182 protein-coding genes, 1 pseudogene and 1 riboswitch (2 of these 184 running past the window's edge) are annotated in these 230,686 nt (G+C 72.2%); of the genes and pseudogenes, 99 read left to right on the top strand and 84 right to left on the bottom strand.

What is annotated here, in order from left to right:
* Together Q0795_RS04875 and Q0795_RS04870 are read left to right on the top strand one after the other, a co-directional pair.
* A protein-coding gene (locus tag Q0795_RS04875; RefSeq protein WP_298887265.1) for a sugar ABC transporter substrate-binding protein crosses the window boundary here: on the top strand, positions 1-893 show its 3' portion. The gene continues 523 nt to the left of window position 1, outside the view; the window shows 893 of its 1,416 coding nt (coding positions 524-1,416); its start codon lies off the left edge, out of view; it ends in the stop codon at positions 891-893.
* A 5-nt stretch (positions 894-898) separates the two neighbouring features.
* A complete protein-coding gene (locus Q0795_RS04870; RefSeq protein ID WP_298887262.1) occupies positions 899-2,695 on the top strand; it encodes a hypothetical protein in 1,797 nt (598 codons plus the stop codon).
* A 96-nt stretch (positions 2,696-2,791) separates the two neighbouring features.
* Here Q0795_RS04870 and moaA read toward each other — a convergent pair whose 3' ends face one another.
* Genes moaA through Q0795_RS04855 form a run of 3 tightly spaced genes read right to left on the bottom strand, consistent with a single transcriptional unit; the run spans position 2,792 to position 4,916 of the window.
* Complete coding sequence (moaA, locus tag Q0795_RS04865) at positions 2,792-3,823, bottom strand: GTP 3',8-cyclase MoaA (protein WP_298887259.1); 1,032 nt, start codon at positions 3,821-3,823, stop codon at positions 2,792-2,794.
* The gene (locus Q0795_RS04860) at positions 3,817-4,368 is read right to left on the bottom strand and encodes a MogA/MoaB family molybdenum cofactor biosynthesis protein (protein WP_298887256.1); all 552 of its coding nucleotides are present in this window, start codon (positions 4,366-4,368) and stop codon (positions 3,817-3,819) included. The genes moaA and Q0795_RS04860 overlap by 7 nt, the downstream gene beginning before the upstream one ends.
* Positions 4,369-4,388: 20 nt before the next feature.
* Positions 4,389-4,916 carry a MarR family transcriptional regulator gene (locus Q0795_RS04855; protein ID WP_298887253.1) on the bottom strand — a complete coding sequence of 176 codons (528 nt, stop codon included), beginning with the start codon at positions 4,914-4,916 and terminating at the stop codon, positions 4,389-4,391.
* A gap of 96 nt (positions 4,917-5,012) precedes the next feature.
* Here Q0795_RS04855 and Q0795_RS04850 point away from each other — a divergent pair, with 96 nt between their 5' ends.
* Entirely contained in the window at positions 5,013-7,244 is a 2,232-nt protein-coding gene (locus tag Q0795_RS04850; RefSeq protein WP_298887250.1) for an MMPL family transporter, read from the top strand.
* A gap of 309 nt (positions 7,245-7,553) precedes the next feature.
* Here Q0795_RS04850 and Q0795_RS04845 read toward each other — a convergent pair whose 3' ends face one another.
* From Q0795_RS04845 to Q0795_RS04830, 4 genes are all read right to left on the bottom strand, one after another.
* The gene (locus tag Q0795_RS04845; RefSeq protein ID WP_298887247.1) at positions 7,554-8,396 is read right to left on the bottom strand and encodes an ABC transporter ATP-binding protein; all 843 of its coding nucleotides are present in this window, start codon (positions 8,394-8,396) and stop codon (positions 7,554-7,556) included.
* A complete protein-coding gene (locus tag Q0795_RS04840; protein ID WP_298887544.1) occupies positions 8,393-9,403 on the bottom strand; it encodes an iron chelate uptake ABC transporter family permease subunit in 1,011 nt (336 codons plus the stop codon). The genes Q0795_RS04845 and Q0795_RS04840 overlap by 4 nt, the downstream gene beginning before the upstream one ends.
* A 35-nt stretch (positions 9,404-9,438) precedes the next feature.
* Complete coding sequence (locus Q0795_RS04835) at positions 9,439-10,386, bottom strand: iron ABC transporter permease (protein WP_298887541.1); 948 nt, start codon at positions 10,384-10,386, stop codon at positions 9,439-9,441.
* A 107-nt stretch (positions 10,387-10,493) separates the two neighbouring features.
* On the bottom strand, positions 10,494-11,549 hold the full coding sequence (locus tag Q0795_RS04830; RefSeq protein WP_298887244.1) for an iron-siderophore ABC transporter substrate-binding protein: 1,056 nt from the start codon (positions 11,547-11,549) through the stop codon (positions 10,494-10,496).
* A gap of 56 nt (positions 11,550-11,605) precedes the next feature.
* Here Q0795_RS04830 and Q0795_RS04825 point away from each other — a divergent pair, with 56 nt between their 5' ends.
* Positions 11,606-12,484, top strand: coding sequence for a siderophore-interacting protein (locus Q0795_RS04825; protein ID WP_298887241.1), 879 nt, complete (start codon positions 11,606-11,608; stop codon positions 12,482-12,484).
* A 46-nt stretch (positions 12,485-12,530) separates the two neighbouring features.
* On the opposite strand, the gene ilvA is transcribed toward Q0795_RS04825, so the two are convergent.
* Together ilvA and Q0795_RS04815 are read right to left on the bottom strand one after the other, a co-directional pair.
* Positions 12,531-13,811, bottom strand: coding sequence for a threonine ammonia-lyase IlvA (gene ilvA, locus Q0795_RS04820; RefSeq protein WP_298887238.1), 1,281 nt, complete (start codon positions 13,809-13,811; stop codon positions 12,531-12,533).
* Positions 13,812-13,918: 107 nt separating this feature from the next.
* On the bottom strand, positions 13,919-14,938 hold the full coding sequence (locus Q0795_RS04815; RefSeq protein ID WP_298887233.1) for an ATP-dependent 6-phosphofructokinase: 1,020 nt from the start codon (positions 14,936-14,938) through the stop codon (positions 13,919-13,921).
* 210 nt (positions 14,939-15,148) lie between these two features.
* Here Q0795_RS04815 and Q0795_RS04810 point away from each other — a divergent pair, with 210 nt between their 5' ends.
* Positions 15,149-15,760 carry a biotin transporter BioY gene (locus Q0795_RS04810; protein ID WP_298887231.1) on the top strand — a complete coding sequence of 204 codons (612 nt, stop codon included), beginning with the start codon at positions 15,149-15,151 and terminating at the stop codon, positions 15,758-15,760.
* 146 nt (positions 15,761-15,906) lie between these two features.
* Here Q0795_RS04810 and Q0795_RS04805 read toward each other — a convergent pair whose 3' ends face one another.
* Positions 15,907-16,971, bottom strand: coding sequence for a hypothetical protein (locus tag Q0795_RS04805; RefSeq protein ID WP_298887228.1), 1,065 nt, complete (start codon positions 16,969-16,971; stop codon positions 15,907-15,909).
* Positions 16,972-16,981: 10 nt separating this feature from the next.
* On the bottom strand, positions 16,982-17,404 hold the full coding sequence (locus Q0795_RS04800) for a cyclopropane-fatty-acyl-phospholipid synthase family protein (RefSeq protein WP_298887225.1): 423 nt from the start codon (positions 17,402-17,404) through the stop codon (positions 16,982-16,984).
* A gap of 77 nt (positions 17,405-17,481) precedes the next feature.
* On the opposite strand from Q0795_RS04800, the gene Q0795_RS04795 reads away from it, so the two are divergent.
* From Q0795_RS04795 to Q0795_RS04755, 9 genes are all read left to right on the top strand, one after another.
* Positions 17,482-19,401 (top strand): cation:proton antiporter, encoded by a 1,920-nt coding sequence (locus Q0795_RS04795; RefSeq protein ID WP_298887222.1) that lies wholly within the window; start codon positions 17,482-17,484, stop codon positions 19,399-19,401.
* A 174-nt stretch (positions 19,402-19,575) separates the two neighbouring features.
* The gene (locus tag Q0795_RS04790; RefSeq protein ID WP_298887219.1) at positions 19,576-20,223 is read left to right on the top strand and encodes a hypothetical protein; all 648 of its coding nucleotides are present in this window, start codon (positions 19,576-19,578) and stop codon (positions 20,221-20,223) included.
* A gap of 19 nt (positions 20,224-20,242) precedes the next feature.
* On the top strand, positions 20,243-20,824 hold the full coding sequence (locus Q0795_RS04785) for a class F sortase (RefSeq protein WP_298887216.1): 582 nt from the start codon (positions 20,243-20,245) through the stop codon (positions 20,822-20,824).
* A 153-nt stretch (positions 20,825-20,977) separates the two neighbouring features.
* Positions 20,978-22,234: an MFS transporter gene (locus tag Q0795_RS04780; protein ID WP_298887213.1), complete on the top strand. Its 1,257-nt coding sequence runs from the start codon at positions 20,978-20,980 to the stop codon at positions 22,232-22,234.
* Positions 22,235-22,317: 83 nt separating this feature from the next.
* Positions 22,318-23,028, top strand: a complete 711-nt coding sequence (locus Q0795_RS04775) for a VIT family protein (RefSeq protein ID WP_298887210.1) — start codon at positions 22,318-22,320, stop codon at positions 23,026-23,028.
* 57 nt (positions 23,029-23,085) lie between these two features.
* Positions 23,086-24,453, top strand: a complete 1,368-nt coding sequence (locus tag Q0795_RS04770; RefSeq protein WP_298887206.1) for a glucose-6-phosphate dehydrogenase — start codon at positions 23,086-23,088, stop codon at positions 24,451-24,453.
* An 85-nt stretch (positions 24,454-24,538) separates the two neighbouring features.
* Positions 24,539-26,134 (top strand): phenylacetate--CoA ligase family protein, encoded by a 1,596-nt coding sequence (locus Q0795_RS04765; RefSeq protein WP_298887204.1) that lies wholly within the window; start codon positions 24,539-24,541, stop codon positions 26,132-26,134.
* Positions 26,134-26,469 carry a DUF4188 domain-containing protein gene (locus Q0795_RS04760; RefSeq protein ID WP_298887202.1) on the top strand — a complete coding sequence of 112 codons (336 nt, stop codon included), beginning with the start codon at positions 26,134-26,136 and terminating at the stop codon, positions 26,467-26,469. Before Q0795_RS04765 ends, Q0795_RS04760 begins: the two co-directional genes overlap by 1 nt.
* Positions 26,456-29,065: a hypothetical protein gene (locus tag Q0795_RS04755; RefSeq protein WP_298887199.1), complete on the top strand. Its 2,610-nt coding sequence runs from the start codon at positions 26,456-26,458 to the stop codon at positions 29,063-29,065. Before Q0795_RS04760 ends, Q0795_RS04755 begins: the two co-directional genes overlap by 14 nt.
* A gap of 31 nt (positions 29,066-29,096) precedes the next feature.
* Here the strand turns inward: Q0795_RS04755 and Q0795_RS04750 are convergent, their stop codons facing one another.
* Complete coding sequence (locus tag Q0795_RS04750; RefSeq protein ID WP_298887195.1) at positions 29,097-32,363, bottom strand: efflux RND transporter permease subunit; 3,267 nt, start codon at positions 32,361-32,363, stop codon at positions 29,097-29,099.
* 61 nt (positions 32,364-32,424) lie between these two features.
* On the opposite strand from Q0795_RS04750, the gene Q0795_RS04745 reads away from it, so the two are divergent.
* On the top strand, positions 32,425-32,892 hold the full coding sequence (locus tag Q0795_RS04745) for a MarR family transcriptional regulator (protein WP_298887192.1): 468 nt from the start codon (positions 32,425-32,427) through the stop codon (positions 32,890-32,892).
* Positions 32,893-32,895: 3 nt separating this feature from the next.
* Here the strand turns inward: Q0795_RS04745 and Q0795_RS04740 are convergent, their stop codons facing one another.
* A complete protein-coding gene (locus Q0795_RS04740; protein ID WP_298887189.1) occupies positions 32,896-33,132 on the bottom strand; it encodes a hypothetical protein in 237 nt (78 codons plus the stop codon).
* Positions 33,133-33,250: 118 nt separating this feature from the next.
* Positions 33,251-35,320 (bottom strand): M3 family metallopeptidase, encoded by a 2,070-nt coding sequence (locus tag Q0795_RS04735; RefSeq protein ID WP_298887187.1) that lies wholly within the window; start codon positions 35,318-35,320, stop codon positions 33,251-33,253.
* 156 nt (positions 35,321-35,476) lie between these two features.
* On the opposite strand from Q0795_RS04735, the gene Q0795_RS04730 reads away from it, so the two are divergent.
* Both Q0795_RS04730 and Q0795_RS04725 read left to right on the top strand, forming a co-directional pair.
* Positions 35,477-36,991, top strand: a complete 1,515-nt coding sequence (locus Q0795_RS04730) for a peptidase S10 (protein WP_298887184.1) — start codon at positions 35,477-35,479, stop codon at positions 36,989-36,991.
* 60 nt (positions 36,992-37,051) lie between these two features.
* Positions 37,052-37,174 (top strand): hypothetical protein, encoded by a 123-nt coding sequence (locus tag Q0795_RS04725; RefSeq protein ID WP_298887182.1) that lies wholly within the window; start codon positions 37,052-37,054, stop codon positions 37,172-37,174.
* A 246-nt stretch (positions 37,175-37,420) separates the two neighbouring features.
* Here the strand turns inward: Q0795_RS04725 and Q0795_RS04720 are convergent, their stop codons facing one another.
* Positions 37,421-38,458, bottom strand: coding sequence for a DMT family transporter (locus Q0795_RS04720; protein ID WP_298887179.1), 1,038 nt, complete (start codon positions 38,456-38,458; stop codon positions 37,421-37,423).
* 88 nt (positions 38,459-38,546) lie between these two features.
* Here Q0795_RS04720 and Q0795_RS04715 point away from each other — a divergent pair, with 88 nt between their 5' ends.
* On the top strand, positions 38,547-39,179 hold the full coding sequence (locus Q0795_RS04715) for a CGNR zinc finger domain-containing protein (RefSeq protein ID WP_298887176.1): 633 nt from the start codon (positions 38,547-38,549) through the stop codon (positions 39,177-39,179).
* 22 nt (positions 39,180-39,201) lie between these two features.
* Positions 39,202-40,299, top strand: coding sequence for a PLP-dependent aspartate aminotransferase family protein (locus Q0795_RS04710; RefSeq protein ID WP_298887173.1), 1,098 nt, complete (start codon positions 39,202-39,204; stop codon positions 40,297-40,299).
* A 122-nt stretch (positions 40,300-40,421) separates the two neighbouring features.
* Here the strand turns inward: Q0795_RS04710 and Q0795_RS04705 are convergent, their stop codons facing one another.
* Together Q0795_RS04705 and Q0795_RS04700 are read right to left on the bottom strand one after the other, a co-directional pair.
* Positions 40,422-41,156, bottom strand: a complete 735-nt coding sequence (locus Q0795_RS04705) for a hypothetical protein (RefSeq protein WP_298887170.1) — start codon at positions 41,154-41,156, stop codon at positions 40,422-40,424.
* Positions 41,153-41,305 carry a hypothetical protein gene (locus Q0795_RS04700; RefSeq protein WP_058892599.1) on the bottom strand — a complete coding sequence of 51 codons (153 nt, stop codon included), beginning with the start codon at positions 41,303-41,305 and terminating at the stop codon, positions 41,153-41,155. The genes Q0795_RS04705 and Q0795_RS04700 overlap by 4 nt, the downstream gene beginning before the upstream one ends.
* Positions 41,306-41,439: 134 nt before the next feature.
* Between Q0795_RS04700 and Q0795_RS04695 the strand changes: the two genes are divergently transcribed.
* Positions 41,440-41,754: a YciI family protein gene (locus Q0795_RS04695; protein WP_298887158.1), complete on the top strand. Its 315-nt coding sequence runs from the start codon at positions 41,440-41,442 to the stop codon at positions 41,752-41,754.
* 198 nt (positions 41,755-41,952) lie between these two features.
* Here the strand turns inward: Q0795_RS04695 and Q0795_RS04690 are convergent, their stop codons facing one another.
* Entirely contained in the window at positions 41,953-42,879 is a 927-nt protein-coding gene (locus Q0795_RS04690; protein WP_298887155.1) for a carbamate kinase, read from the bottom strand.
* Positions 42,880-42,957: 78 nt separating this feature from the next.
* On the opposite strand from Q0795_RS04690, the gene Q0795_RS04685 reads away from it, so the two are divergent.
* Positions 42,958-43,512 carry a VTT domain-containing protein gene (locus Q0795_RS04685; protein WP_298887153.1) on the top strand — a complete coding sequence of 185 codons (555 nt, stop codon included), beginning with the start codon at positions 42,958-42,960 and terminating at the stop codon, positions 43,510-43,512.
* Here the strand turns inward: Q0795_RS04685 and Q0795_RS04680 are convergent.
* Positions 43,472-44,386: a thioredoxin domain-containing protein gene (locus Q0795_RS04680; protein WP_298887150.1), complete on the bottom strand. Its 915-nt coding sequence runs from the start codon at positions 44,384-44,386 to the stop codon at positions 43,472-43,474. The two genes, Q0795_RS04685 and Q0795_RS04680, sit on opposite strands and share 41 nt — an antisense overlap.
* A gap of 47 nt (positions 44,387-44,433) precedes the next feature.
* Between Q0795_RS04680 and thpR the strand changes: the two genes are divergently transcribed.
* Positions 44,434-45,006, top strand: coding sequence for an RNA 2',3'-cyclic phosphodiesterase (gene thpR / locus Q0795_RS04675; protein ID WP_298887148.1), 573 nt, complete (start codon positions 44,434-44,436; stop codon positions 45,004-45,006).
* A gap of 30 nt (positions 45,007-45,036) precedes the next feature.
* Here thpR and Q0795_RS04670 read toward each other — a convergent pair whose 3' ends face one another.
* Positions 45,037-46,782 (bottom strand): metallophosphoesterase, encoded by a 1,746-nt coding sequence (locus Q0795_RS04670; RefSeq protein WP_298887141.1) that lies wholly within the window; start codon positions 46,780-46,782, stop codon positions 45,037-45,039.
* 56 nt (positions 46,783-46,838) lie between these two features.
* Here Q0795_RS04670 and Q0795_RS04665 point away from each other — a divergent pair, with 56 nt between their 5' ends.
* Together Q0795_RS04665 and Q0795_RS04660 are read left to right on the top strand one after the other, a co-directional pair.
* The gene (locus Q0795_RS04665) at positions 46,839-48,521 is read left to right on the top strand and encodes an FAD-binding dehydrogenase (RefSeq protein ID WP_298887138.1); all 1,683 of its coding nucleotides are present in this window, start codon (positions 46,839-46,841) and stop codon (positions 48,519-48,521) included.
* Positions 48,522-48,680: 159 nt separating this feature from the next.
* Positions 48,681-49,193, top strand: a complete 513-nt coding sequence (locus Q0795_RS04660; RefSeq protein WP_298887135.1) for an NUDIX domain-containing protein — start codon at positions 48,681-48,683, stop codon at positions 49,191-49,193.
* A gap of 286 nt (positions 49,194-49,479) precedes the next feature.
* On the opposite strand, the gene Q0795_RS04655 is transcribed toward Q0795_RS04660, so the two are convergent.
* From Q0795_RS04655 to Q0795_RS04630, 6 genes are all read right to left on the bottom strand, one after another.
* The gene (locus Q0795_RS04655) at positions 49,480-50,469 is read right to left on the bottom strand and encodes an NAD(P)H-quinone oxidoreductase (RefSeq protein ID WP_298887131.1); all 990 of its coding nucleotides are present in this window, start codon (positions 50,467-50,469) and stop codon (positions 49,480-49,482) included.
* A gap of 52 nt (positions 50,470-50,521) precedes the next feature.
* Positions 50,522-51,634, bottom strand: coding sequence for a phospho-N-acetylmuramoyl-pentapeptide-transferase (gene mraY / locus Q0795_RS04650; protein ID WP_298887128.1), 1,113 nt, complete (start codon positions 51,632-51,634; stop codon positions 50,522-50,524).
* 115 nt (positions 51,635-51,749) lie between these two features.
* A complete protein-coding gene (locus Q0795_RS04645) occupies positions 51,750-53,024 on the bottom strand; it encodes a NupC/NupG family nucleoside CNT transporter (RefSeq protein WP_298887125.1) in 1,275 nt (424 codons plus the stop codon).
* A gap of 125 nt (positions 53,025-53,149) precedes the next feature.
* Positions 53,150-53,914, bottom strand: coding sequence for an IclR family transcriptional regulator (locus tag Q0795_RS04640; protein ID WP_298887122.1), 765 nt, complete (start codon positions 53,912-53,914; stop codon positions 53,150-53,152).
* A gap of 54 nt (positions 53,915-53,968) precedes the next feature.
* Complete coding sequence (locus Q0795_RS04635) at positions 53,969-55,303, bottom strand: glycoside hydrolase family 3 N-terminal domain-containing protein (protein ID WP_298887119.1); 1,335 nt, start codon at positions 55,301-55,303, stop codon at positions 53,969-53,971.
* Between the two features lie 22 nt (positions 55,304-55,325).
* Positions 55,326-57,851 carry a glycogen/starch/alpha-glucan phosphorylase gene (locus Q0795_RS04630; protein ID WP_298887117.1) on the bottom strand — a complete coding sequence of 842 codons (2,526 nt, stop codon included), beginning with the start codon at positions 57,849-57,851 and terminating at the stop codon, positions 55,326-55,328.
* Positions 57,852-57,981: 130 nt separating this feature from the next.
* Here Q0795_RS04630 and Q0795_RS04625 point away from each other — a divergent pair, with 130 nt between their 5' ends.
* Positions 57,982-59,001 carry an NADP-dependent oxidoreductase gene (locus tag Q0795_RS04625; RefSeq protein WP_298887114.1) on the top strand — a complete coding sequence of 340 codons (1,020 nt, stop codon included), beginning with the start codon at positions 57,982-57,984 and terminating at the stop codon, positions 58,999-59,001.
* 63 nt (positions 59,002-59,064) lie between these two features.
* Here the strand turns inward: Q0795_RS04625 and Q0795_RS04620 are convergent, their stop codons facing one another.
* Positions 59,065-59,700, bottom strand: coding sequence for an ASCH domain-containing protein (locus tag Q0795_RS04620; RefSeq protein WP_298887111.1), 636 nt, complete (start codon positions 59,698-59,700; stop codon positions 59,065-59,067).
* Positions 59,701-59,725: 25 nt separating this feature from the next.
* Between Q0795_RS04620 and Q0795_RS04615 the strand changes: the two genes are divergently transcribed.
* The 6 genes from Q0795_RS04615 (at position 59,726) to Q0795_RS04590 (ending at position 66,358) form a co-directional block, all read left to right on the top strand.
* On the top strand, positions 59,726-60,457 hold the full coding sequence (locus tag Q0795_RS04615) for a glutamine amidotransferase (protein WP_298887108.1): 732 nt from the start codon (positions 59,726-59,728) through the stop codon (positions 60,455-60,457).
* Between the two features lie 203 nt (positions 60,458-60,660).
* A complete protein-coding gene (hutH, locus tag Q0795_RS04610) occupies positions 60,661-62,268 on the top strand; it encodes a histidine ammonia-lyase (RefSeq protein ID WP_298887105.1) in 1,608 nt (535 codons plus the stop codon).
* Between the two features lie 30 nt (positions 62,269-62,298).
* Positions 62,299-63,957, top strand: a complete 1,659-nt coding sequence (hutU, locus tag Q0795_RS04605) for a urocanate hydratase (RefSeq protein WP_366942450.1) — start codon at positions 62,299-62,301, stop codon at positions 63,955-63,957.
* A gap of 1 nt (position 63,958) precedes the next feature.
* Entirely contained in the window at positions 63,959-65,278 is a 1,320-nt protein-coding gene (locus tag Q0795_RS04600) for a YjiH family protein (protein ID WP_298887102.1), read from the top strand.
* 23 nt (positions 65,279-65,301) lie between these two features.
* Positions 65,302-65,727 (top strand): PPOX class F420-dependent oxidoreductase, encoded by a 426-nt coding sequence (locus Q0795_RS04595; protein ID WP_298887100.1) that lies wholly within the window; start codon positions 65,302-65,304, stop codon positions 65,725-65,727.
* A gap of 88 nt (positions 65,728-65,815) precedes the next feature.
* Entirely contained in the window at positions 65,816-66,358 is a 543-nt protein-coding gene (locus tag Q0795_RS04590; RefSeq protein WP_298887097.1) for a Uma2 family endonuclease, read from the top strand.
* 19 nt (positions 66,359-66,377) lie between these two features.
* Here Q0795_RS04590 and Q0795_RS04585 read toward each other — a convergent pair whose 3' ends face one another.
* The gene (locus tag Q0795_RS04585) at positions 66,378-66,863 is read right to left on the bottom strand and encodes an aminoacyl-tRNA deacylase (RefSeq protein WP_298887095.1); all 486 of its coding nucleotides are present in this window, start codon (positions 66,861-66,863) and stop codon (positions 66,378-66,380) included.
* 88 nt (positions 66,864-66,951) lie between these two features.
* Between Q0795_RS04585 and Q0795_RS04580 the strand changes: the two genes are divergently transcribed.
* The 8 genes from Q0795_RS04580 (at position 66,952) to Q0795_RS04545 (ending at position 77,570) form a co-directional block, all read left to right on the top strand.
* Complete coding sequence (locus Q0795_RS04580) at positions 66,952-68,205, top strand: allantoate amidohydrolase (protein ID WP_298887093.1); 1,254 nt, start codon at positions 66,952-66,954, stop codon at positions 68,203-68,205.
* On the top strand, positions 68,202-69,662 hold the full coding sequence (locus Q0795_RS04575; RefSeq protein ID WP_298887091.1) for a formimidoylglutamate deiminase: 1,461 nt from the start codon (positions 68,202-68,204) through the stop codon (positions 69,660-69,662). Before Q0795_RS04580 ends, Q0795_RS04575 begins: the two co-directional genes overlap by 4 nt.
* A gap of 42 nt (positions 69,663-69,704) precedes the next feature.
* Positions 69,705-70,907: an imidazolonepropionase gene (gene hutI, locus Q0795_RS04570; RefSeq protein WP_298887089.1), complete on the top strand. Its 1,203-nt coding sequence runs from the start codon at positions 69,705-69,707 to the stop codon at positions 70,905-70,907.
* 77 nt (positions 70,908-70,984) lie between these two features.
* The gene (locus Q0795_RS04565) at positions 70,985-72,364 is read left to right on the top strand and encodes an ATP-binding protein (RefSeq protein WP_298887087.1); all 1,380 of its coding nucleotides are present in this window, start codon (positions 70,985-70,987) and stop codon (positions 72,362-72,364) included.
* Positions 72,361-73,062: a response regulator transcription factor gene (locus Q0795_RS04560; RefSeq protein ID WP_058890431.1), complete on the top strand. Its 702-nt coding sequence runs from the start codon at positions 72,361-72,363 to the stop codon at positions 73,060-73,062. The genes Q0795_RS04565 and Q0795_RS04560 overlap by 4 nt, the downstream gene beginning before the upstream one ends.
* A 111-nt stretch (positions 73,063-73,173) precedes the next feature.
* Complete coding sequence (locus Q0795_RS04555) at positions 73,174-73,956, top strand: ABC transporter ATP-binding protein (protein ID WP_298887082.1); 783 nt, start codon at positions 73,174-73,176, stop codon at positions 73,954-73,956.
* On the top strand, positions 73,956-76,436 hold the full coding sequence (locus tag Q0795_RS04550) for an ABC transporter permease (protein ID WP_298887080.1): 2,481 nt from the start codon (positions 73,956-73,958) through the stop codon (positions 76,434-76,436). The genes Q0795_RS04555 and Q0795_RS04550 overlap by 1 nt, the downstream gene beginning before the upstream one ends.
* A 339-nt stretch (positions 76,437-76,775) precedes the next feature.
* A complete protein-coding gene (locus tag Q0795_RS04545; protein WP_298887078.1) occupies positions 76,776-77,570 on the top strand; it encodes a hypothetical protein in 795 nt (264 codons plus the stop codon).
* 115 nt (positions 77,571-77,685) lie between these two features.
* On the opposite strand, the gene recD is transcribed toward Q0795_RS04545, so the two are convergent.
* From recD to recC, 3 genes are read right to left on the bottom strand one after another with little or no spacing between them, the layout of a single operon-like run.
* A complete protein-coding gene (recD, locus tag Q0795_RS04540; protein WP_298887076.1) occupies positions 77,686-79,617 on the bottom strand; it encodes an exodeoxyribonuclease V subunit alpha in 1,932 nt (643 codons plus the stop codon).
* The gene (locus tag Q0795_RS04535; RefSeq protein ID WP_298887075.1) at positions 79,614-83,036 is read right to left on the bottom strand and encodes a UvrD-helicase domain-containing protein; all 3,423 of its coding nucleotides are present in this window, start codon (positions 83,034-83,036) and stop codon (positions 79,614-79,616) included. The genes recD and Q0795_RS04535 overlap by 4 nt, the downstream gene beginning before the upstream one ends.
* Positions 83,033-86,545 carry an exodeoxyribonuclease V subunit gamma gene (gene recC / locus Q0795_RS04530; RefSeq protein WP_298887073.1) on the bottom strand — a complete coding sequence of 1,171 codons (3,513 nt, stop codon included), beginning with the start codon at positions 86,543-86,545 and terminating at the stop codon, positions 83,033-83,035. Before recC ends, Q0795_RS04535 begins: the two co-directional genes overlap by 4 nt.
* Before the next feature lie 84 nt (positions 86,546-86,629).
* On the opposite strand from recC, the gene Q0795_RS04525 reads away from it, so the two are divergent.
* Together Q0795_RS04525 and Q0795_RS04520 are read left to right on the top strand one after the other, a co-directional pair.
* Positions 86,630-87,322 carry a dienelactone hydrolase family protein gene (locus tag Q0795_RS04525; RefSeq protein ID WP_298887071.1) on the top strand — a complete coding sequence of 231 codons (693 nt, stop codon included), beginning with the start codon at positions 86,630-86,632 and terminating at the stop codon, positions 87,320-87,322.
* Positions 87,323-87,439: 117 nt separating this feature from the next.
* Positions 87,440-88,291, top strand: coding sequence for a methylenetetrahydrofolate reductase (locus tag Q0795_RS04520; protein ID WP_298887069.1), 852 nt, complete (start codon positions 87,440-87,442; stop codon positions 88,289-88,291).
* A gap of 403 nt (positions 88,292-88,694) precedes the next feature.
* On the opposite strand, the gene Q0795_RS04515 is transcribed toward Q0795_RS04520, so the two are convergent.
* The 5 genes from Q0795_RS04515 to Q0795_RS04495 are packed head-to-tail and all read right to left on the bottom strand — an operon-like array spanning position 88,695 to position 93,768.
* A complete protein-coding gene (locus tag Q0795_RS04515) occupies positions 88,695-89,363 on the bottom strand; it encodes a DUF1638 domain-containing protein (protein WP_298887067.1) in 669 nt (222 codons plus the stop codon).
* Positions 89,364-89,421: 58 nt separating this feature from the next.
* Positions 89,422-91,437, bottom strand: coding sequence for an ASKHA domain-containing protein (locus Q0795_RS04510; RefSeq protein WP_298887065.1), 2,016 nt, complete (start codon positions 91,435-91,437; stop codon positions 89,422-89,424).
* Positions 91,434-92,339 (bottom strand): dihydropteroate synthase, encoded by a 906-nt coding sequence (locus Q0795_RS04505; RefSeq protein WP_298887063.1) that lies wholly within the window; start codon positions 92,337-92,339, stop codon positions 91,434-91,436. Before Q0795_RS04505 ends, Q0795_RS04510 begins: the two co-directional genes overlap by 4 nt.
* The gene (locus Q0795_RS04500; protein WP_298887062.1) at positions 92,336-93,013 is read right to left on the bottom strand and encodes a corrinoid protein; all 678 of its coding nucleotides are present in this window, start codon (positions 93,011-93,013) and stop codon (positions 92,336-92,338) included. Before Q0795_RS04500 ends, Q0795_RS04505 begins: the two co-directional genes overlap by 4 nt.
* Positions 93,010-93,768: an IclR family transcriptional regulator gene (locus Q0795_RS04495; RefSeq protein WP_298887060.1), complete on the bottom strand. Its 759-nt coding sequence runs from the start codon at positions 93,766-93,768 to the stop codon at positions 93,010-93,012. The genes Q0795_RS04500 and Q0795_RS04495 overlap by 4 nt, the downstream gene beginning before the upstream one ends.
* Before the next feature lie 70 nt (positions 93,769-93,838).
* Here Q0795_RS04495 and Q0795_RS04490 point away from each other — a divergent pair, with 70 nt between their 5' ends.
* The 8 genes from Q0795_RS04490 (at position 93,839) to Q0795_RS04455 (ending at position 103,714) form a co-directional block, all read left to right on the top strand.
* Positions 93,839-95,332, top strand: a complete 1,494-nt coding sequence (locus tag Q0795_RS04490) for a trimethylamine methyltransferase family protein (RefSeq protein WP_298887058.1) — start codon at positions 93,839-93,841, stop codon at positions 95,330-95,332.
* A gap of 112 nt (positions 95,333-95,444) precedes the next feature.
* Positions 95,445-96,617, top strand: a complete 1,173-nt coding sequence (locus Q0795_RS04485; protein ID WP_298887056.1) for a sialidase family protein — start codon at positions 95,445-95,447, stop codon at positions 96,615-96,617.
* A 92-nt stretch (positions 96,618-96,709) separates the two neighbouring features.
* On the top strand, positions 96,710-97,102 hold the full coding sequence (locus Q0795_RS04480; protein ID WP_298887054.1) for a YciI family protein: 393 nt from the start codon (positions 96,710-96,712) through the stop codon (positions 97,100-97,102).
* Complete coding sequence (locus Q0795_RS04475) at positions 97,086-98,327, top strand: DUF6596 domain-containing protein (protein ID WP_298887052.1); 1,242 nt, start codon at positions 97,086-97,088, stop codon at positions 98,325-98,327. Before Q0795_RS04480 ends, Q0795_RS04475 begins: the two co-directional genes overlap by 17 nt.
* A gap of 45 nt (positions 98,328-98,372) precedes the next feature.
* Positions 98,373-99,176 (top strand): IclR family transcriptional regulator, encoded by an 804-nt coding sequence (locus Q0795_RS04470; protein WP_298887050.1) that lies wholly within the window; start codon positions 98,373-98,375, stop codon positions 99,174-99,176.
* Positions 99,177-99,351: 175 nt separating this feature from the next.
* Positions 99,352-101,949, top strand: coding sequence for an FAD-dependent oxidoreductase (locus tag Q0795_RS04465; protein WP_298887048.1), 2,598 nt, complete (start codon positions 99,352-99,354; stop codon positions 101,947-101,949).
* Positions 101,949-102,725 (top strand): electron transfer flavoprotein subunit beta/FixA family protein, encoded by a 777-nt coding sequence (locus Q0795_RS04460; protein WP_298887046.1) that lies wholly within the window; start codon positions 101,949-101,951, stop codon positions 102,723-102,725. Before Q0795_RS04465 ends, Q0795_RS04460 begins: the two co-directional genes overlap by 1 nt.
* Positions 102,722-103,714, top strand: a complete 993-nt coding sequence (locus Q0795_RS04455; RefSeq protein ID WP_298887044.1) for an electron transfer flavoprotein subunit alpha/FixB family protein — start codon at positions 102,722-102,724, stop codon at positions 103,712-103,714. The genes Q0795_RS04460 and Q0795_RS04455 overlap by 4 nt, the downstream gene beginning before the upstream one ends.
* Before the next feature lie 18 nt (positions 103,715-103,732).
* Here the strand turns inward: Q0795_RS04455 and Q0795_RS04450 are convergent, their stop codons facing one another.
* Complete coding sequence (locus tag Q0795_RS04450; RefSeq protein ID WP_298887043.1) at positions 103,733-104,674, bottom strand: aminoglycoside phosphotransferase family protein; 942 nt, start codon at positions 104,672-104,674, stop codon at positions 103,733-103,735.
* 43 nt (positions 104,675-104,717) lie between these two features.
* On the opposite strand from Q0795_RS04450, the gene Q0795_RS04445 reads away from it, so the two are divergent.
* Entirely contained in the window at positions 104,718-106,586 is a 1,869-nt protein-coding gene (locus Q0795_RS04445; protein WP_298887041.1) for a cell wall-binding repeat-containing protein, read from the top strand.
* Between the two features lie 65 nt (positions 106,587-106,651).
* On the opposite strand, the gene Q0795_RS04440 is transcribed toward Q0795_RS04445, so the two are convergent.
* The 3 genes from Q0795_RS04440 to pdhA (Q0795_RS04430) are packed head-to-tail and all read right to left on the bottom strand — an operon-like array spanning position 106,652 to position 110,297.
* The gene (locus Q0795_RS04440; protein ID WP_298887039.1) at positions 106,652-108,157 is read right to left on the bottom strand and encodes a dihydrolipoamide acetyltransferase family protein; all 1,506 of its coding nucleotides are present in this window, start codon (positions 108,155-108,157) and stop codon (positions 106,652-106,654) included.
* Positions 108,154-109,173, bottom strand: a complete 1,020-nt coding sequence (locus Q0795_RS04435; RefSeq protein WP_298887037.1) for an alpha-ketoacid dehydrogenase subunit beta — start codon at positions 109,171-109,173, stop codon at positions 108,154-108,156. Before Q0795_RS04435 ends, Q0795_RS04440 begins: the two co-directional genes overlap by 4 nt.
* A complete protein-coding gene (gene pdhA / locus Q0795_RS04430) occupies positions 109,170-110,297 on the bottom strand; it encodes a pyruvate dehydrogenase (acetyl-transferring) E1 component subunit alpha (RefSeq protein WP_298887035.1) in 1,128 nt (375 codons plus the stop codon). The genes Q0795_RS04435 and pdhA (Q0795_RS04430) overlap by 4 nt, the downstream gene beginning before the upstream one ends.
* A gap of 107 nt (positions 110,298-110,404) precedes the next feature.
* Between pdhA (Q0795_RS04430) and Q0795_RS04425 the strand changes: the two genes are divergently transcribed.
* Positions 110,405-110,899, top strand: a complete 495-nt coding sequence (locus Q0795_RS04425) for an Lrp/AsnC family transcriptional regulator (protein WP_298887033.1) — start codon at positions 110,405-110,407, stop codon at positions 110,897-110,899.
* 6 nt (positions 110,900-110,905) lie between these two features.
* Complete coding sequence (locus Q0795_RS04420) at positions 110,906-112,168, top strand: cation:proton antiporter (RefSeq protein ID WP_298887031.1); 1,263 nt, start codon at positions 110,906-110,908, stop codon at positions 112,166-112,168.
* Between the two features lie 13 nt (positions 112,169-112,181).
* On the opposite strand, the gene leuE is transcribed toward Q0795_RS04420, so the two are convergent.
* Complete coding sequence (gene leuE / locus Q0795_RS04415; RefSeq protein WP_298887029.1) at positions 112,182-112,832, bottom strand: leucine efflux protein LeuE; 651 nt, start codon at positions 112,830-112,832, stop codon at positions 112,182-112,184.
* 168 nt (positions 112,833-113,000) lie between these two features.
* Here leuE and Q0795_RS04410 point away from each other — a divergent pair, with 168 nt between their 5' ends.
* Positions 113,001-113,933, top strand: a complete 933-nt coding sequence (locus Q0795_RS04410) for an NADP-dependent oxidoreductase (RefSeq protein WP_298887026.1) — start codon at positions 113,001-113,003, stop codon at positions 113,931-113,933.
* A gap of 15 nt (positions 113,934-113,948) precedes the next feature.
* On the opposite strand, the gene Q0795_RS04405 is transcribed toward Q0795_RS04410, so the two are convergent.
* The 9 genes from Q0795_RS04405 to Q0795_RS04365 form a co-directional block, all read right to left on the bottom strand.
* Positions 113,949-114,839, bottom strand: coding sequence for a response regulator transcription factor (locus Q0795_RS04405; RefSeq protein ID WP_298887023.1), 891 nt, complete (start codon positions 114,837-114,839; stop codon positions 113,949-113,951).
* A 126-nt stretch (positions 114,840-114,965) separates the two neighbouring features.
* On the bottom strand, positions 114,966-116,162 hold the full coding sequence (locus Q0795_RS04400) for an alanine racemase (protein ID WP_298887020.1): 1,197 nt from the start codon (positions 116,160-116,162) through the stop codon (positions 114,966-114,968).
* Positions 116,159-117,292: a pyridoxal phosphate-dependent aminotransferase gene (locus Q0795_RS04395; protein WP_298887017.1), complete on the bottom strand. Its 1,134-nt coding sequence runs from the start codon at positions 117,290-117,292 to the stop codon at positions 116,159-116,161. The genes Q0795_RS04400 and Q0795_RS04395 overlap by 4 nt, the downstream gene beginning before the upstream one ends.
* A 47-nt stretch (positions 117,293-117,339) precedes the next feature.
* The gene (locus Q0795_RS04390; RefSeq protein WP_298887014.1) at positions 117,340-118,155 is read right to left on the bottom strand and encodes a 2,3,4,5-tetrahydropyridine-2,6-dicarboxylate N-succinyltransferase; all 816 of its coding nucleotides are present in this window, start codon (positions 118,153-118,155) and stop codon (positions 117,340-117,342) included.
* Positions 118,152-119,180, bottom strand: a complete 1,029-nt coding sequence (dapA, locus tag Q0795_RS04385; RefSeq protein ID WP_298887011.1) for a 4-hydroxy-tetrahydrodipicolinate synthase — start codon at positions 119,178-119,180, stop codon at positions 118,152-118,154. The genes Q0795_RS04390 and dapA overlap by 4 nt, the downstream gene beginning before the upstream one ends.
* A gap of 27 nt (positions 119,181-119,207) precedes the next feature.
* Positions 119,208-119,981 (bottom strand): dihydrodipicolinate reductase C-terminal domain-containing protein, encoded by a 774-nt coding sequence (locus tag Q0795_RS04380; protein ID WP_298887008.1) that lies wholly within the window; start codon positions 119,979-119,981, stop codon positions 119,208-119,210.
* A 237-nt stretch (positions 119,982-120,218) separates the two neighbouring features.
* Positions 120,219-120,896 (bottom strand): response regulator transcription factor, encoded by a 678-nt coding sequence (locus tag Q0795_RS04375; protein ID WP_298887005.1) that lies wholly within the window; start codon positions 120,894-120,896, stop codon positions 120,219-120,221.
* Positions 120,893-122,194, bottom strand: a complete 1,302-nt coding sequence (locus Q0795_RS04370) for a histidine kinase (RefSeq protein WP_298887002.1) — start codon at positions 122,192-122,194, stop codon at positions 120,893-120,895. Before Q0795_RS04370 ends, Q0795_RS04375 begins: the two co-directional genes overlap by 4 nt.
* A gap of 46 nt (positions 122,195-122,240) precedes the next feature.
* Positions 122,241-122,477, bottom strand: coding sequence for a hypothetical protein (locus Q0795_RS04365; protein ID WP_298886999.1), 237 nt, complete (start codon positions 122,475-122,477; stop codon positions 122,241-122,243).
* A gap of 319 nt (positions 122,478-122,796) precedes the next feature.
* On the opposite strand from Q0795_RS04365, the gene Q0795_RS04360 reads away from it, so the two are divergent.
* Positions 122,797-123,540: an alpha/beta hydrolase-fold protein gene (locus Q0795_RS04360; protein ID WP_298886995.1), complete on the top strand. Its 744-nt coding sequence runs from the start codon at positions 122,797-122,799 to the stop codon at positions 123,538-123,540.
* Between the two features lie 24 nt (positions 123,541-123,564).
* Here the strand turns inward: Q0795_RS04360 and Q0795_RS04355 are convergent, their stop codons facing one another.
* The 3 genes from Q0795_RS04355 to Q0795_RS04345 form a co-directional block, all read right to left on the bottom strand.
* A complete protein-coding gene (locus Q0795_RS04355; RefSeq protein ID WP_366942449.1) occupies positions 123,565-124,023 on the bottom strand; it encodes a DUF3817 domain-containing protein in 459 nt (152 codons plus the stop codon).
* A gap of 73 nt (positions 124,024-124,096) precedes the next feature.
* Complete coding sequence (locus tag Q0795_RS04350) at positions 124,097-124,744, bottom strand: SRPBCC domain-containing protein (protein ID WP_298886990.1); 648 nt, start codon at positions 124,742-124,744, stop codon at positions 124,097-124,099.
* Positions 124,741-125,127 carry a metalloregulator ArsR/SmtB family transcription factor gene (locus Q0795_RS04345; protein WP_298886987.1) on the bottom strand — a complete coding sequence of 129 codons (387 nt, stop codon included), beginning with the start codon at positions 125,125-125,127 and terminating at the stop codon, positions 124,741-124,743. Before Q0795_RS04345 ends, Q0795_RS04350 begins: the two co-directional genes overlap by 4 nt.
* Before the next feature lie 108 nt (positions 125,128-125,235).
* Here Q0795_RS04345 and Q0795_RS04340 point away from each other — a divergent pair, with 108 nt between their 5' ends.
* On the top strand, positions 125,236-126,480 hold the full coding sequence (locus tag Q0795_RS04340; RefSeq protein WP_298886984.1) for a hypothetical protein: 1,245 nt from the start codon (positions 125,236-125,238) through the stop codon (positions 126,478-126,480).
* 12 nt (positions 126,481-126,492) lie between these two features.
* Here the strand turns inward: Q0795_RS04340 and Q0795_RS04335 are convergent, their stop codons facing one another.
* Entirely contained in the window at positions 126,493-127,185 is a 693-nt protein-coding gene (locus Q0795_RS04335; RefSeq protein WP_298886980.1) for a winged helix-turn-helix domain-containing protein, read from the bottom strand.
* 217 nt (positions 127,186-127,402) lie between these two features.
* Between Q0795_RS04335 and Q0795_RS04330 the strand changes: the two genes are divergently transcribed.
* The 5 genes from Q0795_RS04330 to Q0795_RS04310 are packed head-to-tail and all read left to right on the top strand — an operon-like array spanning position 127,403 to position 136,826.
* On the top strand, positions 127,403-132,562 hold the full coding sequence (locus Q0795_RS04330; RefSeq protein ID WP_298886977.1) for a PKD domain-containing protein: 5,160 nt from the start codon (positions 127,403-127,405) through the stop codon (positions 132,560-132,562).
* Between the two features lie 14 nt (positions 132,563-132,576).
* Positions 132,577-133,278, top strand: a complete 702-nt coding sequence (locus tag Q0795_RS04325) for a hypothetical protein (RefSeq protein WP_298886975.1) — start codon at positions 132,577-132,579, stop codon at positions 133,276-133,278.
* Positions 133,275-134,081: a hypothetical protein gene (locus Q0795_RS04320; protein WP_298886971.1), complete on the top strand. Its 807-nt coding sequence runs from the start codon at positions 133,275-133,277 to the stop codon at positions 134,079-134,081. Before Q0795_RS04325 ends, Q0795_RS04320 begins: the two co-directional genes overlap by 4 nt.
* On the top strand, positions 134,071-135,954 hold the full coding sequence (locus tag Q0795_RS04315) for a sulfotransferase (RefSeq protein ID WP_298886969.1): 1,884 nt from the start codon (positions 134,071-134,073) through the stop codon (positions 135,952-135,954). Before Q0795_RS04320 ends, Q0795_RS04315 begins: the two co-directional genes overlap by 11 nt.
* Positions 135,936-136,826, top strand: coding sequence for a sulfotransferase (locus Q0795_RS04310; RefSeq protein ID WP_298886967.1), 891 nt, complete (start codon positions 135,936-135,938; stop codon positions 136,824-136,826). The genes Q0795_RS04315 and Q0795_RS04310 overlap by 19 nt, the downstream gene beginning before the upstream one ends.
* Positions 136,827-136,830: 4 nt before the next feature.
* Here the strand turns inward: Q0795_RS04310 and Q0795_RS04305 are convergent, their stop codons facing one another.
* From Q0795_RS04305 to Q0795_RS04275, 7 genes are all read right to left on the bottom strand, one after another.
* Positions 136,831-137,742, bottom strand: coding sequence for a glycosyltransferase family 2 protein (locus tag Q0795_RS04305; RefSeq protein WP_298886962.1), 912 nt, complete (start codon positions 137,740-137,742; stop codon positions 136,831-136,833).
* Positions 137,739-140,246 (bottom strand): hypothetical protein, encoded by a 2,508-nt coding sequence (locus Q0795_RS04300; protein ID WP_298886959.1) that lies wholly within the window; start codon positions 140,244-140,246, stop codon positions 137,739-137,741. Before Q0795_RS04300 ends, Q0795_RS04305 begins: the two co-directional genes overlap by 4 nt.
* Positions 140,247-140,287: 41 nt before the next feature.
* Positions 140,288-141,106, bottom strand: a complete 819-nt coding sequence (locus Q0795_RS04295; RefSeq protein WP_298886956.1) for a sulfotransferase — start codon at positions 141,104-141,106, stop codon at positions 140,288-140,290.
* A complete protein-coding gene (locus Q0795_RS04290; protein WP_366942448.1) occupies positions 141,103-142,566 on the bottom strand; it encodes a polysaccharide biosynthesis C-terminal domain-containing protein in 1,464 nt (487 codons plus the stop codon). The genes Q0795_RS04295 and Q0795_RS04290 overlap by 4 nt, the downstream gene beginning before the upstream one ends.
* A 109-nt stretch (positions 142,567-142,675) precedes the next feature.
* Positions 142,676-143,848, bottom strand: a complete 1,173-nt coding sequence (locus Q0795_RS04285) for a hypothetical protein (protein WP_298886951.1) — start codon at positions 143,846-143,848, stop codon at positions 142,676-142,678.
* A 22-nt stretch (positions 143,849-143,870) separates the two neighbouring features.
* A complete protein-coding gene (locus tag Q0795_RS04280) occupies positions 143,871-145,313 on the bottom strand; it encodes an AAA family ATPase (protein WP_298886948.1) in 1,443 nt (480 codons plus the stop codon).
* Positions 145,314-145,489: 176 nt separating this feature from the next.
* A complete protein-coding gene (locus Q0795_RS04275) occupies positions 145,490-146,944 on the bottom strand; it encodes a glycosyltransferase family 4 protein (RefSeq protein ID WP_298886946.1) in 1,455 nt (484 codons plus the stop codon).
* Positions 146,945-147,376: 432 nt separating this feature from the next.
* Here Q0795_RS04275 and Q0795_RS04270 point away from each other — a divergent pair, with 432 nt between their 5' ends.
* Together Q0795_RS04270 and Q0795_RS04265 are read left to right on the top strand one after the other, a co-directional pair.
* Positions 147,377-148,138 (top strand): hypothetical protein, encoded by a 762-nt coding sequence (locus Q0795_RS04270; protein WP_298886943.1) that lies wholly within the window; start codon positions 147,377-147,379, stop codon positions 148,136-148,138.
* Positions 148,139-148,258: 120 nt separating this feature from the next.
* Complete coding sequence (locus tag Q0795_RS04265) at positions 148,259-150,025, top strand: SLC13 family permease (RefSeq protein WP_298886940.1); 1,767 nt, start codon at positions 148,259-148,261, stop codon at positions 150,023-150,025.
* 4 nt (positions 150,026-150,029) lie between these two features.
* Here Q0795_RS04265 and Q0795_RS04260 read toward each other — a convergent pair whose 3' ends face one another.
* Complete coding sequence (locus Q0795_RS04260) at positions 150,030-150,797, bottom strand: 3'(2'),5'-bisphosphate nucleotidase CysQ (protein WP_298886937.1); 768 nt, start codon at positions 150,795-150,797, stop codon at positions 150,030-150,032.
* A gap of 38 nt (positions 150,798-150,835) precedes the next feature.
* Positions 150,836-151,912 carry an adenylyl-sulfate kinase gene (gene cysC, locus Q0795_RS04255; RefSeq protein ID WP_298886935.1) on the bottom strand — a complete coding sequence of 359 codons (1,077 nt, stop codon included), beginning with the start codon at positions 151,910-151,912 and terminating at the stop codon, positions 150,836-150,838.
* Positions 151,913-152,016: 104 nt separating this feature from the next.
* Here cysC and cysD point away from each other — a divergent pair, with 104 nt between their 5' ends.
* The 4 genes from cysD to Q0795_RS04235 all read left to right on the top strand — a co-directional run bounded on the left by cysD (position 152,017) and on the right by Q0795_RS04235 (position 156,728).
* Positions 152,017-152,925 (top strand): sulfate adenylyltransferase subunit CysD, encoded by a 909-nt coding sequence (gene cysD / locus Q0795_RS04250; protein WP_298886932.1) that lies wholly within the window; start codon positions 152,017-152,019, stop codon positions 152,923-152,925.
* Positions 152,926-152,948: 23 nt separating this feature from the next.
* Positions 152,949-154,193, top strand: a complete 1,245-nt coding sequence (locus Q0795_RS04245) for a GTP-binding protein (RefSeq protein WP_298887538.1) — start codon at positions 152,949-152,951, stop codon at positions 154,191-154,193.
* A 40-nt stretch (positions 154,194-154,233) separates the two neighbouring features.
* Positions 154,234-155,454 carry a GAF domain-containing sensor histidine kinase gene (locus Q0795_RS04240; protein WP_298886930.1) on the top strand — a complete coding sequence of 407 codons (1,221 nt, stop codon included), beginning with the start codon at positions 154,234-154,236 and terminating at the stop codon, positions 155,452-155,454.
* Between the two features lie 566 nt (positions 155,455-156,020).
* Positions 156,021-156,728, top strand: coding sequence for a response regulator transcription factor (locus Q0795_RS04235; RefSeq protein WP_298886927.1), 708 nt, complete (start codon positions 156,021-156,023; stop codon positions 156,726-156,728).
* Positions 156,729-156,744: 16 nt separating this feature from the next.
* Here Q0795_RS04235 and Q0795_RS04230 read toward each other — a convergent pair whose 3' ends face one another.
* Complete coding sequence (locus tag Q0795_RS04230; RefSeq protein WP_298886925.1) at positions 156,745-158,520, bottom strand: hypothetical protein; 1,776 nt, start codon at positions 158,518-158,520, stop codon at positions 156,745-156,747.
* Positions 158,521-158,784: 264 nt separating this feature from the next.
* Between Q0795_RS04230 and Q0795_RS04225 the strand changes: the two genes are divergently transcribed.
* The gene (locus Q0795_RS04225; protein ID WP_298887536.1) at positions 158,785-159,582 is read left to right on the top strand and encodes an HAD-IIB family hydrolase; all 798 of its coding nucleotides are present in this window, start codon (positions 158,785-158,787) and stop codon (positions 159,580-159,582) included.
* Here Q0795_RS04225 and Q0795_RS04220 read toward each other — a convergent pair.
* Positions 159,579-160,676, bottom strand: coding sequence for a mannose-1-phosphate guanylyltransferase (locus Q0795_RS04220; protein WP_298886922.1), 1,098 nt, complete (start codon positions 160,674-160,676; stop codon positions 159,579-159,581). The two genes, Q0795_RS04225 and Q0795_RS04220, sit on opposite strands and share 4 nt — an antisense overlap.
* Positions 160,677-160,747: 71 nt before the next feature.
* Here Q0795_RS04220 and Q0795_RS04215 point away from each other — a divergent pair, with 71 nt between their 5' ends.
* The 5 genes from Q0795_RS04215 to Q0795_RS04195 all read left to right on the top strand — a co-directional run bounded on the left by Q0795_RS04215 (position 160,748) and on the right by Q0795_RS04195 (position 168,228).
* Positions 160,748-162,223, top strand: coding sequence for an APC family permease (locus tag Q0795_RS04215; RefSeq protein ID WP_298886919.1), 1,476 nt, complete (start codon positions 160,748-160,750; stop codon positions 162,221-162,223).
* Positions 162,224-162,369: 146 nt separating this feature from the next.
* The gene (locus Q0795_RS04210; protein WP_298886916.1) at positions 162,370-164,094 is read left to right on the top strand and encodes a glycosyltransferase; all 1,725 of its coding nucleotides are present in this window, start codon (positions 162,370-162,372) and stop codon (positions 164,092-164,094) included.
* Positions 164,095-164,176: 82 nt separating this feature from the next.
* Positions 164,177-165,436 carry a UDP-N-acetyl-D-mannosamine dehydrogenase gene (gene wecC / locus Q0795_RS04205; protein ID WP_298886913.1) on the top strand — a complete coding sequence of 420 codons (1,260 nt, stop codon included), beginning with the start codon at positions 164,177-164,179 and terminating at the stop codon, positions 165,434-165,436.
* A gap of 18 nt (positions 165,437-165,454) precedes the next feature.
* Positions 165,455-166,447 carry a hypothetical protein gene (locus Q0795_RS04200; protein ID WP_298886910.1) on the top strand — a complete coding sequence of 331 codons (993 nt, stop codon included), beginning with the start codon at positions 165,455-165,457 and terminating at the stop codon, positions 166,445-166,447.
* Positions 166,448-166,473: 26 nt separating this feature from the next.
* Entirely contained in the window at positions 166,474-168,228 is a 1,755-nt protein-coding gene (locus tag Q0795_RS04195; protein ID WP_298886908.1) for a hypothetical protein, read from the top strand.
* Between the two features lie 62 nt (positions 168,229-168,290).
* Here the strand turns inward: Q0795_RS04195 and Q0795_RS04190 are convergent, their stop codons facing one another.
* Both Q0795_RS04190 and Q0795_RS04185 read right to left on the bottom strand, forming a co-directional pair.
* A complete protein-coding gene (locus tag Q0795_RS04190; protein WP_298886905.1) occupies positions 168,291-169,463 on the bottom strand; it encodes a glycosyltransferase in 1,173 nt (390 codons plus the stop codon).
* 4 nt (positions 169,464-169,467) lie between these two features.
* Entirely contained in the window at positions 169,468-171,066 is a 1,599-nt protein-coding gene (locus Q0795_RS04185) for a glycosyltransferase family 4 protein (RefSeq protein WP_298886902.1), read from the bottom strand.
* 163 nt (positions 171,067-171,229) lie between these two features.
* On the opposite strand from Q0795_RS04185, the gene Q0795_RS04180 reads away from it, so the two are divergent.
* The 4 genes from Q0795_RS04180 to Q0795_RS04165 all read left to right on the top strand — a co-directional run bounded on the left by Q0795_RS04180 (position 171,230) and on the right by Q0795_RS04165 (position 178,865).
* Positions 171,230-172,981: a heparinase II/III family protein gene (locus Q0795_RS04180; RefSeq protein WP_298886899.1), complete on the top strand. Its 1,752-nt coding sequence runs from the start codon at positions 171,230-171,232 to the stop codon at positions 172,979-172,981.
* A 176-nt stretch (positions 172,982-173,157) separates the two neighbouring features.
* On the top strand, positions 173,158-175,248 hold the full coding sequence (locus Q0795_RS04175; protein WP_298886896.1) for a glycosyltransferase family 4 protein: 2,091 nt from the start codon (positions 173,158-173,160) through the stop codon (positions 175,246-175,248).
* On the top strand, positions 175,245-176,993 hold the full coding sequence (locus Q0795_RS04170) for a heparinase II/III family protein (protein ID WP_298886893.1): 1,749 nt from the start codon (positions 175,245-175,247) through the stop codon (positions 176,991-176,993). Before Q0795_RS04175 ends, Q0795_RS04170 begins: the two co-directional genes overlap by 4 nt.
* A gap of 42 nt (positions 176,994-177,035) precedes the next feature.
* Entirely contained in the window at positions 177,036-178,865 is a 1,830-nt protein-coding gene (locus Q0795_RS04165) for a hypothetical protein (protein WP_298886890.1), read from the top strand.
* Between the two features lie 553 nt (positions 178,866-179,418).
* Here Q0795_RS04165 and Q0795_RS04160 read toward each other — a convergent pair.
* The 11 genes from Q0795_RS04160 to Q0795_RS04110 all read right to left on the bottom strand — a co-directional run bounded on the left by Q0795_RS04160 (position 179,419) and on the right by Q0795_RS04110 (position 195,333).
* Complete coding sequence (locus tag Q0795_RS04160; protein ID WP_298886887.1) at positions 179,419-184,149, bottom strand: glycosyltransferase; 4,731 nt, start codon at positions 184,147-184,149, stop codon at positions 179,419-179,421.
* Positions 184,150-184,211: 62 nt separating this feature from the next.
* A complete protein-coding gene (locus Q0795_RS04155) occupies positions 184,212-185,009 on the bottom strand; it encodes a DUF6270 domain-containing protein (protein ID WP_298886885.1) in 798 nt (265 codons plus the stop codon).
* Positions 184,963-186,114, bottom strand: a complete 1,152-nt coding sequence (gene wecB / locus Q0795_RS04150; RefSeq protein WP_298886882.1) for a non-hydrolyzing UDP-N-acetylglucosamine 2-epimerase — start codon at positions 186,112-186,114, stop codon at positions 184,963-184,965. The genes Q0795_RS04155 and wecB overlap by 47 nt, the downstream gene beginning before the upstream one ends.
* The gene (locus Q0795_RS04145) at positions 186,111-186,992 is read right to left on the bottom strand and encodes an ABC transporter ATP-binding protein (protein WP_298886879.1); all 882 of its coding nucleotides are present in this window, start codon (positions 186,990-186,992) and stop codon (positions 186,111-186,113) included. Before Q0795_RS04145 ends, wecB begins: the two co-directional genes overlap by 4 nt.
* Positions 186,979-187,839: an ABC transporter permease gene (locus Q0795_RS04140; RefSeq protein WP_298886875.1), complete on the bottom strand. Its 861-nt coding sequence runs from the start codon at positions 187,837-187,839 to the stop codon at positions 186,979-186,981. The genes Q0795_RS04145 and Q0795_RS04140 overlap by 14 nt, the downstream gene beginning before the upstream one ends.
* 17 nt (positions 187,840-187,856) lie before the next feature.
* On the bottom strand, positions 187,857-189,575 hold the full coding sequence (locus tag Q0795_RS04135) for a glycosyltransferase family 4 protein (protein WP_298886872.1): 1,719 nt from the start codon (positions 189,573-189,575) through the stop codon (positions 187,857-187,859).
* Entirely contained in the window at positions 189,572-190,816 is a 1,245-nt protein-coding gene (locus tag Q0795_RS04130; protein WP_298886869.1) for a glycosyltransferase family 4 protein, read from the bottom strand. Before Q0795_RS04130 ends, Q0795_RS04135 begins: the two co-directional genes overlap by 4 nt.
* A 5-nt stretch (positions 190,817-190,821) precedes the next feature.
* Entirely contained in the window at positions 190,822-192,168 is a 1,347-nt protein-coding gene (locus tag Q0795_RS04125; RefSeq protein ID WP_298886866.1) for a hypothetical protein, read from the bottom strand.
* Positions 192,165-193,049, bottom strand: coding sequence for a UDP-phosphate glycosyltransferase (locus Q0795_RS04120; protein WP_298886863.1), 885 nt, complete (start codon positions 193,047-193,049; stop codon positions 192,165-192,167). The genes Q0795_RS04125 and Q0795_RS04120 overlap by 4 nt, the downstream gene beginning before the upstream one ends.
* Complete coding sequence (locus tag Q0795_RS04115) at positions 193,046-194,863, bottom strand: nucleoside-diphosphate sugar epimerase/dehydratase (protein WP_298886860.1); 1,818 nt, start codon at positions 194,861-194,863, stop codon at positions 193,046-193,048. Before Q0795_RS04115 ends, Q0795_RS04120 begins: the two co-directional genes overlap by 4 nt.
* Before the next feature lie 188 nt (positions 194,864-195,051).
* Positions 195,052-195,333 carry a DUF4235 domain-containing protein gene (locus Q0795_RS04110; RefSeq protein WP_058890155.1) on the bottom strand — a complete coding sequence of 94 codons (282 nt, stop codon included), beginning with the start codon at positions 195,331-195,333 and terminating at the stop codon, positions 195,052-195,054.
* Between the two features lie 194 nt (positions 195,334-195,527).
* Here Q0795_RS04110 and Q0795_RS04105 point away from each other — a divergent pair, with 194 nt between their 5' ends.
* From Q0795_RS04105 to Q0795_RS04080, 6 genes are all read left to right on the top strand, one after another.
* Positions 195,528-195,767: a hypothetical protein gene (locus Q0795_RS04105; RefSeq protein ID WP_298886852.1), complete on the top strand. Its 240-nt coding sequence runs from the start codon at positions 195,528-195,530 to the stop codon at positions 195,765-195,767.
* A riboswitch (TPP riboswitch) is annotated at positions 195,737-195,841 on the top strand. (Overlaps the previous gene by 31 nt.)
* A 5-nt stretch (positions 195,842-195,846) precedes the next feature.
* Positions 195,847-197,028, top strand: a complete 1,182-nt coding sequence (locus Q0795_RS04100) for a thiamine ABC transporter substrate-binding protein (protein WP_298886850.1) — start codon at positions 195,847-195,849, stop codon at positions 197,026-197,028.
* Positions 197,025-198,671 carry an iron ABC transporter permease gene (locus Q0795_RS04095; RefSeq protein WP_298886847.1) on the top strand — a complete coding sequence of 549 codons (1,647 nt, stop codon included), beginning with the start codon at positions 197,025-197,027 and terminating at the stop codon, positions 198,669-198,671. The genes Q0795_RS04100 and Q0795_RS04095 overlap by 4 nt, the downstream gene beginning before the upstream one ends.
* Positions 198,671-199,693, top strand: coding sequence for an ABC transporter ATP-binding protein (locus tag Q0795_RS04090; RefSeq protein WP_298886844.1), 1,023 nt, complete (start codon positions 198,671-198,673; stop codon positions 199,691-199,693). Before Q0795_RS04095 ends, Q0795_RS04090 begins: the two co-directional genes overlap by 1 nt.
* 138 nt (positions 199,694-199,831) lie before the next feature.
* Positions 199,832-201,022, top strand: coding sequence for an O-succinylhomoserine sulfhydrylase (locus Q0795_RS04085; RefSeq protein WP_298886841.1), 1,191 nt, complete (start codon positions 199,832-199,834; stop codon positions 201,020-201,022).
* Between the two features lie 325 nt (positions 201,023-201,347).
* The gene (locus Q0795_RS04080; RefSeq protein WP_298886838.1) at positions 201,348-201,926 is read left to right on the top strand and encodes a hypothetical protein; all 579 of its coding nucleotides are present in this window, start codon (positions 201,348-201,350) and stop codon (positions 201,924-201,926) included.
* A gap of 7 nt (positions 201,927-201,933) precedes the next feature.
* Here Q0795_RS04080 and Q0795_RS04075 read toward each other — a convergent pair whose 3' ends face one another.
* Positions 201,934-202,725 carry a thioesterase family protein gene (locus tag Q0795_RS04075; RefSeq protein ID WP_298886836.1) on the bottom strand — a complete coding sequence of 264 codons (792 nt, stop codon included), beginning with the start codon at positions 202,723-202,725 and terminating at the stop codon, positions 201,934-201,936.
* Between the two features lie 25 nt (positions 202,726-202,750).
* Between Q0795_RS04075 and Q0795_RS04070 the strand changes: the two genes are divergently transcribed.
* The 12 genes and pseudogenes from Q0795_RS04070 to Q0795_RS04015 all read left to right on the top strand — a co-directional run bounded on the left by Q0795_RS04070 (position 202,751) and on the right by Q0795_RS04015 (position 216,792).
* The gene (locus Q0795_RS04070; RefSeq protein ID WP_298886833.1) at positions 202,751-203,878 is read left to right on the top strand and encodes a DUF2891 family protein; all 1,128 of its coding nucleotides are present in this window, start codon (positions 202,751-202,753) and stop codon (positions 203,876-203,878) included.
* Entirely contained in the window at positions 203,875-205,398 is a 1,524-nt protein-coding gene (locus Q0795_RS04065) for a HAMP domain-containing sensor histidine kinase (protein WP_298886830.1), read from the top strand. The genes Q0795_RS04070 and Q0795_RS04065 overlap by 4 nt, the downstream gene beginning before the upstream one ends.
* Positions 205,399-205,408: 10 nt before the next feature.
* Complete coding sequence (locus Q0795_RS04060; RefSeq protein ID WP_298886826.1) at positions 205,409-206,083, top strand: response regulator transcription factor; 675 nt, start codon at positions 205,409-205,411, stop codon at positions 206,081-206,083.
* A gap of 140 nt (positions 206,084-206,223) precedes the next feature.
* Complete coding sequence (locus Q0795_RS04055; protein WP_298886822.1) at positions 206,224-207,486, top strand: glycosyltransferase; 1,263 nt, start codon at positions 206,224-206,226, stop codon at positions 207,484-207,486.
* Complete coding sequence (locus Q0795_RS04050; RefSeq protein ID WP_298886819.1) at positions 207,476-208,717, top strand: glycosyltransferase; 1,242 nt, start codon at positions 207,476-207,478, stop codon at positions 208,715-208,717. The genes Q0795_RS04055 and Q0795_RS04050 overlap by 11 nt, the downstream gene beginning before the upstream one ends.
* Positions 208,714-210,090, top strand: a complete 1,377-nt coding sequence (locus Q0795_RS04045) for a glycosyltransferase (protein WP_298886816.1) — start codon at positions 208,714-208,716, stop codon at positions 210,088-210,090. The genes Q0795_RS04050 and Q0795_RS04045 overlap by 4 nt, the downstream gene beginning before the upstream one ends.
* Positions 210,090-211,904 carry an ABC transporter ATP-binding protein gene (locus Q0795_RS04040; RefSeq protein ID WP_298886812.1) on the top strand — a complete coding sequence of 605 codons (1,815 nt, stop codon included), beginning with the start codon at positions 210,090-210,092 and terminating at the stop codon, positions 211,902-211,904. Before Q0795_RS04045 ends, Q0795_RS04040 begins: the two co-directional genes overlap by 1 nt.
* Complete coding sequence (locus Q0795_RS04035; protein WP_298886809.1) at positions 211,897-214,503, top strand: hypothetical protein; 2,607 nt, start codon at positions 211,897-211,899, stop codon at positions 214,501-214,503. Before Q0795_RS04040 ends, Q0795_RS04035 begins: the two co-directional genes overlap by 8 nt.
* Before the next feature lie 173 nt (positions 214,504-214,676).
* On the top strand, positions 214,677-215,306 hold the full coding sequence (locus Q0795_RS04030; protein ID WP_298886806.1) for a hypothetical protein: 630 nt from the start codon (positions 214,677-214,679) through the stop codon (positions 215,304-215,306).
* Positions 215,307-215,438: 132 nt separating this feature from the next.
* Positions 215,439-216,212 carry a type II CAAX endopeptidase family protein gene (locus tag Q0795_RS04025; RefSeq protein ID WP_298886803.1) on the top strand — a complete coding sequence of 258 codons (774 nt, stop codon included), beginning with the start codon at positions 215,439-215,441 and terminating at the stop codon, positions 216,210-216,212.
* Positions 216,178-216,540 (top strand): annotated as a pseudogene (locus Q0795_RS04020) (GNAT family N-acetyltransferase); the annotation flags it as partial. The gene Q0795_RS04025 and the pseudogene Q0795_RS04020, both read left to right, overlap by 35 nt.
* A 45-nt stretch (positions 216,541-216,585) precedes the next feature.
* A complete protein-coding gene (locus Q0795_RS04015) occupies positions 216,586-216,792 on the top strand; it encodes an RNA-binding S4 domain-containing protein (protein WP_058890182.1) in 207 nt (68 codons plus the stop codon).
* A 129-nt stretch (positions 216,793-216,921) separates the two neighbouring features.
* Here Q0795_RS04015 and Q0795_RS04010 read toward each other — a convergent pair whose 3' ends face one another.
* From Q0795_RS04010 to Q0795_RS03995, 4 genes are all read right to left on the bottom strand, one after another.
* On the bottom strand, positions 216,922-219,057 hold the full coding sequence (locus Q0795_RS04010; RefSeq protein ID WP_298886800.1) for an HNH endonuclease signature motif containing protein: 2,136 nt from the start codon (positions 219,055-219,057) through the stop codon (positions 216,922-216,924).
* A gap of 690 nt (positions 219,058-219,747) precedes the next feature.
* Positions 219,748-220,995, bottom strand: coding sequence for a methylmalonyl Co-A mutase-associated GTPase MeaB (meaB, locus tag Q0795_RS04005; RefSeq protein ID WP_298886797.1), 1,248 nt, complete (start codon positions 220,993-220,995; stop codon positions 219,748-219,750).
* Positions 220,958-223,369 carry a methylmalonyl-CoA mutase gene (scpA, locus tag Q0795_RS04000; protein WP_298886794.1) on the bottom strand — a complete coding sequence of 804 codons (2,412 nt, stop codon included), beginning with the start codon at positions 223,367-223,369 and terminating at the stop codon, positions 220,958-220,960. The genes meaB and scpA overlap by 38 nt, the downstream gene beginning before the upstream one ends.
* Complete coding sequence (locus Q0795_RS03995) at positions 223,366-225,324, bottom strand: methylmalonyl-CoA mutase family protein (RefSeq protein ID WP_298886790.1); 1,959 nt, start codon at positions 225,322-225,324, stop codon at positions 223,366-223,368. Before Q0795_RS03995 ends, scpA begins: the two co-directional genes overlap by 4 nt.
* Positions 225,325-225,430: 106 nt before the next feature.
* On the opposite strand from Q0795_RS03995, the gene Q0795_RS03990 reads away from it, so the two are divergent.
* Positions 225,431-225,829: a hypothetical protein gene (locus tag Q0795_RS03990; RefSeq protein ID WP_298886787.1), complete on the top strand. Its 399-nt coding sequence runs from the start codon at positions 225,431-225,433 to the stop codon at positions 225,827-225,829.
* 44 nt (positions 225,830-225,873) lie between these two features.
* Here Q0795_RS03990 and hisC read toward each other — a convergent pair whose 3' ends face one another.
* The gene (hisC, locus tag Q0795_RS03985) at positions 225,874-226,965 is read right to left on the bottom strand and encodes a histidinol-phosphate transaminase (RefSeq protein WP_298886784.1); all 1,092 of its coding nucleotides are present in this window, start codon (positions 226,963-226,965) and stop codon (positions 225,874-225,876) included.
* Positions 226,966-227,006: 41 nt separating this feature from the next.
* On the opposite strand from hisC, the gene Q0795_RS03980 reads away from it, so the two are divergent.
* The 4 genes from Q0795_RS03980 to Q0795_RS03965 form a co-directional block, all read left to right on the top strand.
* Complete coding sequence (locus Q0795_RS03980; protein WP_298886781.1) at positions 227,007-227,384, top strand: phage holin family protein; 378 nt, start codon at positions 227,007-227,009, stop codon at positions 227,382-227,384.
* A 124-nt stretch (positions 227,385-227,508) separates the two neighbouring features.
* Positions 227,509-228,690 carry a pyruvate dehydrogenase (acetyl-transferring) E1 component subunit alpha gene (gene pdhA, locus Q0795_RS03975; RefSeq protein WP_298886779.1) on the top strand — a complete coding sequence of 394 codons (1,182 nt, stop codon included), beginning with the start codon at positions 227,509-227,511 and terminating at the stop codon, positions 228,688-228,690.
* A 9-nt stretch (positions 228,691-228,699) separates the two neighbouring features.
* A complete protein-coding gene (locus Q0795_RS03970) occupies positions 228,700-229,722 on the top strand; it encodes an alpha-ketoacid dehydrogenase subunit beta (protein ID WP_298886776.1) in 1,023 nt (340 codons plus the stop codon).
* A 68-nt stretch (positions 229,723-229,790) separates the two neighbouring features.
* On the top strand, positions 229,791-230,686 hold the 5' portion of the coding sequence (locus tag Q0795_RS03965) for a dihydrolipoamide acetyltransferase family protein (RefSeq protein ID WP_298886774.1). It continues 610 nt past the right edge of the window; only the first 896 of its 1,506 coding nucleotides appear in the window; the start codon lies at positions 229,791-229,793; the stop codon falls past the right edge of the window.

Here is a 230,686-nt window from a genome sequence, read left to right as displayed (position 1 = left end):
TGCCGGACGAGCCGACGTGGGAGGACGTGCTCGCTGCCGCCACCGCCGTGGACGAGCAGACCGACGCGGCCGGGGCCTGCATCCGCGGCAAGGCCGGCTGGGGCGAGAACGGTGCCGTCCTCACCGCGATGGCCCACTCCTACGGCGCGCGCTGGTTCGACGAGGACTGGCGCGCCCAGCTGGACAGCGAGCAGTGGCGCTCGGCCGCCGAGACCTACCTCGCCCTCGCCGCCCTGGCGCCCGACGGTGTCGCCGAGGCCGGCTACAGCGAGAACCTCGCCCTCTTCCAGGAGGGGGAGTGCGGGGTCTGGGTCGACGCGACCTCGGCCGCCAGCTTCGTCACCGACCCGGAGGTCTCGACCGTGGCCGAGGACGTCGGGTTCGCCATGGCGCCGGGCACCCCCGAGGGGCGTGCGAGCAACTGGCTGTGGTCGTGGGCGCTCGCCATCCCCGCGTCCTCGGACAACAGCGAGCTCGCGCGCGAGTTCGTCACGTGGGCGACGTCCAGCGAGTATGCCGGGCTCGTCGCCGAGGACCGGGGCTGGGCGGCGGTGCCGCCAGGGAGCCGGGTCGACCTCTACGACAACCCCGACTACCTGGAGGCGGCCGAGCCCTTCGCCGAGCTCACCCTGGAGTCGATCCGCACCTCCGACATCGCCGAGCCGAGCTCGGAGCCGGTCCCCTACGTCGGCATGCAGTACGTCGACGTGCCGGCCTTCCAGAGTCTCGGCAACGCCGTCGGGCAGCAGCTGACCCAGGCCATCACCGGTGACCTCGACCTGGACGAGGCGCTGGAGCGCAGCCAGTGGGTCGCCGACCAGACCATCGAGCAGACCCGACTGCTCGCCGACCAGGAGGACGCCGAGGCCGACTCCGAGAGCACCGAGGACTGAGAGCGATGGCACGCAGCACCGAGCAGATCGACCGGCAGATCGCCAACACCGACCCCGAGCTGCTGCCCGTCGGTGAGCACGAGAAGCACGGGGCCAAGCACTTCGCCGGCCTCTACGCCGCGGAGAACGTCGCCGGGACCGAGTTCGTCTTCGGCGCCACCTTCGTCATCCTCGGCGCCGGGATCTGGGACGTCCTCATCGGGCTGCTCATCGGCAACGCCCTGGCCGTCCTCACCTTCTGGCTCATCACCACCCCGGTCGCCCGAGAGGTCGGGCTGAGCGTCTACACCTACCTGCTGAGGTTCGGGGGAGGCTCCATCTCCCGGATCTACAACCTCGCCAACGCGATCGTCTTCGCCGTCATCTCGGCGGCCATGCTCACCGTGTCGGCGACCGCCGTCCAACGGGTGATCGGCATCCCGACGCAGGCGGAGGCATACCCCACCCATCTCGGTTTCGTCATCCTCGTCGTCGCCTTCAGCATCGTCGCCGTGCTCGTCGCGGTGTTCGGGTTCAACGCGCTCGCCGAGTTCGCGACGATCTGCGGGCCGTGGCTCGCGACGATGTTCACCGTCGGTGGCCTCGTGCTGCTGCCGGCCGTCGCCGAGTCGGTCACCGGGGTGACCACGATCGGCAGCTTCAGCGAGTTCGTCGACATCGCCGGCGCGACGGTCTTCACCGGCGTCACACCGGAGGGGGAGCCCGGCATCGGGATGCTCGAGGTCGCCGGCCTGGCGTGGGCGGCCAACAGCTTCGCCCACGCGGGAATGATCGACATGGCGCTGCTGCGCTACGCCCGCAAGGGCTGGCACGGGCTCATGACCTCGACCGGCATGCTCTTCGGGCACTACGTCGCCTGGTTCTCCGCCGGACTCATGGGCGCCGCCACCGCTGCGCTCACGCTGACGAGCATCACCGTCCTGTCCCCGGGCGACGTCTCCTGGGTCGCGCTCGGCTGGGCCGGCTACGTCACCGTCGTGGTCGCGGGCTGGACGACCGCCAACGCCAACCTCTACCGCGCGGGGCTCGCCACGCAAGGTGTCTTCCCGTCGATGTCGCGCGGTCGGGCGACCCTCATCGTCGGCGTCATCGTCGTGGTCGTCGCGTGCTTCCCGTTCGTCTACCGCAACTACGCCCCGCTGGTCACCTGGGCCGGGGTCCTCCTGGCACCGGTCGGCGGCATCGTGTATGCCGAGCACAAGCTGTTCCCGCGCTTCGGACTCACGGAGTACTGGGCGCGCTTCAAGGGGGTCACCAACGTGCCCGCCATCATCGCCTGGGCCACGGCCTTCGGCCTGGGGGCCCTGCTGAACATCACCCAGATCATCTCCCCCTACTTCGCCTTCGTGCCCGCGTGGATCGTCGCCAGCCTGCTCTACGTCGCCCTCGCCAGACGGGCCGGAGCAGCCGACGACTACACCGAGGAGGTGAAGGACAACGAGCTGTTCCTGGAACGGGCCCAGGCGTTCAAGCGCGAGCAGGCGAAGTCCCTGCCGGGGCACGTCAAGGACACGTCGACGCTGACCCGGGTGCTGCGGGGGGTCTGGATGCTCGCCCTCGCCGTCATCCTCGTCGACGCCCTGGTGGTCTTCCTCGCCAGCCCGGACATCTACACCTACCTGACGCAGCGCAACACGTTCTACACCGTCGCCATCACCGGCACGGTGGTCTACTTCGTCGCCGCCTACTGGGAGCTGCGGCGCGGCAAGGCGCTGGACCAGCGGGCGCACGAGCAGGCGCGAGCCGACGCGGGCAGCGCCGGGGACGACGGCGAGAAGGAGCCGGTCGGCGCCGGGGTCTGACCCACGCCCGGCCCGGTGGGGGGTGACCTCCCGCACTGCCCGGACCGCGGTCGTGCCGCGCCGCGTCGGCGGAGGCCCTCCGGTGGTGAGGCCGGCTCAGCCGCCGATGGCGCTCATGGGCCGGGGCGGCTGCAGGAAGTCGGGCTGGTTGATGCCGTGCCCGGGCAGCTTGGCGGTGATCGAGGCCCGGAGCAGCGTGGCGAGCTCGTCGTCCGAGGCGCCCTCGCGTAGAGGGGTCCGCAGGTCGGTCTCCCCGGCGGCGAAGAGGCAGTTGCGGATCATGCCGTCGGCGGTGAGCCGGACCCGGTCGCAGCTGCCGCAGAAGGGCATCGTCACCGATGCGATGGCGCCGACGGTGCCGAGCGGCTCGCTGGCGGGTGCGGCGCCCACGGGCCGGACGTCGAACAGCTCGGCCGGTGCGCTGCCGCGGGCCTCGTCCGGCTGGGCGGTGAGGTCGTAGCCGGTGCGCAGCTTGGCCAGGATCTCTGCGCCGCTGATCATCTGCGAGCGGTCCCACCCGTGCTGGGCGTCCAGCGGCATCTGCTCGATGAAGCGCAGCTCGTAGCCGTGCTCGAGGGCGAAGGTCAGCAGCGCCACGACGTCCTCGTCGGCGTCGTTGACCCCGCGCATGAGGACGGTGTTGATCTTGACCGGGACCAGCCCTGCCGCGGCGGCGGCGTGGACCCCGGCGAGGGTGTCGGCGAGCCGGTCCCGCTTGGCGAGGGCGATGAAGACGTCGCGCCGCAGCGTGTCGAGGCTGACGTTGACCCTCGTCAGGCCCGCCTCGCGCAGGGCGGCGGCGTTCTTGGCGAGGCCGATGGCGTTGGTGGTCATCGAGATCTCGGGCGCCGGGTCCAGCGCGGCGAGTCCGGCGACGACGTCGACGAGGTCACGGCGCAGCAGCGGCTCGCCGCCGGTGAGCCGGACCTCCTCGATGCCCATGGACACCGCCACGTCGGCGAGGCGCACGACCTCCTCGGTGGTGAGCATCGTCGCCCGGGGCAGCCAGGGCACGCCGTCCTCGGGCATGCAGTAGGTGCAGCGCAGCGAGCAGCGGTCGGTCACCGAGATGCGTAGGTCCCGGTGCACCCGGCCGTAGCTGTCGACCAGCGGGTCCCGGGTCACCACGTGTGGTCACCCCCACTGACCTGTGACAGCACGTGCCGCAGCAACGGCCCGATGATGTCCATGCCCTCGGTGACGGCGGCCGGGCGGCCGGGCAGGTTGATGACGAGGGTGCCGCCGACGCCGCGCTCGGCCGGCCAGTCGACGACCCCGACCACGCCGCGCGACACCGCGGCGTAGGGGGTCTGCCGGGATCCCTCCCGGCGCATCAGCTCGGCCATGCCGGGGTTCTCCCGGGTGATGACCTGCCGGGTCCCCTCGGGGGTGAGGTCGCGAGGGCCCATGCCGGTGCCGCCGGTCGTGACGACGAGACGGGCGCCGTCCGCGACGGCCGCCCGCAGCGCATCGGCGACCGACTCCACGCCGTCCGGCACGACGACGGAGGAGGAGGAGACGGCATACCCGAGGTCGCGGAGCGCGGCGACCAGGAGTCGCCCGCTCTCGTCCTCGCGGCGTCCGTCGGAGCTGCGGTCGGAGACGGTGATCGCCACGGCCCCCGGGCGCCCGGGCGTCGTCTCCTGCGTGTGCTCGCCAGCCTGCTGGCTCATCACCTCAGTCTAGGTGCGTGTCACAGCAGGCGCCCGACGGCCCGGTCCGCGTCGGTGAGGAAGCGCAGCACGACCTCGCGCTCGGCGTCCGTCAGCGAGGCCTCCACCTGCGCCAGCTCGGCGAACATCGGCATGAGGTGCCCCATGAGCTCCTCCCGCCCGCTGGGGGTGGCGACCACCGCGGTGCGGCGGCGGTCGGTCGGGTGCGGCTGGCGCTGCGCGTGCCCGCGGGAGACGAGCCGGTCGACGATCCCGCTGGCGGCGGCGGTCGTCACGCCGAGGCGCTGGGCGAGCTCGCTGGGCCCCGCAGGGTCCTCCATGAGGTGCTCGAGCACGGCGAGCTCGGTATGCGTCAGCCCGGCCCGGCGCGCGAGTGCCGGGGTGGCGCGGCGACCGCTGTCGAGCAGCCGGCGCAGGGTGTCCAGCACCGGGCCGGGCTGCCAAGCGTCGACCCACCGGGTCTGCGGCCCCACCTCGGGGCGCACCGTGTCCCGTCCGCCCGGACCGGAGGTCCGGCCGGCCCCGGACGTCGGCTCCTGGCTCGTCACCGGGGGCCGTCCCGTGCTACTTTCGGTCACTAGATTGCTCACTTGGTTAGGTACTTGCCTGACGATTCTGACCCAGCCTACGCCGGAGGACCCCAGATGTCTCGCCTCGTGACCGCGCTCACCGCACCTCGGTCCTGGATCATCGCGCTGGTCGGGCTGCTGCTCGGCGTCGGGCTCATCGCCGGAGTCGGCCAGGCCGAGCGCAGCGCGTCCGCCCTGGACACCCTGCCGGCCGGCTTCGACAGCACCCAGGGCCAGGCACTGCTGGACGAGCTGCCCGACGAGGGCAGCAAGACGGCGATCGTGCTCTTCACCGCCGACTCCGACATCGAGGAGTCGCTGCCCGAGCTCGCCCAGCTCATGGAGGACGTCGCCCCGGAGGGCGCCGAGCCGCCGGCCACCCAGGGGTCCGGCCAGGGCGCAGGGGCTCCCGCGGGGGCCGAGGGGTCGGGTGCTCCCGAGGGCAGTGGCCAGGAGGGCGGCGGGCCGCCGCCGGGGCTGAGCGGTGACTACCCGGTCATCCCCGCCGAGGACGGCACGGCGGCGATCAGCGTCATCGACCTGGACGCGCCGACCGCGACCGACACCCAGCAGGTGGTGACGCAGCTGCGCACCGACCTGAGCGACGGCGTACCCGAGGGTGTGTCGGCGCAGGTCACCGGCCCGGCCGCGATCGAGGCCGACCTGGCCTCCGTCTTCGACGGCGCCAACATCACCCTGCTCGGGACCACCGCGGCCGTCGTGGCGCTGCTGCTCATCGTGACCTACCGCAGCCCCATCCTGTGGGTCATCCCGCTGCTCGTCGTCGGCGTCGCCGACCAGACCGCGGCCAGCGCGGCGACGTACGTGCTCAAGTTCTTCGGGATCCCGTGGGACGAGTCGACCATCGGCATCCTGTCCGTCCTCGTCTTCGGCGCGGGCACCAACTACGCGCTGCTGCTCATCAGCCGCTACCGCGACGAGCTGCGTACGCACTCCTCGCGGCACGAGGCCATGGCGCTGGCGCTGCGGCGGGCCGCCGAGGCGATCATCGCGAGCGCCAGCACGGTCGTCGTCGGCGTGCTGTGCCTGCTGCTCTCCGTCTTCCCCTCGACCCGCGGGCTGGGGCTGGCGTGCGCGGTCGGCGTCCTGGTGGCGATGGCCTTCGTGCTGCTCGTGCTCCCGGGTGCGCTGGTCGTCTTCGGGCGCTGGGTGTTCTGGCCCCAGGTGCCGCGCGAGGGGCAGGCCGTGCTCGCGGAGTCCCGCTCGCTGTGGCGGCGCATCGGTGACGCGGTCGCGAAGGCCCCCGCGGCATACATCGCCGGGACCCTCACCCTGCTCGCCGCCATGGCGTTCGGGATCACCCAGATCAGCAGCGGGCTGGCGCCGGAGGACCAGTTCCTCGAGACGCCCGAGGCGATCACCGCGGCGGAGCGGCTGGGCGAGTCCTTCCCGGCGGGGACCTCCGACCCCCTCGTCGTCGTCACGCGCGGTGACGATGCGCAGGTGGAGGAGCTCGCCGCGGCCGTGGAGGACGTCGACGGGGTCACCCAGGTGACGCCGGTCGAGCCGGTCGACGGCATCGGTCAGGTGCAGGTCGTGCTGGAGGCCGAGCCCGGCAGCGAAGCCGCCCAGGAGGCCGTCGGGCAGGTGCGTGCCGCGGTGGACGGGTATGCCGAGACCCACGTCACCGGGGGCGACGCCTCGGCGCTGGACGAGTCCGACGGCAACGTCCGCGACCGGTTCGTCGTTATGCCGCTCATCCTCGCGCTGGTGCTCCTGGCGCTCATGGGTCTGCTGCGCTCGGTCCTCGCCCCGGTCATCCTCGTGGCCTCGGTGGTCGCGACCTTCTGCGCGGCGATCGGGGTGTCGTGGTGGCTCTTCACCGGAGTGCTCGGCTTCGGCGCGATCGACGCCAGCATGCCGCTGCTGGCCTTCCTCTTCCTCGTCGCCCTGGGGGTGGACTACAACATCTTCCTCATCACCCGGACGTTGGAAGAGGCCGGCGTGCACGGGACGCGCGACGGAGTGCTGCGGGCGCTGGGCGCCACCGGTGGCGTCATCACCTCGGCCGGCATCCTGCTGGCGGCGGTCTTCGCGGTGCTGGGGGTGCTGCCGCTGGTGGTGCTGGCCCAGATCGGCGTGGTGATCTGCATCGGTGTGCTGCTCGACACGCTGCTGGTGCGGACGGTGCTGGTCCCGGCGATCGTCCGGGTGCTGGGCGAGCGCTTCTGGTGGCCGCGGCGCGTGGACCAGGCCGGCCGCCACCGCCCCGACGAGGTGGAGACGCAGACCGGCGGCGAGGGCGCGGCGGAGCTGGCCCCTGCCGGGACACCGGACGCGCGCTGAGGACGCACCGGACGCGCGATCTGGCCGCTCCGGACGCGCGATCCGGCGGCTCCGGACGCGCGATCTGGCCGCTCCCGCCACTGGTACGCAGTAGTGCTTCCTCTGCCGTGATGCATCACCGCAGAGGAGACACTTCTGCCTACGAGTCGACCGGGCGGCGCTGACGGCAGACCAATGGTTCAGCTCGGGCGGAGCGCCGCCTGGTGCCATGTATGCAGCAGCACCACCTCGTCGTCCGCCGGCTTCATCCCCTCGACCAGGGTCCGGCGGGCCTCGCCGCGGATGACGATGCGCTCCGGGTGGGCGGTCTTACCGCGCGTGCGGTGCGGCGTGAGCGTGGGCCGGTGAGGGGGTGCTGGTGTGGTGGCGGCCGATGGGCAGCACCATGGGCTTGCCGGAGACGGGGTCGGCCACGACCTGGCTGCGCAGCCCGAAGACCTGCTCGACGGTCGCGGCGGTGAGCACGTCCTCGGGCCGCCCGCCGGCCAGCAGACGGCCGCCGCACATCGCGACGAGGTGGTCGGCATACCGCGCGGCGAGGTTGAGGTCGTGCAGCACCATGACGATCGTCGTGCCGCGGGTGCGGTTGAGGTCGGTGAGCAGGTCGAGCACCTCGATCTGGTGACAGATGTCGAGGTATGTCGTGGGCTCGTCCAGGAGCAGGATGTCGGTCTGCTGGGCGAGGGCCATGGCGATCCACACGCGCTGGCGCTGACCGCCGGAGAGCTCGTCGACCGCCCGGTCCACCAGGTCGCTCGTCCCGGTCAGCCCCAGCGCCTCCTCGACCGCCTGCTCGTCCGCGACGGCCCACCGGGACAGCATCCGCTGGTGCGGGCTGCGTCCGCGCGCGACCAGGTCGGCCACGGCGATCCCCTCCGGGGCGAGCGGGCTCTGCGGCAGCAGCCCCATGGTGCGCGCCACGGCCTTGGTGGGCTGGGTGTGCACGGCCTTGCCGTCGAGGACCACCTGCCCCTGGCTGGGCGCCAGCAGCCGGGAGAGGGCGCGCAGCAGCGTGGACTTGCCGCAGGCGTTGGCGCCGACGATGGCCGTGATGCGGCCCGGGGGGACGGTGAGGTCGAGCCCCTCGACGACGGTGCGGTCGCCGTAGCCGAGGCTGACGCGCTCGGCGACGAGGGTGTGCGAGTCGGTCACAACGAGCCTCCGGCGCGGTTGGTGCGGATGAGCAGGTAGACGAGGTAGGGCGCCCCGAGGACCCCGGTGATGACGCCTACCGGGTAGCGGGTGCCGAAGAGGTGCTGCCCGGCGAGGTCGGCCGCCAGGACCAGCAGGGCGCCGGTGAGCGCCGCGGGGATCATGAGCGAGCCCCCGGCCCCCACGACCCGCGCGGCGATGGGGCCGGCGAGGAAGGCGACGAAGGCGATGGGGCCCGCCGCGGCGGTCGCGAAGGCGATGAGCGCCACCGCGGCCACGATGACCGTCAGCCGGGTGCGCTCCACGCGCACCCCGAGGGCGCTGGCGGTGTCGTCACCGTGCTGCAGCAGGTCCAGCTGGCGCGACTGGGCGAGCAGCGCGGGCATGAGCACCGCCGCCGCCACGACGAGCGGCAGGACGATGCCCCAGGTGGCGCCGTTCAGGCTGCCGGTGAGCCAGCGCATGGCGACCTGCAGGTCCCACGCGGCGGCACGCACGATGACGTAGGCGACGACCGAGTCCAGCATCGCCGCGATGCCGATGCCGATGAGGATGAGCCGGGTGCCCAGGACGCCGTCGCGGTAGGCGAGCAGGTAGATGACCAGCGCCGTCACCAGCGCGGCCACGATCGCCATCCCGGACACCAGCGCCTCGTCCACCCGCAGCACCACGATGCCGACCACGGCGGCGGCACTGGCCCCGGCGCTGATGCCGATGATGTCGGGGGAGGCGAGGGGGTTGCGCAGCATGGTCTGGAAGGTCACACCCGCGATCCCGAGCGAGGCACCGGCGACCAGGCCGAGGACGGCGCGCGGCAGCCGGAGCGTGCCGACGGTGAAGGAGGCGCCGGGCACGTCCTGCCCGAGGACGACCCGCCACACCTCCCCGGGCCCGTAGAACGTCTGGCCCACCATGAGGCTCAGCGCGAAGAGCGTGAGCACCAGCACCCCGAGCAGGGCGGCGGCGCGACGACGGCTCGCGACCCGGCGCCGACGGCCCGCGCGCAGCGGGGACGGGGAGGGACGGGTCGCGTATGCCGTGCTCACAGCGCCCTCGCCCGCATCCGGCGCACGATGATGATGAAGACCGGCGCCCCGATGAGCGCGGTGATGATGCCCACGTCGACCTCCGCAGGCCGCGCCACGACCCGCCCGACGACGTCGGCGAGGGTGAGCAGGACCGCCCCGACGAGCATGGACAGCGGGAGCAGCCACCGGTGGTCGGTGCCGACGACGAGCCGGCAGGCGTGCGGGACGACCAGACCGACGAAGCCGATCGGTCCGGCGACGGCGGTCGCCGCACCGCAGAGCGTGACCGCGCCGACCGCCGCCAGCGCGCGGGTCAGCGCCACCCGCTCGCCCAGACCCGCGGCCAGGTCGTCACCCAGCGCCAGCGAGTTGAGGCCCCGGGCCACGAGGAAGGACAGGAGCGTGCCGCCGAGCAGGAAGGGGAGGGCCACGGTGATCTTCTCCGGCGTCGCCCCGCCGACGCCGCCGATCTGCCAGAAGCGGAAGGAGTCCATCACCTGGATCCGCGGCAGCAGGATCGCGCTGACGAGGGAGGAGAAGGCCGCGGACATCGCGGCTCCGGCCAGGGCCAGCTTGAGGGGGGTGGCACCGCCGCGCCCCATCGAGCCGATGGCGTAGACGACGGCGGCCGCGACCGCCGCGCCGAGGATCGCCACCCAGATGTAGCCACCGGAGGTCGACAGCCCGAAGAAGGCGATGCCGACCACCACCGCCAGCGAGGAGCCGGAGGTGACCCCGAGGATGCCCGGGTCGGCGAGGGGGTTGCGGGTGACGCCCTGCATGACGGCGCCGGCCAGGCCGAGGGCGGCGCCGACGAGCATGGCCAGGAAGGTGCGGGGGACGCGCTGCGCCACGGCGGCCTGCGAGATGTTGTCCTGCGCGCCACCGAGCGCGGCGACGAGGTCGGCGTACGCGATCTCCCGGGCGCCGAAGGTGACCGACAGGACCCCGGCGAGCACCAGCGCGCCGAGCGCCGCGACGAGGGCGGTGAGGCGGTATGCCCGCGTGCCGACCCGCCGGCGCGCCGCGGGGGTCGCGGCGTCCGGCGGGGCGGCGGTGAGGGTGTCGGTCACCGGCTCTTCTCTGCGGCGGCGGAGACCCTGTCGAGGAAGTCGGTCAGGCCCCACTCGAGGGCGAGCGGCGAGGGGTTGGCGGCCGCGGCGAGCGGGGTGTCGTTCTCCAGCATGACGACGGCGCCGTCCTCCACGGCCGGGATCTCCGAGACGAGGGCGTCGTCCTGCAGCTGGGTCAGCAGGGCGTCGTCGCCGTAGGTCACCAGCAGGTCGACGTCCTCGAGCAGGTCGGCGTTCTCCGCGCTCACCGTCTCGTAGAAGGTGTCGCTCTGCGCGGACCGCTCGGCGACCAGCTCGGGCGTGCTCATGCCGAGCTCCTCGAGGAAGAGCGCGCGCGGGTCGTTGGTGGTGTAGAAGCCGACCTGGCTCAGGTCGTCGGTGCTGTGCGAGCTGAACATCGCGCTCATGCCCTCGAGCTCGGGGTAGTCGGCCACGGTGTCGGAGACGTAGCCCTCCAGCTCCTCGACCAGGGCGTCACCCTCCTCGGCCATCCCCAGGGCCTGGCTGTTGAGCTCGACCATCTGCTGCCACGTGGTGCCCCAGGCGAGCTCGGGGTAGGCCACGACCGGCGCGATCTGGCTGAGCGTGTCGTACTCCTCCTGGGTGAGGCCGGAGTAGGCGGCGAGGATGACATCGGGCTCGGTGTCGGCCACGGCCTCGAAGTCGATGCCGTCGGTCTCGTCGAAGAGGACCGGGGTCTCGGCGTCCATCTCCGCGAGCGCGTCCTCGACCCAGGGCAGCACGCCGTTGCCGTCGTCGTCCCCCCAGGTGGCCTCGCTCATGCCCACCGGCACGATGCCGAGAGCCAGCGGCACCTCGTGGTTGGCCCAGGCGACGGAGGCGACCCGCTCGGGCTGCTCCTCGATGGTGGTCTCGCCTAAGGCGTGCTCGACGGTCACCGGGAAGGCGGCGGCGTCGGCCGGTGCCGCGGACTCCTGGTCCGCACCCCCGTCGGCGTCGGCCCCGTCCTCGGCAGAGCTTCCCCCGCAGGCGGCGAGGACGAGGGTGGCGGTCAGCGCGGCGCTGACGCTCGCCGTGCGAGAGGTACGCATGTGTCTCCTTAGGACGGTTAGGTAAGGCAGACCTCATGTATATACGATGCTTCTGTGTGCACCAATTCGACCCCGAGCACCAGGAGCCGCTGATGGCCCGGAGAAGCGCGCAGGTCACCCGGCGCAAGCCGGTGGACGCCCGACCGCTGCGGATGCACGTCCTGGCCCGCTCGCGGCCCACACCCTCGCTCGCGCGGGTGACGCTGGGGGGCGGGGAGGTGGCCGACCTGGTGCCGATGGGCTTCGACCAGTGGTTCCGGCTGTTCCTGCCGACCGGGGGGGTCGAGTCCCTGCGTCACGTCCCCGAGGCGGTGACCACCGCCAGCTACGCGCGCTTCATGCTCGTGCCGGCGCAGGAGCGGCCGGTCATCCGCAACTACACCATCCGCGCCCACCGCGAGACCGGGGTGCACGGTCCGGGGCCGGAGATCGACGTCGACCTCGTGGTGCACGGCAGCGCCGCCGAGGGCACCGCCGGGCCGGCCTCGACCTGGGCCCAGACCTGCGTGGTCGGCGACGAGGTCGCGATCATCGACGAGGGCACGATCTACGCCGGGCCCGAGGAGGCGACCGTCCTCCTGGCCGCCGACGAGGCCGGTCTGCCGGCGCTCGCCGGCATCCTGCGGGATCTCCCCCGGGTCGCGCGCGGCGTCGCCGTGGTCGAGGTGCCGCACCCGGACGACTGCCACGACCTGGGTGCACCCGAGGGGGTCGAGGTGCGCTGGGTCGTGCGGGGCACCTCCGCCGCCAGGCCGGGGACGGCCGCCCTCGCCGAGCTGGGGCGGGTGCCCGTGCCAGAGGACGAGGAGGTGTATGCTTGGGTCGCCGGCGAGTCCGACCTCGCCACCGCCGCGCGCCGCCACTGGGTGCGGCACGGCATACCCAAGAAGCAGATCAGCTTCTGCGGCTACTGGAAGGCCGGCGCGAGCCACTGACGTCCCCACCGCGCGTCCGGTGCGGACCTCCCGCGCCGGCCGGTGCTCAGAGGATGAAGCGGAAGAGCGGGCTGTCGGGCTGGATCGGCTCGATCTGCATCGAGCTGGCCTCCAGCCGCTCCAGCAGCGGCCCGAGGTCCTCGCGCGCCCCGAGCTCGATCCCGACCAGGGCCGGGCCGGTCTCGCGGTTGTTGCGCTTGACGTACTCGAACAGGGCGATGTCGTCGTCCGGGCCCAGCACCTCGTCGAGGAACTGCCGCAGCATCCCCGGCTCCTGCGGGAAGTCCACGAGGAAGTAGTGCTTGAGGCCCTCGTGGATGAGCGAGCGCTCCATCACCTCCGGGTAGCGCAGCAGGTCGTTGTTGCCGCCGGACACCACCACGACGACCGTGAGGCCGCTGAGGTCGCCCAGACCCTCCAGCGCGGCCGGCGCGAGCGCCCCGGCGGGCTCGGTGATGATGCCCTCGCTCTGGTAGAGCCGGATCATCTCGGTGCAGATGCGGCCCTCGGGCACGGCGACCAGCTCGGGGGTATGCCGTCGCACCACCTCGAAGGTGTGCGTCCCGACCTTCTGCACCGCCGCTCCGTCGACGAAGCGGTCGATCTCGGCCAGCGCGACCGGCTCGCCGGCGCGGGTGGCGGCCATCATGCTGGCGGCGCCGGCCGGCTCCGCGGCGACGACCCGCACCTGGGGTGCCCGCTCGCCGAACCACGTGAGGCACCCGGCGAGCAGCCCGCCCCCACCGCACGGGACGACCACGAGGTCAGGGGGACCGGGGAGGTCCTCGCTGATCTCCCGGGCGATCGTCCCCTGGCCGGCGATGGTGTGCGGGTGGTCGAAGGCGGGCACGAGGGTCGCGCCGGTGCGCTCCGCGTCGGCGAGCGCGGCGGCCGCGGCCTCGTCGTAGGTCCGGCCCCCGACCACGACCTCGACCCAGTCGCCCCCGATGTCGGCGACCCGGTCGCGCTTCTGCCGGGGGGTGTTGGCGGGCAGGTAGATGCGGGCGTTGACGCCCAGGGTGGCGCACGCGTACGCCACGCCCTGGGCGTGGTTGCCGGCGCTCGCGCAGACGACCCCGGCCCAGATCTGCTCGCTGTCGAGCTGGGCGATGAGGTTGGCCGCGCCGCGACCCTTGTAGGACCGCACCGGCTGCTGGTCCTCCCGCTTGAGCCACACCGAGGCGCCGGTCTGCTCCGAGAGCCGGACGCTGCGCTCCAGGGCGGTGCGACCCACCCGCCCCGCGATCCGTCCCGCGGCCTGCTCGATGTCGGTCGCCGTCGGCAGCGCCTGGTCGGGGGAGGCGTGCACGGGCTCGGGGAACGGCATACCGCGATCCTAGGTGCGCCTCGCGCCCGCCCTGGACGCAGGGTGACGCGAGGTCAAGGGGGCGGGCGGCACGGTGGGCGGCGGGTCGATCGTCCGGACCAGCGGCCTCAGCCGAACATGATGGCGGCCTCGTCCCACTGGTCACGGGGGACGAGCTTGAGCTCGCTGGTCGCGTCGCGCAGGTTGACGTTGACGATGTCCATGCCGTTCAGCGCCACCATCGTGCCCCACTTCTTGGCGCTGACCGAGTCGATCGCGGCGGTGCCGAACCGGGTGGCCAGCACCCGGTCGTAGGAGCTGGGGACGCCGCCGCGCTGCAGGTGGCCCAGGGTGGTGTTGCGGGTCTCGATGCCGGTGTGCTCCTCGATGGCGCGGGTCACCGCCTCGCCGATACCGCCGAGCAGCGGGCGGCCGAAACCGTCGACCCGGTCGCTGGCGACCTGCTCGGCCCCGGCGAAGGTGAAGCCCTCGGCGACCACGATGGTCGGCGCGCGACCGCGGTCCATGGCGTTCTGCACCCACTGGCACAGCTGGTCGGCGCTCACCGGTACCTCGGGGATGAGGATCGCGTGCGCCCCGCTGGCGATGCCGGCGTGCAGGGCGATCCAGCCGACGTGCCGGCCCATGACCTCCACGACCATGCAGCGTGAGTGCGCCTCTCCGGTGGTGCGCAGCCGGTCGATGGACTCGGTCGCGATGGACACCGCGGTGTCGAAGCCGAAGGTCCGGTCGGTGGCCGAGAGGTCGTTGTCGATCGTCTTGGGCACGCCGACGACGTTGATGCCCTCGTCGTGGAACATCCGGGCGACGGTCAGCGTCCCCTCGCCGCCGATCGCCACGAGCGCGTCGATCTCGTGCTTGTCCATGACCTCCTTGACCCGGTCGATGCCGCCGGTGCGGATCGGGCTGATCCGGGAGGTGCCGAGGATGGTGCCGCCGACCTTGGACAGTCCGCGGACCCGCTTGCGCGGCAGCGGGACGATGTCGTCCTCGACCAGACCGCGGAAGCCGTCCTTGATGCCGACGAACTCGTGCTCGTAGATCCGGTCCCCCTTGAGGACCACCCCGCGGATGACGGCGTTGAGGCCGGGGCAGTCACCACCCGAGGTCAGCAGGCCGATCTTCATGCAGTGTCCTTCGTCGGGGTCTCACAGGGCGGCAACGACATCGCGCCGGCCACCCCAGGGGGCAGTGACCGGCGCCAGTGCGGTCCCAGGGTATGACGTCACGTCACCCAGGTGCCAGTCGCCCCCAGGTCCGAGGGGCCGGTCGCCCAGGTCCGGGGGGCCGGTCGTGGCGGCCCGCCGCGTGGGTGCGGCTGTGGCATCCTGTGCCCCATGTCGACCGCCTCCGCCTCGTCCCCCGCACCGTCGCTCGTCCTCGCCGACCGGCTCCTGCCGCGGCGGGGGGTCCTCACCGACGTCGGGCTCGTCGCCGGCGGCGTGGTCGTGGTCTCGCTGCTGGCCCTCGTCGAGTTCCGCATCGGGCCGGTCCCCATCACCGGGCAGACCCTCGGCGTCGTGCTCGTCGGGTCGGCGCTGGGGATGCGCCGTGGTGCCGCGGCCCTGACGACCTACATGTTCGCCGGCCTGGCGGGAGCGCCGATCTTCGCCGGCGGCGCGGGGGGCCCGGCCTACCTCATGGCCCCCTCCTTCGGCTTCATCATCGGCTTCGTCGCCGCCGCCGCGATCGCCGGCTGGGCGGCCGAGCGGGCCTGGGACCGCCACGTCGGGCTCGCCATGGTCGGCTTCCTGCTCGCCACGGCCGCGCCCTTCCTGGTCGGCGTGCCCTACCTGGCCGGCATCCTCGGCATGAGCGACCCGGCCGCGATCGCCGCCGTCGGCATCACGCCGTTCATCGTGCCGGGCATCGTCAAGGCCGGCATCGCCGCCGCGATCTTCCCGGCCGTGTGGGCGATCGTGCGTCGGCTCGACTCCGGGCGCGACTGACCGACGCCGGGCGCGACTGACCGCACGTCACTCGTACGCAGAAGGTGTTCCTCCGCCGTGATGCATCCGCGCAGAGGAACACCTTCTCCGTATGAGTGGGGCCGCTGGCCTCGGGAGGCGCGGGACCGACGCGCCGACTCGGCTCCTCAGCCGGCGTCCTGGGCCTCCTCGAGCCGACGTCGCGCCTCGTCGCGGGCGACGCGCGCCGCCGCCAGGGCCTCGTCCGCGGCATCCTCGTCCGTCTGGGCACGGTCGGCTCGCGCCTGCGCCGTCGCCTGGTGCTGCTCGGCCTGGGCCAGCAGGCGGCGGGCCTGCTCCACCCCGGACCGGGCGACCTCGAGCTCGTCCTGCCGCCGGCTCTGCGTCGCCGCAGCCTGCTTCCGGGCCTCCCGCGCCCGAGCGACCTGGGTCTCGGCGCTCTCGAGCTCCTCCTGCAGCCGCTGCAGCTCCAGCCCGTCGACCGATCGCTCGGCACCGCCGGCATCGCCGGAACCGCCCGAGTCGCCCGCGTCGTCCGCGTCGTCCGTGTCGCCCGAGGCGCCCGGCTCACCGGGATCGTCGGGCTGGCCGCCGGACCGGCCAGACGTGGCCCCCTCGTCCCGGGCGTCGTCGCCGACCCCGGTGGGCGCGGCCTCGTCCCCCGCGCCCCCGCCCTCGATGCGGGTGAGCACGACCCCGGTGCTCGTGCGCGCCACCGCGTCGGCGACGTCGACCTCGCCGAACCCGCTGTAGGCCAGTGCCCGGGTCAACGTCCCGCCGAGGACCACCTCGGTCGCGTCCGCGCCGGCCAGGGCCGCGACCCCGGTGTCCCGGACCTCGCTCTCGCCGGCGGCCGTGAGCGGCACCGGCGCGTGCCGGCGCGCGGCCGCGACCCACTCGGCCAGCACCGCGTCGCGCTCGCCGCGCAGCTCCTGCAGCCCGCTCACGTCCATCGCGGACTGGGCGTGCCGCAGCCGGGTGCCCACCTCGCGCAACCGGCCCGCGGCGGGGTCCTCGGCCCGGACGAGGGCGTTGACCGCGGCCGCCGCGACGCTCGGCTTGCGCAGCGCAGCCGCCTCCTTGGCCAGGTCCTTGCTCCCCTGCGAGCGCAGCCGGGCGACCCACTCCTTGCGGGTCGCGACGAAGTCGGCGGGCGGGGCGGCATACACGGCGGAGACCGCCGCGCGCAGCGCCTCGTCGGACTGGTCTGCCTCGTCCGCCTGCTGGTCCACGACGCCCAGGCTAGCCAGCGGCGCGCAGGTCGACCTCGCGCAGCGGGTCGCCGCCGTCGACGAAGAAGCGCCCGCCCGGGGCCAGGACGGCCGCGACCCGGCGCCGCGCCTCCTCCCCGGGGTGGCGGCCGTCGAAGACCCCGACCCGGCAGGCGAAGGCCAGGTCGAACGGCTCCTGACCGGCCGGGTCGAGGTCCTGCACGTCCACGCACCTGACCGAGAGGAGCCCCGCCTGGATCTCCGCCGCGCAGGTGCGCTCGATCAGCCGGACGCCCCTGGCCGACCTGTCGACGACGTGCACGTGGCCCTCGCCGATGCGCCGCGCCACCTCGCGCGCGGCCGCGCCCGGGGCCCCGCCGATCTCGAGCACCCGCATCCCCGGACGCAGGGGGAGGGCGTCGACGACGGCGGCCAGCCGCGGTGACAGAGCCATCCCGTCAGCGTAGGGCCGGCGTACGACGACGCGCCGGTGAGCGGGGCCGGGACGTGCGGTGCTGGCAGACTGCGAGCGTGCCGCCCGCCCCCTACCTCGCCCTCGTGCTCGGGGTCGCCATCGTGTGCCAGCTCACGGCATACCGGCTGCGGGTGCCCTCGATCCTGCTGCTGCTCGTCGTCGGGTTCGGGCTCGGGCAGTTCGTCAGCCCCGAGACCGTGCTCGGCCGGGACCTGCTCTTCGCGGGCGTCAACCTGGCGGTCGGCGTGATCCTCTTCGAGGGGTCGCTGTCCCTGCGGTTCCGCGACCTGCGGGGCCTGAGCACGGCCGTCCTCCGGCTCTGCTCGGTCACGGTGCTGCTGGCGTGGGCGCTGACCACCGTGGCCGCCATCGTGGCCGGGGTCGAGTGGCAGCTCGCGCTGCTCATCGGGGCGCTGCTCGTGGTGACCGGCCCCACCGTCATCGCCCCCATCATCCGCCAGCTGCGCCCCACGCGACGGGTGTCCTCCATGCTGCGGTGGGAGGGCATCGTCGTCGACCCCATCGGCGCGATCCTCGCCGTGCTCGTCTTCCAGGCCATCATCGTCGGCGGCCCCGACGGAGCGCTCGCGACGGCCGCGCTCACCCTGGGCCGGACGGTCGTCATCTCCACCGTGCTCGCCCTGCTCTTCGGCGTCCTGCTGGAGGTGGCGATGCGGCGCCACCTCATCCCGGACTTCCTCGAGGGCGTGACCTTCCTCGCCGTCGCGGTGGGGTCGCTGGTGATCTCCAACGAGCTGCAGTCCGAGAGCGGCCTGCTGACCGTGACGATGCTGGGGATCTACCTCGCCAACCGGCCGGGGCTGCGGCTGGAGCACGTGCGGGAGTTCAAGGAGCACCTGCAGGTGCTCATCGTGGGGGCGCTCTTCGTGCTGCTGGCCGGACGGGTCAGCCCCGCCGAGGTGGTGGCCATCGCCCCGACGGCGGCGGTCTTCGTCCTGCTCCTGCTCCTGGTGGTGCGCCCGGCGTCCGTCGCGCTGGGGCTGCTCGGCACCCAGGCGACGCGGCAGGAACGCACCCTGCTCGCCTTCATGGCGCCGCGGGGCATCGTGGCCGCCGCGGTGACGAGCATCTTCGCGCTGGAGATCGAGCACGCGGCCGACGAGGCGCGATCGCTGGCCGCGCTGGGCGGCGAGGACGCCCGGGAGAGCCTCGCGCTCGAGGCCTCGGCGGAGCGGTTGGAGCAGCTGGTGGTCGCCTCGGCCGACCTGGTGCCCCTGGTGTTCGTGACGATCGTCGTGACGGTCGCGGTCTACGGGCTGGGGGTGGGGCGCCTGGCCGAGCGGCTGGGGCTGGCGACGACGACGCCCAACGGCGTCCTCTTCGCCGGGGCGCCGCTGTGGGCGCGCCAGGCCGCGGGGGTGCTCACCGAGCTCAAGGTGCCGACGCTGCTCGTCTCGCTGGCCCCGGCCGAGGTGGCGCAGGCGCGGATGGCGGGGCTGCGGGTGGAGCGCACCCACATCCTCTCGGAGTATGCCGTGGAGGACATGGAGCTGGCCGGTCTCGGCTCCCTCGTCGCGGCCACGCACGACGACGACACCAACTCGACGGCGGCCCGCGAGTTCGGGCACGCCCTCGGCCAGTCCAACACCTACCAGCTGCGGCGCCAGGGCGAGTCCCTGCCGCGGCGGTCCCGGCCCCGGGACCGCACCAACGCGGGCAGTGGCGGCACGCTGTCGGAGGCCAAGGCCAAGCAGCAGACCGCCAGCAAGCTCACCGCGCAGGTGGCCTTCTCCCCGCCGATGTCGGCGCCCGAGCTGGACACCGCGACCCGGGAGGGGATGCAGGTGCGCAAGACCCGACTGACCTCCCAGCACACGCTCGACGACTTCCGGGAGCGGGAGCCGGACGCGGTCCTCATGTTCGTCGTGCAGGACGGGGTGGCGACGGTCGTCACCCCGCGCAGCCACCTGCCCCAGGAGGGCGCCACCCTCGTCGCGCTGGTGCACGCGCGCTGACCAGCCCCGTACCTGCGGTTCGACGACACGCCGGGCGGGTGGTTCCGGGTGTGCGCACGCGTCGCTAGGGTGCGGAAGCGTCGAATGTGACAGATGTGATTCGTGTGATCGGGCTGGTCCGCGCACGGGACGGCCCGGACCGCGACGAACCGCGTGCCTGCGGAGAGGACCCTCATGAGCACCACGACCCTGCGGACCCTGACCGTCGCGGCCGGAGCGGCCGCGCTCACCGCGCTGGCCGCCGGCCCCGCCCTGGCGGTCGACGAGGACCAGCTGGCCGACACCTACGACAACGTGCGGTGCGACGTCATGGCCATGCCCGGCACTGCGACGGCGACGTACCTCGACGAGGCGACGCACGGGCCATACCTCGAGGGGGGCAACGAGTGGGTCGCCCTGACCCTCACCTCGGACGACAGCGCCGTCGAGGTCGCGAACCCGGTCTACGGGGAGACCTACGGCAGCGACGGCGGGGCCGTCATCCGCGAGATCACCCTGTGCCAGGGCAGCGCGGCCACCGAGGAGGAGGCGCCGGCGCCCGAGGAGGAGTCGGGCGGCGGTGACGCCGGCGAGGACCAGGCGGGGACCGAGGACGAGGCCGCCGCCGGGGACGACGAGGCGGCAGGTGCGGACGAGGACGCCGTGCAGGCCGACCAGGCCGAGGAGGACGTGCAGGCCGCCGGGCCCGCGGTCGAGACCGACGGGCCGCTGCGCGAGGCCGGGCTGTCGCCGCTGCTCGTCGGTGGTGCCGTCCTGGCGGTCGCCGGTGCCGGCGCCGCCGCCCTGGGTCTGCGTCGCCAGCCGCAGCGCGACCAGGGCTGAGTCCTCCCGGAGCCCGACCGTGAACGCCCGCCTGCTGCTGCCCACCGGGCTGCTGGTGGGCGCGCTCGGGGTCAGCGCGCTCGCCGTCCAGGCGGTGGGGGTGATCCAGGGCACCGACGGGCGGCCCGTCCACGCCGAGGGCGACGCGGCGCCGGAGTGGGTCACGGCGCCGGCGGCGGGGCTGGAGGAGGAGCCGATCGCGCCCGAGGGCCTCACGCCGCAGGGGACGATCAACCCCGACCAGGGCGAGGCGATCTGGTACGTCGGGTCCGACCGCGTCGTCCCCGGCCAGAGGGGGACGGCGGTCATCGCCGCGCACGTCACCTACTACGACGAGCCGGACGTGTTCTACGACCTGGCCGAGGTGAGCGACGGCGACGTCGTCACGGTCGGGTACGGGCATGGCGGGACCCGCGACTTCGTCATCACCTCGACCCAGCAGATCTCCAAGGAGGGCCTGCAGCGCAGCGAGGCGGTCTGGGGCGACCAGGACGAGGTGGCGCGGATCGCCCTCATCACCTGCGACCCCTCTCTGGGCGCCCGCAGCGACGGAGGGCAGAAGGCCAACTTCGTCGCGATCGCCGAGGCCGTCGACGGTTGACCGCGCCCCCATCCTTCTGCACCGGGCGCGCGCCCGGTGCAGGCAGGAGTGAAGGGGAATGGGGGTGGGGGACGGCGGGGTTAGGCTGGTGAGGTCCGTGCCGCAGGTGCGGACATCCCCCACCGTCGTGCCCCTCAGACCCGAGGCCTCCTTTTGTCGACCCTGTCCGCCACCGCCCAGCCCGCCACCGAGCGTCCCCCCGCGGGCGGCCAGCCGCACACCCTCGCCTTCGCGGCCCTCATCCTGGGCGGCGTCGGCATCGGGGTCGCCGAGTTCGTCACCATGGGGGTGCTGCCGCAGATCGCGACCGGGCTCGACGTCTCCATCCCGACCGCCGGGTATGCCATCTCCGCCTACGCGCTCGGTGTGGTCGTGGGTGCCCCGGTCGCCGCGGTGGGGGCCGCCCGGCTGCCGCGTCGCGCCGTCCTCGTCGGCCTCATGCTGCTCTTCGCGGTGGCCAACGCCGCCGCGGCGCTCGCGCCCACGCTCGGCACGCTCGTGGCCGCCCGCTTCGTGGCCGGGCTGCCGCACGCCGGCTTCTTCGGCCTGGCCTCGCTCGTCGCCATCTCCCTCGCACCCCCGGGGCGCGGCGGCCGCGCGGTCGGCACGGTCATGCTGGGCATCCCGATCGCCCTGCTGGCCGGGGTGCCCCTCGGCACCTGGGCCGGGCAGATCTTCGGCTGGCGGGTGAGCTACTGGGCGGTCGCCGTCATCGGGCTGCTGGCCGCGGTGCTCGTGCGCCTGTGGGTGCCGCGCACGCCGAGCGACCGGACCCGCTCGCGCCGGGCCGAGCTGCGGGCCTTCACGAGCACCCAGTTCTGGCTCACCCTCGCGATCGGGGCCGTCGGCTTCGGCGGCATGTTCGCCACCTACTCCTACATCGCCCCGACGCTCACCGACGTCACCGGTCTCGCCGAGAGCTGGGTGCCCGTCTTCCTGCTCGTGTACGGCGTGGTGTCGATCGTGGGGACGTGGCTCGGCGGTCGGCTGGGGGACTGGTCGGTGCTGCGCACCCTGGTCCTCACCGGCGCCGGTTCGGCGGCGGCCCTGCTCGTCTTCTTCTGGAGCTCCGGCTCACTCGTCCCGGCCATGCTCACGGTCGCCGCCATCGGCCTCTTCAGCTCGGCCTGGGTGATCGGGCTGCAGCTGCGGCTCATGCAGGTCGCCGGCCCGGCCAAGACCCTCGGCGCGGCCATGAACCACGCCTCCCTCAACGTGGCCAACGCGCTGGGGGCCTGGGTCGGCGGGCTGGTCATCGCCGCGGGCTACGGCTACCGCGCGCCCGCCCTCGTCGGGGCCGCCCTCTCCGTGGCCGGCCTCGTCGTGCTCGGCGTCTCGCTGCTCGTGCACCGGCGCCACGTCGGACCGCGGGCCGGCCGGGGCCGGCGCGAGGCCGACCTGACCCGCTGAACGCCACACCCTCCTGCCGCCCACCGGGGTAGCGAAGCCTCACCGTCCTGGCAGGTCCTGCCGTCGCGGAGGACGCTGGAGGCATGGCCGCACCATCCCCGCAGCAGCACGCCGAGCCGCGCACCACCGCGAGCACGTTGAACTGGCTGCGCGCCGGGGTCCTCGGCGCCAACGACGGCATCATCTCCACCGCCGGCCTGGTCATCGGTGTCGCCGCGGCGACGGCCGACCGCACGGCCATCCTCACCGCGGGGCTCGCCGGGCTCGCGGCGGGTGCCATGTCGATGGCGGTGGGGGAGTACGTCTCGGTCAGCACCCAGCGCGACAGCGAGCGCGCCCTGCTCGACCTGGAGCGGCGCGAGCTCGCCGAGATGCCCGAGGAGGAGCTGGCCGAGCTCACCGAGATCTACCGCGCCAAGGGCCTGTCCCCCGAGCTCGCGCACCGGGTGGCCGTCGAGCTCACCGAGCGGGACGCGCTCGCGGCGCACGCCGAGGCCGAGCTGCGCATCGACCCCGACGAGCTCACCAACCCCTGGCACGCCGCCTGGGCCTCGCTGGTCGCCTTCACCCTCGGTGCCCTGCTGCCCCTGCTCGCCATCCTCTCCCCGCCGCTCGTCTGGCGGGTGCCCGTCACCGTGTCCTCCGTGCTGCTCGCCCTCGTGCTCACCGGCTGGGTGAGCGCGACCCTGGGCCGCTCACCGCGGCCCCGCGCCGTCGCCCGCAACGTGCTGGGCGGCTTCACCGCCATGGCCGTGACGTATGCCATCGGTGCGCTCGTCGGCACGCAGCTCTGACCCCGAGGTGCCACACTGGCGCGGACGCGTCATACCCGAGGGAAGAAGGACGTCCGCATGGCCGACCAGACCACCACCCTGCTCATCCTGGGAGCCTCAGGTGACCTGACCCGGCGGCTGCTGCTGCCCGGGCTGGGGACGCTGCTGCGCGAGGAGACCGACCGGAGGGTGCGGGTCCTCGGCGCGGACCGGCTCGAGCTCAGCGAGGAGGACTGGCAGGCCAGGGTCCGCGACAGCCTCGCGGAGGCCGAGGTACCCGAGGAGGTGGCGGAACCAGTGGTGAGCGCGGCGACCTACCTCCAGACGGACCTCCTGGAGCGCGACCAGCTGCAGGCCCTGCTGGACGCCGTCGACGAGCCGGTCGTGCTCTACTTCGCCCTGCCGCCGGCGGTCACCATCAAGGTGTGCGAGCTGCTGGAGCAGCTGACGGTGCCCGAGGGCACCCGGCTGGCGCTGGAGAAGCCCTTCGGCGACAGCCTGGAGACGGCGCGCGAGCTCAACCGCCAGCTGCTGCGGGTCGTGCCCGAGGGCGACATCTTCCGGATCGACCACTTCCTCGGCGTCAACACGATCCTCAACCTCATCGGCATCCGCTTCGCCAACCGGCTGCTGCAGCCCATCTGGACCGCCGAGCACATCGAGAAGGTCGACATCTGCTACGACGAGACGCTGGCGCTGGAGGGACGGGCCGGATACTACGACCACGCGGGCGCGCTCATGGACATGATCCAGAGCCACCTGCTGGAGGTCCTCGCCTTCTTCGCCATGGAGGCCCCCGCGACGATGCACGCCGAGGAGATCCGCGGGCTCAAGGCGCAGGCGCTGAGGGCGACCCAGCCGTGGGGTCACGACCCGGTCGCGGCGTCCCGGCGGGCGAGGTATGTCGCGGGTGAGCTCGGCGACCGCACGGTCCCGGACTACGTGGCCGAGGAGGGCGTCGACCCCTCCCGCCAGACCGAGACGCTGGCCCAGCTGACCGTGCAGCTCGACAACGCCCGCTGGGCCGGCGTGCCGTTCCGGCTGCGCTCGGGCAAGGCGCTGGGCACGGCGTCCAAGCAGGTGGTCGTGACCTTCCGGGCGCCGGCGCACGTGCCCGACGGGCTCACCGACACCCCGGCCCCGGACCGGCTCGTCCTCGAGCTCAAGCCGGGCAGCGTCTCGCTCGACCTGTCGATGAACGCCGAGGGCGACCCCTTCGAGCTGGAGCAGAAGGAGCTGTCCGCCGAGCTCGGCAAGGCCCGGATGCTGCCCTACGGCGAGATCCTCGGCGCCATCCTCGACGGCAACCCGCTGCTGACCATCCGCGGTGACGAGGCCGAGGAGCTGTGGCGGATCGTCGAGCCGGTCCTCGACGCCTGGCAGGCGGACGAGGTGCCGCTGGAGGAGTATGCCGCCGGTTCACCGGGCCCGGACGGCTGGGTCTAGTCCCAGCCGAGCCCCGACCGCCGAGCCCCGACCGCTCCGGTGGCGAACTCCGGCCCCCCGCCCACCCAGGCGCTAGAGTCCGGCCATGGGATGGAAAGACCTGGGGGAGTCGGTCTGGATGAGCACGCCGCTGACGCTCGCGCGTCGCGGTGCGCTCAGGGCGGGCACCCGCGCGCTGAGCACGACCTACAGCCTCTACAAGGTGCACCCGGCGACCTGGCGGCTCACCGCGACGCACTACCAGCCGTGGATGGGCGACTTCGCCCGGCTGCACGCCTGGATGACCTGCCAGCTCGGCTCGCTGCACGTTCCGGCATACCGTCAGCACCTCGCCGAGCACGACTGGCGCTTCCGCTGGTGGGACCTGGAGAACTACCCGCCCACCGACAAGGCAGGCTACGTCCAGCGGTATGACGAGACCTCCCGCACGCGCTCGGGTCGCCTCGAGCTGCGCGGGACGCTCGTGGACGAGAGCTCGGGCAGCTCCGGCACCCCCTTCAACTGGGTGCGCGGGCGCGAGGAGCTCGCCGACATCCACCGCAACGTCGCCGGCTTCACGGCGCTGATGATGCGCGACGAGGAGCGGCTCTTCGTCATCAACGCCTACTCCATGGGGGCGTGGGCCACCGGCACCAACACCGGCATCGCCATGGCCAAGATCGCCATGGTCAAGAACACCGGACCCGACCTGGACAAGATCGTCGACACGATGCGCCACTTCGGGCCGGGGTTCACCTACCTGGTCTCGGCCTACCCGCCCTTCCTCAAGGACCTGCGCGACCGGCTGGACGCGGAGGGCTGGGACTGGCCGGCCTGGCGGATGCACGGCCTGGTCGGCGGGGAGGGGATGACCGAGGCGCTGCGCGACTACTGCGAGGAGCGCTTCCTCACCGTCCGCTCCGGCTACGGCGCCTCCGACCTCACCATCGGCATCGGCGGCGAGACCGACCTCACCGTGTGGCTGCGGCGTGCCCTGCTGAAGGACCACGACCTGCGCGAGGCCGTGCTCGGCCCGGGCGAGACCCGGACCCCGATGATCTTCCAGTACAACCCCCTGGAGACCTACCTCGAGACGACCCCCGAGGGCGAGCTGCTGTGCACACTCACCTCGACCGCGGTGCTCTCGCCCAAGCTGCGCTACAACATCGGTGACGAGGCCCGGCTGATGGACTGGCACGACCTCGCGGCGGTGCTGCGCAGCCAGCCGGAGTGGCAGGCGCCGGCCCGCGAGGCCTTCGCCAAGCAGGGGATGAAGCTGCCGCTGCTGCTGCTCTTCGGCCGGGCCGACGCCACGATCTCCTTCATGGGCGCCAACATCTACCCCCAGGACGTCGAGAACGGGCTCTACACCGACCCGCGGCGGGCCGCCCAGATCGGCTCGTTCACGCTGACCCTGGAGGACGTCGAGCAGGACGCGACCCGTCAGCAGCCGACGATCCACCTCGAGCTGCGCGAGGACGTGCTCCTGGAGCAGGCGGAGCGGCGGACGCTCGCCGACGGCGTGCGCGAGGGCGTGGTCGACTACCTCGCCCGGACCAGCCGCGACTTCGCGCAGTCGCTGGAGGAGAGCGAGCGCAGCGACGACATCGAGGTGCGGGTGCACGACGCCGGCACCGGGCCGTTCGCCGCGATGCCCGACAGGCTCAAGCGGGTCTACCTCCGCCCGGGCGCCGCGGGCTGATGGAGCGCGCAGGGGCGGTCTTCGTCGGCGCGACGCGCTACACGTCCCCGCTGGCCTGGGTGCGCCTGGCCCCGCGCTGGCGGGCGATGGTCGACCAGATGCGCCGGATGCCGGGCTACGTGCACCACCAGGTCTACCTCGACCCGCCGTTCACGCTCGGCACCGTCGGCTACTTCACCACCCGCGAGGACCTCCTGCGCTTCGCCCGCAGCGGGGTGCACCGCGAGCTCATGCAGTGGGTCACCGACGGCACGCAGCACGCGACCGGCGGCTACATCCGGGTCTACGAGCGGCCCGTGGCGGGCGCGGAGGAGGCTGGTCGTGCGCACGCGTGACTTCTCGGCGGCGCCACCGCTGGCCCAGGCCGCGGTGATGCTCACCGTCGAGCCGGCGCAGGGGCGCGCCTCGGGCGCGTGGCTGCGCTCGGTCACCCGGGCGCTGGAGGAGGCCGGCCCGGTGCGGTGCGAGTGGCTGCGCGAGGGTGTGCGGCGCACGGGCGTCATCGCCTGGTATGCCGACGCCGCCGCCGCCGAGGACGCGCTCCAGCGGGTGCAGGATGCGGCCGGAGTCGTGGTCCAGGTGCACGAGGCGGACCCGGACGGCTACAGCAACGGGGTGTGGCGGGCCGAGGACGGGCGGATGGCCCACGTCGAGCGCTTCACGCCGGTCGGTCGCGAGGAGGTCGGTCCCCCGGTGGTCCGTCGGCGCTCCGACGGGGGCGCGGGTCTGCGGGTCGAGCCGGTCCTCACCCGGGCCGACCTGCGCGACTTCCTGCGGGTGCCGCCGTGGGGGACGCGGCGCGAGACCCACGGGGTGCCGGTGTGGCACAGCACCGTCCGCTCGTGGTGGACCGGGAGCGGGCCGCACCACGCGCACGGGGCGGTCGAGCTCTACCTCGTCCGTGACCGACAGGGCGAGCTCCACGGCCGGACGACACTGCATACCGACGACCGGATGGACCACAAGCTCGGCGAGCGCACCCTGCTCATGGGGGCCACCGAGTTCGCCGGGGAGGCGGCCCTGGGCGCGATGGTCGAGTATGCCGAGGCCCTGGCCCGGCAGCGCGGGCGCACGCGCCTGCTGGGCCCCGTGTCGCTCCTGCCCAACCAGGTCGGGGGGGTGGTGACGTCGGGGTGGGACGAGCCGGGCTTCCTCGACGGGCCGTGGAGCCCGCCGCACTACGCCCGGGACTGGGAGGCGCTCGGCTTCGAGCGGGTCTGGACGGGCTCGACCTGGATCTGCCCCGACCTGGGCTCGCTCGACCCGACGCAGCTCTTCGGCAGCGGCCCGCTCCCGCAGGGGGTCGTGCTGCGGCACGCCGACCGGCGCCGGCTGGGGGAGCAGCTGCCGGTCCTGCGGCAGATGCTCAACTCCTCCTTCGCCGAGCTGGGCTACTTCACCCGGATCGAGGCCGACGAGCTGGCGGCTGCGACCGACGGTCTCGCGCACCTGCTCGACGAGCGCCTGCTGCTCTGGCTGGAGCACGACGGTGAGCCGGTGGCCTTCGTGCTGGTGGTGCCCGACCTCACCGACTTCGTCCGCTCCACCGGGGGGCGGCTCGGGCCGGTCGACACCGTGCGGCTGCTGGCGACCCGCGGGCGCTACCGCCGCGAGGCCGTCCTCATCATCAAGGGCACCGTGCCCGGCGCGCGCGGTCAGGGGCTGATGCGCCACCTGTCCCGAGAGCTGCTGCGGGGTCTGCAGGCCGGGGGGTATGACGCGCTGCGGGTCACCTTCGTCGAGGACGACAACGTGGGGTCCCAGGCGCAGTTCGTCGCCATGGGCGGTCGTCCGCTGCACGGCACGTGCTTCTACACCCGCGCGGTCCACGTCGGCGGGACCCCGGGTGGTGACCAGGGCACGGCGCAGGCCCCGTCGTCGACCGAGGAGAGCGGCCCGGCGATGCGGCTGCTCGCCCGTGCCCACGACTGGGGTCGCGCGCCCAGCGCGCACAACACCCAGCCGTGGGACGTGCGGGCGCTGGGCGAGGACACGCTGCTGCTCGGGTGGCACGCCGACCGCGAGCTGCCGGTCGCCGACGCCGGCCGGCGCGACCTCCTGCTCTCGCTCGGGGCCCTGGCCCTCAGCCTGCAGGTGGTGGCCGCCGACCTCGGGCTGGAGGTGGACGTCACCTGGGGGGTGGACGTTGACGCCCGCCAGGCCGCGGTGGTCAGGCTCCGTGCCCACCCCGGCCTCGAGGCAGGGTCGCGGCACCCGCAGCGCCCCCAGCCACCCACGACCCCGGGCGCCCGGCAGGCGCCGCCCTGGTCGGTCGCGGAGCTGCACGCGCGGGCGACGGTCCGCACGGCATACCCGCAGCGGCCGAACCCGTGCCAGATCGCCGAGATCGCCCGCACGGCCGGGCTCGGGGAGGGCGCCGGCCTCCTGGAGCTGCCGGACGATCTCGTCGACGACCTGCTCCCGCGGGCGACCGCGCACACCCTCACCGGGCCCGCGGCGCCGGAGCTGGCGCAGTGGTTGCGGCTGTCGCCGCGCCACCCGCGCCGCGACCTGGACGGCCTGAGCGCGACGGCGCTCGGGCTCTCCCGGGCGGAGGCCCGCGGCCTCGCGCTGCTCACCTCGGCCGGGCCCCTGCGTCGCGCGCTGGAGACCAGCCGCCTCGACCGGTGGGTGGCGCGGGCCAGCGAGCTGCGGCCGCGCGGCGCCGTGCTCGCCCTGTGGGCCGCGCCGGGCCTCACGCCGGACGAGCTCGGCCCCCTCGGCGGGTCGCTCCTGGCGTGCTGGCTGGCCGGCGAGCGCGCCGGCTGGTCCGCCCATCCGCTCAGCGAGCTGCTGGACGAGCCCCGTGCGGCGGCCGCCGTCGACGCCCACGTCAGGGAAGAGCTCGGACACCCCGCCCAGGTGTATGCCGTGTGGCGCTGCGGCCGTCCCGACGCCCTGCCCTACCGCAGCCCCCGCCTCACCGACTGAGCCGAACCCGCAGTCACGGTGCCGGCGCCGCTCAGGCGGCCCGGCGCTCCTCGCGGCGCGACCGCAGGCCGCCCGCCCAGGTCGCTCCCCGGCCGACGAGCTCGTAGAGCACCGGCACCAGGATGAGCGTGAGCGCGGTCGAGCTGATGAGGCCGCCGATGACGACGATGGCCAGCGGCTGGGAGATGAACGCCCCGCCGCCGGTGACGGCGAAGGCCATCGGGGTGAGCGCCAGGATGGTCGCCAGCGCGGTCATGACGATCGGCCGGAACCGGTGCCGGGCCCCCTCGAGCACGGCCTCGGTGCGGCCCAGGCCGCGGGTGCGGTACTGGTTCACCAGGTCGATGAGCACGATCGCGTTGGTGACGACGATGCCGATGAGCATGAGCAGGCCGACCATCGAGGCGATGTCCAGCGCGGTGTCGGTCAGCAGCAGCAGCGCGATCGAACCGGTCGCCGCGAAGGGCACTGACACCAGCAGGATGAGCGGCTGGACCAGCGAGTTGAAGGTCGCGACCATGACGAGGTAGACGATGGCGATGGCCGCCAGCAGGGCCAGCCCGAGCGCCGCGAAGGCCTCCTCCTGGTCCGAGCTCACCCCGCCGAGGGTCACCTGCACGCCCTCCGGGGTCTCCAGGCCGTCGAGGCGCTGCTGCAGGTCGGCGGTGAGCGCACCGAGGTCGTCGGTCGCCGCGCGTCCGTTGACGGTGGCGGCGCGCAGCCCGTCGACCCGGGTGATGCTGACCGCCTCGTCGACCGTGCGCAGCTCGGCCACCTCGCCGAGGGCGACCGGGTCGCCCGCCGGGTCGGAGCCGACCTCCAGGTCCCGCAGGGCGGCCACGTCGTCGGCCGAGCCCTCGCTCACGACGACGTCCACCTGGGTGGCATCGATCTCCACCTGCCCGACGACGGCGCCGTCGGTCGCCGCCTGGATCGTCTGGCCCAGCTGGGCCTCGGCCAGCCCGGCCGCCGCGGCGGCCTCGCGGTCCACCTCGACCTGCAGGGCCGGCACGGTGTCGGTGAGGTTGTTGGTGACGTCCAGCGCGCCGGCCTCCTGCATGAGCGAGACGACGTCCTGGGCCGCCGCGTCCAGCTGGTCGAGGTCCTGGCCCTGGACCTGCACCTCGAGGCCCGCGGTCGTGGGCCCGCCCTGCTGGCCGGCCTGCGCGGTGAAGGTGGCGCCCTCGGGTAGGTCGACGGAGGTGGTCAGCTCCTCGCCGAAGGCCTCGCCGTCCACACCGTCGTCCAGGGTCACCGCGAACGTCGCGGAGTTGGCCCCGCTGCCGAGGAAGACCGCCTCGATCCCGCCGGGGCTGCCAGCGGTCACCTGGTAGGTCGCGACCTCGTCCTGGTCGGCGAGCCACGCCTCGACCTCGGCCGCCTGGTCGTCGGTGCCCTCGAGCGTGGTGCCGGTCGGCATGGTGAGCGTCCCCTGCAGGGTGTTCTCGCCGGTGCCGCCGATGAAGTCGGTCTTGAGCAGGGTCGCGGCATACCCGGTGCCACCCAGCAGGAGCACGGCGAGGCCCACGGTGAGCCAGGGCCGGCCGAGAGCGGTCCGCAGCACCGGCAGGTACGCCCGCTGCATCCGGTCCGGCTCGTCGGTGTGCTCGGTGAGAGCGGACTCCGGCTCGTGCTTGCCGCTGCCCGAGCGCCGGCCCAGGAACCAGAAGCCGAGCACCGGGATGATGGTCAGCGCCACCAGCAGCGAGGCGAGCATCGCCAGGGTCACGGTCACCGCGAAGGGTCGGAAGAGCTCGCCCACCTGGCCGCCGACGAAGCCCAGCGGCAGGAAGACCGCGACCGTCGCGATCGTCGCCGAGGTGATCGCCCCGGCCACCTCCCGGGTGGCCTCGACCACGGCGGTGCGCCGGTCCTCGCCGCGCGCGACGTGGCGCTTGATGTTCTCGATCACCACGATCGAGTCGTCGACGACGCGGCCGACCGAGATGGTGAGGGCCCCGAGCGTGAGGATGTTCAGGCTGTAGTCCGCCACCTGCAGCCCCAGCAGCGCGATGAGCAGCGACAGCGGGATCGACACCGCGGTGACCAGCGTGAGGCGCACCGAGAGCAGGAAGAGGAGGACCACGAGGATGGCGAAGCCGAGCCCGAGCAGGCCCTCGGTGGCCAGGTCCTCGATGGACTTCTCGATGAACGGCGCGCCGTCGAAGATCGTCACCAGCTCGCCGCCGTCGAGGTCGGTGCTGATCTGGTCCTGCAGCGCCGCCAGCGCGCTGGAGATCTCCACCGCGTTGCCGTCGGGGGTCTTGGTGATGGCGAGACCGACGCTGGGCTCCCCGTTGGTCCGGGTGTATGCCGTCGCCTCCCGCTCCTCGAGCGTCACCGTCGCGACGTCGCGCAGCAGGGGGATCTCGACGTCGCCCGCCTGCTCGGAGGCGGCGGTGGCCTGCTCAGCCGCTCCGGCCGCGGCTGCCGCGGCGGCGGCCAGCTCGGGGTCCTGCGGTGCGGCCTGGGACGCCTGGGCGGCCTCGTCCGCAGCGGCCTGGGCCTCCTGCGCCTGGGCCTGGGTCTGTGCCGCCGCCTGCTGGGCGGCGACGGCCTGCTGCCCGAGCATGGGCAGCGCACCGATCTGCTCGGCGGAGGTGAGCCGGGAGCCGACCTGCACCGGCAGCTCGGTGTCGCCGTCCAGCACGGAGCCGCCGGGCAGCACGACGCCGTTGGCCTGCAGCACCTGGCTGACGGTCTGGAGGGTCACCCCCGCGGCGGCGGCCTCCTCCTCGTCGAGGTCGACGGTGACCACGCGGTCGGCCACCCCGGAGAGGGTCACCGAGCGCACGCCGTCGATGTCCTCGATGTCGGGGATGACCACCCGCTCGAGGCGGTCGACGAGGTCGCGGGCGTCCTCGCCGCCGCTGGCGGCGAGCTGGATGATGGGGAAGTCGTCCAGGTTTCCGGCGAAGATCTGGGGCGTGGCCGAGTCGGGGAGCCCGGGCAGCGACAGCACGGCCCGCTGCAGGTCGGTCTGCGCCGCGCCCGTGTCGGTGCCGTAGTCCAGCTCGACGACGACCGAGGAGAACCCGTCGGTGCTGGTCGAGGAGACCTCGACGACGTTGTTGAGACCCTGCGCGGCGACCTCGACCGGCTCGGTGACCTGCTCCTCGACGACCGAGGTGCTGGACCCGGGCGTGCTGGTGGCGACGACCAGGACCGGGAACTGCAGCGAGGGGAAGAGCTCACGTGGCAGGCTGCTGGCCGACCAGAGGCCGGCCAGGATGCCGAAGACGGTGGCGAGCGCCACGAGCGCCCGGTTGCGGACGCTGAACAGGGTGAGACGTGCCATAGGATGCCTAGCCTAAGGCGAACCATTACCCTGGACCGAATCGACGAAGGGGCGTAGCGCGATGGCACAGGCCGACCAGCAGGGACGCGCGGCGCTCCTCGGCCGCATCAGCGCGAGCGAGGCCCGGCTGCACGCGGTCGCCATGCGGTGGCTCGACCCGCAGCCCGTCCCCGCCGAGCTGACCCTGCGCCAGGTGCAGGTGCTCGTGCTGGTCCGCGCCAACCCTGATCTCAGCGGTCAGGCCCTGGCCGAGCACCTGGGCGTCTCCACCCCGACGACGAGCGGGATCCTCGAGCGCGTCGTCGCGCGCGGGTGGCTGCGGCGCGAGCACGACCCGGCCGACCGACGGCGGCTGCTGCTGCGGATCACCCCGGAGGGTGAGGAGGTCCTCGCCTCGCTGGAGGGGCCGGTCCTGCAGGCCAAGGCGCAGGTGCTCGACCGGCTCAGCGACGCCGAGCTCGCCGACCTGGCGCGCCTGTCCGAGCGCATGCAGGACGTGGCGGAGCAGATCGACGCCGAGCGCAGCTGAGCGTCAGATGCCGTGCGGGCGCTCCGGTGGGGTGGGGAAGGTCGCTCGGGCTCGCGCCTCCGCCTGGTCCTGGCCGCTGCCGAGCGAGCCGGGGCCGCTGGTGGCCTTGATCACGTGCAGGGCAGCGACCGCGAGGAGCACGACCATGACTCCGAGGGCGACCCACGACTGGGTCCCCGCCCACCAGCCGAGCACCACGAGGCCCACGAGGGCGTAGGGGATGAGCGGGAAAGACTTCATCGGCCACCTCCTGAGTGGCCCACCACCGTAGCAAGGTCCTGCTCCCGCTGCCGGTCGACGACGGGACCCGCCGGCGCCGCGTGCCGCCGGCCGCACCGGACCGGGGCGGGGGAGTGGCTCAGCCGGTCAGCCCGAGCCGCTCCAGCAGCGGGCCCACCTCGGGGTCGCGACCGCGGAAGCGCCGGTAGGTCTCCAGCGCCTCGATGGATCCGCCCCGGCCCAGGAGCTCCCGGCGGAAGACGTCACCGGCGGCGCGCGTCATACCCCCGGGGTGGTCGCTGTCACCCTGCTCGCGGAACCACTGGACGGTGTCGGCGTCCATGACCTCCGACCACAGGTAGGAGTAGTAGCCGGCGGCGTACCCGCCGCCGAAGATGTGGTGGAAGTAGGCGCTGCGGTAGCGCGGCGGCACGAGGGGGAAGGCGACCCCGGCCCGCTCGAGGGCCGCCTGCTCGAAGGCCTCCACACCGGACCCGTCCTCGGGCAGCTGCGTCAGCGGCGTCTGGTGCCAGGCCTGGTCCAGGATCATCGCCTTGAGCAGCTCGATGGTGTGGTAGCCGGTCTCGGTGCGGCTGTCGACGAGCTGGTCGACCCACTCCTGCGGGACCGGCTCGCCGGTCTCGTGGTGACGCGCGTAGCGCTGCAGGAGGGCCGGCTCCCAGGCCCAGATCTCGTTGACCTGGCTGGGGAACTCGACGAAGTCGCGCGGCACGGACGTGCCCGAGCGCGAGGGGTAGCGCACGTCCGAGAGCAGCCCGTGCAGGTCGTGGCCGAACTCGTGGAAGAGGGTGATGACGTTGGTCCAGGTCATGAGGCTGGGCTGGCCGGCCGACGGTGGCGGCACGTTGCACGTGTTGGTCACCACCGGCAGGTCGCCGAGCAGGTGGGACTGGTCGACGATGCTCGTCATCCAGGCCCCGCCCTTCTTGGTCGGCCGGGTGTAGGGGTCGATGGCGACGGCGCCGAGCTGGCTGCCGTCGGCCTCGCGCACCTCGAAGACCCGGGCGGCCTCGGTGTAGCCGACGAGGTCCTCCCGCTCGTGGAAGATGATGCCGTACAGCGCCGTGGCCGCGGCGAAGACTCCCTGGGTGAGCACCCGCTCGAACTCGAGGTAGGGCGTGAGCTGCCCGGTGTCGAAGCCCTCCCCGGCGCTGCGGGCGGCGAGGAACTGCCAGTCCCAGCCCTCGAGCGTCGCCTCCGGCTCGAGGGTATGCAGCTGCTCGGCCAGGGCGTCGGCCTCGCGCTGGGCGATCTGCACCGCACCCGGGGCGAGCCGGCCGAGCAGGTCGTTGACCGCGTCGGTGGTCTGGGCGCAGCCGACCTGGTGCACGTAGGACGCGTGGTGCTCGTAGCCGAGCAGCGTCGCGCGCTCGGCGCGCAGCCGGGCGATGCGGACCAGGATGTCGCGGGTGTCGTGGGCCTCGTGCCCCTCCCGGCCCAGCCCCCGCTCGACCGAGGCCCGGAAGACCCGCTCGCGCAGGCCACGGTGCTCCAGGCTGTCCAGGATCGGCTGGCCGGTGGTGTTGGTGAGGGTGATGAGCCACCCGTCGAGCCCCTTGGCCTGCGCGGCCTCCCGCAGCCCGGCCCGGGCGTCCTGGCTCAGCCCGGCCAGCTCGGCCTCGTCGGTGACGTGCACCGCGGCCGCCGCCCGTCCGGTCACCAGCAGCCGGTCGAACTCGGTCGACAGCGTCGCCAGCTCCCCGTTGAGCTCGCGCAGCCGGGCCTGGCCGGGCGCGTCGAGGGTGATCCCGCCGCGCTCGTAGGCGCGCAGCCGCTCGGTGAGGACGAACTCGTCCTGCTCGTCGAGGTCGACCTCACCGGCGTCGGCCCGGTCAGCCAGCTGGGTGAGCCGGGCATACAGGCCCTCGTCGAGCATGATCGTGTCGGTGTGCGCGGCCAGCCGCGGCGCGAACTCCGCCATGATGGCGTCCCGCTCGTCGTTGGTGTCCGCGGACTTGGCGACCCAGAACGCCGACAGCGTGCGGTCCAGCGTCGCCCCGGAGGTCTCCCAGGCGTGCAGGACGTTCTCCACCGTCGCCGGCTCCGGGTCCTCGGCCAGGGCGCGTAGCGCCTCGAGCTGCTCGGCCATCCCCACCTCGACCGCCTCACGGACGTGCGCGTCGGTGAGGTTCGCGTAGTCGGGCAGCGCGAACGGCAGGGTGGACGGGGAGAGGAGGGGGTTGGTCATACCTCTCATCACATCACAGGGCCCGCGTGCGCGGTCCGGGGCCGGCACTCTCACGCAGCAGCTGTTCGTCGGCCGTGATGCATCATGCGTGAGGAACAACGTCTGCGCACGAGTCGGTCTGCTCGGCCGCAACCAGGAGTGCATAGGGTGGCGGCCATGAGCGACGAGGCTTCGACGACCACGCGTGACACCGCAGCGACCGACTCCGCGACCGAGGGCGGCAAGGACCGTCCCGAGCCCCGCGACGTGCTGGTCGAGACGACCCACACGATCGGCACCACCGAGGGCGAGCTGACCTACACGGCGCGGACCGGGCGGATCGTCATCCGCGAGGAGGAGGTCAAGGACGAGGTCTTCCAGGGGTGGACGCCGCGCGGGGAGCTGGCGGTCACGGCATACACCCTGGTCGACGGGGAGGGTCAGCCCGACCGCAGCCGCCCCATCACCTTCGTCTTCAACGGTGGCCCGGGGTCGAGCTCGGTGTGGCTGCACCTCGGAGTGCTCGGGCCGCGGATCGCCGACGCGGGTGAGCCGAACGACCCGACCGCGCCGCCCTATGCCCTGCACGACAACCCGCAGACGCTGCTCCGCGCCTCCGACCTGGTCTTCATCGACCCGATGTCGACCGGCTGGTCGCGCGCGGTGGAGGGCGGCAAGGCCAAGGACTACCACGGGTGGAAGAAGGACGTCGAGCAGGTCACCGAGCTCATCCGGCTCTGGTGCACCCGCGAGGACCGGTGGATGAGCCCGAAGTTCCTCGCCGGCGAGTCCTACGGCACGACGCGGGCGGTGTCCGTCGCGGAGCGCCTCTTCGCCAGCTTCGGTATGCAGCTCAACGGGTTGGTCCTCATCTCCAGCGTGCTGGACTTCGGCACCCAGGACTTCCGCTTCCTGCGCCACGACGAGGCGTGCCTGTCCTACCTGCCGACCTACGCCGCGATCGCCCACTACCACGGCAAGCACGAGGGCCGCAGCCTCTCGGAGGTGCTCGAGGAGGCCGAGGAGTTCGCCGCCGGGGCCTACCGCTGGGCGCTGGCGCGCGGCAACCGGCTGACCGAGGACGAGCGGGCCGACGTGGTGCAGCGGCTGGCCGCACTGACCGGTCTCTCCCGCGACTACGTCGAGCGGTGCGACCTGCGGCCCGAGCACTGGCGCTTCTGCACCGAGCTGCTGCGCGACCAGGGCGAGACGGTCGGGCGGATCGACGGGCGCATCCGCGGCGTGCTGCACTCGGGGATCGCCGAGGGCATGGACGCCGACCCCAGCATCGACGCGATCATGGGCCCGTACGCCGCAGCCATCCACCACTACCTGCGCGCCGAGCTGCGCTCCGAGCTGGACCTGCCCTACGCCGTGTTCTCCGACGCCATCGAGCACTGGTCCTACAAGGAGTTCGAGGCCAAGCCCATCAACGTCGCCGACAAGCTGGAGCGGGTCATGCGCGCCAACCCGCACCTGCGCGTCCGATTCGAGTACGGCTACTACGACCTGGCCACGCCCTACTCGGCCGCCGAGGACACGGTCGCGCACCTGCGGCTGCCGGACGCCGCGATGGACCGGGTCGAGCACGCGTGGTTCGAGACCGGCCACATGCCCTACGTCGGCGAGACCTCGCGGGTCGAGGAGGCCGAGGGCATCACCGACTTCGTCCGGCGGGCGGCCGGCCGCTGACGGGCGCGCACGTCCTGGCTCACGAGGACCGCGGGGCGGCCCGTCGCTAGGGTGAGCCGCATGCTGGGTCGCGTCGTCGGTGCCGGGCTGATGATCCCCGTCGTGCTGCTGGCCGTCGTGGGCGGGTTCAGCCTGCTGAAGGCCCTGGGCCACAGCGACGTGACCGTCACCGTCGAGGGCTGAGCGGCCGTGGCGCCGGTGTGCAGAGGCCCTGCGGCGCCGCGCCCGAGCCGCGTCGGTCCCGGGGTCCCGCCCGCCGCCCGGCCTGCCGACCCTCGTCCGGTCGGTCAACCGTCGTCCGCCTGGTCAACCTTCGTCCGCCTGGTCAACCTTCGGCCTGTTCGGGGAGGACGAAGGTTGACCAGGCGGTGGGCAGTGGACGAAGCGGCTGTAAGTCCGGGACCGTCAGCGGCTGTCAGTGCGGGACTGTCAGCGGCTCAGGGAGTCCTCCTCCGCGACGTCCGGCAGCGGCTCGACCTCGTAGGTCGCGACCGGCAGCCCGGTCTCCCGCTCGTCGGCCTTGATGGCCGCGACCCCGGCCACGATGAGCACGCCGCCGACCAGCTGCACCGGTGCCGGCATCTCGGCCAGCAGCAGCCAGGCGAAGAGCACGGCGAACATCACCTCGGCCAGCCCGACGAACGAGGACACCTTGGCGCCGAGCATCCGCGCGGCGACGATCCCGGTGAGGTATGCCCCGGCGGCCGCGACCAGGCCGAGCCACAGCACCGGCACCCACCACGGCGCGTCGAGACCGGCGAGGAGCACGTCCTGCGTGCTCATCCCCATCGGCACCACGCCGAGGACGCCGGCGAGCGTCAGGGCGACCGCGCCGATCGTCATACCCATCGCGGCGAACGCGGTCGGGGGCAGGCCGCTCGCGTCGTCCGCGCCGACGACGAAGAAGACCGCCAGGCCCACCGCCGCGAGCAGGCCCCACATGACGCCGACGGCGCTGAGCTGCACGTCGCCCAGCACGTCGAGGACGAGCAGCAGACCGGCGATCGCGAGGACCACGCCGCCGATCGTGAGCGGGCGCGGGCGCTGGCCGTGCCGGGCCCAGAGCCAGCCGACGACGAGGATGGGGCCGAGGTACTCCAGCATGAGCGCGACGCCGACCGAGAGCCGCTCGACGGCGAGGAAGTAGAACAGCTGGCACCCGGCCACCGCCACCAGGCCGAAGAGTCCCGTGTGGATCCAGGTGATCGGGCGGCGGAGCAGGTGCCAGCGCCCGCGCATCGCCACGGCCGCGGGGGCGGCGAGCACGAGGGCACCCAGGGCGACCCGGGCGGTGACGGCCGCGCCCGGGGTCCAGCCCTCCAGCAGCAGGCTCTTGCCCACCGCGCCGGCGGTGCCGAACATCGAGGCGGAGATCAGCGCGACGGCCAGCCCGAGCAGCAGGGTGCGCGTGCCCGCCCGGCGGGTCGACGTGGTGGGGTGGTCGAGGCTGGTCCGGGTGGTGGTCATGGGGCTGGCCCCCTCTCTGTGGGTTGGCATCAGGAGCGTACTTCTACGACACTCATGACGATAGCCACGTCCGACGTCAGGAGTCAACTTGCCTTTTACTCATGACGCGGTGGAGGCGCTGCGCTCGGCCGCAGCGCTGGTCAACACCCGCACGGGAGCCGGCAGCGGCAGCGACCACCTGCCGTCGGGACGGGCCGCCCAGGCGCGTGCCGAGGGGGTCGACACCCTGACGACCGTGGCCGACCTGGAGGCGTTCGTCCGGCAGTGGCAGTGGTCGGGCACACCGCCGCGGCGGTCCGCCGAGGTGCAGCGGGTGCGCCTCGTCCGGCCGCGGCTCGCGACGTTCTGGGAGCTGGGCGAGGAGGCGGTCGTCGACCTGGTCAACGTGCTGCTCGCCGAGGAGCGGGCGGTGCCCCGGCTGGTCGACCACGACGGCTGGGGGTGGCACCTGCACGCCGTGCCGGACGACGCCCCCTTCGCGACCCGGATGGCGGTCGAGGCCGCGATGGCGATGGTCGACGTCGTGCGCGCCGACGAGCTGCAGCGACTGCGGCGGTGCGAGGCCGACGGGTGCGACGGGGTCTTCGTCGACCTGTCGCGCAACCGGTCCAAGCGCTTCTGCAGCACCGCCTGCGGCAACCGGGTCGCCGCCGCGGCCTATCGTGGGCGCCAGTCCGACCAGGGCGACCCCGGAGCCGCCGGAGGCGTCGCGGACGGATGAGACGGCATACCGGAGGAGAGCGATGACCCACCACGACGACCTCGCCCCCGCCACCCGCGCCGTGGCGCTGGGTCGGCCCGCCCGGGAGCCCGGCGCGCCGGTGAGCACCCCGGTGACGTTCACCTCGACCTACGTCGCCGACGGGGAGGTGGCCTACGCGCGCACCTCGAACCCGACGTGGGAGGCGCTGGAGGAGGTGCTCGGCTCGCTCGAGGGCGGCTCGGCGCTGACCTTCGCCTCCGGGATGGGTGCCGTGGCGGCCGTGGTGGCGCTGGTGCCCGTCGGCGGGGTCGTGGTCGCTCCGCGACACGTCTACAACGGCACCACCGGGCTGCTCGACGAGCGTGAGGCGGCGGGGGCGCTCACCGTCCGCCGGGTCGAGGCCGAGGACGTCGACTTGATCGTCCAGGCGTGCGAGGGGGCAGACCTGCTGCTGCTGGAGTCGCCCACCAACCCCATGATGGAGCTCACCGACGTCCCCGCCGTGGTGCGCGGGCTGGCGGAGAGGTATGCCGATGCCCGCCCGGTCGTCGCCGTGGACAACACCTTCGCGACGCCGCTGGCGCAGCAACCGCTCTCCTGGGGCGCGGACGTCGTCATCCACTCGGCGACGAAGTACCTCGCCGGGCACTCCGACGTGCTGCTCGGGGCGACCGTCGTCGCCGGCGGCCGGGCGGACCTGCGGGCGCGGCTGCAGACCCACCGGTCGCTGCACGGGGCGATCCCCGGGCCGATGGAGGCCTGGCTGGTGCTGCGGGGCGTCCGCACGCTGCACCTGCGCCTGGAACGGGCCCAGGCCGGGGCGCAGGTCCTGACCGGGCGGCTGGCGGAGCACCCCGCCGTCCGTCGGGTCCGCTACCCGGGTTTCGGCGGGATGCTCTCGATCGAGGTCGTCGGAGGGGTGGAGGGTGCCGAGCGGGTCTGCGGCGCGACCCGCCTGTGGGCGCACTCGACCAGCCTGGGCGGTGTGGAGAGCCAGATCGAGCGTCGTCGCCGCCACCCCCTGGAGGTCGCGACCGTGCCCGAGGACCTCGTGCGCCTCTCGGTCGGCGTGGAGGACATCGAGGACCTCTGGGCCGACCTGGCGCAGGCGCTGGAGCAGGCGCTGGTCTCGGCCTGATCCCCCCTCCTTCGACCGGGCGTCGCACATGGTTGCCGCGGCCCTCACCGGGCGTCGCACATGGTTGTTCCCGCCCTCACCGGGCGTCGCTCGGGCGGGGAAAGCAGGGGCCGCGGAGGTCGTCAGGGGGTGGCGGAGGCGTCGGTGTAGCCGTAGTGGTCGCTCTGCCGCTCGTTGATCCAGACCTCCTTGATGCCGTCGGGATCCTCGACCTGGACGGTCCGGCTGTACGTCTCGTCGATGAGGGTTGCCCGGACACCGGCGTCCGTGAGCAGCGCGAGGGCCTCCTCCACGTCCCCGTCCCACTCGAAGGCCAGCTCGAGCGCCGCGTCGTCCGCGCGGTGGGCGGCCACCAGCCCTCCGCCCTCGCAGGTGAGGTCGGTCCAGATCCCGTCGTCGGCGACCAGGCGGGGTCGCGCCCCCACGCCTTGGAGGACGTCGCGGATCATCGCGGTGTCCGGCCCGTACCAGATCGGCAGGACGAGGAGGCGCGGGTCGGCGGGTGGTCCGTCCTGCTCGACCGGGGTCGGCGCGTCGAGCGTGAAGGCCGTGCCGTCGGGCGCCGACACCATGCCTGCCTCGCCGTGGTCGGGGCGGCCGAGGGAGATGGGCACCCCGGCCGCCGCTGCCGTGGTGACCGCGTCGGGCACCGGTGTCGTCGTCGAGAAGGCGAGTGCCGTCCCGGGCGGCTGCTCGTCGCTCGCCTGGTGCAGGGCGACCCGGCCCGAGCCCACGGCATACACCAGCCAGCCGGGCCGCTCGAGGATCAGCCGCGCGCCCAGCGCCTCGAGGAGGCGCTGCCACGCCGGGAGGTCCGCGGTGAAGCGGATGGGCTGGGCGGTCAGGTCGGTGATCATGCGTCGTCCTCCTGCGTCGAGGTGAGGTATGCCCGCAGCGCCTTCTCGACCAGCGCGGACAGGCTGATGGCTTCGTCGATGCCCCGGTGCTTGACCTGCGTGATGAGGTCCCGCGGCAGGTAGACGTTGAACTGCGCCTTGTCGGTCATTCTAGAATGCTAGCAACCTAGATCCTCATGGGCAAGGGTGACCTACTGCGAGGCGGCGGGTGCTGCAGCGCTGCGCCCCGGCTGGGGCCGCCACGAGCGGCAGCCCACGCGGTCGCGTCCCTAGGATGAGAGTCATGAGCCTCTTCGTGGTGCACTACACCTACTCCGACGACACCGCGGCCCGGGACGAGCACCGGCCCGCCCACCGGGAGTTCCTCGGCGGGCTGGCGCACGAGGGCACCGCCCTGCTGACCGGGCCCTACGCCGAGGTGGAGGAGGCGCCGGACGCCGCGATGCTCATCCTCCGAGGGGAGAGCGCGGCCGACCTGGCCGAGCTGCTGCGGGAGGACCCGTTCCAGCAGCTGGGTCTGGTCGAGCAGGTGGCCATCCGGGAGTGGACGCCGGTGCTCGGCGCCTGGTTCGACGGGGCGCTCGCGGACCAGTTCTGAGCGTTCTGTCGGACCTGGACACGGTGGTGCAGCCTGTGCACGTGTTCTTCCCCATGTCCTGACTGCAGAAGCGTGCACAGGTCGCGCCCGGGTGGCAGGTCCGTGCACAGGTCGCGTCCTGACTGCAGAAGCGTGCACAGGTCGCGCCCGGGTGGCAGGTCCGTGCACCGGTGCCTACCAGCCCACCGGCCAGCCGCGTCACCCCTCCGCGGTGACGAAGGTCCCGGCCGAGCCGTCCACCAGCGCCGCCACCTCGTCCAGGCTCCCGATCGCGGCGGCCACCCTCGGCCGTGCCGATGCCGCGACCTCGACGAAGCGGCATACCGCCTCGACCTTGGGGCCCATCGACCCAGCCGGCAGGTGCAGGGCCCGCAGCTCCTCCGGTGTCGTGCGCCGGATCTCGCGTTGCCGGTCCGTGCCGTAGCCCTCCATGACGGCCGGGACGTCGGTGAGCACGAGCAGCCGGTCGGCCCCGAGCCGGTGCGCGAGCAGCGCCGCCGAGAGGTCCTTGTCGATGACCGCCTCCACGCCCTGCAGGTCACCGCTGTCCGTGCGGACGACCGGCACGCCGCCACCGCCGGCGCAGACGACGATGACGGACTCGTCGAGCAGGTGGTCGATGAGCCGGGTCTCGATGATCTCCCGCGGCCGCGGAGACGGCACGACGCGCCGCCAGTGCTGACCGTCGGCCCTGACTTGCCAGCCGTGCCGGTCGGCGAGCTCGCGCGCGGTCGCCGCGTCGTAGACCTCGCCCACGAACTTCGTGGGGTCCGCGAAGGCCGGGTCGTCGGCGTCGACGAGGGTCTGGTTGAGGACCGCGGCGAACTGCCGGTAGGGCCGTTCGTTGCCGATCGCCTGCAGGATCCAGTAGCCGATGAGCCCCTGCGTCATCGCCCCCAGCGCGTCGAAGGGGTAGGGCTGGCTCAGGCGGGCGTCGTCCGCGCTCTCCATCGCGAGGATGCCGACCTGCGGTCCGTTGCCGTGCGTGATGACGACCTGGTGGTCGTCGGTGAGCGGGGCGAGAGCCTGCATGGCGCGGCGGATGTTGGCGACCTGCGCCGCGGCGTCGGGCACCTGGCCACGCTGCAGCAGCGCGTTGCCCCCGAGGGCGACGACGATCCTCATGGCCGGAGTATGCCGTGCGGCCCGGCAGCGGCCGCCCGCGCCGCGCGGGCTCGCGCCGATGCGTGGGACGATGGGCGGGTGGACGCCTGGCAGTCCTTCCCGCTCGGCCTCGCCCTCGCCTTCCTGTGGGGCGTGGCCATGCTGCGTGGCCAGGTGACCTACTGGATCGCGCGCAGCGTCACCGAGCAGACGCTGCGGCATACCCGTCCCACGTCGGGCTGGCGCGCCGCGGTCCACCGCTGGCTGTCCGGCGACGCCCTCGACCGCGGCCGCGGTGCGGTGGAACGGTGCGGCATCGGCGCGGTGCCGCTGTGCTACCTCACGGTCGGGCTGCAGACGGTGGTGCTGGCCTCGGCGGGGGTGCTGCGGATGCGGTGGTGGCGCTTCACCCTCGCGCAGTCGGTGGGCGCCCTGGCCTGGGCCGCGATCTACGCGACCGTCGGCTTCGCCGTCTGGGCGCTCGTCTTCGAGGCCCTGCTCGCGGGCGGCCCGTGGCTCGTCGCCGGGCTCGCGGTCGCGCTCACCCTGGTGGTCGCGCTCGGGCACCGGTGGTATGCCGTCCGCCGCGGCCGTGGGAGCGACGCCGACGAGGTCACGACCGCTGGGTCGCGTCCTGCCTCTGCTCCTCGATGATCTCGAGCATCCGGTCCGCAGGGTAGGCGCCCTGCAGCACCTGGGTGTTGATGAGGAAGGTGGGCGTGGAGGAGACGCCGATGGCGCGGGCCTCGGCGCTGTCCGCCTCGACCGCCGCGGCCAGGTCGGCGTCGTCGAGGTCGGCCTCGAACTGCTCCGGGTCGGCCACCCCGACCTCCTCGGCGAGGTCGACGAGCTCGGCCTGGCCGTACTCCCCGTGTCCGTCCGTCGACAGCGCGAAGACGGCGCTCTGGAACTCCTCCAGCCGGTCCTGCTCCGCCGCCGCCCGGCCGGCCACGGCCGCGAGCCGGGAGGTCTCGTCGAAGATGACGAAGTCGCGGAACTCGATGCGCAGCGTGCCGTCCTCGACCAGCGGCAGGAGCTCGGGCCGGATCTCGAGGTGGAACTGCGCGCAGTAGGGGCAGCGGTAGTCGGCGTACTCGATCATGACCACCGGCGCGTCCACCTCACCCACGGCCATGGGGTCCTGCGGGTCGCGGCGCTGCAGGTCCAGCATCATCTGCGCGACCTCCGGGGGAGGGGTCTGCTCGGCGGCTCCCGGGTCCGCCGGCGGGGGCTGCGCCGCAGACCCCTCGTCGGGGGCCGCGGACCCCTGCGGCGCGCTCCCGCCGTCGCCCTGGGGGCCACCGTCGCCCTGCGTGCCGCCCGCGTCCGCGCCGTCCTCGTCGGGCGCCGGGGTGGCCTCGGGGCCGACCGTCTGCGACGGGGCGGCCGTCTGCTCCGAGCCGCGCTCGCCCAGGGCCAGCCAGGCGATGAAGGCCGTCACCAGCGCGACGACCACCGCGGCGACGGCCCAGGCGACCGCCACGACGGTGCGGTCGGTCCGGGGCTGAGGCGAGGTCGGCGTGCTCACCCGGCCAGCGTCGCACACCGGTCCGACGCTGCTGCCAGGATGGTCGGGTGCGCGCCTTCATCGCCCTGCTGCCGCCGGACCCGGTCACCGAGGAGCTCGACCGCTTCCTCGAGCCGCGGCAGGACGCGCTGGCTCCCCGCGGGGACTGGCGCTGGACCCGCAGCGAGCAGCGACACCTGACCCTCGCCTTCCTCCCCGAGCTGGCGGAGTGGCGTGAGGAGGCACTCATCGAGGCCGGTGCCGCCTGGGCGGAGCGGACGGGCCCGCTGCGGCTCGCCCTGCACGGTGCCGGAGCGTTCCCCGACCCTGGCGCCGCCCGGGTCCTGTGGGCGGGGGTCGCTGAGTCGGACCCCGGATCGCTCGGCGCCTGGGCGCAGGCGCTCCGATCGCTCGCCAGCCGGTCCGGCGTCCGCGTCGACGGCACCCGCTTCACGGCCCACGTCACCCTGGCCCGCTCCGCCGGCCGACCCCGGCCCGCCGGTCACCTGGTGCAGGCACTGGACACCCTGCATACCTCGTCGTGGCCTGCGGACGAGGTCTGGCTCGTGCGCTCCGAGCTCGGCCAGGGCCCCGGCGGCACCCCCCGGTACGCCGTTCGCCACACCTGGTCCCTCGCCTGACCCTCCCTGGCGGCGGTGCCAGGCCCGGCTTCAGGGCTGCTCGCTCACCCCGGCCTCGTCGGAGGAGCCGTCGCCCGCGCCCGCACCCTCGTCGATCTCCGGCAGCTCCAGCGGCGGGAGCGTGGTGACGACGGCGTCGTCCGGCGGGGTGACCTCGACCTGCGTCGGGTCCGCCTCGGCGTCGTCGAGGAGCTGCTCGACCGCCTGCACCTCGACCCCCTGCTCGGTCGAGCACGACCGGTCCTGCGGCACCTGCGGCTGGATGGTCCGCCCGTTGATGAGGCTCACGTCGTCGAACTGCGGACGGCCGGACACGAGGTTGCGGTAGCTGTAGCGGGTCAGGCTGCTGATCGCGCAGTCCTCCCCGAAGGTGAGGATGTCGAAGCTGTAGGCGTGGCCCTCGAGCTCGCCGGCGGTCTCCGGGTCCTCCTCCGCCGCCTCCTGCGCCTGCTCGGTGAGCGGCGGCAGCCGGAACTGGTTGACCAGCCCGCCGCCGGTGAACGACCCCACCTGCAGGTGCTGCCCGGTGAGATCCGGGACGTGCATGTGCCCGTTGACGGTTACCGCGCCCGCGGTGACCCGGTCGGCGGCGTACGGCTGGTGGGTGAGCACGATGTCGCTCGGCTGCAGCCCGGCGGTCGCCTCGCGGAAGCGCTGCGCGAGCGCGGCCTGGTCGGCGCCGTAGTCGTCGCTGCGCTGGTTGAAGTAGCGGCTGTCGTTGAACCCGGTGATGGTCACGCCGTTGACGCTGACCTGCTGCAGCTCGCCCTCGGTCGGCTCGACGAGCAGCACGTTGGGCACCTGCGCCATCCGCCGCAGCACGCCCTCGTCGCGCGCGGAGGCGCCGTCGTGGTTGCCGCGCACGAAGATGTAGGGCACCCCCAGGCTCTCGATGCCCTCGTAGATGCCGGTGAGGTCACCCTCGTCCTCGCGGCCGAAGTTGAGCAGGTCGCCCGCGTCGATGACGGCGTCGATGTCCTGCGTCTGCACGATCTCGCGCATGAGCGGGTACTGGTTGAGCCCGTGGATGTCACTCACGAGCAGGAACCTGGCGGCCGGCTCCGTCTCGCCCGCCTCCGGGCTGAACTCCTCGCGCATCGCCGAGGACAGCGCCAGCAGGTTGGTGACGTAGACCGCGCCCTGGTCGGCCTTGCGGTCCAGCCCCGCGAGGATGTCGGTGTTCTGCTCGACGAGGGAGAGCAGGCTGGTGGTGCGGAACTCGGCGACCCGGTCGGTCCGATAGGTGAGGTATGCCGCCGTCCCCGGCACGAGCATCGCCAGCACCGTCGCGACGGCCGAGGCGACCAGGCCGCGCGCCACGTGGGCAGGCCGCGCCGCGGCATACGCGAGCATCACCAGAGCGGTCGTGACCAGGGCGCCGGCGGCGAACTTCCACGCGAGCTCGGTGACCCCGTCGTCGATGGCCGCGCGCAGCTCGGCCGGGGTCGGCTCCAGGTCGGCGGTGCGCAGCTGGCCGCGGCGCAGCAGGTCGGTGACCTCCTCGCGCACCTGGACGCGGGCCTCCAGGCCAGGCGCGGGCAGCACCCTGCGGTCGAAGGACACCTCCATGTCGCCGACGACGGTCGGCAGCAGCAACGTCGAGTCGAGCCGCGGCTGGATCGAGATGTCCGCGGCGAAGTAGCGGGTCTGCGTCTGCACCGGCCACAGCTGCGTGGCCGCGACCCCACCGGTCCAGGCGACGACGAGCAGCATGGCCACGACGCCGATGCGCCGCAGCCACGGGACCGCTGACGCGGTGCGCTGCCGGAGGGTCATCGGCGGCAGCCTAGCGACCGGTCGGGCGTCCCTCGCGCGCGGTAACGTCCGTGGCCATGAGCGAGCAGGTGGACGTCGTCGTCGTGGGTGCAGGGCTGGCCGGTCTGGTCGCGACCGCCGAGCTGGTGGCCGCCGGCCGGCGGGTCGCGCTGGTGGACCAGGAGCGCACCGAGCACCTGGGCGGTCAGGCCTGGTGGAGCTTCGGCGGCCTCTTCCTCGTCGACAGCCCCGAGCAGCGCCGGCTGCGCATCCACGACTCGGTCGACCTGGCGTGGCAGGACTGGTGCGGCAGCGCCGGGTGGGACCGGGACGGGGAGGCGGGCCGGACGGGGGAGGACGACTGGGGCCGCCGCTGGGCCCGGGCCTACGTCGACTGGGCCGCCGGGGAGAAGCGGGCCTGGCTGCGCGAGCGCGGCGTGCGCCTCTTCCCGGTGGTCGGGTGGGCCGAGCGCGGTGACCGCACGGCCAGCGGGCACGGCAACTCGGTGCCGCGCTTCCACCTCACGTGGGGCACCGGGCCGGGGCTCGTCGAGCCGTTCGAGCGGGCGGTCCGCGACGGCGTGGCCGCCGGGCTCGTGCAGCTGCGCGGACGACACCGGGTCACCGGGCTCGTGACGAGTGACGGCGCGGTCACCGGGGTGCGCTGCGAGCTGCTCGCCGAGGACCCGGTGGAGCGGGGTATGCCGTCCTCCCGCGCCGTCGTGGGCGAGGTGCAGATCGAGGCGGGCGCGGTCGTCGTCACCAGCGGCGGCATCGGTGCCAACCACGAGCTGGTCCGTCGGTTCTGGCCCGAGCGGCTCGGCCCGCCCCCGCAGGAGGTCGTCACGGGGGTGCCGGCCCACGTGGACGGGTCGATGCTCGACCCGCTGGTGTCGGCCGGGGCCCGGCTGGTCAACCGCGACCGGATGTGGCACTACGTGGAGGGCCTGGCCAACCACTCGCCGGTCTGGCCGGGGCACGGGATCCGCATCCTGCCCGGCCCCAGCAGCCTCTGGCTGGACGCGACCGGGAGGCGGCTGCCGGCGCCATACCTCCCGGGGTTCGACACCCTCGGCACCCTGGCGCACCTGCGGCGGGCCGTGCCCGAGCACGACCACAGCTGGTTCGTGGCGAGCCGGACCGTGCTCGGCAAGGAGTACGCCCTCTCCGGCTCCGAGCAGAACCCGGACCTCACCGGCCGGTCCGTGCGGCAGGTGCTGAGGCGGGTCACGACCGACGTGCCCGCGCCGGTGCAGGCCTTCGTCGACCACGGCGCGGACGTCGTGGAGGCGGACACCGTGGAGGAGCTGGTGGCCCGGATGAACGCGCTCACCGGGGCCGAGCTGGTGGACGCCGCGCAGGTGCGCGGGCTGGTGGAGGCGCGGGACCGGGAGCTGGCCAACGGCTACGGCAAGGACGTGCAGACCGCGCTGGTCCGCGCCGCGCGGCGCTCCCTGGGTGACCGGCTCATCCGCACGGCGCCGCCGCACCGTTTCCTCGACCCGCGGCACGGCCCCCTGGTCGCCGTCCGGCTGCGTGTCCTGACCCGCAAGACCCTCGGCGGGGTGCAGACCGACCTGGCCTCGCGGGCTCTGGACGCCGACGGGTCGCCGGTCCCGGGGCTGTATGCCGCGGGCGAGGTCGCGGGGTTCGGCGGCGGTGGGGTGCACGGCTACCGCTCGCTGGAGGGGACCTTCCTGGGCGGGTGCCTGTTCACCGGGCGGGCGGCCGGGCGGGCGGCTGCCGACGCGACCCGCTGACCCGCTGAATCGCTGGCACGCTGAATCGCTGGCGCGCTGAATCGCTGAGTCGCTCACCCGCTGATCGCGGGGAACTTCTGGACAGAAGGTTCTGGGACCCGTCCCCCAGAAACCTCTGTCCAGAACGGCAGGTCGGGGGCGGTGTGGTTGGCTGACGGGATGGACCTCTCGACCCTGCGCCGGAAGGCGAGCACGGCCGCGCTGGTCGGCTTCCGCGTCACCCCCGGGCCGCTCAAGCGCCTGGTCGTGCGTACGGTCGCGCCCAGCTACACCGTCGGTGCGGTGTGCGTCATCGAGCACGACGGCGAGATCCTCGTGCTGTGGCAGCCGCACCGTCGGGGGTGGAGCCTGCCGGGTGGGCTGCTCGGTCGGGGTGAGGAGCCGGCCGACGCGGTGCGACGGGAGGTGGCCGAGGAGGTCGGGCTCGACATTGACCCCGGCGACCCGGTGACCGTGCGCGTCGACGCGCTGGAGCAGGGGGTGGACGTCGTCTTCCGGGTCCTCCTCGACGAGCGCCCGGACCTCGACCTGGCGACCGAGGCCCGCAAGGCCCGCTGGACGCGCCGTGGCGAGCTGGGCGCCGCCGACCGCGACACCCGCGGCATCCTCGCCGCTCTGGAGCGGGCCGGGGTTCCGGCCCGGCCGGGGCGGCTGCTCGACGAGCAGGAGTAGGTCTGGCCACGACAGCGCGACCCCGCTCGCCCTGCGCGGTGGCAGCGCGACCCCGCTCGCCCTGCGCGGTGGCAGCGCGACCCCGCTCGCCCTGCGCGGTGGCTGTGCACGCTTCTGCGGCCGAGACGTACGGAAGAACCAGCGCACCGGCTGCATACCCGTGCACAGGTTCCGGTTCCGTGCACAGGCTGCCTGCCCGTGCACAGGGTCCGTTTCCGTGCACAGACTGCGGGCCCCTGCACAGGTCAGGGCCTGGTAGGCCCGGCCCGCTCGATGGTGCCGGCCCTCAGCCCGCGACGGTGAGCAGGATCTTGCCGATGTGCTGGCTGGCCTCCATCTCGCGGTGGGCCGCGGCGGCCTCCTCCAGCGGGTGGCGGGACTGGATCAGCGGGCGCACGCGCCCCTGCGCGACCCAGGGCCACACCTGCTCGCGCACGGCCGCGACGATCTCGGCCTTGCCCTCGGGCGACCGGGAGCGCAGCGAGGTCGCCTGGACCCGGCCGCGCTTGGCCAGGAGCGCCCCGAGGTCGAGCTCTCCCGTGCGGCCACCGAGCAGGCCGATGACCACGAGCCGACCGTCCCGGGCGAGGGCGCGCACGTTGTCCGGGAGGTACTTCGCGCCGACCACGTCGAGGATGACGTCGGCACCCCTGCCGTCGGTCGCGGCCCTGACCTCCTCGACGAAGTCCTGCTCGCGGTAGTTGACCAGGACGTCGGCCCCGAGCTCGCGGCAGGCCGCCAGCTTGTCCGCCGAGCCGGCGGTGACCGCCACATGGGCGCCGAGGGCCTTGGCCACCTGGATGGCCATGGTCCCGATGCCGCTCGAGCCGCCGTGCAGGAGCACGGTCTCGCCCTCGCCCAGCCCGGCCTCCATGACCAGGTTGCTCCACACCGTGCACGCCACCTCGGGCAGAGCGGCGGCGTCCTCGAGAGGTATGCCGTCGGGCACCGGCAGCAGCTGACCGACCGGGACGGCGACGGTCTCGGCATACCCCCCGCCGGCGAGCAGGGCGCACACCTCGTCGCCGACCGACCACCCCGCGTCCTCGGTGCCCTCGCCGAGGGCGCTGACGCGGCCGCTGACCTCGAGGCCGGGCAGCTCCGAGGCTCCGGGCGGGGGCGGGTAGGCGCCCTTGCGCTGCATGACGTCCGCCCGGTTGACGCCGGCGGCGACGACGTCGACCAGCACCTCGCCCGCGCCGGCGGTGGGGGTGGGCACGTCGGCGGGGACCAGGGCGTCGGCCTCACCGGGCTCGGGGATCGTGATCGCTCGCATGGCCCCAACGTAACGGGCGGTGAGGGACGCCGTCGGACGGGCCGCCCACGGCCTAGAGCGTGACGACCCACTCGGCGTAGAACAGCCCCAGCCCGGCGGCGACGCAGATCCCGGCGACGATCCAGAAGCGGATGACGATGGTGATCTCGGCCCATCCCAGCAGCTCGAAGTGGTGGTGCAGCGGGGCCATGCGGAAGACCCGCCGGCCGGTCGTCTTGAAGCTGATGACCTGGATGATCACCGAGGCCGTGATGATGACGAAGAGCCCGCCGAGGACCACCAGGAGCAGCTGGGTGTGGGTGAGGATCGCCATACCGGCCAGGGCCGCGCCCAGCGAGAGCGAGCCGGTGTCGCCCATGATGATGGCGGCGGGGGAGGCGTTCCACCACAGGAACCCGGCGCAGGCCCCGGAGATCGCGGCGGCGACCACCGCCAGGTCCAGCGCGTTGCTGATGGAGTAGCAGTTGGACCCGGGCGCGATGCCGCAGGCCTGGTTGTGCTGCCACATGGCGATGACGACGTAGGCGCCGAAGACCATCGTCGAGGCCCCGGTGGCCAGCCCGTCCAGGCCGTCGGTGATGTTGACCCCGTTGGACGCGCCGGTGATGAGCAGGTTGGACCACAGGAGGAAGAGGACGAGCCCGACGACCGGGCCGGCGAACGCGAGGTCGAGCGGGGTGTCGCGGACGAAGGAGATGGCGGTCGAGGCCGGGGAGCGGCCCTCCTCGTCGGTGACGAGCAGCGCGGCCAGGGCGAAGACGACCGTCACGAGCGTCTGGCCGACGAGCTTCTGGCCCGAGGTGAGACCGAGGCTGCGCTCCTTGCGGATCTTGGTGTAGTCGTCGAAGAAGCCGATGACACCCAGGCCGGTGAGCAGGAAGAGCACGAGCAGCGCGTTCACCGAGATGGGGGTGGCGCTGACGTCCAGCAGCCCCGTGAGGTCGAGCAGCAGGACGGCGCCGTGCGAGCCGAAGTAGCCCACGAGGGCCGCCCCGATGATGACGGCGCCCCCCATGGTGGGCTTGCCCCGCTTGACGTGGTGGTGGGTCAGGTCGTCCCGGATGAACTGTCCGTAGCTGCGCCGGACCAGGAAGCGGATGAACAGCGGCGTGCACAGCAGCGCGAGCAGCATGGCGAGCCCGCCGGCGAGCATGACGTTGACCATCGAGTCCCTTCCTGCCCGCTGCCGCCGGCCCGGTCGGGCCGTGGGCGACCCAGCCGGACCACTCTAGACCCGCGGCGACCGGCCGGCCGGGGAGCTCGCAGGCGCGCCGCAGTCGCTAGCCGATGAGGATGCCGGCGATCGCCGCGCTCATGAGGTTGGCCAGGGTGGCCGCGATGATCGCGCGGATGCCCAGCTGGGCGATCTCGTGACGACGGTCCTTGATGAGGCCGCCCAGGCCGCCGAGCAGGATGCCGAGCGAGCCGAGGTTGGCGAAACCGGTGAGGGCGAAGGTGACGATCGCCGCGGTCTTCGGGCTGAACTCGTCGATGACCGGCGCGAAGTTGGAGAAGGCCACGAACTCGTTGACGACGACCTTCTGCCCGACGAAGCTCCCGGCGCTGGTCGCCTCGCTCCACGGGACCCCGATGACGGTCATGAGCGGGGCGAAGACGTAGCCGAGGATCTGCTCGAAGGTGAGGTCGGGTGCCCCGAACCACCCGCCGACCGCGCCGATGAGCAGGTTGACCAGCGCGATGAGGGAGATGAACGCCAGCAGCATCGCGCCGATGTTGAGCGCGAGCTTGAGCCCGTCCGCGGCGCCCGAGGCGGCGGCGTCGATGACGTTGCGGTACTCCATACCCTCCAGCTCGTCGTCGTCCTCGTCGCCGGCCTCCGTCGCCCGCTCGTTTGTGGCGGTCGCCTCGCTCTCCTCCTCCGGGGGCACGTCGTCGACCTCCTCCGGCAGGACCAGCTTGGCCATGAGCAGCGCGCCGGGAGCCGCCATGAAGGAGGCGGCGATGAGGTACTCCAGCGGCGCACCGAGGAGGGAGTAGCCGACGAGCACCGACCCGGCCACGGTCGACAGACCTCCCACCATGACGGCGAAGAGCCCGGACCTGGTCAGGCCGCGCAGGTAGGGGCGGATGACCAGCGGCGCCTCGGTCTGTCCGACGAAGATGTTGGCCGCCGCGTTGACCGACTCCGCCTTGCGGGTGCCGAGTGCCCAGCCGAGCGCCGAGCCCAGGCGCTCGACGACGAACTGCAGGATCTTGAAGTGGTAGAGCACCGCGGTGAGCGAGGCGAAGAAGATGATGACCGGCAGCACCTGAAAGGCGAAGACCGAGCCGGCGTCCTCGCCCTGCGGCAGCACGGGGCCGAAGAGGAACTCGATGCCGGCGTTGGCGGAGTTGATGATCGCCTGCACGCCCAGCGACACCTGCTCCAGCGCCCGCTGGCCCCAGGACCAGTAGAGGACGAGGACGCCGAAGACGACCTGGATGGTCAGCGCCGCGAGGACGGTGCGCCAGCGCACCGCCCGTCGGTTCGTCGAGAGCAGCAGGGCCAGCCCGATGAGCGCTGCCATGCCGCCGATGCCCCAGAGCACATCCATGCTGGACCTCCCGGTATGCGTCGTCGCAGATGTGCGGCGACCGTATCGCGCCCGGTGGGGCCGCGACGACGCGGAGGGGGCGAGGGGACTGCGGCAAGGCTGCGGGGTCTGCGGCGGAGGGACCGTCAGGGCGTGCGGTGGCCCAGGCGGTCGGACAGCTCCCGGGTGCAGGACCGCACCTGCCGGACGAGGCCGGTGACGTCCACTTCGTCGTCGGCCGGGTAGGTCACCGCGACCCCGGCGACCGGGTGGCCGGAGTGGTCCCGCACCGCCGAGGCGACCGACGCCAGACCGGGGGTGACCAGGCCGTCCTCGAGCGCATACCCCCGGGAGCGGGTCGCGGCGAGCTCGCGACGGAGCTCGACGAGCGAGCGTGGGCCCGAGCCGTGGCGCTGCACGAACGACGCGCGCGAGGGGTGGAGCGCACGCACCTGAGCCTCGGGGAGTGCGGCGAGGATGGCCAGGCCGCTCGCGGTGAGGGTCGCCGGGAGCCGCACCCCGACGTCGGAGACCAGCGAGGGCCGGCCGGCGACCCGCTCCTCGACGACGTAGAGGACGTCCGGGCCGTGGAGCACCGCGAGGTGCGCGTTGTGGCCGCAGGCGTCCGCGAGCCGGGTGAGCCGGGGCCGGGCGAGGCGCTGCAGCGGCGCCTGCCGGGTGTAGGCCGAGCCCAGCTCGTAGGCGGCGACGCCGAGGCCGTAGCGACGCTCCTCGGGGAGGTGCACGGCATACCCCTGCTCGACGAGGACCGCGAGCAGGTGGTAGGTGGAGGAGCGGGGCAGCCCCAGCTCGCGCGCGACGGTCGCGGCTGCGACCGGGGTCGCGTGCCGGGCCAGCAGGGTGAGGATCGCCAGCGCGTGCCCGGCGGCGGGGGCGTTGCCGGTGGCCATGCTCTCGACCCTATGCCCGCTTCCGGACACCCCCGCCCTGCACCCGGTGTGCGCCTACCGCGCGTCCGGTGTGCAGTCGGCGAGACCGGCGCCCTCGCCCAGGCCGGCCTTGAGGGCCAGCACCCGTGCCGCCTTGGTCTCGACCGCGTCGGCGACCTCGGGGTCCTGCTCGACCAGGGCGAGGGTGGCCTCGACCATGGCGGTATGGATCGCGGGGTCGCCGTTGATGACGACGTCACCGCCGGCCTGCAGGAAGCGGGTGGCGCGCTCGCCGGGCGGGACCGACTGCACCTGGGCCGCGACCCCCAGGTCGTCCGAGATCACCACCCCGTCGTAGCCCAGGTCGCCGCGCAGCATCTCCTCGACGACCACGGGGGAGAAGGCTGCGGGCACGCCCGGGTCGATCCGGTCGTAGACCGCGGTGGCGACCATGACCGACGAGGCGCCGGCGTCGACGACCTCCCCGAAGGCGGCCAGCGCCGGGTCGTCGCGGGTCGTGTCGACGTCGACGACCCCGTCCGCGAGGTCGGTGTTGCCCTCGACCCGCCCCAGTCCCGGGAAGTGCTTGACGCTCGTGCCGACCCCGGCCCGCTCCATCCCCGCGACGAACGCCGACGCCGGGGGGACGACGGTCTCGGTATCCGGGCCGTACTGCCGGCCCAACAGCCCGACCGGCTCGTTGCGGCCCTGGAACTCCGGCGGGACCACGCCCGCGACCGGCGCGAGGTCGAGGTCGACTCCAGCGGCCCGCAGCTGCCCGCCCCAGGCCTCGGCCCGACGGGCGAGCTCGTCGACCGGCAGCTGCGCCTGCTGCACGGCTGACGGCATACGGTCGAAACCCGGGCCGCGCAGCCGCTGCACCTGGCCCCCCTCCTGGTCGGCCGCGACGAGCAGGCCCACCCCGTCGGGCTGGTCGCCGGTGGCGCGCAGGGCGTCGGTGAGGGCGCGCACCCCGTCGACCCCGGCCTGCGTGTCACCCAGGAGCAGCGCATGGCCGGTCTGCGTGGTGGCCAGGGCATCCGCGACCGGCGGCGTCACCCCCGACTCGGTGCTGACGCCCAGCATGAAGAGCTGCCCCACCTGCGCGGCCGGGCTCAGCTCGGCCGCCAGGGCCGCGCACGAGCCGGGCTCGGGGCCGGTCGGGGTCGGCGCCGCCACCGGTTCCTCGGAGGAGGTCTGCGCCGTTCCCTCACCCTGCCCCGTCGACGTCCGCCCAGAGCTCGCCTCCTCACCCGGTGCAGCCGTCCCCGCCGTCGGCCCGTCGGACTCCTCCGTCGAGGTGCTGCTCGGCTGCGCGGAGGAGGCCTGCGGCGCACCTTCCACGTCGCTGCACGCGCCGACGACCAGCGCCGCGGACGCCGTCACGACGACGGCTGCGGTCTGCAGCACGCGTCCGGTGCGGGGGGCGATCTCACTCGCTCCCGGGGGTCCAGATGCGGTCGAGGTAGTCGCGCATCGAGCGGTCGGAGGAGAAGAACCCGCACCGGGCGACGTTGAGGATGGTCGAGCGGCTCCACCCCTCGGGGTCGGCGTAGGCCCGCTCGACGCGGTCCTGGGCCTCGAGGTAGGGCGTGAACCCGGCGAGCGCCATGAACGGGTCGTGGTTGAGCAGGTTGTCGAGCACCGCCGACACCGCACCGGGGCCGCCATCGGTGAAGTGGCCGCTCCCGATGAGGTCGATGGTCGCCTTGAGCACCGGGTCGCCCTCGTAGTAGGCGCCGGGGGTGTAGCCGCGCTGGCGCAGCTCGTCCACCTCCGGCTCGGTCATGCCGAAGAGGAAGAAGTGGTCCTTCCCGACGAGGTCGAGGATCTCGACGTTGGCGCCGTCCAGGGTGCCGATGGTCAGCGCGCCGTTGAGGGCGAACTTCATGTTGCCCGTGCCCGAGGCCTCCTTGCCGGCCAGCGAGATCTGCTCGGACAGGTCGGCGGCCGGGATGACCTTCTCGGCGAGGGTGACGTTGTAGTTGGCCGGGAAGAGCACCTGCAGTCGGCCGTCCATCACCGGGTCGGTGTTGACCTTGGCGGCGACGGCGTTGATGAGGTAGATGATCTCCTTGGCCATGTGGTAGCCGGGCGCCGCCTTGGCGCCGAAGAGCACCGTGCGCGGCGTGACCTGCTCGACCGGGGTGCGTCCGGACAGGACCCCCTCGTAGATCGACACGACGTGCAGCAGCTTGAGCGTCTGCCGCTTGTACTCGTGCAGCCGCTTGACCATGACGTCGAGCAGGTGGTCCTGGCGCAGCTCGACGCCGTCGCGCACCCGCAGCAGGTCGCCCAGCCGCGCCTTGTTGGCGGCCTTGACGTCCCGGAACCGCTGCCGGAACTCGGGGTCATCGGCATACGGCTCCAGCTCGCGCAGCCGGTCCAGGTCGGTGACCCAGCCCTCGCCGATGGTGTCGGTGATGAGCGAGGAGAGCTTGCGGTTGGCCAGGCGCAGGAAGCGCCGCGGGGTGATGCCGTTGGTGACGTTGGTGAACTTCTCCGGCCACATGGCGTTGAAGTCCGGAAGCACGTCGTCGCGCAGCAGCTGGCTGTGCAGCTCGGCGACGCCGTTCACCTTGGCGCCGGCGACGGTCGCGAGGTAGGCCATGCGCACGGCCCGCTGCGGCTGCTCGGCGATGATCGACATCCGGCGGATGCGGCCCTCGTCGCCCGGGAAGGCCTCGCGCACCTCGAGCAGGAACTCCTCGTTGATGCGGTAGATGATCTGCAGGTGGCGCGGCAGCAGCCGCCCGAGGAGCTCGACCGGCCACACCTCGAGGGCCTCCGGCAGCAGGGTGTGGCAGGTGTAGGCGAAGCACCGCCGGGTGATGCCCCACGCCTCGTCCCAGTCGATGCCCTTCTCGTCGACGAGGATCCGCATGAGCTCGGGCACCGCGATGACCGGGTGGGTGTCGTTGAGCTGGAAGATGATCCGCTCGGGCAGCCGGTGCAGGTCGAAGTCGCGGGGCAGGGTGTTCTCGATGAAGTCGCGCAGCGAGCACGCCACGAAGAAGTACTGCTGCTGCAGCCGCAGCTCCTTGCCCTGCGGGGTGGAGTCGTCGGGGTAGAGCACCTTGGAGATGTTCTCCGCGAAGATCTCGGCGCGGGAGGCCTGCGCGTAGTCGCCGCGGTTGAAGGTCTGCAGGTCGAAGGCCTGGTTGGCCTCGGCGCTCCACAGCCGCAGGGTGTTGACGACGCCGTTGCGGAAGCCCGGCACCATGTAGTGGTAGGGCACGCCGCGGACCTGCCAGGACGGCGTCCAGCGGGTGCGCTGGCGGCCCTGGTCGTCGGCATACGTCTCGGTGTGCCCGGCGAAGCCGACCTGGACGGCGCGCTCGGGGTGCGGGAACTCCCACGGGCTGCCCAGCCGCAGCCAGCTGTCCGGCTCCTCGACCTGCCGGTGGTCGACGAAGGTCTGGCGGAAGATGCCGTACTCGTAGCGGATGCCGTAGCCGATGCAGGCGACGTCCATCGTGGCCAGGGAGTCGACGAAGCACGCGGCGAGGCGACCCAGGCCCCCGTTGCCGAGGCCGGGCTCCACCTCCTGGCCGCGGACGGCCGCCATGTCGATCCCGCACCGCTCCATCGCCTGGTCGGCGACGTCCTGCAGGTCGCTGGCCAGCAGGTTGTTGCCGAGCTGACGGCCGAGGAGGTACTCCGCGGAGAGGTAGCCGACGACCCTGGTCTCCTCCTTGCGGCGGCGGTGGCCGGTCTCCAGCCAGGAGGCCATGAGGTAGGAGCGGACCGTTCGTGCCAGCGCCATGTACTGGTCGTTGATCGTCGACTGCGACAGCTTGACGCCCTGCCCGAAGTTGAGCTGGTCGAGGAACTCCCGCACGAAGCCGTCGACGGTGGCCGGCGGCGAGGTCACCGGGCCGGTCGCGAGCTCGTGCGTGGCCTCGAAGCTCGGGCCCCGCCGGTTGGCGTCGGCGGACGGGCTCTCGTCGGTGATCACAGGCTGTGGGTGCGTGGAGGTCACGAGTCGTAAGGGTAGGGCCTCGGGGGTTCCGGGGCATACCTCGCGTCAAGCGCGTGTTGGCAGCGAGAGCCAGGAGGATTGCACCCGACACCGGAGGTACCCACCCGTGACCACTGCCGACCAGTCCGCCCCCGCCCGCGAGGTCCGCCTCGTCGCCCGTCCGCACGGCTGGCCCGAGCCGTCCGACTTCGAGCTCGCCACCAGCGAGCTGCCCGAGCTCGGCGACGGGCAGATCCGGGTGCGCAACGAGCTGGTCTCGGTCGACCCCTACATGCGCGGCCGGATGAACGACACCCGCTCCTACGTCCCGCCCTTCCAGCTGGACCGGGCGATGGAGGGCGCCGCCGTCGGCGTCGTCCGGGAGTCCCGCGCCGAGGGGTATGCCGTGGGGGACCACGTCCTGCACCAGCTCGGCTGGCGCGAGGAGGCGGTGGTGGACGCGGGCTCGGCGCGGGTCGTCGACACCGACGCGGCGCCCGCCTCGGCCTACCTGGGGGTGCTCGGCATGACCGGGCTCACCGCCTACGCCGGGTTGGTCCGGGTGGCGCAGCTGCGCGAGGGCGACGTCGTCTTCGTCTCCGGGGCGGCCGGTGCCGTGGGCAGCGTGGCCGGGCAGGTGGCCAAGGCCCTCGGCGCGTCCAGGGTCATCGGCAGCGCCGGCTCCCAGGAGAAGGTCGACCACCTCGTCGACGACCTCGGCTTCGACGCCGCCTTCAACTACAAGGACGGCGACGTGGCCGCCCAGCTCGCCGAGCACGCGCCGGACGGGATCGACGTCTACTTCGACAACGTCGGCGGCGACCACCTGGAGGCCGCGGTCGGGGCGCTGCGCCAGGGCGGGCGGATCGCCATCTGCGGCGCCATCTCCGGCTACAACGACACCGAGCCCGCCCCGGGCCCGCGCAACCTCGCGCGGCTCATCCAGGTGCGCGGCACGATGACCGGCTTCCTCGTCTCGGACCACCAGGACCTGGCGGGCGAGTTCGCCGGGCGCGCCGCCGGGTGGCTGTCCTCCGGACAGCTGCAGTCGCGCGAGACCGTCGTCGAGGGCATCGAGCACGCGGTCGACGCCTTCCTGGGCCTCCTGCGCGGGGACAACACCGGCAAGATGCTCGTGCGCGTCTGAGTCCGCTCGGGCCCGGTCCCGCCCGGCGGGCCGGAGCAGGTGGCGGTCGCAGGCGGCGGTCCCTCAGGTATGCCGTCGCGCGGCCCTCCGGGCGGAGGCCGGCACCAGCACCTCGAACCGCTCGAGGACCACGAGGGTGTCGTCGTCGACCGGCTCACCGTGGGGCGCGGTGGCGGCGAAGGCGTCCCGGTGGACGGCCCGCCACTCCTCGAGGCTCTGGTCGCCCTCGCCCTCCAGGCGGGCGTGCTCCTCGGTGACGTCGGCGAAGCGGCACACCTGCACGTCGGTGATCCGCACCAGGGCCCGCGGCTGTCCGGACCCGTCGAGGATGATCGACAGCAGGCCCGGCTCGGGCAGCGCCAGGTCGAGGCCGACCTCGGCGCGGGTGAGGGTGTCGCCGGGCGCGTCGCCGGCGGGCCCGGCCCCCCGCTGCCGCGCCTCCTCCTCGTAGTCGCGGTAGGCGCTCGCGGTCGCGGTCTTGCGGCCGTCGAGGACGAGGTCGAGCAGCCGGTCCGCGGTGGCCGGGTCGTCCTCGTCGCCGAAGCTCCACGCCGGCGGCGGGAGGGTGTCGCTCACCTGCCCCCCGGCATACACCTCGATGCGGTTGAGCTTGCCGCGGATCCGGGCGTCGGCCCAGAACGCCGCGATGGCGCGGTCACGCCGGCTCTGCTCCTGGTCGGTCGGTGTCGGCTCGTCCACACCACCCACCCTAGGCTCTGCGGGTGTGAGGCCCTTCCTGCTGCTCGGCACGCGCGCCGAGGACGACGCCGCGGACGACGAGTACGCGGGCTTCCTGCGCTACGCCGGTCTGGCGGAGGCCGAGCTGCACCGGGTGCGGGTCGAGGCGGCGCCGCTGCCGGCGGTCGACCTCGCGGCCTACAGCGGGATCGTCCTGGGCGGCAGCCCGTTCAACGCCTCGGACGAGCACAAGGGCGAGGTGCAGCGGCGGGTCGAGCGGGACCTCGCGGCGCTGGTCCGCCGGGTGGTCGAGGCGGACGTGCCGTTCCTCGGGGCGTGCTACGGGATCGGCCTGCTGGGGCTGGCCTGCGGGGGGACCGTCGACCGCAGGTACGGCGAAGCGCCTGCTGCCGTGGAGATCTCGCTCACCGAGGAGGGCCGGGCCGACCCCCTGCTCGCGGGTTTGCCGGACCCGTTCCACGCGATCGTCGGCCACAAGGAGGCCTGCGCGGTGCTGCCGCCGGGGGCGGTGCTGCTCGCGTCCTCGGCGGGCTGCCCGACGCAGATGTTCCGGATCGGGCGGCACGTCTACGCCACGCAGTTCCACCCCGAGCTGGATGCGGAGTCGCTGGAGCGCCGGCTGCACATCTACGCGGGGCACGGCTACTGCGAGCCGGAGGAGGTCGAGCCCATCGTGGCGCAGGCGAGGTCGGTGGAGCTGGGGCCCGTCCGCGGCCTGCTGCCCGCCTTCGTGCAGCGCTTCGGGCGCCCCGCCTGAGCCGAACAGCCCCCTCCTGGCCAGCCTGAGCAGAGAAAGGCCCCCCAGGCAGGGGTGATGACACCTGCGTCGGGCATTCTTCTCTGCTCAGGTTCCCTCGGGGGTGGGCCGGCGTGGCCCGGGAGGCGAGCAGTCCGGGATCTGAGACACCGAGACGCCCGAGCCTGGTGACGCGGCGGCCCGGCAGCGGCTTAATGGTCTGCATGAGCCGTTGTCCCGAACCTGACAGCCCGACCGAGGTGGTCGTCGGCGTCGGCCCGTTGTCGCTCACCGAGGTCGTGGCCGTCGCCCGGCACGGTGCCCGCGTCACGCTGTCCGACGAGGCCGCCGAGGGCATCACCGCCACCCGCCGCATCATCGAGGAGCTGGCCGGCGACAGCCGGCCGCACTACGGCATCTCGACGGGCTTCGGCGCGCTCGCCACGACGAGCATCCCGCCGCAGAAGCGCGCGCAGCTCCAACGCAGCCTGGTCCGCAGCCACGCCGCGGGCTCGGGCCCGGAGGTGGAGCGCGAGGTGACCCGGGCCCTCATGCTGCTCCGGCTCTCGACGCTGGCCACCGGCCGGACCGGCGTCCGGCTCGAGACCGCCCAGGCGTATGCCGCGCTCCTGAACGCCGGCATCACCCCGGTCGTGCGCGAGCACGGTTCGCTCGGGTGCTCGGGCGACCTCGCCCCGCTGGCCCACTGCGCGCTCGCCGTCTTGGGCGAGGGCATGGTGCGGGTCGGCCCGGCCGCGGGCGCCGACCACGCCACCTGGACGCAGACGCCCCATGAGCTGCTCCCGGCCGGGGAGGCCCTGGCCCGCGCGGGCATCGCGCCCGTCGAGCTGGCCGAGAAGGAGGGGCTGGCCCTCATCAACGGCACCGACGGCATGCTGGGGATGCTCGTCCTCGCCCTCCACGACCTCGGCACCCTGCTCACCACCGCGGACGTCGCCGCCGCCATGAGCGTCGAGGGCCAGCTCGGGACCGACGACGTCTTCGCCGCCGACCTGCAGGCCCTGCGCCCGCACCCCGGCCAGGCCCGCTCCGCCGAGAACCTGCGCGCCCTGCTGAGCGGCAGCGCGATCCGGGAGTCCCACCGCACGGAGGCGTGCACCCGCGTCCAGGACGCCTACTCCCTGCGCTGCTCGCCGCAGGTGCACGGCTCGGCCCGCGACACCTGCGGGTATGCCCGCACCGTCGCCGACCACGAGCTCGCCGCCGCCGTCGACAACCCGGTCGTGACCCTCGACGGGCGGGTGGAGTCCAACGGCAACTTCCACGGCGCCCCCGTCGCGCACGTGCTGGACTTCCTCGCGATCGTGGCCGCGGACGTCGCCGGGATCAGCGAGCGGCGCACCGACCGCTTCCTCGACGTGGCCCGCAGCCACGGACTCCCGCCCTTCCTCGCCGACGACCCCGGCACCGACAGCGGGCTGATGATCGCGCAGTACACCCAGGCCGCCCTCGTCGCCGAGCTGAAGCGGCTCGCCGCCCCGGCGAGCGTGGACTCCATACCCTCCTCGGCCATGCAGGAGGACCACGTGAGCATGGGCTGGGGGGCCGCCCGCAAGCTGCGCCGCGCCGTCGACGCCCTCGCCCGGGTCGTGGCGATCGAGGTGCTCACCGCCGCCCGCGCCCTCGACCTGCGCGCCCCGCTCGCGCCCGCCCCCGCCACCGCCGCCGTCGTGGCGCTGCTCCGCGGATCTGGGGTCGAGGGCCCCGGCCCCGACCGCCAGCTCAGCCCGGAGATCGAGACCGTCGTCGACCTCGTGCTCGACGGCCGCGTCCGCGCCGCCGCCGAGCGGGTCACCGGGCTGCTCAGCTGACCGCACACCGACACGTCGAAGGAGACCACCATGGAAGGCGCCCGCCCCGTCCGCGCACCCCGCGGCACCCACCTCACCGCACGTTCCTGGGCCACCGAGGCCCCGCTGCGGATGCTCATGAACAACCTGGACCCCGAGGTCGCCGAGCGCCCGGACGACCTCGTCGTCTACGGCGGCACCGGCCGCGCCGCCCGCGACTGGCGCAGCTTCGACGCCATGGTCCGCACCCTCACCGACCTGCGCGAGGACGAGACCATGCTGGTCCAGTCCGGCCGCCCGGTCGGAGTGATGCAGACCCACGAGTGGGCGCCGCGGGTGCTCATCGCCAACTCCAACCTCGTCGGCGACTGGGCGACCTGGCCCGAGTTCCGCCGGCTCGAGCAGCTCGGACTGACGATGTACGGCCAGATGACCGCCGGGTCGTGGATCTACATCGGCACCCAGGGCATCCTCCAGGGCACCTACGAGACCTTCGCCGCGGTCGCCGCCAAGAAGTTCGCCGGGACGCTGGCCGGCACCCTCACGCTCACCGGCGGCTGCGGGGGGATGGGCGGTGCGCAGCCGCTCGCGGTCACCCTCAACGGCGGGGTATGCCTCGTCGTGGACGTCGACGAGGCGCGGCTGCGGCGCCGGGTCAAGAGCCGCTACCTCGACGAGGTCGCCGACTCCCTGGACGCCGCCGTGGAACGGGTGACGGCGGCCAGGAGCGCACGTGAAGCCGTGTCCGTGGGGGTGGTCGGCAACGCCGCGGAGGTGTTCCCCGAGCTGCTGCGCCGGGGCGTCGACATCGACGTCGTCACCGACCAGACCTCCGCCCATGACCCGCTGTCCTACCTGCCGACGGGCATCGACCTCGCCGACTGGCACGACTACGCCGAGAAGAAGCCCGAGGAGTTCACCGACCGGGCGCAGGAGTCGATGGCCCGGCACGTGGAGGCGATGGTCGGCTTCCTGGACGCCGGCGCCGAGGTCTTCGACTACGGCAACTCCATCCGCGACGAGGCCCGCCAGGGCGGCTACGACCGGGCGTTCGCGTTCCCCGGGTTCGTCCCGGCCTACATCCGGCCGCTGTTCTGCGAGGGCAAGGGCCCGTTCCGGTGGGCGGCGCTGTCCGGCGACCCGAAGGACATCGCTGCGACCGACCGTGCGGTGATGGACCTCTTCCCCGAGAACGACCACCTGCAGAAGTGGATCCGCGGGGCCCAGGACCGGGTCTCCTTCGAGGGGCTGCCGGCGCGGATCTGCTGGCTGGGCTACGGCGAGCGGGACAAGGCCGGGCTGAGGTTCAACGAGATGGTGGCTTCCGGCGAGGTCAGCGCCCCGCTGGTCATCGGCCGGGACCACCTGGACTGCGGGTCGGTGGCCAGCCCCTACCGGGAGACCGAGGCGATGGCCGACGGCTCCGACGCGATCGCCGACTGGCCGCTGCTCAACGCGATGGTCAACACCGCCTCCGGGGCGTCCTGGGTGTCCCTCCACCACGGCGGCGGCGTCGGGATCGGACGCTCGCTGCACGCCGGGCAGGTCAGCGTGGCCGACGGCACCGACCTGGCCCGGCACAAGCTCGAGCGGGTCCTCACCAACGACCCCGGCATGGGCGTGATCCGGCACGTGGACGCCGGCTACGACCGCGCCGACGAGGTCGCCGCCGAGCGCGGCGTGCGGGTGCCCATGCGGGAAGGGGAGTGAGATGAGCGCCGAGACAAGGGGCGGAGTCGCGCCCGAGCGGGCACCGATGTGGAAGTTCTTCGTCTACTCCGCCGTGGGCGTCCTCATGTTCTTCGTGCCGGTCACCCTCGGTGGCCGCAGCACCATCCCGCTGGACCACGTGGTGTCCTGGCTGCGCGAGGCGGTCCCGGCCGTCCTGCCGTGGTACGCCCTCGCGCTCATCCTCGCCGGCGCCGTGCAGCCCTGGGTCACCGGCAGCTGGCGGCGCAGCACGACCGACCTCGTCTTCTCCCTGGCCCGCGTCGTCGGGCTGGTCGTCGGCGTCATGCTCGTCCTCGGCATCGGTCCGGCCTGGCTCTTCGCCGACGGCATGGGCCCGTTCCTGCTGGACTCGCTGGTCGTCCCGGTGGGGCTGCTGGTGCCGATCGGCGCGATCTTCCTGGCGCTGCTCACCGGCTACGGGCTGATGGAGTTCATCGGGGTGCTGGCCCGCCCGGTCATGCGCCCCGTCTTCCGCACACCGGGCCGATCGGCCATCGACGCGGTCGCCAGCTTCGTCGGGTCCTACTCCCTGGCCCTGCTCATCACCAACCGGGTCTACCTGGAGGGGAAGTACTCGCGCCGCGAGGCGATGGTCATCGCGACCGGCTTCTCGACCGTGTCGGCCACCTTCATGATCGTCGTGGCGAACGCCCTGGACCTCATGCAGCACTGGTCCCTCTACTTCTGGTCCACCCTGCTCATCACCTTCGTGGTGACGGCCGTCACGGTCCGCATCCCGCCCCTGGGCCGGATGCCCGACGAGACGGCGCCCGGCGTCGACGCGCGCCCCGAGCGCGACGTCGAGGGCAGCCGGGTGGCTGCTGCGTGGCACGAGGCACGGCATACCGTCGCCGCGGACCCAGGCATCGGCCGGGTGGTCGGCTCGACCTTCGTCGACGGGGTCAAGATGGCGATGGCGATCCTGCCGAGCATCCTGTCGATCGGGCTGCTGGGGCTGGTGCTCGCGGAGTACACCCCGCTGTTCGACTGGCTCGGCTACCTCTTCTACCCGATCACCTGGGCGCTGCAGATCCCCGAGCCGCTCCTCGTCGCCAAGGCCGCTGCGCTGGGCGTCTCCGAGATGTTCCTGCCCGCCGCGTTGGTCGCCGAGTCGGCGATGTCGGTGAAGTATGTCGTCGGCGTCGTCTGCGTCAGCCAGGTCATCTTCTTCTCCGCGATGGTGCCCTCGCTGGTCGGCACGCAGATCCCGGTGTCGATCCCCCGGCTGCTGGTGATCTGGTTCGAGCGGGTGGTGCTCAGCCTGGTCCTGGCGATCCCGGTGGGGCTGCTGCTCTTCTAGCCGCTGCGGCGTAGGTTCGGGCCATGACGACACCAGAGGTCCAGCGGCTCGGGGCCGAGGAGTTCATCCTGCTCACCACCTTCCGGCGCAGCGGTGAGGGCGTGCCGACGCCGGTCTGGGTGGTGTCGCTGCGCGACGGCGAGCGCATCGGGTTCTACACCACGATGGGCACCGGCAAGACCAAGCGGCTGCGGCACACCCCGCGCGTGCTCGTCCAGCCCTGCTCGCGCACCGGCACCCCGACGCCCGGCACCCTGCCGGTCCAGGCCACCGCCGAGATGGTGCAGGCCGGGCCGGAGTTCGAGGAGGTCCAGGCCGCGGTGCGGGCGAAGTACGGCTGGCAGGCGCGGGTCTTCCGCGTCCTCGGCACGCTCGCCGGCCGCCGCAAGAAGCTGAGCTACGGCGACGTGGTCGTCCTCGTCCGGCCCGAGGAGGACGTCGCCGCCTGATGGCCGTGCGGCTGTGGACGACGCGGCCGGGGTGTCCGCGGATGCGCCATGCTGGACGGCATGACGGGGGAGGGGCACGATGGGCGCCATGAGCATCACCGAGGTGGGCATCTACACGGTCGAGGACCTGTATGCCTACCGCGAGCAGCGCGACGACATGACCATCCAGCTCATCGAGGGTGAGCTGGTCGTGTCACCGAGCCCGGCGGTCCTGCACCAGGTCGTCAGCGGAGAGCTCTTCGCGGTCCTCCGCACTGCCTGCCCTCCCCACCTGCGCGTCCTCGCCGCACCCCTCGACGTCCGTGCGGGCGAGCGCAGCATCCTGCAGCCGGACCTGCTGGTCGTCCCCCGCGAGCTGCGCAGCGGCGGCCAGGTCGAGACCCCGCCGGTCCTGGCCGTGGAGATCCTCTCCCCGTCGAGCCGGCGCACCGACCTCGTCGCCAAGCCGCAGGTTCTCGCGCGCTTCGGGTGTCCCCACTACTGGGTGGTGGACCCGGACGAGCCGGCGGTCCGGGTGCTCCGGCTCGAGGACGGCGCCTACGTGCCCGAGCAGGTCGCGGAGGGCGACGAGGGGCTCGACGTCACCGAGCCGTTCGCCGTGAGCCTGCGTCCCGTCGACCTCACCCGCTGACGCGGCCCGCCGGCCGACCTCACCCGCCGGCGCCGACGACCTCGGTCACCTCGGCGACCTGCGCGTCCAGGGCCTGGAGCGCGGCCTCGGCGGGCACGGTGACCGCGACGCCGTGGGCGCCCGCCCCCAGCGAGATGCGCCGCCCCGGGTCGCCGACCAGGGAGGCGTCGGCGACGACCGGCCAGGCCGTCGTCGAGCCGAACGGCGTGATCGTGCCCCGCTCGTAGCCCGTCGCCTCCCGTGCCGTCTCCGCGTCCGGCATGGAGAGCCGGTTCACGCCCAGCAGCGCGCGCAGCCGCGGCCAGGAGATCTCCCGGTCGCCGGGCACGAGCACGAAGAGGTGGTCGCCCTCCCCGCGGCGCACGACCAGCGTCTTGACGATGTCACGCGGCTCGACCCCCCGGGCCCGGGCCGCCTCCTCCAGGCTGCCGACCCGACCGTGCCGGGTCACGGCATACTCCAGCCCGGCGGCCTCGACCGCCGCGACGGCGCGCTCCTCGCTCATGGGTCCCAGGGTATGCCGTCCGACATCTGAGACTCCGGCGCTTCCGCGCCCCTGCCACCCGGGTGCCGGCGCCCCTAGAGTCGGGCAGGTGAGCGACGCCGAGCACCTCCGGACCTTCGACCGCCTGTGGGCCGACCTCGACCGGGTCGGCCGGGTGGGCAGCGGTGGCTACCGCCGCTTCGTCTGGACCCGGGAGGATGCGCAGCTGCGCGAGTGGTTCGCCGGGGAGGCGGCCGCGCGCGGACTGGACCTCGTCGAGGACCGCGTCGGCAACCAGTGGGCCTGGTGGTGGGACGGGCCCGGCAGCGTCGACGACGCCGCGCGCGCCGGACGCCGTGGGGTGGTCATCGGGTCGCACCTCGACTCGGTCCCCGACGGCGGCGCCTTCGACGGGCCGCTCGGGGTGGTCAGCTCCTTCGCCGCCCTGGACGCGCTGCGGGCCCAGGGGGTCGTCCCCGCCGTGCCCGTCGCCGTGGCGCACTTCGTCGACGAGGAGGGGGCCCGCTTCGGCATCGCCTGCGCCGGGTCTCGCGTGCTCACCGGGGCGCTGGATGCGGACCGCGCCCGGGCGCTCACCGACGCCGACGGGGTGACCTACGCGCAGGCCCTGTCGGCCGCCGGGCGCGACCCCGGGCGGCTCGGCCGCGACGAGGAGGCCCTCGCCCGGATCGGGTGCTTCGTCGAGCTGCACGTCGAGCAGGGCCGCGCCCTCGTCGACCTCGACGCCCCGGTCGCGGTCGGCAGCGACATCTGGCCGCACGGCCGCTGGCGCTTCGACTTCCCGGGAGAGGCCAACCACGCCGGCACCACGCGGCTGGAGGACCGCCGGGACGCGATGCTCGGATATGCCGGCCTCGTCCTCGGAGCCCGTGAGGCCGCCGAGCGCCGGGGGTGCGTCGCGACGGTGGGCAAGGTCGCCGTCACCCCGGGCGGGGTCAACGCCATCCCGTCCCACGTCACCGGCTGGCTGGACGCCCGCGGCGCCGACGAGTCGCAGGTCGAGGCGCTCGTCGCCGACCTGACCGAGAGCTCCGGAGGGGCGGGCGCCACGGTCACCCGCGAGTCGTGGACCCCCACCACCCGCTTCGACGCCGACCTGGCCGCCCGGTTGCGCGGGGTGCTGGGCAGCCAGGCCGAGCTGAGCGTCCCGGTGCTGGGGACCGGCGCGGGGCACGACGCCGGCATCCTCGCCGGGGCGGGGGTGCCCACCGCCATGCTCTTCGTCCGCAACCCCACCGGGGTGTCGCACAGCCCGGCCGAGCACGCCGAGCCCGGTGACTGCCACGCGGGCGTGGACGCGCTCGCCGCGTGCGTGGCCGACCTCGTCGGGGAGCCGTCGTGAGCGGGCGCACCGCCTTCCACGCCTCCGCCGCGCACCTGCCCGACGGGGTGCGCCGCGACGTCCGGCTCGTCGTGGAGGCGGGGCGCCTCGTCGAGGTGAGCGACGGCATACCCGCGCAGGAGGGTGACCTCCGGCTGCCCGGCGTCGTCCTCCCCGGCCTCGCGAACGCCCACAGCCACGCCTTCCACCGGGCGCTGCGCGGGCGGACGCACGACGGTGGTGGGACGTTCTGGACGTGGCGGGAGCGGATGTATGCCGTGGCCGCGCGCCTGGACCCGGACTCCTACCTCGCGCTGGCGCGAGCGGTCTACGCCGAGATGGCGCTGGCCGGGGTCACCGCCGTGGGCGAGTTCCACTACCTGCACCACGCGCCGGGCGGCCGGCGCTACATGGACCCCAACGCCATGGGGCACGCGCTGGTGCAGGCCGCGCAGGACGCCGGCATCCGGCTGACCCTGCTCGACACCTGCTACCTCGCCGGCGGTCTGGACGGGGCGGGGTACGCCGAGCTGGAGGGGCCGCAGCTGCGCTTCGGGGACCTGGACGCGCAGGCGTGGGCGCTGCGGGCCGAGGACCTGCGCGACCACACCGACGGCGGTCCCGCGCACCTGCGGGTGGGTGCCGCGATCCACTCGGTGCGGGCGGTGCCGCGGGAGCAGCTGCGGGTCGTGGCCGACTGGGCGCGGGCGGACCAGGGTGCGGACGCCGCGGGCCGCCGCCGGGCGGCGGTGGACGGCGGGCCGGGGAGGGGCGCCGACCGGATCGGGCGCCCGCTGCACCTGCACCTGTCCGAGCAGCCCGCCGAGAACGACGCCTGCCTCGCCGCGCACGGGCTCACCCCCACCGCGCTGCTCGCGGCCGAGGGGGTCCTCGGGCCCGACCTGTCCGCCGTGCACGCCACCCACCTCACCGGGGCCGACGTCGCGCTCCTCGGCCGGCACCGGGCCTGGGCCTGCTTCTGCCCCACGACCGAGCGCGACCTCGCCGACGGCATCGGCCCGGCGCGGGCGCTGCGGGAGGCGGGCGCGCGCCTGTCCCTGGGGTCCGACCAGCACGCGGTCGTCGACCTCATCGAGGAGGCTCGGGCGCTGGAGATGCACGAGCGGCTCGCCACGCTGGAGCGCGGCCGCCTCGCCCCGGCCGACCTGCTCACTGCGACGACCGCGCACGAGAGCATCGGCTGGCCGGATGCCGGTCGCCTGGAGGTCGGTGCGCGGGCGGACCTCGTCGCCGTCCGCGACGACACCGTGCGGACCGCCGGCGCGGACCCCGCGCAGCTCCTGCTCGCGGCCGGCGCCGCCGACGTCGACACGGTGGTGGTCGACGGCAGCGTCGTCGTCGAGGGCGGGCGGCACCGCCTCGGCGACGTCGGCCGCCTGCTCACCGAGGCCATCACCCCGCTGTGGCAGGACCGACCGACCCACCGGCACCGCGCGCCCGGTGCACAGAAGGCGTGAGTGACCTGAGACGCGAGAGGATCGACGCATGAGGAACGACGCATGAGCATGCTCATCACCGGCATCAGCGAGCTGGTCACCTGCGACGACACCCGGGAGGACGGCGGCGGGTCGCCGCTGACCCGGGGGCTCGGGGTGGTCGAGGACGCGGCCCTGGTCGTCGGGGGCGGCGGGGAGGACTCCGCCCCCGTCGTCGAGTGGGTCGGCCCGGCTGGCCAGGCGCCCGACGCCGACTGGGCCATCGACCTCGGCGGTCAGGCGGTTCTCCCCGGCTTCGTCGACAGCCACTCCCACCTCGTCTTCGCGGGGGACCGGTCGGCCGAGTTCGCGGCCCGGATGACCGGGCAGGCCTACGACGGCGGCGGTATCGCCGTGACCATGGCCGCGACCCGCGAGGCCACCGACGCCCAGCTGCGGGCGCTCCTGCAGGCGCGGGTCGCCGAGATGCGCGCCCAGGGGACCACCACCGTCGAGATCAAGAGCGGCTACGGGCTGGACGTCGCGCACGAGGTGCGCGCGCTGCGCCTGGCCCGCGAGGTCACCACCGAGACGACCTTCCTCGGCGCCCACGTGGTGCCGCCGGACGCCCGCGGCGAGGGCGGGCGGGAGGCATACCTCGACCTCGTCTGCGGCGAGATGCTCCGGGCCTGCGCGCCGCACGCGCGCTGGGTCGACGTGTTCTGCGAACCGGCCAGCAGGTATGCCTTCGACGAGCAGGAGTCGCGGCGCGTCCTCGAGGCGGGCCGGGAGGCGGGGCTCGAGCTGCGGGTGCACGGCAACCAGCTGTCCGAGGGGCCGGGCGTGCAGCTGGCGGTCGAGCTCGGCGCGGCCAGCGTGGACCACTGCACCTTCCTCATCGACGCGGACGTCACCGCCCTGGCCGGCAGCGGGACGGTCGCGACCCTGCTGCCGGGCGTGGAGTTCTCGACGCGCCAGCCCTACCCCGACGCGCGTCGCCTCCTCGACGCCGGCGTCGAGGTCGCCCTGGCGACCGACTGCAACCCCGGGACGTGCAGCTCCTCGTCGATGCCGCTGATGATCGCGCTGGCCGTCCGGGAGATGGGCATGACCCCCGCGGAGGCGCTGCGCGCGGCCACTCTCGGCGGTGCCCGCGCCCTGCGCCGCGACGACCTCGGCCAGGTGCGGGTCGGGCGGCGCGCGGACCTGGCGGTGGTCGCCGCCCCCAGCTTCCTGCACATCCCCTACCGCGTCGGGGTCCCGATCGTGCGGGCGCTGGAGATCTGAGCGTCCGCCCGTGGGCGGAGCAGGCCGCGACCCCGGTATGACGCGCCGCCGATAGGTCAGCACCTAGGCTTCCAGGGATGAGCGACACGCTGCAGGCCGTCCGGGAGCAGGCGTCCGACCTGGCGCGCGGCGTGCGCTCCCGGGCGTGGCTGCCGGACGCGGCCGTGGTGGCGGCGTTCCTGCTGATCTACCTCGTCAGCGGTGCCGGCTGGGGCGGCCCCGGGTCGATCCTCTACAGCCTGCTGCAGATCGTGCCCCTCTTCTGGCGGCGCCGTCACCCCATGAGGGTGGCCGTCGTCGCCGCCGTGGGCTGCCTGCTCCAGCTGGTCCTCAGCGACGGGCCGATGCCGACCAACATCGCGGTCCTCGTCGTGGTCTACAGCGCCGCCGCCTTCGGCAGCCGACGGACCGCGCGGACGGTTCTCGCGATGGCCCTGGCCGGCGCCGTGCTCGGTGCCCTGCGCTGGTCGTTCTACTTCGGGCTCGGCTCCTACCTCAGCATCGTGGCGGTGCAGTCCCTGTTCATGGCCTGCTTCGTCGGTGTCGCCTGGGCCCTCGGCGACGTCATGCGCCGTCGCCGCGAGGTGGTGCTGCGGCTGCAGGAGCAGAACCGGGCCCTCGCCCGTGACCAGGCCCAGCGCTCCCGGCTCGCGGCGCAGGACGAGCGGGCCAGCATCGCGCGGGAGATGCACGACGTCGTCGCCCACTCCCTCGCCGTGGTGGTCGTCCAGGCCGACGGCGGGCTGTATGCCGCGCGCCAGGCGCTGGCGAAGGAGCCGGGCATGGCCGCGGACCGGGCGGCGCTGGAACGGGCGGCCGGGACCCTGGAGACGCTGGCGGAGACCGCGCGGACCTCGCTGGCGGACACCCGGCGGCTCGTGGGGGTGCTGCGGGACACGGGCAGCGGCGCGGAGTACGCCCCGCTGGAGGGGGTGGGCCACCTGGACGACCTCGTCGAGCGGGTGCGCGGGTCGGGCGTCGACGTGGAGGCGCACGTCCGCGGCGAGGTCGCCGACCTGCCCCGTGACGTGGATCTCGCCGCCTACCGGGTGGTGCAGGAGGCCCTGACCAACGCCATGAAGCACGCCGGGCCGGGTGCCTCGGTCGACGTCGACCTGCTGCGCACGCCCGAGGTGCTGCTCGTGCGGGTCACGGACGACGGCGACGGGGCCGCCCAGGACGAGCACGACGGCGAGGGCAACGGTCTCATCGGCATGCGCGAGCGGGTGGAGGTCCTCGGGGGCAGCGTGAGCGCCGGGCCCCGGACCCGACGGGGCTGGGAGGTCGTGGCCACCCTGCCCGTCGCACGCACCGCCGCATCCGACGCCGGGGCCGCGTCCGACGCCGGGGCCGCGTCCGTGGGCGCGTCGGCGAGCCCCGCCGACCCCGGCCAACCGCTCGACGCGTCGGGAGATCGCGAGCCGGCAGCACGGCATACCTCAGGAGGGACCCGATGACCCCGATCCGCCTCTTCCTCGTCGACGACCAGGCGCTCGTGCGCGCCGGCTTCCGGATGGTGCTCGACGCGCAGGACGACATGTCGGTGGTCGGCGAGGCCGGCGACGGGTCCGCCGCGCTGGACGCGATCGCCCAGACCCGGCCCGACGTCGTGCTCATGGACATCCGGATGCCTCGCATGGACGGGGTCGAGGCGACCCGCCGGCTGCTGCGCGACCCCGGTCCGGTGGAACCCCCCAAGGTGCTGGTGCTGACCACCTTCGACCTGGACGACTACGTCTTCGCCGCGCTCCGGGCGGGCGCCTCCGGCTTCCTCCTCAAGGACGCGGGTCCGGAAGAGCTGCTGGCGGCGATCCGGGCCGTGCACGCCGGGGACGCGGCGATGGCGCCCTCGACCACCCGGCGGCTGCTGGAACGCTTCGTGCCGGACCTCCCCGACGCCGGGGCCGAGAGCACCACGGCCGCACGCAGGCGCGCCGCCGTGTCGCGCCTGGACCCGCTGACCGAGCGGGAGCGCGAGGTGCTCGAGGCGGTCGGCCGGGGCCTGACCAACGGCGAGATCGCCGCGGAGCTCTTCCTGGCCGAGGCGACCGTCAAGACCCACATCGGGCGGGTCCTGGCCAAGCTCGACCTGCGCGACCGGGTGCAGATGGTCATCACCGCCTACCAGACCGGGCTCGTCGGCCGGCCGGAGTAGGCACGCCGCAGCGGGGCCCGCGCACGTCATACCGGGGGTGGACCTGCGTCGCCGCAGGTCACGACTGGTGGATGATGCCGCGAGCGGTGGCTGGTCCCTAGCGTCCTGGGTATGACGACCACGACATCCCAGCACGGCAGGACCGGCCCGACCCGGCAGGGCAGCGCCCTGGCCGCGAGCGCCCTCGACCTCACCAAGACCTACGGCCGCGGCGAGGCCGCGGTCACCGCCCTCGACGGCGTGTCCGTCGGGATCGAGGCGGGCAGGTTCACCGCGATCATGGGGCCCAGCGGCTCGGGCAAGTCGACCCTCATGCACCTGCTGGCCGGACTCGACACCCCGACCAGCGGACGGAGCTACCTCGGTGAGCACGAGCTGACCTCGCTGTCCGACGCCCAGCTGACCCGGCTGCGCCGGCGCTCGGTGGGCTTCGTCTTCCAGGCCTTCAACCTGCTGCCGACGCTGACCGCTCGGCAGAACATCCGCCTCCCGCTCGACCTGGCCGGTCGCTCGGTCGACGCCGGCTGGGAGGGCACGGTGGTCGAGGCCCTCGGCCTGGGTGGGCGCCTGGACCACCGCCCGGGCGAGCTCTCCGGCGGCCAGCAGCAGCGGGTCGCCCTGGCCCGGGCCCTGGTGACCCGGCCGGAGGTGATCTTCGCCGACGAGCCGACCGGCGCCCTGGACAGCACGACCGGCGCCGAGGTCCTCGCCCTGCTGCGCCGGTCGGTCGAGGAGTGGCACCAGACGGTGGTCATGGTGACCCACGACCCGAACGCTGCGGCGGTCGCCGACCGGGTGCTGCTGCTCGCCGACGGCAAGATCGCCGGGGAGATCCTCGACCCGGACGCCGACACCGTGCTGGCCGGGATCCGCGACCTCGGGAAGGTCGCCTGATGGCGGCCCGGTGGATGGCGGCCGGCCTCGCCTCCCGCGGCCGGCGGCTGGTCTCGGCGGCGGTGGCGATCCTCATCGGGGTCGGCTTCCTGACCACCAGCCTGGTGGTCGTCTCGACCGCCCAGGCCGGGCTCGAGGACGCGGTGGCCGGCGGGCTGCGCGACGCCGACCTGGTCGTGACCGGGGACGACACGTGGCTGGAGGCCGACGACGTGGACCGGGTGGCGGGCACGCCCGGGGTGGACCGGGTCGTCGCGGACGCGACGGTGGGCGTCGACCGGGGCAGCAGCTTCCTCGTGGGCACCTCGGTGCCGGCCGGGGGGATGACCCTGCTCGAGGGTCGGATGCCGGCGGGCGAGGACGAGGCGACCGTCAACCAGGCCCTCGCCGGCCAGGCCGGTGTCGGGGACGAGCTCACGCTCACCACGCGCACCGTGGACGGCGCCCCCGGCGACCCGTTGACCCTGACCGTGGTCGGGGTGGTGGACCCCGGGGAGGTGCACACGCTCAGCTACCAGGAGGGGTTCCTCGCCACGGACGCCACGCTGCGCGAGCTGGACCCCCAGCTGTCGTACGGGTCCGCCCAGGTGACGGTGGCCGAGGGGTCGACCGTCGACGAGGTGCGGGACGCGCTGGCGGAGGCGGTGCCGGGGGTCGCCCTCCAGACCGGGTCGGAGGCCGCTGCCGAGCGGGTCGCCGGTCTGACCGGCCAGACCTTCGTGCTCGGGTCGATCCTGCTCGGCTTCGGCGCGGTGTCGCTGGCCACGGCGGCCATCGTCATCGCCAACACGTTCACCATCACCCTGGCTCAGCGGACCGGGGAGCTCGCGCTCCTGCGCTGCGTCGGGGCCACCCGGGGCCAGGTGCGCCGCTCGGTGCTCCTGGAGGCGCTGGTGCTCGGGACGGCGGCCTCGGCGGTCGGCGTAGGTGCCGGGCTCGGGGTCGCCCAGCTGCTGCTGGGACTGGCCCGCGGGGCCGACCTCGGCCTCCCGCTGGGCACCGGCCTGGAGGTCGGGTGGCTCAGCCTGGTGGCGCCGGTGGTCGTGGGGGTGGCGATCACCCTGCTGGCCTCCTGGTGGCCGGCGGGTCGGGCCACCCGGGTGTCGCCGCTGGCCGCGCTGCGGCCGGCGGGGGAGCCGGCCGCCGCCTCCCGGGTGAGCCGGGTGCGGGTGCTGCTCGCGCTGCTCCTCGTCGCCGGTGGCACCGGTCTCATGGTGCTCGCCGCCCTCCTGCGGCAGGTGCTCCTCGGCGTGGCCGGCGGCCTGGTCTCCTTCGTCGGCGTGCTGCTGGCCGCGGTGGTGCTCGTGCCCGCGCTCGTGCGCCTGCTCGGCCTGGCCGCACGGCCGGCCGGGGTGCCAGGTCGCCTCGCGGTCACCGGGGCCGTCCGCAACCCGGGCCGGGCGGCCGCCACCAGCGCCGCCCTGCTCGTCGGGGTCACCCTCATCACCATGACCTCGGTGGGCGCCGCCTCGGGTGAGCGCACCGCCCTCGGGGAGATCGACCAGGCGTATGCCGTCGACCTGGTGGCGCAGACCGAGCCCGCGCTGGACGGGGACGTGCCGGTGACCACCGCCGTCGACGAGGGCGTGGTGGACCGGCTGGCCGCGGTGGAGGGCGTGCGCGCCGCGGAGGCGGTGGACACGGCATACCTCGAGGTCGGCGACGGCGACGTCGGCGAGGTCGCGGTGGCCGCGCTCGACCAGGGCAGCGCGCAGCGCGTCCTGCGCAGCGAGGAGCTCGTCGCCGCGCTGGCGCCGGGCACGGTGGGCCTCGGGTCGTTCGACCGGGCCAGCTACGGCGTCGAGGCGGGGGACACCCTGACGGTCAGCGGGCCGGGCGGGAGCCGCGACCTCACCGTCATCGAGCTCGGACTGGGCGCCGCCGGGCTCGTGGTGCAGCCCGAGGACCTGCAGGCGCTGACCGGCGACACCTCGCAGCCCGGTGCGGTGCTCCTCCGGCTGGACGACGACGCCGACGTCGGCGACACCATGCTCGCCGTCGGTGAGGTCACCGCGGACAGCGGCATGACCGTCCAGGGGGCCGCCGCCGAGCGGGCGCTCGTCGCCCAGGTGCTGGACGTGATGGTGCTCGTCGCCACCGCCCTGCTGGGGGTCGCGGTCCTCATCGCCGTCGTCGGGATCGCCAACACCCTGTCGCTGTCGGTCATCGAGCGGCACCGGGAGCACGCCCTGCTGCGCGGGCTCGGGCTCACCCGCGGCCAGATGCGCGGGATGCTGCTCGCCGAGGGGGTGCTGCTGGCCCTGGTCAGCGCCGGGCTGGGCCTTGCGCTCGGGATCGGGTATGCCGCTCTCGGCGTCCAGACGATCCTCCCGGAGGGCACCCCGCTGTCGCTGGCGGTGCCCTGGGTGCGCGTCGGCGTCATCGTCGGCGTGGCGCTGCTGGCCGGGGTGCTGGCGAGCGTGCTGCCGGCCCGGCGGGCGGCCCGGGTCAGCCCGGCCGAAGGGCTGGCCGCGGCGTAGACCGGGCGGGAGCGGTGCAGGGACTCACCGCTCCCGTCCCCGGGTCTCCCCGCCCTGAACGGCGGGTGGCAGGCCCCCTGGGGCCGGCCGGGCAGGGACTCCCGGCCGGCCCCAGGCCCGATCCCGCGTCCGGTGGTGCGCGACTGCAGCGGATAGGTCGCCGCCCGGGGCAATTCCACGACATACCCGGTGCAGTCGCGCCCTTCCGGACCGGGGGAGGACCGGGCCGAAGGCACCGTCGGGACGGGTGTCGCATCGGCCTTCACGAATTCCATCGGGCACTGGCGCGTGGAGGTCGGCACCGCTACGCTCGCTGCACCTCATCCGTGGGAGGCGCACATGACTCGAGTTTCGTGCGGGACGTCATCGATCCCCGCCCTGGCTCTGCTGGTCATCCTGGCTGGTTGCGGCGAGAGTGAAGACGTCGGAGGTGAGGGCGAGTCCGCGAGTGTGGCGGCGCCGACCGAGGACGCCGAGTCCGAAGGGGAGTCGTCGGAGGGCGCTGTCACCGATGAGGCGAACGACGACTCCGAGTCCGCCGTCGAGGTGAGTGCTGCCGTCGACATGGACACGCCGCCGGAGCCGGATGGCGACGCGTCGGCTGACGACCATCCAGGATTCGAGCGGGCGTTCCGCAGCGGCCACCAGGCAGGGCTCTACGGTCGGGAGGACTACTACGACCCGGGGACCGTGAGCGAGCAGGGCTCGTTCGCCGGCGTGGAGGCAGAGCAGGCATACAGAGCAGGCTTCGCACTGGGCCTTCACGAGTACCAGACACAACTGGAGGCCCAGGAGTCAGAGGCCGAGGCCGCTGAGGAGGAGCGGCTGGCGAACTACCCGGTGGGGGAGGTCCTGGAGGGATGGGACCCGCGCGTCGCGGTGAGCGACTTCTGGGAGCTGGGAGAGGTCGAGACGTGCGACGTGGCGTCGCTGCAGAACCCGTGCCTGGACACCTGGTACATCTCGGGGAACACCGAAGTCATCGCCGTGGGCAGATGGCCAGGAGCTCCTGGCCCAGAACCCAGCGGCGCTCTCCGACTCACGGGCACCGCCAGCGGCTTCGAGATCCTGGAGTCGTGGGAGGCGGATGAGTCGTCGGTACCGCTACCGGAATGGGCGACCCCACCCAGCTGAGGAGGTCGTCGGTGCACGACGGGGGTCCGACGCCCGCTCGGACGCACCTCTTGGACGTCGTCGTCGGTGACGAGAGTGATCGCTACGTGCAGCAATGGCTCCTTGCAGCATGCGCTCAGCTCAACCGCTGGCGCAGCCCGCTGGCGCGGACGACCCGTCGCTCGACGGCGGCCCGCACCTCCTCCTCGGACCCGAGCACCCGCACCTGCCGCTCGGCCCGGGTCACGGCGGTGTAGAACAGCTCCCGGGTCAGCAGCGGGCTGTCCAGCTCCGGCAGCAGCACGGTGACCTCCTGGGCCTGGCTGCCCTGCGCCTTGTGGATCGTCATCGCGTGCATGGTCTCGACGTCACCCAGGCGGGAGGGGGCGTAGCGGGTGCGTCCCCCCGTGCCGTCGATGACTGCCATCCGCACCGGGGCCCCGGCGGGCGTCTGCGAGGCCACGACCACGCCGGTGTCGCCGTTGAGGACGCCGGTGGCGTAGTCGTTGGCGGTGACGAGCAACGGCCGGCCGAGGTACATCGGTTCGTAGAAGCTCAGCCCGGTCTCCTCGGCCATCCACGTCTCGACGAGATGGTTCCACCGGCGCACGCCGCGATGACCCTCCCGGTGGGCGCAGAGCAGGCGGTGGCGGTGCAGCGCCGCGAGGGTGGCGTCGTCGTCGCCCGTCCGGGCGGCCCGCAGGATGTCGAGGGCCTGCCCGGTGAGGACCTGCCGCAGGTATGCCTCGGGCTCGGGCCCGCGCTCCCAGCGCACCTCCTCGCTGCCCGCCGACAGCGCATCCACCACGGCGTCCGCGTCGCCGACCCGCAGCGCGTGGGCGAGCGCGCCGATGGTCTCGCCGAACCGGTGGACCGTGCGCAGCCGGGCGAGGGCGAGCGGAGCCGGCCGGGCCGCCTCGTCGGGGCCGCCCTGGCCGGCAGAGGTATCGGGCGCGTCGTGGTCGGCCATGTCCCGACCGGGGGCGTCGTGCTCGGGGACGGCAGCCACCAGATCGGCCAGCACCGCCCCCGCCTCGACCGAGACGAGCTGGTCGGCGTCCCCGACGAGGATGAGCCGCGCCGCCGGCCGCAGCGCCTCCAGCAGCCGGGCCATCTGGGTGAGGGAGACCATCGACGCCTCGTCGACGAGGACGACGTCGTGGGGCAGGCGGTTGCCGCGGTGGTGGCGGAAGCGGCTGCGGGAGCCGGGACGCCACCCGAGCAGCCGGTGCAGGGTGCGCGGCTCGACCTCGCGCAGCCGGTCGACGACCGCCCGTCCCGAGGACGCCTCGGTGCGTGCCTCGATCTCGTCCAGGGCCCGGTCCACCGCCGCCTTGACCCGCGCGGCGGCCTTGCCGGTCGGCGCGGCCAGCCCGACCCGGGGCGGTCGCTGGCCGGCGGCGGCGGCCTGCTCGGCCAGCAGGGTCAGCACGCCCGCCACGGTCGTCGTCTTGCCGGTGCCCGGGCCACCGGTGATGACGCCGGTCCGGGAGCGCACGACCACCTCGGCCGCCGCGCGCTGCTCGGCGTATCCCTCCCCGGGGAAGATCCGGGTCAGCCCGGCGCTCAGCACCTCCTCGTCGACCTCGGGAGGGCCGAGCGCGGCCCGCGCCCGCAGGTCCGCCGCCACCTGCACCTCCTGGTGGTGGTAGCGCTGGAGGTAGACGAGACCGCTGGCATCCTCCACCACCAGCCCGCCCGCGGCCGCGAGTCGGCTACCGGCGACCACCCCGGTCCATCCCGCCGGGTCCGGCCACGGCAGCTCGGGAAGCGCCTGCGCCCCGTGGGTCGCGAGCGCCGCGAGGTCGACGGCCACCGACCCCGAGCGGACGGCCCGGGTCGCCACCGCCGCGGCGAGGACGACGTCGGCGTCCTTCTCTCCGGCGGCCCGACCCAGCCCGGTGGCCACGTGCACGTCGGCGGCGGTGAGCAGGCCGGCCTCGTTGAAGGCGGCCAGCGCCGTGCCGGTGGCCGTCGTCAGGGCCAGGCGCCGGTCGTGCTCGTCGACCCGCTCGAAGAGGTCCAGCACGGCCGCACCGGCCGCGGTGTCACCCGGCGGCGCGCTCACCCGACCACCCCCGTCGTCCGGTCCGCCCCGTCGAGCAGCTCGGAGACGCCGACGACCAGCGCCACCGGCGGTCGCCACGAGAAGACGCCGCACGGCATACCGTCGACGACCGGGGTGGCCGGGCCAGACATGCCCCGCAGGTAGAGGTAGAGCACGCCGCCGAGGTGCTGCTCGGGGTCGTAGCCGGGCAGCCGCCAGCGCAGGAAGCGGTGGGCGACGACGGCGTAGAGCAGCGCCTGCAAGGGGTAGGAGGAGTGCCCCATGGCCTCGGCCAACCGCTCCGGTCGGTAGTCCGCTGCGGTCAACGGCTCCTCCGGGCTGCCCAGCCAGTTGGTCTTGTAGTCGACGACGAGGAAGGAGTCGCCACCGGTGGACCGCACCCTCAGCACGACGTCAACCGACCCGGTCAGGTAGCCGCGCAGCTGCTGACCCGCGAGGTCCGGCGCCCCCTCGAGCACCTCGGCCCACCCGCGCACCGGGTCGCCCGGCGGGAGATGGCCGCGCAGCAGCGGCACCAGGTCCCCGAGCAGGGCCGCTCCGTCGCCGGCGCGACCACGGCGCAGGTCGCCGCCCCCCAGCGGGAGCTCGAAGTCGAGCTCGCACAGCCGGTCCGAGCTCCCGACGTCGCGCAGCGTGGCGCCACCGGCGAGCGGCCCCAGCGGCGTGTGGCAGACGGCGACCAGGGCGTCGACCAGGAGGTCCTCGCCGCCCTCGCCCAGGTCCACCGGCCACTGGGCGCGTTGCTCGCGCAGGTGGGTGCGCAGCTCGCCGGCCAGGTCCTCGGCCCCGGGGTCGGCGTGCTCCAGCACCGCGTGCACGAGGGAGCCGAAGGTCGCGCCGACCGGGAGCTCGGCCATGGGCGAGGGCACCCCTGCACCGGGCACCGGTGCCACCTCGCCCAGGCCGGGCAGGGCCGGGACGCTCTCGGCCACGAGGTCCGGGCCGCTGGGCTCGTCCTCGCGGCCGGTGAGGCCGACCTCGGGCTCGGTGCTCACCCCGGCGGTGTCCAGGCCGGTCTCCGATGGCGTGGACAGCGCGGTGTAGGACGTGCGCCGCCACTCATGGTCGACCCGGCGCGTCCACCGGGCGACCGCGAGCCCGGGCACCTCCGGCGCCGGCGCGGGGACGACGTCGCTCGCGTGGTCGGCCCGCTCGAGGGCGAAGGCCCCCTCCGTCGCCCATCGCCCCAGCAGCTGCGTCGCGGCGTCGTCCTGGCGCTGCACCCGCACCTGGTGCGGCACCTCGCCCTCCCCCGGCTCGCGCCCGAAGAGCACCCGGTGCAGGCCCGAGCTGCTGGCGTTGTTGACCGGCGCCCACCAGGTCACCACCTGGCTCTGCGCGCGGGTGAGCGCGACGTAGAGCAGCCGCAGCGACTCACCGGCGTCCTCCTCCTTGTGCCGCCGCACCGCCTCGGCCCAGCCCGGGTTGGCGCGGTCGTCGCCACCGACGTCCAGGCAGCGGGTGCGCTCCGGCGGTTCGTCGTGGAAGAGCGGGATGGCGGGGGAGTCGCTGACCCACCGGTCGCCGAGCGAGGGCAGGTAGACGACGGGGTACTGCAGGCCCTTGCTGCCGTGGATCGTCGCCAGCTGCACCGCGGCGGCGTCGCTGTCGAGGCGGCGGGTCCGGGCCCCGGCGCTCTGGGGGGAGTCCTCGGCCATCCCGGCGCGCAGCCACTCCAGCAGCGCCACCAGGCCGAGCTGGTCGCGCCGGGCGTTCTCGTGCAGCAGCTGGGCGACGTGCCGCAGGTCGGTGAGCGTGCGCTCGCCGCCCACCTGGGCCAGCACCCGTCCGGGCAGCCCGCGGGCGGTGAGCAGCTCGAGGACCGCGGCGACGCCCTGCCGGGCGTAGAGCCCGGCCAGCTCCCGGCAGGTGAGCGCCAGCTCGTCCTCGAGCTCGTCGTCCTGCCGCTCGCCGCGGTCACCGACCCGGGCGACGGCATACCCGAGCAGGTCGGTGAGCGCCGCCGACCGGGTCAGCACCGGGCGGTGCGGCGCGGCCATCGCCTCGAGCAGCGCGAGCCACTCGTGCGCCGCGCGGCTGTGCAGGACCGTGGAGCCGCCGGTGCTCACGGCGGGGATCCCGAGCTCGCGCAGCGCGCGCTGCGCCTCGTGCAGGTCCTTGGCGCGGTGCGCGAGCACGGCGACGTCACGGGCCTGCACCGGCCGCCCGTCGAAGGTGGCCCCGGAGGCCAGCAGCGCGGCGACGTCGTGCGCGAGGTCGCGCGCGATCCACGGGCGGACGGTCGGCATCCGGGTGTCATTGCCGAGGTGGTCGCGCAGCAGGACCTGCCGGAGCCGCACCGGGGCGGTGCTCGGGGCGCCGTGCAGCCGTGGCCCGTCCCGGTGGGCTGTGACCGGGTGCACGACGATCTGCTCGTCACCGAGCTGGGCCCCGGAGAGCATCGCCCCCAGCGCCTGCACCACGCCGGGGTCGGAGCGGTAGTTGCGCAGCAGGGTGCGCCGCTCGTCCGCCGTCCCCGCGGCCGTGAGGTAGGTCGGGACGTCGCCGCCCCGGAAGGCGTAGATCGCCTGCTTCGGGTCGCCGATGAGCACCATCGCGTGGGCGTGGCCGGAGAAGGCCCGGTCGAGCACCGACCACTGGATGGGGTCGGTGTCCTGGAACTCGTCGACGAGCACGACCCGCCAGCGCTGGCGCATCCGGGCCCGGGCGGGCGAGTGCTCGCCCTCCAGCGCCCCGGCGAGCTGGGTGAGCAGGTCGTTGTAGTGCATGACCTGCAGCCGCTGCTTGCGCAGGTCGAGCTCCTCCCGCACGGCCCGCGCGAAGCGGACCCGCCGGTCGGGCACCGAGCGCGGCTCGGCGGCGGTGGGGCGCAGCTCGGCGTGGACGTCGTCGACGACGGTCCGGGCGATCTGCAGCGCCTCCCGGCGGGTGAAGAAGGGATCTTCGTCGCGCAGCGCGAAGGCGCGCAGGTAGAGGTCGTCGACGACCTCGACGAGCAGCCGGTCGAGGTCGTCCACGAGCTCGGCGTCGGCGTCCGCCGTCCCGGCGACGCCCAGGCTGCGCAGCACCTGCTGGCAGAACTGGTGGGTGGTGGCGATGGTGGCGGCGTCGATGTCGGACAGCGCCGTCCGCAGCCGTCGGCGGCGCACCGCCCGCTCCTGCTCGTCGGCGTCGAGCAGCAGCGTGACCAGGTCGTCGTCCCCGCCCTCGGCCGGCGGGTCGGCCAGGGCCCGCTCCGCCGCGACCAGCTGCTCGCGCACCCGGGCCCGCAGCTCCTGACTCGCGGCTCGGCCGAAGGTCACGACGAGCATCTCCGGGAGGGTCACGACCCCCTCGGCGACGTAGCGGGTCACCAGCGCCGCGATGGTCCACGTCTTGCCGGTCCCCGCGCTCGCCTCGAGCAGCACGGTGCCGGTGGGCAGCGGGTCGGTGATCGAGAACGGGGTCAGCGCGTTCACAGCCGCTCCTTGCGCTCGGCGCCGTCGGTCAGCACCGGGCCCCACACCCGCAGCGCCAGCTGACCCAGCCGGTGGTCCACGCCCGGCGTCCACCGCTCGTCGTCCCGGGGCACGCCGAGGATGTCGCGCAGGGGCACCCCGTCACCGTGCACGAAGGCGTGGCTCGGGTCGTCCTGCTCCTTGGGGAACGCCGTCTCGAAGGTGTCGTCGGTGCGCCACTCACGCACCGCGTCGAGGGTCGCGGCGTGCGCGTCACCCGGACCACGCAGGTATGCCTCCGCCCAGGTCAGCGCGGTCCGCGGCGGCAGCGGCAGCGGCTCGACGAGGCCGCGCGAGCGCAGGTCGACGAGCTGGTCCAGCAGCTCGAGGGCGCGGTCGGGGTCGTGCGGGCCGTGGGCGAGGTGCACCCCGCCCGGCCGGCGCCCGCGCTTCTGGGCCCCGAGCAGGTGGCTGGTCGCCTGCGGGCCCATCGCGGCGGCGAGGACCAGGGAGGTGATCCAGGAGCGCAGCCGCTGCTTGGCCCGCACCGTGGAGTAGGTCGCCGTGACGACGCGGGAGCCGATCAGCCCGGTCAGCGTGCCGGTCAGCCGGGTGCCGCTGGGCAGCACGAGGTCGACGTCGAGGGTGCCCCGCTCCAGCGGCACCCCCCAGCCGCCCCGTCCGGCCGTCCGCCACGTGGCCTCGGCCACGATCTGCGCTTGTTCGGTGACCTCCCGGAGGACACCGGCACCGAGCGCCCGGGGCGGCAGCTCGCCGCGCCACAGCTCGGCGTCGACGGTGGCACCGGGGTCGCGCCCGGCCAGCACCGCCTGCAGCACCCGGTCGCCGACCGCCCACTTCTGCAGTCCGCCCAGGTCGATGGGGATGCCCTCGCCCTGCTCCTCGGGCACCTCGGGGAGCACGAGCCCCAGCCGGTCGCGCAGGTAGGCGCGCGCCGGGTGGTCGAAGAAGCGCAGCAGCGCGTCCAGCTCGACCTGGTCACCGGGCAGCGGCTCCAGGTCCGGGTCGACGGGTCGGGGTCGCGGCGCCCGGGGGGAGACCGCGGCCCGGCCGCCGGCCAGCGCCGCCGGGTCGTAGCTGAACGGCCCGCCGCCGGGCAGCAGCGCCGGCGCACCCGGGCGCGACGCACCGAGGTTGCGCGGGTCGAAGGGCTGCAGCGGGTGGTGGGCGAGCACGCGGCATACCCCGGGGGAGGAGGGGTGCGCGGTCCGCCGGACGGCGTCGAGCAGCTCGCCGAGCGGCACCGCGGGCGGGCGCGGGGCGCCCGTGTGCTCGTCGAAGCCGGTGTAGGTGATGACGAGCGTGTCGCCGGCCGCCATGACCGCGTCGAGCAGCAGCTGGCGGTCCTCGCTGCGCGGGTCGCGCTCCCCGGTGACCGGGCGACGCGCCGTGGCGTCGTCGCCGTCGGGTGCGGTGGTGCGGGGGAAGACGCCGTCGTCGAGGCCGACCAGGGCGACGACCCGGTGCGGGACCGAGCGCATGGGCACCATGGTGCAGACGGTCAGCGTGCCGGTGCGGAAGTTGGACCGGGTGGCCCGCCCGGCCGCGTGCTCGTCCAGCAGCGCGTGGACGTCGGAGAGGGAGAGGGACAACCCCGGCCCGTCACCGGCCCGCGCGCCGGCATGCGTCCCGACGAGGTCGAGCTCGCGACGCAGCTGGGTGACCTGCCACGCCTCCGACGGGGGGACGTCGGCCACCCCGAGGACGCCGTCGGTGAGCGTCCCGACCCACTCGGCGACCGTGTCGGCGCGGCGCAGGGCGCGCAGGGTGGCGCCCAGCCGGGCGACCAGCTCGGCCATCCGTCCGGCCAGGTCGAGGTCGGCGCTGTCCAGGTCGTCGAGGCCGAGGGTGGTGCCGAGGTGGTCGAGCTCCTCGCCGTCGACGGCGGCGCCGACGAGCACCCGGGCGAGCCCGGACTCCCAGGTGTTCTGGCTCAGCCCGGGCAGCGCGTAGTCACCGCGGTGGGCGTCGTCCAGGCCCCACCGGATCGCGACCGCATCCACCCAGTCACCGATCCGCTCCAGGTCGTCGTCGTCCAGCCCGAAGCGGCGACGCACGGCGGCGGTGCGGGCGAGGTCGAGCACCTCCCCGGCACCCAGCCGGCCCCCCGCGAGCTCGACCAGCCGGGCGGCCAGCGCCAGCAGCGGGTTGGCCACGGTCGGGGAGCGGTCGGCGAGCCGGACCCGCAGCGTGTGCGCGGGGTGGGTGGCGGGCACCGCGCCACCGGGACCGGTCTCGCGCACCACCTCGCCCAGGCCGAACCCGGCGTGGACGAGGGGTGCGTAGGTGTCGATGTCCGGGCACATGACGAGGATGTCGCGCGGCTCCAGGGTGGGGTCGTGCTCCAGCAGGTCGGTGAGCACGTCGCGCAGAACCTCGACCTGCCGCGACCGCCCGTGGCAGGCGTGCACCTGGATGCTGCGGTCCTCGGCGGGGACCTGCCGGCCGGCCCGCTCGGCGTCCGTGGGGACGTGGTCGGCCTCCAGGTCGGCCTGGAGCAGCTGCAGGAGCGAGGGGGCGGTGCGGCCGCCGGCGCGACCGGCCGGAGCGCTCCGTGGATGTCGCTCGCCGGGGGTATGCGGTGCCAACGCCAGGGTGCGCTGCAGCTCGCGGGCGTCGCGCCCCAGGCTGGCGAGCAGCGGGTGGTCGACGAGCAGGGCGCTGTCGTCCTCCTCCCGTGGGACCGGCCCCCCGGGGGCGGTGCCGGCCAGGGCGTCCCAGGCCGCCGGGGAGGCCTGCGGGAGCCACAGGTGGACGTCACGTCGCTCCGCGATCGCCGCGACGACCTCCACCTCGCTGCGCGCGATGCGGGTGTGCCCGAAGAGCGAGAGCCGCCCGGGCAGGTCGAGCTGCGGGGCGCCGGCTCCGGTCGGATCCTCCGGCGCCGCCCGCAGCGCCTGCACCACCCGGTCGTGGCGCACGTCCGGTGGCTCGGCGTCCACCCGGCTCAGCACCTCGCGCCACAGCGGGGGCTGCCAGGCGAGGTCCGCCTCGACCCGGCCCCCCAGGCCGTCGCCCTGGCCGCCGCCGCGCCAGTCGGTGAGCATCGCCGGACGGGAGGAGGCGTAGGCGGCGAACAGGCCGGCGAGCCGGCGCGCCACGGCATACCGTCGACCGCGGCGCAGCGCGGCAGCCGGCTCGGTGGAGCCGTGACCCAGGTGGGTGGCGAGGGTCCCCGCCCAGTCCTCGTCGAGGCTGGCGTCGATCGACTCCAGCACCGGCCAGACCAGGCGGTCCGGGTGCCACGGGTCGTCGCGCTCGATGCCGAGGACCATCGAGACCAGCGAGTGCGGGTGGAGGAAGCGGACCCCGGCGCACACCCCGTCGTGGCCCGTCGGCCCGGCACCGAGCGTGTGCGAGAGCCGCTGCGCCAGCCAGCGCTCGACCCCCTTGGCGGGGACCGCCACCACCTCCTCGTCGAAGGGGTCGGGCAGCGGCGTCGCCAACAGGTCGGCCAGGCCCTCCGCGAGGGCCGCCGTGCTGGTGTCGCGGTGCACGAACAGGGTCACGGCGCCGACCCTATCCACGTCGACCGACGGACCCGGGGCCACGGTCCGGTGGCCCTCGCGCCCACCTCCCCGCAGACTGGGCCCATGTCCACCCCTGACGTCATCACCCTGCCCCGACCGGACGGCGACCTGCCGGTGCACCGCTTCCGCCCCGCCGAGCCGTCCGGCGCCGGCATCGTCCTGGTGCAGGAGATCTTCGGCGTGTCCTCCTACGTGCGCGACCGGGCGAGGGACCTCGCCGAGCAGGGGTACGAGGTGCACGTCCCCGAGCTCTACTGGCGGATCCCGGACCACGAGGTCGACGAGGGGGGCGAGGGGATGCTGGAGCGCGGCATGGAGCTCATGGCCGCGACCGACTGGGACGACGCGGTGGGGGACACCCTGGCCACGGTGGAGCACCTGCGCGGCGAGCTCGCGGGACGGGTCGGTCTCGTCGGGTTCTGCTACGGCGGTGGGGTCGCCTTCGCGACCGCCGCACGGACCGAGGTCGACGCCCTGGTGTCCTACTACGGGTCCGCGCTGCCGCAGCTGCTGGAGCTCGCGCCCCAGGTCACCGCTCCGAGCCTGCACCACTGGGGCACCGAGGACGCGTTCATCCCCCGGGCCACGGTCGAGGAGATCGAGCGCGCGCTGGACCGGGACGGGGTGGAGTTCGTCCGGCACGAGGGCGCCGGCCACGCCTTCGACAACCCGCACCCGGCCTTCCACCACGCCGAGGCCTCGGCGGCGGCGTGGCCGCGCACCCTGGCGTTCCTGGCCGCCCACCTGCGGGGCTGAGGGACGGGCGCCGACCGACGAGGGTCGTGCCGAGGGGGATCCCGTCCCGACGGGTCTTGTCAGGGCGCCGGGCTGCTCCTACGCTGGGGTTGTGCGTATGGCGAATCGCGTTGCGTGATGAGCAACAGGTACCCCTCGGCCGCGTTGGAGCGGCTGCTGCTGGGCGCGCGGCTGGAGGTCCTGCCGACCGACTCCGTGGCCGAGCAGGTGCACGCGCACGTCGAGCCGGGCCGGACGGTCACCGTCACGGCGTCCCCCGCCAAGGGGCTGGAGGCCACGCTGGCGCTCACCGAGCAGCTCGCCGACCGCTACCACGTCGTGCCCCACCTGGCCGCGCGCATGGTCGAGCGGGCCGAGCTGCCCGACCTCGTCGCGCGGCTGCGGGAGGCGGGTGTCACCGAGATCTTCGTGCCCGGCGGGGACGCCACGCCGACGGACACCACCTTCGGCAACGCGCTGGACCTGCTGATGGAGCTGGCCGAGCTGGGCCGGCCGTTCGAGCGGGTGGGGATCACCGGCTACCCCGAGTCGCATCCGGGCATCGACGACGACGTCATCGTCCAGTCCATGTGGGACAAGCGGCGCTACGCCACCGACATCGTCTCCAACATGACCTTCGATGACGAGCAGGTCGGCCGGTGGCTCGAGCGGGTCCGCCGACGCGGCATCGAGCACCCGGTCTGGGTGGGCGTGCCCGGCCCGGTCGACCCGGCCAAGCTGCTGAAGATGGCGACCGTCATCGGAGTCGGCGACTCCATGCGCTTCCTGCGCAAGCAGCGCGGGGTCTTCACCCGGATCGCGCTGCCCGGCTTCTCGACCACCCGTTTCGCCCACCGCATCGCCGCGCTCGCCGGCACCGAGCGCCTGCACATCGGCGGCCTGCACCTCTACAGCTTCAATCAGGTCGAGAAGACCGAGGCGTGGCGGCGGGAGCAGCTCGCCGAGGTCGCCGACCTGCGCCGGCCTTAGGCCCGGCCCCAGCGCGGGCCCGGGTCGCTCCTCTGGCTCGTCACGACGTCCGATGCGGTCCGATCCCGTGTCCCGTGGTGCGCGACTGCAGCGGATATGTCGCCCGCCAGGGCGATTTCTCGACATACCCCGTGCAGTCGCGCCCTCCGGGCGGGGCCGAAGACCGCGTGGACACGTCCTGAAGACGGCACGAAGCGCGTCAGGGCAGGGGGAACCATGCGCGGCGCTCGGTCGGGGCAGGGGGAACCATGCGCGGCGCTCGGTCGGTCAAGGGGGAACCATTCGCGGCGCTCGGTCGGTCAGGGGGCAACCATTCGCGGCGCTCGGTCGGTCAAGGGGGAACCATGCGCGGCGCTCGGTCGGTCAGGGGGGAACCATGCGCGGCGCTCGGTGGGAGGCAGGGTCAGCACGACGTCGGCCCCAGCACGAGGCGGGCGAGGGCGTCGTCCAGACCGGCGGTGCCGGTCCGCTCGACCTGCAGCGGCAGCCCCAGCCGGGCGGCAGCGCGCCGGGCCAGCGCGGTGAGCTCGGGGTCGTCGGACTCCTGCGCCAGCCAGACGCACCGCGTGTAGTGGCCGAAGTAGTCGTCCCGCAGCTCCGGGTGCCGGTCCAGCCCCAGCTCGGCCCACACCGTGCGGTCGAAGCTGCGGACCAGGAAGTCGGTGAGCAGGTAGGTCCCGGGCTCCTCCTCCAGCAGCGCGGCGACCCGCGCCTCACCGGCATACAGGTCGTAGCAGTGCAGCCCGGGCAGCCGCGCGACCCCGCGGCGGGCGCACAGCGCGTCGAGCGCGCCGTAGGTGCCGCAGTCGGCATACCCGACGGCGACCCGGTCGTAGCGTCCGGCGAGCCGGTCGACGGCCGCCTCGACCTCGCCGGCGATCCGCTGCGGGTGGTTGTGCAGCAGGGGCGGCAGCGGGTGCACGTCGACGGGCAGCGGAGGGGTATGCCGTGCCGCTGCGGCCGCGGCGTGGGTCGCCAGGGCTCCGCAGGCGACGAGCGCCACGCGCGACCCGGCCGGACGCAGCCGCCCCGAGGACGTCCGTGCCTCTGCCCGGGCCTTTCCTTGCGACACGGGCGTTCCTCTGGGCACGCTCGTGTCAGCAGGAGATGCACGAGGGTCCTCGGCGGCGTCAGGCCGGGAAGGAGAGCTGGTCGACGAAGCGGTCGTTGAAGTCGCTGCGGTCGGAGAGCTCGACATAGCGCACCCCCTCGAGCAGGGCCTCGGCGCCGGCGCGCTCGGTCGCCGAGAGCAGCACCATCTTGGCGCCCTCCCCGGCGATGTTGCCGGCCGCCACGATCCGCAGCGTCGGCAGCCGGGGGACCAGCCCGATCCGCACCGCGGCGGCGGGCGAGAGGTAGGAGCCGAAGGACCCCGCGAGCAGCACCTGCTGGACCTCACGGGGCTCCAGCCCGATCTCCTCCAGCAGCAGGGTCCACCCGGTCGAGATGGCGGCCTTGGCGAACTGCAGCTCGCGGACGTCGCGCTGGGAGAGGTAGACCGACTCGGACGCCGGGGCGTCCGGCGACTCGCGGTAGAGCACGAAGACGCGTTCGCCCGCCTCGCCGATGCTGGCCAGCCGGTCGGCCAGCGCCGGGGCCACCGACCGGGCGGTCTCCGCGTCGACCAGACGGCCGGAGGGGTCCAGCAGCCCCACCCGGCTGAGCTCGGCCACCGCGTCGACCAGGCCCGAGCCGCACAGCCCGCGCGGCTCGACGTCGCCGATCACCCCGAGCTGCACGGCGTCCGGCAGCTCCTCCTCGCCGGTGGCGGGATCGGGCCAGTCGGCGAGCAGTTTCACCGTCTCCACCGCGCCGTCCGCCGCCCGCATGCCGCACCGGATGGAGGCGCCCTCGAAGGCCGGTCCGGCGGGGGCGGCGGTGGAGACCAGCTGGGTGCCGTCGGACAGGACGATCTCGCAGTTGGTGCCGATGTCGATCATCAGCCGTACCCGGGAGTCGCGGTCCATCCCCGAGGCCTGGATGCCGGCGACGATGTCGCCACCGACGTAGGCCCCGAGAGCCGGGTGCAGGAAGGCCCGGGCCGCGGGGTGCACCGAGGACCCCAGGCCGACCTCGACGGCCGGGACCAAGGGCCAGCGGTCCGTGGCGAGGATGAAGGGCGCCACGCCCAGGGGTTCCGGGTCCTGGCCCAGGAGCAGCGCGACCATCGTGGCGTTGCCGGCGATCGCCACGTCGTAGACCTCGCCCGGCTCGACCCCGGCCTCGGCGCACACCTCGGCCGCCAGCTCGGCCAGCGTCTCGTGGGCGCGGGCCCGCAGCCGCGGCAGGGCCTGCGGGTCGAGCATGGTCGCGCTGATCCGGGAGATGACGTCGCCGCCGAAGGGCTGCTGGGCGTTGAGCATCGACGCGACGGCCACGGGGGTGCCGGTCGTCAGGTCCATGAGCGTCGCGACCACCGTCGTGGTGCCGAGGTCGACCGCCAGCCCGAAGGAGCGGCCCGTGGTGTCGCCCGCCTCGACGTCGATGAGCCGGTCGTCCGCGACCACCGCGGTCACCTTGTGGTCCGCCGACCGCAGCGCGGGCCCCACCCGCCGCAGCGCGTGCAGCTCGGCGACCGGCTCGAGGTCCTCGATCGCGTCGAGCACCCGGGTGAGGTCGGGCCGCTGGTCGGCCAGCGTCGCCTCGGTGAGCTCGACGTAGCGCTTCTGCACCGAGGGCCGCAGGATGACCTGCCGTCCGACGCCGACCGTCGACGCCTTGGGGCGGGTGGTCAGTGGCGGCACGTCGACGGTCATCGCCCCCCAGGCCGTGGCGAGACATCCGAGTCGCCAGCCCGCGTCCAGCTGGTCCGCGGAGAAGGTGCGCTCGTCCTGCGGCGTCACCGGGGGCATCCAGTCGCCCTCGGTGACCTGCAGCTTGCACTTGCGGCACGTGCCGTGCCCGCCGCAGGTCGAGTCCACGGCGATGCCGTTCCAGCTCGCCGCCTCGAAGAGGTTCACCCCCGCTGGAACGCGCACGGTCGCCCCCGACGGGGTGTAGGAGAGGTCGACCCGCTCCGGCCACTCGCCCTCGGTGACGACCGGCGTGTCGTCCACCGGCTCCACCGCGCCCACCTCGGCGGCCCCGGCCGCCGCACGCTGCACCGGGCCACGAGCCGTGGCCGCCCCCGCCTCCTGCTGCCTCACGTCGCAGCGGCCGCCTGCCGCGCGCGGTGGGTGCCGATCCACGACATACCCCACTCGTCGTGCCCGAGGAGCAGGTCGGCGGCGCGCACCGAGTCCACCACCTGGGCGGTCCGGGCGTCCATGATGGCGCTGGTCATCCCCGCGGCCATCGCGAGCGGCAGCCAGGCCGCGTTGATCGCGGGCCGGCCGGGCATGCCGAAGGACACGTTGGAGGCGCCGCAGGTCATGTTGAGGCCCCAGCGCTCGTGCACCCCGGCGACGGTCTCCAGCGTCGTCACGCCCACCGTGCTGTCCGCGCCGATCGGCATGGCCAGCGGGTCGATGACGATGTCCTGCAGCGCGATGCCGTACTCGCGCGTCGCGACCCGGACGATCTTCTCCACCAGCTCCAGCCGCTTGCCCGACTCCATGGGGATCTCGTCGGCGTCGTTGGGCAGCGCGATCACCGCGGCGTCGTGCTTCTTGACCAGCGGCAGGATCGCCTCGAGGCGCTCGTCCTCGGCGGTCACCGAGTTGACCAGGGCCCGGCCCTGGTAGGCCTGCAGCCCGGCCTCCAGCGCCTCGACGACGGAGGAGTCGATGCAGACCGGCAGGTCGGTGCGGGCCTGCACGACCTGGATCGCCCGGACGAGCAGGTCGGCCTCGTCGGTGAGCGGCACGCCCATGTTGACGTCGAGGACGTCGGCGCCGCCGAGGACCTGCGCCTCGACGTCCTTCTCGATCGCCGACAGGTCGCCCTCGCGCAGCTGGGCCTGGAAGACCTTGCGGCCGGTGGGGTTGATCCGCTCACCGATGACGCAGAAGCGCTGGTCCGCCCCGAGGACGACCTCCTTCGTGGCCGATCGCAGCACGGTGTGCAGCGGGCCCCCGGCCAGCGCCGCCGACCCCCAGGCCGGGCTCATGCCGGCACCGCCGCCCCGGCGCGGGCACGACGGTCCTTGAGCAGGGCCTTGGCCTTCTTCACCGTGGCCGAGGCGTCCGCGGCGTAGCCGTCCGCCCCGACGGCGTCGGCATACTCCTGGGTGACCGGGGCGCCGCCGACCATGACGATGACCTCGTCGCGGATGCCCGCCTTCTCGAGGGCGTTCATGTTGGCCTTGAACATCGGCATGGTCGTCGTGAGGAAGGCCGAGAAGCCGACGACGTCGGGCTGGTGCTCCTCGATGGCGGCCACGAACTTCTCCGGCGCCACCTGCACGCCGAGGTCGATGACCTCGAAGCCGGCGCCCTCCAGCATGATGTTGACGAGGTTCTTGCCGATGTCGTGGACATCACCCTTGACCGTGCCCATGAGGAAGGTCCCGACCGTCTGCACGCCGGTGTCGGCCAGCAGCGGTCGCAGCACCTCCATCGAGCCGGCCATGGCCCGGCCCGCGATGAGCATCTCCGGGACGAAGAAGTCACCCCGCTCGAAGCGGGCCCCCACCTCCTCCAGGGCGGGGATGAGGGCGTCGAAGAGGAGCACCTGCGGCTCCATGTCCATGCCGAGGGCCTGGTGGGTCAGCTCCAGGACGCCTGGACCGTTGCCCACGAGGGTGCGGTCGTAGAGGCCCTGCAGGATCTCGTCGGGAGTCATGAGGCACCTTTCATCACGTGCGGCTCGGTGAGGCGCCCGGACAGGTCGTCCGCGTGCCGGGAGACGAGGCGGCCGAGCTCGTCGAGGCGGCCGGTCAGTCGGGAGGTGGGGCCGGACAGGCCGATGGCCGCGACGAGGCGCCCGCGCAGCCGGACGGGGGCGCCGATGCCGGTCAGCGCCACCTCGAGCTCGTCGACGGTGGTCGCCCAGCCCCGGGCCCGGATGACCTCGAACTCGGCGCGCAGCGCGTCCGGGTCGGTGACCGTGCGCGCGGTGAGCGAGGGCAGCCGGTCGGGCAGCTCTAGCGCGCCGAAGGCATACAGCGTCTTGCCGAGCGAGGAGGAGTGGGCCGGCAGGTTCACCCCCACCCAGTCGCGGCTGCCGATGAGGAAGGTGGAGTCCACCTGCGCGATCTGCACCACCGAAGTGCCGACCGGCACGCCCAGGTTGATGGTCTCGCCGGTGGCCTTGCTGAGGGCGGCCATCGTCGGCTGCGCCTCGCGGGCGAGCCAGTCCCGGGTGTCGGTGCGGGCGGCGTACTGCTCGAAGAGCGGGCCGGGCAGGTAGCCGTTGCCCTCCACGTCACGCGAGATGAGGTGCGAGCGCTCCAGCGCGGCGAGCAGCCGGGACACGGTCGACCGGGCCAGGCCGGTGGCCTGGGCCAGGTCGGGGGTGCTCAGCGGGTCGGGCGACTGGACGACGCGCACGACGAGGTCCGCCGCCCGGTCGATCGCCTGGGTCCCCTGAGTCGCCATTCTTCGTGTCCCTCTTCCCTGAGTGCTCACTATGTGGGAGCGTATGCCCATATCGTGAGACGACGCAAGGGTGCGGCGTCCGGCGCGTCGCCCGGGTCGCCCGGGGGCGGGGAGGAGGAGTGCGATGTTCGTCAACCGCATGCCGAGGTATGAGGTGCTCTCGGAGCAGGCGATGGACCAGCTCGACGGCGCGTGGCGCCGGCTGATGACCGAGGTGGGGGTGCAGTTCGCCAGCGAGGATGCCCTCGAGCTGCTGCGACAGGCGGGGCAGAGGGTCGAGGGAGAGACGGCATACCTCGACCCGGAGTGGGTGCTGGAACAGGTCGCGAAGGCGCCTCGGGAGTTCGACGTGCAGGCGCGCAACCCGCAGCGCTCGGTCCACATCGGCGGCGACAGCATGGCCTTCGGCGCGGTCTACGGACCGCCCTTCGTGCGCGAGGGCGACGCGCGGCGCGACGGCACCTTCGACGACTACCAGCGCTTCGCCCGGCTGGCGCAGTCCTTCGACGTGCTGGACTCCGCCGGCGGTGTCGTCTGCGAGCCCAACGACCTGCCGCTGGACAGCAGGCACCTCGACATGACGCTGGCGCTCATGACGCAGACCGACAAGATCTACATGGGCAACGTCGTGTCCGGGCAGAACGCCCGCGACGTCATCGCCATGGGGGAGATCCTCTTCGGCGGTCGGGAGGCGATCGAGGCCACCCCGGCGTCGATCTCGCTCATCAACTGCAACAGCCCGCTGCGCTGGGACGACCGGATGCTCGAGGCGCTGTTCGAGTATGCGCGCGCCGGCCAGCCCGTCGTGCTCACCCCGTTCATCCTCATGGGGGCGATGTCCCCGGTGACCATCCCGGCGGCCCTGACCCAGCAGATCACCGAGGCGCTGTCCGGGATCGCGCTCGCGCAGACCATCCGGCCCGGGACGCCGGTGATCTTCGGGTCGTTCCTGTCCACCATCGACATGCAGTCGGGGTCGCCGACCTTCGGCACACCGGAGTCGGGCCTGGGGCTGCTGTGCACCGGGCAGATCGCGCGGCACTTCGGGCTGCCGTTCCGCGGCGGCGGGGCGCTGACCAGCTCGCAGGTGCCGGACGCGCAGGCCGGCTACGAGGCGACGATGACGCTGCTGCCGACCTTCCTCGCCGGCACCAACTGGGTCATGCACTCGGCCGGCTGGCTCGAGGGCGGTCTGGTGAGCAGCTTCGAGAAGTTCGTCGTCGACTGCCAGATCATCGAGATGCTGCAGCACGAGTTCCGGCCGCTGGAGATCGACGAGGGGTCGCTGGCCTTCGACGCCCACGTCGAGGTGGGGCACGGCGGGCACTTCCTCGGGGCGATGCACACCATGGAGCGCTTCCGGACCTGCTTCTACCGGCCGTTCCTGTCCAGCGCGGACAACTTCGAGCGGTGGACCTCCAAGGGGGCGCCGGACACGGCCACCCGGGCCTCGGCCGTGGTCGCCTCCCGGTTGGAGGCCTACGAGGCGCCGCCGCTGGACGACGCGGTCCGGGAGGAGCTGGAGGCCTTCGTCGTGCGGCGCCGGGCCGAGCTCGGCGACTGAGGTCCGGCCGGCCCCGGGATCGGGGCATCCCGATCCGTGACGACTGTCGGTGCGCCGTGCCACGATCGTCCTGGAGGCGCCGCCACGGCGGCGGCGCGGAGAGGGCGGAGCCATGGCGAGGCGACCGGTGCTGCTCGTCGGGACGACCAAGGGGGCGTTCGTCCTCGAGCAGCGCGAGGGGGACGACGGTGCCGGCTGGGCGGTGCGGGGCCCCTTCTGCGACGGCTGGCCCATCAACCACGTCGTCGGCGACCCGGCGACCGGGACGATCTGGGCCGGCGGCGGGGGCGACTGGTCGGGTGCGGGGGTGTGGCGCTCCACCGACGGCGGACGGTCCTGGACCCTCACCCGGCTCACCACGGGAGAGATGGACACCTGGGCGGCGGCCGACCCGGAGTTCGCGGCGATGGTCGGATGGACCGAGGAGCCGGTGCCGTTCGGCGCGGAGTTCAGCCAGGTCTGGTCGCTCGGTCTCGCCGGGGACCGGGTGTATGCCGGGACGAAGCCGGCCGCGCTCCTCGCCAGCGACGACGGCGGGGTGACGTGGGCCGAGGTCGACAGCCTGCGACGGCACCCCTCGGCGGAGGACTGGAACCCGGGCGCGGCGGGGTTGGTGCTGCACACAATCCTGGCCAACCCCGGTGACCCGTCCCGGGTGTGGCTCGGGATCTCCGCCGCCGGGGTCTTCGCCACGAAGGACGCCGGAGGTCAGTGGGAGCGGCGCAACGCGCTGGCCCTGCCCGACGAGCCGGACGCCGCGGCCGCGGCCGAGCACCCGGGAGGCCCGGGCGGCGGGGAGGTGGGGCTGTGCGTCCACCACATCGTCCGGGCACCCGGGCCGGGCGACGTGCTCTACCAGCGCAACCACGTCGGGGTGTGGCGCTCCGGTGACGGCGGTCTGACCTGGAGCGACATCACCGCCGGTCTGCCCTCCACCTTCGGCTTCCCGATGCGGGTCCACCCCCGCGACCCCGACACGATCTGGACGATCCCGCTCAACGGCGACATGGAGGGCCGCTACCCGCCGGACGCCGCCGCGGCCGTCTGGCGCTCGACCGACGGAGGCGCCACCTGGCAGGCGCAGCGGACCGGGCTGCCGCAGGAGTTCTGTTTCTTCACCGTGCTGCGCCAGGCGATGGCGGGCGACACCGGTGACCCGGCGGGGCTCTACTTCGGCACCAACACGGGGTCGGTCTTCGCCACGGCCGACGAAGGGGAGAGCTGGGAGGAGATCGCACGGCACCTGCCGACGGTGCTGTCGGTGGAGGTACTCGAGCGCACCTGACCATGTCGAGATCCGCCCTCCCGCTCCGACGTCCTGGGTGGACGTCGCCGGACCGGCGGCGCGGAACCGCACGCCACGAGCTAGGAGCCAGCATGAAGTACGTCATCCTCATCCAGTCCAACCCCCAGCCCTGGGGCCACCCCACGTCCGACTTCCTCCCCGCCTACCAGGAGCAGTCGCAGGAGGAGCGTGAGCAGCTCAACGGCGACTTCGAGCGGATGCTCGGCGAGCTCAGCGAGGCCGGCGAGCTCGTCGGCGGCGAGGCGCTGGGCGACCCGGGCGCCGCGCGGCTCTTCCGGTGGTCGGGCGGGGACCGGGTGGTCACGGACGGCCCCTACGCCGAGGGCAAGGAGCACCTCGCCGGGTTCTTCCTCATCGACGTGGAGTCCCAGGAACGGGCCGAGGAGATCACCCGGGCCTTCAGCGGTCCGGGCGAGACCGTCGAGCTGCGACCGGTCATGGGAGGTGGTGACGACGCCGACTGACCCCGCGATGGAGGCGGTGTGGCGCACCCACCGCACCCGGGTGCTCGGGGCGCTGCTGCGTCGGCACGGGGATGCGCGGGACTGCGAGGACGCCGCCCAGGACGCCCTGCTGGCGGCGGCCGAGCAGTGGCCGAGGGACGGCCTGCCCGACGACCCGGGCGCCTGGTTGGTGCGGGTCGCCTCCCGTCGTCTCATCGACCGGGTGCGCAGCGACGGGGCCCGGAAGGCCAGGGAGGAGGTCGCCGTCCGCGAGGAGGACGCCCTCCACCGCGGTGTGCTCATGACGCACGAGCCCGAGCCCGTGACCGTCCCGGACGACGTGGTCGAGATGATGCTGCGCTGCTGCCACCCCGTGCTCTCACCCAGCTCGCGGGTGGCGCTGACGCTGCGGGCCGTGGGTGGCCTGACGACCCGCCAGATCGCAGCGGGCTTCCTCGTGCCCGAGGCGACGATGGCGCAGCGCATCAGCCGGGCCCGCGCCACCCTGGCGGCCGGAGGCGCGACCTTCGGTGCGCCGGATCCGACCGAGCTCCCGGAGCGCAGGGCGGCCGTGCGTCACGTCGTCTCGCTCGTCTTCACCGAAGGCCACCAGCGCAGCTCCGGTGACACCGTCGTGGACCGCGCCTTCGTCGAGGAGGCCCTGCGGCTCGCGAGGGTGCTCCACGAGGCGTGCCCGGAGGACCCGGAGAACGCCGGGCTGCTGGCGCTCCTGCTGCTCACGGCGGCGCGGACACCGGCTCGGACGGACGCCGCCGGGGACCTCGTCCCGCTGGACCAGCAGGACCGGCGGCTGTGGGACCAGGCGCTCATCCACGAGGGGGTGCACCTGCTCGAGGTATGCCTGCCGCGGGGCGGGGTGGGTCAGTTCCAGCTCCAGGCAGCCGTCGCGGCGGTGCACGCCGAGGCCGCGTCTGCGCAGGACACCGACTGGCCGCAGGTCCTCGCGCTCTACCGCCTGCTGGACGCCGTCGCACCGTCCGCCGCGACCACCGTCGCCCTCGCCACCGCGACGGCCGAGGTCGAGGGAGCCGTGGCCGGCCTCGTCGTGCTGGACGGGATCCAGGACCCGAGATGGCACCGCGTCCACGTGGTGCGCGGCCACCTGCTCGCCCGGGCCGGTGACCTCGACGGAGCACGGCGCAGCTGGGCCGAGGCGGCCAAGCTGACGCGCAGCATCCGGGAGCAGCGTCACCTCAACGGCCTCATCGAGGAGCTGGACCGCTGAGCGGAGGTGGGCCAGGTCGTCGCGCGGGGCGCGTAAGGTTGCGGTATGCGCAACGACAGTGATGTCCCGTCCTCCTCACCCGCGGGCGAGCCCCGGAGCCAGGGGGCCGTCCAGTCCGTCGACCGGGCGCTGACCATCCTGGAGATCCTGGCCCGCGGCGAGGCCGGGGTGGGGGAGATCGCCGCCCAGCTGGGGGTGCACAAGTCCACCGCGAGCCGGCTCGTCGCGGCGCTCGCCGCCCACGACCTCGTCGAGCAGCCGACCGAGCGTGGCCGCGCCCGGCTCGGGGTGGGCATCCTGCGCCTCGCCGGAGCGACCAGCGCCCGCCTCGACCTCGTGCAGGAGGCGCGCCCGGTCTGCCGGCTGCTCGCCTCCCAGACCAACGAGACGGTCAACCTCGCCGTCCTCGGCGACCGCTCGGCGCTCTACATCGACCAGGTCATCGGGCCCTCGACGATCACGTCCTACAACTGGGTCGGCCAGCACATCCCCCTGCACGCCACGTCCAACGGTCGGGTCCTCGTCAGCGAGCTGCCGCCCACCGAGCGCCGCGCCACCTGGGGCGAGCTCACGGCATACACCGACTCGACGGTGACCGACCCCGGCCAGCTCGAGGAGCTGGTGGCCGAGGTCGTCGCCCACGGGTATGCCGTCGCGCGCGACGAGCTGGACGTCGGGCTGACCGCGGTGGCGGCGCCGGTGCGCAACGCGCACGGAGAGGTGTGCGCCTCGGTCAGCGTGTCCGGGCCGAGCTTCCGGATCGACGAGGTCAGGGTCGAGCAGATCGTGCCCCTGCTGCTGCGGGCGGCCGGCGACGTCTCCGCCCGGCTGGGCTGGCACGCGGCCTGAGTCGCGCCGCGGGCCGCCAGACGGGCACCACGGCGCGGGGCGGCGGCATACCCGCAGGTCGTCGCGCAGGGTGCCCGTCGGCCCGCGCGGACCCTTGACACCCCGTGCCCGCGGGATGAGACTGGTTGCGTGATACGCGCACAGTTGCGCGATACGCACCACCAGAAGGGCGACCATGAGCACCTCATCCCTCCCCGACCGCTGCGACGTCCTGGTCATCGGGGCCGGCATCGTCGGCAACTCGCTGGTCCACCACCTCGCCGAGCTGGGCTGGACCGACATCGTGCAGATCGACAAGGGCCCCCTGCCCAACCCCGGCGGCTCCACCGGGCACGCCTCCAACTTCATCTTCCCGGTGGACCACAGCCGGGAGATCACCGACCTGACCCTGGACTCGATGCGGCAGTACGACGAGATGGGCGTGCTCACCACCTCCGGGGGCATCGAGGTGGCCCGCACCGAGGAGCGGATGGAGGAGCTGCGGCGGCGGATGTCCTCGGCCAAGGCCTGGGGGATCGAGTCGCGGATGGTCACGCCGCGAGAGGTCGCCGAGATGGTGCCCTTCCTCGACCCCGACGTCATCGTCGGCGGCTTCTACACGCCCAGCGTCGGCGTCGTCGACTCGCTGCGCGCCGGCACCATCATGCGGGAGAACGCGCAGGCCAAGGGCGTGCTCACCACCGTCGCCAACGTCGAGGTGACCGGGATGACCGTCACCGAGGGCCGCATCAGCGCGGTGCAGACCGACAAGGGTGACATCGAGGCGCCGGTCGTCGTCATCGCCTGCGGCGTCTGGAGCCCGCGGCTGGCCCGCATGGCCGGCGCGCACATCCCCCTGACCCCGGCCGTGCACCAGATGATCTCGGTCGGCCCCTGCGAGCCGCTCGCGGAGCGGCCGGGCGAGATCAGCTTCCCCATCATCCGTGACATGGACACCTTCTGCTACGAGCGCCAGCACGGGTCCGACATGGAGGTCGGTTCCTACGCGCACCGCGCGATCCTGCACGAGCCGGACGAGATCCCCTCGATCGCGCAGGCCAAGCTGTCGCCGACCGAGATGCCCTTCACCGAGGACGACTTCGACCCCCAGCTCGAGCAGGCGCTGGAGCTCATGCCCGAGCTGCTCGGCGACGAGCGTGCCGAGATCCGCTACGCCATCAACGGCCTGCTCTCGCTCACCCCGGACGGCGCACCGGTGCTGGGGGAGACGCCCGAGGTCAAGGGCCTGTGGAGCTGCGCCGCGGTGTGGATCAAGGAGGGGCCCGGCGTCGGCCGGGCGGTCGCCGAGTGGATGACCCACGGCCACCCCGAGATCGACCTCGGGCACAGCGACATCGCCCGCTTCTACCCCCACCAGCGCACCCGCGCCCACGTCCGCGCCCGCACCAGCGAGGCCTTCAACAAGACCTACGGCATCGTGCACCCGGCCGAGCAGTGGGAGAGCTCCCGGCCGATCCGGCTCTCGCCGATGCACGCCAGCCAGCGCGAGCTTGGCGCCGTGTTCTACGAGGCCGCCGGGTGGGAGCGCCCGCAGTGGTATGCCTCCAACGAGCCGCTGCTGGAGGAGTTCGGCGACGCCGTCATGCCGCGCGAGCACGAGTGGGACGCGCGCTGGTGGTCACCGATCATCAACGCCGAGCACCTGGCGATGCGGGCCCGCGGCGGGATCGTCGACCTCACCGCCTTCGCGATCTTCGACGTCGTCGGCCCGGCCGCGCTGGAGGGCATCCAGCGGATCGTCGTGGCCCAGGCCGACGTGGCGATCGGGCGCGTGGTCTACACCCCCGTGCTCGACGAGACGGGCGGCTTCCGCTCCGACCTCACGGTGATGCGGCTCGGGCACGACCACTTCCGGGTCGTCACCGGCGGCGCCCACGGCATGGTGGACAAGAAGTGGTTTGCCGACCACCTGCCCGAGGGCGCCTCGCTCGTCGACCTGACCTCGGCATACTCCACGATCGGGGTATGGGGTCCGCGCGCCGGTGACGTGCTGGGTGCGCTCACCGACGACGACCTGTCGCCGGAGACCTTCCGGTTCGGCACCTGCCGGCTCATCGAGGTGGGCGACCTGTCGGTCCTGGCCTCGCGCATCTCCTACGTCGGCGAGTTCGGCTGGGAGCTCTACGTGCCCATCGAGACCGGCGCGCAGCTGTGGGAGCGGCTCATCGAGGCGGGGCGTCCGCACGGGGTCGTCCCCGTCGGCATCGGGGTCTACACGGCGACCGGGCGGATCGAGAAGGGCTACCGCGCCTACGGCGCCGAGCTGGACGCCGAGCGCACCCTCTCCGAGACCGGCATGGGGCGGCCCAAGGTCAAGGACGCCGACTTCATCGGCAAGGAGGCGGTGCTGGACCAGGCCGGGCGGCCCCCGAAATCGGTGCTCTGCGCGATGACCGTCGACGACCACACCTCCGCCAGCGGGGTCAAGCGCTACATGCTCGGCGGTGAGCCCGTCCTCGGGCGCGACGGCGAGCCGCTCACGGACGGCCACGGGCACCACCCCTACGTCACCTCCGCGGCCTCCGCGCCGAGCCTCGGCAAGCACGTGCTCATGGCCTTCCTGCCGCCGGAGCAGGCCGTCGTCGGCACCGGGCTCTCCGTGTCCTACATGGAGGAGCTCTACCCGGTGACCGTCGCGAGCGTCGACGCGACCCCGCTGCTCGACCCGGAGAACCTGCGGGTCAAGGGTCGGTACGCCGAGCTCGAGCACCCCGCCGCCGACGGCGGCACCGCCCAGCCCGCTGCGGCGGCCGAGCCGGTGGGGGTGGCCTGATGACCGACGTCCTGGTCTGCGTGAAGCGGGTGCCCGACACCTCCGGCGAGGTCGTCCTGAGCGCCGACGGGAGCGGCGTCGACGGCCGCTACGCCGGCTGGACCATGAGCAGCCACGAGGAGTGCGCCGTGGAGATGGCGGTCACCATCGCCGGGGACACCGGCGGCTCGGTCACCGTCCTCACCCTCGGCGACGACGACAGCGTCGAGCAGCTCCGCGCCGCGCTCGCGGTCGGGGCCGACGAGGCGGTGCGGATCGACGCCGCGGCCGACGACTACGGGCCGGCCGACGTCGCGGCCGCCATCGCCGAGGTCGTCCGCGCGCGGGAGGGCGAGGGGCGACCGTTCGACCTCGTGCTCGTCGGCAACGACGCCGCCGACACCGGCGACCACCAGGTCGGGATCCGGTTGGCGCACCTGCTGGAACGGCCCGTCGTGGCGGGGGCGCAGAACGCTGCGGTCGCCGTCTCCGGCGACCGGCTCGAGGTGCGCTCCAGCGTGTCCGGGCCGACGGAGGTCTTCGACGTCCCGCTGCCGGCCGTGCTCACGGTGTGGGAGGGCGGGGTCGAGCCCCGCTACCCCAACATCAGCGGCCGGATGAGGGCCAAGAAGGCGCGTGTCGAGGTGCTCGAGCCCTCCGGCGCGCCGCAGGGCAGCGGCCGGTTGGGGCTGCGGGTGCTGCCACCGCCGGCGAGCGACGTCGAGGTGCTCGGCGAGGGGAAGGCCGCCGCGCCGCGGCTGGTCGACGTGCTGCGAGAGCTGGGAGTCGTGCGATGAGCGTGCTGGTCGTGGTGGAGCCGGAGGACCTGGACGACGAGGGCGCCGGGCTGTCGGTGGTCTCCCAGGAGGTCCTCACCTTCGCCCGGTCGCTGCCGGGCGAGGACGTCGACGCCGTGCTCGTCGGCCTGCCCTGCGCCGGTGCGCCGCCCGAGGCGGTGCTCGCCCACTGCCGCGAGCAGGGCGTGCGGAGGCTGCACGTCACCGGCGAGCCCCGGCTGGAGCGGTATGCCGCCCGCGCCTGGGCGCGGGTCGTCGACGCCGCCGCGGAGGCGGGCGGAGCGGCATACCTCGTCGCGGGGGGGACCGCCCGAGGCAACGAGGTGCTGGCCCACGTCGCCGCAGCCCGCGGCGTGCCGATGCCGTGCAACGTCGTCGCGGTCGTGCAGTCCGAGCCGCTGGAGGTGGAGCGGCAGGTCGTCGGCGGTGCCGTCCTGGAGCGGGTCGCGCTGCGGGCCGAGGGCGGCCTCGCGGTCGCCTCGGTGGCCGGGCACGCCGTGGCACCGGAGCCGGCGCCGAGCCCCGGCGAGACCCGGGTCGGGGAGGTCGCGGTCGAGCTGACCGAGGCCGACCTCGCCGCTCAGGTGGTGCGCGTGGAGGCCGAGGAGGGTGGGGACACCTCCGCCCTGACCGGGGCCAACGTCGTGGTCGGCGCGGGTCGTGGTGTCGGGGGAGCGGACCAGTTCGACGACGTCGAGGCCCTGGCGGCGCGGCTCGGCGGGGCCGTCGGAGTCTCGCGCGTGGTCACCAGCCTCGGTTGGCGGCCGCACCACGAGCAGGTCGGGCAGACCGGCAGCCGGATCGCGCCGGACCTCTACCTCGCCTGCGGCATCAGTGGCGCGATCCAGCACTGGGCCGGCTGCAGCTCGTCCAAGACGATCATCGCGATCAACACCGACGGCGAGGCCCCGATGGTGACCAAGGCGAGGTATGCCGTCATCGGCGACATGCACGAGGTCATCCCGGCGGTCCTGGAGGAGCTCTCCTAGCCCCTGTCCGGTGTGCCCCTACGACGCGTCCGGTGCGAGGAGGTCGGCCGTGCGCAGCCAGCGCTCGCCCTCCTCGACGTAGCCCAGGCGGTGCAGCCACACCCCCGTCGTCACCCGCTCCACGAAGGCCCAGGCGTCGACCCGGTCCGGCTCCAGCCCGAGCCGCCGGCTCACCGAGGCGACCTCGCGGCGGTGCCACTCCCTCGCGGCGGGCGGCCCGTCGGCGCCGGAGATCTGCTCCAGCTCGGTCATGAGGTCCCGGAGCGCGACGCCGACGTCGTAGTCGCGCTCGCAGAGGAAGCCGTCGGGGTCGATGAAGGCATACCCCCCGCCGGGGCGCTGGAGCGCGTTGAGGCTGTGGGCGTCGCCGTGGACGACCACCCGGTCCGGGTGCGGGTGCTCGACCAGCTCGCGGGACAGGGCGGCGGCCCGGTCGAAGGCCGCGGTGTGCCGGCACACCCAGCCGCCGTCGGCGATCTCGGTCTCCACGATGGCGAGCAGCTGGCTGGCCTTCTCGCCGGGCTGCTCGTCCTGGGCGACGTCCAGCGGCAGCTCCCAGGCCTGCTCGAGCAGGCCGACGAGGACCTCGACCTGGGCGAGGCCGTCCGTGGTGGTCCGGGCCAGCGAGGGACCCAGCCGCTCGAGGAGGGCCGCACCGAGGTCCAGGTCGTGGTCCAGCACCCGGCAGTAGCCCCGACCCGCCGCCGCCCGCATGACCGCCACCTGCTGGCCCAGGTCGGTGCCCGCGTCGTCGAACTTCACCGCCGCCGGCTCCTCACCCCGCCGGACCTCGAGCACCGGGAGGCCGACCCCGTCGGTGTGGGCCCCCTCGATGACCAGGTCCCACCGCTGCACGGTCCGGGCCAGGACGTCCGGGAACCGCTCCAGCAGCGTGGCCGCCCACTCCTGGCCGGCCCACGGGCGGGCCTGTGCGACCGCCACCACCTCCGACTGCTCCACGCGGGCGATCGTGCCAGATCCGCCCGACCGTAGACTCGCCGGCGTGTTCTCCCGACCGTGCGCACGCCGCCCCCGCCGTGGTGCCGCCCGACGCGCCGGCCTCGCCGCCCTGCTCTGCGGCGTCGTCCTGGCGCTCACCGGTCTCCCCGCGACGGCCCTCACCGGCGACGAGGACGACCTCGGTGCGCGGGCGCTGCGGGACGAGGGCTGGAGCGAGCCGTCCCTGGAGCTCTCCGACCTGACGCAGGGCGCGCCGGTGCACCCGATGACGCCGCCGCTGAGCGCCGTCACCCGGATGTACCCGTCCTACTACGCGGACGGCTGCCACGTCGGCCGGCGCGGCACGGAGGTGGCCCCGGGATGCGTCTACGGCGACCCCGAGGGCGACCTCGAGGTGGCCGTCCTCGGCTCCTCCAAGGTGGGGCAGTACTTCCCCGCCCTGGAGGAGATCGCGCTGCGCGAGGGTTGGCGGCTGCGGATGTACACCAAGCTCGCCTGCTCCTTCGTCGACGAGCCGGAGCCGACCTACCCGGAGTGCGACATCTACAAGACAGCCCTGCGCGAGCACCTGCAGGACCACCGGCCCGACCTCGTCATCACCGGGGGGATGCGGCGCGAGGTCCCGGAGGGCTACACGCGCACCTGGACGTGGTTGCGTGACGAGCTCGGGGTGGAGCAGGTCGTGGGGCTGTGGGACTCACCGGTCCCCAGCGACGGCAACCCCTCGGCCTGCGTCGCCGACGCCCTGGCGGACGGGGGCGACCTGAGGTCCTGCGCCGTGTCGCTCCCGGAGTCGCGCAGCGGCAACCCGTCCATGCGCGAGGCGGCCGACCGGGTGCCGGGCGCGATGTTCGTCGACCTGCGCGACTGGGTGTGCCCCACGACCTACCTCAGCCCGCGGTGCGCCGCCGTCGTCGGCCGCGCCCAGCTCTACGGCAGCGGCTCCCACCTCGTGGCGAGCTACACCGCCACCCTGACCGACCCGCTGCACCAGCGCCTGCACGAGGCCGGGGTGGCGGCATACCGGCCCTCCGTCGACCGGGTCGGGGGCGTGGACCGGTATGCCACGGCCGCCCTGCTCACCCGCGACGTCGAGCCCGGTGGCCGGGTCTTCCTCACCAGCGGACGCGACTTCCCGGACGCCCTGGCCGCGGCGGCCAAGGCGGGCGCGGGCGGCGAGGCGGTGCTGCTCACCGGCGGCCCGGCGCTGCCGTCCGCGACCCGCGAGGCGCTGGGCCGGCTGGCCCCGAGCGAGGTCGTCGTGGTCGGCGGCGAGGAGGCGGTGCCCGAGGCGGTCGTGGAGCAGGTCGCCGAGCTGGTTCCGGTGGAGCGGGTGTCGGGCGCAGACCGCCACGAGACGGCGGCGGCGCTCGCCCTGGTGGAGCCGGTGCAGGAGCGGGGGATCGTCGTCGTCGCGACCGGTGCGGACTTCCCGGACGCGCTCGCGGCCGCGGGCCGGGCCGGGCAGCAGGGCGCCCCGATCCTGCTGGTGCGCCGGACGGAGGTCCCGGAGGCCACCGCCGCGGCGCTGCGGGAGCTCGACCCGGCGCGGATCGTCGTCGTCGGTGGCGAGGGGGCCGTCTCGAGCACGGTCGAGGAGGATCTGGAGGCCCTGGGCAGCACCGTGGAGCGGATCGGGGGCAGCGACCGCTACGCCACCGCTGCCCTGCTCGCCGGACAGGGTGCCGAGGTGCTGCACGTCGGGTCCGGGGTGTCCTTCGCCGATGCGCTCGCGGCCGGGCCGGTCGCTGCCGCCCGGGGCGGCTCGGTGCTGCTGACGGCGCCCGACCGGGTCCCTGCCGCGACGCGCGAGGCGCTGGAGCGGATCGGGCCCGAGCGCGTCGTGCTCACCGGTGGCGCCGGCGCCGTCGGTGAGGACGTGCGGCGGGCACTGCTGCGGCTGGCCTCCTGACCGGGGGCGTCGCGTCGCGGCGCGGCGCGGGCCGGCACGCAGCCCGGAGGTGGACGGGCCGCCCCTCAGAGGTCGGCGAGCAGGGCCGCCGGCTGCTCGACGCAGTCGGCGACGAATCGCAGGAAGCCGCCGGCCGTGCCGCCGTCGCACACCCGGTGGTCGAAGGAGAACGAGAGCTGGGTGACCTTGCGGACCCTGACCTTGCCCCGGTGCGCCCACGGCTTGTCGACGATGCGCCCCACGCCCAGCATCGCGGCCTCGGGGTGGTTGATGATCGGCGTCGAGCCGTCCACGCCGAAGACGCCGTAGTTGTTGAGCGTGAACGTGCCGCCGGTCAGCTCGGCGGGAGACACCTTGCCGTCGCGCGCCTTGGCGGTGAGCTCACGCAGCGCGGCGGCCAGCTCGGTCGTCGTCATCGCGTGCGCGTCGTGCACGACCGGCACGACGAGGCCGCGGGGGCTCTGCGCGGCGAAGCCGAGGTGGACCGCGCCGTGGTGGACGATCTCCCCGGCCTCGGTGTCGACCGAGGAGTTCAGCGCCGGGTATGCCGCCAGCCCGGCCACGGTGATGCGCGCCAGGAGCGGCAGCACGCCGATGCCGGCGTCGGGCCGGGCCGCCTTGAGGGCGTCCTTGGCCTTCATGAGCCGGGTCGCGTCGACGTCGACCCAGGTCGTGGCGTCCGGGATCTCGCGCCGTGAGGTCGACAGCCGCTCGACCATGAGCCGCTGCACGCCCTGGATCGGGATGCGCGTGTCGCCCCCGTCGCGACCGGTCGTCGGCACCGCGCTGGCGGGCTGCGCGTCGCGCGGCTGGACGCCGGCGTCCCGGGCGGAGAGGTGGGCCTCCAGGTCCGCCCGGCGGACGACCCCGGTCGGGCCGGGCGGCACCGTCGTCAGGTCGACGCCGTGCTCCTGGGCCAGCCGGCGCACGAGGGGAGAGATGACCCGCACCGCGCGACCACCATTCGCGGCGCTCGGTGGGGTGCTGGGGGAACCATTCGCGGCGCTCGGTGGGGTGCTGGGGGAGCCATGCGCGGCGCTCGGTGGGGTGGTGGGGGAACCATTTGCGGCGCTCGGTGGGGTGCTGGGGGCGGTGGTGCGGCCTCGGCGCCGGCGGCGGCCGCCCGTGCGGCGGGCCGGGCCGTCGCCCGCGCCGTAGCCGATGAGCGGGCGCTCAGGCTGGTCCTCGCCCTGTCCGCCCGCGGCGCTGCCCGCGGGGAGCCGGGCTCCGGCCTGCTCCTCCGCGCGGTACTGCTCGCCCCCGGCGCCGGAACCGGCGCGACCGGACGCGTCCCGCCCGGCACCGCCGTCGCCGTCCACGCCCCCGGCGCCGGCGGGCTCGCCGATGGTGATGAGCGGCTCGCCGACCGGCAGCACCTGCCCCGCCTCGGCGTGCACCCGGGCGACGGTGCCGGCATACGGGCAGGGCACCGACACCGCGGCCTTGGCGGTCTCCACGGTGACGACCTCCTGGTCGACGCCGACCTCGTCACCGGCGGCGACGTGCCACTCGACGATCTCCGCCTCGGTCAGGCCCTCGCCGAGGTCGGGCAGCCGGAAGACCTGCGTCATGCCGACACCTCCTGCGGGGCGTGCGTGAGGTCCGGCTCGTCGTCCCACTGCAGCCGGGCGATGGTGTCCAGGATCCGGTCGATCCCGGGCAGGTGGGTGTGCTCGAGCTTGGGCGGCGGGTAGGGGATGTCCAGCCCGGTGACCCGCAGGACAGGTGCGGCGAGGCTGTGGAAGCAGCGCTCCTGCACCCGCGCGGCGATCTCGGCGCCCATGCCGGCGAAGCCCTGTGCCTCGGCGAGGACGACGGCGCGGCCGGTCTTGCGCACCGACGCCTCGACGGTGGCGTCGTCGAAGGGCACGAGGGAGCGCAGGTCGACGACCTCGACGTCCCAGTCCTCCTCCGCCGCCGCGACCTCGGCGGCCTTGAGCGCGGCCGCGACCTGCGGGCCGTAGGTGACGAGCGTGACGTCGGCTCCCTCACGGCGCACCGCGGCCTGGCCGATCGGCTCGGTGCGGGTGGGCAGCTCGAGCTCGGCCTTCGCGTAGTACTGGCTCTTGGGCTCCATGAAGACCACCGGGTCGTCGGAGGCGATCGCCTCGCGCAGCAGCGAGTAGGCGTCGGCCGGCGTCGCCGGGGTGACGACGTGCAGCCCCGGCGTGTGGACGTAGTAGCCCTCGGAGGAGTCGCAGTGGTGCTCGACGCCGCCGATCCCGCCGGCATACGGGATCCGGATGGTGATCGGCATCGGCAGCGCGCTGCGGGTGCGGTTGCGCATCTTGGCGATGTGCGACACGACCTGCTCGAACGCGGGGTAGCCGAAGGCGTCGAACTGCATCTCGACGACCGGGCGGAAGCCCTGCATGGCCAGGCCGACCGCGAAGCCGGCGATCCCCGCCTCGGCCAGGGGCGTGTCGACGCAGCGGTCCTCGCCGAAGTCTCGGGTCAGGCCGTCGGTGATGCGGAAGACACCGCCGAGCGCGCCGACGTCCTCGCCGAGGACCAGCACGTCCGGGTCCTCGGTGAGCGCGTCGCGCAGGGCCGTGTTGAGCGCCTTGGCGTAGGTGGTGGGACTCATCGCGCGCTCTCCATCTCCTGCTGGGTGACGTGGCTGTCCAGCTCGCTGCGGACCATCTCGCGCTGCTCGAGCAGCTGCGGCGTCGGGCGGTCGTAGACGTGGTCGAAGAGCTCGAGCGGCTCGACCGTCGGCTCGGCGTTCATCCGGGTGCGCAGGTCGGCGGCCAGGTCGTCGGCCTCGTCGCGGACCTCCTGGATGCGGTGGTCGTCGAGGTGTCCCTGCTGCACGAGGTATGCCTGGAGCCGGACGATCGGGTCCTGCCCGGTCCACTCGTCGACCTCGTCGGCGGTGCGGTAGCGGGTGGCGTCGTCGGCGTTGGTGTGCGCCTCCATGCGGTAGGTGTGCGCCTCGACGAGCACCGGGCCGTGCCCGGACCGGGCGTGCGCGTAGGCCTCCCGCATGACCGCGAGCATCGCCGCGGGGTCGTTGCCGTCGACCTGCTCGCTGCGCACGCCGTAGCCGACGCCCTTGTAGGCCAGCGCCGGGGCCTTGGTCTGCTTGGCGAGCGGCACCGAGATGGCGTACTTGTTGTTCTGCACGAGGAAGACCGCCGGGGCCTCGAAGACCGCGGCGAAGTTGAGGCCCTCGTGGAAGTCCCCCTCGCTGGTCGCTCCGTCACCGATGAGGCACAGCGCGATGCCGTCGGTGCCGCGGCGGGTCAGCCCGTGTGCCGCACCGGCGGCGTGGACCGCCTGGGTGGCCAGCGGGGTGCACTGGGGGGCGGTGCGGGTGGCCCGCGGGTCGTAGCCGCAGTGCCAGTCGCCGCGCAGCAGGGTGAGCACCTCGACCGGGTCGATGCCGTGGGTGACCAGCGCCATCGAGTCGCGGTAGGTCGGGAAGAGCCAGTCCTGCTCGTCCAGCGCCAGGACCGGCGCGACCTGGCAGGCGTCCTGCCCGCGCGAGCTGGGGTAGACCGCCAGGCGGCCCTGCTTGGTCAGCGCGGTCGCCTGGGCGTCGAAGCGCCGGCCGACCACCATGCCGCGCCAGACGGCGAGGAGGTCCTCGGGCGCCGGCATGGCGTAGCCGCGGGCGCGGGCCTGCTCGCCCGGGTCGACGGCGCTGCCGTCGGCGGCGAGCAGCTGCACCGGCTCTGGGCAGGGGAGCAGTTCGGTGATGTCACTCATCGTCGAGTCCTCGGTCCTCACGTAGACGTCTAGGGGTCATCGTCCCGCGCCGGCGCACACTGTGACGACATCAGGCGGCAATCCTGGACGGGTGGCAGGATGGGCGCATGAGAGAGGACCGTTCGTCCGACAGCGGTCCGGTCCTCCGGAGGGGGGCCGGACAGGTTGCCGCAGCCCTGGACGAGACCGACCACGCCATCGTCGCCGAGCTGCGACGCGACGGCCGGCTCTCGGTCCGCGCGCTCGCCGAGCGGGTGCACATCAGCCGGGCGACGGCATACTCCCGGCTCGAGCGGCTGCACCGCGAGAAGGTGATCACGGGGTATGCCGCCCGCGTCGACGCCGACAAGCTCGGCCTGGCCACCGCGGCCTACGTGTCGGTCTCGATCGAGCAGGGGGCGTGGCGCGAGGTCCTGGACGCGCTCGAGACGCTGCCCGGGGTCGAGAAGGTCGCGCTGGTGGGGGCGGAGTTCGACATGCTGGTGGAGGTGCGGGCGCGCGACAACCACGAGCTGCGCGACGTGGTCCTGGGCCGGATCCAGGGCGTCCCCGGGGTACGCGCCACCCGCACCTGGCTGGTCTTCGACGAGTGGGAGCGCTGAGGCGACATGACCGACATCCTGGTGGTGGCCCTGGCCGTGCTGGCGTTCAGCGTGCTGGCCGGCCGGCTCGGCGGCACTCCCATCACCATGCCGATGATCTTCACCACGGCAGGGATCCTGCTCGGGCCCGCGCTGCTCGACGTGGTGCGCCTCGACCCCCGCGACGAGCTGGTCAGCGTCCTCGCCGAGGCCACCCTCGTCGTCGTCCTCTTCACCGACGCCTCCCGGCTCGACCTGCGCACGGTGCTCCGCGAGCACAGCATGGCGCTGCGGCTGCTCCTGGTCGGGCTGCCGGCCGCGGTGCTCATCGGGACCGGCGCGGGGTGGCTCCTGCTGCCGGGCATGCCGCTCATCGTGCTGGCCGTCCTGGCCGCGACCCTGGCCCCGACCGACGCGGCCCTCGGCCAGTCCTTCGTGGAGAGCCCCTCGGTGCCGAGCCGCATCCGCCAGACGCTCAACGTCGAGAGCGGGCTGAACGACGGGCTGGCCGTGCCCTTCGTCATCATCCTCATCGACGTGGCGCTGGGCCGGACCGGCTCACCGGGCGACTACGTCGTGCTCCTCGCCCAGATCGTCGGGCTCGGCTTCCTCGTCGGCGGGCTGAGCGGCTGGCTCGGTGGTCGGCTGCTGACCTGGGCGCACGACCGGTCGTGGACCACCGCGCCCTCGTTGCGCCTCGGGGTGGTCGCCGTGGCCGGGGCCGCCTACTCCGCGGCGGAGGTGGTCGGCGGCAACGGCTTCGTGGCCGCCTTCGTCGCCGGCGCCGTCGTCGGGGCGACGGCGCGGCCGGTGCTTGAGCACACGACGACTTTCGCGCGGTCCGAGGGCCAGCTGCTGGCGCTGCTGACCTTCCTCCTGTTCGGCGTGGCGATCGTCGGGGACATCCTCGCCGATCTGGAGTGGCGCTACGTGGTCTATGCGCTGGCGAGCCTGCTGGTCGTGCGGATGCTGGCCACCGCGCTGGCGCTGCTCGGCAGCGGCGTGAGCGCGGCGACGGTCCTCTACGTCGGGTGGGCGGGGCCGCGCGGCCTGGCCTCGATCGTCTACGCCGTCCTCGTCGTCACGACCGTGGGGCTGCCGATGAGCGAGGAGATCTTCGTGGTCGCCGGTTGGACCATCCTGCTCAGCGTCTATCTGCACGGGCTGAGCGCGGCCTGGGTCAGCAGGCGCTACGGAGCGAGCGTCGACCGGGCGTCCGAGGAGCGACCGGAGCACCGGCATACCAGTCACCTGCCGCTGCGGCTGCCGCGCGCGCACCGGCAGCAGTGAGCGCGCGGCGGCCTCAGAGCGAGGTCGCGGCCAGCTTGACGCCGAAGCCGACGAAGACGGCCCCCACGGCGCCGGTGAGCCCGCCGGCGGTGCGGCGGTGCTGCCGGAAGCCGCGGGCCAGGGCGGTGCCGGCCACGATGAGCGCGCCCAGGTAGAGCATGCTGAGCACCTGCATCGTGGTCGCCAGCACGAGGAAGTCGGCGAGCGGCCGGGCGGAGTCCGGGCGGAGGAACTGCACGAAGAAGGCCACGAAGAAGAGGATCGCCTTGGGGTTGAGCAGGCTGAGCACGAGCGCGGTGGTGAAGGAGCCGCCGCGGCGCGTGGGGGCGGCCTGCTGCTCGGTCTCGGCCCGGGTGGGGCGGCGGAGCGCGGCGAGCCCGGCGCGGACGAGGCGCAGCCCGATCCAGGCGAGGTAGGCGGCGCCGAGGTACTTGACCACGCTGAAGACGACCGGGTTGCCGCGCAGCAGCGAGGCGGCGCCCAGGAACGTGAGGCCCATGAGCACCGCGTCGCCGACGAAGACGCCCAGGGCGGCCGCCCAGCCGCGGCGGACCCCGCTCCGGGCCGCCTCGGAGAGCACGAACATCGAGTTCGGTCCGGGCAGCAGGACGATGAGCAGCGCGGCGACGAAGAACGTCCCGTAGTCAGGGATCCCCAGGAGCACAGGACCAGCGTAGGGCCGGGGTGGCCCCCACGGAAAGTCCCGGACCCCCCGTCCCGTGCCGTCGGTCCGACCCGGCCCCGGGCGTCCCTCGGCGGAATAGCGAGGAGCCTGTGGCGTTGACGTCCCCGAGCCCGGTCCGGGCACCCTCGATCTCAGGAGGAGATGGTCATGCGCGCAGCCAGCTACGACACCTACGGCGGCCCCGAGGTCCTCACCGTCGGTGAGCGGCCGGACCCGCCCGTCGGCCCCGACACCGTCCTCGTGCGGGCCCGGGCGACCAGCGTCAACCCGGTGGACTGGAAGGTCCGCGAGGGCTACCTCCAGGGCGCCTTCCCCCACCACCTGCCGATCGTCCCGGGCTGGGACGTCGCCGGCGTGGTCGAGGCCGTGGGCCCTGCCGTGCGCACCGGGCTGCAGGTCGGTGACGAGGTATGGGGCTACGTCCGCCGCGACGACGTGCACGCCGGGACGGCCGCCGAGCTGGTGCCCGCCCCCGAGCGGACCGTCGCCCTCAAGCCCGCCGGACTGAGCTTCGAGGAGGCGGCCTCGGTGCCGCTGGCCGGGCTCACGGCATACCAGGCGTTGACCGAGGCCCTCGCCGTCGGCGAGGGGGACCGGGTGCTCGTGCACGCGGCGTCCGGCGGTGTCGGCCAGTTCGCCGTCCAGATCGCCCGGTCCCTGGGTGCCGAGGTCATCGGCACCGCCTCGCCGACGAACCACGACCTCGTGCGCGACCTCGGCGCGACCCACGTGCTGGACCACGGCGCCGGCCCGGTCGGCGAGCAGCTCGGCACGGTCGGCGGGCCCGTGGACGCCGTCCTCGACCTCGTCGGCGGCGACGCCATGGCGGACATCTCCGCGCAGGTCAAGGACACCGCCCGGGTCGCCTCGGTCATCGACCCGGAGCAGATGGGCCAGATCGGCGGGCACTACGTCTTCGTCCGGCCCGAGCGCGCGCACCTCGACGCGCTCGCCGAGCTGGTGGACCGGGGCGAGCTGCGGATCACCGTGGCCGCCACCTTCGACCTCGACCAGATCGCCGACGCCCACCGCCTCTCGCAGGAGGGCAGCCCGGGCGGCAAGATCGCCGTGCGGATCTGAGGCGCCAGGACGCGATCAGGATGGCGACGGGGCGCGGCGGTGGTCGTCGCCGTACCCCGGGTGTATGTCCAGCGGGCCTGAGGTGCCCTCGGGGTTGAAGCGGTAACCGACGCTCCGGACGGTCTCCACCATCTCTTCGGCTCCGTGGGCGCGGAGCTTCTGCCGCAGGCGGCTGACCCGCGACTCCAGGGCCCTGCGGCTGATCGTCTGCTCTTGCAGCTCGATGGCCAGGGTCCCTCGGGTCACGAAGACCCCGGGCCTTCGGGTGAGCGTCAGGAGCAGATCGAACTCGGCCCGGGTGAGGTCCACCTGCTGCGTGCCCAGGTGGACCGAGCGGGAGTCCGGATCGATGTGCAGACGCGGGACGGATGGGACGGGTTCCACGAGCCACCCGCTGGCATGGCGGAGCAGGGCCTCGAGCCTCGCCGCGAGGATCCGCACTGCCGTGGAAGAGTCCACGACATCCTGGGCGCCCCGCTCGAGCAGGGTCGCCTCGAAGTGAGGCGTCAGGTCATCGACCACCACCATCGTGGCCACCCTGAACTCGTCGAGCCACCGTTGGGCGTCGAGGAGGGCAGCCGAGACCGGCCCCCCAAGCACGATCGCCGCCCCGGGCCGGCGGTGGTTCAGGAGCCCGCGGAGCGCCTCGAGATCGATGACTTCTGCCTGGGCCTGGCGGCGCTGGAGCAGTTCGCGGCTGCGCCGCACCTCGACAGGTCCGACACCTACCGGGATGACCCAGACCGTGAGGTCCACATTCGGGCGTGGGGTCGCGGACGCCATCAGGGTCACAGGCGGTCCTCGAGCATGACGGCGGCGCCGGTGAGCCGGGGCGTCCCTGACAGTCGTGCCGCACAGCACCGTGAGACTCCAGTGGCCATCGCCCCCATCGATTTCCTCTCTCACCGCCGTGTCCCCGACGGCGTCGAGTCATCGGCAAACCTGTAAGTAGAGTAAAGAGAAAGTAAAGAGAAGGTCAAGAGAGAGTTTGTTTTTCTTGGTTGCGAACCCCAGAGGGCAACCCGTATGACGTCACCCCAGCCAGTGCTGCTCCGGCAGGGCGTGGGACAGGAAGTGGCTCATCGCCTGGGTGTAGGCGTAGGCGCCGGTCTGACCGAACACCACGACGTCGCCGGGGCGCAGCTCCATCGGCAGGTCGCCGGTGCCGACACGGTCCAGCGAGGTGCACAGCGGGCCGGCTAGCGTGGTCGTCGCCCGCTCGCCGCCCAGGACCCCCTCGCCGGGACGCACCGCCAGGGTGGGGAACGACTGCCCGGTCAGGAGCGGCCGCAGCAGGTGGTTGATGCCGCCCTCGAGCATGACGAAGCGCTCGCCCCGGGAGATCTTGGTGCGCACGACCCGAGCCGCATAGACGCCGGTCGGTCCGGACAGCCAGCGGCCGGGCTCGAGCAGCAGCTCGCCGGTGAACCAGTCGTTCTCCCCGAGGATCCGCCCGAGGCCCGCACCGACAGCGCGGACGTCGAGGCTGGCCTCGGTCAGGGCATACCGGATCCCGAGGCCACCGCCGATGTCGATGAGGTCGAGCTCGCGGCCCAGCAGCTCCTGCAGCCGTCGCCCGATGCGCAGCGCCGTCCGGTGGTTGGCCAGCAGCCGTCCGGCGTCCAGCTCGTTGCTGGCTGAGAAGACCTGGAGCCCGCGGATCTCGACGTGACCGAAGCGCGCGGCCGCTGCCACGAAGTCGTCCAGCACCTCCTCGTCCACCCCGAACGCGCTCGCCCCGCCACCACCGATGATGGTCGCCACCTCCGACACGCCCCCGGCCGGGTTGACCCGCACGTTGACCGGCAGCGGGCGCTCGCCGGCGTGCAGGGCGTGCAGCCGCTCGACGTCCTCGATGCCGTCGACCTGGACGCGGGCCCCGGCGAAGAGCGCGGCCTGCAGGTCACGCTCGGTCTTGGCCGGACCGGCGAAGACCATGCCGGGACCTGTGCCGCCGGCGGCCAGCGCGGCCGCCACCTCGCCGGCGCTCGCGCAGTCGAACCACGCACCCTGCCCGGCGAACGCCTCGAGCAGGGGCGACCCGGGGTTGGACTTCACGGCATACGCCAGGCGCACCCGCGCGGGCAGCGCGGCTCGCAGCCGGGTGAAGCGCTCTCGCGCCGCCACCAGGTCGTAGGCGAAGAACGGGCCCGCGTGTGTTGTCGCGAGCTCGTCGAGCATCGCCTCGTCGAAGGCAAACAGGTCGGTCGTCGCAGCGGTCAAGATCATGCCTTCCACCAGGGCGCCAGGCGCCGGAGTCCTTCCTCGAGCTCGTCCACCGGGCCGCCCAGGCTCACCCGCAGGCAGCCCGCGCCCCCCGGTCCGAAGGCCGTCCCGGGGATGGTCGTCACCCGGCCCTCGTCACGCAGCTGCAGCGCGAACGCCTCGGTGCCGACGGGGTCGGCGTAGGCGGCGCCGGCGAGGTGGCCGGGCAGCGCGAGCCAGAGGTAGAACCCGGCCCTCGTCGCCGTTCTGAACATAGCCTTCTGGTGCCCGTCCCCCAGAAATCTATGTCCGGAAGTATGAAGATGGGGCGCGACCCGGTCGACCGTCGCCCAGCGCACCCGGAGCTCCTCGCGGGCCGCGGGCAGCACCTCCTCCGCCGCGCCCAGCAGCGCCAGCGCGGCCGCCTGCGACAGCCGCGAGGGCGCCGTCGTCATCGCGTTGTGCAGCAGCCGTGCCGGGGCCAGCACCTCGGGGTCGCCGAGCGCCCAACCGATCCGTAGTCCCGGCGCGGCGAAGGCCTTGCTCATCGAACCGAGCACCACCCCCTCCGCGCTCACGTCCCGCAGCGACACCGGACGCCGGTCGACCCACAGCTCGGCATACACCTCGTCGCTGACGAGGAGCACCCCGCGCTCGGCGCAGGCCTCGGCGACCCGCGACAGGGCCCGCTCCGAGGCGAGCCCGCCGGTCGGGTTCGCCGGGTGGTTGAGCACGACCAGCGAGGTATGCGGCTGCTCGCCCAGCAGGGCCACGAGCGCGTCCGCGTCGAGGTCGCCGTCGGCACCCAGGGGGTAGCCGACCGGTGTCGCCCCGCACAGCCGCGCCAGGGTCGGGTAGGCCACGAAGCCCGGGTCGGGGACCAGGACGGTCGAGCCGGGCTCGACCCAGGCCTGGAAGAGGGCGAAGAGCGCCGCCTGGCTGCCCGCCGTGACCATGACCTGCTCGGGCGCCACGTCGTGGGTGGGGGAGGAGGCGTAGCCGGCGACCGCGCGCACGAGCGCCGGGTCGGAGGTGTTGGGTCCGTAGCTCAGCGAGGGTGCGGGGACGGCAGTGCGGGTGCCGGCGTCCGGCGCCCCCCACCCGGGCTCGCCCAGGCCCAGGTCGACCGCGTCGGCCGGGGCGTCGAGGGACATGCGTCGGATCGGTGACAGGCCCTCGCCTGCCACCCTGGTCGCCGGCCTCACCGCAGCGACTCCTCGAGGGCGGTCGCGGCGTCGGTGGAGGAGTCGCGGTACTTCACGATGACCGGCGCGTAGAGGGACAGCCCGAGCACGGCGGCGTAGTCCCCGCGAGCCGGCCGGGTGCCGGGCACGACGACCGCGCCCGGCGGCACCTCGCCGCGCAGCTCGCGCTGCTCGACGAGGTCGTAGATCGTGGTGCCGGCGGTCAGCGTCACGCCGGGCGCGAGCACCGCCCCCCGCCGCACCACGACGCCCTCGTAGAGACCGCACTGTGCCCCCACGAAGACCTCGTCCTCGACCACGACGGGCCGTGCGCCGACCGGCTCGAGCACTCCGCCGAGCTGCACGGCGGTGGACAGGTGCACCCCTTCGCCGACCTGCGCGCACGATCCGACGAGCACGTGGCTGTCGACCATCGAGCCCGCGCCGACGTGGGCCCCGGCGTTGACGTAGCTCGGTGGCATGACGACCACGCCCGGCGCGAGGTAGGCACCGCGGCGGACCGAGGTCCCGCCGGGCACGAGGCGTATGCCGTCGCCCGCGGTGATCCGACGCGCGGGCACGAGCGACTTGTCGACGCTCCCGCCGGGCCAGTCGATCTCGATGGTCTCGCTGAGCCGGAAGGCGGCCAGGATGCCCCGCTTGACCCAGCCGTGCACCCGCCACTGCCCGTCGTCACCGGGGCTGGCGGCGCGGACCTCGCCGGCCTCGAGGGCGGCGAGCAGCTGCTCGACCTGCTCGACCGTCGGCTCGGCCCCGCCCTCGGCGAAGGCGGTCTCGAGCTCGGACGACGCGGTCGTCGGGAGGGCGCTCACGAGGCGAGCGCCGCGGCGTCGTGCGGCACGGCGAACCGGCCGGACAGCGATCCGGGGAACGCGCCCGCGGTGCCGCTGCGCCGCGAGGCCTGCAGGTCGGCCAGCGCGGTCTGGACCCGGCTCCACGTCCCCGGCTCGGCGGGGGAGAGGGGGAGCCGGACGTGAGCGGTGGCCACGCCGAGGCAGGCGAGGGCGGCCTTGACCGGCACCGGGTTGGTCTCGGTGAACAGCGCGTCCATGAGCGGGGCGAGCAGGGCGCCCATCTGCCGGGCCAGGACCAGGTCACCGGCCCGGGCGGCGTGCACGAGCCGCCGGGTCTCCACCGGCGCCACGTTGGCGCAGACCGACACCAGCCCCTGGGCGCCGACCGCGATCGAGGCCAGGGCGAGGTCGTCGTCGCCGGCGAGGACCGCGCGGCCGGCGGGCGCCTCCCGGCAGAGCCGGCCGACCTGACGCAGGTCGCCCGAGCTCTCCTTGAGCGCCACGACCTGCTCGACCGCCCAGATCTGCCGCATGGCGTCCGGGGTGATGTTGCAGCCCGTCCGACCAGGAACGTTGTAGGCGATGATCGGCAGCCCGTCGGCCGCCTCGGCGACGGCGCGGTAGTGCGCGACGAGCCCGCTCACCTGCGGCTTGTTGTAGAACGGCGTGACCACCAGCAGCGCGTCCGCGCCCGCTGCCGCGGCCTGCGCGGCGAGCTCGCAGGTGCGCTCGGTGTCGTTGTGGCCGATGCCGACGACGACCGGCACGCCGCCTCCGTGGGCCTGGCCCACCTGCACGGCCTGGCGGACCAGCGCGTGCCGTTCGGTGTCGGTGACGGTCGCGGCCTCCCCGGTGGACCCGAGCACCACGAGCCAGTCCACACCGAGCCCGTCGGCCAGCACGTGCTCGACGAGGCGCCCGAAGGCGGCGTGGTCGACGGCGGGCTTTCGGCTCTCACCCACGGCGTCGGTCCCGGCGGTGAACGGTGTCGCCAGGGCGACGCCGAGACCGGTGAACGGTGCAGCGCTGGGGGTGGTGGGCATCGTGACTCCTTCGTGGGGTGCCGGCGCTCAGGCGTGGGCGCCGGCGCTGGTGGACCGCGTGTCGGGCCCGGGGCCCGTCTGCTCGGCGGGATCGCCGAGCAGCGGTCGCAGGTGGTCCTCGGCGAGGTCGTCGAGGGTGAACAGGCCGGGGTGCGGCCGGGTCGTGAGCCACCCGGCGGCGGTCAGCGCGCCGGCGGCGAAGAGGTCGCGGTCGTGCGCGGTGTGCCGCAGGGTGACGGTCTCCAGGGCGGTGGCGACGGTGACCTCGTGGTCGCCGACGATCTCGCCGAGGCGCAGGCTGATGGTCTGGACGTCCTCGAGGCGGTTCCCAGCGCCGCGGGCGAGGGCCTCGCGCAGCGCGAGGGCGGTGCCGCTGGGTGCGTCGACCTTGTGCCGGTGGTGGGTCTCGGCGACCGCGAGGTCGACGGGCGTCCCCGCGCTGTCGGTGGCGGCGGCATACGCGCCGAGGACCGCGGTCAGTCGCCGGACGAGGGCGACGCCCAGGGAGAAGTTCGGGGCGACCAGCACCCGGACGGGCAGGTCACCGTCCACCAGGGACGGGTCCCACCCGGTCGCGCCGATGACGAGGTCGGTGCCGGTGCTGCACGCCCACGCGAGGTGGTCCGCGACGGCATCCCTGCTGCTGACGTCGACGGCGACGTCGACCGGCGCCAGATCGTCGTCCCTCCGGTGCTCGCGCCCGACCGCCCAGCGCACCTCGAGGTCGTCCCGGGCGTCGGCGAGCCGCCGGATCGCCGCGCCGAGGCGTCCGGTCCCGAAGAGTCCGAGGGAGGTGGGCACCGGACGAGTATGTCGTCGCCCGGCGACCCGCTGCAACGCGTGTTTATGCAGGTCAGGGCAGGTGTCCTGCCGATCGGCTGACCCACCGGACGATGTCCTGCCTCGCCGTCCGCGACCGTCCGGGTCCTCCCGCCGGACCGGCGCAAGTTGGTACGCGCCCTAGCCACCGAGCGCCGCGAATGGTGGTCTCCGCCCACCATTCGCGGCGCTCGGTGCGGTGGGCGGGCGCAGCGGCGGTCAGGGCTGGACGAGGCCGGTGCGGTAGGCGAGGGCGACGAGCTGGGCGCGCTCGGAGCTGCCCGTCTTCATGAGCAGCCTTGAGATGTGCGTCTTGACGGTCGCCTCGGAGACGAAGAGCTGCTCGGCCAGGTCGCTGTTGGAGGGGGCGTCGCCCATGAGCGTGAGCACCTCGAGCTCGCGGGGGGAGAGCATCTCCAGGCTCGGGAGGCCGCTGGGGTCCCGAGGCGCCGTCTCCCGCAGCGTCTCGATGACCTTGCCGGCCACCCCGGGGTCGATCCACGAGCCGCCGGCGGCGACCCGACGGACCGCGTCCCCGATCCGGGTGGGGACGGCGTCCTTGAGCATGTAGCCCGACGCCCCGGCCCGGAGCGCGCCGTAGAGCGCGTCGTCGTGGTCGAAGGTGGTCAGCACCAGCACGGTCGTGACACCGTCGGCGTCACCACCCGTGCGCTCCCCCTCGGCGGTGATCTGCCGGGTGGCCTCGATGCCGTCCATCCGCGGCATACGGATGTCCATGACGACGACGTCGGGTCGCTCACGCCGCACGGCCTCGACCGCCTCGACACCGTCGGCGACGAGCGCGACCACCTCCAGGTCGCTCTCCGCGCCCAGCAGCATCGACAGGCCGTCGCGGACCTGCTCCTGGTCGTCGGCGACGACGATCCGGATGGTCACCGCTGCCTCACCTCCCGGGTCGTCGCCCCCCGCGGGGCCTCGGCCGACCCGGTCGGCAGGACAGCGGTCCCGACGAACTCCTCGCCCGCCCAGCCCGCCTCGAAGCGGCCTCCGACCAGGCCGACCCGCTCGCGCAGACCGTGCAGCCCGGTGCCGCCGCTGGGGATGTCGGTGCGGGCTGCGTCGCGGCTGCCGCGGCAGCGCACCTGGATCTGCAGCTCGGCCCCGTGCCAGGCGACGTAGATGTCGACGAGCGCGCCGTGACCGGCGTGCTTCAGCGCGTTGGTCAGGGACTCCTGGACGACGCGGTATGCCGCCGCGCCCACGGACTGGTCGACGTCACGCTGCTCCCCGGACCGATGGACCTCGACGATGAGGCCGCTGCTGCGGCTCAGGTCGACGAGGCCGTCGAGGTCCCCCAGGCCGGGCTGCACGCTCGACTCCTGGTCGAGGCTGAGGCCGCTCGCACCGCCTTCGGCCGCCGTGTCCCCGCGCAGCACACCGAGCAGACGGTGCAGCTCGCGCATGCTCCGCGCACCGGTCGACTCGATCGTGCCCAGGGACCGCAGGACCGTCTCGAGGCGCTGGTCCCCGGGGTGGTCCCGGTCGACCGAGGCGGCCATCGCCCGCGCCCCCGCGGCCTGCATCATCATCGCGCTGACCGAGTGCGCCACGATGTCGTGCAGCTCGCGGCCGATCCGCTGACGCTCGGCCTGGGCCGCACGCTCCCCGCGCACGTCCAGCTCGTCGTGCAGCGCCGTGGTCCGGTAGTGCGTGTAGCGCTCGACGGTGGCGGCCCCCCAGGCTGCGCACACCAGGGCTGCGAAGAAGGTGGTGGTGGACAGAAGGTTGCCGACGTCTGGGTTATCGAAGGACTTCGCGACGTTGCGGACGATCAGCGGCACCTGGACCAGCCCGAGGGCCAACGAGCCCCACCACCTCACGGGCCCCCCGCGCCGGGCGGCGGCGTGGATGGCGACGAGCAGACAGAAGATGGGCTGGGCATACTCCAGGACGAGGGTGAGGCCGATGCTGATCCCGGCCACCCCGAGCAGCGCCACCACCGGGTAGCGGTAGCGCACCACGAGCAACCCGCCCATGGCCAGGACCAGGGCGGTGCCGATCCACGCCGGCGCCATGCCGCCGCCGACGAGGTAGAGGTCGTCGATGAGGACGCCGGTCGTCCCGAGGTCGAAGACGGTGGCCATGACGATGGCCAGCACGCCGAGGCCGCGGATCAGCAGCCGCCACCCGCGCCCGTGCGGGATGTCGGGGGAGGTCGGTCTCGTACTGGTCACGGTCCTCGCCCCTCCTCCCTGTCCCGTCGGGCCCCGGAAACCCAACCTAGTCGCACATCCGGGGGAACTTCTCGCAGAACCACTCCGGCAGGCCGGACGCCGTCGACCCCGCGGGTGCCGCCGCGGCCGACAGCTCGGCTCGCGGCCGGGGGTTGCCCACCGCGACCGCGCGGGCGAGCCGGAGGGCGATCTCGCGCTCACCGTCCAGCGCGGGCACGATCTCCAGCACCTCGATGTGGGTGTGCCCGTCCCTGCCGCCCCCTGCTGCGGCAGGGACGGGCACGACATGCAGGGGGAGGGACGGGATGGGCTCCCTGTGACCCAGCCGCATCACGGCGCAGTCGGGGGTGACCAGCTCGGCCTGACCAACGGTCCGGCCAGAGAGTCCCTCTGCATCACCCGTCACGACGCGCACGTGTCCTCTGAACTGCACGGCCGCCAGTCTGGTCGGGGCGAGGGGTGCGGCGCGTCATCCTGCAGACGGATATCCGCCTCGGCCCTCGCCCCTCCCGCTCAGGGCAGCCGTCGGTGCGGGAGGTATGACGTGTGGCAGGCTTTCCCCCACGTCCGGGTCAGGTCCCGGCAGGTGACGAAGGAGTGCCATGGAGCGCGAGCAGGTCGATCTCGACACCCAGGGCGTCGGGCGGGGCACGATCATCCGCTACGGCCACTACGGCCGCCCGGTGCTGGTCTTCCCCTCGGAGGCCGGTCGCGCCTGGGACTTCGAGAACAACGGCATGATCGAGGCGGTCGCGGACCTGCTGGAGGACGGGCGCATCAAGCTCTACTGCGTCGACTCCTTCGACCACCTCACCTGGAGCGACAACAGCCTGCCGACCGAGGAGCGGGCCCGCCGGCACGGGGCCTACGAGCACTGGGTCCTGGACACGGTGGTGCCGCTCATCGACGAGGACTCTCCGGGTCACCGGAGCATCGTCACCGTCGGCGCCAGCATGGGCGGGTTCCACGCGGTCAACTTCGCGCTCAAGCGGCCCGACGTCTTCGGGGTCGGCATGAGCCTGTCCGGCAACTTCGACCCCAGCTCCTGGCACGGGTGGGGCGAGCTGGGGGAGGCGACCTACTTCAGCAACCCCACGGCCTACGTCGCCGGCATGGAGGGGGAGCACCTGCAGTGGGTGCGCGAGCACGCCAACATCCTCATCGTCGTGGGACAGGGTGCCTTCGAGGTCCACCCGACCCAGTCGCTGCCGGGTGCGCACCGGATGGCCGGGATCCTCGCGGACAAGGGCATCCCGCACGAGCTCGACCTGTGGGGTCACGACAGCGCCCACGACTGGCCCTGGTGGCGCAAGCAGCTCGCCCACCACCTGCCGCGCTTCTGCTGAGGTCGGACCGGTCGAGAGCGCCCGTCAGCCGACCGGCGGCCCGAGGCGCAGCAGCACCGCGAACACGACGGCGACCGCCACGAGGGCGACGGCCGCCCACACCAGCGGGCGCCGCAGGACGCCGTGCAGGGCCCGCTCCGGGAGCGTGCGGGCCAGACCGGCCTCCCGCAGCCGCCACTCTCCCGGCGCCAGCCCCCGACGGCGCACGGACTGCTCGAACGGGATGGTGACGAACGGCGGCACCGCGCTGAAGAGCCCCAGGACGAGCGTCCTGGCACCCCAGCGCTGGTCGACGGCCACCACCACGACCACCAGGCAATAGGCGAGGAAGACGAAGCCGTGGATCGGGCCGGCGATGCTCACCCCGAGGTCGGTGGTCCGCGTGAGGTACTTCAAGGCCATCCCGATGAGCAGGAGCGACCAGGTCACCGCCTCGGCGTCGGCGAGTACGCGGAGCAGCCGGCCGGGTCCAGGAGGGGTCACCCCCTCATTCTCGGACATCGCACGGAGCGGCGGCGAAGGGCCTGCCCGGGCACGGGACGGCATGCGGGCTCGTTCAGGCTCCCTGGGTCGGCACGTAGAAGGCGGTGGTCGCGGCGACGTTGGCCTCGACCACCGCAGGGTCCGTGCCCGCCGCGCGCTGGGCCTCACCCCAGGCCCTCGCGGACGCGACGTTGAACTCCCGGACGGCCGGGTCCTGGTCCAGGTCCTCGACGGCAGGCAGCTCGCCACCGGTGAGGTGGAGCGCCAGCCCGAGCAGCGCACCGTCCCAGCCGACGCCCACCGCGCCCGGCCCGAACTGGTCCCACATCTCCGGCGGGGTCTGCGCGCGATGGGTCAGGGTGAGCACGGTGCCAGCGGGTCCGTCGGCGGCCTCCTCGAGCCGGACCTCGACGAGCGAGGCGTCCTCGGGCCCGGTGGGGCCCATCTCCCAGGTCACCAGCAACCGGTGGTGCGGCTCGCAGGCGCGGACGACCCCGCCGGCGTTGCCGGTGAAGGCGAACCGCCCCCCGGGCGTCAGGTCGCCCTCCACCGGGAGGAACCACCGCTGCAACCGGTCGGGGTCGGTGAGAGCGTCCCAGAGCTCCTCCGGGGTGCTGGCGTAGCGCCGGGAGAGGGTCACCACCTGGGCCGGTCCGGTGGGCACGCTGCCCTCGCCCACCGACCGGTCCACCAGCGCCAGTTCCTGCAGCAGGTCCTTCATGCCATCCTCCGTGTCGTGTCCTCGGCGGTGTCCGCCTCATGGTTGTCGTCGTCGGTGCGGCGCGCGCGGCGCCCGCGGGCCAGCTCGGTCTCCAGCGCGTCGAGCCGTTGCGACCAGAAGCCGCGCAGCTCGGCCAACCAGCGCTCCGCCTCCGCCAGGGGGCCGGGCTCCAACGTGTAGATGCGGCGTCGTCCGACGGCGCGTGCGCTGACCAGGCCGCCCTCGCGCAGCACCCTCAGGTGCTGGGAGACGGCCGGTTGACTGACCGTGAACTCCTCCTGCGCCAGGGCGACCAGTCCGCCGGCGGAGATCTCGCCGCCGAGGGCCAGGTGCTCCAGCAGCCTTCGCCGCACCGGGTCGCCCAGGACGTCGAGTGCTGTCATGGAGTGATGGTGGCACTTGCTCCTTTATAAGTCAATGCTTATACAGCGCACCCGACTCGGCCGAGTCGTGCGCTGACGCGGGAGCGTCGAGGCGCTAACGTTCCGGTCATGGCCAACGACGTGCGCACCCACCTGATCGGTCTGCTGCTCGGCGCGGAGGAGGACTGGCCGCGCGCCTTCGAGTCGATCATGTCGCTGGTGGGCCCGGTGCAGGCCGACGGCGCGACGCACTCGATCAGCAGCGAGCGGGTGCGGATCCACCCCTTCGACCTCACCGACCCGGTGCGCCACAGCCTGGTCATCGACCGCCTGGCGTACTGGTACTACCACCCCCGTGAGTGGCTGAAGAAGGCGTCGCTGATGAACGACACCTACCTGCTCAACAGCCCGTTCACCTTCCAGTCGATGGAGAAGCACAGCGCCTATGTCGCGATGCTGCGGCTCGGGATGAAGATCCCCAAGACCGTGCTGGTGCCCTACAAGAACCCGGTCGACAACGTCCGCTGGGCCTACACGGCGTCGAAGTACAACGACCCGTTCGACCTGGAGACGATCGCGGCCGACATCGGCTACCCGCTGTTCATGAAGCCCTTCGACGGGGGCGGCTGGCGCGGCGTGTCCAAGGTCAAGGACGTCGAGGGCCTGCACCGGGCGTACGACGAGTCCGGCAACATGCTCATGCACCTGCAGGCGACGGTCGACTACGACAAGTTCGCCCGGGCCCTGACGATCGGTCCGGAGACCATGGTCATGGACTTCCGGCCCGACGAGCCGATGCACAACCGGTATGCCGTCACCCACGACTTCCTCTCCCCGCAGGCCGGCTGGGAGGCCGAGACGGTGAGCAAGGTCGTCAACGCCTTCTTCGGGTGGGAGTTCAACTCCGCCGAGATGCTCGTCGCCGGTGACGAGGTCTACCCCATCGACTACGCCAACGCCTGCCCTGATGTCGCGATCAACTCGCTGCACTACTACTTCCCGTGGGCGATCACCGCCCTCGTCCGGTGGTCGGCGTACTGCCTCGTCACCGGCCGCAAGTCGGCCATCGGCGTGCGCCACCCGCGTGACTACTTCGCCATCGGCGACGACCCGGACCGCACCTATACCGAGAAGATGCAGGCCTACCGCGAGCTCGCGGACGCCGAGTTCGAGACCGACCGCTACTGGGAGTGGTGCGAGCAGCACCTGTCGCACCTGCCCGAGCGGGTCATGGACTGGGTCGCCTCCGAGGACTTCGACCGCCTGCTGGTGGACACGGTGCGCGGTCACTACCCGGCCCACGAGCACGAGAAGTTCATCGCGCACTTCCGGGGTCTGACCGGCATGTGGGTGACCGACCAGCGCGCGAGATGAACCCCTCCGCTTCTACACGACCTCGGCCGTGCCGATCAACCGGTACCCCTGTCCCCGGACGGACTCGATGACGCGCTGAGAACCCGCCGAGGAGAACTTGATGCGTAGGCGACTGATGTGCGACTCCAGGGCCCGAGCACTTAGGGTGGGCTTGCCCAGAGCCGTGGCGAGCTCGTGACGTGGAACTACCTTTCCGGATCGGCGCGCCAGGAGCGAGAGGAGGTCCAGTTCGGACTTCGTGACCGACACCGGGACGCCATAGGCCAGGACAAGCCGTCCCTCCAGGTCGAGGAACACAGCAGGTGGCTGCTCCTCCTGCAGGTCGGGTCGTGGCGGATCCGCGTAGTTGCGAACGAACGCTTCCAACCGGCCTCTCAGCCGAGTCTCGGATACGGGAAGACCTAGGACCTCCTTGGCGCCTCGACCCAGGAGCAGCGCTTCGTGCTGCTCGGTCAGGTCCTGGGCCAGGATGAGCACCGGAACCTGCCGCTGGTTCAGCCATCTCTGCGCCTCCACGAGGTCGGTCGAGAACGTCCCTCCCAAGATGAGGGCAATCCTCGGCAGTTCGACGGCCATCCTGTCCGGCAGGAGGTCAGGGCGGACAGCCTCGACCGCACAACCGAGGGCACGGCTGATCACGATGGCTGGTTCGAAGGGGTCGATCCGCTGGCGTGTCGGGATGACCCACATGGTGATGTCTGGCATAGCCGCTCTCCTGTGTTCCGCTCCATCACACCAGATCCGCGAGCCTTCTGACGAACTCTTGACCTTTGGTAGCGCCACTTTGGGCGGAGAGAGTGGGCACACCCAGGCCAAGGTCACGGTTGGATAACGATTCCTCGCATCCAGGGTAAAGCAGCGTACCCTTCGTCTGTCAGGCCTTCACAGGGGCCGCCTCCGGGCGTCGTGCCGCACCATCAGATTGAAGTGGGATCCCATGCACTCCATTGCACAACGTGTTACCGCCCTGCTCGCTTCCACCGTCCTGGGGCTCACGCTAGGGGGAACTCAGGGCGCCGCTGCAGTCCCCGAGCCGTCAGCCGTGGGGATCGCCATTCCCACGGTGGTCCCGGACGTCATACCTCATGACGCGATCGTGTCCGAGTCGTCGACGAACTGGACCCCGCAGATCCGGGACGGGCGCGTCTTCGACATCGCACAGACAGGCCAGAGCGTGGTGGCCGGCGGGCGGTTCGCAGAGATAGCCGGCAGCAACGGATCACCCGTTCTCAGCCGAAGCAGCATCGTCTCGTTCAACGCGACGAGCGGTGCGATCAACACCGGCTTCGACCCCAGCATCGTCGGCGATGTCCGGGCGGTGGAGCCTGGACCCACACCTGGCACCGTCTACGTCGGAGGCACGTTCCAGGGCATCGACGGCGTGACGGGCAAGCTGTTCCTGCTCGACGCCCAGACCGGGGCGCGAGTGAGTTCATTCACCCCGGTGCGCACCAATGGGGCAGTTCAGGACGTCGTGCTGCGCGACGGTCGGCTCTTCGTTGGCGGCTCTTTCACCAGCGTCAACAACCAGCCTCGCGGCGGACTGGTGACGATGAACCCCACCACCGGAGCGGTCGACGGTTTCATGACAGCAACCGTGGCGGGGAACCACAACTGGTTTCCGGGGTCCAGTGGCGCCAAGGCACCGGTCGGTCCCAAGTCGCTCACCATCGATCCCGAAGGTCAGCACCTGGCGGTCATGGGGAACTTCACGACGGTCGACGGGTCGCCACGCGACCAGCTGGCGCTCATGGACATCTCCGGGGAGACCGCGGCGTTGCGCACTGACTGGCGGGCCCGGGGGTACGAGGCCAGATGCGCCTCTGGCGCCTTCGACTCCTACGTCCGCGACGTCCACTTCTCGCCGGACAGTGAGTACTTCTCGGTGGCCACGACCGGCGGGCCGTTCCCTGGCACGTTGTGCGACACACTCACCCGTTTCGATCCTGAGGCGACGGGAGACGACATCCGACCGGAGTGGATCGATGAGACGGGTGGAGACACCCTCCTCAGCGTCGCCTCGAGCGGCGCTGCCGTTTACACGGGAGGGCACCAGCGGTGGATGAACAACCTCAACGGGAGGGACAACCCGAACCCCGGAGCCGTTCCGCGGCCCGGGATCGGTGCCGTGGACCCTGGCAATGGCGTCCTCATCGACTGGAATCCCGGTCGCAACCCGCGTGGGGCAGGAGCTGAGGCACTCCTGGCCACCGACCAAGGACTTTGGGTCGGGCACGACACCAACTGGATCGGTGACCGCGACGATTGGCGTCCCGGTATCGCCTTCTTCCCGCTCAGTGGAGGGTATGAGCTCGGTGCCGGCGAGAGCGGATCGCTCCCTTCCAATGTTTACCGGGCGGAAACGGGTGCCGGGGACGGCGCCGACGCGCTGTTCCGCGTGAACGCGGGCGGTCCGGCGATCCCGGCCTTCGACGGTGGTCCGTCGTGGCGCGCCGACACCGACTCCGCGAGCGACGTGCGCAACAGCGGCAGCAACGCCGCCGCCTACGGGGCCGTCCCGACCGTCACGCCGAACGTCCCGGCGTCTGCGCCCAGGGCGCTCTACGAGTCCGAACGGTGGGACCCGAATGGTGACCCCGAGATGACCTGGGCCATCCCGATCCCGGCCGGTGAGGACATCAGCGTTCGCCTATACCTCGCCAACCGGTGCACCTGCACCAACGACCCTGGCGAGCGGCGCTTCGACGTTCAGCTCGAAGGCACCACCGTGCTCGACGACTACGACATCAGCGCGGACGTCGGCCACGACGTCGGTACGATGAAGTCGTTCGACATCACCTCGGACGGGACCGTCGACATCGCCTTCGGACATGTGACTGAAAACCCGCTGATCAACGGGATCGAGATCGTGCGGCGTGGTGGCGGTGCCGAGCCGCCTGCTGACGACACCGGGCTCAGCTACCTCTACTTCGAGGGCGACGAGTCGCCTTTCCCGGCGCAGCCGGCACCGGCGGGTGACATCGACTGGCAGCAGGTCCGCGGGGCCACCATGATCGACGGCGACCTGTTCTACGGCATGGCCGACGGCAGCTTCGTGCGGCGGACCTTCGACGGGACCGATTACGGCGATCCGGTCCTGATCGACCCGTACAACGACCCGGACTGGGTGGACGTCGACACCGGCTCCGGCCAGACGTTCCGCGGCAACCGGCCTAATTTCTACGCGCAGATCCCGAGCCTGACCGGCATGACCTACGACGACGGCCGGCTCTACTACACCCGAGCGGGTTCGAACCAGCTGTACTACCGTTCGTTCAGCCCAGACAGCGGGGTGATCTACCCGGCAGAGCGCACGGTCTCCGGCTTCTCCGCCCCGTCACCGTCCGGGATCTTCGTTGACCAGGAGAGTGGGTCTCTCTACTTCGCCACGGCCGAGACCGGCAACCTCTCGCGGATCGACCTGGACGGCACGTCCGTCTCCGGCACATCCGAGGTCGTCAGCGGCCCCGAGGTGGACGGGGTGAACTGGGCGTTCCGCGCCGTGTTCCCGGGTCCGGGAGACCCGCCCCCCGCACCCAACGTCGACCCGGTCGCTTCGTTCGACTCGACCTCGACGAGCCTGACCGCGTCCTTCGACGCCTCCGGCTCCAGCGACTCCGACGGGGAGATCGTGTCTTACGGATGGGACTTCGGTGACGGTGGGACGGCCGAGGGTGTCGAGGCCGAGCACACCTACGACGAGGCAGGCACCTACCAGGTCTCGCTGACGGTCACTGACGACGAGGGTGCGACTGACATCACCACCCAGGAGGTGACGGTCGTCTTCGAGAACGAGAGTCCGATGGCGGACTTCATCTTCGATTCGACCGGTCTCGACGCGAGTTTCGACGCCACCGGCTCCAGCGACCCCGACGGAGTGATCGTCGCCTATCAGTGGGACTTCGGCGACGGCGAGTCGGGCACAGGCGACACGGTGGAGCACACCTACGCCGAGGCCGGCACGTACACCGTGTCCCTCACGGTCACCGATGACAACGACGCGACCAACCTGGTCGCTCAGGACGTCACGGTCTCGCTCGCCAACGTCGAGCCGAACGCGGCGCTGAGCGTCGAGGCGACGGGCCTGATGATCGCCGTCGATGGCTCGGGGTCGACGGACTCCGACGGCGAGATCGTCTCCCACGATTGGGACTTCGGTGACGGTGGGACGGGAACGGGTGTGACGACCGAACACACCTACGCCGAGGACGGCACCTACACCGTGACGCTGACCGTGACGGACGACGACGGTGCGACCGGCACGGCCACCGAAGAGGTCACGGTCGAGGCGGCCAACGCCTCCCCGTCGGCGTCGCTCACGGCCGACTCCGCCGGGCTTGATCTCGCTGTGGATGCGTCGGGGTCGTCTGATCCGGATGGTGAGGTCGTGTCCTATGAGTGGGACTTCGGTGATGGTGGGTCTGCGACCGGTGTGACCGCGGAGCACTCGTACGCGGAGTCCGGGACGTACACGGTGACTTTGACGGTGACCGATGACGAGGGCGCGCAGGGCACGGCCACCCAGGAGGTGACGGTGTCGGATGCCCCGGTGAGCGCGCCGGCGTTCGTGACCAGTGCCGCTGTGCAGACGCATGGGAACACCTCGTCCATGCGGGTGCCTGCGGGCGTGGAGGAGGGTGACCTGCTTCTCCTGCACGTGGTGATGAGCAAGGACCGCGACCCTGCTCCGCCGACCGGTATCGGGGAGTGGGAGGTCCTGACCCGGCTGGACAACGGTCCGCAGAACGTCGTGGTCTACTCCAGGGTGGCTACGGGTGCGGAGAGCGATGAGCTCTTCACCTTGGACGTGACGGACTGGACGAAGACGGACATGACCATGTCGGTGTACCGCGGTGTCGGGGCTGATCCGATCGAGGCGATGGCCGACGTCGCACTGGTGAATCAGACTCAGCACCCGAGTGCGGAGGTGGAGGTGGCTGGCCCGGGTCGTACGGTGGTGACCTACTGGTCGGACCGTTCGAGCTCGACGACGGCCTGGCAGGCCCCGTCGGGTGTTGAGGTCCGGTCGACGCAGGTGGGTGCCGGTGGTGGGCGCGTGTCGTCGCTGCTGGTCGACGACACCTCAGGTCCGGGCACCTATCCGAGCCTGGTGGCCACGAGCACGCCTCAGTCCCCGCGCTCGATGGTCGTCACCCTCGTCCTCGCACCGGGTGACAGCCCGCCCCCGGCGAACGTGGCACCCAGTGCCGCGTTCACCCTCCCGCCGTGCGATCAGCTGATGTGCGCTGTGGATGCGTCGGGGTCGTCTGATCCGGATGGTGAGGTCGTGTCCTATGAGTGGGACTTCGGTGATGGTGGGTCTGCGACCGGTGTGACCGCGGAGCACTCGTACGCGGAGTCCGGGACGTACACGGTGACTTTGACGGTGACCGATGACGAGGGCGCGCAGGGCACGGCCACCCAGGAGGTGACGGTGTCGGATGCCCCGGTGAGCGCGCCGGCGTTCGTGACCAGTGCCGCTGTGCAGACGCATGGGAACACCTCGTCCATGCGGGTGCCTGCGGGCGTGGAGGAGGGTGACCTGCTTCTCCTGCACGTGGTGATGAGCAAGGACCGCGACCCTGCTCCGCCGACCGGTATCGGGGAGTGGGAGGTCCTGACCCGGCTGGACAACGGTCCGCAGAACGTCGTGGTCTACTCCAGGGTGGCTACGGGTGCGGAGAGCGATGAGCTCATCACCTTGGACGTGACGGACTGGACGAAGACGGACATGACCATGTCGGTGTACCGCGGTGTCGGGGCTGATCCGATCGAGGCGATGGCCGACGTCGCACTGGTGAATCAGACTCAGCACCCGAGTGCGGAGGTGGAGGTGGCTGGCCCGGGTCGTACGGTGGTGACCTACTGGTCGGACCGTTCGAGCTCGACGACGGCCTGGCAGGCCCCGTCGGGTGTTGAGGTCCGGTCGACGCAGGTGGGTGCCGGTGGTGGGCGCGTGTCGTCGCTGCTGGTCGACGACACCTCAGGTCCGGGCACCTATCCGAGCCTGGTGGCCACGAGCACGCCTCAGTCCCCGCGCTCGATGGTCGTCACCCTCGTCCTCGCACCGGACGAGGCATGACGGACAATCAGGTGATGAGCCCCCACACCGTGCCACGAGGTCTCCGGCGAGTCGTCGTCGCCTCCCTGCTGACCGCGTCGCTGGCCCTCGCCGGCTGCACCGGGACCGAGACAGGCGAGAATCCGGCTGCATCGACGGCCTCGCCCACAGCCGCGGGCTCCGAGGTGGCGGGCGAATCGACCGGCACCGACACTGCCGAGCCCAGCGCGAACGCCGATGCGGGTGCGAGCCCCACGTCCGCCGGGGACGGAGACGTTGGCGGTTCCGGCGCTGATGGCGCTCGTGAGGGTGAGAGCTCGGCGCCGGTCACGGTCACGACCGCCGCAGAGCCGACTGCGGTCGGGGAGTTCGAGTACGAGGACGTCCCGGAGCCGGCGCCCCAGGAGTTGCAGACGCTGTGCGATCTGACCCAGGAGTACTTCCAGGGGCGGCGTGAGGCCTCTCTCGTCGATGGTCAGATCGGCGAGGGAATGCAGCTCACCGTCGTTGCCCTCAGCGATCAGGTCGGCATCTGGACCGGGCTGCAGGATCAGTACCCGGGTGCCGCCGAGGACATCCGCCGCGCCGAAGTCATCCTGCAGCACTGGGACAACGCACTGGCTGCTTCGCAGCAGGGACTCGCGGACGAGGAGGCGGCCTACCTGAGCGAGGCAGACGTCCTGATCGAGCAGCTGCCGACGCAGGCGGCCGTGGAGGGCGTCGGGTGCGGCGAGTGAGCGGCTCTCGCCTGTCGGTGCGGCCCCCGCAGGCTCTTCAGTCATGGAGGCTCGTCGTCAGTTGGGTCTTCTACGGTGGGCTCTCCCTCTGCCTCCTGGCGATCGTCCTCGGGCTGCCCGCACAGGTTCTCCCGGAAGCGATAGCCAGTACGTTCGCCTACAACTCGGAGGGATACTTCTTCGCCCTCTTGCTGGGTGCCTGGATCCACTTCGCCCTGCCGCGACTGCCACGCGGCTCCCACAGACTGATGGTTGCGTCTGGGGTCGGGTTAGCCTTTGCCGTCCTCGGGTGGTGGATGCTGTCGACCGAGGGGCTGCGATCCTCCATCGCCACCCTGAACGAGCCAGCCCTGGCGCTGGCCGTGTTGGTGCCCTATGTCACCCTGTCCCGTCCGCTCGCCCGATGGGCTCCCGTCGGTGTCTCCGTCGTCGTTCTGATCACTGTCGCCCTCGGACTCTGGGCCGGGGATCCGCAGCCCGGGGTCCAGCTCGAGTCGGTCAACTGGGTCATCTCCATGGCCGAGATGATGGCCCTCGTCTTCTTGGCCCCGATCGTGCTCGATCTCACCTGTCCATGGATCCTCGACCGCTCGGAGCGTGGACGTTCAGGGGTGCTTCCCACCCTCCTGGGTCTGGCCCTGGTGCCCGTTATCGTTTCCGGACTGGGCCAGGAAGCACGCGCAGGAGACTCGGTGCTTCCGCTCATGCTGAACTACCTGGGTAGGTCACACGAGGCCTTCGTCGGGTTCTTGCTGCTCGTCGCGTACTTTGGGTTGCTGCAAAGGAGACGAGATGTCGACTGACATGGCGTCGTCCACTCAGGAGGGAAGTATTTCTGTGCCGACAGAGAGCCGACCGAACGTCCTCTACATCGCAGGGTCAGGACGATCGGGCAGCACCCTGCTCGAGCGACTTCTCGGTTCCATGCCGAACCTCGTCAACGTGGGTGAGGTGACCGACATCTTCCGCAGGGTCCATGCGGGTGACGAGCTCTGCGGTTGCGGGCGCGTCTTCTCGGCCTGTCCCTTCTGGACTGCGGTCGGCGACTACGGTTGGGGTGGCTGGTCCAACGCACCGTTGGTCGAGGTCTCCGTCCTGCAGCAGAGGGTGGCGCGGCAACGGCACATCCCGGCTCACCTCAAGGTGCTTCATCGGACAGACTTCGCGCGGGCACGGCGTGAGTACCAGGACGCCTACCGACGGCTCTACAACGCGATCCAGACCGTGTCGGGTGCAGACTTCGTGGTCGATGCCAGCAAGCAGCCTGCCCACCTGTTCGCCCTTCGGGGCTCGGGCATGGACATGCGGGTTCTGCACCTTGTGCGGGATGTGCGCGGGGTCAGCTGGTCGCAGGGGAAGCGCGACGTCGCACGCCCGCACTCCGTGAGGTCCAGGGAAACGATGTACCGCCAGGCACCACTCGAGGCGGCCGGCCGATGGCTGGCCTGTCAGACCGAGATCGACCTCTTCGGACGGTTGGGAGAACGAACCGCCACAGTGCGGTACGAGGACCTGATCCCCTCCCCTCGCCCCGTCATCAAGTCCGCTCTTCAAGAGTTGGGGGTCGAGGTCGAACACGGTGCCCTCGACCACGTCGGCGACGGTGTGGCCCACCTTCCCTCCAGCCATGGCCTGTCTGGAAACCCCTCCCGGTTCCAGCAGGGCGAGGTGCCGTTGCGCATGGACGAGGCGTGGCGGGCCTCGATGTCTCGACCTCAGCAGGTGGCCGTGGCCGCAGTGGCCTCGCCCTACCTGCTCCTGTCCAACCTTGGACGCCGTCGCGGCACGCCGGTCCACCTAGCGCCCAGCCAGTTGTCTGAGCCCTCTGCCAAGTCTGTCGGCCGGCTGCCGAACTTCTTGTACATCGGACCGGACAAGGCTGGTTCTACCTGGCTGCACGAGGTACTCGTCAAGCACCCGGACATTTTCCTCACGCCTGCGAAGGACTTGTACTTCTTCGACCGCTACTATCAGCGCGGCACGGAGTGGTACCGCCGCTTCTTCGCGGGTGCGGGCGGCGAACGGGTCGTGGGAGAGGTGTGCCAGGACTACCTCTTTGATCCGACGGCACCACAGCGAATTCAGGACGTGCTGGGCACGCCGAAGATGATGGTCACTCTGCGGGATCCCGCGGAACGGGCCTTCTCGTCATACCTCTACATGCGTAAGCACGGCCGCGCCCCGGCGACCTTCAGCGAGGCCCTGGACCGCATTCCCAAACTGATCGAACACGGACGTTACGGTGCCTTGCTGGACAACTACCGTGAGGTCTTTCCTGATGAGGCGTTTCATGTCGCCGTGTTCGACGACCTCAAGGCCGATCCGCAGCGGTTCCTCGACGCTGTCCTCGACTGGCTCGAGGTCGACCGGATGGCGTTGAGCGATGGTGACGAGGACAGCAAGCTGCCGGCCAGCCGGGCCCGCAACGTCCCTCTCGCCTGGAGCGCGCGCCTCGCGGCCAACGTCGTACGCAGTCTCAACGGTGCGGAGCTCGTGGGTCAGGTCAAGCGTTCGCGCCTGGTCCATCGTGCGCTGTACGTCCCGTTCGGAGCAGAGGCACCCCGCATGTCTCCTGAGGACACCGCACGAATTCACCGCGAGCTCGCCGACGACGTCACCACCCTCGATCGCAGGTACGGTTTCAATCTTCGTGAGAGATGGGGGTGGACCGCGTGACTGCGTTACGGCAACGGGTCCCTGCTCCGTTGCAGAGGTGGGGTCGCCAGGCTTATGTCGAGTCCGGCAGGCTGGTTCCGGGACTGACGCGCGCGCAGCCGCACTTCCTCCTCATTGGTGGTCAGCGTTGCGGGACGACGTCGCTCTTCCGAGCTCTGATGCAGCACCCTCGCATCGTCCGACCCACCTTTCACAAGGGGGTCAATTACTTCGACGTGAACTATCACCGCGGGCAGGGGTGGTACGCCGCCCATTTCCCGCCACAGCGTCGAGCGGCTGTCCGCACGGCTCCTGCCGAGCCGGTCGCGTTCGAGGCGAGCGGCTACTACATGTTTCATCCCTGGGCCGCTGAGCGAATCGCTGCCGACCTTCCCGACATCAAGCTCGTGGCCCTGTTGCGCGACCCAGTGGAGCGTGCCTACTCGGCGTGGAAGCACGAGCAGGCCCGCGGTTTCGAGAGCGCGAGCTTCGAGGACGCCTTGGAGTGGGAGGACGAGAGGGTCCGTCCGGAACTGGATCGGATGCGTCGGGAACCGGGCTACTACAGCGACATCCACCGTCACCAGGCATACCGTGGCCGTGGAGAGTATCTCGACCAGTTGACCAGGTACACCGCTCTGATGTCACGGGAGCAGCTGCACGTGATGTACAGCGAAGACTTCTTCGGCGATCCCGTCGGGGAGTTTGCGGGTCTGTGCGCCTTTCTCGGCATCGACCCCCCGCAGACGCTCGACGCACGGAGGTACAACGCCCGTCCGAGCGCCTCCATGCCGAGCGCGGCTCGCGCGCGGCTGCAGCAGCACTTCGCCAGTCGTCAAGGTGCGCTGGAAGCGTTCGTAGGTCGACCGGCTCCCTGGCCGGCAGGCGAGTAGGACCTCACACGCCGCGGCCGCGCTTGTTCAACGTGTCGAGGACCGTCCTGCCCACCCGCGGGTGAATTGCCGCCACCGCGGCCAGCGGACCGCGCCATTGCCGTGGATCGGTCACGATGGTGCGTGCCGCCGATCGCCATGCTGCTCGCCGTTGGCCTGAGCATGCCTGCGCGAAGGCGATCTTGCCCAGGAGGCGGGCCGCGCCGACGCGGTCCTCCCGGACGTCGTCGTGCTTCTCGAGCAGGTATCTGTTGCTGGCGATCTTGGTCGGCCAGTCGTGGCGGAAGAAGGACTTCTGGCCCCAGGTGACCGTCACCAGCGGTTCCACCACGACCAGAACGGGGTGGAGGGCGGACGAGCGCAGCAGGAGATCCCAGTCCTCGCTCTGGCTCGCGGGTAGACCCTCATCGACGAGCCCGATGGCGTCGATGAGTGAGCGTCGACGGAAGACGAAGGTGGATGAGTGCAGCATCGACAGACGTGAGCGCCTGAGCATGTCGTGGGTCGCGTACGGAGCTGAGGTGGTACGGGGTGTGGACCGTCCCTGGTGGTCGACGAAAATACCCGACGACACCATGATCGCGGCGGGGTCCAGGTCGAACAGCGTCACCTGGCGATCGAGCTTGTGGGGAAGCCAGTAGTCGTCGTCGTCGCAGAACGCGACAAGCTCTCCACGAGCGGCCAGCACGCCGGTGTTGCGTGCCCCCGCCAGGCCCGGTGTCCGGGAGTTCGCGAGGACCCGCACCGGACGGTCACCGTCCTGGACCAAGGACAGGTCGGGTGCGGCCCGGTCGAAGACCACCACGACGTCGAGGGGGCCGTCGTAAGCCTGCTCGCGGATGGCGTGGATGACGCGGCGTAGTTCCTCGGGTCGTGCGTGAGCCGGCACGACGGCCGTGACGCTGGGACGGGTCACGATGTTCCTCCTTCAGTCGCGGTGCTGGCTGTTCCTGCGGTGCGGTTCAGCTCCTCGATCAGCAACAGGCCTACGGGCTGCAGGCCCATCGCGACGGATTCGCGATAGAGACGGCGCACGGGACGAGCGGCCGATCGGGTGGTCGCCACCAGGAGGACACGTACACCGCCACGGTCGACCGGGCCCCTGAGCCTCGCGTCGAGCCGCTCGGCGAGGTCGACCGCCACCATCGAGGTAGTCACCGGGCAGATCCCTGCCAGCGGCGCGTAGGTGCGAGCGACCCAGGACGCCTCCTCCAACTCGGCCGAGGAGAACTCTCCTGATTCCGTGACGCCGACGAGCCCTACCACGGGCAGGCCGAGGTCGAGCCGCTCCTGCGGGTCACGTCCAACACGGTCACGTCGACCATCGATGAGCTGGGCGACGAGCAGCCCGGCGAGCAGGCCCAGCATCGCGCCGCTGGTCATGTACACGAACCAGGGATCCTGGGAGCGCGTGACCCGGACGTCGTTGAAGTCTTCCCCAGGGTTGATGTTGTCACGCTGCAGGCCCAACCAGGTCGAGGACACCTGTGCGTATTCCTGGCGCAGGTCGATCAACGTGCCTTGCAGGGCGGCGAGCACCAGAGGTTCTTCCTCGTCTGCGGCCGCTGGGGCGGCTGCCTCGTCTCGCTCGACGACACCATTCGTCATGGACACCGACTCTGCGAGCGCCTCTTGGTAGTTCTGCAGATTTTGTGCGCGCTCGGTGCTCACCTGTTCGGCCATGCTCTCTCGGAGCTCGAGGTACCGGGCTGCCGCTTCCTGTGCGCCGGCGACGGCCTTCTGGCGGTCCGGATGGGAGAAGGTGACGTTCAGGATGCGGGTGTTGGGCTCCGCAGTGATGAGCATTCGTGCTCGGGCTTCGTCAGGTCCGCCAGTCAGCCCCGCGACCTCCGCGACGGTGTCCAGGACTTCCCGCGAGGTAGCCAATCGAGCCTCAGTGTCGAGGGTGAAGGGTCGTGCCTGGGGCGCATTGACCAGCGCCGCCGTGCTCACGAGCACCGACTGCGTCGCGGCGTATGGGCGCTCCTGCGTCAGCTGCAAGCCCATCCCCAACGTCGCGCCGACGATGGTGAGCAGAAGAACTGTGGCGATGTTCCGTCGGGGAGGAACGAGCAGACTCTTCAGCGGTCGCAGCCGGGCGCCGGGGTTCTCTCGGACCAGCAGCCCGAGTGAGATGAAGATGACGACGATCGCCGGATGGATGACGGTGTAGACGGGAAGGGTGACGAGGGCCGCCACGGTGCTGGCTTGAGCTGCCACGGCGATGACGGTGGATCGCGGGAGCGAACGCAAGAACTGCCCCAGGATGAAGCCGACGTAGAGCGCGGCACCGACGAAGCCTGTGGAGAACACCACCTGCCACAACTGTCCCTGGGTTCCTAACGGCGGCGGGGAACAGTTGGGGCAGAGCGCGCTCGATCCCGTGGCGATGGAGTTGAAGTTTCCCTGCACGTCGCGGGTGGACCCGTACCCGACAAAGGGGGAGCCTTGCCAGGTGCTGACCACCGCCTGGGTGCTGAGGTTCGCCCGCCCCTCGTTGCTGTGCGGAGTGTTGAGTCGGTCCTGGATGAGATCACCCAGTGGTGAGACCACGAGGGTTGCTGCTGCCAGGATGACGACGACGAGGCTGGCCCAGAGCACCTGCAGCCGGCCGGTGAGGGCGACCTTGGCGATGACGAAGAGCGTCATCATCACGAGCGCCCCCCACATGCCGCGGTTCAGCGAGCCCACGATGGGCAGGAAGGACAGCGGGAGGAGGATGACGACCACCCAACGACGCCAGGTGTTCCCCACCCACCAGGACGCGGCGAAGTGGGGGATGGTCGCTGCAGTAGCGATACCCCACTGGTTCGCGTAGGCGAAGGGGGCACTCGGACGCGGTTCTACATACCCGAGGAAGTCCTGGAGCTGTGCCACCTGCGGGTGGATCAGAGACTGGACGAAGCCGTTGTTGGCGATGGACCCAGGTAGCAACAGCTCGGCGACTGAGGGAAACTCCAGGGTCGGCATCACCAGGCCCAGGAGACCACCAGATGCGAGCATGACGAACATCCACCCGATGGCGCGACTGATGCGCAGGGTCGACAGCTCGGCCCGCATGTTGACTGTGTAGAGGAAGGCGATCGTGGCAGCCAGGTACCAGCCGTAGCGGTAGGCGAAGGTGAAGTACCGCGACGCCCCTTCTCCTGGGACGGTCGCCGGCGCGTCCACCTGCAGCACGAAGACCCCGCCGATGATCCAGACCAGGAACAGGAGCCAGACCCCGAAGCCCCGGGGCACCATCACCCGGCGCTGCGCGAGCTGGATGACCATGGGGACGCAGGCCAGGAAGAAGACGATCTGGAACAGGCCCAGGACCCACCACAACGGTATGCCGACGAAGGCGATGGTCAGCGGCCAGCCGGGGGAGAGGAGCCGGTTGCCAGAGCTCTCGTCGTTCTCCGGTCCGCGGGCGCCCATAGAGGCGGACCGCAGGTCGGAGCGCGCTGGACTGAGGGTGGTCATCGGTCGGGCAGGCTCCACTCGAGTCGAGCGTCGACGTCCTCGATGTCGTAGCCGTACCGGCTCGCTGCCTCGGCGAAGCGCTTGACGATCTGACGGCGTTGACGGCCCCGGACGGGGCCGGACATCTCGGTCCACGCGCGCCGATACCGGTCGGAGTACGTCGGCCGCACCTGACCGTTGTTCGTCAGTGGAGTCGTGACGCCCAAGAACTCCGTGAGAGGAACGAGGTTGGCGTCGGGGTGGGCGACGAGGTCCTCGTACCTGAGCACGTGCACCCGCTCTAGTTCGGAGACGTCCTTCATGAATGCGTCGTGGGCCACGAACCAGTGCTCCACCAACGAGGTGAGGTCCGTCCAGCGTTGCCACTTCTTGGTCGACAACGCGACGACGACCGGGTGTCGGAAGACGACGACCAGAGCACTGCCCGGGAACACGGACTGCAGATAGCGTCCCATGACCAGGTTGGGCGGTGACTTCTCGAGCAGGAGCGATGAGTCGAGGTCCCAGTACGGCATCCAGGCGCGGACCAACCCCTCGCTGATGCGGCTGCGTTCGACGGTGTCGGTGACCGGCCCGAGATGCGCGGCCGCGTCGCGGGCGAACCGACCGGGGCCGCCATAGGCGACCGAGGGCTGGTACAGGGTCTGCAGATGCTGCCCCTCGTCCTCTCGAACCCCGGTCCGGCTGAGGCCGGAGATCTCCGGGTGGGCCGCGAGCAGCCGCCCCAGGGCCGTCGTCCCGCTGCGGTGCAGGCCGCCGACGAAGACCAGCCGCTCGGGCGCCACCAGGGGAGTCGTGGGGTGCGCGGTGCTCATGACGGCTCCTGTCCTTGCTTCTGTCCGATTGCCCCGTTTCGTCCACGGCGACGCCGACGCACCGCGGCCACCAGGTACCCGAGCTGAAGGTGGCGGCGGAAGTACCACAGGCTCAGTGCGTAGATGGGTGAGCTGATCGCCAGGGAGATCAGCAGAGCATAGCCTTGGTTGTCGAGCGTCGCGGCAACAGCTGCAGGGATGCCGCCGAAGACCACCAGTGACAGTGCGGCAGCGATCAGACTCTCCCGACCGAACGGGTGCAGCCTGCGCCAGACGAGAAGCTGCAGCAGGGGGACGAGGTTGGCCACGAGGATGGCGACTCCCCAGCCGATCGCGGCGCCCAGGATACCCAGGCGGGGGATGAGCCAGAGGTCGATGACGATGTTGGTCGTCAGTGCCAGGACGACGTTTCCGAGGTTCCACAGAGACTTGCCGGCCATGAGCAGGACCATGTCGACCATGCCGCAGGCGGTGGCCACCAGCATCGCGGCGCACAGGATCTGCAGGACCTGGGCCCCCTCGGTGTATTCACCACCGAAGATGCCCAGCACCGTTCCGGAGAAACTCATGAGAGTGAGGTACAGCGGCCAGGTGACCACGACCAGCCATCCGGTCGCGGTGCGGTAGAGCGCAGTGGTCGCTCTCCAGTCACCACGGGCCACGGCCTCGCCGATGTGCGGCTGGACACTGAGTCCGACGGCACGAGCTGCCGCCTGGCCGAGGGTGATGAAGCGGGTTGCGGCGGTGTAGATCGCAGCGGCGGGAAGCCCCGCGAGGGCCCCGACCAGGACGATGTCGAAGCGCTGCATCGCCACCTGAGCCAGACCCGCCAGAGCCCGGGGGGAACTGAAGCGCCAGAACGCGGCCCACGGGGCAAACCCCGGACTACGGTCCTGTGGGGCGGACCTGTCGCGCAACCGCCGCCACCACCACCAGCCCAGCACCGCCAGCGGGACGTAGGACGCCGACCATGCCCACGGTGCCGCGTCGACGCCAGAGACAGCAAAGGCCAGCGCTACCATCCCGAGTTGCAGCAACGGCCGGGCCAGCTGGTCGAGGAGGGCGTTGACCGACATGGTCCCCAACCCTCGTGACGCAGAGACCGTCAGGTTGGTGACGCCAGCCGCTGGCAGGAACAAGGCCATGGCGACGACGAAGGTGGCGAAGCGCTCGGGCTGGTCCGGGCTGAGCCATCTGGCGATCTGTCCCGAGGCGAGAACGAGGACTACAGAGCACACGACCGACGTGACCAGCACCGGCACGGACGCGATGCGCATGTAGACGTGAGCACGGGATAGCTCACCGCGGGCCCGCGATCCTGACAGGAAGTACACGAGTCCCGCATTCGTCCCCAGTTGCGAGAGCCCGGCGGCCAGCAGGAAGACGGACGTGGCCGCGAAGAAGGCTCCCGCCTCCGTGGTCGACGACAACCGGGTGATCAGGATCGTCAGGGCGAACATGCTCACCGCTGATACGGCCGAACCCGCGAAGTTCAGCACACTGCCCCGGCCGGCCCGTCGGAGTGACGACCGGTGCCCCGCGTCCTCCGTCGCCTCGACCGCGTCCGGCTCAGCGACCCCGGTCACCGTGCACCACTCGCTCCAGTGCCGGGAGCAACCACCCCTCGATCGGCCCCTTCTTGGCGCCCGCCTTCTCCTGCTGGTGGCGGACGAATCTCTCGGCGAAGTCGAGAGCGTAGAGCGCAACCAGCATCCTGCCGACGGTCGGAGGAGATCCGTTGTCGCGGACCAGATCCGCGGCGTCGGCCTGCAACCGGGCCAGAGAAGCCGCGGGCTTGAGTCCATGGAGTCGGACGCCGGACTGGAACGAGTAGTGCAGGGCGTCCAGGCCCAGCGGAACCCCGGTGCCGAAACGTTCCCAGTCCCAGGCAAACGTGGTTCGACCGCGCGTCGCCAGATTCCAGGGGGTCCAGTCGCCGTGGGCTGCGCCGAGCTGGAGTCCCTGCGAACCCCAGCGCTCTTCCGTGGCTCGGGAGAGTTCGACGAGGCGGTCTGCGAGGGGTGTCGCATCCAGCTGCTGGACCCGGTTTCGCAGAGCTGTCCACCATGACGCTGAAGCCAGGTCGTCCTCGGTCCGGTCGAAGGCTGCAACGAGCTGACGCAGGGCTGCGTCACGTACCTGCGGATCGATCCCCCGTGGCGACCACGTGGGCACCGGGCTGATGAGCAGGTATGGATGTGAGTGCCATGTACCCGCGCTGATGACGTTCGGGTGGCTCAGGGTGCCGAGCTCTCGTCGTTCCAAGGCGCGTAGAGATTTCTCCTCGCGGGCCATGCGCCGAGCCGTGAGGCCGTTGACTGCGACCTTGGCGTACCCCTGGGTGGTCCCTCTCCCGTCGAGCAGGTGCAGGACGGGCTTGCGGTTGGCCCGTGGGGGGCCGAGGGTCACTCCCGTGTGGGAAGGCCGACCTGTCGCCTCGGACAAGTGGGCGGGCAGCCCGTGCTCGGGATGCTGGACGTGGAAGGTCGTCGGCACGAGGCGCGCGGCACCAAGCCAGCCAGCGACACCGAGGCCGACAGAGGTGAGTTGAGCCCGCCGGGTGCTGGGAGACTTGTAACCCCGCAGCGCGGCGGCGGTCACCGCCCGCGGCCCCCGTGGGACGAACACCGTGGGGGCGGAAGTCATGGGCAGACACAGATAGGTCTCCCCCGTCTGGGAGGGAACTACCTTGCGACCACCGAACGACAGGCCGCAGATGGGCGGCCACACCGCCTCGAGCATCGCCGCTACGGCACCATGACCCTCAGACGTTGGCATGTGTCGCGGCGGGGGTGTCGTGCGCATCGTCCACGGACCTGGGCAACGCGAGCGCCATACCGGCATCTCGTCGGACGTTGACCAGTCCCGCTGCCACGATGCCCAGATGCCGCTGGCGGTCGAGCGCGGCCTCGATTTGTGCTCGGGTGGTCTGGCCGTCTACGACGACCAGCAGCACCGACTCGGCGGCACTCATGGCCGCGTCGCTGTCGGCCGTGCCCGACGGTGCCGTATTGAAAATGACGTAGTCGTAGTTCGAGCGCACCCGGCTCACCAGATCACGAAGCGCAGGACCGCCCTGCAGATCTCGCATAGCCGCCGGGTTGTGCCCGATGGGCAGGACATCGATACCGTGGGACGAACGTACGGCGTCGTGGAACAGCTCTTTGCGACCGAGCAGCTCGGACAGGCCAGGGCTGGCCTCAACCCCCAGGGCGGTGTGCAGACCGGCCGCGTGCGCGTCGGCGTCGACGACGAGCACCGAGAAGCCGGCATCGGCCAGGCTGATGCCGAGATTGGGCCCGACGAGAGACTGGGGGTTTTTGCCCACGCCAGAGACGACGAGCACATGGGGGCGGGGGCAGTTGGCGACAACTCCTGCGCGGAGCTGCCGGAACGCCTCGCGCACGTGGGCCAGCCCCTCCTCGTCGTGCTCGTGCTTCACCTGGGGCACCGACGCGAAGACCGGCAGACCACTGACGGAGAAATCTTCCTCCGACCGGACGACGTCCTGACGCCACTCACGGAACAAGGCCGCTAGTACGGCGAGCACACCACCCACGGCCGCAGCGAGAACAAGGAGCAGCCACGTCGGTACACCGTCCGGACCGGTCGGCTCATCGGCGGGGTTGAGAACGCTTCCAGGGTCGGTGCTCACCACCTCTTCAGCACTCAGGTTGGCATTGAGCTGAGCGAGCCGGTCGGTGAACAGCTGGACCTGCTGCTGGGCGAATCCACCCACGGCCGAGGTGGCCTCTCGCAGGCTTTCCTGGGCTGCTTCGGCCTGAGTGTTCAGACTGTCGATGCGGCCCTCCTGCAGTTCGGCTGCGGCAGTTCCGCGGTACTCCAAGAACGCGTCTGCATATGCCTGAGCGCCCGACTGCGCGTCCTGCGGGGAGCTGCCGGTGTAGGCGATCTCGAGCGTCTGCGTCGCATCCAGGACTCGGACGGCGAGCTCACCATCGTCGCCACCGAGGGGGCGCCCGGCTTCGTCGGACGCCAGGGCGGCCACGGCGGGCGTGGTCACTGTCCGCGCCTCGGTCGTCATGGCGATCGTGATCTGCGTCCCGCTGGTGCTGGCGATCTCGGGAGTCAGTGAACTACCAGGCACCGGCTTCAGCAGGACCACCGACGTCGCCGTGTAGCGAGGCTCTTGAGTGCCGGCATAGATGGCTGCCAGACCTAGCACCAGGCCAAAAACGAGCAGCATGACCCATGGGTGATGCCGTACTGCCGTCAGCACGGATGGGAGACCACGGGGTCCCGCCTGCCTGTCGTTCACAACCAACCCCCTCAGCGTGGATATCGATCGACCTCATGATACGCGTCGATTCGGTGTATCGATGCACGGCTGACAGGCCAAGGACCGGATCCCTATGCCGGTCGTCAGGCACCGGCGAAACCGCGGCGGCGCACCGCGCTGCGCAACTCTTCCTCGGTGGCCAGAGCTGACTGGTCGTCCGTCGGAACCCCGAGTTCGTTGGCCACCTCCTCTCCAGCAGGTTCTCCCGTCCCGAGACTTCTCTTGCTCACGACCGACTGGATGGCCTGGAGGTAGGCCGTACGTTGGGGCCGCCAGTCCAGTACGGAGACGGCTCGGCGACGTCCGCTGACCGCCATCTCTGCGCGGAGCTCGTCGTCGTCAAGCAGGCGCTCGACGGCGTCTGCGAAGGCGCCGATATCGCCGGGTGGGACGTACAGCACTGAGTTCTCGCCTGATATCCGCGTTTCCTTGAGATCGAAGGCCACAGACGGCAGCCCGAAGGCCATGTACTCCATGGTCTTGTTCATGGTCGACAGGTCATTCATGGGCGTCGCGGGGTCGGGGCCGAGACCTACGTCGGCGGCGCTGAGGTATTTCGCGATCTCGGTTGGACCGACCCGACCCGTGAACGTCACGTAGTCATCCAGCCCCAGTTGCGTGCACTGATCCCTCAACGACTCCAGACTGTCGCCGAAGCCAAGCAGTACGGCCCGGACGGATGTTCGACCACGCGCATGGACGAGCTCCTCCATGAGGTGCAGAACACTTTCCACACCGTCTTGAGGCCCCATGATGCCCAGGTAGGCGAGCAGATGGCTCCCATCACCGCGGACTTCCGGATCAGGTCGGGTCGGGTACATGCTCCGGGTGTCTGGGCCGCTGCGGACCACCGTGACGTCCTCCTCGGCCACACCACCTCGTTCCATCGCGATCTTCTTGAAGGACTCGTTGGTGGAGATCACGTGGTCCGCCGTGCGGAAGGTGCAGCGCTCCAACCACCGAAGAACCGTGAGTTCGGCATGCTGCAGCGGGGTTGTCGGGGCGCCGAAGCGGGACAGGAAGAGCTCTGGGTTCAGATCGTGGTGGTCGAAGACGAAGCGCACGCCGCGTGTCTTCCAGAGCAGTCCCAACAGCCAGTACGTGTCTGGGGGGTTGCAGGCCTGGATGACGTCGAAACCCTTCTCTCGACGCACCGCCAGACTCAGGAGTGCCGTGCGGATCCACGAGTAGGCGAACTCGTAGGCGAAGCCGGCTAGACCCTCCGCTTCCGGTGCAGGCGCGTACTTGTACAGGGCCACCCCGTCGACGTCGTGTCGCTTCGGGTCCCCCGGCCCCTGAGGGCAGATCACCGACACATCGAATCCTGAGTCCCTCAGGGCTTGGCACTCGAGCCAGACTCGACGGTCGAGCGGAACGGGCAGGTTCTGCACGATGATCAGAATTTTGGGTGCATCCGAGGGGCCTGTCATGCCGATATTCGTACACGAGAAGTCGTGGGAGTCAACCAGGCACGCGCTGAGCCGCGTGGTCGTCAGCGAGGTTGGCTCGTTGGGTCCGCGCCCGGCGATCGATGCCACGGCCGTGGCCGGGCAGGGTGTCCGCCTGGTGCCCGGCCACGACGGCGCGCCGGATCCCAAGGGGTTCGCGAGACTGCTTTGAGAATGCACGAGGAATGGGGAAGCCTCGCATTCTCGATGTGCCGGCCACGCGATTGACAGTCCCCAACTTCACGGCTAGTTTTCGGGCTCATGTCCCACATCTCACGTAGATCACTCCTCCGGCACGGGGGGGCTCTGTCCCTCGGAAGTGCTGTCCTGGGCCAGGGGGCCCTCGACCTCGTCAGTGCACCAGAGATGGTCCCTCTGCCGCCGTCAGATCCGAAGCCGTTCGTCGGAAACCTGAAGTTGGCGGCTGAGTCATGGCACGGTCACCAACCGGGCAAGATCTATCTCGGTATGTCCACGAATGGAGATATCTCCACTGAAGTACGAAGGACAGGAGACATTGGTGTGCATCGTCACTACTACCAATGGTCCTTTGGTCGGCGCGAACGGACGACTATTGCGTCGGACCACCGCGAGGGACGTATTCCTTGGGTGAGTTTCAAGCCGCCGGGAGGCGCGTCATCGTGGAAGCAGGTCGGTGACGGCCGGTACGACGCGGCTATCCGGGAGCGTGCCCGCGGTTATGCCGCGTTCTCTGAACCGGTGATCGTGACCTTCCATCACGAGCCCGCCGAGGAGGCCAGATCGAGCAGGGACCTGCCACGCCAGTGGCGGCGGGCGTTCTGTCGCATCCACGACGTCATGCAGGACGAGACGGGCCTGCGGAACGTGGCCTTCGTGCCCATCATCGGCGACTACACGTTCAACCCGTGGAACAAGAAGGATCGACCGGGGGACTGGGCCACGCCTGATGTGGTGAGTCGTTCGGCGTTCTTCGGGCTGGATCTGTATCAGAACCAGTCTGGGGAAGGTTACGCCGAGCGCATCGGCAGGGTCCGGGAGCATCTTGCGGACGCAGGCCATCCGTCCAAGATGGTTGGGCTTGGTGAAACGGGAGTGGCTATGAAGTTCTCTAACCCGTCCGCAGTCACCTGGTGGCGGACTCAGTGGGACTGGGCCAGTCGGAACACGGACAAGATCGGCGTGATCTCATACTTCAACAGCAATGTGAAGCCGTCGAGGCCGAACTGGCGTCTCACTGAGCACTCGAGCAAGTTGGCCGCCTACCGAACCTCTCTGAGCAGCTCCAAGGCGTGCCGCCTCTGATCTGGCACTCTTCAGCCGCTGCAGCAGCTCGCCCCCGACGCGCTATGCTCGCGCCTGCCCTTGAGGTTCTGGTGTTGAGCGTCCGCGCGGAGGGGGCGTCTGTCTGAAAGGTTGGCGGACATGCCCGTGGATGCCTGGATCACCGTCCTGGTGCTCCTCGGGGTACTGACCGCCCTGGTGCGGCAGCGCACGACCCCTTGGGTGATCGTGCTGGGTGGCGTCATCGCCCTCCTCGTGCTGGGGGTGATCACCCCGGCGGAGGCCTTCACCGGGTTCTCCAACCCCGCCCCGATCACGGTGGCGGCGCTCTACGTCGTGGCCGCCGGCATCGAGAAGACCGGAGCCCTGGCCCCGGTGATGCAACGCACCCTGGGGGACCGGGGGACATACCGGCTGCCGCTGCTGCGGGTGCTGACCCCGACCGTCGGGGCGTCCGCCCTGCTCAACAACACCCCGATCGTGGCCATGCTCATCCCGCAGGTGACGGCCTGGTGCGAGCGGCAGGGCCGGTCGGCCAGCAAGTTCCTCATGCCGATCTCCTTCGCGGCCGTGCTCGGGGGCCTGCTCACCGTCATCGGCACCTCGACCAACCTCGTCGTCTCCGGGCAGATGACCGAGCTGGGCCTCGAGGCGATCGGCTTCTTCGAGATCGGGAGGCTGGGGCTGCCCATCGCGATCCTGGGGCTCCTGGTCCTCGTCGCCGTCGCGCCCAGGCTCCTCCCGGCCCGCCGCTCCGCGCGGGAGGAGCTGCAGAGCGAGGGCCGGCGCTTCTCCATCGAGATGATCGTGCAGCCCGGCGGGCCGGTCGACGGCCGCACCGTGGAGGAGGCCAAGCTGCGGTCCCTCCCCGGTCTGTTCCTCGTGTCAGTGGACCGGGGTGACACCGTCATCGCCCCCGTCCGGCCCGACACCGTGCTGCGGGGCGGCAACCGTCTGCACTTCGTCGGCTCGGTCAGCAAGGTCGTCGACGCCCAGCTCATGCCGGGACTGCGCTCGGCCGAGCTCGAGCACGTCCTCGACCTCAAGAGCGAGAGCGCGAAGTACTTCGAGGTCGTCGTGGGCTCCCAGTCGCCGCTGGTCGGCCGCACCCTGCGGGAGTCGGACTTCCGGTCGACCTACCAGGCGGCGGTGGTGGGCATCCACCGGTCGGGCCACCTCGTCGACGGCAAGCTCGGCGCCCAGACCATCCGGCTCGGCGACACCCTCATCGTCGTGTCCGACCCCGACTTCCGGAAGCGGTGGCGCGACCACTCCGACTTCCTGCTCGTCGCCGGCCTCGACGGGTCGCCCCCGGCGGCGACGCCACGCGCGTGGATCCCGGTCACCGTCCTCGCCCTGGTCGTCGGGCTGGCGGCCTTCGGGGTCATGCCGATCCTGCAGGGCTCCCTGCTGGGCGCCGTGGCCCTCATCGCCACGGGGGTCCTGTCCGCCCAGGAGGCGCGCCGGGCGGTCGACCTGGAGGTCATCCTCGTCATCGCCTCCGCCTTCGGGCTGGCGAGCGCGATGCAGGTCTCCGGGCTGGCCGAGGCCCTGGCCGGGGGGCTGGTGGCCTCGCTCGGCAGCTTCGGCACGCTCGGGGTGCTCCTCGGGCTGGTCCTGGCGACCATCGTGCTCACCGAGCTGGTGACGAACAACGCCGCGGCCCTGCTCATGCTGCCGGTGGCGGTCGCCACGGCGGACTCCGTCGGGCTGGACCCACGGGGCGCTGCCATCGCCGTGGCGGTGGCCGCCTCGGCGTCGTTCCTGTCACCGATCGGCTACCAGACCAACATGATGGTCTACGGCCCCGGCGGCTACCGGTTCACCGACTACGCACGGCTCGGGTGGGTCCTCACCGTCATGGTCGTCCTGGCCACCGTGCTGCTGACGCCGTTGCTCTGGCCCTGAGCCCTCAGCCCAGGTCCATGGTCGCGAGCGCCGCCATCAGCTCGTCAGCCACCTCGGGGCGGCACACGACCAGGTCCGGCGACCACGGGTTCTCCCGGTTGTAGACGAGAGGGCTGCCGTCGACCCGGCTCGTGTGCAGGCCGTGGGCCATCGCGACCGCGACAGGTGCCGCGGAGTCCCACTCGTACTGCCCGCCCGCGTGCACGTAGGCGTCGGAGGACCCGTCGAGGACCGACATCGCCTTCACGCCGGCCGAGCCCATCGGCACCGTCGTGGCCCCCATCGTCCGACCCAGCTCCTCGGCGAAGGCCGGGGGCCGTGAGCGGCTGACGGCCAGCCGCAGCGGGGGGTCACCGGCCGGGCGGGCGGGCAGGTCCAGCCGGAGCGAGGGGTCGGTGCCGTACGTGACGCCGCGCGAGGGCAGCGCGACCGCCCCGGCCACGAGCTCACCGGACCGCCACAGCGCCACGTGCACGGCCCAGTCGTCCCGGGGCACCTCGCTGAACTCCCGCGTCCCGTCCAGCGGGTCGATGATCCACACCCGCTCGGCGGAGAGCCGGGCGTGGTCGTCGGCCGCCTCCTCGCTCAGCACGGCGTCGCCGGGGGCGCGCTCGGCCAGTGCGGCTGCCAGCAGCTCCTGGGAGGCGGCGTCGCCGGCGTCCTTGAGGTCGCGACCCTCCACCCCCTGGGCGTGGAGGTCGGCGCGGACAGCGAGCAGGCGCTCCCCGGCCAGGTCGGCGAGCTCGCGGGCGAGGTGGTGGTCGTCGATCATGTGGATCCCCTAGTGATGGATGGGTGGTGCTGGGTGGTTCAGTCAGCGGCAGATTCAAGCTTGAGGACCCTGAGGAGCCGCTCGACGAGCGGGTCGACATCCTGATCGGTCGTGTCCAGGGTCAGCGTGGCGTCCGTGGGCACCTCATAGGGCGAGCTGATGCCGGTGAAGTCCGGGATCTCTCCGGCGCGCGCCCGGGCATACAGCCCCTTGCGGTCCCGGCGCTCGCACTCCTCCAGCGGCGTCGAGACGTGGACCAGGACGAACCGCCCGCCCCGACCCTCCACCATGTCGCGCACCGCGCGGCGGGTCCCGTCGAAGGGGGCGATGGGGCTGGCGATCGCGGTGCCGCCGTGCCGCGCGATCTCGGCGGCGACCCACCCGATCCGGCGCACGTTGGTCTCGCGGTCCTCGGGGGAGAAGCCCAGGCCGGCCGACAGGTGGCGGCGCACGACGTCACCGTCGAGCAGCGACACGGTGCTCCCCTCGTCCTCGACGAGCCGGTCGCGCAGCGCGCGGGCCAGGGTCGACTTGCCGGAGCCGGACAACCCGGTCAGGAGCACGACGACGCCACCGCGCCCGTCGAGGTATGCCGTCCCTCCAGCGGGCGAGGTCAGGTCATGGACCTGGTCGCGGCCCCCGAGCACCTGCTGCAGGTGCGCCACCTTGTCGGAGCGCCGGTCAGCGCCGCGCCCGACCGGGGCGATGCGCACGGCGAACCCGTGCTCCTGCGCCGATCTCCGGGCGGCACGCACGAGGTCGAGGTCGCGCTGGTTGTCGTCACCGTCGGTCGAGGCGAGCACGACGACCGTGCGCGTCTCGTCGGGGATCCGGGCCAGGGTCTCCTGGTCGTCGACCAGGACGGCCGGGAGCTCGACGTCCACGCCGCCGAGATGCCAGCGCTCGAAGGGTCGCGAGGAGCGGGGCGAGCGCCAGGCGAGGCCTCCCTGCGCGTCGACGTCGGCGACCGGGACCCCCTCGGCGTCGACCAGGGTGACGGACCCGGCCGGCACGTCCACGAGGTCGGCGGTCAGCAGGCCGTGGCGCAGCAGCTCCAGGTCGTCGAGGGTGGGGACACCCGGGAAGATCGGCGACGAGGGGAGGGTCGTGGTCACGCCGCAACCCTAGGTCAGGTCGGGCCAGCTGCGGAACAATGCCAGAAAGTGAGCCGATGTCCGATATCGTGCAGCCGCAGCATCCGTAGGGGAAAGGCACAGGAGTGACAGTCGACAACTACCGACTCTCCCAGCTCGACGAGCTGGAGGCCGAGTCGATCCATATCTTCCGTGAGGTGGCGGCGGAGTTCGAGAAGCCGGTGCTGATGTTCTCCGGGGGCAAGGACTCCATCGTCATGCTGCGGCTGGCGGAGAAGGCGTTCTACCCGGCCAAGGTGCCCTTCCCGGTGCTGCAGGTGGACACCGGCTACGACTTCCCCGAGGTGCTGGCGACCCGGGACCGCTGGGTGGAGCGGCTGGGGCTGCGCCTGCACGTCGCCTCGGTCGAGCAGGCGATCAAGGACGGCATCGTCGTCGACGACGGCAAGACGCCGCGCAACCGGCTGCAGATCGGCACCCTGCTCAACGCCATCGAGGAGGAGGGCTACACCGCCGCCTTCGGGGGCGGCCGCCGCGACGAGGAGAAGGCCCGCGCCAAGGAGCGCGTCTACTCCCACCGCGACGAGTTCGGCCAGTGGGACCCCAAGAACCAGCGGCCCGAGCTGTGGAGCCTCTACAACGGCCGCATCCACGAGGGCGAGCACATGCGGGTCTTCCCGCTGTCGAACTGGACCGAGCTCGACGTGTGGGACTACATCCGGCGCGAGGCCATCGACATCCCGTCGATCTACTACGCCCACCAGCGGCGCGTCTTCGAGCGCAACGGCATGCTCTTCTCCGAGAGCGAGTACAACCCGCTGCGCGACGGGGAGACCGTGACCGAGCGGCAGGTCCGCTTCCGCACCGTGGGCGACTTGACGCTGACCGGGTGCCTGGAGTCGGACGCCGACGACCTGGACAAGATCATCGAAGAGGTGGCCGCCTCCCGGATCACCGAGCGCGGCGCGACCCGCGGCGACGACAAGTTCTCCGAGGCCGCCATGGAGGACCGCAAGAAGGAAGGCTACTTCTGATGGGTACCGGCACCGAGACAGGGATGGACCTGCTGCGCTTCGCGACCGCGGGCTCCGTGGACGACGGCAAGTCGACGCTCATCGGGCGCCTGCTGCTGGACAGCAAGGCGATCTTCGAGGACCAGCTGGAGTCCGTCGAGCGGACCTCCAAGGACAAGGGCTTCGACTACACCGACCTGGCGCTGCTCACGGACGGTCTGCGCAGCGAGCGCGAGCAGGGCATCACCATCGACGTGGCGTACCGCTACTTCGCGACCCCGCGGCGCAAGTTCATCATCGCCGACACCCCGGGCCACGTGCAGTACACCCGCAACATGGTCACCGGCGCCTCCACCGCCGACCTCGGCCTGGTGCTGGTGGACGCCCGCCAGGGCATGACCGAGCAGTCACGCCGGCACGCGGTCATCCTGTCGATGCTGCGGGTCCCGCACCTCGTGCTGGCGGTCAACAAGATGGACCTGGTCGACTTCTCGGAGGAGACCTTCCGCCGCATCGAGGCGGAGTTCACCGACTTCGTCCGCAAGCTCGACGTGCCCGACCTCACCGTCATCCCGATCTCGGCGCTGCAGGGCGACAACGTCGTGACCCGCAGCGAGAAGATGCCGTGGTACGGCGGCAGCAGCCTGCTGCACCACCTCGAGCACGTCTACATCGGCTCCGACCGCGAGATGCGCGACGTCCGCTTCCCGGTGCAGTACGTCATCCGCCCCAAGTCGGACGAGTTCCACGACTACCGCGGGTATGCCGGTCAGGTCGCCGGTGGTGTCATGAAGCCGGGCGACGAGGTCATCGTCCTGCCCAGCGGCATGACGAGCACCATCGAGGCCATCGACGCCTTCGACACCCAGGTGGACGAGGCATACCCGCCGATGTCGGTGACCGTGCGCCTGGCGGACGACGTGGACGTCAGCCGCGGGGACATGATCGCCCGGGTCAACAACCAGCCGGAGCAGACGCAGGACCTCGACGCCATGGTCTGCTGGATGTCGCCGGGTGCGCTCAAGCCGCGCGCCAAGCTCCTGGTCAAGCACACCACCCGCACGGTGAAGGCGCTGGTCAAGGAGATCGACTACCGCCTGGACGTGAACACCCTGCACCGCGACCAGGACGCCGAGGAGATCGGTCTGAACGAGATGGGTCGGATCCGGCTGCGCGTGCAGCAGCCGCTCATGGTCGACCTCTACGAGCAGAACCGCATCACGGGCTCGTTCATCCTCATCGACCAGGCCTCGGGCGTCACCGTCGGCGCGGGGATGATCCGGGACTGACCCGCGAGCGGTCATGACAGCCTCGGAACCGGACGGGCGCGTGCCGACGGACGAGGCCGACCGCTACGGGCTCGTCGGCGCCCCGCCCAGCGACGAGCTCCAGTCGCTCTCGCACCTGGCGGCGAGCATCTTCGGCGCGCCCGGCGCGGCGGTGACGATCTTCACCGCCACCAGCGAGCACCGGATCGCCGCGACCGGGACCGAGCCGTCGGTGTGCGCCCTGGGTGAGTCCCTGTGCTCCCAGGTGGAGCTCGACGACGCCGTCGTGGTGCCGGACGCCCGCCGGGACCCGAGGTTGGCGGGCCACCCCACGGTGGTCTCGCGGCCCGGCATCCGGTTCTACGCCACCGCCCCCATGCGCAGCCCCGACGGCGTCCTCGTCGGCCAGCTGTGCGTCTTCGACCACCGCCCCCGGCGGACCTCCGACGCCCAGCGGGACGCGCTCGGCTTCCTGGCGGCGAGGGCGACCGACATCCTGGAGCTGCGGTTGCGCACCCGGCAGCTGAGCGCGTCGCTGGACGAGCTGACCCAGACGCGCGACGAGCTGGCCAGGTCCAACGTGGCGCTCTCGCACTTCGCCGCCCAGGTGAGCCACGACCTGCGCAACCCGCTCATGGCCGTGCGGGCCAACGCGGAGGTGCTCGCCGGCGAGCCGGCGGTCCGTGAGGACCCCGAGCTGGCGGCCGCCGTGGAGCGGATCGCCGACGCGGCGCGGGGCATGGCCGCGATGATCCACGACGTGCTCTCGGTCGCGCAGGAGGGGGGTCGGCCCACGTGGCAGGACGTCGACCTGCGCGAGGTCGTCGACCGGGTCCTGCTGGACCTGAGCCCGCTCGTCCGGCAGGCGGACGCGCAGGTGGTGGTCGAGGACCTCCCGGTCGTGCGGGCCGACCCCGCCCTGCTCTACTCCGTCCTGCTCAACCTGCTCGACAACAGCCTGAAGTTCACCCGGCACGGGGTCCCGCCCCAGGTGCGGGTGCACGCCGTCGCCAGACCCGGCTGGTGGCGCATCTGCGTCACCGACAACGGGGCCGGCGTCCCCCCCGGCCACGAGCACGAGGTCTTCCTCCCCTTCGTCCGGGCCCGGGGAGAGGGTGTGGCCGGGGCCGCGGGGCACGGGATCGGGCTGGCCACGGTGCACCGCGTCGTCACCGCGCACGGCGGGCGGGTCGGCCTCGAGCCGTCGCCCGAGACCGGCACCCGCGCGTGGTTCGAGCTGCCCGTGGACGCGCCCGCCGCGGACCGCCACGACGCGACCTGAGCGTCGCCGCGGAGTCAGTTAGGTCGACCGTGGCGACCTTGTGGACCAGATGGGGATCTGGCGTGGATCAACCGTGGAGAAGCGCTGCGTAAGGTCGGAGACATCACGCAACGCAGCTGGACACGTGGCGTCACACCAGGTCCGTAGGACGGGCCCCGCCGGCACCACGGCACTGCTCGCTCACGCGAGCTCCACCGCAACCTGACGGCACTGGGACAGCCGTCAGGCCAGGGCCGGTCCCCCTCCGGGCCAGGCCCCGGGGCCTCTGTCGCCATCCGTGACGGCGACAGAGCCCCTGTCTGCTGCGGGGCGTCGCCGTCAGGGACGGCGGCGACACCCCGCAGCCCAGCTGCTGAGCCGTCCTCCTGCGCTAGTGAGGGTGTGCCGCGGATGACGCGGGGATCGACTGCCGCCACCGACCCCGACCGGAGAAGGTCGACCGAGGAGGTATGCGCGTGAGCCGTGGAGCGCCGTGGTCCGACGGACCGCGCACCCCCCGGGCCGCGACACCCGCGGCATACCAGGGTGCCGTCACCATGAGCCTCGCGCTGCCTAGGATTCCTCCTATGGCCACGGTCGTGGTCGTTGAGGACGACGACAAGATCGCCGCCCCGCTGGTGCGCACCCTCAAGCGAGACGGCCATGCCGTTGACCGCTTCGACCAGGGTCAGCCGGCCGTCGACCGAGTGGTGGCCGCCGATCCACCGGTCGACCTGGTCCTGCTCGACCTGGGGCTGCCGGACATGGACGGGATCGACGTCTGCCGCGCGGTGCGGGAGGCCGGCTACCTCGGCGGCATCATCATCCTCACGGCCAGGGACGGCGAGCTGGACCGGGTCGTCGGGCTGGACACGGGGGCGGACGACTACCTGGCCAAGCCGTTCGGGCTCGCCGAGCTGCAGGCACGCACCAGGGCCCTGCTGCGGCGCAGCTCCATCAACCGGGCTCCGGACCCCCCGCGGGCCGAGCCCCGTCCGGCCGACGGGGGTCTGCACATCGACGTCGACGCCCGACGCGTGCTCGTGCGCGGGGTCGACGTGCCCACCACCACCAAGGAGTTCGACGTGCTGGCCCTCCTGGCCGCACGCCGCGGGGCCGTCGTCAGCCGGGAGACGCTCATCAACGAGGTGTGGGACGAGAACTGGTTCGGGTCGACCAAGACCCTGGACAACACCGTCGGTCGCCTGCGGGGCAAGCTCGAGGGGGCGGACGCCCCGGTGCGGATCACCGCGGTGCGCGGGGTGGGCTTCCGGCTGGAGTCCGACGGCCGCTGAGCCACAGCCCGGGGGCTCAGTCCTGGGCGTACCAGAGCAGGGCGGCGTAGAGGTGGTGCACCTGCCTGATCAGGCCGCGGTGTTTGAGCTCCCACCGGAGCATGCCGTCCAGCTGCCGCTGATTGAACACCTCGCCGAGTTGGCTGCTGTCGACGTCGGCGAGGACCTGACGCAGGTCCTCGCGCACGTGAGGCAGGTCCCGCACCTGCCACAGCGGTGCTTGGAGCTCCCTGGCTCGGGCCACCACGTCCGGGGTGGCCGGATCGACCGTGAGAGCCGGGGCAGGGGTCGCCGGACCGGGGCGGCGGTCGTAGCGCGGCGACGCGTCGGGCTGGGACCAGGCCCGCGGCGCGATGGGGCTGCGCAGGGCCTCGTAAGCGGGAGTGACACGGGGGTAGTCGAACGGCAAGGCCGGAAGCCGTTCGTCCCACCCGCGCAGCAGGTCCAGGAGGATGGTGCCGGTGGCGCGCGTGTCGCGGGGAAGGGAGAGGGCGAGACGGGCGCCGGAGAGCGTGTAGAGGGGGTCGAAGCGGTGCACGTAGGCGTTCCAGGTCCGGGTGGCCTCGGTGAGGAAGTAGCGGTTGCGGACCGAGATGAACAGCCAGTCAAGCGCCTCGGCGGGACCGAGCCCCCGGTCGTGGGCAGCGGAGCGCAGCGCGTGGAAGCGCCCTCGGCGACGATCGACGACGTCAACGGTGTAGAGACCCCGCTGGGGATCGGCCGAGAAGGCCTTCGGTCCCCAGAGCCGCTCGGTCAACCGCGCCGAGGACTCCCGGGACAGGCTCGCGTCCTCGGGCTCCAGGATCTTGGAGTAGTTGCCCTTCATGTAGCCGCCGAAACCACCGGACAGGACGACCGTGTCGCTGGGCGTGCGGTGCCCGTGCGGGCCCGCCGTCAGCAGCCCTCGGGAGAACTCCATCGGCCAACGGGCCTGCTCGGCGAGCGTGGACGGCACTTGGAGCACGTCGCTGCCCTGGAACTCGGTCATGGTGAGCCCGAACTCCACCGCGAGCCGCTCGGCGATGGCCCGGTCCGGCATGGAGCGGGGGCCCAGGGAGAGATACGCGAACTGGTCGGTGAGCCCCTGTGCCAGGGTGGCGCCCAGCACCATACGGGTGTCGATCCCGCCGGTGAGGTGAGCCAGGACGGTCCGTGATCCGCCGACGCGGCTGGCCGCGACGGCGGCGACGTTGCTCTCGATCTCGGCGCGTACCGTGGCGAGCCCTTCCTCGTAGGAGGCGAAGGGGGTCAGGACCTGGCTGGCGACGCTGTAGTCGATGATGCTGACCCCGTCAGGTCGCACGTGGGCGCGCTGCAGCACGCCGAGGACCTCGATGTCCTCGTAGCTGCTGGGGGTCAGTCCGCCGCTGCCCATCGCCGCGACCTCGGTCGCGAACTCCAGGCTCCGCCTCGGTTGCAGCCCGAGCAGCCGCATCGCGGAGACGACGGCGCCTACGTCGCTGGACAGGATCTCGATGTCCGCGCTTCGGTAGCGGTGGACCAGACCGCCCCACGGGTCGGGGAGCACGTGGAGGGTCTCCTCCTGCGGTGACCAAACGTATGCCGTGAGAACGCCGCGGAGGGACGATCCCAGGGCGTCCGGTGACCAGGTGGGCCAGGCGTCCAGCAAGTCCTGCAGGTCAGCGGTGGTGGTGACGAATCGGCCGGCGACGATGCCGCAGCCGTGCAGGTCCAGCGCGACCGGGCCGTTGCCGTGATGGTGGGGACCAGGTGGCCCGATCGGCAGGACGGAGACACCTGGCGCCAGGCTCGTCGTCCCGGGTACGGACACCCGAGGTGCGTGACGGATGACGGCAGGAGCCCTCCGCGCCGAGTGCCCCGACATCATCGTTCGATCCACTCCCTCCACGCGCCGAACCTCTCGTGACCGGATGAGCTCACGGTGAGAACTCGTGACAGGTGTTGCCTCGTCCACGGACGTACCGTCACGGTGCCCCCGAAGCGGCTACGTTACCCTGCTGCTGCGGCCCGGTCCGGGTGTCCAGAGTCCACAGGTCATCGATGAGGTCGGGGAGGCGAGTTGCCCTTCACGCACGTGCGCGCCGTCGCCTTCGACCTGGACGACACTCTGGCCCCGTCGAAGTCACGCGTACCAGAACGCACCGTAGGGCTCTTGAGCGAGCTGCTGGACGAGCTCCCGGTCTGCGTGATCTCCGGGGGGCGGTTCGAGCAGTTCCAGGACCAGCTGCTGTCGCAGCTGTCCGCAGGTCCGCGCCTGGCCGCGCTTCACCTCATGCCCACCTGCGGCACCCGGTACTACAGGTGGCACGACGATGCCGACTGGGGGCTGGTCTACAGCCGTGACATGACGGGTGACGAGCGACGTCGTGTTTTCGAGGCGGTGGAGCGCGCCGCTCGCGACCTGGGGCTGTGGGAGCCCGACGACCGGGTGACGGGGGACCGGATCGAGGACCGGGGCTCACAGGTGACGTACTCGGCGCTCGGGCAGCGGGCGGAGGTCACCCAGAAGAAGGCCTGGGACCCGGACGGGTCGAAGCGAGCGAGGCTCGCCCTGCGCCTGGGAGAGATGCTGCCCGACCTTGATGTCCGGTCGGGAGGCTCGACCTCCCTCGACATCACCGCACAGGGCGTGGACAAGGCGTACGGCATACGGCAGTTCGCCTCATCCCTCGACATCCGCCCGGCGGAGATCCTGTTCATCGGCGATAGGCTCGAGCCCGGGGGTAACGACTACCCGGTCAGAGCGCTGGGCGTGCAGGCCCGGCAGGTGGCGGACCATGTCGAAACTGTCGAGGTGATCGAGGACCTGCTCCGAGCGCTGCGCGGGGCCCGGCATCACGGTGAGCGTTCCGGACCCGGGCCACGACCCTAGATGAGGTCCTCCCTGCCCATGCCGCGCAGGAGCTCGACGACGGACCCGACTTCCTGGGCACGATCAGGGGTGGTCAGCAGCAGCGCGTCGGGGGTGTCGACGGCGATGACCTCCTGCAGGCCGAGTGACACGACCATCCGGTCGCCGTGCGGCGCGATGAAGCCCGTCGAACCGGGCGCCATCACAGTGTCCGAGTCGCCCAGGACCCGCACCGACGGGTGGGCTCCGTGCGGGCTCGCCCGGACTGCGAGGGAGGCGAAGTCACCCACGTCATCCCACCCGCACTCAGCGGGGACGACGGCCACCCGACGATCCCTGGCAGCGGGTTCAACGACCGCGTGGTCGATGGCGATGCTCGGCATCTCCGCCCAGTGTGACTCCAGGGAGTCCGGGTGCCGGGCGATGTCTCGAAGGACCCTGGCCATCTCGGGGTCGCTCGCGGCCAGCAGGTCCAGCAGGACCGTGGCACCCACGACGAAGATCCCGGCATTCCACAGGTGGCGGCCGCCACGCAGGTAGGCCGCGGCCAGGTCCGCCGCCGGCTTCTCGCGAAAGGCCCCGACCTGGCGCACCTCCGTGGCTCCAGGCAGTTCGAGAGGAGGCCCGACCTCGATGTAGCCGAAACCGGTGGCGGCCCGGGTCGGCGAGATGCCGAGGGTGACGAGGTAACCGTGCCCGGCCGCCTCGTGCGCCGCTCGGACGCAGGCGTGGAAGGTGGCCACGTCGTCGACGACGTGGTCGGCCGGGAACGCGCCCAGGACAGCGTCGGGATTCTCCCGCTCCAGCATGGCGGCGGCGAGTCCGATCGCGGGCATGGAGTTCCGCGGGGACGGCTCGACGACCAGCGGACGTCGGTCCGCGTCATCGACCTCGCTCGCCACGAGGTCGGCGTGCTGCCGGCCGGTGACCACCATGACCTCCGCACCGACGAGCGGCCGGACCCGGTCCACGGTGTCGCGGAGCATCGACTGGCCGGTTCCGGCCAGGTCCAGCAGGTACTTCGGCCGCTGCGCCCGTGACAGGGGCCACAGACGAGTCCCCGTGCCGCCGGCTGGGATCACTGCGGTGAAGTCGGCCAGGTGGTCTCCTGGCACTGGCACATCGGGACGCATCGCCCCCACCATAGAGGGCCTGGTCGCCTGTCGGGTGGCTACACTCCGGAGTCGTGACTGGACCACCGGAGGCGCCCTCGGGCAGACAAGAGCTGCGCAAGACCCTCAAGCCCCAGTGGGTGTGGTCGGTGGCCCTGGGGTCGGCCATCGGGTGGGGCGCGTTCGTGCTTCCGCAGGACCTCCTGGGTCAGGCCGGCCCGCTGGGGGCGAGCCTCGGGCTCGTCATCGGTGGGGCGCTGATGTGCGTCATCGCGGTGAGCTACGGGCTGCTCATCCGGCACTTCCCGGTGAGCGGCGGCGAGTACGCCTACGCCTACACCTTCTTCGGCCGCACCCACGCCTTCGTCGCGGGGTGGGCCCTGGTGCTCGGCTACGTGTCGATCATCGCGCTCAACGCCTCGGCGCTGGCGCTGCTCTTCCGCCGGCTGCTGCCCCCGGTCGTGGAGTGGGTGCCGTTGTGGGAGGTCGCGGGGTGGCAGGTCTACCTGGGTGAGGTCGTCGTCGCGTCCGCGGCGCTGCTGCTCTTCGCGCTCCTCAACGCGCGCGGCGGCACGCTGTCGGGTCGGGTGCAGTATGCCTTCTGCCTCGTCATGCTCGCGGCAGTCGCGTGCATCCTCATCGCGACCTGGCTGCACCCCGAGACGCCGCTGTCCAACCTGGAACCGGGCTTCCCCGAGGGCGTGTCACCGCTGGCGGCCGTGCTGATGATCGTCGCCATCGCGCCGTGGGCCTACGTCGGCTTCGACAACGTCCCGCAGGCGGCCGAGGAGTTCGACTTCTCCCCGACGAAGGCCTTCGGTCTCATCGTGCTGGCCATCGTGTCCGCCGCCGGGATCTACGTCGCGATGGTGGTGGCCACCGCGGTCGCGCAGCCCTGGCCGCAGATGGTCGCCGACGGACCGGCGTGGGGGACCGCCGACGGCCTGGAGACGCTCTTCGGTCCGGTCGGCCTCGTGCTCCTCGCCGTGGCCGTGGTGATGGGGGTCTCGACCGGGCTCAACGGCTTCTACGTCTCCGCGAGCCGGTTGCTCTTCGCCATGGGGCGGGCCAAGGTGCTCCCGTCGTTCTTCGCGAAGGTCAACGGGGCAGGCGCGCCCGGCAACGCCGTGTGGTTCGCCGCCGCCCTGTGCCTGATCGCGCCGCTCTTCGGCCGCGAGGCACTGCTGTGGGTGGTCGACATGACCTCCGTCGGCGTCACCATCGCCTACACCTACACGTGCCTGGCGGCATACCGACTCTGGCGGTGGTCCGGCAGCGACCAGGGCGACCCGGACACTCGCTCCACCGGTCGCAAGGTGCTCAGCGGTCTCGGCGTCCTCACCGGGCTGCTCTTCCTCGGGCTGCTGCTCCTACCGGGATCGCCGGCGCAGCTGAGCACACCGTCGTGGGTCGCCCTCGGTGTCTGGGTGGCCATGGGGATCATCTTCTACGTCTGGCGCCTGCCGGCCAGCCGCGAGGTCGACGACGACGAGATGCGGCACCTGGTCCTGGGGGAGCACGCCGGCGAGAAAGTGCGTGGGGACCAGTGACATCCCGAGGGGGCGGTCCGACGCTGAGCTCGCTACGGACCCAACTGTGGCACCTTCGCACCGGTGGGGTGCGGCAGTGGCGTCGGCATCGTGCCCGCCGCCACGTCCCGGGAGCTGCTGCCGCGGCCGGTCCGCAGTCGCACGGCGTGCACACCCCGGCCTGGGAGCTGCCGGAACGCTCCCCCCGTCGACGGCTCCGCGTCGGCGTCATCGCTGATGAGTTCACCGAGCTGTGCCTGCGCTACGAGTGGACGCAGGTGATGCTCACTCCGGAGCGCTGGCGTGCGCAGCTGCACGCCCAACCCGTCGACCTCCTCTTCGTCGAGTCGGCCTGGAACGGCAACGGGGGTGCCTGGAAGTACGGCTTGACCGGCTCCCGCGCGCCGATCACCCCCCTTCAGGACCTCGTGGCCCACTGCCAGGACCTGGGCCTGCCGACGGTCTTCTGGAACAAGGAGGACCCCGTCCACTTCGAGGACTTCCTCGGCACCGCCGCGCTGTTCGACCACGTGTTCACGACCGAGGCCGAGCTGATCCCGGAGTACAGGTCGCGCCTGGGGCACGACCGCGTCAGCGCGCTGCCGTTCGCAGCCGCCTCCTGGATCCACAACCCGGTACGGCGGCGCGCAGGAACGCAGGGCGACATCGCGTTCGGCGGCATGTACTACCGGCACCGGTTCCCCGAACGGCGCGCGCAGCTCGACCTGCTGCTTGGGGCGGCCGTCGACGTCTCGCCGACCATGGACCGCGGGCTGGAGATCTTCTCCCGGTTCCAGCAGGTCGACGAGCGTTACCGCTTCCCGGCGACCTTCGAGCATCGGGTCGTGGGAGAGCTGAGCTACCGCCAGATGCTCGCCGCCTACCGCGACTACAAGGTCTTCCTCAACGTCAGCTCGGTTCCGGAGAGCACGACGATGTGCCCCCGTCGCCTGTTCGAGATCAGCGCCTGCGCCACTCCCGTGCTCTCGACCCCGACCCCGGCGATCCGGGAGCTCTTCGGGCCTGAGGAGATGGTGACGGTCGAGGACCCGCAGGAGGCCAGGTGGCTGCTGCGGGCGCTCGTCCGCAACGACCAGTGGCGCCAGCGTATGGCGCATCGCGCCGCCCGCACGGTGCTCGCCGAGCACACCTATCGTCACCGGGTCGACGGGCTCCTGGAGCAGGTGGGTCTCGGGGAGCATCGGGTCGGCGACGACACCGTCAGCGTCGTCGCCTCGACGAACCGGCCCGGTCAGCTGCAGCACATCCTGGCGCAGGTCGCCGCGCAGGTCGAGGTGGCACCTCAGCTCGTGCTCGTCACCCATGGCTTCGATGCCCCGACGGACGTCGCCGACCGCGCGCGAGACCTCGGGCTCGCGTGCGTCCTCGTGCCGGGGTCCGCCGACCTGACGCTGGGGGAGTGCCTGAACCTGGCGGTGGACCGGGCGGATGGCGACGTGGTGGCGAAGATGGACGACGACGACCTCTACGGGCCGCACTACCTGGCAGACCAGCTGCGTGCCCTGGACTACAGCGGGGCGCAGGTGGTGGGGAAGCAGGCGCACCACATGTGGCTGGCGGAGTCGGACTGCCTGTTGGTCCGCTTCCCCGAGCGGGAGCACCGGTTCACCGACATGGTGATGGGTCCGACGCTGACGATGCGGCGGGACCTGGCTGCGACCATGCCCTTCGCCGCTCGTACCCGCGGTGAGGACACGGACCTGCTCCGCCGGGTGCTGCTCGCCGGGGGGCGCATCTATTCCTCGGACCGGTTCAACTTCGTCCAGGTGCGCCGCGGCGCCGGCCATACCTGGACGGCGACGGAGGCCGAACTGCTGGCCAACGGCCAGGTCGTGGCCTTCGGGGTCACCGAGGATCACGCCTTCGTCTGACCCCGTCCAGCCTGCCCGTCCACGGTGGGGGCGGCGGGTATAGTCCAACCCGTCCTGCCACCGCACCAATAGAGAAGGTGTTATGTCACAGCGTGTCGCGGTCATCGGACTGGGGTATATCGGTCTTCCCACAGCGGCGATTCTGGCGAGCCACGGTCATGACGTCGTCGGTGTCGACGTGAATCCTCGCCACGTGGATTCGGTGAACAGGGGGGAGGTCCCGTTCGTCGAGCCCGACCTCGGGACCCACGTCGCGGGGGCAGTGAGTCAGGGGAAACTGACCGCGCAGAAGGACACGCCCTCCGCCGACGTGTACATCATCGCGGTGCCGACCCCTTTCGCCGAAGGTCATCGTGCAGACCTGTCCTACATCGACGCCGCCACCGACGGGATCATCCCCAACCTGCAGGGCGGCGAGCTCATCATCCTGGAGTCCACGTCCCCTCCCGGCGCGACGCAGCACTTGGCCGACCGCATCATCGCGGCCCGTCCCGAGTTGACCACGGACGACGAGCAGGGCAGCTCCAACATCGACGTCGCCCACTGCCCGGAGCGGGTCCTGCCCGGCCGGGTGATGATCGAGCTGGTGGGCAACGACCGGATCGTCGGGGGCCTGACGCCTCGGGCTGCGGTGCGGGCCAAGGAGCTCTACGCCACCTTCTGCCGGGCCGAGATCCACCTCACCGACGCGGTGACCGCCGAGATGGCCAAGCTCACCGAGAACTCGTTCCGGGACGTCAACCTGGCTTTCGCGAACGAGCTGTCAATCATCGCCGAGCGGTTCGGCATCGACGTCTTCGAGCTCATCGAGCTCGCGAACAAGCATCCGCGCGTCAACATCCTGCAGCCGGGACCCGGCGTGGGTGGGCACTGCATCGCGGTGGACCCGTGGTTCATCGTCTCGGCGGCCACGGAAGAGGCGCGCCTCATCCGCACCGCTCGCGAGGTCAACGACGGTAAGCCCGAGTACGTCATCACCAAGGTCCTCGAGCACGTCGAGGGACAGCAGTCTCCGACCATCGCCGCGCTGGGTCTGGCCTTCAAGCCCGACATCGACGACATGCGCGAGTCGCCCGCCCTCGAGATCACTCGCGAACTGGCGCGTCGGCTGCCCAAGGCGACGATCCTCGCGGTGGAGCCCAACGTCGACGAGCTGCCGGCTCGCCTCAACACCTCGGCCAACGTCCAGCTGACCACCGTGGAGGAGGCGCTGGGGAGGGCTGACGTGGTTGCCCTGCTCGTCGACCACCGTGAGTTCAAGGCGGTGAGAGCCGACCAGCGCGGAAGTGCCCCGGTGGTCGATACCCGGGGTGCGTGGCGCGCGCCAGAACCCGTCCGTTAGGACGACGAGAGGCATCAGGTGAAGCTGTCGGTCCATGTCGGTCTGCACAAGACAGGCACGACGACCATCCAGAAGACGCTCGAGCTGAATCGGGACACCCTGCACGAGGCCGGCATCCTCTACCCGAAGGCGTCCTCGATCCGCGCCGGCGGCCACCTCAACCTGGTGTGGGAGCTCACCAGCCCGTGGAAGTTCGAGCCGTCGCTGGGTGGCCTGGACGCGCTCGTGGACGAGGTCAGGGAGGCCCAACCTGAGCACGTCATCGTCTCCGCGGAGTCCCTCAGCGGGTTCCGCCGGCGCGACGACGTCTTGGAGGTGCCCCGTCGACTGGCCGAGGCGCTCGGTGCGGAGGCGCACATCGTGGCGACGGTGCGACCACAGTTCCTGCTCCTGGACTCGCTGTATGCGCAGAACGCCTCCACCGGCTATGCGGACCAGCCCTACGAGGAGTGGCTGCTGACGCAGATCGCGGAGGGGAACGTGGATCTGGAGGCCCTGCTGGGCCGGTGGTTCGACGCCTACCCGGACGTCTCCTTGATCCCGGTCGAGCCCTCGTCGGCAGACCCGCTGGTCGAGACCTTCCTGCGGAGGTGCGGTGTGATCAAGGCGGTCGCCCTCGAGCCGGCCCCGCGGGCCAACACGCGCACGTCGATCCGCGCGGTGGAGTTCGGCCGGGTGGCCTCCCGCCTGCTCCAACGGACCGGAACGGAACGCGGCAGGCGGCATGAGGTCATCCGCGAGCTGCGGAGATTGATCGCAGCGCACTTCCCGGAGGACCCCGCTTTCGCCGGGATGACCCGCGAGACCGCCCTGTTCGTGCACCGGGTGTATGCGCAGCGCAACGAGACCTTCTTCGCCCGGAGGGTGGGGGGCGAGGTCACCTTCTCCGTCACACCGGAGGACCAGCGGTACGAGAAGCGCACCTACAACTTGGACACGGCATCGGTCCAGGAGAGGGAGACGTTCGAGGCGCTGCTGCTGGAAGCCACCAGTAACGTGTTGTCGAAGTAGGCCCTGGGTTGTCGAACGCCGCTTTCGTGGTCGCTCCCAAGTCGCGCGAACCGCAGATCTGGGGGTGGCTGCTGACACACCGCAGCGCGCCCGGCAGGGAGGCCCGCCGCTACGATCTCACCCCGGGCCACTCGCTGTTCGTCATCAGCCACGAAGCGGGACGGTCGGTCGACGAGGCCCGCCGCTTCTTCTTCCGCGGGACGGCCATCGACTACCGTTCCGGCTCGGTCGTCTTCGGCACGGACGGGGCCCGACGATGCTGGGGGGCCGCCCCCCGGGCGCCCCTGGAGGGTGAGTACGTGACCGCGGACTGGTCCGTGGACGGATCCGTGCACCTCGGTCGGGACCTCTTCGCCAACGTGCCGTTGTTGTACTCCCGCTGCGGTGACGTGGTGGTCGCGGCGGACTCGCTCCTGCTCATCGCCGACCTGCGCTCCCACCTGGACCACCCCAACACCCCTGACATGGTCGGCCTCACCTCCCGGGCCCCGGGCGGCACCCTTTTCGGGCAGCAGGTGAGCATGCGGACCTACATCCAGGAGATCACCTTCCTTCCGACAGGTCACGAGCTCACCGTGGTCTGCGGGTCCGGGGGTGTCACCGCACAGGTGGTGTCGACCTCACTGCCCGAGGTGTTCGAGCACGACGATGAGGACTACGCAGCGACCCTCGTGCGGTGCGCAAACAACGTCGCGCGCCTCGCGGCGGGACTGTGCCAGGTCGAGGACCTGACACCGAAGCTCAACCTCTCCGGGGGCCTCGACTCACGCGTGGTCCTCGCCGGGACCGTGGCGGCGGAGGTCACCAGGCAGTTCCGGTTCTTCACGCAAGGGACCAACGCCGTCAACCAGCCGGACTTCGCGGCCGCGTCCGGTCTGGCCCGTCACCTGGACCTCACGCTGAAGCCGAAAGCCCTGCCCCCCGGGCCCACCAGGTCGGACGTGGACTGGGACGTCCTCACCCTGTGGGCGGCGTCCGGCCTGGGCCTCTACGACTACATCATCCCGCGGCGACGGTCCAAGGATCCGGAGCCGGTGATCCCCGTGCTGGGGATGGGGGCCGAGACGGTGAAGGGCAACTACGGCTGGCGAGACCTGCCCGGCCTCGTCCAAGGCTTGCCCGGGGCGATCAGGGACGAGGTGCACGAAGAGCTGGTGGCAGGGCTGGACTCGCTGGGGGTGTCACCCGAGGATGCCCACGCGCTGGAGTGGCACTACGTGGGCTACCGCAACGGCCTTCACGGCGGCCGTCACGTCGCCAACCACCTGACAGGGATCTCGCCGCTGGAGCAGAGGGATCTTGTCGGACTGGTCCACTCAGATGCCAACGAGCACCCCCGGCCCGCCAAGGGCGAGCCCAGCGTCATCACCGACCTGCTCATCGCGCTCTCCCCGGAGCTGGCACTCATGCCTTTCGACGACCCCAAGAAGGACCTCGACGTGGCGTTCGTGCGGTCACGGGCGGACCGTCTCTCGGAGAGGTCGCGGCGTCTGGAGGTCACACCGTTCGAGATCCATGGCCACCCCCGCGACGTCCCGGAGGGCCCGTCCCGGGCCTCGATCGAGATCGCGCGCATCCATGGGATGACGGGGGTGTCCGGGACGGCGGAGCTCCTGGAGCTCTCTCGCGGGGCGATGGATGTGGTTCCGACCGGGCCACTGCGCGACCAGTACGCCGCGCTGCACCGAGCCGCCACGGCCCGGCTGGTGACGCAGCAGGCACCCATGGGCACCGTCGCGGGTGTCGGCAAGCTGCTCGCCGTGCTGGCTCTGCTCGGCTGAGCACTCGCCGTAACGCCGCCTCCAAGCAGCGTCGTCCGCCGCAGGGTGCAACCGTCGCTCACTCAGCGGAGCCGCTCCAGGAGCTCGTCGGCAAAGCGACGGCTGACGATGCCCGGGTGTAGAGGAGCGACCGCTTCCAGGACACGCTCCGTGGTCTCCGGGCCCACCAGTCGCACGGACCGGGCCAAGGTGTCGGCCAAGGAGTCACCGTCGGCCCCCTGGGGGACGAACTCCGCGATCTCGGGAGGCAGAGTCTCGGTGAAGACCGGGGTCTGCGTGGCCACGACCGGCAGCCCGAAAGTCTGGTAGAGCAGAGCCGCCCCGCTGTTCAGCGAGCGGTCGTAGGTGGCGAGACCGACGTCAGCGGCTCGCAGGAAGTACTGCGCGCGGTTTCCAGGAACCCGGCTCGGGTCGATGAGCACGGACGGGTGGCGCAACGCGGTGTGGACAGCCGCCTGCACGTCGGGATCGGCGTCCGGCTGGCCGGCGATCAACAGGCGGAACTTGGTCTGCCGCCCGTGCCGTTCCACGAGTCGGTCGAACCCCTGCAGAAGAGTGTCGACCCCCTTGTATGCCTTGAGGGCGCCGAAGAGCACGAACACGATCTCGTCGCTGTCGATGCCGAGGGTCGCTCGCGCCTCGGACCGCGAGACGAAGTCTTCGTAGGCGCCCGCGTAGCTGGGATGCGGGGCGTGCACGACCTTGCTCTGGTCGATGCTGGTCAGGCCGTCCATGGCCTCGAGCACCGCAGGAGACATGAGGTGGACGACATCCACCAGTTCCGCCAGCTCCTGCTGGATCTCCAGGTCCTCGTCGACGAAGCGGCTGTCATGGGGATAGACGTTGTGGACGGTCCAGACGACACTGCCACCGCGGTCGCGGAACTGACGGAGTCGACCGAGGTAGCCCATCCCCACACTGCGGGCCTTGGCGGCGGTGGGAGCCTCGCCGGTGAGCCAGCTCATCCAGTGCAGGTGCAGACTCATCCCCCTGACCAGTGGCTTGAGACCGAGCAGCTCGCGGACCCGGATCGGTTCGAACACCGGGGCCACGGCGATGCCCCGGTCTGCGAACCCCTGGTAGAGGAGGGACTGGTAGGGGTTGAGCCTGGCCACGGGGCCGTAGCCCAGCAGGTGCGGTAAACCGGTGTCGGTAGGGGTCGCCCGTAGCGCCTGCAACGCCTCGCCGTGGGGTGAGATGGGTGTCTTCGAGAAGCCGGACAGCTGCGCGTACACGGTTTCAGCCCTCTTCCGGGTCGACGACGCCCTCGAAGTACCGCTGGTAGCGCTCACCGTTGGTACGCCACGTGCGCTCCGTACGGACCCACGCATATCCAGCCTCGGCCATGGCGTCCCGTCCTTCCGGGTCGTTCTGGAGGGCGATGAGCACTGACGCCAGCTCCTCGGCGTCCCCTGGGGCGAACGTCAACCCCCGCTCCGGCGGTGCCACGATCTCCTGCAGGGCAGGGAGGTCGCTGGCGACGACAGGGATGCGCATGGCCATCGCCTCGAACGGCTTGAGGGGGGTCACGTAGGTGGCCGCACGCTCCCCCACGCGAGGGACGACGAAGATGTCGATCAGTCCGTAGTAGCTGGCGATGTCGGCGTGGTCCGCGCGGCCGGTGAAGATCACCCGGTCCCGAACGCCGAGGGTTTCGGACAGCTCCTGCAGGGCCGGGCGGCGCGGGCCGTCACCCACGAGGACGCATCGCGTCTCCCGCCCCTGGGCTGCCAGGTGGGCCACGGCTTGGATGAGCGTCTCCTGTCCCTCGCGTGGGTGATCCATGTTGGAGACGTACCCGAAGGTGGGAAGATCACCCAGCCCGTACCGGGCGGCGAGCTCGACGTCGCGGGGCTGCGGACGGAAGGCCGTGTCATCGACGCCGTTAGGGATGATGCCGATCCGGTCAGCCGGAACCCCGCGGTCCTCGATCTCCTGCCTCATCGCCTCGCCGATCGTCAGGACCAGGTCGGCTTCGCGCATCAGCTCGGCCTCCAACGCCATGCGCTTGTCGAAGATCTCCCCCTTCGCCTCCCGGGTGGTGTCCGCGGTCCAGTTGGCTTCGAAGAACGAGCGGACCTCGTAGACGATCGGCAGGCCGGTGTGCCGCTTCAGCGCAGCGGCGACCAAGGCAGTCTCGTACCCACGGCGCCCGGAGCTCGCGTGGATCACGGCGGGCCGGATCTGGTGGATCTGGGCGTACGCCAGCTCGGCGAAGAGGTTGAGGTACATGTCCAGCGGGACCTGCGCCATGTCGAGGTCCGGCATCCCCAGATGGTGGTGAGCGATGCCCTCGAAGCTCTCGACCCGGTTGAAGGCCATGCCGTCGTCCCGGCAGCACGAACCTGGCTCGGTCATGACGACCGGATCCAGGCCTGCCGCCTTCTCCGCCACGAAGTTGTAGTGGCTGCGTGAGGTGAACCCGTTGCTGAAGTACGGCCTGCTCTCCTTCACCAGGTGCAGGACCCGCTGAGGGTGGGAGGGCGTGACTGGCCGGGCCGGAGCCATGATGGACGGACGCCAGTGCGACAGCTCACGGACCTTGCCCTCCACGTGACGGACGGTGTGGGCCGAGCTGACCTTCTGCCGGTGCAGGAAGTAGGACGCCAGTCCAGCCTCCGACAGGCTGCCCACCTGGGTGGCTACAGCACGGTACCGGCGCAGGAATCCTGGGTTGTCGAGCCAGCGGTCGAACCCGCCGGCCGCGATCTCGAACGCCAGCTCGTACTCACCCCTGGCATAGAGCCGGCCCAGCACCTTGTCGATCTCCTGGGCGCTGTAATCGTCGAAGATCGTCCGGATCGCGTTATCGGAGGATGAATGTGGGGGCATCGTCATCGACATCTCGAGGTTTCCCCTGCCGTCTCTTGTCCGATATCGACTTCCGGTGCATACATACGCGGGGAGCATACGGCACCCCACCACTGACGAAACGACTTGTTCCGGCCACGCACCCCTGCGGCTCAGACCCTCCGAGTCGGCCGTGCGGTAGGTTCTCGGGGTGCTCTCTTCTCCCCCAGGTGCGCTGAGCAGCGTCCGTGAGCTCGAGCACGTCGTGATCATCAAGCAGGGCGTGGAGGCTCGACGTCGCTTCGCGGACTGGCGCTCGCGGAAGCACCTGAAGAGCGACGCCCACGGCGACATCGCCTACCAGGACGGCGGGTGCTGGGAGGACTCCTCGCTCGAGCGCAGTGCTCAGCGCTATCTCCACGGCTTTCTCTTCCTCTCCGACTGGTATGCCGTCATCGAGAGCGGGGACGACTCCGATGCACTGGACGACGCCTGCGAGATGGCCATGGAGTGGGACCGCAGGTTCGGAGACCGGTACCCAGGACCGAATCAAGCGGACTCGGTGGCCGCGGGAGTCCCGGCCATGGCATACCACGACGACGCCACGGCGCGGCGCCTCATCCAGCTGTCCCACCTGATGGACGTGGCGGGGTCGCGCATGACGTCCGAGCACCATGACGCCCTGTCCTCGCTGCTGCAGCGCACGGCACTCCTCCTGGCCACCGACGAGTTCTACGCCGGGCTGAACAACCACGGACTGTTCCAAGACCTCGCCGTCGCGAAGTACCTTGCCGATGGCGACCGCACCATCGACCCTGAGACACGGGCGCAGCTGTCCGAGACCGTGGTCCGACGTCTCGAGCAGAACCTGTTCTCCGCCTTCACACCCGACGGTGTCCACGTGGAGAACAGCCCCGGCTACCACTTCATCGTCGCCCTGCTCCTGGTCGTGGGTGTGCCTGTCCTGGAGGCGCTGGGTTCGCCTCGTGCTGGCGAGCTCAGGGAGGTGCTGGACGCCACCGAACGGTTCGCCACCCACGTGCTCCGACCTGACGGCACCCTCCCGCCACTGGGTGACACCAAACCCGTGCGGTGGAGCGAGGCGTCGCTCACCCGCACCTACCGCGGTGAAGACTTCCGGTGGTCGGTCACGCAGGGCCGGCGCGGGACGACGCCCGGCGAACGGCACGCCGTCTTCCCCCACGCGGGATACCTCGTGTACCGCAGCTCGTGGGCCGACCGCGGTGCCGAGTACTGCCTGCTCAAGGCTGGGTACCACTCGCACTACCACCATGCCGCCGACGACATCGCCCTGCTGATCAGCAGCCGCCGAGTCCCGGTCATCGCCGAGGCGGGACACTACGGCTACGACCTGACCGACCCGATGGTGCGGTATGCCTACTCGCAGTACGCGCACAACTCGGTGGTCGTGGGGGGTCGGTCACAGCCACGGGTCTCCGGGAAGACCGGCGGAGTGGAGTTCGAGCACCTGTCCGCGACCGGGCCAGGAGAGGTGGTGCGGGTGCGAGGGACCAACCGGCGCAGTTCGGGATGGACCTGGAGCCGGGTCCTCACCGTGGTCGAACCGGGCAACGACCGCCCTGGCGAGGGCGACTACGACGGTCCTGTCACCTACGTCGTGGAGGACTCGGTCGACCTGCACGGGCCGGCTGAGGAGGATTTCGAGGTCCGGTGGCATCTCGCACCGGGTATGCGACTGGAGGATATGCCCGGTGGGGTGCGGCTGATGGCGAAGGAACGCCACATCGCAGACATCGAGTGGCAGTGCGACCTCGGCCTGGCTGTCGGCACGGAGAGTGGCATCCTGGAGCCCGAGCCGCGTGGCTGGGTCTTCCGGGAGCCGGGGAAGAAGTGGCCGTCCACGGTCCTCGTGCTGAGCGGGAGGGGTCCCCGGTTGCGCCTGGTCACGACCATCCGAACCAGACGTGAGGCGACAGCATGAGCGACGCAGCAGGTCGGAGCACGGCCGTGCGGATCGAGGCCGTGCGTCAGCAGCTGTGGCATCTGCGCACCGGTGGGCTGGCGGCGCTACGCCGACACCGGGCGCGACGGTCAGCCCGGCCATCTACCTCGACCGGGCGCCCGAGTTCTGCGTCGGCGCGTGAGCAGGACATGCCCGTGGAGGATGACGCCGCCCGACGCCGCGCGGCGGTACGAGCCGAGGCGACCCGTCTCTGGGACGCAGGAGCGCGGGGGCAGTCGCTCGAGGTGCTGCGACGGGGCCGACTGGAGCACGGCACGGACTCGTGGCTCGCCTTCGCCTACGGCACCCGGATGCTTCAGCTGGGCCACCGGTTGAGCGCCCACCACGCCCTCCGCGACGCACTGGACCTGGACCCGACGAACCTCGACGCCCTGGAGTTCCTGCTCGATCTGGACGGGGCCTCACCCGGTGCGGTGAACGCCGCGCCGGAGGTGCTGGCGAACCTCGCCCGACACCTTCCTGCCCGGGACGCGGTAGACGCCGACGCTCTGGCCTTCCTCATCCCGGCGTTGGACGCTCCCGACGTCGGCCCGGCGACCCGCCAGCGGTTGCCGCTGCTGGCCGGGAGCGCGAACCCGGTGGCAGCCATGGCGGCGGAGCACCTCTGCGAGCCGGGGCACGCCTGGGGGGACGGCGATGAGGAGAGGGCCACCCGGCAGGCCCGCCTCCTGGTGGACCTGGGGCGGGGTGAGCACGAGAGTGCGCTCGCCGCGCTCGCCGCGATGGATCCCGCCGACATTCCGGTCCGAGCAGTCCGCATCACGCTGCGTCGCGAGCTACGGGAGCGACGCCCGGACGTGGCTGCCGACTACCTGCTCCACTACCGCCGAGCCCGGCCCCAGGACGGGTGGGCGAGGGCCAAGTGGCTGCGCCTGACCGAAGGGCCGATGCTGTCGAGGCTGGAGCTCATCCACCACGGGTTCCCGTTCAGGGAGGAGCGCACGAGCGCGGCCTACGAGGTAGATCCCCGCCGTGCTCTCTACTGTGTGCACAACTCCCTGCCCCACCACTCGGCTGGCTATGCCACGCGGACACAGGGGCTCCTCTCTGCGATGCGCACCCACGGTTGGGACATGACCGGGGTGACCCGATTGGGCTACCCCCAGGACATGCCGGGTTTCCACGACTCCCGCGAGTCAGAGGTACGCGTCGACGGGGTGGACTACGTGCGTCTGAGCGACAGCCAGATCCTCGAGCCCAAGAACCCCTTGCAGCGCTACGTCTCTCGGTACGCCGCATCACTGACCGAGCTGGCCGAGCGCGAGCGTCCCTTCGTCCTGCACGCCGCCTCCAACCACTGGAACGGTCTCGCCGTCGTCGAGGCGGCACGTGCTCTCGGCATACCCAGCGTGTACGAGGTGCGCGGCCTGTGGGAGGTCACCCGCGCCTCCCGCAATCCCGAGCTGCTCGACAGTGACATGTTCCGTTTCATGTCGCGTATGGAGACCGATGCGGCGCAGCAAGCCACCCGGGTGCTGGCGATCACTGGAGCCCTCCGCGACGAGCTGGTGCGCCGCGGTGTGGAGAAGGACAAGATCGTCCTCGTGCCCAACGGCGTGGACACCACACGCTTCGTGCCGCGGACCCGGAACGAGGAGCTCGCGGCTGAACTCGGCCTCGCCGGCCGGACCGTGATCGGCTACGTCGGTTCGATCTTGAACTACGAGGGCATCGACCTACTGCTGGACGCAGCGGCGCAGCTGCGCTCAGAAGGACGCGACGTCGGCTTCCTCTTCGTGGGGGACGGCGCGGAACTCCTGGAGTACCAGGAGAGGGTCGAGCGTGAGGGCCTCGCCGACACGGTGGTCTTCACAGGCCGCGTGCCGCATGAGGAGGTCGAGGACTACTACTCCGTCGTCGACATCGCGCCGTTTCCCCGTATGCCGCTGCCGGTCTGCGAGATGGTGTCACCCCTCAAGCCGTTCGAGGCGATGGCCATGGGCAAGGCCATCGTGGTCTCCGATGTTGCTGCCCTGACCGAGATCGTCGAGGACGGCCGCACCGGTCTCATCCATCGCAAGGGTGACGCCATCTCCCTCACCCACGCCCTCCGCCGCCTGGTTGACGATGACGGGTTGCGTGAGCAGCTTGCCGGCGACGGGCTGAGGTGGGTGCGACAGCACCGCGACTGGCGCGCGCTAGCGCCGCAGGTGAGCGAAGTGTATGAAGAGCTTGGCGGGCTGCGAGACGCCCGGACGATGCGCAGACGTGAGGTACGAAGGTGAAATTTTCCAGACAGATGGCTGCAGAACTTGCGTTCGGTGGCCCGTGGAGCAAGACCACACAAGACTCCAAGAAGGCTCGTCGCCTGCTCAGCGGGGAGTTGGAGCTGTTCCCCAACCCCGTTTGGAAGATGTCTGAGGAACTGACTTGGAGGGAAGACCCTTTCAACGAGCCGAACTGGGTGGTGCAGTATCACTCGCTTCGCTGGTTAGATCCATTGCGCAGACGAGCCGAATTGGGCGATGACACACATCTAGATTTCTGGCTGCAAGTCACCGAATCCTGGATCAGCGCAAACCCACCAGGAAGGGGGCGCTCCCCAAGGGCTTGGGCGGACATGGTCGAAGCAGGACGCGCGCTGACGCTGTGCTTTGCGCTACCTGCCATCGAAGATCTGCGCCCAGAACGGTTACCACTGATTCTGAGCTCATTGCAGGAGCACGGTCGGTGGCTGGCCGACCCCAAGCATATTCGGCGGGGGAACCACGGCCTTCAGCAGCATCAGGGGTTGCTGGTCATTGGTGCCGTTTTAGAAAGAGACGACTGGACGACCCTGGCGCTTGAACGCCTCTCACAAAAACTACGAGAGAGCTACGATGAAGAGGGCATATACGAGGAAGGGTCAACTCAGTATCATCAAATAAACTATGTGTGGTGGCAGGCACTTCGCAAGCGTATCCAAATCATTGGGCGAGAGTCTGACCTGCAGTTCGATCGATTAAGCCTCGCACCTGTCGCACTTGCACATGCCACGCGTCCCGACGGCCGGTACGAGTTGATCGGCGACACTGAAGAATTTCCATCGAGGACGCTGGGCCACCCTCACATCGACTTCGTTAGCACCGGGGGAGAGCAGGGATCACCCCCTCCCGATCAGGTAAAAATCTACAAATCAGGCTACGTGTTCGGCCGCTCTAGTTGGGGCGACGAGGCGGTTCCTTTTGGAGACTCTTCCTTCTACTCGCTACGATTCGGTCCACAGAAAAGAATCCATGGACACGCGGATGGCATGTCGCTTACTCTTTACGCTGATCGGGCACCCCTTCTGGTGGACTCTGGAAAATTCGCATACGACACGAACGATCCTCACCGGCGCCATCTCCTCACGAGAGAGGCCCACAATTCGTTGTCAGTTGAGGGACGGCCCTATGACCTCAGCCACGCGGTCACCCTGACAGCTTCTGGGATCGGTGAAGGTGTTGAGTACTACCAATTCATGGATTGCGGATATGAAGGTGTGATGCTCACGCGCCGTCTGCTCATTTCGCTGGCGCGACGTCTCATTGTTGTTCTCGACTCGTTCGAATCCGACGCTGAAGTTAGGGTCAACCAGTCCTGGCACCTAAACCCCGTCGCCAGCCATCGAAAAGAGGGCGACTCGATCTTCGTTCGAACTCGAGGGAACTCGATGCGGATGGCCTGGGTGGCGGGACAGTCAGAGCGGCGCGTTACACAAGGGGCCACTCAGCCAATGCAAGGTTGGTTTTCGCCAAGTTGGCGAAAGATCATCCCCGCTCGGACTATTGAAGCCTTTGGCGTCGGCAGGCAGGGCGACCTAGCAATGGCCCTGAACTTCCGTGAGTCTGAGTCTCCCCTCGTGATGGTACCGGTCCCGCATGACACCACCGCAACCACCTTCCACATCTGGAGGGGCGAAGAAACCTACGTCGCGAGCTTCGCGGAAGGAGGTGGTCGTCTGTCCATACTGGGCGGTGAGACGTCGCCCACATCACTCCACGATGGGTAGGCATAACGTGTTCGCTAAGTAGGATGAGGAACTTATATGCGCATGTTTGTCGCGTTCCGCACCAAAAATCACATTCCGCTAGCTGAGAAGCCAGTTCGTCAGTCATTGGTGCGGCGTACCTACCGTGCCTTAGAACGAGTGCAGCCTTGGCCGAGTGAGAATACCGTATCGGACTTGAGATGGGTTCCGAGTGAAGGAAGGGTGGGCATCATATGGCGCTCAAATGAGCCTCCCTCGACTCCAGAGCGCGAAGGGTGGATCGGAAACAAGAGCCGGGCCTGGGCTTGGACGGGTGTCCTTGGATCCGAAGTCTATGACACTTTACGTCGTACGTCAGTCCAGTCGCTTCCCCTGGACCGGGTATGGGCAGGTATCGGCAGCTTCGCCCTCATTGGTGCAACGCCGCACAGTATCGTTGGGGTCACCAACCAGCACCGCTCGGAAGCGTTGTATTGGACAGAGACCGCGGACGAGGTGCTTCTTAGTAACTCTGCAGCGCTATTGAGTCTAATCGGTGATGGTGCTGAACCGATCTACAGCCGGCTAGGGGTCGCTGGATTCATCATGCATGCGCTCCCGTTTACCGAGACACTTCCGTTCGCCGACGTTCGGGTGGTACCAGCAGCGGCGCAGATCGCATCCAACGAAGCGTCGGATGTCTCTTTCGATTATGATGCCCCTGAGGTCTCGGATGAAATAGGAATTGAGACTGTTTCCGGCAACATCGCTGATGGCCTAGTGGAGTACGCGAAGGTCCTTACCCGAGGCGCTGGTGATGTTTCGGCGGCAATTACAGGCGGAAAGGACAGCAGACTCGTGGTGGCGGCCTTGCATGCCGCAGGGATCGAATTCGACACCTATACGAACGGCCTTCCGGAGAGTGGAGAGGGGGTCGTAGGTAGAGCTGTGGCCTCGGCCCTCGGCGTTCCGCATCGCCTTGGCGTCCCAGCGATGCGTCGCAGTGCTTCAGGCGGGATGGTGATTGTGGGGCGGCCGGAACAGCAGGCGTGGACGACGTTGCGCTCCACTGGAGGTATGGGGAATGCCTACACGGCGTTACCGGATCCGGCTGGGAGACACATATCCGTGGCTGACCGGGCCAATTTTGGGGGACAGGGGGGTGAAATCGTCCGAGGGGGGTTTGCGAGGTACTTCAAGAACGATAGTCCAACAGTTGAATTGGGCATGGCGCTACTGCGGAAGACGTGGTTGAACAACGCGTACGTGCTAAATGGGTTGGCTGTCGAGGCTGTCGAAGCCGATGCTCGGGATTTATTCTCTGCCATTCATGATGACCCCTCGCGGGCGCTGTTTGAAGGCTATGTCACCAACCGGACGGGTCGATGGCTTGCTACTATGCGGCACGGCGAGTCGGTCATTCACTCTCACACAACCCTGCTTATAAACAATCAGATGGTTCGTGAATGTAGGACACTGCCCTCACCGAAACTGTTGGGGGAGCGTCTAGCGCACTCCGTCATGGCAAGGTTAGCGCCGAGCGTTGTTGATATGCCATTCTTTCGAGACCGGTGGGCGTTCGAGATGTCTGAGCCCTGCCCGGAGTACAAGCCAGAAAGTTGGCAGGCCCGCGCTCCCTATGTGGCGCACGACCAGCCACGTGCCACATTCAATTGGAGAGCGGTGCGTTCAAATGACCTGAGCAGCTTCTTCCGAGATTACATTCTTTCAAGTCCGCAGAGCCTCTTGTTCGACGTGGTCGATCGTGATGCGGTCGAACGTATGCTGGGTGGGTGGAGGTATCATGCTCCTTTGGCGTGGGGGCTGTTCTCGGCTCAGTACATGTTGAGCAATGATTGGCTAGGTGAGGCACCTAAAGGTGATCGCCGCGTCGAAATTGAGGTGCCAGAGTAATTTTGACAAACGTGTGGGGGTTCGAAAGACCTGAATTTTGGGGAAGTACCAAATGTGCACTACTGTAAACGGAAGCACGGGGGTATTTTGATGCGTTTGGTTCGGTCAAGTCTTTGCGTTTGTGCCAGTCTCTTGTTGGTTGGTTGCGGGGCATCTGAAGTCACATCAAGTCAGAGTCCTACGAGCTCGATGGCGAATAGCGAGGTCACTGAGTCTGCTGTGACTGCAATAGGTGAGCGAATCGACAGTGGAAGGTCATTTCTGAGCATGGACGAACTAGTCCGTGGCGCTCAGGCAAGTGGACTTACGTGTCAGCAGAGCAAGGATCTCGAGTATGAGAATCGGGCTGTCCGCGTATGCGACAGCACACTGCTCATCGTGCACTTCAGTCGCGTCGGCCCAGAGTCAGAGGAGTTGGTGAAAGTGTATTTAGATCGGGGTTGGGACGTGATCCGTGGAGAGACATGGTTTGTCACAGCTCCTCCCGAGCGCATCGAGCCGTTGGTTGTGGGAATGACAAACTGACTCTAAATCCTTCCCTTGGTGGCGTTCACTACACCAGTCCTGCGAGCAGACGTGTCACGACTCGATCCGCTGCGTAGCGTTGTGCGATCTCCGCTCCCTCGCCTGTTGGCCGAGTATTCTTAATGCGCTCGGCGAGATCCTCCAGATCATGGGATAGCCACGACGGGGGGTAGATCAGGTCTGCCCCCGGCCAGGCCAGCACGGCGGGGAGCGCTCCGGAGACGGCCCCGTCGGCTGGGGTGAAGTGGAAGGACTCGTGATCGCTGACCGAGAGCGCTACGCCGATCTTGCGGAACCACTCGGGCATGTCGGCCCCGTGCGGGTCCAGGACGACGGTGCCGGGCGCCGCCTTGTTCAACGCGTCGATCCGCCCGAATTGCCTCTGGTAGTAGGCCATCTCGTCCGGGCGGTCTTTCATCCAGGGGAAGTCATCGGGGGTCTTGCCCTTGATGAAGAGCCGGTAGTCGGGGTCCTCGCGACGGAGGCGCTCGAGCAGGTCGAGGGCGAGGTCGAGGCGCTTGGCCCGAGGCACCATGCCCACGAGGCCGAGGTTCCGTGAGACGTCCCCGTCGACCTTGGGTAGGCGCATCGCCTCGACGTCCACGCCGTTGGGGATGACGACGCTCTTGGCCGCTGGGACGCCGTGGCTGGTGACGGCAGAGCGGCGGATCAGCTCGCCGACGAAGATGAAGCGGTCGACCGCCTCGCTTCGCACGCGGCTGAGGTAAGGGCGTCGCAGTTCTTGTGCATGCACCCGCACGATGAGCCGCTGGTGGGGCGCGACGTGCTGGGAGTACCACACCGCGTTGCCGAGACCCCACTCGCAGAAGACGACGTCAGCGCGATCGAGCAGCTCACGGGACACGTGCTCGTCGTGGTCGGTGTGCGAACCCCAGTGGTCGATCTCCAGCGTGGCACCGGCCTGCTCCGCCGCCGTCATGAATGTCTGGGCGAACTTCAGGTCGTGCCCGGCGACGAGGACTCGCACCCCGCTGAGATCCGGGAGTGGTTCAGGCGTCTCTCGCGGCTCCTCGACCATCACGGGGGCGGTGTCGACCGCCAGCTCGGGCCGGACCAGCACCAGGCCGGCCCCAAGACCGGAGGTGCTGAGATCGACGGGCCCAGCATCGTCCTCGCTCGGGAGCGCGAACGGGACGCCGACCTCGTCAGGTCCCAGCGGGCGGGTCGTGACCCATGACCAGTCGCCCCAGCGCGTGCTGTGGAGCAGGTCCTCGGCAAAGGTCCGGTCCCGTGGCCGCTCGAACCGGATGCGCGGACCGCCACCCACAGGAGGGGCACCGGCACGATGGACGGCGACCTCAGCAGGCAGACCGGCGAGCCACTCCTGAGGAACGTCCGCCCCCAGCAGCAGCTCCGCAGGCGCGACCGACTGGTCGACCACCGAGCGCAGGGTGGCCTGGTCGGGACGAGGGACGTCGGCGATGTAGGGCGGTAGCCCCGGTGCTGACACCGGTATACCCGCCGTGCGCGCCATGATCGTCAGAGCGTGCTCGGTCGTGTGTGCGCGGAGCACCGCCCGCATCTGCAGCCACGCCTCCTCGAGGCGCGCCTGGGGGTCCGTGGTCCACGAACGCAACCACGCGCGCCACGTCTGCTCGTCAGGCGAGCAGGCGATCGCGCTCCCAAGGGTCTCCACGACACCTCGACCCGGACCGCTCAGGACGACGCCACCGGACGCAGCGATCTCAACCACTCTCCGGGAGAACATCGAGGGAGACTCGGTGACGGAGTTGACGTTGAGGTTGGCCACGTGGGCCTTGTACGAGTCCAGCACCTCCTCGTACGGCAGGGCTCCCTCGATGTTGTCGCTGAACTCGGCCGGAAAGTGGTAGGGCGAGTCCGGAACGGCCAGCTGTCGGTCGTAGATCGTCAGGCCGAACGGTTTGGCCGTGCGGAGCAGGGCGGCCAGCGCTTCGCTGCGTTCGGGGTAGCGGCTGCCGTAATAGGTCCCGGCGTAGCAGGTCGTCAAGGAGTAGCTCCGGCGTCCCGGCAGGGGGTTGTGCAGGGAGGGCGCAGCATAGAAGGGCATGGTCGCGACGGTCACGCTCCGGCCGGTCCCGACAGCACGCTGCAGGTAGGCCGGGATGGTCGCACCGTCGGTGGTGAAGATGTGGTCGCACTGGATGGCCGACCGGGCGAAGCGGTTAAAGTGAACCGGGTCTTCCTTGTTCCAGAAGACCGTCGGTATGCCTCGCCGGCGGCACTCGGAGACCAGGGCGCGGTAGTCAGCGTTCTCCTCCTCCGAGTAGTAGCCGATACCGCGGTGCCACTCGGTCCCGCCGGCCCAGGCGGACTCCAGGACGACGAGGTCCAGCTCCACGCTCTGCAGCTGCTGCCTCCACGTCTGACGACCGAGCGGCTCGAGCCGCACCGCCGCGCCAAGGGTGGTCCGGGTGAACTCATCGGCCACGATCCCGACCCGCAACTCGTCCAGCGTCCGTCCGCGGACCTCCCCCGACCGCGCCAGCTCGTGGGCCGACCGTCGGTGGGCGCGGACCATGTCTTCGCCGATGACTGCCCAGGAGCGCTGCTCGGTCACCCAGGCGCGGGCTCGGCGGGCCAGGACGGCCCTCGCGTCGGGATCGGTCAGCAGCGGCTGCAGGACGGTCGCGAGATCCTCGACGTCCCCTGACCGGAAGAGGGCTGATCGCCCGCCCTCGGCCAGGTCGCGGTGCGGGGCCACGTCCGAGAGCACCACCGCGGTGCCCGCCCCCATGGCCTCGAGCGGCTTCAACGGGGAGACGAGCTCCGTCACGGGGGTCGAATGGCGGGGACAGACGACGATGTCGATCCCGCTCATGAGCCGAGGGACCCGCTCCTGGGGCACTCGGCCCAGGAAGAGCACATGATTCATGCCGTGCTCGGTGGCATACGCGCGCAGAGCCGGCTGCGCAGGCCCCGAACCCACGAGCATGATGGTGTGACGGACCCCGCGCTCATCCAGCAGGCGCGAGGCCTCCAGCAGCGTGTCCAGACCCTCGTAGTCGACCATGCTCCCGGCGAAGCCGATCACGGGGGTTCCGTCGTGCGGCACCCCCGCCTCGGCGAGGACACGGTCATCGCGATAGATCGGGGCGAACTGCGAGGGGTCGACGCCGTTCGGTGCGACCGACACGTGGCCTCTGGGCACACCTCGGTCGGCCATCTCTTGTGCGACCTGGCTGGTGATGGCGAGGACCTGGTCACTCTCCTGCGCCACGAGGGTCTCCAGTTGCCGGCTGCCGTTGAAGCGCTCGGATCCACCCCAGTGCGGCTTGGCGGACAGCTCGGTGAGTTCCCACAGGCCGCGTACCTCGTACACCACCGGAATGCCCAGCCGTCGACCGGCGATGAGAGCTGCGAGGCCGGTGCGGTAGTTCGACGCCGCCTGGATGACGGATGGGCGGTAGAGACGCGCCTCCCGGACGAATGCGTCCGCCATCTCTAGGACAATGTGGTCCAACGGGTCGTCGTGCTCGTTCGGACCGGGGAGGTGCACGTAGTCGATGTCGTCCAGGGTGCTGACCGTCCGCATCGGACGCGGATGCTTGAGTCCGCGGACGTCCCACGGGTAGCCCGCACGTCCGACGACCCTGACCTCGGAGCCGGCCGCTCGGATCGCCTGGGCGACGCCGCGAGTCCGGGTCGAGTAACCGTTGGAGTGATAGATGGGAGTGGAGTGCACGCAGTAGAGGACCCGGTCACGCTCTGGCACGTAGGCCGGGCCTGAGGACCGGGGCGGGATCCACGTGGCGGCACGGGACGTCAGCCGGTCGAAGCCACGGATGCGCTCGGCCACCCGCCGGCCGGGGCGGTTGAGCTGTTCCACGAGGTCGGTATGGTCCGCCAGCAGCTCCAGTGCCCGGGCCACCTCCCCGTCGTGGTACCACGCGCGCAGCAGCGCGCTGTGCAGCACCTCGAGGGAGGGCTCAAGGGCCATCCGGCGGTACAGCTCGTCGAAGGTGTACACCTCCGCCAGCGGCGGCGCCGTCTCCTCGGCGGGCTCCGGCGCAGGGGGGAGCGGGTCGGCGGATGTGGACTCTGGGGTGGCCGGTGTCTGGCCCTCCGCGATCGTCCCACCCTCCTCGGCCCCGGACGCCGGGTGCTCGACGGCGGAGACCTCGGGAGCAGGGTCGGCGACATCGACCTCGTGAGGGATGTGCCCCGGCTCCCTCTCAGGTGCAGGGACCGTCATTTCGTCGACCGAACCGGCGGCGAGGGCGTGGTCGGGAGCGGGCTGCCCACCTCGGAGCTGAGCCACCTCGTGCTCCAGCTCAGCCACCCTGTGCTGTGCCTCGCTGAGCCGCTCCTTGGCCCTGGTCAGATCGGCCAGGCTGGGGGAGTCCCCCTCGCCCTGCTCCGGCAGCTGGGTCATCCGCTCCTGCAGCACGGTCGCGCGACCCTTCCAGCGCTCGGCGCGATCCTTGAGGGTGGCGTTCTGCTGCTCCAGGTGGTCGATCCGCGACCGGAAGCGCTCCTCGCGGTCCCCGAGGACAGCGATGCGGTCGCGCAGCCGGTTGTTGTGCTCCTGGAGCCGGTCGTTGCGCTCACCGAGACTGCGGTGCTGACGTTGCAGGCGCCCCGTGTCGCTGGACCGTGTGGCCTGCTGGCGGCGCAACGCGTCGAGCTCACGGCGCAGCTGCTTCGCGCGTGCCGCCATGCCGCGGTACTTCCGGTAGCTCGCTCCGGGATCGCTGACGAAGTCCGCGGAGAGCTGCTGCTCGAGCCGTGCGGGGTCCCGTCCTTCGTCACGATGCACGGTGAGGATCCTGCCTGTTGGGGGTCGGCACCCGACCAGCCTAGAGGCAGCCTGATGCCAGGTCAGGCGCCGGCGCGAGCGGCGTGGCGGCTGATGTGGTCGACCAGGCGGAGGTATACCTCGTCGGAGTAGTGGAAGGGGGCCTTGCCCCAGCGATGATGGGCTGCTCCCTCGACCAGGTCCTCTCCCAGGCGGATGATCGGCACTCCTACGACCTTCTCCACCTCGTCGTGGTAGTCGGCGAAGATGGGGTTGGCCTCCTCGGCGGAAAGTCCGAACGAGGACGGGGTGGGCGTGCCGTCCCCGCACCGGCTCGCCCAGGCGGGGGCCAGGACCAGGGTGCGCTCGAGCAGCTCCAGCTCCCTCAGCCGCTGGCGGAAGCTGCGGAGCCGTGCAGTGAAGTGCCGCCGGTGCTGCGGGCTGCCGAAGGGGACGAGCGCCGCGCCTTGCTTCTCCAGCTGGGTATCGAGCCCGGTGGCGATCGTGTCGACCGAGCGGGTGACGTAGTGGCCGCTGGCCAGCCGACGCACCCCGAGACGCTCGTCGCACAGGTCCCACAGCACGAGGTCGACCCGTCCCCGGACCCGGGCCAGGGCTCGGGGGAGCGAGCTCGTCCAGTCGCCTTCGATCATGCGGCGCTGGAAGGCCGAACTGGTCTCGTGGGGAGGCAGTTCCTCCTCGTCCACCCGGCTGTAGGCGCTGAGCAGCGACTGACGCGCCACGTAGGCCGTCAGGTCGTAGCCCTGTGGTCTCAGGAACTCGAAGGTGTCACGTGACACGCAGCTCCCGTAGATGAAGGTGCGGATCACGGACCTACCCGGCGAAGTCGGGACGTCGCTGGCCCACGCCGAGCAGCTCATGGATGGCTGCGACGCTGCGCTCGGCAGCGCGTCCGTCACCGTAGGGGTTGACCGCGTTCGCCATGCCGGCGTAGGCCGCGTCGTCGTCCAGGAGGGTGGTGACCTCGTGGACGATGCGTTCCTCGTCGGTACCGATGAGGCGCACCGTGCCGGCGTCGACGGCCTCGGGGCGCTCGGTGTTCTCCCGCATGACGAGGACCGGCTTGCCCAACGACGGCGCCTCCTCCTGCACCCCACCCGAGTCGGTGAGGACGACGGTCGCCCGGTCCATCATGCGGGTGAACTCGCCATAGGCCATGGGTTCGGTGACCCGCACGTTGTCACATCCTTCGACCTGGGGGAGCACGGCCTCCCGCACGATGGGGTTGCGGTGCGCGGGCAGCAGGATGGTCAGGTCTGGGTAGCGCTCGGCCAACCGACGCAGGGCGCGACCCACGCCCTCCATGGCGCCGCCCCAGTTCTCCCGCCGGTGCGTGGTGACCAGCAGCAGCCGCCCCTCACCGCCGTGGATCTCGTCGAGGACCGGGTCCGAGAAGGGGATCTGCTCCTCGACGGTGTGGAGCAGGGCGTCGATGACGGTGTTGCCGGTCACGGCGACGGTGGCGGGATCGATGGACTCGCGCACCAGGTTGGCCTTCGAGGTCGGCGTCGGTGCGAGGTGCAGGGTGGTGACCTGCGAGGTGATCTTGCGGTTCGCCTCCTCCGGGAAGGGCGAGTGGATGTCGCCGCTGCGCAGACCGGCCTCGAGGTGCACGACCGGGATCTGGCGGTAGAACGCCGCGATCGACGCGGCTGCGACCGTGGAGGTGTCGCCCTGGACCAGCAGGGCGTCCGGGGCGACCTCCGAGAGCACCGGGTCGAGACGCTCGAAGACCTTGGCCATCAGCACGTTGAGAGCTTGCCCGTGGGCGAAGACGTCGAGGTCGAAGTCTGGTGTGATCCCGAAGATCTCGTTGACCTGGTCGAGCATCTCGCGATGCTGGCCGGTGACGACGGTGATCGACTCCAAGCGGTCACTGGCCTCGACGGCACGGATCACGGGAGCCACCTTGATGGCTTCCGGGCGCGTGCCGTAGACGGTCATCACTCGTCGGTGCGGAGTCATGCGTGGGTCAGCCTTCCCATGGTGGTGATCACTGCGGCCGCCTCGGACGCGGACTCGGCCACGCCCCGACGGGCCTCGGTCGTCTCCCGCAGCAGGTCCGCTGCGGTGTCGTGCTCGCCCTTGGCGACGTTCCACGCCCACCAACGGTAGGCCCGGGCGGTGGCGCTCGCCTCCCCGTCCTGGATGAGCGTGCCCTCGTGGATCCACAGGGCCCGCGTGCACATCTCCTCGATGGTCTGCGCCGCATGTGACACCAGGAAGACGGTGCCGGCGCGCGCCCGGATCTCGGTCATACGTGCCTCCGCCCGCTGGGCCGAGGCGGCGTCGCCCGTCGACAGCACCTCGTCCAGCAGCAGGATGTCGGGCTCGGCGGCCGCGGCGATGGCGAACCTGAGGCGGGCGCCCATCCCCGACGAGTAGGTGCTCATGGGGCGGTACACGGCGTCACCGATGCCCGCGATCTCGAACACCCGCGGCAGCGTCCCGGTGACCCGGGCGGGGCTGAACCCCAGGGCCAGCAGGCCCAGGCGGGCGTTCTCTGCCCCCGACAGCTCCGGCTGGAGGGCCGCCGAGACGCCCAGCAGCATCGGCTGCGAGCGGGCCAGTACGCGGCCGCGGCTGGGCGCGTCGAGCCCCGCGATCATCCGCAACAAGGTGCTCTTGCCGGACCCGTTGGTCCCGACGATGCCGATGGTCTCCCCGGCGTGCGCCACGAAGGACACCGAGCGCAGGGCATGCACGGTCACCGTGGATCCGCCGCGCACGACCCGGGCCACCTTGCTCCGAAGGCCGCGTCCGGACGGCCGGCTCACCGGCACCTCGAACCGTCGGCTGACGTCGTCGACGACGACGGTCGGCTCACCGTCAGTGCTGTCCATAGGTCTCTTCCCCCTGCCAGAAGTACCAGAAGCCCAGGAGCGGCGTGATGACGGCCCACAGGGACAGGAACAACCAGCTCGACGTGTCAGGGACGGTGTCGTAGAGCAAGAGGTCACGCGACATGTCGAGCACCATGTACAGCGGGTTGGCCTGGAGCACGGAGAGCCAGACACCCTCGGAGACGAAGCGGTCGAGGGAGAAGAACACGCCGGACATGTAGAACCACATCCGGCCGACGAAGGCCACGACGTGCCGGAGGTCGGGGAGCGCGGACCCGAGCCGCGCGGTGTACATGATGATGCCCGTGTTGAAGAGCACCTGGAGCCCGAAGACCAGCGGGAAGAGCGCCCAGGTCCACGTGACCTGGGTGCCGGGCGGGACCGTGAGGAGCAGCAGGACCAGCGTCGCGAGGACGGGGAGCATCGAGAGCGTCTCGCGCAGGAGCACCGAGAGGGGGACGGCCGCGCGCGGGAACGAGAAGGCACTCGTCATGCCCCTGTTCTGCGACATCACGACGATGCCCTGCTGCAGGCTGGCCATCGTGAACCTGAAGAGGAAGATCCCGACGAGCAGGAAGCCGGTGAAGTTCTCGATCCCCCGCGAGGTCCGGAGGATGAGCCCGAAGATGAGGTAGTAGGCCAGTCCCTGGAGGATGGGCACGCCGATGAGCCACAGGTTGCCCAGCAGCATGTCCCGGTTGCCGGAGAAGGCCTTGGCCCTGGCTTCCGCGGTGATGAAGTGCCGTCGTCTCCAGAGCTGGCGCAGGTAGCTCGACAGGGTCGGGCGCTGCCCCATCACCCTCCACGGCGACACGCCGGATCGGCGCTCGGTCGTGTCGGGAGTCATGCGCCCATTGTCCACGGTCACCGGTCCGCGCCCGACATTCCGTAGACCCGCCGGTATGTCCCGGCCAGCGCGTCCCAGGTCCGCGTGGCCGCGAAGGTGCGGGCCCTGGCGGCGAGGTCGTGGCGTCGGTCGGCGTCCTCGAGCAACGAGCCGACGGCGGCCGCGAGCGCCACCGGGTCCTGCGGCGGCGTGAGCAGCCCGGTCTCGCCAGGAGCGACGATCTCCGCCAGGGGCGGGAGGTCGGAGGCGACGACGGGGCGGCCGACCCCCATGGCCTCGACGAGCTTGAGCGGCGGCACCAGCCGGGTCACCTCGTGATCCTCCCGGGGCACCACCACCACGTCGAGGGCATCGAGCCACCGCAGGGCGTCGTCACGTCCGAGTCGTCCCGGGAGGAGGAACGTCTCCTCGAGGCCGAGCTCAGCCACCCGGCGGCTCAGGCCCGGCCAGGCCACGCCGTCGCCGACGACCACGCCTCGCACGTCCGCCCCCTGGGCGCGCAGCAGCGCCACCGCCTCCGCGAGGTCCGTCAGCCCCTCGTAGTGCACGACCGACGACACGGCACCCACCCACAGTCCCGCACCAGCCAGCCCGAGCACACCACGGGCCCGCTCCGGCGTGATGTCGCGCTGCAGGAGGGAGGCGTCGATGCCGTTGGGGACGACGCTCACCCGGCCCGGCTCGACACCGCGCTGCACGAGGTCGGCGCGCATCGTCTCGCTGATGGTCACCACGTGATCGGCGGCGGCCGCGAGCTCGGCCTCCCGGGCGCGCCACGCGACGAACCGGCCGCTCGCATAGGGGGCGGGGTCACCCGCCCGGCGGCGTGCCGAGGCCCAGGTGCGCTCCAGCTGGCCTCGCACCTCGTGGACCCAGGGAAGACCGAGCGCGCAGGCCGCGGCCTGGGCGGCCAGCGCGTTGGGGTAGTGCGTGGTCGAGTGCAGGTGGGTGGCCCGGTGCGTGCGGGCGAGGCGGGCGAGATCGGCCGCCCACCGGTCGATGCGCCCGGCCTCCCCGGGGGCAAGGACGGTCGGGACGCAGCGGTGGTAGGGCACGCCCTCCACCACGTCGACGTCGGCGGTGAGCACCCGACCGATGGAGACGGGGTATGCCGGTCGCGTCAGCGCCGCGACCTCGATCCCGGCCTGCTGCTGCGCGCGGAGGACCGCCTGGCTGCGCAGGGTGTAGCCCGACCGGGTCCAGGGCAAGGAGTTCGTGAGGGCATGCACGACGCGCGGTCGGGACGCATCAGTGCCCCAGTCACGTGGTGGCACGGCGGGTGCGGGTCGTGGGCCGGGCTGCAGCGCCTCCAGGTCGCCGGCCAGCTTCCTCCGCAGGCGGCGCGGCACGTCGTCGTCGGCGAGGAGGGCCTCGACCTCCTCGAGGTCACCCACCAGCCAGGCCCACCGGGCGCGCGCGCCGCCACCCCCGGCCGCATTGGGACGCTGGCCGGCGTGCACGGCCAGCGCGCGCGAGAGCGCACCGCTGCGGCGCTGCCGGGAGAGGCGCTCGCGTGCCTGCTCAGGCCGGTCCAGCAACAGCTCGCCCCACACCGCAGTGGCGGACGGACTGTCCGTACGGGTCGCCACCCGGCCCAGCAGCCCCCGGAGCCGGCGCGGAGCCCGGCGCCCGGCCTGGACGGTCAGCCATGCGGGGTCGTCGACGGCCATTGCGAGCACCGTGACCCCGGCCGCGCCCAGGTGCCGCGCGCGCCGCCAGGGGCGAGCGGGCGTCATACCCCGAGCCTGTCGTGGCGCAGACCGGTCAAGGCGTCCAGCAGGACCCCGGCCGCACCCGACTCGCTGGCGTGCCGGTCCACCCAGTGCCTCATCCGTGCGGTGTCCTGCTGCGGCCCGGTCTCGGCGAGCGCCCCCCAGGCACGGGCGAGGCCCTGCGCATCGCCGGGCGCGGTCGCGAAGCCCGCCCCGGTCTCGCGGACGATCGTGGCCGTCTCACCGGTGGCCGACGCAGACACGTGCAGCCCGAGAGCCAGGGCCTCGTAGAGCTTCGAGGGCACGGTGCTGTCGAGACCGGGCCAGTCGCGCAGGCTGACGAGAAAGGTGTCGCACCAGTCGTAGTGCTCTGCCACCTGCTCGCGCGTCACCGGCCCGACGAACTCCACGGGAGCCTGCAGCTCCCGCGCGAGGCGGCGCACCGGGGCCAGCCTGGCTCCGGTGCCCACCACTCGCAGCGCGAGGTCCACCCCGTCCACGCGGGCGAGGTGCGCGGCCTCGACGGCTGTCTCCAGCCCCTGCGCCCGTCCGACGGTGCCGACGTAGACGACGCGCAGCGGACCGGCGGACGGCCGGGAGACGGCCGCGCGGGGTCGGCCCGGCAGCCCGTGGTGGGCGTTCCGGACGGCCACCACCCGTGGCACGCCGCGCTCCCGCAGGGTGCGGGCGAAGCTGTCGGTGGTGGTGACCACGAGGTCGGCCGACCGTTGCAGCCAGGTGACGCCCGTCGAGACCAGCCGCACCACGCCCGAGCGGACCGTGGCCCGGGCACTCCCACAGTCCTCGGAGGCGGGACCGCCGAGGATGTCCGGCCAGGCGTCGCGCATCTCCAGCACGAGGGGGACGCGGAGCAGGGTGGCGGTGACGCGTCCGGCGAGGGCCGTCGGCAGACCAGGGACCGTGGCGACGACGACGTCCGGCCGCAGCTCGCGTCGTCGACGTGAGGTCGTCAGCACGGTGTCGACGGCGGCGACGACCTGATCCACGAGCAGCGAGCGGGCGTCGCCCGTCGACGACCGGAAGGCGACCCGGTGCACGGTCTCGCCGTGCTCGCCGCGGTGGGCCCGGCCCACCTGTGCCGGGTCCTCGCCGGGCAGCAGTCGGCCGGTCGGGTAGTGCGGCGCCGGTGTCACCACGTGGACCTCGTGCCCCGCGGCCACGAGGTCTCTCACCAGGGCGGACCAGCGCAGCTGGGGCGGGCCGGTCTCGGGGGCGTAGTAGTGGCTGAGCAGCAGGATCCGCATAGGCCTCAGGTGGCCGTCCGCCAGGACAGGGGCCCAGCCGTGTCCGGGCCAGAGGTCGCGGGGTCCGTCGGCTCCGGCTCCGGCGCCGTGGGGCCGGGGTCCGTCGGCGACGGATCGGGCCCGGGTTCGGGACTCGTGCTCGGTGGGCCGGTGGGTTCGGGACCCGTGGGCCCCGAAGACGGCGTGGGGCCCGTGGGCGCGGGGGCCGTGGGTGACGGCTCGGGCGACGGGGCCGGGGACCAGGGCGACACCGACGGCTGCCAGGGGGAGGGATCGGCCGTCGGCCGGACCTGCGTCGCCACCGGCGGTGCGGACTGGGCGCTCGGCTCCTGGGCACGTGTGGGGTCGGCGGCCGCCGAGCCGCCCTCGACACCGGCGTCCTCGTCGGCCCCGTCCCCACCGTCGACCTCGGGCGCCGCGCCGGCGTCGTCGTCCTGAGGTGCATCGTCCTCGTCCACCGGGTCGCCGCCGAACACCGCGTCCTGCACGACCTGCGCCCACCGCTGCCCGCCGAAGATGTTGACGCTGAGCGGGTCGCGGCCCGACACCGTCTCGTCGACGATGCCCTCCTCCTCGAAGACCTGGGCGACATCGATGAGCTCCGCGTCCTCGTCCTGGGCCCACTCGCGCACGGTGTCGGTGACGGGAGGCTCGCCGTCGCGGCGGGGGGGCTGCACCACGTAGCGCACCTGCGCGTCCGGGAGCTCCTGGGCGAGCTCGTCCTGGAGGTCGCTCAGCTGCCCGGCAAGGTCCTCAGGGGTGTTGGCGCGCCCGAAGCTCACCAGCACCAGGTCGGGGTCGTCCTGGACGAAGAGGTCCAGGCGAGCGGCGGCATACTCCGGGGTTCCCTGCACCAGGCTCGCGTTGTCGATGTCGAGCACGGGGCCCTCGCCGCCGAAGCCGACCGGATCGCCGTAGCGGGTGGGGTCCTCGGCCAGCGTGCTGGTGAGCTGCACCTCCCGGCTGTCCGTGAGCTGGCGGGCCCAGGCGGCGACCCAGTCGTTCTCGTGGGTGCCGGTCCGGTCGCCGAGGACGAGGACGGACAGGTCCTCACCCTCCTCGAAGCGCTCCGCCAGCGAGGGCGGCTCGGGCTCCTCGGTCGTCGGCGACGGCGACGGAGAGGGCGAGGGACTCGGTGTCGGCTCGGACTCGGTGGGCGGGGCGGTGACCTGCGAGTCGTCGGCGTAGGGGTCGCTGACGGTCGGGGGCTGCCAGTCGCCGCGCAGGGTGTCCCACCAGCCGGAGAAGCCGCGCTGGGAGAAGCCGATCGCCACCAGCGCCACGATGAGGACGTTCGTCAGGATGACCACGAAGCCGAGACCTGTGGACCTGACCCTGGAAGCGCCGCTCACGAGGCACCATTGTGCCGCAGCAGCCACCAGATCCCGGCCCCGGCGAGTCCCAGGCCGGCCCACAGGCACGCCACCCGCCCGTGCGTCCACCCGGGCCGCCGCGAGAGGCGTTGGTAGAGGTGCTCGCGGTGGGCCTCGGTGAGCCGCTCGCCTCGCGCGGCGCGGCGAACCAGGGTCAGGCCGGTGTCGACGACCGAGGGCAGCAGCGGCAGCAGCAGGAGCAGGACGTGCCCGCCCCCGGACTGCTCGAGGAGCAGGGCTGCGGTGACGAGGGCGCCGACGAGGTAGCTGCCGCAGTCCCCGAGGAACATGCGGGCCCTGGGGAGGTTCCACGGCAGGAAGCCCGCCGCTGCCCCCAGGGTGAGCGCGCCGAGCGCCACGGCCGCCTCCGTGCCGGCGCCCAGCACGGCGACGAGCCCCCAGGCGAGGGCGGTCAGGGCGGTGATGCCGTTGATCCCGTCCATGAAGTTCACGACATTGACGAGCACCGGCATCGCCACGGCGCCGAGGAGGGCGGTGCCCGGCCCGCCCAGCAGGGATCCCAGGGCGGCGCCCACCAGCGCGAGCAGCACCAGGCGCACCAGCGGGCTGGGCTCGCTCAGGTCGACCGCCAGGCCCACCCCGGCCGTCACGGCGCAGGCTCCCAGCGCCACCCACGGAAGACCGGTGGCGCCGAGCATCCCGGCGACGCCGGCGGTGAGCAGGATGCCGAGGAGCAGCGCCAGACCTGCCCCCCGGAGCGTCGGGCTGCCGTGGGACGAGCGGTGGTTGGGGACGTCGACCAGGCCCCACGAGCGCAGCAGCGGGGCGACGGCGGGCGCGGACGCTGCGGTGAGCACGCCCGCACCCACGGCCAGCGCCGCGGGGGCGAGGTCACTCATGCCGGGTGCAGCACGCTCTCGGTCGGGTCGGAGCGGTCGCGGAGCCAGGCGATGAGCTCAGGGGTGCTGGAGAGACGTCCCGAGGGGACCTCGTCGGGGTCCAGCCCGGGCACGCGCACCGACCACAGCAGGTGGTGGCGGGTCTGCTGCTCCTCGTCCAGCCCGAAGAGGTCCTCGGTGAGCTTCTCGCCGGGCCGCAGCCCGGTGTACTCGATGCTCACGTCGCGGCGTCCCGACATCGCGATGAGGGTGCGGGCCATGTCGTCGATACGCACGGGGACCCCCATGTCCAGGACGAGCACGTCCCCGTCGGACCCCAGCGAGGCGGCCTGCATGACGAGCTGGCAGGCCTCGGGGATGAGCATGAAGAAGCGCTCGACGTCGGGGTGGGTGACGGTGACCGGACCGCCACGCTCGATCTGCTCGGTGAAGACGGGGATGACCGAGCCGCGCGAGCCCAGGACGTTGCCGAACCGCACCGAGACGTAGCGCCCGGGCTGGCTGAAGGCGAAGTGAGAGGTCAGCCGCTCCGTGACGCGCTTGGTGTAGCCGAGGATGGAGGTCGGGTTGGCCGCCTTGTCGGTGCTGATGTTGACGAAGGTCCCGACCCCGTAGGCCGCCGCCGAGCGGAGCACGTTGAGGGTGCCCGAGACGTTGACCCGCCACGCCTCCATCGGGAAGCGCTGGAGGAGCGGCAGGTGCTTGAGGGCGGCGGCGTGGAAGACGACGTCGGGCCGGTGCTGGTGGAAGACGCGGTCCACCATGCCGGCGTCGCCGATGTCGCACAGCACGACGTCCTCGCTCTGCAGCAGCCCGCGGCCGGTGAGGGAGAGCTGCACGGCGTGCAGCGCCGACTCGTCGCGGTCGAGCAGCACCAGCCGGCGCGGGTGGAAGCGCGCGATCTGCCGGCAGAGCTCGGAGCCGATCGAGCCGCCCGCACCGGTGACCAGCACGACCTTGCCGGTCAGGTGGTCGGTGATGGCGCCCTGGTCGAGCTCGGTGCGACGACGACCCAGCAGGTCCTCGAGGTCGATGTCGCGCAGGTCGTCCGCGTGCGGGTCGGCGTCCAGCAGCCGGTCGAGGTTGGGCAGCACCTTGACCGTGAGCCCGGCCTCGCCCGCGAGGTCGTTGACCTCTCTCATCAGCGCCGAGTCGGCCCTCGGGATCGCCACGATGAGGTGGGTGGCCTCGTAGCGCCTCGCCACGCGTCCCATGGCAGTCCGGTCGCCGCGGACCCGGATGCCGTCGATCCGGAGCTTGCGCTTGCTGCGGTCGTCGTCGAGGAAGGCGACCGGACGGAAGGGAGAGGTGTCGTCCTGCAGCATGTTGCCCAGCAACCGCCGACCGAGCACCCCGGCGCCGTAGATGATGGCGGTGTGGTCGACCTCGCGCCGGACCGCGGCCCGGGCGCGGTAGGACCGCACGACGAAGCGCGCGGCCAGCATGAGCGAGATCGCCACCGCGGCGCCCACGCTGGGGACCGAGCGCGGCACGATGTAGGGCTGGAGCCAGATGGCCCACACGCTGACGATCAGCGCCGTGAGGAGGGCGGCCCGGCAGACCGCCGTGACCTCCTCGAAGGACCCCCGGATGTGCTTGATGAGGTAGGGCCCGAGCAGCATGCCCAGGATCAGGTGGATCGCGGCCGCGGTCCCGGCGACCACCCAGGTGTCCGTGACGAAGGCGCGACCGGCGTCGTACTGGAACCTGATCCAGGTCATGCCGAGGATCGCCACCGCCCACACCGTCCCGTCGCCGAGGGCCCAGAGCACGCGTTTGAGCGCATCCGGGACACGACGGGGGCGTGGGCTCACGAGCATCCTTGGGGGAAATGGTGCGGGGCATGACAAAAGGCCAGTCCCAAGAATGACCGTTCACCCGCAGAAAGGCAAGAGTGCAGGTCAGAGGTATGCGATGACCCTGGCGGCCCGCAGTAGGGAGAAAAGAGAACCCGGCGTCAGGAGGGCCGGCGAATTCTTTACTTTCCCTTTACCTTTTCCCGTCAGTTCGTCTCGTCGGCGACCTGCTCCGAGCTCTTGCGGCTCGCCCGGGCGATGACGCGGCTGGACTCGCGGTTCGCCAGCATCCGGGCCAGGCCCACCAGGGCACCGGAGAGGACGGCGAAGGCCACGGCCTCCTTGAGGTCGATGTCGGGGTCCTCGGGGTTGGCCGGGGAGTCGCTGCCGGTGACGAACTTCCAGGTGCCGTCGGTGGCCTTGCGGGCGATGCTGCTGGCCGCGAGGACTGCGGCGACGGTCACGGCCTTGGCGACGAGATTTCCCATACCCCGATAGTGCCACAGCGCTCCCCGCGGCGAGCCCGTGGCGGCATTCCACCCTTTGGGGTGAGAGCGCTTCCGGAAGGGTCTGCGCGGCGGGGCCTGTTTGATACGGTCTGGCCCTCGTCGCTCCGGCAGCGGCGGGCCAGCCAACGGCGGTGGACCGCCTCCCCAGATCCAGAAAGGCAGCCGCATCCCTCATGGTGCCGGACTTCCCCGGATGGATCGTCGTCGTGCTCTGGGTCCTGCTCGGGATCGCCGGCCTCGCCATCGTCTGGGCGTCGACGCGCAACACGCTGAAGGGCATGGACATGGTGCTCGGCCCCCCGGAGGGCGAGGAAAACCAGCGGGGGAAGGACCGTCTGCGGGGGGAGGGGCGGCGCCCTGATGGCGGTGGTAATGTCGAGGGCGACCACGACAGGGGAGCGCCCGAGCGCTGAGAGTGCGGCACCCGCCGCAGACCCTCGAACCTGCACCGGCTAGCACCGGCGAAGGAAGTCGATGAGGAGACGCTGCATCATGACCCATACCCGTCCTCGACGGACCACCACCGCCCTGACCCTGGCCCTCACCACCGGCCTCGTCCTCACCTCCTGCACCCTGACCGGTGGCGGCGACGAGCCCGGCGAGGACCAGGGCGCCCCCGCCTCCACGGAGTCACCGGACGCCGAGGGCGGCGACGACGACGCCTCGACCGACGGCGCCACCGACACGGCGCCGGCGCCCACGCCCGCCGACACCGGCACCGTGGTGCTCGCCGCGCACGACTCCTTCACCCTCCCCGACGAGCTGCTCGCGGCCTTCGAGGCCGAGACCGGCTACGACCTCGAGGTCCAGCTCTCCGGGGACGCCGGGCAGATGGCCAACCAGATCGTGCTGACGGCCGGCAACCCGACCGCCGACGTCGTCTTCGGCATCGACACCACCTTCGCCACGCGCGTGGTCGGGGCCGAGGCGCTGGAGGCCTACCGCCCCGACGACCTGCCGGAGTCGGTGGAGGAGCACGACCTCGCCGAGGGGGCGGAGGCCTACCTCACCCCCGTCGACTACGGCGACGTCTGCGTCAACATCGACAGCGTGTGGTTCGCCAACGAGGGCATCGAGCCGCCGCAGACGCTCGCCGACCTCACCGACCCCGCCTACGAGGACCTCTTCGTCACGCCGGGCGCGAGCACCTCCAGCCCGGGCCTGGCCTTCCTGCTCGCCACGATCGGCGAGTTCGGGCCGGGGGAGTGGCAGGGCTACTGGGAGGACCTCATGGCCAACGGCGCCAAGGTCACCAGCGGGTGGACCGACGCCTACACCGTCGACTTCACCGCCGGCGGCGGCGACGGGGACCGCCCCATCGTCCTCTCCTACGCCTCCAGCCCGCCGTTCACCATCCCCGACGGCGGCTTCGAGCCCACCACCCGGGCGCTGCTGGACACCTGCTTCCGGCAGGTGGAGTACGCCGGCGTCCTCGCCGGCACCGACAATCCCGAGGGTGCCCAGGCGGTGGTCGCCTGGCTGCTGAGCCCGGACGTCCAGGCCGCCATCCCGGACAGCATGTACGTCTTCCCGGTCGACGACGAGGTCGTCCTGCCCGACCTGTGGGCCCAGTGGGCGCAGGTCGCCGAGGACCCGATCGTCGTCAGCCCCCGTCAGATCGAGGCCGAGCGGGAGACCTGGCTGCGCGAGTGGGCGGACATCGCCACCGGATGAGACGCGCCCCCGGGCTGGCGCTCGGGCTCGCCGCCCTGGTCCCGCTCGCCTTCCTCGCCGTCTTCTTCGTGCTCCCGGTCAGCGGGATGCTGGCCCGAGGGCTGTGGCCCGACGGCCGCCTCGACCTCAGCGGCGTCCCCGAGGTCCTCGGCCGGGCGCGCACCCTGCGGGTGCTCACCTTCACCCTGGTCAGCTCGCTGGCCGGCACGGTCGTGACCCTGCTCCTGGGCCTGCCGGTCGCCTTCGTGCTCTACCGTCTGCGCTTCCCGAGCCGCGGGGTGCTGCGCGCGGTCGTCGTCATGCCCTTCGTCCTGCCGACGGTGGTGGTGGGCGTGATGTTCCGCTCGCTGCTGGCCCCCGGCGGTCCGCTGGGCGGGCTCGGGCTCGACGGCACGTGGGTGCCGATCCTGCTCGCCTTCGTCTTCTTCAACCTCGCCGTCGTCGTGCGCACCGTCGGCGGTCTGTGGGAGGGGCTGGACCGGCGCGCGGAGGAGTCCGCCGCCACCCTCGGCGCCAGCCCCTGGACGGTATGGCGCACGGTCACCCTCCCCGCGCTCGCGCCGGGCATCATCTCCGCGGCGACGCTCGTCTTCCTCTTCTGCTCCACCGCCTTCGGGGTGGTGCTCACCCTCGGCGGCCTGCGCTACGGCACCGTCGAGACCGAGATCTACCTGCTCACCGTGCAGTTCCTCGACCTGCAGGGCGCCGCGGTGCTCTCGCTCCTGCAGCTCCTGGCCGTCGTCGCCATGCTGGCCCTCGCGGCCCGCACCCGCACCCGGCGTGAGCAGACCCTGCGCCGGGTCGGCGCCCTGGCCGCGGCCCGCCGCCCCCGGCGCGGCGACATACCGGCGCTGGCCGCCACCGCGCTCGCCGTCGCCTTCGTGCTGCTGCCCGTCGGCACCCTCGTGGTGCGCTCGCTGCGGGTCGGCCCCGGGTGGGGCCTCGAGCACTACCGCGCCCTCACCGACCCCGACGCGACCGCCGCCCTGCGGGTGAGCGTCACCGAGGCCATGGCCAACTCGCTGCGCACCGCCGTCGACGCCACCGTGCTCGGGATGCTGCTGGGGCTCATCGTCGCCGTCGTCGTCTCCCGGCGCCCACGCTCGCCGCGCTGGGCGCGCACGGTGTCGGTCCTCGACGGCGCCTTCATGCTGCCGCTGGGCATCTCCGCAGTCACCGTCGGCTTCGGCTTCCTCATCACCCTCGACCGCCCGCCGCTGGACCTGCGGACCTCGCCGGTCCTCGTGCCCATCGCCCAGGCGATGGTCGCGCTGCCGCTGGTCGTGCGAACCCTGGCCCCGGTGCTGCGCTCGGTCGACCCGCGCCAGCGGGAGGCGGCCGCCACCCTCGGGGCGGGGCCGTGGCGGGCGGCGTGGACCGCCGAGGCACCGGTGCTCGCCCGCCCGGTGCTCGCCGCGACCGGCTTCGCCTTCGCCGTCTCGCTGGGGGAGTTCGGCGCGACGAGCTTCCTCGCCCGCCCGGACCGGCCGACCGTGCCGGTCGTCATCTACCAGCTCATCTCCCGGCCCGGTGCCGACCACCTGGGGATGGCGCTCGCCGCGAGCGTGCTGCTCGCGCTCGTGACGGTCGTCGTCATGGGTGTGGTCGAGCGGCTGCGGGTCGGCTCGGTAGGAGCCTTCTGATGCTCGAGCTCGACGACGTCACCGTCACCTTCCCCGGCGCCACCGCCGTCGACCGGGTCGGCCTGCGCGTCGAGGAAGGCAGCGTGCTCGCCGTGCTCGGGCCCTCCGGCTGCGGCAAGTCGACGCTGCTGCGCTCGGTCGCCGGGCTGGAGCCGATCTCCTCCGGCTCGATCCGCTGGCGGGGCCGGGACCTGGCCGGGGTGCCGACCCACGAGCGCGGCTTCGCCCTGATGTTCCAGGACGGGCAGCTCTTCGCCCAGGCCAGCGTCGCCGACAACATCGGCTACCCGCTGCGGCTGCGCGGGCAGGGTCGGCGGCAGCGGGCGGGGCGGGTCGCCGAGCTGCTCGAGCTCGTCGGGCTCGGGGGGTATGCCGACCGCCGCCCCGCCACCCTCTCCGGCGGGGAGCAGCAGCGGGTCGCGCTCGCCCGCTCCCTGGCCGCGGACCCGGCCCTGCTGCTGCTCGACGAGCCGCTCAGCTCGCTGGACCGGTCGCTGCGCGACCGTCTGGCCGGCGACCTGCGCGAGATCCTCACCACCACCGGCACCACGGCCCTGCTCGTCACCCACGACCACGACGAGGCCTTCACCGTCGCCGACCGGATGGCTGTCATGCTCGACGGGCGCATCGCGCAGGAGGGCGACGCGGTCGAGGTATGGCGTCAGCCGGTCTCCCGGGAGGTGGCCTCCTTCGTCGGCTACGACACGATCCTCGAGCCCACCTCGACCGAGCGTCGCTCGTGGTTGCCGCCGGCCTCCCCGGCTGGCGCCGGCGGGGGGCCGGGGGCCGACCCGGCGTCGTCGGTGGTGGCGCTGCGCCGCTCGGCCCTGCGCGTCGACCCCGAGGGGGAGCTGCGCGGGGTGGTGCGGCGGGTGGTGACCGTCTCCGACGCGCTGCACCTCGAGGTCGACGTCGAGGGCGTCGGGCGTATGCCGGCGCTCGCCGCGGACCGGGGACCGGAGGTCGGCGACGACGTGCGGCTCACGGTGGATCCGCGAGGCGTCGCCCACCTTCCCGAGTGATCTGTCGACACCCGGGCCTTCTCACGCACGACCTGCGGCAAGATGAGGCGAGGTGTCGCGTGGCCGGAAGAAACTGCATACCTCGAGAGGCGGAGCCGATGCGGCCATGGGCACCACCGGGCCCTAGATTGGTGCCCCATGGACACCCCTGACGGCTGGCGGCCGGACACGCTCGCGGTGCGCGGCGGTCTCCTGCGCAGCCCGTTCGACGAGACCTCCGAGGCGCTCTACCCGACGTCCGGCTACGTCTACGGCAGTGCCGAGGAGGCGCAGGCGGCCTTCAACGACGAGATCGAGCGCTTCGTCTACAGCCGCTACGGCAACCCCACCGTCGCGATGCTGGAGGAGCGGATGCGGCTGCTGCACGGCGCCGAGGCGGCGCAGGCGACGGCCTCCGGGATGTCCGCCGTCTTCACCGCGCTCGGCGGCCTCTGCGCCGCGGGTGACCGCATCGTCGCGAGCCGCTCGCTCTTCGGCTCCTGCTTCGTCATCATCGACGAGGTGCTGCGCCGCTGGGGCGTGGAGAGCACCTTCGTCGACGGCACCGACCTCGAGGACTGGGCGCGGGCGCTCCAGACCCCGGCGGCGGCCGTCTTCTTCGAGACCCCGAGCAACCCCACGCAGGAGCTCGTCGACATCGTCGCGGTGAGCGAGCTGGCGCACGCCGCCGGGGCGGTCGTCGTCGTGGACAACGTCTTCGGGACCCCGGTCTTCTCCCGCCCGCTGGACCACGGCGCCGACATCGTGGTCTACTCCACCACCAAGCACATCGACGGCCAGGGCCGCGTCATGGGCGGGATGATCCTCGGCCCCACCGCGCTCGTCGGCGGGCCGATCCAGACGCTGCTGCGGCACACCGGGCCGGCGATGTCACCGTTCAACGCCTGGGTCACCATCAAGGGGCTCGAGACGCTCACGCTGCGTGTGGAGCGCCAGGCGGCCAGCGCCCTGGAGCTGGCGCGCCACCTCGAGGGCGACCCGCGGGTGGCCCGGGTGTTCCACCCCTGGCTGGAGTCCCACCCGCAGGCGGAGCTGGCGCGACGCCAGATGACCGGGGGCGGCACCGTCGTCACCTTCACCCTCGACGGGGGTCAGCAGGAGGCCTTCGCGTTCATGAACGCCCTGCAGGTCGTCGACATCTCCAACAACCTCGGCGACGCCAAGTCGCTCACCACCCACCCGGCGACCACCACGCACAAGCGGCTGCCCGAGCCGGCGCGCGTGGCGGCCGGTATCACCGGCGGCACCGTCCGGCTCTCGGTCGGGCTCGAGGACGTGCAGGACCTGCGGGAGGACCTCGAGCGGGGGCTCGTCGCGGCCTTCGGCTGAGGCGGCGTCTGGCCGAGCGCTGTGCCGGCATCACGAGCTGCCATCAGGAGCCTCCGAGAGGGCTCGCACCGACCCTCGAGGCACATGTGATGCACATCACAGTATCTGGATGCAACGATCCCGCTCTGAGGGACGTCTAGGGAGTGTCGGTTCGGGACAGCCGACGCAACCCCGTCGTGGGGGCCGCGTCACGCGGGACGGTGGGGAGACGGACGGTGGGGCGCCGGTTCAGGGACCGGCGCCCCACCTCCATACCCCTCGTCGACGCGTGACGGCAGCCCTCCGGACCTAGACTGGCGGGGACGCTACCTGGAGGTGTCACCCGATGACCCGCAACCGCCGACCCATCCTCGCCGTCACCACCCTCAGCCTCGCCGCCCTGCTCTCCGCCTGCGGAGACGCCGACGGCGGCACGGACGGGGAGCAGGCGGCCACCCCCACGCAGAGCGAGGACGCCGGTGGCGAGGACGGCGACGCCGACGAGAGCGAGGACCCCAGCATGAGCACCGACGAGCCCGGGGCCGGCGACAAGCCCACCCAGACCCAGATCGCCCCGGGCGGCGGTGACGTCTCGCTGCCCCTCGGCGCCGTGCCCGACGCGGTCGTCCAGCGCTCCGACGTGCAGGAGGCGGTCGAGGCCGAGGCGGAGCGCGCGGGGGTCGAGCCCGAGGCGGTGACCATCGCCGGCTACGCCGACGTCACCTGGAGCGACGGCTCGATCGGCTGCCCGACGCCCGGGATGATGTACACCCAGGCGCTCGTCCCCGGCCACCAGCTCGTCCTGGAGGTCGACGGGTCCTACGCCAGCTACCACGCGGCCGAGGGCAAGGCGTTCTCCTACTGCGCCCAGCCCGTCGGCCCGGCCACCTCGCAGTCCTCCGGAGGGCCCGTCACCGACCGCTGAGCGTCGCTCAGCCGGCCGGCCGCAGGGTGAGGGCCTGCACGAGGGTGCCGACCGGCCCCTGCTCGTCGTGCACCACCGAGGCGGTCTGCCCGATACCCGTCGGGCCCCACGAGACCCGGGTGTCCAGCCCCACCCACGGGCCCTCCGGCATGCGGTGCAGGTGCAGGGTGAGGTCGACGTTGGGGAAGAGCCAGTCGTGCGGCGCCTCCCGCCCGGCCGTGCCGTTGGCGGTGTCGAGCAGCCCCACCCACGACGCCAGCGCCGAGGCCTGCTCGTCGTCGCGGCCGCCGACGAGGGCCACGTCGGTGCGCACCCAGGTCCGGCCGCGGCCGGCCCGCGACCCGGGGACCGAGCGGAAGTCCAGGCTGGCGATGAAGCCGCCGTCCCAGTGGTCCATGCCGTGCCACGGCTCCAGCTCCGACGGCGCGGGCATCTGCGCGTGCTCCTGGCCGGCCACGGCCGCGGTGTCGCTGCTCATGAGCCGCCAGGCGGTGAGCCGCACGGCGTCCCGGCCCCCGATCTCCACGCTGGCCTCGAGCAGCTCGATGGTCCGCCCGGGTCGCAGCACCCGGGTGGTGACCTGCATCTCCTCGCGCCGGATGAAGCCCAGGATGTCCACGCCCAGCCGCGCCCACTGCAGGTCCTCCCGCGGGTGCTCGTGCTCCAGCGCGTGCAGCAGCAGCCCGATGACCGGGGCGACGTGCTGCTCGTCGGGCGACCAGGCGCCCTGCACGTGCTCGGTCGGCGCATACCTGCCCTCGCCCAGCGCCGTGAAGTAGTGCCGCCCGTCAGCCGTCATGAGGCGCGAGTGTAGTAATGGTCGGGTGACCCCCGACGCACCACGCCGCGACAACCGCCCGGACCGGACCGCGCACCCGCATGCCCGCGCCTGGAGCCGCATCGCGCGCGAGGTGATCGGCACGGCATACCCGTGGGCGCCGGGCCACGTCGTCCTCGGGCCGGGCGACACCGATGTCACGCCGGCGCGCCTGCACCCCGCCTTCCACGGCGCGCTCGACTGGCACTCCTGCGTGCACATGCAGTGGTCCCTCGTCACCCTCCTCACGAGGTATGCCGACGCGCTCGGCGACCAGGAGCGCGCGGCCGCGACGTCGCTGCTGTCGCAGCGGCTCACGCCCGAACACGTCGAGGTCGAGGTCGGCTACCTGAGGGCCCGGCCCGGCTACGAGCGTCCCTACGGCTGGGCGTGGGCCGCGCAGCTGGTCGCCGCGACGACGGACCTCGCCGCGCACTCCGACGGGTCCGACGGGTCAGGCGGGTCCGACGGATCAGGCGGGTCAGACAGGTCGGAGGGGCCCCGCGTCCCCGAGTCGCGCAGCTGGGCACAGGCCCTGGCCCCGCTTGCTGACCTGCTCGCCGACCGGGTGGTCGCCCACCTGCCGCGGCAGGCCTACCCGGTGCGTCACGGGAAGCACCAGAACGACGCGTTCGCGCTCCTGCTGCTGCGCGACGCCTACCGGCGCCTGGGGCGCGACGACGTCGTGCGGGCGTGCGAGGAGGCGGCCGTCCGCTGGTTCGGCGCGGACGGGCCGGCCCCGACCGGCACCGAACCGGGTGGTTCGGACTTCCTCTCCCCGGCGCTCATCGAGGCGCTGCTCATGACCGAGGTGCTCGGGAGTGCCGACGGCGCCGCCTGGCTGGGACGGGTCCTGCCCGGGCTGGGGGAGGGGGCGCACGCCCACCTGCTCGAGGTGCCGCGCGTGCTCGACCCGACCGACGGGCAGGGCGCCCACCTGCTCGGCCTCGCGCTGTCGCGGGCGTGGGCGCTGCGGACTCTGGCACCCTGGGTGGCGGAGCCTGCCGCCGACCGGTTGCGGCGGTCCGCCGGTGAGCAGGAGGGCGCGGTGCTGGTGCAGATCACCGACGGCGACTTCATGGCCACGCACTGGCTGGTGTCCTTCGCGCTCCTGGCCGACGGGGCGGGGCCGTGAGCGACACCGGTCGCCGCGCCTGGAGCGTCCGGCGCAGGCTGCTCGTGATGATGGTGAGCATGATGGCGCTGGGCATCGCCCTCACCGGCGTGCTGTCCTTCGCCGTGCAGTTCCGCTCCCTCGACGAGCGGGTGAGGGAGGAGCTCGAGCAGGAGATCCAGGAGGTCTCGGCGCTCGCGCAGTCCGGCCCGCTGCGCGACGGGGAGCCCTTCACCGAGACCGATGCGCTCTTCTTCTCCTTCATCGAGACCTCGATCGCCAGCTCCAACGAGGCCTTCCTGGCGTTGCTGGACGGGCAGCCGCGCTTCCAGAGCCCCGGGGAGCGCGACTTCCAGGTCGACCACCCCGACGTCCTCGAACTCATCCGGAGCACCCCGCTCGAGCCCGGTCGCGCGGTGATCGACACCGTGAGCACGCAGGGGACGACCCTGTCGGTCATCATGGCCGACGTCCGGCTGCCCGACGAGGAGCGGGTGGGCACCTTCGTGGTGGCCATCGACTCCGGCACGCTCGCCGGGGCGATCTGGCGCCGGGTCTGGACGTATGCCGGGGTCGGCCTGGCCTCGCTGCTCGTCGCCGGGGCGCTGGCCAACGTCGTCCTCGGCCGCCTGCTGCGCCCGCTGCGCGAGCTCCAGGACGCCACCGCGCAGATCAGCACCGAGGACCTCTCGCGCCGGGTCGAGGTGTCCGGCGAGACCGATATCACGGCGCTGGCGCACCGCTTCAACGCCATGCTGGACCGCCTCGAGGACGGCGTCCGCATGCAGCGCCAGTTCCTCGACGACGCGGCCCACGAGCTGCGCACCCCGCTGACGATCCTGCGGGGCAACGCCGAGCTGCTGCGGCCGGAGGACCCCGCGGACGTCAGCGCCACCCGCACCCTCATGCTCGACGAGGTCGACCGGATGCAGCGGCTGGTCGACGACCTGCTCATGCTGGCGCGCGCGCAGCGCCAGGACTTCCTGCGGCCGAGCGCCACCGACGTCACCGAGCTGGCCGTCGAGTGCATGGAGCGGATCACCTCGCTGGGTCCGCGTCAGTGGCAGCTGGCCGCGCACGCCGAGGGACCGGTCGTCCTGGACCGGCAGCGGCTCATCCAGGCCGTCGTCCAGCTGGCGGCCAACGCGGTGAAGTTCAGCGACGAGGGGTCACCGGTGGAGCTGGCGACGGCGTGGGTCGAGGGGGAGGACCCCCAGGTGCGGCGCGCCCGGGACTTCGGCGCCCGACCCGCGCCCCGCTACCTCGCGCTGAGCATCTCCGACCACGGCACCGGCATACCCGAGAGCGAGCAGGAGCGGGTCTTCGAACGCTTCGGCCGGGCGGAGGCCGCTGCCCACGTCGACGGCAGCGGCCTGGGGCTGGCCATCGTCCAGGCGATCGCCGAGTCCCACGGCGGTGCGGTCGGGGTGGAGTCGGTCGAGGGGCTGGGGTCGCGCTTCACCATGTGGATCCCGGCCGACCCCCCCGACGAGGCGGCCCACCCGGTCGAGCGGGAACAACCGGTCCGCGCCGCCCGGTAGCCTCCCCCTCATGGCGCACATCCTGATCGCGGAGGACGAGGAGGGGATCGCGCGGGTCGTCGACCGGGGCCTGCGGGCCGACGGTCACCGGACCACCGTCGTCACCGACGGCATCGCCGCCCTCGAGGCGGCCAGCGGGGGACAGGTCGACCTGGTGGTGCTCGACGTGGGGCTGCCGAAGATGGACGGTTTCACCGTGCTGCGCATGCTGCGGACCATGGACGAGCCGGTGCCCGTCATCATGTGCACCGCCCGCGACTCGGTCGAGGACACCGTGCACGGGCTGGAGAACGGGGCCGAGGACTACCTCGCCAAGCCGTTCCGGGTCGAGGAGCTGCGCGCCCGGGTCAAGCTGCGGCTGCGCCAGCACGCCGAGGCGATGGCCGGGGGGCGCACGGAGGACGTCCTCGAGGTGGGCGGCGTGCGGCTGGACATCCCGGCCCGCACCGTCCACGTGGACGACGAGCAGGTCGAGCTCTCGGCACGCGAGTTCACCCTGGCCCGCGAGCTCATGGACCACGCCGGCCAGGTGCTCAGCCGGGACCAGCTGCTCGACCGGGTGTGGGGCTTCGAGGTCACCGGCAGCTCCAACGTCGTCGACGTCTACATCCGCTACCTGCGCGCCAAGGTCGGAGCCGAGCGCATCAGCACCGTCCGGGGGGTCGGCTACCGCTTCGAGCGCTGAGGCCGCCCTGGCCGGTCTGTGGCGTCACGGCTGGTCACCGTGCATGAGAGCAGTCTCATGGATGTGTCATCCACCCCTCATCCCACCCGTGTTCACTCATCTCCACGCACCGGCACCGGGTCGGGGCGGGAGAGGACGACATGGAGCACAGCACCAGTCACGTCCCGAGCGGCGGCGTCCTGCGCGCGCTGTTCTACTCCCACGACTCCCAGGGTCTGGGTCACTTCCGACGCAACCGTGCCCTCGCCCACACCCTCTCCCAGCGGCTGCCGGTGCTCACCGGTTCGCCGGTCACCGGGCTGCTGCTCAACGGTGTCGCCGGGGCCGCCGCCCGCAGCCTGCCGGCCGGCTTCGACGTCGTCACCCTCCCCGCCATCGGCAAGACGGCCGGGCACCGCGGCTACGGCCCGCGCCACCTCGACCTCGGCATGGACGCCGTGCTGTCGGTGCGCGGGGAGATCGTCCGCGCCACCGGGCTCGCCTTCCGCCCCGACCTCGTCGTCGTCGACCGGCACGCCCTCGGCGTCGGCGGTGAGCTGCTCGCCGGCCTGCAGGCCATGCGCCGCGAGCTGCCGCAGGCCCGCTTCGTCCTGGGCCTGCGCGACGTCCTCGACGCCCCCGAAGCCGTGGAGTCGGAGTGGCGGCAGACCCCCGCCGACCTGGTGGCACAGATCTACGACGAGATCTGGGTCTACGGCGACCCGGCCGTGCACGACCTGCGCCGCTCCGGCGAGCTGCCGCCCGAGCTGGCCCCGCTCGTGCGCTACCAGGGGTTCCTCGCCCACGGGCGGGCCGAGGAGCCGACCGACGTCGAGCCGGACCGGCCCTACCTCGTCACCACCGCCGGCGGGGGCAGCGACGGCACCCGGCTGTGCCTCGCGGCGGCCCGCGCCCGGGTCCCCGCCGGGCACCGCCACCTGCTCGTCACCGGCCCGCAGATGAGTGACGCCGACCACCGGTCGGTCGAGCGCGAGGCCGCCCGCGGCACCCAGGTGGTCCGCAGCGTGGACGACGCCGCCGGACTCATCCGCCGGGCGGCGGCCTCGGTGTCGATGGCCGGCTACAACACCGTCGCCGAGACGCTGGCCACCGACGTCCCCGCCCTGCTCGTGCCGCGCGAGCGCCCGCGCACCGAGCAGCTCATCCGGGCCGCCGCGCTCGCCCGCGTCGGTGCCGCCGACCTGCTGCGCGAGGGCGACCTGACGGAGAGCGCCATCAGCCGCTGGTGGGCGGACGCGGTGGGCCGCCGCGTGGACCGCGGCGCCCTCGACCTGGGTGGTCTGCGCGCCGTGGCCACCTCCGCAGCCGAGCTGGTCCGCACCTCACCGGCCCTCACGCCGGTTCCCTCGTTCGCCCCTGCCCCCGCCCATACCCGCGAGGAAGGACTCCCCGTTGCCGTCTGACCGCACCGCCTACGTCCTCAAGGTCTACCCGCGCTTCTCCGAGACCTTCGTCGTCACCGAGATCCTCGCCCGCGAGGCCGCCGGCGACGACCTGGCCATCTATGCGCTGCGGCCGACCACCGACTCGCGCTTCCACCCCCAGCTCGCGCAGGTGCAGGCGCCGGTGACCCACCTGCCCCGGGCGCACAAGCTGTCCGCCGAGTGGGAGGTCTTCGCGCACGCCCACGCCGAGCTGCCCGACTTCGGCACCCGGCTCGGCGCACTCATGCCGCTGCTGGTGCGTCTCGACCCCTCCGACGTCGCCCAGGGTGTCGATCTGGCGCTGCGGCTGCGGCGCGACGGCATCACCCGGGTGCACGTGCACTTCGCCAGCATGGCGTCGTGGTGCACCGCGATCGCGAGCGCGCTCACCGGCATACCCTTCACCGTCACCACGCACGCCAAGGACCTCTTCCACCAGGACGTCGACCGGGTGGTGCTGCGCGAGGTGCTCGCCCGCGCGTCCGCCGTCATCGCGATCAGCGACTACAACCGGCGGTTCCTCCTCGAGGAGGTCGACCCCGGGCTGGCCGATCGGGTCGCCCTCGTGCGCAACGGCCTGGAGCTGGGGCGTTTCGAGTACCGCGACCCGCGGCCGGTCGGCGACGCGCTGCGGGTGCTGGCCGTCGGGCGCATCGTGGAGAAGAAGGGCTTCGACCACCTCGTCGAGGCGGTCGCCGCGCTGCGCGCCGAGGGTATGCCGCTCGACGTCCGGATCGTCGGCGAGGGCGAGCGGGCCGCCGAGCTCGCGGCCCAGGTCGAGCGCACCGGGGTCGACGACGCCGTCACCCTCCTCGGGTCGCGCAGCCAGAGCGAGCTGGTCGCCGAGCTCGACCGGGCCGACGTCCTCGTCGCACCGTGCGTGGTCGGCGCCGACGGCAACGCCGACGGGCTGCCCACCGTGCTGCTCGAGGCGATGGCCAGCGGGGTGCCGTGCGTGGCGACCGACGTCACCGGTATCCCCGAGGCGGTCCGCCCGGGCGACGACGCGACCCCCGCCACCGGGATCCTGCTGCCCAGCGACCCCACCGGACTCAGCGGACGGGTCGCCGACGCGCTGCGCCGGGTCGCCGACCCCTCTTGGCCCCGGGTCGAGGTCGCCCGCGCCGCCCGCGCGCTCGTCGAGCGCGACTACGACACCACCACCCAGGCGGCGCGCCTCGCCGCCGTGACCGCAGGAGCCACCCGATGACCCGCGTCGCCTACGTCTGCGCCGACCCCGGCATTCCCGTCTTCGGCACCAAGGGCGCCAGCGTCCACATCCAGGAGATCGTCCGCGCCTGGCGCCGGCGGGGCGCCGAGGTCGAGGTGTATGCCGTCCGCCTCGGCGACGTCGAGCACGTCCCGGCCGATCTCGCGGACCTCGTCGTCCACCACGTCCCGGTCGGCCGCGTCGGCTCGGGATCGGGTGCGGGCGACCCGGGCGCCGCCGCCCGGCGCGAGGTGGCCCAGCGCCAGGCCGCGGTGGAGATCGGCCGTCGGGTGGTGGCCGCCGCCCCCGACGTCGTCTACGAGCGCTACTCGCTGTTCTCCGGTGTGCTGCACCTCGCCCGGCGCGGGCTGGGCGCCGGGGTCCGGACCGTCCTGGAGGTCAACGCCCCGCTCATCGACGAGCAGCAGCGGCACCGCGTCCTCGTCGACGAGGCCGGCAGCGTCGACGCCCTGCGGGCCCAGGTCGGTGCCGCCGACGTCGTTGCCTGCGTGAGCGAGCGGGTGGCCGGGTGGGTGCGCGAGCGGACCGGGGTCGACCAGGCTGCGCGTGCCGACCAGGGGACCCATGGCGTCCAGGGTGCGTGTGCCGACCAGGGTGTGCGTGCCGCGCGGGTGGTGGTCGTGCCCAACGGGGTCAACACCCGCCGGATCCGCGCGGTCACCCCGGACCTGGCCGGCGACCCGGTGGTCGTCTTCGTCGGGACGCTCAAGCCCTGGCACGGCGTCGAGGACCTGCTCGAGGCGGCGGCGCTGGCCCAGCGCCCCTGGCGGCTGCGGGTCGTCGGCGACGGGCCGCAGCGGGAGGCGGTCGAGCAGGCCGCCGCCCGGCACGGGCTGGTCGTCGAGCTGACCGGGGCGCTGGCGCCGGAGGAGGTCCCCGCTGCGCTGGAGGGTGCCCTTGTCGCGGTCGCGCCCTACCCGGCCAGCGACGACCACTACTTCTCCCCGCTCAAGGTCTACGAGTACGGCGCCGCCGCCCTGCCCGTGGTCGCCTCCCGGATCGGCCAGATCCCGGCGGTGGTGCAGGACGGCGTCACCGGTGTGCTCGTGCCTCCGTCGGACCCGGTCGCGCTCGCCGCCGCCGTCGACGCCCTCGTCGCCGACCCGGACGCGGCGCGTGCCATGGGGGCCGCCGCGCGCGATCTCATGGAGCGCGAGCACTCGTGGGAGCACGTCCTCGACGCGACGCTCGCGCCGCTGGTGTCCACGCCGCTGGCGTCTACGCATACCTCCGCCCTGCACGCGTCGGCCCCGCACGCCTCGGCTCGGCACACCTCCTTGCTGCCTGCCTCGTCCGAGCCGACCTCGTCCACACCTGCCTCGGTCGCGGCCCCGGCAGCAGGGGGGCGCTGATGGCCACCGAACAGGCAACGGACCCAGCAACGGACCCGGCAGCGGGCCCGGCGACGACCCCGGTCGCCTCGCCCCTGCGACGGACCCTGGGGCTGGTGCTCCCGCACCTGGACGGCCAGCGGGCCCTGCTCGCCGGCGGCGGGGCGCTGCTGCTGCTCGAGGTGGTTTTCCGGGTGCTGGAGCCGTGGCCGACCAAGCTCGTCATCGACGCCCTCACCCGCAGCCTGGGTGCCGACCTCGCCGAGCCGGGGCCGGAGGCCTCGGTCCAGCTCCTCGTCGCGTGCGGGCTCGGCACCATCGCCATCATCGGGCTGCGCGCGGTCTGCAACTACGGGGCGACGGTGGCCTTCGCGCTCGGCGGGAGCCGGGTCGCGACGCGGCTGCGGGCGGCGGTCTTCGACCACGTCCAGGGCCTGTCGCGCAGCTACCACGGCCGGGCGCGCTCCGGTGACGTCGTGCAGCGGCTGGTCGCCGACGTCGGCCGGCTCCAGGAGGTCGCCGTGACCGCCGGCATGCCGCTCGTCGTCAACGTGTTCACCCTGGTGGCGATGCTCGGGGTGATGACCTGGCTGGACCCGGTGCTGGCGCTCATCGTGCTCGTCGCCATCCTCGTCTTCGTCCTCTTCTCCCGGCTGTCGACGGGCAAGATCACCCACGCGTCGCGCAAGACCCGCCGCAGCGAGGGCGAGCTGGCCAACGTCGCCCAGGAGACGCTGACCGGGATGACGCACGTCCAGGCCTACGGGATGGAGCGCGACCGCTCGAGCACCTTCCAGGGCTCCAACGACCGCTCGCTCAAGGACGGCGTCGTCGCGCGTCGGCTGGCGGCGGCGCTGGAGCGGCGCACCGACGTCCTCGTCGGCGTCGCGACCGCGGCCGTGCTGCTGCTGGGCGGCGCGCGGGTGCTGCAGGGAGAGATGACGCCCGGGGACATGGTGATCTTCCTGACCTACCTCAAGACGTCGATGAAGCCGTTGCGCGACCTGGCGAAGTACACCGGTCGCATCGCCCGCGCCACCGCCTCGGGGGAGCGGGTGGCCGACCTGCTCGACGAGCGGCCGGACATCGTCTCCCCGGCGGACCCGGTGCGGCTGGGGGTCGTCCGGGGCACCGTGGAGCTGCGCGACGTGCACCTCGAGTTCGTGCCCGGCCTGCCGGTGCTGCGGGGGGTGGACCTGCGGATCGAGCCGGGCGAGCGGGTCGCGATCGTCGGACCCTCGGGCTCGGGCAAGTCGACGGTGGCCGCGCTGCTGCTGCGCCTGCTCGACCCGGGCTCGGGCAGCGTGCAGCTGGACGGGGTGGACCTGCGCGAGCTCGACCTGCGCGACCTGCGCAGCCAGGTCGCGCTGGTGCAGCAGGACGCGGTGCTCTTCACCGGGACCATCGAGGACAACATCCGTCAGGGGCGGCCCGAGGCCAGCGACCACCAGGTGCTGCGCGCGGCCCGGCTCGCCCGGGTCACCGAGTTCACCGACGGGTTCCCGGAGGGACTGCAGACGCAGGTCAGCGAGCGTGGCGGCAGCCTCTCCGGGGGGCAACGTCAGCGGATCTCCCTGGCTCGTGCTTTCCTGCGCGACGCCCCGGTGCTGCTGCTCGACGAGCCGACCACCGGGCTCGATGCGGACAACGTCACGCTCGTGGGCGAGGCGATCACCGAGCTCAGCCGCGGGCGCACGAGCGTGATGATCACCCACGACCTCGACGTCGCCCGCGGCGCCGACCGGGTCGTCGTGCTGGAGCAGGGGCGGGTGACCTGGACCGGGAGGCCCGAGGACGCGCCGCTCGACGGGATGCTGGAGGAGAGCCATGGATGAGCGGGAGTGGCACGCACGTGGGCCTGCGGAGGCGGCCGTCGCGGGTGGCGGAGACGTCCGGCGGTCGGCGGGGCGTGCCGAGGTGAGCGCGCTGAGCAGCGGGAGCGAGCGGCATACCTCGGACCCGGTGCTCGAGCTGCTGCTCGACCCCGACCGGCTCAGTGGGCTGCTGCGCACGCCGGTGCGGGCGACGCGGGTCCGTCCCAAGCCGGGGGTGAGCCACACCGCCGCGCTCCTCGGGGCGGACGGCCGGGTCCTCGGCTGGGTCCAGGCGCTGGTCGGGCCCGCGCGGGCGAAGGCGGCCAAGGCGCGGGACCGGGCCGAGCGCTACGGGCACGCCGCCCTCATCGGCTCCCTGCCCCTGCCGCAGTGGGACGCCGAGCTGGTCTGGGGCGGCATCGCGACCGACCCCGAGCTGGGCAGCCCGCTGCGCCGCAGTGGGCTCGACCTCGCCTCGCCGGACCTGGTGCTGCTGCGCTACAACCCGCTGCGCCGGCTCGTCGTGCGGTACGGCGCTCAGGTCGTCCGTGTCACCGCGGAGCCGCACGCGCAGCGGATGTCGGGGGTCGCCCGTTCGCTGGCCGAGCGTGGCCTGCCCGTCGTGGCGCCGCTGGGGCTCGAGCCGGGCGCCGCGGGACAGCAGCCCCACCTGGGCGGCGATGGACGGCCTCGCCTGGGCGCCGATGGACAGCGGCCTCAGCTGGGCGCGACCCCACCTCGGGTGCGGGTGTCGCGGCGGGTCAGCGTGTGGCCGTGGATCGAGGGGAGCGACCTCACGCAGGCCGACCTGACGTCCGTCCGGGCTGCCGGCGAGCTCGCGGCGCGGCTGCACGCGACGTCCCCGCCCGTGGCGGCGGACCTGCCCGAGCGTGGCTGGGGCGACCTCCTGGCCGCGGCCCGGCGCTCGGTGGCGCTGCTGCAGGCCGTCGTCCCGGAGGTGGCGCACGCTGCGCGGCTCGCCCTCGCGGGGCTGCCGGAGCAAGAGCCGGGGCCCGACCCCTCGTCGAACGGACGCCGTGCGGGTTCCGACACCGGTGAGCCTGCCCTGCTCCACGGCGACCTGTCGCTGGACCAGTTCCTGCTCGGCGAGGACGGCGTGGTGCGGCTGACCGACCTGGACCGGGTGTGCCGGGGGCCCGTCGAGCTGGACCTCGCCTCGGTACGTGCCGCGCAGATCCTGCACGAGGTGCGGTACCGGCAGGAGTCCAGGGGCGCGAGCGGCGGCGCGCGAGGTCACGGTGGAGCCGCCTGGGAGGCCTTCGTGGACGGCTACGGTTGCGCTGCCCCGGCGGGCGCCTGGGTGTCCGCCGCGCTGCTCGCGCGAGTCGCGGAGCCCTGGCGCTCGCAGGCCCCGGGCTGGCGGGAGCAGACCCAGGAGGTGGCGCAGCTGGCGCTCGATCACCTCACCGGGACGTTGCTCCCGGGTGGTCCGGGTGGTCCGGGTGGTCCGGGTGGTCCGGGTGGTCCGGGTGGCCCGGGTGCCCCAGGTGATGGCCCGGGCAGCTCGGGTGGCTCCGCCGTGCCGCTCACCCGTCCGGCGTGGCGGGTGCCCCGGGAGGTCCGGTCGCACGCCGAGGACGAGAGCGGTGACGATGGCCCGGTCACCGTGACCGTCGGCCGGGCCTGGCCGGCGGGAGTGCGCGACGGCCGGGCCCGGGTGGCGATCGAGGGGGACGACGGGCGGGGCCGGTTGCGTGCCGGCACCATCGCTCCCGGGGGCGAGGTGACCCTCCTCCCGCACGGTGAGGACCCGCGGCTGCCTGGTCTCGCCGCCGCCGCCCGCACCGGCAGTCTGCTCGTGCACCGGGCCGGTCGGCGGGCCGTCGTGCACCGTGTGGACGGATACCTCAAGCTCGTGCGGCCCGGTCGGGCCGCCGCGCTCGTCGAGGCCTCGGCGCGGGGGGCTGCGGTGGCGCACGACGCCGGCTTCGCGGCCGCCGACGTCCTCAGCAGCACCGACGAGGCGGTGCTCACCCGGACGTTGCTCGGCATACCGGTGCAGCGGCTCGCGACCGACGGCAGCTGGTCGGACACCTGGGCCGCCTGGGCTGCCGGGTGGACGCGGTGGCAGCAGCTGCCGGCGGCGGGGCTGGCGACCCACACGCCCGCTGACGAGGCGCAGGTGCTGCGGACGTGGGCGCAGCGGGTGGGGGCGCTCGACCTGCTCACCGGCACGGCGTGGCCCGAGCGGCTGACGCAGGTCGCGGCGCAGCTCGACCGGTCGCCGCGCGTCCCCCTCGTCGTCGCCCACCGCGACCTGCACGACGGGCAGCTGCTCTGGGACGGCCAGCGGGTCGGGGTCGTCGACCTGGACACGGTATGCCGTGCCGAACCCGCCCTCGACCTCGCCAACCTGAGCGTCCACGCGGGACTGCGTCAGGCCCAGGACCTGTGGCCCGCGGCGGCGACCGCCGTGGTGCAGGACGCGGTGAGCGAGGTCGCGGCCGCCGGGTCCGTGCCCGCGAGTCGGCTGGCGCTCGCCCGGCGGGCCACGCTGGCCCGCCTCGTCGCGGTCTACTGCCTGCGGCCACGCTGGCGGGACGTCGTGCTCGCGTGGGCCGAGGAGCAGTGGGGTGCTGATGCGTGCCGGGCGGCGTGAGAGTGGTCGTGCCGGCCGTGCCGGCCGTGCCGGTCGTCCCGGTCGTGCCGGTCGTCCCGGAGGTGCCGGTCGACGGTCGTGGAGGTCGTGGGGGTCGTTTCGCTCGGCGTGCATGAGAGCTTTCTCATGAGGCTCTCACCCCTGTCTCCTCCGTGGCAGGAAGACTGCAGAGCATGAAGATGATCGCCTCCGCTCTCGCGCTCGTCCTCATCGGTCTCACCGGTGGCTGGCTGTGGATCGACGCCGCTGCCGACGCGCAGGAGACCGAGGGCATCGTGGTGGCCGGTGCGCTCGCGGCTGACGAGGGAACGACCACGGGCGCACTGACCCCGTCGGCCGCCGGGCCGGACGTGCGAGGCGTCGCCCTCCTGGGCGCGGTCCACGAAGGCACGACCCTGTTGTCCGAGGAGTTCGCCCAGGCACGCCAGGCGGCGGAACGGCAGGCCGAGGACGACGCAGCGAAGAAGGCCGCCGAGGAGAAGGCCGCCAAGGAGAAGGCCGCGGCAGAGAAGGAGGCGGCGAAGAAGGCGGAGGAGCAGGCAGCGGCGGACCAGCAGGCTCAGCAGGAGGCGGACCGCGCGGCGGAGGAGTCCCAGCCCGCCCCGCCGGCCCAGCCCGCCCCGCCGGTTCAGCCGGCCCCACCGGCGCCGGCGCAGCCCGCGCCCGTCCAGCCGGCACCGGTGCAGCCCTCGCCGGTCATGTGCTGGGACGACGACGAGTGGGAAGAGTGCGACGACGACTGGGACGACGACGACTGGGATGACGATGACGATGACGACGACGATGACGATTGGGACGACTGAGGTAAGGGTGCAGACATGCGGTTGAGGTGGGGGGCGCAGGACCACTGCGGCGAGGGTGCCGCATGACCACCGAGGTGAGCGTGTCCGCATACCGAGGCCTCGCACCGGGGCCTCTGCACCTAGCCTGAGGGGGTGGACCCGCGCCTTCCACCGACCGCCCTTCCCCGACGCAGCCTGCTGACCGAGACGCTGCTCGTCCTGGGGGTGAGCCTCGGGGCCTCGGCGGTGTGGTCGGTGCTCAGCATCACGCGGAAGCTGACCGCTCCCGGTGGGCTCGCGGCACAGACGACCAGCATGAACACCAGCGCGGCCCCCGACCAGCCGTGGATCGACCTCGCCTACCAGCTCGTCGGCATCGCGCTGGCGCTCGTGCCGGTCGTGCTCGCCCTGCATCTGCTCGGGCGTGACGTCGCCCGGCCGTGGCGCCTGCTGGGACTCGACCGCACCCGACCGGTCCGGGACCTCGTACAGGGGACGATGCTCGCGGCGGTCATCGGCATACCCGGACTCGGCCTCTATCTCCTGGCCCGCGAGCTCGGCGTCAACACCACGGTCGCCCCCGCCAACCTGCCCTCCGTGTGGTGGGCCGTGCCGGTGCTCGTCCTCGCCGCGGTCCAGAACTCGGTGGTGGAGGAGGTCATCGCCGTTGGCTACCTCTTCACCCGGTGGGGGCAGGCGGGCTGGTCGACGTGGACGATCATCCTGACGTCGGCGGTGCTGCGCGGCACCTACCACCTCTACCAAGGCTTCGGGGGGTTCGTCGGCAACGTCGCGATGGGGATCATCCTCGGGTGGTTCTACACACGCACGCGCCGGGTCATGCCGCTGGTCGTGGCGCACACGCTGCTCGACGTCGTGGCGTTCGTCGGGTATGCCGCGCTCGCCGGCCGGGTGGGATGGCTCTGACCTCGCCGAGGAAGATGACTCTGACCCCGCCGTGCGCGGTGGACAGGGCCGAGCGGCATACCCTGGATCCATGACGCAGATCGTGCATCTCGCCGACCGGAACCGCTGGGAAGCCCAGGAGGGTGACCGCTCGATCGGCTACCTGTCCTACGAGCTCACCGACGGCGACGTCATCGATCTCCAGCACACCGTGGTCGACCCCGCGGCGCGCGGCCAGGGACTCGGTGGTCGCCTGGTCGAGGAGGCCCTGCGGTATGCGCGCGCCGAGGACCTGCGCGTCCGTCCCAGCTGCCCGTTCGTCCCGGACTACCTCGAACGTCATCCCGAGCACGCCGATCTCGTCGAGGGGGCGGAGGGTGACGCCGTCCCCACCGTGCCGATCCGGGACCAGAGCATCCGGCTCGGGCAGCTGCTCAAGCTGGCCGGCCTGGTGCCCGACGGCGCGATGGCCCGCATGGTCATCGAGAACGGCGAGGTCGAGGTCGACGGGGAGGTCGTGATGCGCCGGGGTACGCAGATCCGTCCGGGCCAGGTCGTGACCTATGCGGGTGAAGGGGTCTCGCCGGTCCACGAGGGCTGAGCTCGTCTTGGGCCACGGACGAGCTCACCGGTTCTGGTCTGGTCGTCGGGTCGACCGTTCTTGAGCGAGGAGGGGGGGACGGGTGAGGATCGGGTCGGTCATCGCGTCGACTGCCGACAGGTCATCTGCTCAGAAAGGCGGGGGACCTTCGTCTCGGCGCAGGCGCTCCGCCGATCGGCGGCCCCGGTCCCGCGACGGGTCTGCCGCCCGGTCCTGCGACGGGTCGGGACCCTGGTCCTCCGGGGCGCTGGTCGAGTGGTCCTGCGAGGCAGCCTGCGCTGCGGCACGTTCGGCGAGGAGCGCACCGCTCGGGCCGGACCGACGCATACCTCGCTCGTCGGTGTGGGTGAGGGAGACGAACCCCCACCCGCCGAAGCGCGCCTCGTCGGGTTCGACGGTGTCGTCGCCGGCCTGCAGTCCCTCACCTGCTGCCCTGAACGCCAGGGTCAGGAGGATCTCGCGGTCGATCTGCGGCAGTCGATCGTCAGGGTCGGTGGTCGATGCGTCATGGACGCGGTCGAAGGCGTCCGTGACGAGACAGGCGTACTGACGGTAGTCGTGGGACCGCGTGCGGTAGAGCCGGCCCAGCAGGCTCGTCCACGTCATGTCACGGTTGTCGGCCAGCGAGCTGTCCCAGGCCTTGAGGGTCTTGGGGTGGTGGTGCCCCACGTGCAGGGGCGCGAGGTTGGTCTCGGCCGTGACCCCTCCAGCGGCTCCGTGCTCGATGACGTGGTCGAGCTGGCATGCTCCCGCGTGCACCAGGCAGCCGGGTGCCCGGCAGGTGACGTCGGCGGCGAGGATCTGGGCGCGCATCGCCGCGTCGGGGCGGTAGCGCTCGAGGGTCCGCTCGATGCATCGACCGTCGGCAGGGTCGACGAGGATTCGTTCTAGGACCGTGCCCGGGAGGACGGTCAGGTCGTGGATCTGGTCAGCGGAGATGGAGGCAGAGTGCGCCCCGAGCACCTGGCCCACGGTCAGGAGCTGGCCGGCCGGAGGGTCTGCCGGGGGGAGTGCTGCGGGTGGTGGGGCAGGTGGTGATGGCGTGACGGGGTCAGGGGGGACTTCAACGGGCGGCGCGGGCGCGTGGTCCTGCGACGCGGTCGACGGGGGCCGGAGACCGCCGTGAACTGCGGCGTAGGGTACGACGACCTGAAGGGTGGCTGACGGCATGCCGGACAGGATCTGCACGAGCTCCGGGGTCCATCGCAGGCCGGGCGGGGTGGTGGAGTCCTCAGGACGCGCAGGCTGCGGGGTCTCGTCCGCCGGCAGCACCGTGCCGTGCAGCAGGAGGGACAGGCCGATGTCGGTGCGCAGCTGGGCCAGGGTGCGTTCGTCGCCGGCGGCCCTTGCGCGACGGGCCGCCTGGTCGACGCGGTCGGCGATCGCCGTTACCTGCAGGGCGGACCCGAGCATCGTGACGGTGCCCGTGCCGTTCTCGTCGATCGTGACGCCCATGCTCCGGCTGGCCAGGGCTGCTTCCCGCTCCGCCCTGGCGGCGACCGGATCGGTGCTCCGCAACCGGGTCACCTCCCGGCGCAGGGCCGAGCGGAACTCCCGGTGGAACCACGGGGCCTCACTGAGCGCGCCGTCGGGGTCGAGGCGCTCGGGGGCGCACCTTTCCGCGTCGGTCCCGAAGAGCACCTCCGCCACGTGCGCGGCCTCGTCGGTGCCGAGAGCACCGCAGTCACGCCAGAAGGAGCGGGCCAGCCGCCAGGGAGCGACGCCGGTCGCCATCGCCTCGATCGCCGGCTCAGCCGCCTCGCGTGGTGCTGTCGCGAGACCGACCAGGTCGACAACCTCGCCGGACCCCCAGCCCGTGGCCGCCTCGATCTCGTGCCGTGACAATGCCTTGGCGCGGGCCCGCCAGCGCAGCCGCTGGCTGGTGCTGAGGTCCTCGGGTGAGCCCACATCGCGCTGGGCGAGCAGAGACCGTCCGATCGCGGCGGTCTGGTGCCGGGCCGCCAGCACGAGGGCGGCGTCGAGCCGTGCGGCCGTCTGCGTCACCCCCTCGATGACGGACAGCAGGGCACGGGCCCGGGCGAGGTGGTCGTCGACTGACGAGAGGGACGTGACCGTGCCGGTCGATGTCGTGGCGGTGGGAGAGGCGGTCGGACTGGCGCGGTGGGGAGTCTGCGGTGGCGGGACGGGGGAGAGAGGCGTGCCGCGAACAGCGGCAGACTCGAGCGGGGAGCCCGAGTCCACCGCCCCCACCGCGAGAGCCGCCCGGGCCATGGCGTCGACCGACTCCGGCTTCATCCCGGTCATGCGCAAGGCGTGTCGCAAGAACGACTGCGCCCTGGCCTGGTCCGCTGGACTGACGGTTGTCACGATCACACCCCCTTCCCGACAGGACGCCACCCCCTGTGGCGTCTTTGGTGTCGATCTGCCTCCATCGTAGAACATGTGTTCGAGGATTTCTGCCGACACGCCGCCCTGTGGAGATCTGACGACATGTCGGCCAGGTGTGGACGGCCGGGACCCGTCAGCCCCCAAGGGGGCAGGCCGGAGGCGCGGACGGGGTGTGCAGGCCGGAGCGCCAGGGCCGGAGGCGCGGATGGGGTGTGCAGGCCGGGGCGCCAGGGCCGGAGGCGCGGATGGGGTGTCAGAAGCAGGAGAGTGCTCACGGTGGGTGCTGAGTCAGGACCGCCGATCGGGTCTGGGCGGGTGAGACTGTGGGACGGGGTGGGCTCAGCGGCTGTCGGCGGTGCGACGTCGGTGGGCGGGGGCCCAGCGGCTGTCGGCGGTGCGACGGGGTGGCCAGGCGGGGTGGGCTCAGCCGCTGTCGGCGGAACGACGCAGGTTGGTGGGGTGGGGCCCCAGCGGCTGTCGGCGGAACGACGCAGGTTGGTGGGGTGGGGCGCCGGGGCTGTCGGCGGGGCGACGCAGGTTGGCGGGGTGGGGCGCCGGGGCTGTCGGCGGGGCGACGCAGGTTGGCGGGGTGTCCCAGCGAGCTTCTCAGCCGGACCAGGGCAGGTCGGCGGCCGACCGGCCGAAGGCCTCGAGGATCCGCTGCGCCCCCTCGACCGCGCTCAGCCGCTGCTCGCGGATCTCCCGCTCGACCTCCGTGGCCACCTCACGCACGGCGGGCGCGCCGCGGAACGTCGACCACAGCTCGGTCTGCAGCAGCGCCCACAACCACTGGAGCTGCTGCTCCCCGCGTCGCTGCGCGAGACCTCCCTCGACCGAGGACTCGAGGTGGGCGCGATGGGCGAGGACCTCGCGCCATACCTCGTCGAGGCCGTCGGTGGAGAGAGCGCTGCAGGTGAGCACGGGGACCCGGCGCTCACCCTCCGCACCACGCAGCAGCCGCATCGCGATGGCCAGTTCGCGGGCGGTGCCGCGGGCCTCTGCGGTGTGCGGGCCGTCGGCCTTGTTGACCGCGATGACGTCGGCGATCTCGAGGATGCCGCGCTTGATCCCCTGCAGCTGGTCGCCGGCGCGGGCCAGCGTGAGGAGCAGGAAGGTGTCCACCATCTCGGCCACAGCCACCTCGGACTGCCCGACCCCGACGGTCTCGACGACGACGACGTCGAACCCGGCCGCCTCGACGACGATCATCGACTCCCGCGTGGCCCGGGCGACGCCACCCAGGTGCAGACCGGTCGGCGAGGGGCGGACGAAGGCGTCGGGGGAGGCGGACAGCTCGCCCATCCGGGTCCGGTCGCCGAGGATCGACCCGCCGGATCGCGCGGAGGATGGGTCGACGGCCAGCACCGCGACCCGGTGCCCCTCATCGATCAGCCGCAGCCCCAGGGCGTTGATGAACGTCGACTTGCCGGCGCCGGGGACCCCGGAGATGCCGAGGCGGACCGACGGGGTGGGCGCGGTTGCGGCGGGCACGGGCTCGCCGCCGACCCCGGGCTCGCCGCTGCCGACCTGCGGGTATGCCGTGTCGCTGGCCTCGGCCTGCGCGTGCGCCTCGTCGTCGCTGCCGACCTGCGGGTATCTCGTGTCGCCGGCCTCGTCATGCGCGTGCGCCTCGTCGCCGCTCCCGTCGACGCCCGGTCGAGCGGTCTCACTCGTCGTGGGGCTGAGTCGGCGCAGCAGCTCGCGGGCGGCGGCGCGGTGGTCGGGGTGGGTCGACTCGACGAGGGTGATGGCCCGCGCCAGGTGCGCGCGCGAGCCGGAGGTGACGCCCCGGGCCAGGCCGTCGACGTCGACCGGCCTAGGCACCAGGGCGACCGCCCTGCGCGCCGTCGTCACCCTGCACGGCATCGCCGCTCGGCTGCGCGTCGTCACCCTGCACAGCCTCGCCATCCTCGACCACGTCGGCATCCTCGTGCCCCAACCGCTGACCCAGCTGCCGCACCAGCTCGGCGGCGGCGACGGGGATGACCGTGCCCGGGGGGTAGATCGCGTCGGCACCCAGCTCGTGCAGCTGCGCCATGTCCCCGTCGGGGATGACGCCGCCGACCACGATCATCATGTCCTCGCGACCCAGCTGGTCCAGCTCGCGGCGCAGGGCCGGCACGAGGTAGAGGTGGCCGGCCGCCAGCGACGACACCCCGACCACGTGCACGTCGCCCTCGACCGCCTGCCGCGCGGCCTCGGCCGGGGTCTGGAAGAGCGGGCCCACGTCCACGTCGAAGCCCAGGTCGGCGAAGGCGGTGGCGATGACCTTCTGCCCCCGGTCGTGCCCGTCCTGGCCCATCTTGGCCACCAGGATGCGCGGGCGCCGCCCCTCGGCCGCCTCGAACTCCTCCACCAGCGCCAGCGTGCGCTCCAGCGATCCCGTCCCGGTCGATCCCATGGCTTCCTTCGCGTAGACGCCGCTGATGGTCCGCACCTGCGCGGTGTAGCGCCCGAAGACCTCCTCCATCGCGTCCGAGATCTCCCCGACGGTGGCGTGCGCCCGCGCGGCGTCGATCGCGAGGGCGAGGAGGTTCTGCGAGAGGTCGCCCGGGTCCGGCTCGCTGCCGTCCTGCGTCGCCGCCCGCGCGCCCGCGGTGAGCGCCCCCAGCGCGGCCCGGCAGGCGTCCTCGTCGCGCTCGGCCCGCAGCTGCTCCAGCTTGGCCAGCTGGTCGCGGCGGACCTGGGCGTTGTCGATCTTGAGCACGTCCAGGCTCTCCGGCTGCTCCAGCGGGTAGCGGTTGACCCCGACCAGCGGCTGCGTCCCCCCGTCGATCCGCGCCTGGGTGCGCGCCGCGGCCTCCTCGACCCGCATCTTGGGGATACCTGCCTCGATGGCCGACGCCATACCCCCGGCCTCCTCGACCTCCTCGATGTGCGCCCACGCGGCGCGCGCCAGGTCGTGGGTCAGCCGCTCGACGTAGGCGCTGCCGCCCCACGGGTCGATGACCCGGGTCGTGCCGGACTCCTGCTGCAGGAAGAGCTGGGTGTTGCGGGCGATCCGCGCGCTGAAGTCGGTCGGGAGCGCGATCGCCTCGTCGAGGGCGTTGGTGTGCAGCGACTGGGTATGCCCCTGGGTCGCGGCCATCGCCTCGACGCAGGTGCGGATCACGTTGTTGTAGACGTCCTGCGCGGTCAGCGACCAGCCGGAGGTCTGGCTGTGCGTGCGCAGCGACAGCGACTTCGGGTCCTGCGCGCCGAAGCGCTGCACGAGGCGCGCCCAGAGCAGGCGGGCGGCCCGCAGCTTGGCCACCTCCATCGCGAAGTTCATGCCGATGCCCCAGAAGAAGGACAGCCGCGGGGCGAAGGCGTCGACGCCGAGGCCGGCAGCCTGCCCGGCGCGGAGGTACTCCACGCCGTCCGCCAGGGTGTAGGCGAGCTCCAGGTCGGCCGTGGCCCCCGCCTCCTGGATGTGGTAGCCCGAGATGGAGATCGAGTTGAACCGAGGCATCCGCGCGCTGGTGAAGGCGAAGATGTCGGAGATGATCCGCATCGAGGGCCCCGGCGGGTAGATGTAGGTGTTGCGGACCATGAACTCCTTGAGGATGTCGTTCTGGATCGTGCCCGAGAGCTGCTCCGGCGCCACCCCCTGCTCCTCGGCGGCCACGACATACAGCGCCAGCACCGGCAGCACGGCGCCGTTCATCGTCATCGAGACGGACATCTGGTCCAGCGGGATGCCGTCGAAGAGCTGGCGCATGTCGAGGATCGAGTCGATGGCCACCCCGGCCATGCCGACGTCGCCCTCGACCCGCGGGTGGTCGGAGTCGTAGCCGCGGTGGGTGGCCAGGTCGAAGGCGACCGACAGGCCTTTCTGCCCGGCCGCGAGGTTGCGGCGGTAGAACGCGTTGGACTCGGTCGCGGTCGAGAACCCGGCGTACTGCCGGATCGTCCACGGCTGGTTGACGTACATCGTCGGGTAGGGGCCGCGCAGGAACGGCGGCAGCCCCGGGTAGGTCTGCAGGAAGTCCAGCGGCGCCAGGTCGTCCTGCCCGTAGACGGGGGCGACCTCGATGTGCTCGGGGGTGTGCCACGGCTCGGGCAGGTCCGGCCGGTCCGGGTATGCCGTGCCGCCCGGGTCGGAGGCGGAGGCGGAGGCGGAGTCAGGGTCGGGGTCGGGGTCGGGGGCCACCATTCGCGACGCTCGGTCGGGGTCGGGGTCAACCATTCGCGACGCTCGGTCGGGGTCGGGGGACAGCGGCACCTGGCTGAAGTCGGGGATCGTCACCGGGCCACCTCCAGGGTGTCGAGCAGGTCGTCGAGGAAGGCGACCACGTCCATGCCGGCGCGCACCGTGCCGTCGACGAGGGGCGCGTCGGGACGGTCGTCCGCGCCGGCATCCTCGGAGGTGTCGGCATAGGAGGGCCGCTCGTCGGTGTCGCCCAGCTCGCGCTCGGACCCGGCGAGCAGCACCGTGGCCGCGCCGGCCTCGCGCAGGGCACGGGCGAGGGCGGGGCCGTGCTCGGCGTACCGCTCGGCGCTGGAGGTGAGGATCGCGACCGGCGAGCCCACGTCGCGGACCGCCGCCCTGAGGACCTCGGTGTCCCCGTCGACGACCTCGACGAGCACGCCGCGGATGCCGGCCGCCGCGAGCAGGCTGACGGTGAAGGTCTCGCGGGCCCCGAAGTCGCGTCGGGTGCCGATGCCGACCAGCAGGACCTGCGGCGGTGCGCCGTGCTCCTGCTCGTGCGCGCGGGACCGGTCGCGCAGCGCCTCGAAGACCGCGGCGTCGCGCACGCGCGGCAGCCCGCCGGTGACCGGCGCGAGCCGCGGCACCCGCGCCAGCGGTGCCTCGTCGGTCGCGGGGAAGCTGCTCACCCCGGTGAGCGGGGCGGTGCGGTCGGCGACCCGTCGGGCCCGCTCCTCCCGGCTCGCGGCCAGCACCTCCTGCACCAGCGACGAGTGGTCCAGCGCCCGTATCAGGCCCCCCTCGGCCTCGACCCGCTGCACGAGCTCCCAGGCCCGGGCCGCGAGGTCGTCGGTGAGGGACTCGACGTAGCCCGAGCCCCCGGCGGGATCGGTGACCCGGCCGATTCCTGCCTCCTCGGCGAGCACCACCTGGGTGTTGCGGGCGACCCGCCGGGAGACGGCGTCGGGGTAGCCGTGGACGTGGTCGAAGGGCAGCACCGTGACCGCCTCGGCGCCCCCGGCCGCTGCGGCGAAGGTCGCGGTCGTCGCCCGCAGCATGTTGACCCAGGGGTCGTCGCGGGTGAGCATCCGCCACGAGGTGACCGCGTGCTGGCGGGCTCCCCGTCGCGCGGCCGGGACGCCGCACTCCTGCAGGACCCGGGCCCACAGGACCCGCAGCGCGCGCAGCCGGGCGATGGTGAGGAACTGGTCGGCGCCCGCCGACACCCGGAAGTCCAGCTGGTCCGCCGCCTGCTCCGGCCCCACCCCGGCGGCCTCCAGGACCCGCAGGTGGGAGATGCCGGCGGCGACCGCGAGCGCCAGCTCGTCGACGTCCGATCCGCCCGCGTCGTGGTAGACGCAGGCGTCCACCGTGACGGCGCGCACCCCGGGGTGGTCGGCCACGACGCGGCGGGTGAGCTCTCCGACCCCGGCGACGTCGACGGGGGTGCCCGTCACCGCGGCGTGCGCCAGCGGGTCGAGACCGAGGTTGCTGCCGGGAGCGAGCGGCATACCGCGCTCGACGGAGACCGCGAGCAGCGCGCGGGCCGCGGTGCCCTGGTCGTCCTCGCTGGAGACGACGACGGGCGCCAGGCCCAGCTCGACGCCGGAGAGCAGCCGACCGAGGTCGGCCGGCGCGACCGCGCCGGCACCGACCCGCACCCACAACGAGGTGACGCCGCGCTCGAGGTCGGTGAGCACCGCCTCCGCGCCGGCCGCGGTGTCCGGGTCGTCGTGCAGGGCGCGCACGTCCCACGCGCCGCCGGTGCGCACCGTGGCGCCCCGGCGGAAGGGTGCGACACCGGGCTCGCCGAGGTCGCCCTCGACCGGGGGGTAGAGCGGCTCGATCGTCAGCCCGTCCACGGTGCGGGTGCGCAGCGCGTCGAGACACTGCTCGGCGGAGAGCTGCCGGTCGGCGGGGCGACGCCGGTTGAGCACCCGGACGACCTGCTCCTCCCACTGCTCGCGGGTGGCCGCGGGGAAGGTCGAGGCCAGCGCCAGCACCTCGGGCAGCGCGTCCACGACGTCCTCGGCCGGCTGGATGGTCTCCTCCATCGGTGGCGCTCTCCCTCGAGTGACGGACACGGCCCCTGGATCGTAGCGCCGCCCTGGGACCGCCCACCCCGGGGCCGACTATCGTGGTGGGACCGAAGGAGGCCCGATGTCACTCTCCCCCCACGGCTCCAGCGCCGTGGCCACCGGCTCGCTGCGCAAGGGAGTCCCGGTCATGCTGCTGGGCGGCATCCTCGCCTGGGTGGCCGGCCAGTCCTGGAGCGTGCAGCGCGGGTCCGGCGAACTCTTCCAGGTCCTCATGGCCTACGGCAACCTCGCCGTCATGGCGGTCGCGGCCCAGCTCATCGCCGGGCCGCGCGGACGGGGCTGGATGATGGCTACGGCCGGGGCGGTCGGGATGACGGTGCCGTGGTTCTTCGGGCTCGCCGTCGCGCAGCAGGGTCAGGGGGTGCTCGTGCCGACGCTCGTCGTCGCCGTGACGAGCTGGGTGATGACGTATGCCGTGGCGACCCTCACCCGGCGCACCCTCGGCAACCGGCACACCTGACGCCGGTCCGGCACACCTGACGCCCCCGGCGGACGCCCGCCTCCTCACGACCGCGTCGAGAGCCACTCCCGCGCCACGTCGACGAGCCGGTCGTTGGCCTCGGTCTCACCGATGGTGCACCGCACCCCGTCGCCGGCGAACGGGCGCACCATGAGCCCGCGCGCCTGGGCGGCCTGGGCGAACGGCGCGGCGTCGTCGCCGAGCGGCAGCCAACAGAAGTTGCCCTGCGCCTGGGGGACCTCCCAGCCCTGCTCGCGCAGCGCGGTGACGACCCGCTCGCGCTCGGCCACGAGCTCCTCCACCCGCGCGAGCAGCTCCTCGCGCGCCGCCAGGCTCGCGATCGCCGCCTGCTGCGCCAGGTCGGTCACCCCGAACGGCGTCGCCGCCTTGCGCAGCGCGGTCGCGATCTCCGGGTGCGCCACGGCATACCCCACCCGCAGCCCGGCCAGCCCGTAGGCCTTGGAGAAGGTGCGCAGCACCACGACGTTGGGTCGGTCGCGGGCGACCGCGAGCGCGTCGGGCACCGTCTCCTCGGTGGTGAACTCGAGGTAGGCCTCGTCGATGACGACGAGCACGTCCTCGGGCACCCGGTCGAGGAAGGCCTCCAGCTCGTCGGCGCGCACGGCCGGGCCCGTCGGGTTGTTGGGGGTGCACACGAGGACCAGCCGGGTCCGTTCGGTGATGGCGTCGGCCATCGCGTCCAGGTCGTGCCGGGCGTGCTCGTCCAGCGGCACCTGCACCGAGGCCGCGCCGGAGAGCGCCACGACGATCGGGTAGGCCTCGAAGCTGCGCCAGGCGTAGACGACCTCGTCGCCGGGGTCGCAGGTGATCGCGACGAGCTGGGTGAGGACGGCGACGCTGCCGGTGCCGGTGGCGACCTGCTCCGCCGGCACGCCGAGGTCGGCCGCCAGCGCCTCGGTGAGCGCCACCACGCCCATGTCGGGGTAGCGGTTGACGCTCTGCGCCGCCTGCGAGATCGCCTCGAGCACCGAGGGCAGCGGCGGGTGCGGGTTCTCGTTGGAGGAGATCTTGTAGGCCGTGACCCCCTCGACCGGCGCCGGCGGCTTCCCGGGGACGTAGGCGGGCACGCCGCTCAGGGCGGACCGCAGACGGACGGGGCTCGGCTGGTCGGTCATGTCGCCAGCCTAGCGACGCCCTCCCGTGGGACGATGCGGGTATGAAGCTCCTCGCCTCCGTCGTCGCCAACGGCGTCGCCCTCTGGGTCGCCTCTGCCATCGTCTCCGGGATCGAGTTCGGCGGGCAGGGGGTGAGCCAGCTGCTCACGATCCTCGGTGTCGCGCTCATCTTCGGCCTCGTCAACGCCGTCGTCCGGCCGCTGGCGCAGCTGCTCTCGCTGCCGCTCATCGTGCTGACCCTCGGGCTCTTCCTCATCGTCGTCAACGCGCTCATGCTGCTCCTGACCTCGTGGCTCTCCGGCGTCCTGGGTCTGGACTTCCGCGTCGACGACTTCTTCTGGGACGCGATCCTCGGGTCGATCATCATCTCGATCGTCTCGCTGTTCGTCGGCATGCTGCTCCCGGACGGGCGCGACTGAGGCTGCGACCCGCAGGGTCCGGGGTCCGGTCGTCCGCGCCCCTCCGGTGCCGCGACGTGCCCCGAGGTCAGGTTGACGTCTGCGGTAACGTTCCGGCCAGGTCAACGGCAGAAGGAGTTTTTGGGTGAGCGACGACGAGGTCGCGCCGGAGGGCGCCACCCCCACCAGCCACGAGCCGCCCGAGCGGGACATCACCGACGGCGGCCCGGACATGGTCCAGTTCCTCGCCGCGGACGGCACCCGGCTGGAGGTGACGCCGCAGACCGAGCCCTACGCGGCATACCTCGAGGACCTCGACGAGGACGACCTGCGCGGCCTGCTCCGTGACCTCATCCTGGTCCGCCGCGTCGACGCCGAAGGCTTCGCGCTGCAGCGCCAGGGCGAGCTCGGGCTGTGGCCCAGCCTGCTCGGCCAGGAGGCCGCCCAGGTCGGGGCCGGGCGGGCGATGCGCCCGCAGGACTACGCCTTCCCGGGCTACCGCGAGCACGGCGTGGCCTGGTGCAAGGGGGTGCCGCCGGAGAACCTGCTCGGCATGTTCCGGGGCGTCAACCACGGGGGCTGGGACTCCAACGACAACAACTTCCACCTCTACACCATCGTCATCGGCAACCAGATGCTGCATGCCGTCGGCTACGCCATGGGCGTCGACCGGGACGGCGCGGTCGGCACCGGGGATCCCGAGCGCGACACCGCGGTCATGGCGTTCACCGGCGACGGCGGCACGGCACAGGGCGACTTCAACGAGTCGCTCGTCTTCGCCGCGGTCACCGGCGCGCCGGTCGTGTTCTACGTCCAGAACAACCACTGGGCCATCTCCGAGCCCAACGACCGGCAGTTCACCATCCCGCCCTACCGCCGCGCCGACGGCTTCGGCTTCCCCGGGATCCGGGTCGACGGCAACGACGTGCTCGCCAGCTACGCGGTGAGCCGCCACGCCCTCGACCGCGCCCGCAACGGCCAGGGGCCCACGCTCATCGAGGCGTTCACCTACCGGATGGGCGCCCACACGACCTCCGACGACCCGTCGAAGTACCGCATCTCCGCCGAGGTCGACGCCTGGAAGGCGAAGGACCCGATCGACCGGATGACGGCATACCTGAAGGGTGGCGGCGTCGTCGACGACGCCTGGCTCGAGCGGACCCAGGAGGAGGCCGACGAGCTCGCCGCGCGGATCCGCCGGGCCTGCCAGACGATGCCTGACCCGCCGCACGAGGAGATGTTCGCGCACGTGTACGCCGAGCCGCACCGGCTGGTCGAGCGCGAGGCGCGGGCCTTCGCCGACTACCAGGCCGACTTCGAGGACTGAGGGGCACCGATGAGCACGCAGAGCACGGCGACCCGGATGACCATCGCCAAGGCGCTCAACGCCGGCATGCGCGCGGCGATGGAGCGCGACCCCAAGGTCGTCCTCATGGGCGAGGACGTCGGCAAGCTCGGTGGGGTGTTCCGCATCACCGAGGGCCTGCAGAAGGACTTCGGGGAGGACCGGGTCGTCGACACCCCGTTGGCCGAGTCCGGGATCATGGGGGCCGCGGTCGGTATGGCGTTGCGCGGCTACCGCCCGGTCGTCGAGATCCAGTTCGACGGGTTCGTCTACCCCGCCTTCGACCAGATCGTCAGCCAGGTCGCCAAGATGCACAACCGCAGCCTGGGGGCGCTCAAGGTGCCGATGGTCATCCGCATCCCCTACGGCGGCGGCATCGGCGCGGTCGAGCACCACAGCGAGTCCAACGAGTCCTACTTCGCGCACACGGCCGGGCTGCGGGTGGTCACCTGCTCCGGCACCGAGGACGCCTACTGGATGATGCAGCAGGCGATCGCCAGCGACGACCCCGTCGTGTTCTACGAGCCCAAGCGCCGCTACCACGAGCGCGGGGTCCTCGACCTCGGCGACCGGGGCGGCGGCAGCTCGCTCGAGGACGCGCCGCACGCGCTGGAGGACGCCGTCGTCCGGGTGGAGGGCAGCGACGTCACCGTGCTCACCTACGGCCCGATGGTCAAGGTCGCGCACGCCGCGGCGCAGGCCGCCGAGCTCGAGGACGGCCCCTCCATCGAGGTCGTCGACCTGCGCTCGCTCTCGCCGCTGGACGTCGACGTCATCGAGGCGTCGGTGCGCAAGACCGGCCGCTGCATCGCGCTGTCCGAGGCGCAGACCTTCGCCAGCATCACCTCCGAGCTCGCCGCGCACGTGCAGGAGCACTGCTTCTACCACCTCGAGGCGCCGGTCCTGCGGGTCGGCGGCTACAACATCCCCTACCCGCCGAGCCGGCACGAGGAGGTCTTCCTCCCCGACCTCGACCGCGTCCTGCACGCCGTCGAGACCCTGCTCGCCTACTGACCCAGCCCGCTCACGCCGACCACCCACGCCCAGACCAGCCCAGCCAGCCCACCCAGGAGGCGGCCCTCGTGCCCGAGTTCAAGCTCCCCGACCCCGGCGAAGGCCTCGTCGAGGCGACGATCATCCAGTGGAAGGTCGCCGAGGGCGACACCGTGAAGACCAACGACATCGTGGTCGAGGTGGAGACCGCGAAGTCGTTGGTGGAGCTGCCGATCCCGTGGGCGGGCACCGTCACCAAGATCCTGGCCGCCGAGGGCGAGGAGGTCGAGGTCGGCACGCCGATCGTGGTCGTGGACGACGGCACCGGCGAGGGGCCGGCCGCGGGCGGGGGCGCCGGCACCGACGTCGAGGACGTCACCGACGAGGCCGCCGCGGCGTCCGACGACCTGGTCCCCAGCCCGCCCGAGGGCGGTGGCAGCAGCACCGGGAGCACGCGCGAGGCGATGCTCGTCGGCTACGGCGCCATCGAGGGCTCCACCACCCGTCGCAAGCGGCGCCGGGGGGCCTCCGGCGCCGAGGCCGAGGCGGCGTCCACGCCCCAGCGCAAGGCCAAGGCCTCGCCCCCGGTGCGCAAGTACGCCAAGGACCGCGGCGTCGACATCAACGAGGTGGACGCCGCCGGGCCCACCGGCATCGTCCGGCGCTCCGACATCGACGCCTTCCTCGAGGGGGCGCACGCAGGCGCGCCCGCACCCGCACCCGCACCCCGCCCGACCCCACCGAGCGCCGCAGATGGTTCCTTCTCGACCCCACCGAGCGTCGAGAATGGTTCCTCCTCGACCGAGCCGACCGGCCGTGCGGGGGAGGCGGCCGGCGTCGCCGGGCGGACGGCATACCAGCGACCGGTGCTCGACCGCACCGGCGAGCGCGAGGAGCGTATCGACGTCAAGGGCGTGCGCAAGATGACGGCGCAGGCGATGGTGGGCTCGGCGTTCACCGCGCCGCACGTCACCGAGTTCGTCAC

The organism is uncultured Serinicoccus sp. (assembly GCF_947487915.1).
In the GTDB taxonomy this organism is placed as follows: Bacteria; Actinomycetota; Actinomycetes; order Actinomycetales; family Dermatophilaceae; genus Ornithinicoccus.
This window is presented reverse-complemented; position numbering and strand designations above follow the sequence as displayed.

What these genes read in the sequence shown, in the direction of transcription:
- Q0795_RS04700 (WP_058892599.1), bottom strand. Translation starts at nt 41,305, where the DNA reads ATGACCGACAAGGCGCAGTTCAACGTCTACCTGCCGCGGGACCTCATC.
- Q0795_RS04595 (WP_298887100.1), top strand. Translation starts at nt 65,302, where the DNA reads ATGACGACACCAGAGGTCCAGCGGCTCGGGGCCGAGGAGTTCATCCTG.
- ilvA (WP_298887238.1), bottom strand. Translation starts at nt 13,811, where the DNA reads ATGCCGTTCCCCGAGCCCGTGCACGCCTCCCCCGACCAGGCGCTGCCG.
- Q0795_RS04310 (WP_298886967.1), top strand. Translation starts at nt 135,936, where the DNA reads ATGGGGGTGGACCGCGTGACTGCGTTACGGCAACGGGTCCCTGCTCCG.
- Q0795_RS04550 (WP_298887080.1), top strand. Translation starts at nt 73,956, where the DNA reads ATGGCGGCCCGGTGGATGGCGGCCGGCCTCGCCTCCCGCGGCCGGCGG.
- Q0795_RS04165 (WP_298886890.1), top strand. Translation starts at nt 177,036, where the DNA reads ATGTTTGTCGCGTTCCGCACCAAAAATCACATTCCGCTAGCTGAGAAG.
- Q0795_RS04800 (WP_298887225.1), bottom strand. Translation starts at nt 17,404, where the DNA reads ATGGCTCTGTCACCGCGGCTGGCCGCCGTCGTCGACGCCCTCCCCCTG.
- Q0795_RS03980 (WP_298886781.1), top strand. Translation starts at nt 227,007, where the DNA reads ATGAAGCTCCTCGCCTCCGTCGTCGCCAACGGCGTCGCCCTCTGGGTC.
- Q0795_RS04440 (WP_298887039.1), bottom strand. Translation starts at nt 108,157, where the DNA reads ATGACGCAGGTCTTCCGGCTGCCCGACCTCGGCGAGGGCCTGACCGAG.
- Q0795_RS04110 (WP_058890155.1), bottom strand. Translation starts at nt 195,333, where the DNA reads ATGGGAAATCTCGTCGCCAAGGCCGTGACCGTCGCCGCAGTCCTCGCG.
- hutU (WP_366942450.1), top strand. Translation starts at nt 62,299, where the DNA reads ATGGAAGGCGCCCGCCCCGTCCGCGCACCCCGCGGCACCCACCTCACC.
- Q0795_RS04075 (WP_298886836.1), bottom strand. Translation starts at nt 202,725, where the DNA reads ATGACGGCTGACGGGCGGCACTACTTCACGGCGCTGGGCGAGGGCAGG.
- Q0795_RS04260 (WP_298886937.1), bottom strand. Translation starts at nt 150,797, where the DNA reads ATGATCGACGACCACCACCTCGCCCGCGAGCTCGCCGACCTGGCCGGG.
- Q0795_RS04010 (WP_298886800.1), bottom strand. Translation starts at nt 219,057, where the DNA reads ATGACCGGGATGAAGCCGGAGTCGGTCGACGCCATGGCCCGGGCGGCT.
- hutI (WP_298887089.1), top strand. Translation starts at nt 69,705, where the DNA reads ATGAGCATGCTCATCACCGGCATCAGCGAGCTGGTCACCTGCGACGAC.
- Q0795_RS04705 (WP_298887170.1), bottom strand. Translation starts at nt 41,156, where the DNA reads ATGATCACCGACCTGACCGCCCAGCCCATCCGCTTCACCGCGGACCTC.
- Q0795_RS04660 (WP_298887135.1), top strand. Translation starts at nt 48,681, where the DNA reads ATGGACCTCTCGACCCTGCGCCGGAAGGCGAGCACGGCCGCGCTGGTC.
- Q0795_RS04640 (WP_298887122.1), bottom strand. Translation starts at nt 53,914, where the DNA reads ATGGCCACCGGCAACGCCCCCGCCGCCGGGCACGCGCTGGCGATCCTC.
- Q0795_RS04860 (WP_298887256.1), bottom strand. Translation starts at nt 4,368, where the DNA reads ATGAGCCAGCAGGCTGGCGAGCACACGCAGGAGACGACGCCCGGGCGC.
- Q0795_RS04775 (WP_298887210.1), top strand. Translation starts at nt 22,318, where the DNA reads ATGGCCGCACCATCCCCGCAGCAGCACGCCGAGCCGCGCACCACCGCG.
- Q0795_RS04495 (WP_298887060.1), bottom strand. Translation starts at nt 93,768, where the DNA reads ATGGCGACTCAGGGGACCCAGGCGATCGACCGGGCGGCGGACCTCGTC.
- Q0795_RS04815 (WP_298887233.1), bottom strand. Translation starts at nt 14,938, where the DNA reads ATGAAGATCGGCCTGCTGACCTCGGGTGGTGACTGCCCCGGCCTCAAC.
- Q0795_RS04360 (WP_298886995.1), top strand. Translation starts at nt 122,797, where the DNA reads ATGGAGCGCGAGCAGGTCGATCTCGACACCCAGGGCGTCGGGCGGGGC.
- Q0795_RS04315 (WP_298886969.1), top strand. Translation starts at nt 134,071, where the DNA reads ATGTCGACTGACATGGCGTCGTCCACTCAGGAGGGAAGTATTTCTGTG.
- hisC (WP_298886784.1), bottom strand. Translation starts at nt 226,965, where the DNA reads ATGACCGACCAGCCGAGCCCCGTCCGTCTGCGGTCCGCCCTGAGCGGC.
- Q0795_RS04500 (WP_298887062.1), bottom strand. Translation starts at nt 93,013, where the DNA reads ATGACTCCCGACGAGATCCTGCAGGGCCTCTACGACCGCACCCTCGTG.
- Q0795_RS04130 (WP_298886869.1), bottom strand. Translation starts at nt 190,816, where the DNA reads ATGCGGATCCTGCTGCTCAGCCACTACTACGCCCCCGAGACCGGCCCG.
- Q0795_RS03990 (WP_298886787.1), top strand. Translation starts at nt 225,431, where the DNA reads ATGTCACTCTCCCCCCACGGCTCCAGCGCCGTGGCCACCGGCTCGCTG.
- Q0795_RS04425 (WP_298887033.1), top strand. Translation starts at nt 110,405, where the DNA reads ATGAGAGAGGACCGTTCGTCCGACAGCGGTCCGGTCCTCCGGAGGGGG.
- Q0795_RS04465 (WP_298887048.1), top strand. Translation starts at nt 99,352, where the DNA reads ATGAGCACCTCATCCCTCCCCGACCGCTGCGACGTCCTGGTCATCGGG.
- Q0795_RS04870 (WP_298887262.1), top strand. Translation starts at nt 899, where the DNA reads ATGGCACGCAGCACCGAGCAGATCGACCGGCAGATCGCCAACACCGAC.
- Q0795_RS03970 (WP_298886776.1), top strand. Translation starts at nt 228,700, where the DNA reads ATGAGCACGCAGAGCACGGCGACCCGGATGACCATCGCCAAGGCGCTC.
- Q0795_RS04350 (WP_298886990.1), bottom strand. Translation starts at nt 124,744, where the DNA reads ATGAAGGACCTGCTGCAGGAACTGGCGCTGGTGGACCGGTCGGTGGGC.
- Q0795_RS04285 (WP_298886951.1), bottom strand. Translation starts at nt 143,848, where the DNA reads ATGCTCGAGGCGGTGTGGCCGCCCATCTGCGGCCTGTCGTTCGGTGGT.
- Q0795_RS04095 (WP_298886847.1), top strand. Translation starts at nt 197,025, where the DNA reads ATGAGACGCGCCCCCGGGCTGGCGCTCGGGCTCGCCGCCCTGGTCCCG.
- Q0795_RS04830 (WP_298887244.1), bottom strand. Translation starts at nt 11,549, where the DNA reads ATGCGTACCTCTCGCACGGCGAGCGTCAGCGCCGCGCTGACCGCCACC.
- Q0795_RS04345 (WP_298886987.1), bottom strand. Translation starts at nt 125,127, where the DNA reads ATGACAGCACTCGACGTCCTGGGCGACCCGGTGCGGCGAAGGCTGCTG.
- Q0795_RS04055 (WP_298886822.1), top strand. Translation starts at nt 206,224, where the DNA reads ATGGAGCACAGCACCAGTCACGTCCCGAGCGGCGGCGTCCTGCGCGCG.
- Q0795_RS04545 (WP_298887078.1), top strand. Translation starts at nt 76,776, where the DNA reads ATGACTCGAGTTTCGTGCGGGACGTCATCGATCCCCGCCCTGGCTCTG.
- Q0795_RS04340 (WP_298886984.1), top strand. Translation starts at nt 125,236, where the DNA reads ATGGCCAACGACGTGCGCACCCACCTGATCGGTCTGCTGCTCGGCGCG.
- Q0795_RS04645 (WP_298887125.1), bottom strand. Translation starts at nt 53,024, where the DNA reads ATGGATGTGCTCTGGGGCATCGGCGGCATGGCAGCGCTCATCGGGCTG.
- Q0795_RS04790 (WP_298887219.1), top strand. Translation starts at nt 19,576, where the DNA reads ATGAGCACCACGACCCTGCGGACCCTGACCGTCGCGGCCGGAGCGGCC.
- Q0795_RS04400 (WP_298887020.1), bottom strand. Translation starts at nt 116,162, where the DNA reads ATGATCTTGACCGCTGCGACGACCGACCTGTTTGCCTTCGACGAGGCG.
- Q0795_RS04765 (WP_298887204.1), top strand. Translation starts at nt 24,539, where the DNA reads ATGGGATGGAAAGACCTGGGGGAGTCGGTCTGGATGAGCACGCCGCTG.
- Q0795_RS04155 (WP_298886885.1), bottom strand. Translation starts at nt 185,009, where the DNA reads ATGAGCTGCTCGGCGTGGGCCAGCGACGTCCCGACTTCGCCGGGTAGG.
- Q0795_RS04100 (WP_298886850.1), top strand. Translation starts at nt 195,847, where the DNA reads ATGACCCATACCCGTCCTCGACGGACCACCACCGCCCTGACCCTGGCC.
- Q0795_RS04295 (WP_298886956.1), bottom strand. Translation starts at nt 141,106, where the DNA reads ATGAGCACCGCGCACCCCACGACTCCCCTGGTGGCGCCCGAGCGGCTG.
- Q0795_RS04740 (WP_298887189.1), bottom strand. Translation starts at nt 33,132, where the DNA reads ATGAAGTCTTTCCCGCTCATCCCCTACGCCCTCGTGGGCCTCGTGGTG.
- Q0795_RS04655 (WP_298887131.1), bottom strand. Translation starts at nt 50,469, where the DNA reads ATGCGAGCGATCACGATCCCCGAGCCCGGTGAGGCCGACGCCCTGGTC.
- Q0795_RS04560 (WP_058890431.1), top strand. Translation starts at nt 72,361, where the DNA reads ATGACCCCGATCCGCCTCTTCCTCGTCGACGACCAGGCGCTCGTGCGC.
- Q0795_RS04135 (WP_298886872.1), bottom strand. Translation starts at nt 189,575, where the DNA reads ATGACGCCCGCTCGCCCCTGGCGGCGCGCGCGGCACCTGGGCGCGGCC.
- Q0795_RS04040 (WP_298886812.1), top strand. Translation starts at nt 210,090, where the DNA reads ATGGCCACCGAACAGGCAACGGACCCAGCAACGGACCCGGCAGCGGGC.
- hutH (WP_298887105.1), top strand. Translation starts at nt 60,661, where the DNA reads ATGAGCCGTTGTCCCGAACCTGACAGCCCGACCGAGGTGGTCGTCGGC.
- Q0795_RS04690 (WP_298887155.1), bottom strand. Translation starts at nt 42,879, where the DNA reads ATGAGGATCGTCGTCGCCCTCGGGGGCAACGCGCTGCTGCAGCGTGGC.
- Q0795_RS04410 (WP_298887026.1), top strand. Translation starts at nt 113,001, where the DNA reads ATGCGCGCAGCCAGCTACGACACCTACGGCGGCCCCGAGGTCCTCACC.
- Q0795_RS04265 (WP_298886940.1), top strand. Translation starts at nt 148,259, where the DNA reads ATGCCCGTGGATGCCTGGATCACCGTCCTGGTGCTCCTCGGGGTACTG.
- Q0795_RS04395 (WP_298887017.1), bottom strand. Translation starts at nt 117,292, where the DNA reads ATGTCCCTCGACGCCCCGGCCGACGCGGTCGACCTGGGCCTGGGCGAG.
- Q0795_RS04695 (WP_298887158.1), top strand. Translation starts at nt 41,440, where the DNA reads ATGAGCCTCTTCGTGGTGCACTACACCTACTCCGACGACACCGCGGCC.
- Q0795_RS04455 (WP_298887044.1), top strand. Translation starts at nt 102,722, where the DNA reads ATGAGCGTGCTGGTCGTGGTGGAGCCGGAGGACCTGGACGACGAGGGC.
- pdhA (WP_298887035.1), bottom strand. Translation starts at nt 110,297, where the DNA reads ATGAGTGACATCACCGAACTGCTCCCCTGCCCAGAGCCGGTGCAGCTG.
- Q0795_RS04565 (WP_298887087.1), top strand. Translation starts at nt 70,985, where the DNA reads ATGAGCGACACGCTGCAGGCCGTCCGGGAGCAGGCGTCCGACCTGGCG.
- Q0795_RS04140 (WP_298886875.1), bottom strand. Translation starts at nt 187,839, where the DNA reads ATGACTCCCGACACGACCGAGCGCCGATCCGGCGTGTCGCCGTGGAGG.
- Q0795_RS04480 (WP_298887054.1), top strand. Translation starts at nt 96,710, where the DNA reads ATGAAGTACGTCATCCTCATCCAGTCCAACCCCCAGCCCTGGGGCCAC.
- Q0795_RS04520 (WP_298887069.1), top strand. Translation starts at nt 87,440, where the DNA reads ATGAGCAACAGGTACCCCTCGGCCGCGTTGGAGCGGCTGCTGCTGGGC.
- Q0795_RS04080 (WP_298886838.1), top strand. Translation starts at nt 201,348, where the DNA reads ATGACCCGCAACCGCCGACCCATCCTCGCCGTCACCACCCTCAGCCTC.
- Q0795_RS04585 (WP_298887095.1), bottom strand. Translation starts at nt 66,863, where the DNA reads ATGAGCGAGGAGCGCGCCGTCGCGGCGGTCGAGGCCGCCGGGCTGGAG.
- Q0795_RS04090 (WP_298886844.1), top strand. Translation starts at nt 198,671, where the DNA reads ATGCTCGAGCTCGACGACGTCACCGTCACCTTCCCCGGCGCCACCGCC.
- Q0795_RS04600 (WP_298887102.1), top strand. Translation starts at nt 63,959, where the DNA reads ATGAGCGCCGAGACAAGGGGCGGAGTCGCGCCCGAGCGGGCACCGATG.
- Q0795_RS04525 (WP_298887071.1), top strand. Translation starts at nt 86,630, where the DNA reads ATGTCCACCCCTGACGTCATCACCCTGCCCCGACCGGACGGCGACCTG.
- Q0795_RS04420 (WP_298887031.1), top strand. Translation starts at nt 110,906, where the DNA reads ATGACCGACATCCTGGTGGTGGCCCTGGCCGTGCTGGCGTTCAGCGTG.
- Q0795_RS04770 (WP_298887206.1), top strand. Translation starts at nt 23,086, where the DNA reads ATGGCCGACCAGACCACCACCCTGCTCATCCTGGGAGCCTCAGGTGAC.
- Q0795_RS04745 (WP_298887192.1), top strand. Translation starts at nt 32,425, where the DNA reads ATGGCACAGGCCGACCAGCAGGGACGCGCGGCGCTCCTCGGCCGCATC.
- Q0795_RS04750 (WP_298887195.1), bottom strand. Translation starts at nt 32,363, where the DNA reads ATGGCACGTCTCACCCTGTTCAGCGTCCGCAACCGGGCGCTCGTGGCG.
- Q0795_RS04235 (WP_298886927.1), top strand. Translation starts at nt 156,021, where the DNA reads ATGGCCACGGTCGTGGTCGTTGAGGACGACGACAAGATCGCCGCCCCG.
- Q0795_RS04850 (WP_298887250.1), top strand. Translation starts at nt 5,013, where the DNA reads ATGTCTCGCCTCGTGACCGCGCTCACCGCACCTCGGTCCTGGATCATC.
- Q0795_RS04730 (WP_298887184.1), top strand. Translation starts at nt 35,477, where the DNA reads ATGAGCGACGAGGCTTCGACGACCACGCGTGACACCGCAGCGACCGAC.
- Q0795_RS04145 (WP_298886879.1), bottom strand. Translation starts at nt 186,992, where the DNA reads ATGGACAGCACTGACGGTGAGCCGACCGTCGTCGTCGACGACGTCAGC.
- Q0795_RS04665 (WP_298887138.1), top strand. Translation starts at nt 46,839, where the DNA reads ATGAGCGAGCAGGTGGACGTCGTCGTCGTGGGTGCAGGGCTGGCCGGT.
- Q0795_RS04290 (WP_366942448.1), bottom strand. Translation starts at nt 142,566, where the DNA reads ATGTTCGCCCTGACGATCCTGATCACCCGGTTGTCGTCGACCACGGAG.
- Q0795_RS04245 (WP_298887538.1), top strand. Translation starts at nt 152,949, where the DNA reads ATGGACCTGCTGCGCTTCGCGACCGCGGGCTCCGTGGACGACGGCAAG.
- Q0795_RS04735 (WP_298887187.1), bottom strand. Translation starts at nt 35,320, where the DNA reads ATGACCAACCCCCTCCTCTCCCCGTCCACCCTGCCGTTCGCGCTGCCC.
- Q0795_RS04085 (WP_298886841.1), top strand. Translation starts at nt 199,832, where the DNA reads ATGGACACCCCTGACGGCTGGCGGCCGGACACGCTCGCGGTGCGCGGC.
- Q0795_RS04120 (WP_298886863.1), bottom strand. Translation starts at nt 193,049, where the DNA reads ATGAGTGACCTCGCCCCCGCGGCGCTGGCCGTGGGTGCGGGCGTGCTC.
- Q0795_RS04460 (WP_298887046.1), top strand. Translation starts at nt 101,949, where the DNA reads ATGACCGACGTCCTGGTCTGCGTGAAGCGGGTGCCCGACACCTCCGGC.
- dapA (WP_298887011.1), bottom strand. Translation starts at nt 119,180, where the DNA reads ATGCCCACCACCCCCAGCGCTGCACCGTTCACCGGTCTCGGCGTCGCC.
- Q0795_RS04555 (WP_298887082.1), top strand. Translation starts at nt 73,174, where the DNA reads ATGACGACCACGACATCCCAGCACGGCAGGACCGGCCCGACCCGGCAG.
- Q0795_RS04710 (WP_298887173.1), top strand. Translation starts at nt 39,202, where the DNA reads ATGACCCACCACGACGACCTCGCCCCCGCCACCCGCGCCGTGGCGCTG.
- Q0795_RS04185 (WP_298886902.1), bottom strand. Translation starts at nt 171,066, where the DNA reads ATGACGATGCCCCCACATTCATCCTCCGATAACGCGATCCGGACGATC.
- Q0795_RS04670 (WP_298887141.1), bottom strand. Translation starts at nt 46,782, where the DNA reads ATGACCCTCCGGCAGCGCACCGCGTCAGCGGTCCCGTGGCTGCGGCGC.
- Q0795_RS04810 (WP_298887231.1), top strand. Translation starts at nt 15,149, where the DNA reads ATGTCGACCGCCTCCGCCTCGTCCCCCGCACCGTCGCTCGTCCTCGCC.
- Q0795_RS04720 (WP_298887179.1), bottom strand. Translation starts at nt 38,458, where the DNA reads ATGACCACCACCCGGACCAGCCTCGACCACCCCACCACGTCGACCCGC.
- mraY (WP_298887128.1), bottom strand. Translation starts at nt 51,634, where the DNA reads ATGGTCAACGTCATGCTCGCCGGCGGGCTCGCCATGCTGCTCGCGCTG.
- Q0795_RS04060 (WP_298886826.1), top strand. Translation starts at nt 205,409, where the DNA reads ATGGCGCACATCCTGATCGCGGAGGACGAGGAGGGGATCGCGCGGGTC.
- Q0795_RS04325 (WP_298886975.1), top strand. Translation starts at nt 132,577, where the DNA reads ATGAGCCCCCACACCGTGCCACGAGGTCTCCGGCGAGTCGTCGTCGCC.
- wecB (WP_298886882.1), bottom strand. Translation starts at nt 186,114, where the DNA reads ATGACTCCGCACCGACGAGTGATGACCGTCTACGGCACGCGCCCGGAA.
- Q0795_RS04035 (WP_298886809.1), top strand. Translation starts at nt 211,897, where the DNA reads ATGGATGAGCGGGAGTGGCACGCACGTGGGCCTGCGGAGGCGGCCGTC.
- Q0795_RS04725 (WP_298887182.1), top strand. Translation starts at nt 37,052, where the DNA reads ATGCTGGGTCGCGTCGTCGGTGCCGGGCTGATGATCCCCGTCGTGCTG.
- Q0795_RS04030 (WP_298886806.1), top strand. Translation starts at nt 214,677, where the DNA reads ATGAAGATGATCGCCTCCGCTCTCGCGCTCGTCCTCATCGGTCTCACC.
- Q0795_RS04335 (WP_298886980.1), bottom strand. Translation starts at nt 127,185, where the DNA reads ATGCCAGACATCACCATGTGGGTCATCCCGACACGCCAGCGGATCGAC.
- Q0795_RS04435 (WP_298887037.1), bottom strand. Translation starts at nt 109,173, where the DNA reads ATGAGTCCCACCACCTACGCCAAGGCGCTCAACACGGCCCTGCGCGAC.
- wecC (WP_298886913.1), top strand. Translation starts at nt 164,177, where the DNA reads ATGTCACAGCGTGTCGCGGTCATCGGACTGGGGTATATCGGTCTTCCC.
- Q0795_RS03995 (WP_298886790.1), bottom strand. Translation starts at nt 225,324, where the DNA reads ATGGAGGAGACCATCCAGCCGGCCGAGGACGTCGTGGACGCGCTGCCC.
- Q0795_RS04045 (WP_298886816.1), top strand. Translation starts at nt 208,714, where the DNA reads ATGACCCGCGTCGCCTACGTCTGCGCCGACCCCGGCATTCCCGTCTTC.
- Q0795_RS04300 (WP_298886959.1), bottom strand. Translation starts at nt 140,246, where the DNA reads ATGGGCGCCCGCGGACCGGAGAACGACGAGAGCTCTGGCAACCGGCTC.
- Q0795_RS04760 (WP_298887202.1), top strand. Translation starts at nt 26,134, where the DNA reads ATGGAGCGCGCAGGGGCGGTCTTCGTCGGCGCGACGCGCTACACGTCC.
- Q0795_RS04485 (WP_298887056.1), top strand. Translation starts at nt 95,445, where the DNA reads ATGGCGAGGCGACCGGTGCTGCTCGTCGGGACGACCAAGGGGGCGTTC.
- Q0795_RS04590 (WP_298887097.1), top strand. Translation starts at nt 65,816, where the DNA reads ATGAGCATCACCGAGGTGGGCATCTACACGGTCGAGGACCTGTATGCC.
- Q0795_RS04505 (WP_298887063.1), bottom strand. Translation starts at nt 92,339, where the DNA reads ATGAGCCCGGCCTGGGGGTCGGCGGCGCTGGCCGGGGGCCCGCTGCAC.
- Q0795_RS04470 (WP_298887050.1), top strand. Translation starts at nt 98,373, where the DNA reads ATGCGCAACGACAGTGATGTCCCGTCCTCCTCACCCGCGGGCGAGCCC.
- Q0795_RS04280 (WP_298886948.1), bottom strand. Translation starts at nt 145,313, where the DNA reads ATGCTGCTCGTTTTTGGCCTGGTGCTAGGTCTGGCAGCCATCTATGCC.
- Q0795_RS04105 (WP_298886852.1), top strand. Translation starts at nt 195,528, where the DNA reads ATGGTGCCGGACTTCCCCGGATGGATCGTCGTCGTGCTCTGGGTCCTG.